The organism is Nocardia implantans (genome assembly GCF_035544775.1).
In the GTDB taxonomy this organism is placed as follows: Bacteria; Actinomycetota; Actinomycetes; order Mycobacteriales; family Mycobacteriaceae; genus Nocardia; species Nocardia implantans.
Window position 1 is genome coordinate 571,102 of record NZ_JAYKYQ010000001.1, and the last position, 230,686, is coordinate 801,787.

Annotated in this window: 195 protein-coding genes, 4 tRNA genes and 2 pseudogenes (2 of these 201 running past the window's edge); 94 read left to right on the top strand and 107 right to left on the bottom strand. The window is 68.6% G+C overall.

Going from position 1 to position 230,686, the window contains the following annotated elements:
- From U3653_RS02560 to U3653_RS02570, 3 genes are all read right to left on the bottom strand, one after another.
- Nucleotides 1-6,742, bottom strand: partial view of a DUF5005 domain-containing protein gene (locus U3653_RS02560; RefSeq protein WP_195079603.1) — the 5' end (the start) only. It extends 18,860 nt beyond the left edge of the window; only the first 6,742 of its 25,602 coding nucleotides appear in the window; it begins with the start codon at nt 6,740-6,742; its stop codon lies beyond the left edge, outside the window.
- Nucleotides 6,742-8,475 carry a WXG100 family type VII secretion target gene (locus U3653_RS02565; protein ID WP_195079604.1) on the bottom strand — a complete coding sequence of 578 codons (1,734 nt, stop codon included), beginning with the start codon at nt 8,473-8,475 and terminating at the stop codon, nt 6,742-6,744. Before U3653_RS02565 ends, U3653_RS02560 begins: the two co-directional genes overlap by 1 nt.
- 262 nt (nt 8,476-8,737) lie before the next feature.
- Nucleotides 8,738-9,061 carry a hypothetical protein gene (locus tag U3653_RS02570; protein ID WP_195079605.1) on the bottom strand — a complete coding sequence of 108 codons (324 nt, stop codon included), beginning with the start codon at nt 9,059-9,061 and terminating at the stop codon, nt 8,738-8,740.
- Nucleotides 9,062-9,714: 653 nt separating this feature from the next.
- Here U3653_RS02570 and U3653_RS02575 point away from each other — a divergent pair.
- Genes U3653_RS02575 through U3653_RS02590 form a run of 4 tightly spaced genes read left to right on the top strand, consistent with a single transcriptional unit; the run spans nt 9,715 to nt 13,966 of the window.
- The gene (locus U3653_RS02575) at nt 9,715-10,764 is read left to right on the top strand and encodes a helix-turn-helix transcriptional regulator (protein ID WP_195079606.1); all 1,050 of its coding nucleotides are present in this window, start codon (nt 9,715-9,717) and stop codon (nt 10,762-10,764) included.
- Nucleotides 10,761-12,197 carry a pyridoxal phosphate-dependent aminotransferase gene (locus tag U3653_RS02580; protein ID WP_195079607.1) on the top strand — a complete coding sequence of 479 codons (1,437 nt, stop codon included), beginning with the start codon at nt 10,761-10,763 and terminating at the stop codon, nt 12,195-12,197. Before U3653_RS02575 ends, U3653_RS02580 begins: the two co-directional genes overlap by 4 nt.
- On the top strand, nt 12,194-13,177 hold the full coding sequence (locus U3653_RS02585; protein ID WP_195079608.1) for a Rossmann-fold NAD(P)-binding domain-containing protein: 984 nt from the start codon (nt 12,194-12,196) through the stop codon (nt 13,175-13,177). Before U3653_RS02580 ends, U3653_RS02585 begins: the two co-directional genes overlap by 4 nt.
- 21 nt (nt 13,178-13,198) lie before the next feature.
- Complete coding sequence (locus U3653_RS02590) at nt 13,199-13,966, top strand: SDR family NAD(P)-dependent oxidoreductase (protein ID WP_195079609.1); 768 nt, start codon at nt 13,199-13,201, stop codon at nt 13,964-13,966.
- 1 nt (nt 13,967) lies between these two features.
- On the opposite strand, the gene U3653_RS02595 is transcribed toward U3653_RS02590, so the two are convergent.
- On the bottom strand, nt 13,968-14,606 hold the full coding sequence (locus tag U3653_RS02595; RefSeq protein WP_195079610.1) for a class I SAM-dependent methyltransferase: 639 nt from the start codon (nt 14,604-14,606) through the stop codon (nt 13,968-13,970).
- A gap of 109 nt (nt 14,607-14,715) precedes the next feature.
- Here U3653_RS02595 and U3653_RS02600 point away from each other — a divergent pair, with 109 nt between their 5' ends.
- Complete coding sequence (locus U3653_RS02600) at nt 14,716-16,131, top strand: hypothetical protein (protein ID WP_195079611.1); 1,416 nt, start codon at nt 14,716-14,718, stop codon at nt 16,129-16,131.
- A gap of 798 nt (nt 16,132-16,929) precedes the next feature.
- Here the strand turns inward: U3653_RS02600 and U3653_RS02605 are convergent.
- Complete coding sequence (locus U3653_RS02605; RefSeq protein WP_195079612.1) at nt 16,930-17,946, bottom strand: stage II sporulation protein M; 1,017 nt, start codon at nt 17,944-17,946, stop codon at nt 16,930-16,932.
- A 43-nt stretch (nt 17,947-17,989) separates the two neighbouring features.
- Between U3653_RS02605 and U3653_RS02610 the strand changes: the two genes are divergently transcribed.
- Complete coding sequence (locus U3653_RS02610) at nt 17,990-18,790, top strand: RDD family protein (RefSeq protein ID WP_195079613.1); 801 nt, start codon at nt 17,990-17,992, stop codon at nt 18,788-18,790.
- Here the strand turns inward: U3653_RS02610 and add are convergent.
- The 6 genes from add to U3653_RS02640 form a co-directional block, all read right to left on the bottom strand.
- Complete coding sequence (gene add / locus U3653_RS02615) at nt 18,769-19,788, bottom strand: adenosine deaminase (RefSeq protein ID WP_195079614.1); 1,020 nt, start codon at nt 19,786-19,788, stop codon at nt 18,769-18,771. The genes U3653_RS02610 and add overlap by 22 nt on opposite strands.
- A gap of 69 nt (nt 19,789-19,857) precedes the next feature.
- Nucleotides 19,858-21,153, bottom strand: coding sequence for a DUF58 domain-containing protein (locus U3653_RS02620; RefSeq protein ID WP_195079615.1), 1,296 nt, complete (start codon nt 21,151-21,153; stop codon nt 19,858-19,860).
- A gap of 3 nt (nt 21,154-21,156) precedes the next feature.
- A complete protein-coding gene (locus U3653_RS02625; RefSeq protein WP_195079616.1) occupies nt 21,157-22,134 on the bottom strand; it encodes an AAA family ATPase in 978 nt (325 codons plus the stop codon).
- A gap of 67 nt (nt 22,135-22,201) precedes the next feature.
- On the bottom strand, nt 22,202-23,287 hold the full coding sequence (locus tag U3653_RS02630) for a DUF4129 domain-containing protein (RefSeq protein ID WP_195079617.1): 1,086 nt from the start codon (nt 23,285-23,287) through the stop codon (nt 22,202-22,204).
- The gene (locus tag U3653_RS02635) at nt 23,284-24,081 is read right to left on the bottom strand and encodes a hypothetical protein (protein ID WP_323124351.1); all 798 of its coding nucleotides are present in this window, start codon (nt 24,079-24,081) and stop codon (nt 23,284-23,286) included. The genes U3653_RS02630 and U3653_RS02635 overlap by 4 nt, the downstream gene beginning before the upstream one ends.
- Nucleotides 24,082-24,172: 91 nt before the next feature.
- Nucleotides 24,173-24,712, bottom strand: coding sequence for a TetR/AcrR family transcriptional regulator (locus U3653_RS02640; protein WP_195079618.1), 540 nt, complete (start codon nt 24,710-24,712; stop codon nt 24,173-24,175).
- 85 nt (nt 24,713-24,797) lie between these two features.
- Here U3653_RS02640 and U3653_RS02645 point away from each other — a divergent pair, with 85 nt between their 5' ends.
- A complete protein-coding gene (locus tag U3653_RS02645) occupies nt 24,798-26,336 on the top strand; it encodes an MFS transporter (RefSeq protein ID WP_195079619.1) in 1,539 nt (512 codons plus the stop codon).
- A gap of 6 nt (nt 26,337-26,342) precedes the next feature.
- Here the strand turns inward: U3653_RS02645 and U3653_RS02650 are convergent, their stop codons facing one another.
- Nucleotides 26,343-27,287: a LysR family transcriptional regulator gene (locus U3653_RS02650; protein ID WP_195079620.1), complete on the bottom strand. Its 945-nt coding sequence runs from the start codon at nt 27,285-27,287 to the stop codon at nt 26,343-26,345.
- Between the two features lie 128 nt (nt 27,288-27,415).
- On the opposite strand from U3653_RS02650, the gene U3653_RS02655 reads away from it, so the two are divergent.
- Nucleotides 27,416-28,789 (top strand): MFS transporter, encoded by a 1,374-nt coding sequence (locus tag U3653_RS02655; protein WP_323124352.1) that lies wholly within the window; start codon nt 27,416-27,418, stop codon nt 28,787-28,789.
- On the opposite strand, the gene U3653_RS02660 is transcribed toward U3653_RS02655, so the two are convergent.
- On the bottom strand, nt 28,740-30,290 hold the full coding sequence (locus U3653_RS02660) for an adenylate/guanylate cyclase domain-containing protein (RefSeq protein ID WP_195079621.1): 1,551 nt from the start codon (nt 30,288-30,290) through the stop codon (nt 28,740-28,742). The genes U3653_RS02655 and U3653_RS02660 overlap by 50 nt on opposite strands.
- Before the next feature lie 415 nt (nt 30,291-30,705).
- A complete protein-coding gene (locus tag U3653_RS02665) occupies nt 30,706-32,388 on the bottom strand; it encodes a DUF4407 domain-containing protein (protein WP_195079622.1) in 1,683 nt (560 codons plus the stop codon).
- A gap of 223 nt (nt 32,389-32,611) precedes the next feature.
- Between U3653_RS02665 and U3653_RS02670 the strand changes: the two genes are divergently transcribed.
- From U3653_RS02670 to U3653_RS02685, 4 genes are all read left to right on the top strand, one after another.
- Nucleotides 32,612-33,187, top strand: coding sequence for a chorismate mutase (locus tag U3653_RS02670; RefSeq protein ID WP_195079623.1), 576 nt, complete (start codon nt 32,612-32,614; stop codon nt 33,185-33,187).
- Nucleotides 33,188-33,925: 738 nt separating this feature from the next.
- Complete coding sequence (gltB, locus tag U3653_RS02675; protein WP_195079624.1) at nt 33,926-38,578, top strand: glutamate synthase large subunit; 4,653 nt, start codon at nt 33,926-33,928, stop codon at nt 38,576-38,578.
- Nucleotides 38,571-40,040 (top strand): glutamate synthase subunit beta, encoded by a 1,470-nt coding sequence (locus U3653_RS02680; protein ID WP_195079625.1) that lies wholly within the window; start codon nt 38,571-38,573, stop codon nt 40,038-40,040. The genes gltB and U3653_RS02680 overlap by 8 nt, the downstream gene beginning before the upstream one ends.
- Before the next feature lie 341 nt (nt 40,041-40,381).
- Nucleotides 40,382-41,281, top strand: a complete 900-nt coding sequence (locus U3653_RS02685) for a cutinase family protein (protein ID WP_195079879.1) — start codon at nt 40,382-40,384, stop codon at nt 41,279-41,281.
- Nucleotides 41,282-41,346: 65 nt separating this feature from the next.
- Here the strand turns inward: U3653_RS02685 and U3653_RS02690 are convergent, their stop codons facing one another.
- From U3653_RS02690 to U3653_RS02700, 3 genes are all read right to left on the bottom strand, one after another.
- Nucleotides 41,347-41,709 carry a hypothetical protein gene (locus U3653_RS02690; RefSeq protein ID WP_195079626.1) on the bottom strand — a complete coding sequence of 121 codons (363 nt, stop codon included), beginning with the start codon at nt 41,707-41,709 and terminating at the stop codon, nt 41,347-41,349.
- A gap of 301 nt (nt 41,710-42,010) precedes the next feature.
- Nucleotides 42,011-42,370, bottom strand: a complete 360-nt coding sequence (locus tag U3653_RS02695) for a hypothetical protein (protein WP_195079627.1) — start codon at nt 42,368-42,370, stop codon at nt 42,011-42,013.
- Between the two features lie 113 nt (nt 42,371-42,483).
- The gene (locus tag U3653_RS02700; RefSeq protein ID WP_195079628.1) at nt 42,484-43,098 is read right to left on the bottom strand and encodes a histidine phosphatase family protein; all 615 of its coding nucleotides are present in this window, start codon (nt 43,096-43,098) and stop codon (nt 42,484-42,486) included.
- An 89-nt stretch (nt 43,099-43,187) separates the two neighbouring features.
- On the opposite strand from U3653_RS02700, the gene U3653_RS02705 reads away from it, so the two are divergent.
- Both U3653_RS02705 and U3653_RS02710 read left to right on the top strand, forming a co-directional pair.
- Nucleotides 43,188-43,625, top strand: a complete 438-nt coding sequence (locus tag U3653_RS02705; protein WP_323124353.1) for a Uma2 family endonuclease — start codon at nt 43,188-43,190, stop codon at nt 43,623-43,625.
- Complete coding sequence (locus tag U3653_RS02710) at nt 43,613-43,765, top strand: hypothetical protein (RefSeq protein ID WP_323124354.1); 153 nt, start codon at nt 43,613-43,615, stop codon at nt 43,763-43,765. Before U3653_RS02705 ends, U3653_RS02710 begins: the two co-directional genes overlap by 13 nt.
- A 184-nt stretch (nt 43,766-43,949) precedes the next feature.
- Here U3653_RS02710 and U3653_RS02715 read toward each other — a convergent pair whose 3' ends face one another.
- Both U3653_RS02715 and lysX read right to left on the bottom strand, forming a co-directional pair.
- The gene (locus U3653_RS02715) at nt 43,950-44,162 is read right to left on the bottom strand and encodes a hypothetical protein (RefSeq protein WP_039794184.1); all 213 of its coding nucleotides are present in this window, start codon (nt 44,160-44,162) and stop codon (nt 43,950-43,952) included.
- A gap of 100 nt (nt 44,163-44,262) precedes the next feature.
- The gene (gene lysX / locus U3653_RS02720) at nt 44,263-47,586 is read right to left on the bottom strand and encodes a bifunctional lysylphosphatidylglycerol synthetase/lysine--tRNA ligase LysX (protein ID WP_195079629.1); all 3,324 of its coding nucleotides are present in this window, start codon (nt 47,584-47,586) and stop codon (nt 44,263-44,265) included.
- Nucleotides 47,587-47,889: 303 nt separating this feature from the next.
- On the opposite strand from lysX, the gene U3653_RS02725 reads away from it, so the two are divergent.
- On the top strand, nt 47,890-48,108 hold the full coding sequence (locus tag U3653_RS02725; RefSeq protein WP_039794186.1) for an RNA-binding S4 domain-containing protein: 219 nt from the start codon (nt 47,890-47,892) through the stop codon (nt 48,106-48,108).
- 35 nt (nt 48,109-48,143) lie between these two features.
- Here U3653_RS02725 and rraA read toward each other — a convergent pair whose 3' ends face one another.
- The 9 genes from rraA to U3653_RS02770 all read right to left on the bottom strand — a co-directional run bounded on the left by rraA (nt 48,144) and on the right by U3653_RS02770 (nt 53,794).
- Nucleotides 48,144-48,632 (bottom strand): ribonuclease E activity regulator RraA, encoded by a 489-nt coding sequence (gene rraA / locus U3653_RS02730; protein ID WP_195079630.1) that lies wholly within the window; start codon nt 48,630-48,632, stop codon nt 48,144-48,146.
- Nucleotides 48,633-49,010: 378 nt separating this feature from the next.
- Nucleotides 49,011-49,376 carry a DUF5313 family protein gene (locus U3653_RS02735; RefSeq protein ID WP_195043842.1) on the bottom strand — a complete coding sequence of 122 codons (366 nt, stop codon included), beginning with the start codon at nt 49,374-49,376 and terminating at the stop codon, nt 49,011-49,013.
- 50 nt (nt 49,377-49,426) lie between these two features.
- Complete coding sequence (locus U3653_RS02740) at nt 49,427-49,801, bottom strand: DUF5313 family protein (RefSeq protein ID WP_195079631.1); 375 nt, start codon at nt 49,799-49,801, stop codon at nt 49,427-49,429.
- A 78-nt stretch (nt 49,802-49,879) separates the two neighbouring features.
- Nucleotides 49,880-50,326 carry an SRPBCC family protein gene (locus U3653_RS02745; protein ID WP_195079632.1) on the bottom strand — a complete coding sequence of 149 codons (447 nt, stop codon included), beginning with the start codon at nt 50,324-50,326 and terminating at the stop codon, nt 49,880-49,882.
- Between the two features lie 80 nt (nt 50,327-50,406).
- Nucleotides 50,407-51,315, bottom strand: coding sequence for a CopD family protein (locus U3653_RS02750; RefSeq protein ID WP_195079880.1), 909 nt, complete (start codon nt 51,313-51,315; stop codon nt 50,407-50,409).
- Nucleotides 51,316-51,365: 50 nt separating this feature from the next.
- The gene (locus tag U3653_RS02755; protein ID WP_195079633.1) at nt 51,366-51,905 is read right to left on the bottom strand and encodes a copper resistance CopC family protein; all 540 of its coding nucleotides are present in this window, start codon (nt 51,903-51,905) and stop codon (nt 51,366-51,368) included.
- On the bottom strand, nt 51,902-52,558 hold the full coding sequence (locus U3653_RS02760; protein ID WP_195079634.1) for a YcnI family copper-binding membrane protein: 657 nt from the start codon (nt 52,556-52,558) through the stop codon (nt 51,902-51,904). The genes U3653_RS02755 and U3653_RS02760 overlap by 4 nt, the downstream gene beginning before the upstream one ends.
- 40 nt (nt 52,559-52,598) lie before the next feature.
- Nucleotides 52,599-53,135, bottom strand: a complete 537-nt coding sequence (locus U3653_RS02765) for a hypothetical protein (RefSeq protein WP_195079635.1) — start codon at nt 53,133-53,135, stop codon at nt 52,599-52,601.
- A 14-nt stretch (nt 53,136-53,149) separates the two neighbouring features.
- Nucleotides 53,150-53,794 carry a DUF6474 family protein gene (locus tag U3653_RS02770; RefSeq protein WP_195079636.1) on the bottom strand — a complete coding sequence of 215 codons (645 nt, stop codon included), beginning with the start codon at nt 53,792-53,794 and terminating at the stop codon, nt 53,150-53,152.
- 813 nt (nt 53,795-54,607) lie between these two features.
- Here U3653_RS02770 and U3653_RS02775 point away from each other — a divergent pair.
- The 3 genes from U3653_RS02775 (at nt 54,608) to U3653_RS02785 (ending at nt 59,252) form a co-directional block, all read left to right on the top strand.
- Nucleotides 54,608-56,272, top strand: coding sequence for a TM0106 family RecB-like putative nuclease (locus U3653_RS02775; RefSeq protein WP_435406540.1), 1,665 nt, complete (start codon nt 54,608-54,610; stop codon nt 56,270-56,272).
- 26 nt (nt 56,273-56,298) lie between these two features.
- Nucleotides 56,299-58,257: a molecular chaperone HtpG gene (htpG, locus tag U3653_RS02780; RefSeq protein WP_195079637.1), complete on the top strand. Its 1,959-nt coding sequence runs from the start codon at nt 56,299-56,301 to the stop codon at nt 58,255-58,257.
- 176 nt (nt 58,258-58,433) lie between these two features.
- On the top strand, nt 58,434-59,252 hold the full coding sequence (locus U3653_RS02785; RefSeq protein ID WP_195079638.1) for a class I SAM-dependent methyltransferase: 819 nt from the start codon (nt 58,434-58,436) through the stop codon (nt 59,250-59,252).
- A gap of 58 nt (nt 59,253-59,310) precedes the next feature.
- Here U3653_RS02785 and U3653_RS02790 read toward each other — a convergent pair whose 3' ends face one another.
- Nucleotides 59,311-60,078: an SDR family NAD(P)-dependent oxidoreductase gene (locus U3653_RS02790; protein WP_195079639.1), complete on the bottom strand. Its 768-nt coding sequence runs from the start codon at nt 60,076-60,078 to the stop codon at nt 59,311-59,313.
- 186 nt (nt 60,079-60,264) lie between these two features.
- Here U3653_RS02790 and U3653_RS02795 point away from each other — a divergent pair.
- Nucleotides 60,265-60,480 (top strand): annotated as a pseudogene (locus tag U3653_RS02795) (TetR/AcrR family transcriptional regulator); the annotation flags it as partial.
- Nucleotides 60,481-60,802: 322 nt separating this feature from the next.
- Here U3653_RS02795 and U3653_RS02800 read toward each other — a convergent pair.
- From U3653_RS02800 to U3653_RS02815, 4 genes are all read right to left on the bottom strand, one after another.
- The gene (locus tag U3653_RS02800) at nt 60,803-61,579 is read right to left on the bottom strand and encodes a TMEM165/GDT1 family protein (RefSeq protein ID WP_195079882.1); all 777 of its coding nucleotides are present in this window, start codon (nt 61,577-61,579) and stop codon (nt 60,803-60,805) included.
- Between the two features lie 295 nt (nt 61,580-61,874).
- Nucleotides 61,875-62,402 (bottom strand): peptidase, encoded by a 528-nt coding sequence (locus U3653_RS02805; RefSeq protein ID WP_195079640.1) that lies wholly within the window; start codon nt 62,400-62,402, stop codon nt 61,875-61,877.
- A gap of 306 nt (nt 62,403-62,708) precedes the next feature.
- Nucleotides 62,709-63,332, bottom strand: a complete 624-nt coding sequence (locus U3653_RS02810) for a superoxide dismutase (RefSeq protein ID WP_039794275.1) — start codon at nt 63,330-63,332, stop codon at nt 62,709-62,711.
- Nucleotides 63,333-64,006: 674 nt separating this feature from the next.
- A complete protein-coding gene (locus U3653_RS02815; protein ID WP_195079641.1) occupies nt 64,007-64,618 on the bottom strand; it encodes a hypothetical protein in 612 nt (203 codons plus the stop codon).
- Between the two features lie 518 nt (nt 64,619-65,136).
- On the opposite strand from U3653_RS02815, the gene U3653_RS02820 reads away from it, so the two are divergent.
- From U3653_RS02820 to U3653_RS02835, 4 genes are all read left to right on the top strand, one after another.
- Nucleotides 65,137-65,508: a rhodanese-like domain-containing protein gene (locus U3653_RS02820; protein WP_195079642.1), complete on the top strand. Its 372-nt coding sequence runs from the start codon at nt 65,137-65,139 to the stop codon at nt 65,506-65,508.
- Between the two features lie 20 nt (nt 65,509-65,528).
- Nucleotides 65,529-66,563: a DUF4328 domain-containing protein gene (locus U3653_RS02825; RefSeq protein WP_323124355.1), complete on the top strand. Its 1,035-nt coding sequence runs from the start codon at nt 65,529-65,531 to the stop codon at nt 66,561-66,563.
- On the top strand, nt 66,560-67,327 hold the full coding sequence (locus tag U3653_RS02830) for a glycerophosphodiester phosphodiesterase (protein ID WP_067800268.1): 768 nt from the start codon (nt 66,560-66,562) through the stop codon (nt 67,325-67,327). Before U3653_RS02825 ends, U3653_RS02830 begins: the two co-directional genes overlap by 4 nt.
- A gap of 438 nt (nt 67,328-67,765) precedes the next feature.
- Nucleotides 67,766-68,686, top strand: a complete 921-nt coding sequence (locus U3653_RS02835; RefSeq protein ID WP_195079643.1) for a DUF5926 family protein — start codon at nt 67,766-67,768, stop codon at nt 68,684-68,686.
- Nucleotides 68,687-68,892: 206 nt separating this feature from the next.
- Here U3653_RS02835 and U3653_RS02840 read toward each other — a convergent pair whose 3' ends face one another.
- From U3653_RS02840 to U3653_RS02860, 5 genes are all read right to left on the bottom strand, one after another.
- Nucleotides 68,893-69,441 carry a ferritin gene (locus U3653_RS02840; protein WP_043717673.1) on the bottom strand — a complete coding sequence of 183 codons (549 nt, stop codon included), beginning with the start codon at nt 69,439-69,441 and terminating at the stop codon, nt 68,893-68,895.
- 71 nt (nt 69,442-69,512) lie between these two features.
- Entirely contained in the window at nt 69,513-70,064 is a 552-nt protein-coding gene (locus U3653_RS02845) for a ferritin (RefSeq protein ID WP_195079644.1), read from the bottom strand.
- A gap of 10 nt (nt 70,065-70,074) precedes the next feature.
- Complete coding sequence (locus U3653_RS02850) at nt 70,075-71,433, bottom strand: LCP family protein (protein ID WP_195079645.1); 1,359 nt, start codon at nt 71,431-71,433, stop codon at nt 70,075-70,077.
- A 127-nt stretch (nt 71,434-71,560) separates the two neighbouring features.
- Nucleotides 71,561-72,355 (bottom strand): CPBP family intramembrane glutamic endopeptidase, encoded by a 795-nt coding sequence (locus U3653_RS02855; RefSeq protein ID WP_195079646.1) that lies wholly within the window; start codon nt 72,353-72,355, stop codon nt 71,561-71,563.
- A 113-nt stretch (nt 72,356-72,468) separates the two neighbouring features.
- Nucleotides 72,469-73,236 carry a DUF2470 domain-containing protein gene (locus U3653_RS02860; protein ID WP_195079647.1) on the bottom strand — a complete coding sequence of 256 codons (768 nt, stop codon included), beginning with the start codon at nt 73,234-73,236 and terminating at the stop codon, nt 72,469-72,471.
- 148 nt (nt 73,237-73,384) lie between these two features.
- Between U3653_RS02860 and U3653_RS02865 the strand changes: the two genes are divergently transcribed.
- The 3 genes from U3653_RS02865 (at nt 73,385) to U3653_RS02875 (ending at nt 75,473) form a co-directional block, all read left to right on the top strand.
- A complete protein-coding gene (locus U3653_RS02865; protein WP_195079648.1) occupies nt 73,385-73,798 on the top strand; it encodes a hypothetical protein in 414 nt (137 codons plus the stop codon).
- A gap of 95 nt (nt 73,799-73,893) precedes the next feature.
- Entirely contained in the window at nt 73,894-74,808 is a 915-nt protein-coding gene (gene pheA, locus U3653_RS02870) for a prephenate dehydratase (protein ID WP_195079649.1), read from the top strand.
- Nucleotides 74,805-75,473: a histidine phosphatase family protein gene (locus U3653_RS02875; protein WP_067800246.1), complete on the top strand. Its 669-nt coding sequence runs from the start codon at nt 74,805-74,807 to the stop codon at nt 75,471-75,473. The genes pheA and U3653_RS02875 overlap by 4 nt, the downstream gene beginning before the upstream one ends.
- Nucleotides 75,474-75,487: 14 nt before the next feature.
- Here U3653_RS02875 and U3653_RS02880 read toward each other — a convergent pair whose 3' ends face one another.
- The 6 genes from U3653_RS02880 to U3653_RS02905 all read right to left on the bottom strand — a co-directional run bounded on the left by U3653_RS02880 (nt 75,488) and on the right by U3653_RS02905 (nt 81,286).
- Nucleotides 75,488-76,315 carry an ESX secretion-associated protein EspG gene (locus tag U3653_RS02880; protein WP_195079650.1) on the bottom strand — a complete coding sequence of 276 codons (828 nt, stop codon included), beginning with the start codon at nt 76,313-76,315 and terminating at the stop codon, nt 75,488-75,490.
- Nucleotides 76,312-77,484, bottom strand: coding sequence for a PPE domain-containing protein (locus U3653_RS02885; protein WP_195079651.1), 1,173 nt, complete (start codon nt 77,482-77,484; stop codon nt 76,312-76,314). Before U3653_RS02885 ends, U3653_RS02880 begins: the two co-directional genes overlap by 4 nt.
- Nucleotides 77,485-77,533: 49 nt before the next feature.
- Entirely contained in the window at nt 77,534-77,845 is a 312-nt protein-coding gene (locus U3653_RS02890; RefSeq protein WP_067800238.1) for a PE domain-containing protein, read from the bottom strand.
- A 164-nt stretch (nt 77,846-78,009) separates the two neighbouring features.
- Entirely contained in the window at nt 78,010-78,360 is a 351-nt protein-coding gene (locus U3653_RS02895) for a metallopeptidase family protein (protein ID WP_195079652.1), read from the bottom strand.
- 10 nt (nt 78,361-78,370) lie between these two features.
- Nucleotides 78,371-79,408, bottom strand: a complete 1,038-nt coding sequence (locus U3653_RS02900; RefSeq protein WP_397069722.1) for a septum formation family protein — start codon at nt 79,406-79,408, stop codon at nt 78,371-78,373.
- A gap of 177 nt (nt 79,409-79,585) precedes the next feature.
- The gene (locus tag U3653_RS02905) at nt 79,586-81,286 is read right to left on the bottom strand and encodes an aldehyde dehydrogenase family protein (protein WP_195079654.1); all 1,701 of its coding nucleotides are present in this window, start codon (nt 81,284-81,286) and stop codon (nt 79,586-79,588) included.
- A gap of 93 nt (nt 81,287-81,379) precedes the next feature.
- Here U3653_RS02905 and serS point away from each other — a divergent pair, with 93 nt between their 5' ends.
- From serS to U3653_RS02935, 6 genes and pseudogenes are all read left to right on the top strand, one after another.
- Complete coding sequence (serS, locus tag U3653_RS02910) at nt 81,380-82,642, top strand: serine--tRNA ligase (protein WP_195079655.1); 1,263 nt, start codon at nt 81,380-81,382, stop codon at nt 82,640-82,642.
- A gap of 175 nt (nt 82,643-82,817) precedes the next feature.
- Nucleotides 82,818-84,605, top strand: a complete 1,788-nt coding sequence (locus U3653_RS02915; RefSeq protein WP_323124356.1) for a putative bifunctional diguanylate cyclase/phosphodiesterase — start codon at nt 82,818-82,820, stop codon at nt 84,603-84,605.
- Between the two features lie 145 nt (nt 84,606-84,750).
- Nucleotides 84,751-86,174 (top strand): annotated as a pseudogene (locus U3653_RS02920) (MFS transporter).
- 83 nt (nt 86,175-86,257) lie between these two features.
- Nucleotides 86,258-87,199 carry a DMT family transporter gene (locus tag U3653_RS02925; protein ID WP_195079657.1) on the top strand — a complete coding sequence of 314 codons (942 nt, stop codon included), beginning with the start codon at nt 86,258-86,260 and terminating at the stop codon, nt 87,197-87,199.
- 54 nt (nt 87,200-87,253) lie between these two features.
- On the top strand, nt 87,254-88,279 hold the full coding sequence (locus U3653_RS02930; RefSeq protein WP_195079658.1) for a peroxiredoxin family protein: 1,026 nt from the start codon (nt 87,254-87,256) through the stop codon (nt 88,277-88,279).
- A 164-nt stretch (nt 88,280-88,443) separates the two neighbouring features.
- Nucleotides 88,444-88,785 (top strand): BP74-related protein, encoded by a 342-nt coding sequence (locus U3653_RS02935; protein WP_039794242.1) that lies wholly within the window; start codon nt 88,444-88,446, stop codon nt 88,783-88,785.
- A 54-nt stretch (nt 88,786-88,839) separates the two neighbouring features.
- On the opposite strand, the gene U3653_RS02940 is transcribed toward U3653_RS02935, so the two are convergent.
- Nucleotides 88,840-90,378: a Rieske 2Fe-2S domain-containing protein gene (locus U3653_RS02940; RefSeq protein ID WP_195079659.1), complete on the bottom strand. Its 1,539-nt coding sequence runs from the start codon at nt 90,376-90,378 to the stop codon at nt 88,840-88,842.
- Nucleotides 90,379-90,420: 42 nt separating this feature from the next.
- Nucleotides 90,421-91,338 carry a hypothetical protein gene (locus U3653_RS02945; RefSeq protein ID WP_195079660.1) on the bottom strand — a complete coding sequence of 306 codons (918 nt, stop codon included), beginning with the start codon at nt 91,336-91,338 and terminating at the stop codon, nt 90,421-90,423.
- A gap of 120 nt (nt 91,339-91,458) precedes the next feature.
- Between U3653_RS02945 and U3653_RS02950 the strand changes: the two genes are divergently transcribed.
- Together U3653_RS02950 and U3653_RS02955 are read left to right on the top strand one after the other, a co-directional pair.
- A complete protein-coding gene (locus tag U3653_RS02950; RefSeq protein ID WP_067800463.1) occupies nt 91,459-92,205 on the top strand; it encodes a lysophospholipid acyltransferase family protein in 747 nt (248 codons plus the stop codon).
- A gap of 11 nt (nt 92,206-92,216) precedes the next feature.
- Nucleotides 92,217-92,960: a lysophospholipid acyltransferase family protein gene (locus U3653_RS02955; protein ID WP_195079661.1), complete on the top strand. Its 744-nt coding sequence runs from the start codon at nt 92,217-92,219 to the stop codon at nt 92,958-92,960.
- Between the two features lie 80 nt (nt 92,961-93,040).
- On the opposite strand, the gene U3653_RS02960 is transcribed toward U3653_RS02955, so the two are convergent.
- From U3653_RS02960 to U3653_RS02970, 3 genes are all read right to left on the bottom strand, one after another.
- Nucleotides 93,041-93,448 carry a hypothetical protein gene (locus tag U3653_RS02960; protein WP_195079914.1) on the bottom strand — a complete coding sequence of 136 codons (408 nt, stop codon included), beginning with the start codon at nt 93,446-93,448 and terminating at the stop codon, nt 93,041-93,043.
- 103 nt (nt 93,449-93,551) lie between these two features.
- Complete coding sequence (locus U3653_RS02965; protein WP_195079662.1) at nt 93,552-94,379, bottom strand: alpha/beta fold hydrolase; 828 nt, start codon at nt 94,377-94,379, stop codon at nt 93,552-93,554.
- A gap of 262 nt (nt 94,380-94,641) precedes the next feature.
- On the bottom strand, nt 94,642-95,883 hold the full coding sequence (locus U3653_RS02970) for a helix-turn-helix domain-containing protein (RefSeq protein WP_324722329.1): 1,242 nt from the start codon (nt 95,881-95,883) through the stop codon (nt 94,642-94,644).
- Between the two features lie 155 nt (nt 95,884-96,038).
- On the opposite strand from U3653_RS02970, the gene U3653_RS02975 reads away from it, so the two are divergent.
- Nucleotides 96,039-96,467 (top strand): hypothetical protein, encoded by a 429-nt coding sequence (locus U3653_RS02975; RefSeq protein ID WP_195079663.1) that lies wholly within the window; start codon nt 96,039-96,041, stop codon nt 96,465-96,467.
- Between the two features lie 262 nt (nt 96,468-96,729).
- Here the strand turns inward: U3653_RS02975 and U3653_RS02980 are convergent, their stop codons facing one another.
- On the bottom strand, nt 96,730-97,557 hold the full coding sequence (locus U3653_RS02980) for an AraC family transcriptional regulator (RefSeq protein ID WP_323124357.1): 828 nt from the start codon (nt 97,555-97,557) through the stop codon (nt 96,730-96,732).
- Nucleotides 97,558-97,642: 85 nt separating this feature from the next.
- Between U3653_RS02980 and U3653_RS02985 the strand changes: the two genes are divergently transcribed.
- Both U3653_RS02985 and U3653_RS02990 read left to right on the top strand, forming a co-directional pair.
- Nucleotides 97,643-98,506, top strand: a complete 864-nt coding sequence (locus tag U3653_RS02985; protein ID WP_195079665.1) for an NAD(P)H-binding protein — start codon at nt 97,643-97,645, stop codon at nt 98,504-98,506.
- 105 nt (nt 98,507-98,611) lie between these two features.
- Nucleotides 98,612-98,956, top strand: coding sequence for a hypothetical protein (locus U3653_RS02990; RefSeq protein ID WP_195079666.1), 345 nt, complete (start codon nt 98,612-98,614; stop codon nt 98,954-98,956).
- A gap of 213 nt (nt 98,957-99,169) precedes the next feature.
- Here the strand turns inward: U3653_RS02990 and U3653_RS02995 are convergent, their stop codons facing one another.
- The 6 genes from U3653_RS02995 to U3653_RS03020 all read right to left on the bottom strand — a co-directional run bounded on the left by U3653_RS02995 (nt 99,170) and on the right by U3653_RS03020 (nt 105,212).
- Nucleotides 99,170-100,285 (bottom strand): threonine aldolase family protein, encoded by a 1,116-nt coding sequence (locus U3653_RS02995; protein WP_323124358.1) that lies wholly within the window; start codon nt 100,283-100,285, stop codon nt 99,170-99,172.
- Entirely contained in the window at nt 100,282-100,677 is a 396-nt protein-coding gene (locus U3653_RS03000) for an ectoine synthase (protein WP_195079667.1), read from the bottom strand. Before U3653_RS03000 ends, U3653_RS02995 begins: the two co-directional genes overlap by 4 nt.
- Nucleotides 100,678-100,894: 217 nt before the next feature.
- Complete coding sequence (locus tag U3653_RS03005; RefSeq protein WP_195079668.1) at nt 100,895-103,141, bottom strand: heavy metal translocating P-type ATPase; 2,247 nt, start codon at nt 103,139-103,141, stop codon at nt 100,895-100,897.
- Between the two features lie 37 nt (nt 103,142-103,178).
- Complete coding sequence (locus U3653_RS03010; protein ID WP_323124359.1) at nt 103,179-104,111, bottom strand: DUF8832 domain-containing protein; 933 nt, start codon at nt 104,109-104,111, stop codon at nt 103,179-103,181.
- 16 nt (nt 104,112-104,127) lie between these two features.
- Nucleotides 104,128-104,334, bottom strand: a complete 207-nt coding sequence (locus tag U3653_RS03015; RefSeq protein WP_195079669.1) for a heavy-metal-associated domain-containing protein — start codon at nt 104,332-104,334, stop codon at nt 104,128-104,130.
- Nucleotides 104,335-104,465: 131 nt separating this feature from the next.
- Nucleotides 104,466-105,212: a carboxymuconolactone decarboxylase family protein gene (locus U3653_RS03020; RefSeq protein ID WP_195079670.1), complete on the bottom strand. Its 747-nt coding sequence runs from the start codon at nt 105,210-105,212 to the stop codon at nt 104,466-104,468.
- Nucleotides 105,213-105,331: 119 nt separating this feature from the next.
- On the opposite strand from U3653_RS03020, the gene U3653_RS03025 reads away from it, so the two are divergent.
- Nucleotides 105,332-105,886 (top strand): TetR/AcrR family transcriptional regulator, encoded by a 555-nt coding sequence (locus U3653_RS03025; protein WP_195079671.1) that lies wholly within the window; start codon nt 105,332-105,334, stop codon nt 105,884-105,886.
- A gap of 168 nt (nt 105,887-106,054) precedes the next feature.
- Here U3653_RS03025 and U3653_RS03030 read toward each other — a convergent pair whose 3' ends face one another.
- Nucleotides 106,055-106,771 (bottom strand): sterol desaturase family protein, encoded by a 717-nt coding sequence (locus U3653_RS03030; RefSeq protein ID WP_195079672.1) that lies wholly within the window; start codon nt 106,769-106,771, stop codon nt 106,055-106,057.
- An 8-nt stretch (nt 106,772-106,779) separates the two neighbouring features.
- Nucleotides 106,780-107,517 (bottom strand): FadR/GntR family transcriptional regulator, encoded by a 738-nt coding sequence (locus tag U3653_RS03035; RefSeq protein ID WP_195079673.1) that lies wholly within the window; start codon nt 107,515-107,517, stop codon nt 106,780-106,782.
- A 401-nt stretch (nt 107,518-107,918) separates the two neighbouring features.
- Between U3653_RS03035 and U3653_RS03040 the strand changes: the two genes are divergently transcribed.
- On the top strand, nt 107,919-108,434 hold the full coding sequence (locus tag U3653_RS03040; protein ID WP_323124360.1) for a GNAT family N-acetyltransferase: 516 nt from the start codon (nt 107,919-107,921) through the stop codon (nt 108,432-108,434).
- Between the two features lie 150 nt (nt 108,435-108,584).
- Here the strand turns inward: U3653_RS03040 and U3653_RS03045 are convergent, their stop codons facing one another.
- From U3653_RS03045 to U3653_RS03080, 8 genes are all read right to left on the bottom strand, one after another.
- Nucleotides 108,585-109,625: a phosphotransferase gene (locus tag U3653_RS03045; RefSeq protein WP_195079675.1), complete on the bottom strand. Its 1,041-nt coding sequence runs from the start codon at nt 109,623-109,625 to the stop codon at nt 108,585-108,587.
- A gap of 136 nt (nt 109,626-109,761) precedes the next feature.
- The gene (locus tag U3653_RS03050; RefSeq protein ID WP_195079676.1) at nt 109,762-110,424 is read right to left on the bottom strand and encodes a hypothetical protein; all 663 of its coding nucleotides are present in this window, start codon (nt 110,422-110,424) and stop codon (nt 109,762-109,764) included.
- Nucleotides 110,421-112,091 (bottom strand): ABC transporter family substrate-binding protein, encoded by a 1,671-nt coding sequence (locus U3653_RS03055; protein ID WP_195079677.1) that lies wholly within the window; start codon nt 112,089-112,091, stop codon nt 110,421-110,423. Before U3653_RS03055 ends, U3653_RS03050 begins: the two co-directional genes overlap by 4 nt.
- 38 nt (nt 112,092-112,129) lie before the next feature.
- Nucleotides 112,130-113,830: an ABC transporter family substrate-binding protein gene (locus U3653_RS03060; RefSeq protein ID WP_195079678.1), complete on the bottom strand. Its 1,701-nt coding sequence runs from the start codon at nt 113,828-113,830 to the stop codon at nt 112,130-112,132.
- Nucleotides 113,827-115,512, bottom strand: coding sequence for an ABC transporter family substrate-binding protein (locus tag U3653_RS03065; protein WP_195079679.1), 1,686 nt, complete (start codon nt 115,510-115,512; stop codon nt 113,827-113,829). Before U3653_RS03065 ends, U3653_RS03060 begins: the two co-directional genes overlap by 4 nt.
- A 13-nt stretch (nt 115,513-115,525) precedes the next feature.
- Nucleotides 115,526-117,403 carry an ABC transporter ATP-binding protein gene (locus U3653_RS03070; RefSeq protein WP_195079680.1) on the bottom strand — a complete coding sequence of 626 codons (1,878 nt, stop codon included), beginning with the start codon at nt 117,401-117,403 and terminating at the stop codon, nt 115,526-115,528.
- Entirely contained in the window at nt 117,400-118,320 is a 921-nt protein-coding gene (locus U3653_RS03075; RefSeq protein ID WP_195079681.1) for an ABC transporter permease, read from the bottom strand. Before U3653_RS03075 ends, U3653_RS03070 begins: the two co-directional genes overlap by 4 nt.
- On the bottom strand, nt 118,317-119,294 hold the full coding sequence (locus tag U3653_RS03080; protein ID WP_195079682.1) for an ABC transporter permease: 978 nt from the start codon (nt 119,292-119,294) through the stop codon (nt 118,317-118,319). The genes U3653_RS03075 and U3653_RS03080 overlap by 4 nt, the downstream gene beginning before the upstream one ends.
- Before the next feature lie 193 nt (nt 119,295-119,487).
- Between U3653_RS03080 and U3653_RS03085 the strand changes: the two genes are divergently transcribed.
- Nucleotides 119,488-120,288 carry an HAD family hydrolase gene (locus U3653_RS03085; protein ID WP_397069720.1) on the top strand — a complete coding sequence of 267 codons (801 nt, stop codon included), beginning with the start codon at nt 119,488-119,490 and terminating at the stop codon, nt 120,286-120,288.
- 60 nt (nt 120,289-120,348) lie between these two features.
- On the opposite strand, the gene U3653_RS03090 is transcribed toward U3653_RS03085, so the two are convergent.
- The gene (locus U3653_RS03090; RefSeq protein WP_195079684.1) at nt 120,349-122,463 is read right to left on the bottom strand and encodes an N-acetylmuramoyl-L-alanine amidase; all 2,115 of its coding nucleotides are present in this window, start codon (nt 122,461-122,463) and stop codon (nt 120,349-120,351) included.
- Nucleotides 122,464-122,830: 367 nt separating this feature from the next.
- Here U3653_RS03090 and U3653_RS03095 point away from each other — a divergent pair, with 367 nt between their 5' ends.
- Entirely contained in the window at nt 122,831-124,198 is a 1,368-nt protein-coding gene (locus tag U3653_RS03095) for a SpoIID/LytB domain-containing protein (protein WP_323124361.1), read from the top strand.
- 84 nt (nt 124,199-124,282) lie between these two features.
- Entirely contained in the window at nt 124,283-125,041 is a 759-nt protein-coding gene (locus tag U3653_RS03100; protein WP_195079686.1) for a MerR family transcriptional regulator, read from the top strand.
- Nucleotides 125,042-125,186: 145 nt separating this feature from the next.
- Here U3653_RS03100 and U3653_RS03105 read toward each other — a convergent pair whose 3' ends face one another.
- Nucleotides 125,187-125,819 (bottom strand): TetR/AcrR family transcriptional regulator, encoded by a 633-nt coding sequence (locus U3653_RS03105; protein ID WP_195079687.1) that lies wholly within the window; start codon nt 125,817-125,819, stop codon nt 125,187-125,189.
- A 108-nt stretch (nt 125,820-125,927) separates the two neighbouring features.
- On the opposite strand from U3653_RS03105, the gene U3653_RS03110 reads away from it, so the two are divergent.
- The 16 genes from U3653_RS03110 (at nt 125,928) to U3653_RS03185 (ending at nt 152,641) form a co-directional block, all read left to right on the top strand.
- Nucleotides 125,928-126,650, top strand: coding sequence for an SDR family NAD(P)-dependent oxidoreductase (locus U3653_RS03110; RefSeq protein ID WP_195079688.1), 723 nt, complete (start codon nt 125,928-125,930; stop codon nt 126,648-126,650).
- A gap of 229 nt (nt 126,651-126,879) precedes the next feature.
- Complete coding sequence (gene glf / locus U3653_RS03115) at nt 126,880-128,106, top strand: UDP-galactopyranose mutase (RefSeq protein ID WP_195079689.1); 1,227 nt, start codon at nt 126,880-126,882, stop codon at nt 128,104-128,106.
- 7 nt (nt 128,107-128,113) lie between these two features.
- Nucleotides 128,114-130,048 carry a glycosyltransferase gene (locus tag U3653_RS03120; protein WP_195079690.1) on the top strand — a complete coding sequence of 645 codons (1,935 nt, stop codon included), beginning with the start codon at nt 128,114-128,116 and terminating at the stop codon, nt 130,046-130,048.
- Nucleotides 130,049-130,122: 74 nt separating this feature from the next.
- Nucleotides 130,123-130,683: a phosphatase PAP2 family protein gene (locus U3653_RS03125; protein WP_195079886.1), complete on the top strand. Its 561-nt coding sequence runs from the start codon at nt 130,123-130,125 to the stop codon at nt 130,681-130,683.
- Nucleotide 130,684: 1 nt separating this feature from the next.
- On the top strand, nt 130,685-131,611 hold the full coding sequence (locus U3653_RS03130; protein ID WP_195079691.1) for a decaprenyl-phosphate phosphoribosyltransferase: 927 nt from the start codon (nt 130,685-130,687) through the stop codon (nt 131,609-131,611).
- Between the two features lie 4 nt (nt 131,612-131,615).
- Nucleotides 131,616-133,496: an arabinofuranosyltransferase AftB family protein gene (locus U3653_RS03135; RefSeq protein WP_323124362.1), complete on the top strand. Its 1,881-nt coding sequence runs from the start codon at nt 131,616-131,618 to the stop codon at nt 133,494-133,496.
- A 229-nt stretch (nt 133,497-133,725) separates the two neighbouring features.
- Nucleotides 133,726-134,793 (top strand): alpha/beta hydrolase, encoded by a 1,068-nt coding sequence (locus tag U3653_RS03140; RefSeq protein WP_244891850.1) that lies wholly within the window; start codon nt 133,726-133,728, stop codon nt 134,791-134,793.
- Between the two features lie 306 nt (nt 134,794-135,099).
- Complete coding sequence (locus U3653_RS03145; protein ID WP_195079692.1) at nt 135,100-136,161, top strand: alpha/beta hydrolase; 1,062 nt, start codon at nt 135,100-135,102, stop codon at nt 136,159-136,161.
- An 886-nt stretch (nt 136,162-137,047) separates the two neighbouring features.
- Nucleotides 137,048-138,088: an alpha/beta hydrolase gene (locus U3653_RS03150; protein WP_323124363.1), complete on the top strand. Its 1,041-nt coding sequence runs from the start codon at nt 137,048-137,050 to the stop codon at nt 138,086-138,088.
- A 221-nt stretch (nt 138,089-138,309) separates the two neighbouring features.
- Nucleotides 138,310-140,109: an alpha/beta hydrolase-fold protein gene (locus U3653_RS03155; protein ID WP_195079693.1), complete on the top strand. Its 1,800-nt coding sequence runs from the start codon at nt 138,310-138,312 to the stop codon at nt 140,107-140,109.
- Between the two features lie 832 nt (nt 140,110-140,941).
- On the top strand, nt 140,942-141,436 hold the full coding sequence (locus tag U3653_RS03160; RefSeq protein WP_323124451.1) for a DUF732 domain-containing protein: 495 nt from the start codon (nt 140,942-140,944) through the stop codon (nt 141,434-141,436).
- Entirely contained in the window at nt 141,427-142,419 is a 993-nt protein-coding gene (locus U3653_RS03165) for a cutinase family protein (protein ID WP_397069718.1), read from the top strand. The genes U3653_RS03160 and U3653_RS03165 overlap by 10 nt, the downstream gene beginning before the upstream one ends.
- A gap of 170 nt (nt 142,420-142,589) precedes the next feature.
- Nucleotides 142,590-143,633, top strand: coding sequence for an LLM class F420-dependent oxidoreductase (locus tag U3653_RS03170; RefSeq protein WP_084486091.1), 1,044 nt, complete (start codon nt 142,590-142,592; stop codon nt 143,631-143,633).
- Nucleotides 143,634-143,823: 190 nt separating this feature from the next.
- Entirely contained in the window at nt 143,824-145,737 is a 1,914-nt protein-coding gene (fadD32, locus tag U3653_RS03175) for a long-chain-fatty-acid--AMP ligase FadD32 (RefSeq protein ID WP_195079695.1), read from the top strand.
- Between the two features lie 110 nt (nt 145,738-145,847).
- Nucleotides 145,848-151,100, top strand: a complete 5,253-nt coding sequence (pks13, locus tag U3653_RS03180) for a polyketide synthase Pks13 (RefSeq protein WP_195079696.1) — start codon at nt 145,848-145,850, stop codon at nt 151,098-151,100.
- On the top strand, nt 151,097-152,641 hold the full coding sequence (locus U3653_RS03185; RefSeq protein WP_195079697.1) for an acyl-CoA carboxylase subunit beta: 1,545 nt from the start codon (nt 151,097-151,099) through the stop codon (nt 152,639-152,641). Before pks13 ends, U3653_RS03185 begins: the two co-directional genes overlap by 4 nt.
- A 67-nt stretch (nt 152,642-152,708) precedes the next feature.
- On the opposite strand, the gene U3653_RS03190 is transcribed toward U3653_RS03185, so the two are convergent.
- Entirely contained in the window at nt 152,709-153,206 is a 498-nt protein-coding gene (locus U3653_RS03190; protein WP_195079698.1) for a peptidylprolyl isomerase, read from the bottom strand.
- 186 nt (nt 153,207-153,392) lie between these two features.
- Here U3653_RS03190 and U3653_RS03195 point away from each other — a divergent pair, with 186 nt between their 5' ends.
- From U3653_RS03195 to U3653_RS03205, 3 genes are all read left to right on the top strand, one after another.
- Nucleotides 153,393-156,758: an arabinosyltransferase domain-containing protein gene (locus tag U3653_RS03195; RefSeq protein ID WP_195079699.1), complete on the top strand. Its 3,366-nt coding sequence runs from the start codon at nt 153,393-153,395 to the stop codon at nt 156,756-156,758.
- A 133-nt stretch (nt 156,759-156,891) separates the two neighbouring features.
- Complete coding sequence (locus tag U3653_RS03200; protein WP_195079700.1) at nt 156,892-157,107, top strand: type II toxin-antitoxin system CcdA family antitoxin; 216 nt, start codon at nt 156,892-156,894, stop codon at nt 157,105-157,107.
- Entirely contained in the window at nt 157,104-157,520 is a 417-nt protein-coding gene (locus U3653_RS03205; RefSeq protein ID WP_323124453.1) for a type II toxin-antitoxin system VapC family toxin, read from the top strand. The genes U3653_RS03200 and U3653_RS03205 overlap by 4 nt, the downstream gene beginning before the upstream one ends.
- 136 nt (nt 157,521-157,656) lie before the next feature.
- On the opposite strand, the gene U3653_RS03210 is transcribed toward U3653_RS03205, so the two are convergent.
- Both U3653_RS03210 and U3653_RS03215 read right to left on the bottom strand, forming a co-directional pair.
- Entirely contained in the window at nt 157,657-157,815 is a 159-nt protein-coding gene (locus tag U3653_RS03210; protein WP_168434190.1) for a hypothetical protein, read from the bottom strand.
- Nucleotides 157,816-157,900: 85 nt separating this feature from the next.
- On the bottom strand, nt 157,901-158,302 hold the full coding sequence (locus tag U3653_RS03215; RefSeq protein WP_195079701.1) for a winged helix-turn-helix transcriptional regulator: 402 nt from the start codon (nt 158,300-158,302) through the stop codon (nt 157,901-157,903).
- Nucleotides 158,303-158,401: 99 nt separating this feature from the next.
- Between U3653_RS03215 and U3653_RS03220 the strand changes: the two genes are divergently transcribed.
- Complete coding sequence (locus U3653_RS03220; RefSeq protein WP_195079702.1) at nt 158,402-159,334, top strand: NADP-dependent oxidoreductase; 933 nt, start codon at nt 158,402-158,404, stop codon at nt 159,332-159,334.
- Between the two features lie 73 nt (nt 159,335-159,407).
- On the opposite strand, the gene U3653_RS03225 is transcribed toward U3653_RS03220, so the two are convergent.
- The 5 genes from U3653_RS03225 to dprE1 all read right to left on the bottom strand — a co-directional run bounded on the left by U3653_RS03225 (nt 159,408) and on the right by dprE1 (nt 169,172).
- Entirely contained in the window at nt 159,408-162,755 is a 3,348-nt protein-coding gene (locus U3653_RS03225; RefSeq protein ID WP_195079703.1) for an arabinosyltransferase domain-containing protein, read from the bottom strand.
- Between the two features lie 11 nt (nt 162,756-162,766).
- Nucleotides 162,767-164,665, bottom strand: a complete 1,899-nt coding sequence (locus U3653_RS03230) for a glycosyl transferase (protein ID WP_323124454.1) — start codon at nt 164,663-164,665, stop codon at nt 162,767-162,769.
- Nucleotides 164,666-164,767: 102 nt separating this feature from the next.
- Nucleotides 164,768-166,720 carry a galactan 5-O-arabinofuranosyltransferase gene (locus U3653_RS03235; RefSeq protein ID WP_195079892.1) on the bottom strand — a complete coding sequence of 651 codons (1,953 nt, stop codon included), beginning with the start codon at nt 166,718-166,720 and terminating at the stop codon, nt 164,768-164,770.
- 206 nt (nt 166,721-166,926) lie between these two features.
- Nucleotides 166,927-167,688 carry a decaprenylphospho-beta-D-erythro-pentofuranosid-2-ulose 2-reductase gene (dprE2, locus tag U3653_RS03240; RefSeq protein ID WP_195079704.1) on the bottom strand — a complete coding sequence of 254 codons (762 nt, stop codon included), beginning with the start codon at nt 167,686-167,688 and terminating at the stop codon, nt 166,927-166,929.
- A complete protein-coding gene (gene dprE1, locus U3653_RS03245) occupies nt 167,685-169,172 on the bottom strand; it encodes a decaprenylphosphoryl-beta-D-ribose oxidase (RefSeq protein ID WP_323124455.1) in 1,488 nt (495 codons plus the stop codon). Before dprE1 ends, dprE2 begins: the two co-directional genes overlap by 4 nt.
- Nucleotides 169,173-169,290: 118 nt before the next feature.
- On the opposite strand from dprE1, the gene U3653_RS03250 reads away from it, so the two are divergent.
- Entirely contained in the window at nt 169,291-169,746 is a 456-nt protein-coding gene (locus U3653_RS03250) for a GtrA family protein (RefSeq protein WP_244891846.1), read from the top strand.
- 11 nt (nt 169,747-169,757) lie between these two features.
- Here the strand turns inward: U3653_RS03250 and U3653_RS03255 are convergent, their stop codons facing one another.
- Nucleotides 169,758-170,585 carry an alpha/beta fold hydrolase gene (locus tag U3653_RS03255; RefSeq protein ID WP_195079705.1) on the bottom strand — a complete coding sequence of 276 codons (828 nt, stop codon included), beginning with the start codon at nt 170,583-170,585 and terminating at the stop codon, nt 169,758-169,760.
- 182 nt (nt 170,586-170,767) lie between these two features.
- Between U3653_RS03255 and U3653_RS03260 the strand changes: the two genes are divergently transcribed.
- The 5 genes from U3653_RS03260 to U3653_RS03280 all read left to right on the top strand — a co-directional run bounded on the left by U3653_RS03260 (nt 170,768) and on the right by U3653_RS03280 (nt 175,155).
- Nucleotides 170,768-171,700, top strand: a complete 933-nt coding sequence (locus tag U3653_RS03260) for an AraC family transcriptional regulator (RefSeq protein WP_195079706.1) — start codon at nt 170,768-170,770, stop codon at nt 171,698-171,700.
- 252 nt (nt 171,701-171,952) lie between these two features.
- On the top strand, nt 171,953-172,780 hold the full coding sequence (locus tag U3653_RS03265) for a DUF8017 domain-containing protein (RefSeq protein WP_195079707.1): 828 nt from the start codon (nt 171,953-171,955) through the stop codon (nt 172,778-172,780).
- A gap of 12 nt (nt 172,781-172,792) precedes the next feature.
- Nucleotides 172,793-174,040, top strand: coding sequence for a type VII secretion target (locus U3653_RS03270; RefSeq protein WP_195079708.1), 1,248 nt, complete (start codon nt 172,793-172,795; stop codon nt 174,038-174,040).
- 17 nt (nt 174,041-174,057) lie between these two features.
- The gene (locus U3653_RS03275; protein WP_323124456.1) at nt 174,058-174,507 is read left to right on the top strand and encodes a hypothetical protein; all 450 of its coding nucleotides are present in this window, start codon (nt 174,058-174,060) and stop codon (nt 174,505-174,507) included.
- A 21-nt stretch (nt 174,508-174,528) separates the two neighbouring features.
- Nucleotides 174,529-175,155: a DUF3558 domain-containing protein gene (locus U3653_RS03280; RefSeq protein WP_195079710.1), complete on the top strand. Its 627-nt coding sequence runs from the start codon at nt 174,529-174,531 to the stop codon at nt 175,153-175,155.
- 175 nt (nt 175,156-175,330) lie between these two features.
- Here U3653_RS03280 and U3653_RS03285 read toward each other — a convergent pair whose 3' ends face one another.
- The gene (locus tag U3653_RS03285; protein WP_195079711.1) at nt 175,331-175,534 is read right to left on the bottom strand and encodes a hypothetical protein; all 204 of its coding nucleotides are present in this window, start codon (nt 175,532-175,534) and stop codon (nt 175,331-175,333) included.
- Between the two features lie 248 nt (nt 175,535-175,782).
- A complete protein-coding gene (locus U3653_RS03290) occupies nt 175,783-176,193 on the bottom strand; it encodes a nuclear transport factor 2 family protein (protein WP_195079712.1) in 411 nt (136 codons plus the stop codon).
- An 87-nt stretch (nt 176,194-176,280) separates the two neighbouring features.
- On the opposite strand from U3653_RS03290, the gene U3653_RS03295 reads away from it, so the two are divergent.
- Entirely contained in the window at nt 176,281-176,721 is a 441-nt protein-coding gene (locus U3653_RS03295; RefSeq protein WP_195079713.1) for a MarR family winged helix-turn-helix transcriptional regulator, read from the top strand.
- A 21-nt stretch (nt 176,722-176,742) separates the two neighbouring features.
- Here the strand turns inward: U3653_RS03295 and U3653_RS03300 are convergent, their stop codons facing one another.
- From U3653_RS03300 to U3653_RS03310, 3 genes are all read right to left on the bottom strand, one after another.
- Entirely contained in the window at nt 176,743-177,375 is a 633-nt protein-coding gene (locus U3653_RS03300; protein ID WP_195079714.1) for a pyridoxamine 5'-phosphate oxidase family protein, read from the bottom strand.
- 232 nt (nt 177,376-177,607) lie between these two features.
- Nucleotides 177,608-179,794: a molybdopterin-dependent oxidoreductase gene (locus tag U3653_RS03305; protein WP_195079715.1), complete on the bottom strand. Its 2,187-nt coding sequence runs from the start codon at nt 179,792-179,794 to the stop codon at nt 177,608-177,610.
- A 189-nt stretch (nt 179,795-179,983) separates the two neighbouring features.
- Nucleotides 179,984-180,502, bottom strand: coding sequence for a hypothetical protein (locus tag U3653_RS03310; RefSeq protein WP_323124457.1), 519 nt, complete (start codon nt 180,500-180,502; stop codon nt 179,984-179,986).
- A gap of 419 nt (nt 180,503-180,921) precedes the next feature.
- Here U3653_RS03310 and U3653_RS03315 point away from each other — a divergent pair, with 419 nt between their 5' ends.
- A complete protein-coding gene (locus U3653_RS03315) occupies nt 180,922-181,485 on the top strand; it encodes a DUF4282 domain-containing protein (protein WP_195079716.1) in 564 nt (187 codons plus the stop codon).
- A gap of 202 nt (nt 181,486-181,687) precedes the next feature.
- Nucleotides 181,688-182,563 (top strand): helix-turn-helix domain-containing protein, encoded by an 876-nt coding sequence (locus tag U3653_RS03320; RefSeq protein WP_195079717.1) that lies wholly within the window; start codon nt 181,688-181,690, stop codon nt 182,561-182,563.
- A gap of 22 nt (nt 182,564-182,585) precedes the next feature.
- Here U3653_RS03320 and U3653_RS03325 read toward each other — a convergent pair whose 3' ends face one another.
- Nucleotides 182,586-183,014, bottom strand: coding sequence for a MarR family winged helix-turn-helix transcriptional regulator (locus U3653_RS03325; RefSeq protein WP_195079718.1), 429 nt, complete (start codon nt 183,012-183,014; stop codon nt 182,586-182,588).
- Nucleotides 183,015-183,099: 85 nt separating this feature from the next.
- On the opposite strand from U3653_RS03325, the gene U3653_RS03330 reads away from it, so the two are divergent.
- Nucleotides 183,100-184,566, top strand: a complete 1,467-nt coding sequence (locus U3653_RS03330) for an MFS transporter (protein ID WP_195079719.1) — start codon at nt 183,100-183,102, stop codon at nt 184,564-184,566.
- A gap of 146 nt (nt 184,567-184,712) precedes the next feature.
- On the opposite strand, the gene U3653_RS03335 is transcribed toward U3653_RS03330, so the two are convergent.
- Both U3653_RS03335 and rfbA read right to left on the bottom strand, forming a co-directional pair.
- Nucleotides 184,713-185,261 (bottom strand): dTDP-4-dehydrorhamnose 3,5-epimerase family protein, encoded by a 549-nt coding sequence (locus U3653_RS03335; RefSeq protein ID WP_195079895.1) that lies wholly within the window; start codon nt 185,259-185,261, stop codon nt 184,713-184,715.
- A 2-nt stretch (nt 185,262-185,263) separates the two neighbouring features.
- Complete coding sequence (rfbA, locus tag U3653_RS03340) at nt 185,264-186,136, bottom strand: glucose-1-phosphate thymidylyltransferase RfbA (RefSeq protein WP_195079720.1); 873 nt, start codon at nt 186,134-186,136, stop codon at nt 185,264-185,266.
- Between the two features lie 225 nt (nt 186,137-186,361).
- On the opposite strand from rfbA, the gene U3653_RS03345 reads away from it, so the two are divergent.
- Entirely contained in the window at nt 186,362-187,351 is a 990-nt protein-coding gene (locus tag U3653_RS03345; protein WP_195079721.1) for an alpha/beta hydrolase, read from the top strand.
- A 288-nt stretch (nt 187,352-187,639) separates the two neighbouring features.
- Here the strand turns inward: U3653_RS03345 and U3653_RS03350 are convergent, their stop codons facing one another.
- Nucleotides 187,640-188,347: a DUF8020 domain-containing protein gene (locus tag U3653_RS03350; RefSeq protein WP_195079722.1), complete on the bottom strand. Its 708-nt coding sequence runs from the start codon at nt 188,345-188,347 to the stop codon at nt 187,640-187,642.
- A 306-nt stretch (nt 188,348-188,653) separates the two neighbouring features.
- Between U3653_RS03350 and rfbB the strand changes: the two genes are divergently transcribed.
- A complete protein-coding gene (gene rfbB / locus U3653_RS03355; RefSeq protein ID WP_195079723.1) occupies nt 188,654-189,670 on the top strand; it encodes a dTDP-glucose 4,6-dehydratase in 1,017 nt (338 codons plus the stop codon).
- A gap of 18 nt (nt 189,671-189,688) precedes the next feature.
- Here the strand turns inward: rfbB and U3653_RS03360 are convergent, their stop codons facing one another.
- The gene (locus U3653_RS03360) at nt 189,689-191,281 is read right to left on the bottom strand and encodes a DUF2142 domain-containing protein (RefSeq protein WP_195079724.1); all 1,593 of its coding nucleotides are present in this window, start codon (nt 191,279-191,281) and stop codon (nt 189,689-189,691) included.
- The gene (locus U3653_RS03365) at nt 191,278-192,246 is read right to left on the bottom strand and encodes a glycosyltransferase (protein WP_195079725.1); all 969 of its coding nucleotides are present in this window, start codon (nt 192,244-192,246) and stop codon (nt 191,278-191,280) included. The genes U3653_RS03360 and U3653_RS03365 overlap by 4 nt, the downstream gene beginning before the upstream one ends.
- A gap of 144 nt (nt 192,247-192,390) precedes the next feature.
- On the opposite strand from U3653_RS03365, the gene U3653_RS03370 reads away from it, so the two are divergent.
- Both U3653_RS03370 and U3653_RS03375 read left to right on the top strand, forming a co-directional pair.
- On the top strand, nt 192,391-192,927 hold the full coding sequence (locus U3653_RS03370) for a GtrA family protein (protein WP_195079726.1): 537 nt from the start codon (nt 192,391-192,393) through the stop codon (nt 192,925-192,927).
- A 134-nt stretch (nt 192,928-193,061) separates the two neighbouring features.
- Entirely contained in the window at nt 193,062-194,978 is a 1,917-nt protein-coding gene (locus tag U3653_RS03375; protein ID WP_195079727.1) for a glycosyltransferase, read from the top strand.
- A gap of 60 nt (nt 194,979-195,038) precedes the next feature.
- Here U3653_RS03375 and U3653_RS03380 read toward each other — a convergent pair whose 3' ends face one another.
- From U3653_RS03380 to U3653_RS03410, 7 genes are all read right to left on the bottom strand, one after another.
- Nucleotides 195,039-195,890: an SDR family oxidoreductase gene (locus U3653_RS03380; protein WP_195079728.1), complete on the bottom strand. Its 852-nt coding sequence runs from the start codon at nt 195,888-195,890 to the stop codon at nt 195,039-195,041.
- Between the two features lie 143 nt (nt 195,891-196,033).
- A complete protein-coding gene (locus tag U3653_RS03385; protein ID WP_323124458.1) occupies nt 196,034-196,747 on the bottom strand; it encodes a hypothetical protein in 714 nt (237 codons plus the stop codon).
- Nucleotides 196,748-196,803: 56 nt separating this feature from the next.
- On the bottom strand, nt 196,804-197,850 hold the full coding sequence (gene rsgA / locus U3653_RS03390) for a ribosome small subunit-dependent GTPase A (protein WP_195079729.1): 1,047 nt from the start codon (nt 197,848-197,850) through the stop codon (nt 196,804-196,806).
- Between the two features lie 243 nt (nt 197,851-198,093).
- On the bottom strand, nt 198,094-199,101 hold the full coding sequence (gene glfT1 / locus U3653_RS03395; protein ID WP_323124459.1) for a galactofuranosyltransferase GlfT1: 1,008 nt from the start codon (nt 199,099-199,101) through the stop codon (nt 198,094-198,096).
- A 295-nt stretch (nt 199,102-199,396) separates the two neighbouring features.
- Nucleotides 199,397-200,236, bottom strand: a complete 840-nt coding sequence (gene wzt / locus U3653_RS03400; RefSeq protein WP_195079730.1) for a galactan export ABC transporter ATP-binding subunit Wzt/RfbE — start codon at nt 200,234-200,236, stop codon at nt 199,397-199,399.
- A 10-nt stretch (nt 200,237-200,246) separates the two neighbouring features.
- Nucleotides 200,247-201,128: a galactan export ABC transporter permease subunit Wzm/RfbD gene (gene wzm, locus U3653_RS03405; protein ID WP_195079731.1), complete on the bottom strand. Its 882-nt coding sequence runs from the start codon at nt 201,126-201,128 to the stop codon at nt 200,247-200,249.
- A gap of 225 nt (nt 201,129-201,353) precedes the next feature.
- Nucleotides 201,354-201,956 carry a bacterial proteasome activator family protein gene (locus U3653_RS03410; protein ID WP_195079732.1) on the bottom strand — a complete coding sequence of 201 codons (603 nt, stop codon included), beginning with the start codon at nt 201,954-201,956 and terminating at the stop codon, nt 201,354-201,356.
- A 252-nt stretch (nt 201,957-202,208) separates the two neighbouring features.
- Here U3653_RS03410 and U3653_RS03415 point away from each other — a divergent pair, with 252 nt between their 5' ends.
- Complete coding sequence (locus tag U3653_RS03415; RefSeq protein ID WP_195079733.1) at nt 202,209-203,411, top strand: cysteine desulfurase-like protein; 1,203 nt, start codon at nt 202,209-202,211, stop codon at nt 203,409-203,411.
- A gap of 7 nt (nt 203,412-203,418) precedes the next feature.
- Here U3653_RS03415 and U3653_RS03420 read toward each other — a convergent pair whose 3' ends face one another.
- Complete coding sequence (locus tag U3653_RS03420) at nt 203,419-204,408, bottom strand: NAD(P)H-quinone oxidoreductase (RefSeq protein WP_195079734.1); 990 nt, start codon at nt 204,406-204,408, stop codon at nt 203,419-203,421.
- Nucleotides 204,409-204,525: 117 nt separating this feature from the next.
- Here U3653_RS03420 and U3653_RS03425 point away from each other — a divergent pair, with 117 nt between their 5' ends.
- The 3 genes from U3653_RS03425 to U3653_RS03435 all read left to right on the top strand — a co-directional run bounded on the left by U3653_RS03425 (nt 204,526) and on the right by U3653_RS03435 (nt 206,355).
- On the top strand, nt 204,526-205,704 hold the full coding sequence (locus U3653_RS03425; RefSeq protein WP_323124460.1) for an alpha-hydroxy-acid oxidizing protein: 1,179 nt from the start codon (nt 204,526-204,528) through the stop codon (nt 205,702-205,704).
- 41 nt (nt 205,705-205,745) lie between these two features.
- The gene (locus U3653_RS03430; RefSeq protein WP_067799974.1) at nt 205,746-206,246 is read left to right on the top strand and encodes a MarR family winged helix-turn-helix transcriptional regulator; all 501 of its coding nucleotides are present in this window, start codon (nt 205,746-205,748) and stop codon (nt 206,244-206,246) included.
- A gap of 24 nt (nt 206,247-206,270) precedes the next feature.
- A tRNA-Ser gene (locus tag U3653_RS03435) sits at nt 206,271-206,355 on the top strand.
- Between the two features lie 447 nt (nt 206,356-206,802).
- Here U3653_RS03435 and U3653_RS03440 read toward each other — a convergent pair.
- On the bottom strand, nt 206,803-207,876 hold the full coding sequence (locus tag U3653_RS03440; protein WP_195079736.1) for a nitric oxide synthase oxygenase: 1,074 nt from the start codon (nt 207,874-207,876) through the stop codon (nt 206,803-206,805).
- Nucleotides 207,877-208,389: 513 nt separating this feature from the next.
- On the opposite strand from U3653_RS03440, the gene nicT reads away from it, so the two are divergent.
- Together nicT and U3653_RS03450 are read left to right on the top strand one after the other, a co-directional pair.
- A complete protein-coding gene (nicT, locus tag U3653_RS03445) occupies nt 208,390-209,421 on the top strand; it encodes a Nickel transporter NicT (protein ID WP_195079737.1) in 1,032 nt (343 codons plus the stop codon).
- A gap of 60 nt (nt 209,422-209,481) precedes the next feature.
- Nucleotides 209,482-210,555, top strand: coding sequence for an alpha/beta hydrolase (locus U3653_RS03450; protein WP_195079738.1), 1,074 nt, complete (start codon nt 209,482-209,484; stop codon nt 210,553-210,555).
- Here the strand turns inward: U3653_RS03450 and hisC are convergent.
- Complete coding sequence (gene hisC / locus U3653_RS03455; protein WP_195079739.1) at nt 210,552-211,625, bottom strand: histidinol-phosphate transaminase; 1,074 nt, start codon at nt 211,623-211,625, stop codon at nt 210,552-210,554. The two genes, U3653_RS03450 and hisC, sit on opposite strands and share 4 nt — an antisense overlap.
- A 117-nt stretch (nt 211,626-211,742) precedes the next feature.
- Between hisC and U3653_RS03460 the strand changes: the two genes are divergently transcribed.
- The 4 genes from U3653_RS03460 to tnpB all read left to right on the top strand — a co-directional run bounded on the left by U3653_RS03460 (nt 211,743) and on the right by tnpB (nt 214,305).
- Nucleotides 211,743-212,447 carry a dienelactone hydrolase family protein gene (locus U3653_RS03460; RefSeq protein ID WP_195079740.1) on the top strand — a complete coding sequence of 235 codons (705 nt, stop codon included), beginning with the start codon at nt 211,743-211,745 and terminating at the stop codon, nt 212,445-212,447.
- A gap of 88 nt (nt 212,448-212,535) precedes the next feature.
- Nucleotides 212,536-212,625 (top strand) — tRNA-Ser (locus U3653_RS03465).
- A gap of 34 nt (nt 212,626-212,659) precedes the next feature.
- A tRNA-Arg gene (locus tag U3653_RS03470) sits at nt 212,660-212,732 on the top strand.
- A 181-nt stretch (nt 212,733-212,913) separates the two neighbouring features.
- Nucleotides 212,914-214,305, top strand: a complete 1,392-nt coding sequence (gene tnpB / locus U3653_RS03475) for an IS607 family element RNA-guided endonuclease TnpB (RefSeq protein WP_195079741.1) — start codon at nt 212,914-212,916, stop codon at nt 214,303-214,305.
- 99 nt (nt 214,306-214,404) lie between these two features.
- On the opposite strand, the gene U3653_RS03480 is transcribed toward tnpB, so the two are convergent.
- The 5 genes from U3653_RS03480 to U3653_RS03500 form a co-directional block, all read right to left on the bottom strand.
- Complete coding sequence (locus U3653_RS03480) at nt 214,405-215,121, bottom strand: maleylpyruvate isomerase family mycothiol-dependent enzyme (RefSeq protein ID WP_195079742.1); 717 nt, start codon at nt 215,119-215,121, stop codon at nt 214,405-214,407.
- A gap of 160 nt (nt 215,122-215,281) precedes the next feature.
- Nucleotides 215,282-215,674, bottom strand: coding sequence for a RidA family protein (locus U3653_RS03485; RefSeq protein ID WP_195079743.1), 393 nt, complete (start codon nt 215,672-215,674; stop codon nt 215,282-215,284).
- Nucleotides 215,675-215,852: 178 nt separating this feature from the next.
- On the bottom strand, nt 215,853-216,542 hold the full coding sequence (locus U3653_RS03490) for a DUF998 domain-containing protein (RefSeq protein ID WP_323124461.1): 690 nt from the start codon (nt 216,540-216,542) through the stop codon (nt 215,853-215,855).
- Between the two features lie 218 nt (nt 216,543-216,760).
- Complete coding sequence (locus U3653_RS03495) at nt 216,761-217,189, bottom strand: very short patch repair endonuclease (RefSeq protein WP_195079745.1); 429 nt, start codon at nt 217,187-217,189, stop codon at nt 216,761-216,763.
- A complete protein-coding gene (locus U3653_RS03500; RefSeq protein WP_195079898.1) occupies nt 217,186-218,319 on the bottom strand; it encodes a DNA cytosine methyltransferase in 1,134 nt (377 codons plus the stop codon). Before U3653_RS03500 ends, U3653_RS03495 begins: the two co-directional genes overlap by 4 nt.
- Nucleotides 218,320-218,653: 334 nt before the next feature.
- Here U3653_RS03500 and U3653_RS03505 point away from each other — a divergent pair, with 334 nt between their 5' ends.
- The gene (locus U3653_RS03505; protein WP_195079746.1) at nt 218,654-219,904 is read left to right on the top strand and encodes a KasA/KasB family beta-ketoacyl-ACP synthase; all 1,251 of its coding nucleotides are present in this window, start codon (nt 218,654-218,656) and stop codon (nt 219,902-219,904) included.
- Between the two features lie 108 nt (nt 219,905-220,012).
- Complete coding sequence (fadD32, locus tag U3653_RS03510; protein ID WP_195079747.1) at nt 220,013-221,941, top strand: long-chain-fatty-acid--AMP ligase FadD32; 1,929 nt, start codon at nt 220,013-220,015, stop codon at nt 221,939-221,941.
- Here fadD32 (U3653_RS03510) and U3653_RS03515 read toward each other — a convergent pair.
- Nucleotides 221,938-222,216, bottom strand: a complete 279-nt coding sequence (locus tag U3653_RS03515; protein ID WP_195079748.1) for a putative quinol monooxygenase — start codon at nt 222,214-222,216, stop codon at nt 221,938-221,940. The genes fadD32 (U3653_RS03510) and U3653_RS03515 overlap by 4 nt on opposite strands.
- Nucleotides 222,217-222,437: 221 nt before the next feature.
- On the opposite strand from U3653_RS03515, the gene U3653_RS03520 reads away from it, so the two are divergent.
- From U3653_RS03520 to U3653_RS03530, 3 genes are read left to right on the top strand one after another with little or no spacing between them, the layout of a single operon-like run.
- On the top strand, nt 222,438-224,249 hold the full coding sequence (locus tag U3653_RS03520) for an ABC transporter ATP-binding protein (protein ID WP_195079749.1): 1,812 nt from the start codon (nt 222,438-222,440) through the stop codon (nt 224,247-224,249).
- A 2-nt stretch (nt 224,250-224,251) separates the two neighbouring features.
- Complete coding sequence (locus U3653_RS03525) at nt 224,252-226,471, top strand: ABC transporter ATP-binding protein (RefSeq protein ID WP_323124462.1); 2,220 nt, start codon at nt 224,252-224,254, stop codon at nt 226,469-226,471.
- 50 nt (nt 226,472-226,521) lie between these two features.
- A complete protein-coding gene (locus U3653_RS03530) occupies nt 226,522-227,136 on the top strand; it encodes a putative glycolipid-binding domain-containing protein (protein WP_280516576.1) in 615 nt (204 codons plus the stop codon).
- Between the two features lie 43 nt (nt 227,137-227,179).
- On the opposite strand, the gene U3653_RS03535 is transcribed toward U3653_RS03530, so the two are convergent.
- A complete protein-coding gene (locus U3653_RS03535; protein WP_435406538.1) occupies nt 227,180-228,130 on the bottom strand; it encodes a prephenate dehydrogenase in 951 nt (316 codons plus the stop codon).
- A 58-nt stretch (nt 228,131-228,188) separates the two neighbouring features.
- Between U3653_RS03535 and U3653_RS03540 the strand changes: the two genes are divergently transcribed.
- From U3653_RS03540 to U3653_RS03550, 3 genes are all read left to right on the top strand, one after another.
- Nucleotides 228,189-228,728 carry a tRNA adenosine deaminase-associated protein gene (locus U3653_RS03540; protein WP_195079751.1) on the top strand — a complete coding sequence of 180 codons (540 nt, stop codon included), beginning with the start codon at nt 228,189-228,191 and terminating at the stop codon, nt 228,726-228,728.
- A 1-nt stretch (nt 228,729) separates the two neighbouring features.
- Nucleotides 228,730-229,206 (top strand): nucleoside deaminase, encoded by a 477-nt coding sequence (locus U3653_RS03545; RefSeq protein WP_491565896.1) that lies wholly within the window; start codon nt 228,730-228,732, stop codon nt 229,204-229,206.
- 59 nt (nt 229,207-229,265) lie between these two features.
- A tRNA-Ser gene (locus tag U3653_RS03550) sits at nt 229,266-229,353 on the top strand.
- A gap of 152 nt (nt 229,354-229,505) precedes the next feature.
- On the opposite strand, the gene U3653_RS03555 is transcribed toward U3653_RS03550, so the two are convergent.
- On the bottom strand, nt 229,506-229,916 hold the full coding sequence (locus U3653_RS03555; RefSeq protein WP_195079752.1) for a VOC family protein: 411 nt from the start codon (nt 229,914-229,916) through the stop codon (nt 229,506-229,508).
- Nucleotides 229,917-229,963: 47 nt separating this feature from the next.
- On the bottom strand, nt 229,964-230,686 hold the 3' portion of the coding sequence (locus U3653_RS03560; RefSeq protein ID WP_323124463.1) for a helix-turn-helix domain-containing protein. Its footprint extends 42 nt past the window's final position; 723 of the gene's 765 nt are visible here — the last part of the coding sequence; the start codon falls outside the window, past its right edge; the stop codon is at nt 229,964-229,966.

Sequence of the window (230,686 nt, forward strand, 5' to 3'; positions counted from 1 at the left end):
GCCTCGACGCCTCGGGAAGATCCGCCAAGAGATCATCGATCGCTACGGGACCCGGTACATCGTCTCCGATCTCATCTCCCTGGTCCGCGAAGGGCAGCGATTCGGCGGATTGCGCGACCGACTCGGCGTCGCCGACCGGGCTATCAGGTTGCGTCCACCCGGGTTGAGCAGGTGGATCGGACGCATGCTCGTCCTCGGCCGCGCCCGGCGTCGGCGGTACGGCATGGCCGTAGGGACGGGCCAGCGGGTCGTTCTCGTCGTGGTGGAAGACGCGGGGGTCGGGGCCGGCTACGCGCCCGAACCGTCGGTTCCGGGCGGGCAGGCCGAACGGATCGACGTCCTGGAAGGAGACTGTCGGGCCTGGGGTCTGTTCGCTGCCACCAGACCGCTTGGGCTGGTCGGGAGCGTCGGCGCGGGAGGTGTTCTCGTCGTTGTTCGCGTCCTGCTCGGCCGCGGCCCGATCGGCGGCCACGGGAAGTGCCGTCCGCAGCCTTTCCATGGCCGCCGCCATGAGCTGCTGAGCCTTGGTCAGTGGGATGCCCAGACGTTCACTCACCTGAGCGAGCGACAATTCCGCGTCATCGAGAAACTGTAGTCGCAGTATTTCCTGTGCGAGATCTCCTTCGGGAAGTTCGGAGAGAGAATCCCATGCCTCCGTCAGTCTCTCGGTAGTGAAGGATAATTCAGCCGGTTCGGAGTCGGTGTCCTGTGCCGGTTCCTGCGCGGGGATCGCGACATCGTATTGATCGCTCTTCGAATCCGCTCGGGTCGGTGCGTCCAGTCGTGTCGGTCGCCCCGCCAGCGCTCGTGCGCTGGTGACTTCGGCCGTTGCTATCCCCAATACTTCCGCTACCTCGGAATCAGCAGGGTATCGCGCGGTTTCGCGGTACTGTTCGTCCCGGTATCTGTCTATCTTGCCGAGCAGGTTGCGGGTATCTCTGTCGGTGATGCCGGGATAGCGGTAGTCATAGAGCGTGTCCAGCATCGCGTGGCGCGCATGGGATGCGGCGAACGAAGCAAAATTCCCGGTGAGTGGAACGAAGTTCGTAACAGCTTGCAGAATGGCGATGTTGGCGATTTGAATGAGATCTTCGCGTTGCTGGTCCGGAATGCGCCAGTAACGTGTCGCTATCGGCGCGACCCAGGCGTAGCGTTCGATGATCCGATTTCGGACCGACTCCTCTTCTGCCGAGCCGACCGGGGTGGCTATCAGCTCCCAAAAAAGGGCCTCGTCGGTTTCGTCGATTGGCTCGACGCCCGGTCGAGCGTAATAGAGCCGCAGGGCCGAGACCAGCGTATCGTTCGGCATCTCCAACGTGTCCCTGAGCTCTCGAAGGAACCGCAGACCCGGTCTGCTCCTGCTCTCCGCGTAGACCAGACCTCGCTTACTCCTGCCGACCCGCTCCGCGAACTGCTCCTGGGTCATTCGCTGATGCAGTCGCAGCGCCTTCATCCACTCGTGCACCGTTCGGTAGTCGGCCGGATCGGGAAAGGTTTCGCCCGCGGGATTCATGCGGTAGCTGTATCCCCACGCTTCGGCCAAATCGTTCCACGGGCCCGCACGATGCAGCACACGGTCATAGGCGGCGAGCATTTCGAGTTCTTCGGAGCGTGCCGTCTCGCCGGCCTCGTGTGAGCGTATCGTTTCCGCCGTGTATCCGAGGATGCGCGCCGCGTCCGCAGGCTGAAGATTATTCAGGCTTCGGAAGATCTTCAGATACTCGCCGAATGACCTGGCGACCCCCGGATTCGGAAAGACCGGTGCTTCTCTGGGCAGGTACGAGAAGGTCTCGGTGATCTCGTCCACGGTAACGCCGTAGGTATATCGCAGCTTCTCCAGCATGGCGGTGATCATTTTCTTCGCGGGTGAGCGTGTGCCCCGCTCCCAGACTTCGACAGTGCTCTTGGACTTTCCGAGCAGCTGAGCCATCTGTGCTTGCGTCAAACCGTTCGACTCGCGAAGGAACCGAATATATTCGCCGATCCGCGCATAACCTTCCGGAAATATCTTCTTCCCCCAGCGCGACAGCAGACCCGGATAGTGCGCGGCCACGTCCGTGTAGATGGTGTGTCCCTCGGGAAGTATTCGGCGCAGCAACGCCCGGACGTGTGCTGTTTCCAGGTCCGTTTCGCCCAGCTCTGCCGCCTGCCACGTGCCCGGCGTCGCGCCGACGAGCTCATCGAGTTCTCCCGGCGACAAACCCGAATATCGGCGAACCGCGGACAGCCATGCCGTGGTGTCGGCACCTTCCGGCCGGGGGATCGGTACTGCCTGTGCCGACGCATCGTTGCTCGCCGGACGTTCGGCAGAGTCGGTAGTGCTCCGTACCTCGGGTGCGGGCACGTTCTCGCTCGCCTCGGCCGAGTGCACCGAGTTCTGCGGTTCGAACGCCTGCCGACGTTGCTCGAGTTCGGTGATGATCGCGTCGACGAATTCACCGAGTGGCAGCATCCGGTCGTTGCGCCCGGTCAGGTCCAGCTGACTCAGTCCACTGCGGAAATCCTGGTCCCAGAAAGGGTAGATATCGAGCTCGACCACAGAGTCGCCGGAACGGTACACAGTAGGCTCGGCCATGACGTTGCGAAGCGACGCGTGCAGCCGCCCGCGGTTGATTCGCGCCCGATGGCGCAATCCGCGGTCGATACCATCTTGTGCGACGTCCGCCGGGATACCGAGATGGTTGAGCGGAGCGAGGGCTCTGGCGATCTTGGGGATATCGCGATACCGCACCGCGATGGCCAGCTGGCCGGGAACGTTCAAGCGCAGGTGGCGGACCGGTTCTATGGCATCGGCCAGCCATTGCGGCAGCTCGTGAGCTTCCCGCACTTCGAAGCTGGAATCCCCGACCGTGACGCGTAGCAGGCGTTCACCGGGATCACCACTTTCCTCCAGCGCTACCCGGACAGAACCGTCGTCGCTGTTCTCCAGTGTGATCATCACATGCTCAGCGAGTTCCAGTCCCGCGTCATCGATCTTGTCGGCAGGCCAGTCGAACAGCTGGTCACTCAACTGATCCCAGGCTTGTGAGCCCGCGCGCATCCGCGCCGCCTCGGCCCTCGGGTCAGGCCCTTGCGCACGCACCACGAACTCGATCGCGGTGGGCTGGTCTCGGGTAGGCGTCGTGTCGACGGCTGACGCGGGAGTCTCCGCAATGCCCGCGGTCTCGGCATTGTCGGGTGATGGTGACGCCGGGTCGTCACCGCGCGGCCCATGCAGCTCGAACCAGGTCGATTTGCCGTTCTCGTGCACCGTGGCCCCGTGGGCGTCCGACAGCATGGCGACGAACTCGCCGCCGCGCCCGCGCTCGGCGTCCCAGTCCGGCATGCCGGTCCGCTCCGGGACGACTTCGCTGTCGTCGGTGACCGTGAATCGGGTTTTGCGGGTGTCGTCGGTATCGGTCGCCGTGGCTATGACCGCGACCTTGCCTTGGGTCCACCGCAGCGAATTCGCCACCACCTCGGAGAGCAGCAGTTCCGCGGTGTCGATCTGGTCTTCGCTGAGCCAGGGCAGCTTCTGTGGCAGCGACCGCACCCATCGCCGGGTTCCGGCGGCACCGCGGACCCGCTCACCTTCCTCGCCGATCGCGCCGATCGCTTCGCTGTCCTCGCGGACGACGAACTCCTCGCGCACCAGGGGTGCTGATGGCTGGGGCCGCTTGCGTGGCTTCGGCCGCGGGACCGGTTTCGGTGTCGGCGTCGGCACCGGGGGCTCCGGCGTCGGCTGTGGGGGCGGAGGCGGGGGCGGTTGTTGTTTGCGGGGGCGCTTGCGCTGTTCCGGTTCCTCTGGATCGGCACCCATTCGGGTGACCAGGCGCTTGGGCTCCGTCTTCTTCGGTGGTGGGGCGGGTAGCAGGGGTGGGACGCCGCCTATGGCCGGAAGGCGGCTGGGGTCCTCGCTGTATTCGAGGGAGTGTGGATTCAGTTGAGGGGCCGCGGGTTTTTGGGGAGCGCCGGGGGCATCGGGGCTCGGTTCGGTCGCGTACCGGCTCGGCATCGTGAGTGAGTCGGGCGTCTTTCCCAGTCCGGCGTCCAAGCCGGTTTCCGGTGCGGCGAGATGGCGATCCGACAGGGGATTGGTGATGTCCGGAGCGCGCGAAGAGGTGGGGCCAGAGGTGTTCTCCGGGTCGTCGGGGTTCTGGAAGGCGCGGCCCAAGTCGACGGAATCGTTGGGCAGGGGTGTCAGGGCGGGTGTGCGCGGTATGACAGGGATGGCGTCGGCGGGTGGTTCGTCCTCCAACGGGTAGGAGACGCCGGGGATGGTTATGTAATCTCCGGACGGCTTCTTCTGGACGTTGTGGTCCCGGGGGTCTTGTTGGACGCTGTAGTCCCTGGGGTCTTTCTGGACGTTGTGTTCGCGGGGGTCGTCCACGACGGTTCCCGGTGGTGTGGGGAACTCCTCCGGATCGGCGGCGGGTTCGTCGTCGGCGTCCGGCTGCGCGGTCGCGGCGGTGGGGGTCGTCGGGGTCGCGGACGAAGTCGGTGTGCTCGCGTGGGCGGCGGGGCTGTGGGCGTCGGGTGCGGCGCCGGCCAGCGGTGCCGTGTGTGGGCCGGTGCTCCGCGAGCCGCTCGGCGGTGTGTGGCCAAGCGGTGGCCTCGGTTCGCCGGTGGGCGAGGCGCCGCTCGTAGTCGTCGGTGCGGCCGATTGCGGCGGGTTCGATGGGGCGACGGGGTTTCGCGGCCCCGGCGTCGCGTGTCCTGTCGCTGCGGGGTCGGTCCGTGGGCTCGGAGAACCCGCGTGTGCGACGGGGTTTGGCGGCTCCGGTGTGGCGGAGAAGGGCCCCGACGGTGCGGGGTCGGCCGTCGGGCTCGGCGCACCAGCCTGTGGGACGGCATCGTGCCCGTCGGTCCCGCTAGTTATGGGTGGCGCATCGGCAACCGATTGCGCGTGCCCGGCGACGTCGTCCGTTCCAGCGGGCGACGGTGTGGTGTCCGCCCCTTGAAGCGGCGCTTCCACCGATGACGCGGTGGCATCCGCACTCGACGGCGGGGTGTTCTGCGCCAGTTCCGCTTCCAGTCTGGCAATCTCCGCGTCGAAATCGATGTGGTGCAGCGGTTGTCCGTCTTGGGTGGTCGCCCCCTCCTCGAGCGTTCCACCGACCGGTCGGGGTCCCGCCGTGTCCTGGGCGGGATTGCCTGCCATCTGCTCCGGCGCGAGCAAGTACATCTCTCCGGCAGGTCCGTGTTCGATCATGAACGGACTCGTGTACGAACTGCTGCCGTCGTCGAAAAGGACTTCGGGGCCGAGCGCGGGAGTGTCCGGTTGGGTGAGGGTCCCATCGGCGATCAGATCGACCCGCTGGTCCGGACGTACCTGAGGATCGCTGATCTGGAACTGACGGCTCGGCATGGGCGTGACCGGACCGCCTTCGGGGTGGGCTGCCACGGCGACCGGAGTGCGCGCGATCGCGGTATCGCGCCACGCGGGCGGTGCGCCGCCGTGCCCGGACGACGACGGCGAAGAGGGCGACGACCCGCCAGAGGGGTGGTCGGGCGCGCTCCCGAATGTCGTTCCGCCGGTGCCGTCCGACAGGGGTCCGGGATCCTCGCCCGCCATGATCCGGGCGATGGCGTCATCGACCATATTGCGGACGATTTCGTCGCCCGCGGCCATCATCTCCGGCGACAGATCGTCGGGCGGGTCCATCGACCCGTCTCCGGACTCGGCGCGCCGCGCCGGCGGCGCGTCCACCTCGCTGGTGGTGGACGTTGGCTCGGGCGCCGCCGTACGAAGCTGCGGCGGCCGGCCATCCCCTGGCGCGGAAATCCTGGCCGGCGGCGCGGCGTCGGGCGGCAGGCTCGAATCGAGGGCGGGCACCGGTTCGCTCAGGTTCGTGTTCGCACCGGCCCGTCCGGCTCGCACGGACGCCCCGACCGACCCGACCAGGCCCGAACCGAACCCGGTCCACACCATGGTCGCCAAGTCCTTGCCGCGCAGTTCACCCCCCGTGAGACCCCAGGCGGTGAGCCCGCCCGCCAGGCCGCCGGCCATACCGCCGACGCCGCCTGCCGCCACGGTGCCGAGCACACGCCCGCCCGCTTTGATCGCGAAGGGCGCGACGCGACGACCGACCTCGACACCGACCAGACCGCCCGCGGCGCCTGCCGCCGCTCCGATCCCGACCTTCTGCCAATCGATCTTCTCTCGGTGGCCTTGGGCCATCTGGACACGTTGCGCCACATAGGGAACGCCGCCGCCGATCGCGGTTCCGAAGAACACGCCCTTGGTGGCCAGCATCAAACGCGGATGTTCGGCGACGAACCGCGCTGCCTTCCCCAGTATCGCCACCACCAGGTCGCGGCGGGCGAGTTCCATCCCCACCCTGGCCTCGGCGCGATCGGAGATCGCCTTGACGATGCTGCCGGGCGGCGGCATCGCCATATCGATGATCACCTGGGCCAGCAGCGCCGCGGCGATGCCGACGATGACGTACTGCTCGTACTCGATGGCCGTGGCGTTGTCGTACAACTGCCGGGCCATGGCGTTGTTGAACTCGATCTGCGCCTGGATCTGGTCGAGGACTTTGCGGTACTGCTTCTGCATCTCCGCGCCGGCCTCGCCCTCGACCGCCTTGTCCAACCGCTCCAACGCCGCCTGCAGCCGATGCCGCACCGGTGCCAGCGCGTTCGCCGCGTCCGACCACGCGTCGCCGTCGCGGCGCATCCCCTCCGGATCTCCCTCCGGAAAGTGCCCCAGCACCATGTCGGTCAGCCAGCCGGGGAAAGAGTCCGGAATCTGCACCATCAGGCGCTCGATTGTCCGCGGGCGTGCTCGATCGCCAATCGGTGCAGCACTTTCGCGGGCCCGCAGGCGCTCTCGCCGCGCAGTTCGACTTCGGTGAAGGCTTCGACCACGGCCGCGCGGGGATCGAAGCGGTCACCGGGGAAGCAGGCGCGGACCAGTTGGGCGCGCCACTCCCGATAACCGCGCACGATCGCAGCCAAAGTTTCGCCGCGGTCCCACGGGCCGCTGATGCGCCGGTACTCCATCAGCAACGATCGTTGCGCCGACTGCCGCACGTGGGCACCGGCCGCCACTTCCAGTATCCGGCCGAGGTCGCGCACGATCGTGGCATACATCGGCTGCTCCGCGGGCCCGGCCACACGTTCGCCCGACCGAACCGCGGCCTCGACCTTTTCCGCGAGCAGTGCCGGATTCCCCACCGCGACCCGGTCGAGCAGGATCCACCCACCGGTGACCGCATCAGCTGTGTCGTCGGACGCGCGACCCGGCGCCACGCGCGAGACCGTGCCTTCCCGCAGGTCGGTGATCTCGATACCGCCCAGCTTTATGAACGGATATTTGCCGAGGATTCCGTCGACGGCCGCGGCGATCTCATCGACCGTACGTCTCGACACGCCGGAGTCTTCGAATCCGGCGATCCGGAGGCCATGGCGTGCGGCCAGCGCGCGTGCGGCGGCCACGGCGTCGGGATCGGTCCGCACGTGGGAGCGTTTCGCCTCCGCCGGCGCGGGTTTCGGCTTGCCCGCCTTGTGGCTCTTGCCCGGCCCGACCGGTTTCCCCGCGTCGGGCCGAGGCTCCTTGCGGCGCGGCGGAAAGACTTGACCCGGTGCTCGACCGCCGTCGTTTCGCGACCAGGGCGTGCCGGGCGCGTTTCGCATCCACGGCGATTCGGTGGGTGGCCTCGTCCATCGGGTCTCCGGCGACCGCTGGACGGCCGCCGGTCCGGACGCGCCGGGTTTGGGTGCCGCCGCGGGCGACGATTCGGTGGCGGTAGGCGTGGCGGTGGCCGGTGACGACGGGGTACGCCCGGTCGGCGCGGCGTCCCGGGCGGTCGGCGTGGCACGGTCCTGGACAGCAGGAGTCGAGCCGGGGTCGGCGGACGGCTGTCCGGACGAGCCGGTATCGCCGGCCGGGCCGTAGTCACCCGGGTTCATCGAGCCGGGCCCGTACGGGTCGCCGGTCGGTTGATAGCCGGGTTCCGCGGTTCCCCGCGCGGCGGTGGGGTCACTCGCCGCAGCGCTGGGGTCGGCGGCCTGAGCGGTGGGCCTGGAGGGGACCGTCGGTTCGTCTGCGGAAGTTGGCGCGGTGGCGGCGGGAGCGGGATTCGGTCTGCCGGCTTCGGGTGTGGAGGGGGCTGGCGACGGCGCCGGATCTCGCGGCTGGTCGTACGGCGCGTTGCCGACCGGGGTGGAGTGGAACGGATCCTGTTTGCGGAGCTGGGAGCCGATGTTCCGGTCCTGGTCCAGCATGACCTCGCCGGTGTCGGCGACGCTGCTGCTCATCCCGTGCAGATTGTGGACCAGGTTCTCGAAGCCGGTGATGCCCTTGTCGGCGGCGGGCTCGTAGCTGTCGCCGAAGGCCCGGCCCGGCTCGTCGTCGCCCCAGCAGTTGCCCTCGGCGGCGAGTCTTTCCTTCAGGCGGGCGAGTTCCTCCTGCGCGGTGTCGGCGATGGCGGCGAGTTCCGGGGTCAGCGCTCGCAGCAGGTCGGTGTCCACCCGCAACGCTTGACCCATGTCCCGGCAAACCCTTCACCTGCGTCGACCACACCGAGAGAAGACATTGTCCCCTCGGAGCGCACCTACCCGGTGTTCTCTGTTCTCAGAATTGGGAACGGTCTTCGGCTGCACCGTGACGCACCGGGTGCCGCGCACCGCACGGCTGCGGGCCCGGCGACCGACGCATGCCGATCGTTGGCCGCCCGTATGCCGGTCGCCTTGGACCGGCGATCGGGATCGTGTGGTGTCGCTGCGCCAACCGGCGACGCCCGTGTCGCGATCAGGCGACCAATGGCGGGCGAGCGCCGCAGGATGCCTCGTTGTCGCGTGCGGTGATGCGGGCATACAGTCGCAGCAGCACCTCACGCAAGGTGACGCCCAGGTCGGTGGCCCGAATGGCGGCGAGTTCGAGTGCGAGGTCGTTGGTGAGCGTGCCGGGATCGCTGAGCATTTCGTCGAGCACCATCCCGCTGACAGCCTGTTCGCGGGTCAGGGGGACCGTGGGCAGCCAGCTGAGTTCCCAGGCCGCGCCGAAGGAAAGCAGCCGTGCGGTTTCCGGGGTGACGTCGCTGGTGATGATCGAATCGGTGATGTCGAGTGCCATGATCCGCTCTCATTCACTCTCGTGCGGGTTGACGCGGAACGGCCGCCGGCGCGGAGGGCGGTGGCCGTGCTCGGCCACGGCCGGTACGCGGTGGCTTCGTCCGTGCCTTGATTACTCGGTGCCCGAATGTTTCGGGAGACCGGCGCGAGCGCGGTGGGCGGGGTGGTCACGCCTGGCGTATCCGAATCGGCTCGCGCGGTGACGAGGTATCCGTATCCGGCACCTCCTAGAGTTGTCGAGCCACCCGGCTCGGCAGGTGGGAAAAACCCTGCGGCGAGCTGGAATTGCGGTGGCTTCGAGAACAAGGCTAGGGAGTGACACCTCATGCTGTCAACGAAGCTTTAGCGCTTCGTGATGATATTTGATGAGCATTCGCGCTTCGCAAAATTCTTTCGGCTCAATGCTTGTCGACGATGGGCTTTGATAACGGCCCTGGACCGCCAGAGGAACCGGTCGAAGCGTGTTGGAAAGCGAATGTGGCAACCTTCGATCGCGCGGCGTCCGGCGAATTGATCCTCCGGCCGCATTGCTTGTTGGCAACGAAATTCGCCGGACGCGATTCATCCGACACCGCTTGCCATTTGATGACTAAAATGTCGCATCGTGATACGCCGTGAGCATGCGTACGCAAGGTGCAGGATGGGAGGCGCGGGATGGTTGACTCGGGCTCGGACGAGCAGGTCGGCAACCTGGTCCGCAGGCTACGACTGGAGCGCGGCTACACCCAGGCGTCGCTCGCCACCAGAGCGGGCTGCTCCCGCAGCCTCATTCAGCAGATCGAGAACGGTAGCCGGATTCCGCCACTCGCGCTGCGCGAACGCCTGAGTCTCGCGCTCGGTTCGGAGCTGCCGACCGACGGCAGCGCCGATCCGGCGACCGATCCGACCAGCAGCGCCTACTACGACCTGCGGATGCGGTTCAACGTCCTGCTCGGCAAGGACCCCGAATTGGTCTCCCGCGCACTGAGCATCGCGCAGAGCCTGATCGACGCCTCCGGAGCGCGGGCGGAGATCGAGCCGCTGCGCCTGATCGCCGACCGGCAGTTGGAACGCGCCGAGGAGATCCTCGCGCAGATTCCCTCGCGCAGCGCCACGGTGTGGGAATGGAACACCGTCACCGACTGGCTGACCATTCTGGAACAGGCCACCACGTCGGTGCGGGCGATCCACACCGCGGATCTGGGCACGATCGGCGGCGACGTCGGCGACGACTATCACGCGGCGATCCTGCGCCTGGCCGACAAGGCCCATCCACCGAAGATCGATGTGCGGCGGATGTATGTGCTGGACGACATCTCGGATGTCTGGCCCTATGACGACAAACTCTGGAAGCAGGCCCGATCGGGCGTGGAAAGCGTGCTGGTCAAGCGCGAGTACGCCCGTAACGCGCAGAGCATGCTCGTGGTCGACGATCGCTACGTCGCGGTGGGCGAGTACGACTACTCCCGCCAGGCCAGGGTGGCGACGCGCTTCTCCGCGCTGAAGCACGATGTCGCGTTCGCGGTCCGGCGTTTCGAGAAACTCTACGACCTCAGGCGCGCCGGTACGGCGATCGTGGTGGACCAGATCGTCGCGCAACCGCCGCTGGCGGAATTCGAACGACTCGCCGAGGGCAACTGCCGCAGCCTGTTCCGCGCCGCGCTCGAGGAGAGATGGAACACCATGCCCGCACCGGGAGACCCTTCAGAAGGCGAGGTTCCGTGACTCAGAGCCAGGTGCTCACCGATCCGCTCGCCGACCTGGCGACGCTGACCAATCGCTCGGAGGCCAGGAAACGTCAAGTGCGCGGCCAGGTTTCCCGGGACGCCTGGTTCGCCGGGACCGGTGGCCGCCGGTACTCGGGCGTCATCGACGCCTACCACGGCGAAACCGGCCTGGCCCCCGACGCGCACGCGATCGCGGCGCTGGACCGGGCCTGGCGCGAAAGCCTGCACATCGCACCCTCGGCGGAGTATCTCGACGGCAGGCTCTACGACAAGCGGCAGCCGCTGATCCTGCGCGAACTCGCGGCCCGCAAGCTGTTCGAGCGCCTGTCGCATCCGGTGGAGGGAGTGCCGGGCGTCCGGGTGCGCCCGGATGAGGTGATCGTCTGCCCGTACTCGAGCACGATGCTGCTCGAGGAGGCGGTGGCCACCCTGGCCAGGCCGGGCGGGGTGATCGTGTGCCCGGAGGGCTTCTACAAGAGCTCCAGCATCCACGTGGAGAAATTCGGCTTGCGCATCGTCTCCTGCCCGGTGGCTCCGGACGACGGGTTCAAGATCGATCCCGCCCGGCTGGCCCGCTGCCTCGCGGACTTGCGCGCGACGGGCGAGCTGTGCGGCGTGCTGCTCACGCTGCCGGGCAACCCCGTTGTCGCGGACTACACGGCGGCCGAGCTGGCCGAACTCGGACAGGTGCTGCTCGACTGCGGTGTTCCGGTCATCTGCGACATGGCCTTCGACCGGCTGGTGGCCTCGCACATCCCGATCGCGGCACTGCATGTGGAGACCAAGCACGGCATCCGGCGGCTGTACGACGTGGTGCTGACCCTCACGGGAAACTCCAAGGCCTACAACGCCTTCGGTCCGTGCAAGATGGGGGCGGCGTGCACCGGCGACAGCGCGTGGCTGGCCCGGATCCGGGAAAGGCTCACCATCTCGTTCCAGCGCGAGACCACCCATCTGGCGCGCGCGATCCTCGAACACACCGCCGACGATTACTTCGACCGCAATCACGCGCTGATGCGCGCGCAGATCGAGCGGGCGTGCGGCCACATCGCCGCGATCAACAGCAGGTTGGGGACCGACGTGCTGCGGCCGCTGGGCAACCCCGAGGGGATGTTCGTCTCGGTGGTGTTCGACCGCGCGCTGCTCGACCAGGCCGGTGTGCGCACGAGCGCGCAAGTGGAGGACATGCTGCTCGCCGTGGCCGGCGTGGACAGCGTCGCGCTGGACCGGACGGGTTCGCTGCGTCCGGGCGTGCGGTTGAACGTCCTCGCTCCGCGCAAAGCGCCCAGGCACGAGTCGCCCGATCTTATCGATGAACTCTTCGACCGGCTGGAGCAATTGATCCATGACATCCTCGGTGGGCTCACCTATCGCGACGCGCTCGCCGATCGCGGCCTGACCGCGCTGGCGGGGCCGGGTGCCGCGCGGTGATCGTCGGAGTGCCGCGCGAGACCGCGCCACGGGAGACGCGCGTTGCGCTCACCCCGGAGGGGGTGCGCACGCTGTCGGCGGCAGGCCTGCGCGTCCTCGTGCAGGAAGGCGCGGGGCGAGGCGCGGGTTTCCCGGACGAGGAGTACAGCGCGTCGGGTGCGGTCGTCGTCGAGGATCGCGCGGCGGTGTTCGAACGCGCCGGCATCGTCGTCTGGGTGAAACCGCCTGCCTTCGAACTCCACTCGATGCGGCTGCGGCCGGGGACCACGCTGCTCGGCTTCCAGGACCCGCTCCACCGTCGCGACGAGATCGACCGGTTGCGCCGTCGCGGCGTCGAGTCGGTGGCGTTCGACGCGGTGCCACGCGACGACTCGACCACCGAGTTCGACGCGCTGTCCACGATGAGCCGGATCGCGGGCGCGGTGGGTTACGCCGAAGGCAGGCGACTGCTCGCTCCGGCGCGGCGCACCCGCCCGGTCCGTGCCCTGGTGCTGGGGTGCGGGGCCGCCGGACTCGCCGCCATCGGGGCCGCGCGCACGTTCGGCGACGAGCGGCCGACGGCGGTCGGCAACCGCCCCGCACAGCGGACCGCCGCGGTCGAGGCGGGTGCGGGGGAGTTCCTGCCGAATCGGGACGACAACGCGGCGCTGCTGGACGCGCTCACCACGACGCCGCCCGACCTGGTCGTCTGCACGGCCGTGCACCGCGGCTCTCCGGCGCCTCGCCTGCTCGGGCGGGCGGCGCTGGACCTGCTCGGCTCAGGGACAGTGATCGTCGACCTGGTGGCCAAGGCGGGCGGCAACTGCGTCGCGACCGTGCCGGACCGGACGGTCACCCTGCCCAACGGCGTGGTCGTCACGCATCGCTCCAACTATCCAGCGGTCCGTCCGGCCGCGGCCAGCCGCGCGTACGGCGCGGCGGCGGCCGCCATGGTGCTGCGAATAGCCGAGCAGCGACGGAAGTCCCTTGACGCGGGATGAGAACGTGTTCTAATTCTTGGCATGCGCAGATATGACGGCCGCCGCGTGGTGGTGACGGGAGCGGGATCCGGCATCGGTCAGGGCATCGCCCTGCGGCTGCTGGACGAAGGGGCGCAGCTGGTCGCCGCCGACATCGACGCGGCGGGCCTCGCGGCCACCGCGGCGAAGGCGGGCGACGGCGCGGAACGGCTGCGGACGGTCGAGGTCGACACCGCCGACCCGGAGTCGGTGCGCACCGCGACCGCAACGGCGCTGGAATTCCTCGGCGGACTGGACGTGCTGGTCAACGCGGCGGGCATCCTGCGACCCGCACGCACCCACGAGATGCCGCTGGAGGTGTGGGACCGGGTGATCCGGGTGAATCTCACCGGCACCTTCCTGATGACCCAGGCCGCGCTGCCCGCGCTGCTGGACACCGGACGCGGCGTGGTGGTCAACATCTCCTCCACCGCGGCCTTCAGCGCGGCGCCCTACCTCGCCTCCTACGCGGCGTCCAAGGGCGGTGTGAACGCCTTCACGCACGCCATCGCGCTGGAGTACGCCAAGCAGGGTCTGCGCGCGGTGAACATCGTTCCGGCCGGTATCACCAGCGGCATCACGACGAAGTCCATCCTGGACCAGCCGGAGGGTTTCGACCCGCAGCTCTTCTCCCGGATGACCGGATGGCTCAACGGCGGCGCGCTCGGTTCTCCGGAGGACATCGCCGGAGTCGTCGCCATGGTCGCCTCCGACGACGGCAAATATATGACCGGCACCGAGATCAGGGTGGACGGCGGCGCGCTGATGTAGGTCAGCGGGGCGTCGCCACCAGCAGATGGTGCGGAATCGGCGCGCTGCCCAGCCGCCGGTGCTCGACCGCGCAGCCCGCCTGTTCCAGTGCCGCGATCACCTTCGGCACCGGGCGCAGGGTGAACCCGTACGACGTGAACGGAAGCTTCGCCATCGCGTCCGGATCACCGATGCCGATCACCAGACGCCCGCCCGGCCGGACCACCCTGGCGAGTTCGGCGCAGGCCGCCGCCAGGTCCGGCACGAAGTAGACGGTGTTGACGGTGATCGCGGCATCGAGACTGTCGTCAGGCAGCGGCAGCGCGGTGAGCGAGCCTTCCACCAGCCGCAGGCGACCGGCGGCGATGTCGCTTCCGTGCTTCGAGCGGGCGCGAGCCAGCATGTCGGCGGAGATCTCGACACCGTGCACGACGCCACTCGCGCCGACTCGCTCGAGCAGCAGGGACAGGCCCGCTCCACCGCCGAACCCCACGTCGGCCGCGGCACCGCCCGGCGCGATGTCGGCGGCCTGCACCGCCCCGGCGATGGCGACCTTGTTGCCGCGGTTGAGCACGAAGGCGACGCCCTTGCCGAGCACGCCGTGCGGATTCCCGAGCTGACCGGCGAGGGTGGACAACAGACGGGCCCGGACCGAGTTCATGCGCATCATCGTAACGACCGCTGCCGGGCGGGTGGCGCGGCGAAGATCCGAATACTGTTGCCTCCGGTATCCGTTCGGGTACGGCTTCGCCCAGGGAAAGAGGATCGCGATGCGCCGGCCGATGACCCTCCTCGCCGCCTGCGTGCTGGCATTGCTGCCCACCCAGCCCGCTTCGGCGGCCGGACCGTGGGGTCCGCTCGCGCCGCCGAATCCTTTCCTCGGGCCGACCGGCGGCGCCACCATGCACGGCGACGCGGGGTCCTCGGACGCGACGCCGCTGGCCGGGCCGGACGCCCGCGCCGCCGCGGTCGGCGCGTACCCGCTGGCTTCGGCGTGTCCCACCCTGCTGGAGGGATCGGACCGGCTCGTGGTCGCTCTGTGCACCGCGATCGCGGGACAGACCCCGACGGTGCATCTGCTCGATCCGGCGGCGCCAGGCCCGCTGGCGCCCTCGCTCGCCGCGCTGCCGTTGGCCAAGGGCAGTCTGCTCGGGGGTGTGTACGCCTACCTGGATCAGGACGACCGTTTGGTGGTCGTGGACGGCACCGACCGGTTGCTCCTGGTGCGGCACGAACGGGACGCGGCGGGAACGTGGCGGCTGATCGGCGAAGCGTCCGCCGACCTCGGGCCGGTGATCCCACCGGGGGACAACGTGACGGGACTCGTCCCGGACTGGTCGGGCAACGTGTGGTTCGCGACCGGCCGCGGCGTCGTCGGATTCGTCACCCCGGCCGGGCGGGTCACCGCGTTGACGCTGCCGGCGGGGGAGCAGGTGGCCAACAGCATCTCGGCGGCGCCGCGCGGGCTGGTCGCCGTGGCGACGACGCATGCGCTGTACGAACTGCGGGTCGGCGCGTCCGGCGCTCCGGAGATCGCGTGGCGCGCGGCCTACGACCGGGGATCGGCGCGCAAGCCCGGACAACTCAGCTGGGGCACCGGATCGACTCCCACCTACTTCGGTCCCGAGACCGGCGCCGACTATCTGACCATCGTCGACAACGCCGACGGACAGGTGCACGTCTTGGTGTTCCGTTCCGGCTCCGGCGAATTGGTGTGCACGGCTGCGGCGCTCGGCGCGGGCGGGCCGGGAAGCGAGAATTCGCCGGTCGGGATCGGCCGCTCGATCTTCGTGGCGAGCACCTACGGCTACCCGTATCCGGCGCTGCCCGAGGGAGCGGGACCGGCGTCGCCGCCGGATGCTCCGTTCACCGGCGGGATGACGCGGGTCGATGTCGCCGGCGACGGATGTCATGTGGTGTGGGAGAACGGGATCCGCAGTGCGGCCGTTCCGCGGTTGTCCACCGCCGACAGCCGGCTCTACACGGTCGCTCGCGTCGGTCCCGACCGCACCACGCCTGTGGACGGGTACGAGCTCACCGTCGTCGATCCCGAGACCGGTGCGGTCATCGCCTCGCACCCGCTCCCCGGCACCATCGTCGACGATCCGCTGCAGACCGCACCGTTGATCACTCGGGACCGCCATCTGCTGCAAGGCACGGTCACCGGGATACTTCGCGTCGGCTGAGCCCCCTTACCACGGTGAAGGTGATTCAGGTCACTTCCAGGGAGTGATTCGAGCCCCGGGGTGCTGTTGCGCCGCGAAGGCATGGACGCTCCGCGACTGTGACGCGCGTCTCTTCAACTCGGGTGCCACGGTGTCGATTTCGCGTCGCTCGACGCCTGGTAACGGCAGGTGAGGCGAAGATCACATCCCCCGTTATGGTTGCGGCTCCGGTGCTGCATCGAGCGTTCGGACCGGGTGAACCAGATCCTTTTCACTCATTGGTTAATGCGGAGCCTGTCGGGGAACTGCCCGGTCTTTCCGGTGCGCCGCTATGTCTATACCCGGTTTATTACCGCGTAAACAAACTTGTGGTCTCTTTCTATTGACGGGTGCTCAGCAATCGATCTTTCGTGCAAATGAACGTGCAGGTGGGGAGGGGTGTCGGGCACCATGGAGAGGTCTATCCAACTGCTCGGCTAACGCCCGCGGCGAGCGCCGATTCATTGCCGGGAAGCAATCCCGGCGACTTTTCGCTCCGTTTCGCCGGAGCGCTGTCCGCTGGCCGAAACCGCGGTCGCGCGGGTCGCATGCGGTTAGCTGGCACCGGGCTGAAAGGTGCTGCCGCCAGGGTTTGCTGAAGCGCTGCTTAATACGCTTGACCTCGGCAGGGAGGGTTGCGTAGGGGTAACGATTGTGTAGAGTTGACGGTAACGCTGGCCGCAGCTAGAGCAGCGACTCGCTGCGGCCAGCGGAACTCAAATGGGGGACTTCCGAACCGATCTGGCGCCGCTTAGCTGCCGATTGTCCCAGTCACTTCACTCAGCGTGTGCTGAATGTTGGCTGCGTCACAGCCACCGGCTGACTGCTCGATGCCCCGGCTCCTGGATTCGCCCGCTGTGTGGCCGCGCGGCGTCCCACTCCGAACACATACACCAGGAACAACGCCTCGGCGGTGAACCCGATCGCGATGCGAAGCGGCGCGGGCAACGGGCTCGGCGTCACGAATCCTTCGATGCAGCCGCACACCAGCAGCACTCCGACCAGGCCGAGCGCGACGGTCGCGGTCGCCCGTCCCTGCCTGGCCACCGCCTCCACCCGGCTGAGCCGTCCCGGATCGATCAGCGTCCAACCGAGTTTCAGGCCGACGCCGCCCGCGACGAACACCGCGGTCAGCTCCAGAGTGCCGTGCGGAAGGATGAAGCCGAAGAACGAATCCAGCCGCCCCGCCTCGGCCATCAGCCCGGCGCTGACGCCCAGATTGAGCGCGTTCATGAACAGCAGATAGACCGCGGGCAGGATCAAGACGCCGGTGAACAAGGCGATCGCCGTCACCCACGCGTTGTTGGTCCACACCTGCGCGGCGAAGGCCCCCTGCGGATGCTCCGAGTAGTACGTCTCGAACGCGCCGCCAGGTGCGGTGAGACTGCCTGTGTCATCGGGGATGCCGAGCGCATCCCGGGCGGAATCGAACCGATCCACCCAGACGGCCAACCCGGCCGACACCGACAGGAACGCCGCGGCCACGCAGGCCCACCAGGGCCACGACCGGTAGAGCGCCGCGGGGAAGCGATGGCTGAAGAACCGCCCGATCTCCTGCCAGGTGTCGGCTCGCGTCCCGAGCACCCGGCCGCGCGCACGCGCCAGCAGAGCGCTCAGCCCGGCGATCAGCTCCGGGTCGGGGCTGTGCGACTGCAACCGCGCCAGCTGCTGGGAGGTGCGGCGGTAGAGCACGACGAGTTCGTCCGCCTCCGCGCCGGTCAGCTTGCTCCGTTTGGACAGATAGTCGAGCCGGTCCCACGCCCTGCGGTGCGCCAGGCTGTATGCGTCCACGTCCATTCGGTTGCCTCCCACTCCCGCCGGTCGCAAGAATGCTATCGACATGGCTGAGTTCACCACCGGCGAAGCAGTGGCCTTGGAACTGCCGATCGCCCGGATCCCCACCAGGGCCACCGCGTTCCTGATCGACGTGCTGGCCCAGTGCGCGCTCGGGTTCGTGCTGTTGTTCGCGATCGTCACGCTGCTGCTGCCCGCGGGCGTCGACTCGGCGTGGCTGGACGTGGTCGTCCTGGTGACCATCGTGACGGTGCTGGTCGGCTACCCGGTGGCCTGCGAGACCGCTTGGCGCGGGCGGACGCTGGGAAAGCTGATGCTCGGGCTGCGGGTGGTGCGCCAAGACGGCGGGCCGATCGACTTCCGGCACGCGCTCACCCGCGGCCTCGCCGGCGCGATCGTCGATTTCTGGATGCTCGGCGGGTTCGGCGCCATCGCGGTGCTCACCTCGATGTGCTCGCCGCAGGCGCGGCGGATCGGTGACGTGCTCGCGGGCACCGTGGTCGTGCACGCGCAACACCCGCTGCCGCCGCCCGCGCTGGCGATCGCGCCGCCGTGGCTGACCGGCTGGAGCGCGCAGCTCGACCTGTCCGGGCTACCGGAAGACCTCGCGCTCGCGGCGCGGCAGTACCTGACGCGCTTGCGCACGCTGACGCCTGCGGCGCAACACCAACTGGGCACGGCGCTCGTGACCGAGGTGTGCGACCGGTTGCGCGTCGCGCCACCGGCCGGGTATCCGCCGTCGCAGGTGCTCGGCGCGGTCATCGCCGAACGGCAGCGCCGAGTGCTGCCGCGGCCGCTGTTCCCGGTGTTCCCGCCGCCCGCCGGTCAGCCGTTCGCCGCCAGGTAGTCGTCGATCTCGCGCAGATAGGCGTCCTGCCGGGCCGGGGTGATCCAGGAGGCGCGGAACGAGTTGCGGGCCAACTCGGTCAGCTGATCCACCCCAAGACCGCCCTCATCGGCGAGCGCGAGGTAGTTGTCGGCCACGTACGCGCCGAAGTACGCGGGGTCGTCGCTGTTGACCGTCACCGTCAGCCCGCGGTTCAGCAGGCCGACGATCTCTTCGGCTTTCATCCGCGCCGTGACGAAGGAGTTCGACACCGGGCAGCAGGTCAGGGCGATCCCTTTGGACGCGGCCAGTTCGACCAGACGGTCGTCCTCCACGATGTTGGTGCCGTGGTCGATGCGGTCGACGGCGATGTCCTCCAGCGCCTGGCGGATGTGCTCGATCGAATCCGGCTGGTCGATGTCGCAGTGTGCCGTCAGCAGGAAGCCTTCCGCGCGGGCGCGCTCGAAGACGGCGGCGAACTTGCTCGGCGGGTTGCCCCGCTCGTCGGAATCGAGCCCGACGCCGAGAATCCAGCTCTTGTACGGCAGCGCTTCCAGCAGCGTCGCCATGGCGTATTCCGCGGAGTGGTCGCGCAGGAAACACAGGATCAGTTCGGCGGACATCCCCAGTTCCCGCCGCGCCCGAGCGATCGCCGACCGGTATCCGCTGATCACCGTGGGGAACGGGATGCCGCGTCCGGTGTGGGCCTGCGGATCGAAGAAGAGTTCGACATGACGCACGCCTTGGCCGTGCGCCCGGCGCAGATAGTCGAAAGCGAGGTCGTGGAAGTCCTCCGGGCGCTGCAAAACGCGCATCGCGGGGTAGTAGACCTGGAGGAACGACGTCAGGTCGTGGAACCGATAGGTCTGCTTGACCTCCTCCACGCTCTTCTCCGGCAGTTCGATGCCGTTGCGCCGGGCGAGGCGGAACTTCAGCTCCGGCTCCAGCGTCCCTTCCAGATGCAGGTGCAGTTCCGCTTTGGGCAATCCGCGGACGAAGGCGGCGAGATCTGAGGCCATGGGGTCATGATCCTCCTCGGCGGGCGCGCGAGGACGCTCTTCGACGAGTCCGCGGCCCGACGGGAAGACTCAGAGGGCTCCGGATTGCTTCAGTTCCAGGTATTCGTCCGCCAGAGCCTCCGGCAGGCGTTCCGGGGACGCCGCGACGACCGCGATCCCGCTGCGGCGCAGCGATTCCTGAACCAGTGCGCGTTCGGCGAGCACGGATTCGGCGGCGGCCGCGGCGTAGAGGTCGTTCAGGTCTTCGCGCCGGGCGGCCGCCGCGGCGACATCCGGATCGGTCACCGAGACGATGAGCACCCGGTGCCGCTGCGCCAGGACCGGCAACACGGGCAACAGGTTCTCCTCCACCGCGGCGCCGTCGAGGCTGGTGAACCAGACCACCAGGCTGCGCCTGCGGGCGCGCTGAACGGCCGCTCGCACCAGTCCGGCGCTGTCGGTGTCGACGAGAGCGGGAGCGATTCCGGCCATGGCGTGCAGCAGCTTCGCCTGCAGACCTCTTCCGCCTGCACCGCGCACCTCGGCGCGCGCTCGGCGGTCGTAGGCGAGCAGATCGACCGAATCGCCCGCGGCGACCGCCAGACCGCCGAGCAGCAGGGCCGCCTCGATGCTCGCGTCCAAGCGCGTTCCGTCCCCGACCCGTCCCGCGCTGACCCGGCCGGTGTCCAGCAGCATCAGCACGTGCCGGTTGCGCTCCGGACGCCAGGTGCGGACCAGGACGTCGGTGGCGCGGGCGGTGGCGCGCCAGTCGATGGCGCGCACGTCGTCGCCGGCGACGTACTCGCGGAAGGAGTCGAATTCGGTGCCCTGACCGCGCAGGTTGGCCAGATTGCGGCCGTCGAGATGCTGCAATCGCTTGACTTTCGACCGCAGCAGCCGCTCAGCGCGGAACGCGGGCAGCGCCCGCACCCGGGCTGGCACGTCCCGTCTCGTCTGCCTGCCCGCCAGTCCGAGCGGGCCGAGCAGTCGCACCGTGACCTGGCCGGCCACCCGGTCGCCGCGGTAGGCGGGCGTGAGCGTGGTGCGGAGACGGACTTTGGTGCCAGGGGGGAGATCCAGGCCGTGCGTGCGGTTCTCGGCGCGTGCGCTGCCGGGCCAGTCGTCCCAGACCGTGCCGCGCAGTCGGCGCGCTCCGGTGTTGACCGCGACGAGTTCCACTTCGACGGAGCGCCCGAGCCGCACCGTGGTCAGTGCCTCGCGGGAAAGCGTCAGGTCCCGCGCGCGCCCCACCGCGGCGAGATCGATGAGCAGCCCGGCGGCCAGGACGCAGGTCACCACGACCACGCCGAGCACGGACGGCAGGACCAGGGTGACGAACAGGGCCGCAACGCCTGCCGCGGCGGCCAGCCGACCGGTGACGACCATCGGCTACACCGGGACCGGAACCGAAAGCAGCAGCGACGACAGCACGCCCTCGGTGGTCACGCCGTCCAGTTCGGCTTCTGGACGCAGGTGCAGGCGGTGCCGCAGCACGGCGACGGCGACGGCCTTCACATCGTCCGGTGTGACGAAGCCGCGTCCGTTGAGCCAGGCGAACGCGCGGGCGGCCGCCATCAGCGCGGTCGCGCCACGGGTCGACGCGCCGTGCCGCACAGCGGGCGAGGTGCGGGTGGCCCGGCACACGTCGACGGTGTAGGCGAGCACCTCGGGGCTGATCGTGGTCTGCGCGATCGCGGCGCGCGCGGCGGCGATGTGCGCCGGGCCCGCGACCGGGCGCAGCCCGGCGGCGGTGAGGTCGCGCGGATCGAAGCCCGCGGCATGGCGTTGCAGGATGCGGAACTCGTCGTCGCGGCCGGGGAGGTGGATGTCCACCTTGAACAGGAACCGGTCCAGCTGCGCCTCCGGCAGCGGATAGGTGCCCTCCTGCTCGATCGGGTTCTGAGTAGCGACGACGACGAACGGATCGGGCAGCGGCTGCGGCTTCCCGTCCACCGAGACCTGGCGCTCCTCCATCGACTCCAGCAGGGCCGACTGGGTCTTCGGCGGCGTGCGGTTGATCTCGTCGGCGAGCAGCAGGTTGGTGAACACCGGACCCTGCCGGAAGGTGAACTCGGCGGAGTGCGGATCGTAGATCTGCGACCCGGTGACGTCGCCCGGCATCAGGTCCGGGGTGAACTGCACCCGCGCGTGCTCCAGGTCGAGCGCCGTGGCCAGCGCCCGCACCAGCAGTGTCTTGGCCACCCCCGGCACGCCTTCGAGCAGTACGTGGCCGCGGCACAGCAGGGCGAGTACCAGGTACATGACCGCGTTGTCGTTGCCGACCACCGCTTTGCCGATCTCGGCGCGCAGGGCGTGGAACGCGGCGCCCGCTTGCTCGGCCGTCGGGGTGGTTTCGGTGCTGGTCATTGCGTCTCCTGTGGTTCGCGGGCGTTCCCGCAGGCCATGAGCCGGACAAGCGGTGCGCGACGGCGTCTCATCCGACCTCCGATTCGATCCGTTCGAGCTGAGCGGCGACCATCCGGAGGGTCTCCGGATCGGGCACCGGGCCGAACAGCGCGGCGCCGATCCGGGCGGGGTCGGCGCCGATGCGCGCCGCGATCACGGCGACGATCCGGTCCGGCGGGGTGTCGGCCGTGATGCCGAGCGGGGTGCGAACGCGGCGCAGCGTGGCCGCCCGCAGCTTCCCCGCGACGTGATCGTGGTCCTTCGCGCGGCGGTACAGCGCCGCCTGGCCCGCGAGCAGTTCGTTCGCGGCCACCTCGACCGGCCGCGGCTCGCGCACCAGAGCACCCCGTCTGCGGGCACGCCACCACACCACCACCGCGGCGGCGATGAGGAACTGCACGCCGCCGTAGAAGATCGGCGCGGGCAGCCGATCCCAGATCGCGTCCTCGCCCGTCCCGAAGCCGGGGCGGTCCGGCGGCGGGACATCGGGCAGATCCGGGGGCGGTTGCGGTGGCGGGGCGGTCGGCGCGACCGGCGCGCCGCAGGACTGCAGAGCGCCGTAGACCAGCAGCAACACCGCGGCCGTCACGGCGAGCACCGCCCAGAACCGGGGGTCGCGCAGCACCTTCGGCAGCGGCGGCAGTGTGCGCCCGGTGCGCGGAGCCCGCTCAACCGCCTCGATCTCCACCGGTTCCGGTGCGGGCGGGGGAGCGGATGCGGAGAACCGGTCGGCGTACTCCAGCCTGCGGTACTCGTCCTCGGTCGCGCGGCGTCCGCCGTAGACCACCTCGTCGAAACTTTGTGCGGCCGGCTGGATCTCGGTGGCGGTCTCGAGCGGCAGCGCGGTCGTCACGTCGTCGGCGGTCTCCCGCGCGGTGCGCGACCGCCGGACCTCGAGCACACCGCCTTGCTCCAGGCCGCGCAGCACGGCGCGGAAACGTTCCCGCAGGGCACGGTCGAAATCCCGCTGCCGAGCGGCGGATTCGGCGGCGGCGCGATGTTCGGCGGCGGCGCCGAGTCGTGGGGTGCCCGGCGCCGGGTCGTTCGTGGTGTGCGGACCTTTCGACAACACGACCTCGGCCGGTCGCTGCCCCGGCGGGGCGGGATCGCTCATCGCGCCTGCCTCCGGGGAATGCGGATGTCCAATCCCTCTCTGCGACAGCGCCGATCGACGTAGCACACCACGCGCGACGAAGCCTCGACCACTTCGCCGAATGCCGTCAGCAGCAGAACCGCCGACGTGACCAGCACGAGCACCGGCCAGCGGTGGGTGCCGGAGAAATCCGAGACGAACAGCGGAATGGCCAGCAGCGGGACCGCGAGCAGCGTGAACAGCGCCCGCTGGACGATCCAGAGCCCGGTGGTCGGCCACTCCGCGCCCTCCGCGAGCAGTTTCGCGCGTGCGACGCCGTCGCGATGCGAAGTGCGCTCGACGAACAACACCGGCACCGTCACCCAGCGGCGGGCGCGCAGCCAGCCCAGCCAGATCCCGGCGAGCGGCAGCGTGACGATCGGCAGGCCGCTCACCGCGAGCACGCCGACCCCGACCACGGTGAACAACAGTTGGAACACCAGCAGCGGGCCGAGCGTCGCGCCGAATCGGCGGAGCGCCGTCCCCTGGCCGATCGGCGCGCCGCCGACGGTCGCGAGCCCGAGGGCCACGGTCGTGGCGCGTAACGCGAACCGCAGCAGCCACGCGCAGGCCGCGGTGGCCAGGATCGCCGACCACGCGGTGCCGGTGTCGGAGCCGCCGGTGAGCGCGGAGCCGCCCGCGGTCACCGCGACGACCACGGCCTCGGCGAGTAGGAATCCCGGCACGCTCACCCAGGCCAGGGCGCGGATGTTCGCCTGGATCAGCGCGAACGGCACATCGAGCAGTTCACGGAAACTCAGCGGTCGGATCGGCACCGTCGTTCCAGGAGACCCCGGTACCGGATCTGTTCCCGCCCCGACGGCGCCGGCCGGTTCGGCGGCTGGCAGCACGGGCCGAGTCTAACCGTCAGCGTCGCAGTAAGCGGTCCACCACGTGCCGGTAGCGAACCGGATCGATCGGCGGGAGGCCGAGCAGCGCGCGCAGGTAGACGCCGTCGCCGACCAGCCGGATGAGGTCGGCCCGCACCGGGTCGTCGACCTCCTCGTCCAGACCGTCCGACCAGGAAGTCATCATGTCGGCCAGCGCCCGCTGCACCTCGCCCGGCTCCGGGGTGGCGTCGATGGTGCGCATGGTCGCGAGCATCGACCGGTAGAGCTCGAGTTCTACCGCTTCCGCCTCGTCGGCCGGGTTCGGCGTCTGCAGGTACCACTCGGCAACCGAGCCGCCTTTGGCGACCGCGCTGTCCAGCTGCTGGCCCGCACGGTCGGCCAGTCTGCGGACCAAGCCCGCTAGCAGGGCGTCTTTGCTCTTGAAGTGATAGAGCAAGCCGCCTTTGGAGACGCCCGCGGTGGCCGCGACGTTCTCCAACGTCACGTGCGCCATGCCTTTTTCCAGGAGCAAGGTCTCGAGCGCGTCCAGGATGCGGTCGCGGGTGTCAGCCGTCACCAGGATGACTATACCGTCCAGACGGTTAGGTGGGTACTATACCGTCTGGACGGTAAGAAACCAGACGACGGAAGTCGAGAAAGTCATGACCCCCCAGACCACCCCGGCCACGGAACTATCGACCAACGCCCCGCCCCGCGCGGGGGCACGCGAGTGGGTGGGGTTGTCCGTGCTGGCCCTGGCCCTCCTGTTGCTGGCCGTCGACGCGACGGTGCTCGATCTGGCCGTGCCCGCGATCAGCGCCGATCTCGCGCCCACCACGCCGCAACTGCTGTGGATCATCGACGTCTACTCGTTCGTGCTCGCCGGACTGCTCGTGGTCATGGGCAATCTGGGCGACCGGATCGGGCGGCGCAAGCTGCTGTTGCTCGGCGCGGCCGGATTCGGCGCGGCCTCTGTGCTGGCGGCGTGGGCCCTCACTCCGGAGATGCTCATCGCGGCACGCGTGCTGCAGGGTGTCGCCGGCGCGACGTTGATGCCCGCCACGCTGGCGTTGATCCGGTCGATGTTCCTCCATCCGCGGCAGCGAACCGTCGCGATCGCGGTGTGGAGCGCGATGGCGGGCGGTGGCGCCGCGGCGGGACCGCTGTTGGGCGGCTGGCTGCTCGAGCACTACTGGTGGGGTTCGGTCTTCCTGGTGAACCTGCCGGTCATGCTGGTGCTGATCGGACTGGGTCCGGTGCTGATCCCGGAGTCGCGTGATCCGCGACCCGGTCGCTTCGACCTGCTCAGCGCCGTGCTGTCGATGCTCGCGCTGGTGCCGGTGGTGTACGCGGTGAAGGAATGCGCCGCGCACGGTCCGAGCGTGCGGGTCGCGGTGGTCGGCGTGCTCGGCCTGCTGGCAGGCGCGTGGTTCGTGCGCAGGCAGCGACGGCTGGCGCAACCGATGCTGGATCTGGCGCTGTTCGCGCTGCCGAAGTTCCGTACGGCGGTGCTGACCAATCTGCTCGCGGTGTTCGCGCTGGCCGGTGTGCTGTTCTTCGGCTCGCAGTATCTCCAGCTGGTGCTGGGGCGCTCCCCGCTGCAGGCCGGTTTGCTGCTGCTGCCCGGTCTGACGGCCGGGATGATCGCCTCGCTCGCCGCGGCCTGGTTGGTGCGGCGACTGCGGCCGGGCACGGTGCTCGGCGGCGCGCTGATCACGGCGGCGGCGGGCGCGGCGCTGTTCGGCTTGCTCCGCCCCGACGCGGCCACCAGTACGACGCCGTTCGTGCTCGGTTTCCTGCTCATCGGGGCGGGAGTCGGTGTCGCGCTGACCGTGTCGTCGGATCTGGTGGTCGGCTCCGCGCCGCCGGAACGCGCGGGTGCGGCCGCCGCGGTCTCCGAGACCGCGTACGAGACGGGCGTCGCGCTGGGCGTCGCGATACTCGGCAGCGTGGTCATGGCGATCTTCCGCAACGGCATCGACCCGACCCACGTGCCCGGAGACCGGATGGCGGCCGCGTCCGAATCGCTGGGCGCCGCCACCGCTTTCGCCCGTGAACTGCCGGAGGCCGCCGGGCGCTCGTTCCTCGCCTCGGTGCACGAGTCCTTCGTCTCCGGCATTCACTTCGCGGCCGTCGGCACCACCTCGATTCTGTTGATCGCGGCGGTGGTGGCGTTCCGGTTGCGCCGAGTGCGTGGATGATTTCTGTCAGGTGGGCGGCACGCGCTGCGCCCATGTCGGTACCCAAACGTCTGCGGCGGGTGCGTGCGCTCGCCTCGCGTCGAGGTAGTCGCGAAGTTCGACGAGGGCGGGATGGGGATTGTCACCGCGCCAGATCATCGACATCGGGTAGACCGGCGTCGGCTGACGCACCGGAATTCGCCGCAGGTCGTAGCGGTCCGGCCACAGATACCGCGACCCTTCGCCGATCAGGGTCGCCAGGTCCGACGCCTCCGCGATCTCGTCCAGCAGAGCCTCTTTCGCGAAGACCGGGCCGAGAATGTCGATGGTGAACCCGAAGGTGGTCGCGAATTCGGCGTAGTAGTCGGCCACCTCGCCACGGACAGGCAGGCCCGGCATCCAGATCCGGTGCCCGGCAAGCTGCCAGGGCGTGACGGCGCGGGCGGTGGCGAGCGGGTGGCGGGGGCCGACCAGCAACTGGTGCGGCTCGTCGATCACTCGGGCAGTGCTGATCGCGTCGGGGAGACGCTGCCGCGGGGGGACGGCGTGGAAGGTGGCATCGATTGTTCCGGCTTCCACGGCGGCGATCGCCGCGTCGAGGTCGGCGTCGAGGGTGACGACGTCCAAATCGATGCCGGGATGCGTGCGGTGGAAATCCTGGAGCAGCACTCCGGTCACGATTCGCCGGGCGACGATGTCGACACGGAGCACGCGCCGGCCAGGGCGCACCGAGGCGTCGGCGCGCTCGGCGACCCGGAGCAATTCACGGGCGTGCGGCAGGAAGGCTTGACCGTCGATGGTGAGTTGAGCGCCGCGTGCGGTGCGGGCGAACAAGCGCACGCCGAGGTCTTTCTCCAGCGACGCGATGCGCTTGGAGACCGCCTGCTGAGTGATCGCGAGTTCCGCGGCGGCTTCTTGGAATTGGCCGGCGTCCGCGGCGGCGACGAAGGTTCGCACGGCGTTGAGATCCACGCGGAAACCCTAGCCACACAACGAATCGTTGTGGCTCGCCGCCCGATCGGTTGTTTGATTCGGCGTCATCGGTCTTGCTTTGATCACGGCGATCAACAGCGAGTTGTCCGAAGCGGGAGGTGCGCAGCTTGGCGACCGGACGATCCCTGGGGCGGCCGTTCGGTTGGCTGTGGACGGCCTACGCGGTCAGCGCCTACGGCTCCGGGCTCGGATTCGGCGCCTTGCCGCTGATCGCCGTCCTGGTGTTGCACGCGGGACCCGCGCAGGTGTCCGCGCTGTCGGCGGTGGGGCCTGCGGTGGGCGCGCTGATCGCGTTGCCGCTCGGGCCGTGGGTGGAGTTCCGCCGCAAGCGGCCGGTGCTGATCGCGATGGACCTGATCCGGTTCGCGGTCATGATGACGATCCCGCTCGCCTACGCCTTCGGCCGGCTCGGTTTCGTCCAATTGCTGGCGGTCTCCGCGGTGGTCGCGGCGGCCAAGATCGCCTTCAACGCGGCGAGCGGCGCGTATCTCAAAGCCATCGTGCGGCCGCAGGACCTACTCGTGGCCAACGCGCGGTTCGAATCGACCACGTGGAGCTCCATAGCCGTCGGGCCGCCGCTGGGCGGGGCGGCGATCGGCCTGTTCGGACCGGTCACCACCGTGGTTGCCGATGCGCTGAGCTACCTGTGCTCCGCGCTGGCGGTCACGGCGATTCGCGGCCGGGAGGACACCCCGCGGCGAACCGGCGAGCGCAGGATGCGGGCCGCTGAGTTGCTCGACGGCTGGCGGCACATTCTGGGTCATCCTGGCCTGCGGGCGCTCTACTTCAACCAATTGCTGGTCGGCGGGTTGATCATGGCCACCGAGCCGTTGCTGGCCGTACTGCTGCTCGGTGAGCTCGGCTTCCCACCCTGGCAGTACTGCCTGGCGTTCGCCGCCCCTTGCGTCGGCGGGCTGATCGGCGCACGCCTCGCCGGTCGTGTCGTACGGCGGTACGGCCGGCACCCGGTCCTGCGTACCGTCGGCACGCTGCGCGCGATCTGGCTGATCGGCCTCGCGTTCGTCCAGCCAGGTGTCGCGGGCCTGGCGACGGTGATCGCTGTCGAGCTCGCGATCATCGTCAGCATGAGCCTGTACAACCCGGTACTGGCCACCTATCGGCTCGAGCACACACCGGAGGACCGCGTCGCCCGCGCCTTGTCGGCCTGGTCGATCAGCAGCAGCGCCGCCATCGCCGCGCTCAGCGCGCTCGGCGGACTGCTCGCCGACGCCACCAGCCCACGCACGGCGATCACAGTCGCGGGACTGCTGATTCTCGCCAGCCCGTTGCTGCTACCCCGCCGCGAGGATTCCGCTCCCGACCAGGCGACAGCCGATGCCCGGCCACCGGCAGCGAGCATTTCCGCGCCGCACGACCGGTCGCTGAGACCGTCGAAATGCTCGCCGGAACATCTGCACGGTGAAGACGTCGTCAGGCCGGGCGGGCGAGCCGGGTCGGCGCCAGGCGGCCGCGAAGGGTGACGGAGTCGCCGAGCTGCCAATGCCGCGCCTCCGGCTCGGCAGCCGCCGCGACGGTCGTGCTGGAGGCGAGCAGCAAGCCCTCTTGCTTGGCGAGTTCGCACAGGCGGGCCGCTTCGTTGACCGCGTCGCCGATGACGGTGAACTCGTAGCGCTGATGCGCGCCGACATTGCCCGCGACCACCCGGCCCGCGGCCACGCCGATGGCGGCGACGAAATCGGCCGCGTCGCTGTCGAGCCTGGCCCGGATCGCGCGGGCGGTGGCCAGCGCCGCGCCCGGTGCGTCGGCCAGCGGCGCGGGCGTGCCGAAGACGGCGAGGGCCGCGTCGCCCTCGAATTTGTTCACCAGCCCGCCGTGGCGCTCCACCTCGTCGACGACGATGCCGAAGAACCGATTGAGGATGGCGACCATCTCCGGCGCGGGGATGCTCGCGGCCATCGTCGTCGAGCCGACGATGTCGATGAACAGGGCGGCGGCATCGGTCTCCACACCGCCGAGCGTCGGGTCGCCCGCCAGTGCGGCCGCGGCGACCTCGCGCCCGACATGCCTGCCGAACAGGTCCCTGATCTGCTCGCGCTCGCGCAGCCCTTCCACCATATGGTTGAAACCGCTCTGCAGCTCACCGAGTTCGGTGCCGTCGTAGACGGCCAGCGCCACATCGAAATCGCCGTCCTCCACCTGACGCATCGCCCGGCGCACGCCGCGGATGGGAGCGACGGTCGCGGCCAGGGTCTGCGTCATCAGCAGCAGACCGAAGACCAGCGTCGCACCGCCGAGCGACAGCACGCAGACCGCCAGCCGCGCCTTGGTGACGTCCTGCATCGTGAGCGCCAGCACCGCGAGCACCATCATCCCGGCCACCGGCAGGCCGGAGCCGACCATCCAGACGATGAGCGAGCGCCCGAAGACGCCGATGTCGCGGCGCCGGCCGGAATCCGCCGCTTCCAGCACCCTGGCGGTGACCGGCCGCAGCGCGAACTCGATGATCAGATAGCTGTTGGCGCACACCACGATGGCGCTGAACGCGATGCCGAAGGCCACTTTCGGGATCAACCGCGGTTCGGCGAGGCCGTACAGCGTGGTCAGCAGCACGAGTCCGCCGCACCACAGCAGCGCTTGATCGCGCACCAGCTTGCGGGGCACCGCCGCGGCCGCGGCTTGCTCGTCCTCGGTCGGCACGTGCTCGGGGTCGGTGGCCCAGCGCAGAACGCGCAACCCGCGGCTGGTGCCCCACCACAGCCCGAGCAACAGCGCGCAGGCCGCGTACAGCGGCGCGGCGAGCGCGTCGAGCAGCAAGAGATCCTGGGTGAACACCGATGGACCCGGCAGGACGAAGCCGACCAGGACGATCGACACGACCATGCCGGTGAGATTGCCCAGCAGCGTGGGCACCGTGAGCAACAACTGAACGCGGATACGGCGCACCCCCGACGACTCCTCGGCGGACCCGAGCAATCGCGACCCCCACGGCGCCGCGGCGAGCGTCACCTCCCTGTGCTGCATGGGTGCAGCGTATGCCGAGCAGCGCCGCGGCGTGGCGGACGCGACCCGGCGACCCGGTCCGCGAATCGTTTCTGCCGTACGCGCCGAAGGCAGGTTCCAGGCGAGGACTCGTCGAGGCCGCAGAAAGGGCCGATCGGTACATGCGCGGACGTCTTGTGGCGTAGTCGAAATCCGAATCGGGTCCCGAAGGGCGCGGCGCGGTCGTTACTCGCGCTGTGCCGTCGCGCAAGGCCCGATCCGGCGGGGAGGCCCCGGCTGCGCCGATCCGCGGGCAGTGTGCCTGTACAGGGCCGATCCGCAGTGGCGGAGCATCCCTCCGCAGGTCTTCCGGCGCGACAGACCGGCGGTGCCGTCAGTGTCCGGCGGCAGGTCGCACCTCCGCAGGCCCGTCCGGCGCGGCAGACCTGCGGTGCCGTCAGTGGCCCGGTGGCAGCTCGCGGCGATTGGGCTCGGGAAGTTCGGGACGGTGGTGGCCCGGCAGTTCGTCCCTGCGGGCGCCGGTGGGCAGGCCGTAGCCGGCGGCGCCGGTGGGTGGAAGCGAGGAATAGCGCGGCGCGGGGTAGGCGGCGTCGACAACGGTCGAAGCGATGTGCTGGGCGTGCGCGATCTCGGGCGCGCCGGGCTGCAGCTGGTAGCCGACGGCCTGCGGGTGCGAGGTCTGGCCGTCGACGGTGACCTTGCGGGTGCGCCGCAGCGTGAAGGTGATCTCCTCGACCTCCTCGAACGCCTGCCGCGCGGTGCGCAACGGATGCGTCGCCGTGTCGATCGCGTTGGCGACGAACGACGGAACCAGCGGCCGGATGAAACGCGCCGCGGTGTCGGTGAACGGGATCGCGCCGATCAGCGGCAGCTCGAGACCGCCGCTCGGCGCCGGCGCCACGGCGGGCGCCTGCGGGTGCGCGCCGGTGGGAGCGGGTAGGTTCGGCGTCGCCTCGTCGGGCATGGCGCTGTCCTTTCGGTCGTCCGCCGCGGCGGCGGGAAGTTCGGGGCGGCGCGGCGGCTCGGTGATGCCGATCTCGATGCCGCCGATGGCCGCGATGATGCGGGTGCGCTGCCGTTCCCGGTCGATGGCCGTGTCCGCCTCGACGGCGAGGCGGGCGGCGGTGAGCTGCTGCTCGGCGCGCATGGCCTCCGCCTCGGCGCGCACTTCGGCCTGCTTGACCGCGATCGCCGTGTCGGCTTCCCGCTCGGCGCGGTCGAGCACGGTGCGCGCCGCGTTGTGCCGGTCGAACGAGGTCTCGCCACGCCACCAGCGCAGTGCCAGCGGCAGCAGGGCGAGCGCGACGAACGCCACGATGGTGAGGACGCGCAGCGGCAGCGCGTGGTGCACGGTGTAGTCGTTCATCGCCTGCCAGCGCGCGCCGAGCCCGCGGTCGGCGTCGTCGAAGGCGGCGGTCCGTGCGGCCGTCAGGGCGGCCTGGCCCGCGTCGATCCTGCGGTCCGCCGCGTCGACCCGGTCCCGCGCGGTGGCGAGCTGCTTACGCGCGTCGTCGAGCATGGCGTCGGCGGTCCGTGCCTCCGGTCCGCGGCCCGGCACGCCGGTGATCCTGGTCCGAGGGCACTCGGGGGTCGGGTTGAACTCACAGCGCGCGATCACCAAGGCGTGATCGATATCGTTCTGCGCCATGGCGATCGCCTGTTCGAGCGCGGCGCGGTCGGCCCGCGCCCGGTCCAGTTCCGCCTGCGCCGCGACGACCCGCGGCGCCGAATCGAGCGAGCGCTGCGCCTGCTGCTCGAGCACCCGGTCGACGGACCCGCTGAACAAGACGATCGCGGCCAGTTCCGCGAGCAATCCACCGGCCAGCACGGCGACCGCGCCGCGGGCGATCGATCCGAGCCGATCCGGTCCGCCACTCGGCCGCGCCGTCGCCAGCGCACGGGCGAGCGCGCCGATCAGCGCGGCGAGCACGATGCCGCAGACCACGGCGGCCCACCAGGGCCACGCGGAGGCGGCGGCGAGGGCGGCGACGACACCGGAGATCGTGGCGAACAGCAGCACGACAGCACCGGTGACGGCGTATCCGGCGCGCTCGTGGCGATCCTCGACGGCGCTGGTCCGGCCGCCGCCGAGCCAGGTGAACAAGCCGGTGACGGTCATCGGAATGCACATCCTTCACGTCCCAGGCGCATCACGGGCGCGACGAAACTGTCACGGATTCGTTGTGACAGCGTGACAGGCTCGCCCGCTGCGCAGCGAGCAGGAACGGCTCGATGTGGCCAGGCTCACAGCTCATTCCGCGTAGGGCGCGGCGCGGCCGGTTCGTTCGCCTACGCTGGCGCGGTGATTCGTATCGGGGTGGGCGATTGCGGGAGGTCACGACGTGCGCGGACTCGGGTTGACGCTGCTGGCGGCGGCGCTGCTGATGTGGCCGGTTAGCGCGGGCGCCGGCCCGGCCGAGCCATCGCTCGACCGGCTGGTCGCGCTGGTGGCCGAGCGCTTGGACACCGCCGACGCGGTGGCGGCGGCGAAGTGGGTCGCCGCGGGCGAGCGCGGCATCGAGCCCGCCATCGACGATCCGGTCCGGGAGGCGGAGGTCTACAACACCATGGCCAGGCTCGGCCACGATCGTGAGCTGCCGGAAGGCTGGGTGCGGCAGGTCTTCTTCGGGCAGATCGAGGCCAACAAGACGGTGCAGCGCGGGCTGATGGCGCGGTGGCGCTTCGACCCGGCGGCGGCGCCGAGCGTGCCGGTGGGGCTCGATTCGGTGCGCCCGGTCATCGACCGGGTGAATGTCGAGATCCTCGATCAGCTCGCCAGGCACCGGGCCGAGCTGACCGCGCCGGACTGCGCGGAACAGTTGGCGCGCAGCGTCTTCGGCGTGTTCGCCACCGACCGTTCCGACGCGCTGCACCGAGCGGCGCTGGTGCGCGCCGCCGTGTCGCTGTGCCCGGCGTAGGCCGCGCGGAAGCCCCGCTGGGCGCCCCATTTCCGAAGATGTGTCCAACGCCACTGCCCGATATTTGCTGGATATGTGCTGAAGCCCACAGTGGACAAAAGAGGCCGGACGGTCGGATCATATTCACTGCTTGTCACGCAGCTGTCGGAAATCTCTCACCGGTGCGATCGCCGAGTTAGCCGCCGCCACTTGGTTTGCCGGGCGTCCCACGGGGGAAATCCATTTCGACGCAGGTGAGGGCGGTTTCGCGACCTTGTGAGGAAGGTCTCGGGTCGGTGTCGCGCGCCGGTTTTCCCAGCTGGCACCGGGTGCCAAGGGGATCGATCGCATGGCACTCGCTGCTTTACACTGGACGACGCGCACACGTGGAGGACCCGATGCAGAAGCCCAGCTAAACCTGGTTATTAGCACAACCTAAGTTGGTTGGGCCCTGGACCTGACTTATCGTTTGCTCTTACGCCGAACACAGAACGTTCGGCTACCTCGCCCGCTCGGGCAGCCCTAGCCAGGTGCTCAGCGTAGCGGGCGAGCACCCGCTCGGAGGTAAGGATCTTGTTAGGGATCCGTTACCGAAGGGCACCCACTACGTCACAGAAGCGGGTGGACAACTGCACACCTGATCGCACGCCGAAGACCATCAGCGCGGCTGGCTTCGGAACGTATGGGCGCAGTCTTGTACGGAGGCGTTCGACGAAAGGCCGTTTTTCTTCGAAGGCCGACTTTCTTGAAGGCAGAGGCATGACGCAACTTCCTGGCCACCGGTCACCTGGACCCATCGGGCTCTACGACCCGGCGAACGAGCACGACGCCTGCGGCGTCGCATTCGTCGTCGACATGCACGGCCGCCGCAGCCGCGACATCGTCGACAAGGCTATTACGGCTCTGTTGAACCTGGAGCACCGTGGCGCCGCCGGCGCCGAGCCCAACAGCGGCGACGGTGCGGGCATCCTGATCCAGGTCCCGGACCGCTTCTTCCGCGCCATCGTGGACTTCGAGTTGCCGCCGGAGGGCTCCTACGCCACCGGCATCGCCTTCCTGCCGCAGGCCCGCCGCGAAGCCGCGCGCGCCGCCTACGGCGTGGAGAAGATCGTCAAGGAAGAGGGCCTCGAGGTCCTCGGCTGGCGCGAGGTGCCGATCGACGAGTCGTCGCTGGGCGCGCTGGCGCGCGACGCCATGCCGAGCTTCCGGCAGATCTTCATCGCATCGCCGAAGGGCGCCTCCGATCCGCTGTCGGACATGGATCTGGAGCGTCGCGCCTACGTGGTGCGCAAGCGCGTCGAGCGCGAACTGGGGTCGGCCGGAGCCGGTGAGGGTGCGGTCGGCAGGGAGTCGGTCTACTTCCCGAGCCTGTCGGGGCAGACCTTCGTCTACAAGGGCATGTTCACCACGCCGCAGTTGCGCGCGTTCTACCTGGATCTGCAGGACTCCCGGGTGGAGAGCGCCCTCGGCATCGTGCACTCCCGGTTCTCCACCAACACCTTCCCGTCCTGGCCGCTGGCGCACCCGTTCCGCCGGGTGGCGCACAACGGTGAGATCAACACCGTCACCGGCAACGAGAACTGGATGCGCGCCCGCGAGGCGCTGCTGCGCAGCGACGTCTTCGGCGTCGACTCGGCGGGCAAGAACCGGCTGGAGAAGATCTTCCCCGTCTGTACCCCGGGGGCCAGCGACACCGCCCGGTTCGACGAGGTGCTGGAACTGCTGCACCTCGGCGGCCGCAGCTTGCCCCACGCCGTGCTGATGATGATTCCCGAGGCATGGGAACGCAACGAGACCATGGACCCGCAGCGGCGGGCCTTCTACGAGTACCACTCGATGCTGATGGAGCCGTGGGACGGCCCCGCGTCGGTGTGCTTCACCGACGGCACCGTCGTCGGCGCCGTGCTCGACCGCAACGGCCTGCGGCCGAGCCGCATCTGGGTGACCGAGGACGGCCTGGTCGTGATGGCCTCCGAGGTCGGCGTGCTGGACATCGACCCGTCCAAGGTGGTCAAGAAGGCGCGCCTGCAGCCGGGCCGCATGTTCCTGGTCGACACCGCCCAGGGCCGCATCGTCGGCGACGAAGAGGTCAAGTCCCAGCTCGCCGCCGAGCACCCGTACCAGGAGTGGCTGGACGCGGGCGTCTCCCGCCTCGCCGACCTGCCCGACCGCCCGCACGTGCACATGTCGCACGACCGCGTGCTGATCCGTCAGCAGATCTTCGGATACACCACCGAGGAGCTCAACCTGCTGATCTCGCCGATGGCCAAGACCGGCGGCGAAGCGCTCGGCTCGATGGGCACCGACACCCCGATCGCGGTGCTCTCGGCCCGTCCGCGCCTGCTGTTCGACTACTTCTCCCAGCTGTTCGCGCAGGTCACGAACCCGCCGCTGGACGCGATCCGGGAAGAGGTGGTCACCAGCCTCAAGCGCAACATCGGCCCGGAGGCCGACCTGCTGCACCCGGGGCCGGAGTCCTGCAACATGATCGCGCTGGAGCAGCCGATCCTGGACAACGACGAGCTGGCCAAGCTCGTGCACATCAACGACGACGGATCGCACCCCGAGCTGCGCTCGGTGGTCGTGCGCGGCCTGTACCCGGTGAAGAAGGGCGGCAAGGGCCTGCGCAAGGCGCTGGAGGCGATCAACACCCAGGTGTCGGCCGCCATCGACGGCGGGGCGCGGATCATCGTGCTCTCCGACCGCGAGTCCAACGAGAAGCTGGCGCCGATCCCGTCGCTGCTGCTGACCTCCTCGGTGCACCACCACTTGGTGCGCGAGCGCACCCGCACCATGGTCGGCCTCGTCGTCGAAGCCGGTGACGCCCGCGAGGTGCACCACATGGCCACCCTGGTCGGCTTCGGCGCCGCCGCGATCAACCCCTACATGGCCTTCGAGACCATCGAGGACATGCTCGAGCGCGGCGCGCTGGAGATGCCGGGCAGCACCGGCGACCTGGCCGCCGACTACCGCAAGGCGGTCGCGAACTACAACAAGGCCGCGGGCAAGGGCGTGCTGAAGGTGATGTCCAAGATGGGCATCTCCACGCTGGCCTCCTACAACGGCGCCCAGCTGTTCCAGGTGATCGGCCTGTCGCAGGAGCTGGTGGACGAGTACTTCACCGGCCTGCGCTCGCACCTGGACGGCATCGGCCTCGACGAGATCGCCGAGGACGTCGCCCAGCGGCACCGCATCGCGTTCCTGGAGAACCGCAACGAGCGCGCGCACCGCGAGCTCGAGGTCGGCGGTGAGTACCAGTGGCGGCGCGAGGGCGAATACCACCTGTTCAACCCGGACACGGTATTCAAGCTGCAGCACGCGACCCGGTCCGGCCAGTACTCGATCTTCAAGGAGTACACCAAGCTGGTCGACGACCAGTCCGAGCGGCTGGCGTCGCTGCGCGGCCTGTTCAAGTTCAAGCACAAGGCGCGCAACCCGATTCCGATCGAGGAGGTCGAGCCGGCCTCGGAGATCGTGAAGCGGTTCTCCACCGGCGCGATGAGCTACGGCTCCATCTCGGCGGAGGCGCACGAGACCCTGGCGATCGCGATGAACCGCCTCGGCGGCCGGTCGAACTCGGGTGAGGGCGGCGAGTCGCCCGCGCGCTTCGAGCCGGAGGAGAACGGCGACTGGCGGCGCAGCGCGATCAAGCAGGTGGCCTCCGGCCGCTTCGGCGTGACCGCGCACTACCTGACCAACTGCACCGACATCCAGATCAAGATGGCGCAGGGCGCCAAGCCCGGTGAGGGCGGCCAGCTTCCGGCGCACAAGGTGTACCCGTGGGTCGCCGAGGTGCGGCACTCGACGCCGGGCGTCGGCCTGATCTCGCCGCCGCCGCACCACGACATCTACTCGATCGAGGATCTGGCGCAGCTGATCCACGACCTGAAGAACGCCAACCCGCAGGCGCGCATCCACGTGAAGCTGGTCGCCGAGCCGGGCGTCGGCACCGTCGCGGCGGGCGTCTCCAAGGCGCACGCCGACGTCGTGCTGATCTCCGGCCACGACGGCGGCACCGGCGCTTCGCCGTTGACCTCGCTGAAGCACGCGGGCGGCCCCTGGGAGCTCGGCTTGGCCGAGACCCAGCAGACGCTGCTGCTCAACGGGTTGCGCGACCGCATCGTGGTGCAGGTCGACGGTCAGATGAAGACGGGCCGCGACGTGATGATCGCCGCGCTGCTCGGCGCCGAGGAGTACGGCTTCGCCACCGCTCCGCTGGTGGTCTCCGGCTGCATCATGATGCGCGTCTGCCACCTGGACACCTGCCCGGTCGGCGTCGCGACGCAGAACCCCGTGCTGCGCGAGCGGTTCACCGGCAAGCCGGAGTTCGTCGAGAACTTCTTCCTGTTCATCGCCGAGGAGGTCAGGGAGCTGCTGGCGCAGCTGGGCTTCCGCACGCTGGACGAGGCCATCGGCCGGGTCGACCTGCTCGACACCTCGCGGGCCAAGCAGCACTGGAAGGCCAGCAAGCTGGACCTCTCGCCGATCCTGGACGACGTCGAGACGGCGTTCATGTACCAGGACCGCCGCTGCACCAAGGCGCAGGACCACGGCCTGGACAAGGCGCTGGACCAGCAGCTGATCGCGCAGAGCCGGGACGCGCTCGAGCGCGGCCAGGCGGTGAAGTTCGAGACCAAGATCACGAACGTGAACCGCACCGTCGGCACCATGCTCGGCCACGAGGTGACCAAGCTCTACGGCGGCGCTGGCCTGCCCGACGACACCATCGACATCACCTTCACCGGTTCGGCGGGCAACAGCTTCGGCGCCTTCGTGCCCGCTGGCATCACGCTGCGCGTGCAGGGTGACGCGAACGACTATGTCGGCAAGGGTCTTTCCGGCGGCCGCCTGGTGGTGCGCCCGTCGCTGAACGCGCCCGGCGAGTTCGCCGCCGAGCAGAACATCATCGCGGGCAACGTGATCCTGTTCGGCGCGACCAGCGGTCAGGTGTTCCTCAGCGGTGTGGTCGGCGAGCGGTTCGCCGTGCGCAACTCCGGCGCCACCGCGGTGGTCGAGGGCGTCGGCGACCACGCTTGCGAGTACATGACCGGCGGCCGGGTGGTCATCCTGGGTGAGACCGGACGCAACTTCGGCGCCGGTATGTCCGGCGGCGTGGCGTTCGTCTTCGACCCGGAGGGCACCTTCGCGTCGAGGCTCAATCCCGAGCAGGCCGACGCCGTCGAGCAGTTGGCCGGCGACGACTTCACCTGGCTGCACGACATCATCACCCAGCACCGCGACCAGACCGGTTCCCCGGTCGCCGAGCGCATTCTGAGCGACTGGTCGCAGCAGGTGAACCACTTCGTGAAGCTCATGCCGCGCGAATACAAGAAAGTTTTGCTCGCCATCTCCGAAGCTGAGAAGAGCGGCAAGGACGTGGACGAGGCGATTATGGAGGCCGCACGTGGCTGACCCCCAGGGTTTTCTGAAGCACACCACACGGGAACTGCCCAAGCGGCGCCCGGTGCCGCTGCGCCTGATGGACTGGAAAGAGGTCTACGAGGAGAACTTCTCCCACGAGACCTTGCGGACCCAGGCCAGCCGGTGCATGGACTGCGGTATCCCGTTCTGCCACAACGGCTGCCCGCTGGGGAACCTGATCCCCGAGTGGAACGACCTGGTCTACAAGGACCGCTGGCGGGAAGGCATCGACCGGCTGCACGCGACCAACAACTTCCCGGAGTTCACCGGGCGGTTGTGCCCCGCGCCGTGCGAGGCGTCCTGCGTGCTCGGCATCAACCAGGATCCGGTCACGATCAAGCAGGTCGAGGTCGAGATCATCGAGAACGCCTTCGACGAGGGCTGGGTGACCCCGGTCTACCCGACCCGCCTCACCGGCAAGAAGGTCGCCGTCGTCGGTTCCGGTCCGGCCGGTTTGGCCGCGGCGCAGCAGCTGACCCGCGCAGGCCACACCGTGACCGTGTTCGAGCGGGCCGACCGCATCGGCGGTCTGCTGCGCTACGGCATCCCGGAATTCAAGATGGAGAAGCGCTTCATCGATCGCCGTCTGGCGCAGATGGAGGCCGAGGGCACCATCTTCAAGACCGGCGTGAACGTCGGCGTCGACATCACCGCCGAGCAGCTGCGCGAGCAGTTCGACGCGATCGTGCTGGCCGGTGGCGCCACGCTGGCGCGTGACCTGCCGATCCCCGGCCGCGACCTGGACGGCATCCACCAGGCCATGGAGTTCCTGCCCTGGGCCAACCGGGTGCAGCTCGGCGACGACGTCACCGACGAAGAGGGGCTGCCGCCCATCCACGCGAAGGGCAAGAAGGTCGTCATCATCGGCGGTGGCGACACCGGCGCCGACTGCCTCGGCACCTCGCACCGCCAGGGCGCGGCCAGCGTGCACCAGTTCGAGATCATGCCGCGTCCACCGGAGGAGCGCGCCGCGTCCACCCCGTGGCCGACCTACCCGCTGATGTACCGGGTGTCATCGGCGCACGAGGAGGGCGGCGAGCGGGTGTTCTCGGTGAACACCGAGCGCTTCGTCGGCGCGGACGGCAAGGTGACCGGCCTGCAGGCGCACGAGGTCAAGATGGTCAACGGCCGCTTCGAGAAGGTCGAGGGCACCGACTTCACCCTCGAGGCCGACCTGGTGCTGCTGGCCATGGGCTTCGTCGGTCCCGAGAAGCCGGGCCTGCTCACCGATCTCGGCGTCGGCTACGACCAGCGCGGCAACGTGCAGCGCGACAAGAACTGGGCGACCAACGTGCCCGGCGTCTTCGTCGCCGGTGACATGGGCCGCGGCCAGTCGCTCATCGTCTGGGCCATCGCCGAGGGCCGCGCCGCGGCCGCGGGCGTGGACCGGTACCTGGAAGGCGAGACCGCCCTTCCGGCGCCGATCACCCCCACCATGGTGGCTCAGCGCTAGGTCCCCTCTCTTACCGGAGCGGAAACGAAGGCGCCTGTGGACAACTCGTCCACCGGCGCCTTTTTCGTGCCCGAATCGGACCATTCATCCCTCGATTTCCCGGCTTCGAGTCGCCCCGGCGACGGAAATCCGACACACTACGGGGTTCGAATGGCATTGCGGCGGGCGTGGCCTTATTGTGATCTCCGGCGTGCTGCTGATCTTGGGATGCGGTTGTGAGTGCACGTCATCCGGTCGGGTGACTTGTGTTCACCCGGCGTGCACTGGAACGACATCCAGTGAGTTCAGCATTGACGCGGCAACTCGGCGGGAAGTTCGACGAGGGCGAGGTTTGGAGCGGTATGCAGTGGAAGAAGGTCGTCGCGGCTCTGGGCGCGTCCGCGACCGTGATGTCCGGCTTGGTTTTCGGTAGCGGTTCGGCGATCGCCGCGCCCGGTTGCCCGAGCCTGTACGTGGTGGCGATCCCGGGCACCTGGGAGACCGGGCACGAGAAGAACCCGCAGCCGGGCATGCTGGCCGGCGTCACCCGTGGCCTACCGTCCTCAGCGGAGGTCGACTACGTGACCTACGCCGCGACCGCTTTCCCTTGGGAGGGCGAGATCTACGGCAACTCCAAGAAGGAAGCGGTCGACAACGCGCGCGGCCTGATCGCGAACATGGCCCAGCGGTGCGGCGCGACCAAGATCGCGCTGGTCGGCTACAGCCAGGGCGCGGACGCCGCCGGTGATCTCGCCGCCGAGATCGGCACCGGTCTCGGTGTGGTGCCGCCCGATCGCGTCGCCGGTGTCGGCCTGATCTCCGATCCGCGCCGTTCGCCCACCGACATCCAGGTCGGCCCGGTCGCGCCGGGCGCGGGCGCCGGTGGTCCCCGCGTCGGCGGCTTCGGCTGGGTCAGCGATCGCACCCGCACCATCTGCGCGCTCGACGACCTCTACTGCGCCACCGCGACCGAGGACTTCGTCACGCGGTTCGCCGGATTCCTCGCCCAGGCCTCGGACGCCAACCCGGCCAATATGTGGCGCTACCAGATCGAGGCGGGCAACATCCTCGGCGACCTGATGAACTCGGGCGGCGTCCCCGTCCTGCAGGCGCAGCTGACCGACTCGGCCAACGAGCAGCGGGTCAAGGACCTGGAGCGTTTCTACAAGTCCCAGGCGCACACCCTGTACGGCAGCTACCCCGTCGGTGGCGGCCAGACGGCGATCTCCTGGATGCACAACTGGATCGCTGGCATGGCCTGAGCGAGCAACGAAACCGAGGGCCCACCTCCGAATTCGGAGGTGGGCCCTTTTCGATGTGGTGGGGACTAGCTGGATCCGGTCGGCGGAAGCACATGGAAGAAGTGCCGCTGCCGCGGGCCATCCGGCCACGGGCCGCCGTCCGGCCCGCGGTCCGGGCCGTCGTGCCGTTCGAAGTGTTCGAAATGACGAGGGCCGTCCGGCCCGCGGTCCGGGCCGTCGTGCCGTTCGAAGTGTTCGAAATGACGCGGGCCGCCGTCGATGTCGGCGCCCTGCTGCGGTGCGTCGACCAGCTGGATCTGACCCTGATCGGCGGGAGTTTCGGCGGACGCGGTCGCGGCGAGTGCTGCGAGCGGGACGGTGACGAGCGCGCCTGCGGCGGCTATTCCGGCCAGCCGCCGCAGCGGCGTAACGGTTTTGGAGAGCGACACGGAATTCCTTTCTCTCGAACCGTGAGCCGCTGTTCGGCAGCGGCTCACCGGTCTTATCGAAGATTCCGTCACTGGGACATCGGTGCGATGGACCTGGCAATCGGCTGTGAATTCTCGCCGCCTAGTGATAATGCCGCGCAAGGGATCCCAGACCTGCCATTCTCATTGGGGGCCGCGCTTCGACGGCGATCTCCTGGATGCCCAGCGGGATCGCAGGAATGGCCTGGACAGGCGCCGAAACCCGCAGGGCCCGCCTCCGAACGAGGAGACGGGCCCTGCGGTTGCGATGTGACCGGCCGGGTCAGCTCGACCCGGTCGGCGGCAGGAACTGCTGCGGCGCCGGGCCATCCTGCCTCGGGCCGTCGTTCGGTCCACGGCCGGGTCCGTTGTCCGGGCCACGACCCGGGCCGTTGTCGGGACCGTGCCCTGGGCCGTTGTCCGGTCCACGACCCTGATCGTCGTGCCGTCCGTCCCGGTCGAAATCGCGGTCGTGGTCGGCGACCTGCTGCGGTGCGTCCACGACCTGCACCACGCCCGGCGCTGCCGGGGTTTCGGCGGACGCGGTCGTCGCCAGAGCGGCCAGGGGGACGGCGATCAGCGCACCGGCGACGGCCACACGGGCCAGACGCCGCAGTGGCGTGGCAGTTTCGAGAAGCGACACGGAATTCCTTTCGTTGGGACCGTGGGCCGCCGATCGGAGCGGCTCACGTGTCCTATCTCAGATTCCGTGACTGGGACACCGGTTCGATACGCCTGGTAATCGGCTGTGAGTGCTCAGCGCGCGGCGATATTGCGCGGCAGCAGATCCCAGACGTGCCCGTTCTCGTTGACGGTCGCGGCCGTGCGACGGCCGGTGCGGGAGAACAGGACGCGGGTGATCGAGCAGTAGTCGATAGGGAAGGTCAGCGGCCGTTCCAGCCCGAGGACCTCTTGCAGCAGCACGTTGATCACACCGCCGTGCGCGAACACGACCACCGTGTCGGCCGGATCGGTGGCCGCGACGATGCCGGTGACCGCGGCGTGCACCCTGGCCTTGAACGCCGCACCGTCCACCTGCGCCGGAAGATGCCCGGCCTTGATCCGGTCATAGGCGTCGCGGAACTCGACCTTGGCGTCTTCGATGGGGATGTAGGCCGGGAGATCGCGATCGTATTCGGCGAGGTCGTCGACGACCTCGACGCCGAGCCCCAGTTTCGCCGCGGTCGGCGCGGCCGTCTCCCGAGCCCGGCGCTGCGGGCTGCTCACCACCCGGGAAATCCGGTGATGACCGAGCGCGGCAGGCACCCGCTCGGCCTGCTCCAGTCCCACCGGGGCCAACTCCGGATCGGCGGGCCCACCCGTGCTGAGCATCCGGACCGGCTGGGCATGGCGAACGAGAATCAACTGCACCCGCCCCACTCTGCCGGATGCCCGTGGCCCATTCGATCCGGCCCCGTCAACCCTTCGTCCGACCCATCAGGGGGTGACATACTCGAACCATGACCGTCGAGCCGTTTCCGCAGTGGCTGCGCCCGCCGCCGGGCGGGTTCGCCGCCGAGGATCTCGATCGCCTGCCAGACCTTCCCCCGCACACCGAGCTGATCGACGGGAGTCTCGTCTTCGCGAGTCCGCAGGCGCAGTTCCATATGTTGGTCATTACATTGCTCGACTCCGCTCTGCGCCGCCTCGCCCCTCCGCAACTGCGCGTGCGACGGGAAATGACTGTGACTCTCGGGCGGGATCAGCGGCCGGAACCGGACATTGTCGTGATCCACGCCGAAAGCGTCGGCGGCCCCGAACTGACTACCTACCGCGCCGATGATGTCGTGTTGGCAGCCGAGGTGGTGTCCGCCGAATCGCGTACTCGTGATCGGGAGCGCAACCGCAGCTTTATGCTCGCGCAGGCATCGCTCACTTCTGGCGAGTGGAGAACGTAGATGGCCGCCCGGTCGTCTACGTCTACGTACTCGATCCAGCCACGAAGACGTACGCGCTTACCGGAATTCACCACGATCGCCTGAAGCTCACCGTGCCGTTCGATCTGGATATCGATCTCACCGAGATCGATCGGCTTTAGAAACGATCGGTTCGGCTTCGGGCGAGCGCGCTAGGGCATTCATTCGGTCGAACCACGGGCGCCCGCACGGACGGGTCGCGCTGCTGCGGAGACGGCGTACGAGCGTGCTTCAGACCACAGCAAGGGTGGTGCGAATCGACGCCCCGGTTCGTATGGGCCGAGCCAGGGCCGTCGAAGTCTGCCGTCAGTTGTTCTTCCTGCGCTTGGTCAGCAGGTAGATGCCGCCGATGATGAGCGCGACCACCAGCAGGCAGCAGAGCGCGCCGATGATCAGGCCGCCGCCGCCCCTGCTCTTCTTCTTTTTGGCGGCCAGCTCGAGCGCGGAGTTCCACGTGTCGGGGCTGGCCCACACGGAATGGTCCAGCAGACTCGCGTTTGTCAGCAGGTCAAGGTACATATCGGAACCCCTTTGGTGTAGCGGCCTCCTCCCGGGGCCGAAACTCCTAGAGTAGCGGTCCGATTCGATCGATGAGAACCCTTCCGGGCCGAAGGCTCGATCAGCGTGGTTTCACCAAGGGGAACGGCAGTGTCTCGCGAATGCTGCGTCCGGTGATCAGCATGACGACGCGGTCGACGCCCATGCCGAGCCCGCCGGTCGGCGGCATCGCGTGCTCGAGCGCCTGCAGGAAGTCCTCGTCCAGCTCCATCGCCTCCGGATCACCGTTGGCCGCGAGCAGCGACTGCTCGGTGAGCCTGCGGCGCTGCTCGACGGGGTCGGTGAGTTCGCTGTAGGCGGTGCCGAGTTCGACGCCCCAGGCGACCAGGTCCCAGCGCTCGGTCACGCCGGGAATGCTGCGGTGCTGCCTGGTCAAGGGGGACACCGAGGTAGGGAAGTCGATGTAGAAAGTCGGTTCCTCGGTGCGGGATTCGACCAGGTGCTCGTACATTTCCAGCACCACCTGACCGGCGTCCCAGCCGTGCTGACAGGGCACCTCGGCCTTTTCGCACAGCGCGCGCAACTCCTCGACATCGGTCTCGGGGGTGATCTCCGCGCCGACCGCGTCCGACACCGCGCCGTGCACCGTCCGCACCCGCCAGTCGCCGGAGATGTCCACCTCTTCGAAGGTGCCGTCGCCCTTGGGCCGCAGGGCCACCATGGCGCCGTTGGCCGCGATCGCGGCGTTCTGGATCAGCCTCCGGCAGGTGTGCATCATGCGCTCGTAGTCGCTGTGCGCCTCGTAGGCCTCGAGAATGGTGAACTCCGGATTGTGGCTGAAGTCGACGCCCTCGTTGCGGAAGGTGCGCCCGATCTCGAACACCTTCTCCATGCCGCCGACACACAGCCGCTTCAGATACAGCTCGGGAGCGATGCGCAGGTACAGGTCGAGATCGTAGGCGTTGATGTGGGTGAGGAACGGAGTGGCGTTGGCGCCGCCGTGCACCTGTTGCAGGATCGGCGTCTCCACTTCCAGGTAGCCGAGGGAGTTCAGCGAATCACGCAGCGAGCGCACCACCGCGCTGCGCTTGGCCAGCACTTCGCGGATCTCGGTGTTGATCGCCATGTCCACGTAGCGCTGCCGCACCCTGGCCTCGGGGTCGGCCAGCCCTTTCCACTTGTCCGGCAAGGGGTGCAGGCATTTGCCCAGCATCCGCCAGTCCGCCGCGAGCAGCGACAGCTCACCGCGCCTGCTGGCCCCGATCTGACCGCTCACCTCGATCAGGTCGCCCAGGTCGAAGAACTCGCCGAACTCGGCGCTGCGTGCGGCCCCGACCCGGTCGCGATCGATGACCAGCTGGATGTCGTCGGTCCAGTCCCGGACCACCGCGAAGATCACGCCGCCGTAGTCGCGGATGCGCAGCAGCCTGCCGCAAACGCGGACCGTGGTGCCGCGCGGGGAACGTCGCGCGTCGGCGACGGTATGTGTCGGCGGGTAGGCGACCGGGTAAGGATCGATGCCGGATTCCGCCAGCCGAGCCAGTTTGTCCATGCGAACGCGGACCTGTTCCGGCCTGCGCGGCAACTGTTCGGCGTCCTCGATTTCGGGCAGGTCCGGCGGGCTGCCGTCGGCGTGCAGACCCGTCACGGTCGCGGGCACAGCGACATGCTCACCGGTGTGTATCGCGGTGTCCGGCTCCTTGCCGAACCGCGGCAGGAAGCCTTCGGCCAGCGCGCTGGCCACCGCGACGCGCGGGAGCTGTCTGCGCTCTTCGAACAGGAAGAACCGGGGCACCCAGTGCGGCTGGTACTTCACGTTCGAGCGATACAGCGCCTCCAGCTGCCACCAGCGGGAGAAGAACAGCAGCACGCCGCGCCACAAGCGCAGCACGGGACCGGCCCCGATCCGGCCGCCCTCCTCGAACACCGAGCGGAACACCGCGAAGTTCAGCGACACCTTGGTGATGCCGTACAGCTCCGAGTTCAGCGCGAGCTGCGAGATCATCAGCTCCATCACGCCGTTGGGACCCCCTGGATCGCGGCGCATCAGCTCCAGCGAGACGCCGGTGCGGCCCCACGGCACCAGCGACAGCATGCCGAGCACCCGGTCCTGCGGATTGACCGCCTCCACCAGCAGGCAGTCGCCGTCCAGCGGGTCGCCCAGTCTGCCCAGCGCCATGGAGAACCCGCGTTCGGTCTCGGTGTCGCGCCAGGCGTCGGCGCGGGCGATGATCCGGGGGAACTCCTCGGCGGGGATATCGCGATGCCTGCGGATGCGGACCACGACACCGTGTTTGCGCAGCCGGTTCGCGGCCTGGCGGACCGGCTTCATCTCGGGTCCCGCCAGCGAGAAGTTCCTGGTGTCCAGAATCGCCTCGTCGCCGAGACGCAGCGCGGAAAGGCCCGCGCGCCGGTACGCCGTCGCACCGAGTTCGCTGGCGCCCATCACCGCGGGCGCCCAGCCGAATTGATCGGCCTGACGCAGCCAGGCATCGATGGCCTGCGGCCACGCCTCGCGGATGCCGATCGGGTCGCCACTGGCCAAGGAGACGCCCAGTTCCACCCGATAGGTCACCGCCGCCTTGCCGCTGGGGGCGAACACCACCGCCTTGTCCCGGCGGGTGGCGAAGTAGCCGAGCGAATCCTCCACGTCCGAGCGCTCCAGCAGCCCGCGCAGCGCCGACTCGTCGGTGCCGGTCATCGCGTTCGCCGCGCGTTGGGAGCGCAGCAGGATGATCACCGCCGCCAGCAGCGCGACAGCGCCGAACAGGCCGAGCAGGAAGTTGACGAACGGTCGCGGATGTCCGTCGAAGCGCTCGTTCTCCGCCAGCACCGCCGCGGTCACCCGGTAGACCGCCCATCCCGGCCGCTGCAGGCCCGGCGGAAGACTGCCTGGGAACAGCTCCACCAGCCCCCAGCCCAGTAGCGCGCCGATCGCCAGTCCACCGACCAGCACGCCGAGCGCCTTCCACCCGGCGCCGCGGCGCACCTTGGTGTAGAACTCCGGCCATGCCGCGATGAGCACGCCGATCACGGCCGAGTGCAGCACCATCGCCACCAGCGCGTGAATGCTGCCGCGCTCGGCGAAGGCGATGGCGTTGACCACCGTGTAGAGCGTCAGATAACCGATCAGCAACCACCAGGCGATCCGTTTGCGGCTGGCGATCGCACCGGCTGTCAGCCCGACCACCAGCGCCCACATCAAGTTCGTGTCCGGCGCGTCGAAGTAATAGGCATCGATATAGCGGCGCGGCACCTGGGTCAGGAAACGCAGCGCGGGGGAGAGGCTCCAGAGGAAGCACAGCACCGCGAATACACCGAGCGTCAATCCCGCGATATGCGGCACTTCCGAAAGGCGTCCGTGACCACGGTGTGGAACCGGCGGAGTCGGTTTATCCGCGGGTGGCGCGGTGTCGAGGTGTTGCTGGGCTTGCGTGGAGGTCACGGAACCAGTGTGTACGTGAGTGTGTCGGATTTGCCAAGCCTGCGGCGCGCGTGTTTGTTCGGTGTTCGCGCGGTCCGGAGTCCGGCGCGGTACGTTTCCCGCCGGGACGGCTCGACGACGAAGTTTCGTGATTCCGCGCCGACCTGGGCGGAGCGGCCGGCCAAATCGGCGTGAATTCGGTGCATACGGTGGAGACGGTCCGATTTCTGCGCGGAGCGCGAGTGCGGCATAAGTTGCCCGGAGATCGCTGGGAAGCTGGGGCGGTGTTCGGCGAGTTCGGATGGGGGAGTAAGTATTCAACCCATGTCGGAACCAGTCGAAGTACCGATCGATGACGACGTTATTCGGCTCGGCCAGTTTCTGAAGCTGGCCAACCTGATCGATTCCGGTTCGGAGGCGAAGACGGTGATCGCCGCCGGATTGGTGCGGGTGAACGACGAGGTGGAACTGCGGCGCGGCAGGCAACTGCACATCGGTGACGTGGTCGCGCTCGCCGGTCACAAGGCGATCGTGTCCGCCTGAGCGGCCGGACAGACCCGGCCGCGCCGCCGACCGGCTCAGTCCTCGGCGCGCACCACGATGCCGTCGTGATCGCTGTAGAGCATGTCGCCGGGGACGAAGGTCACCCCGCCGAACTCCACCGCGACGTCGCGCTCGCCGCTACCGGTCTGCGTGCTCTTGCGCGGGTTGGTGCCCAGCGCCTTGATGCCGATGTCCAGGGTGCGCAGGATGGCGGAGTCGCGCACGGCCCCGTTGACGATCACGCCCGCCCAGCCGTTCTCGACACCGCGCCCGGCGATGATGTCGCCGACCAGCGCCGTGTGTACGCTCGCGCCGCCGTCGACAACCAGCACCTTGCCCTCGCCCGGCTCGCCGAGCGTCTGCTTGACCAGCAGATTGTCCTGGAAGCAACGGATCGTGGTGATGCGTCCGGAGAACGCGGCACGCCCGCCGAACTGGATGAACTGCGTGTCGCAGCTGCGGATCTCCGGGCCGATCTCGTCGGCCAGGTCGGCGGTGGCGATTACATTCTGCGATTCGGGCATGGGGTTATTCTCCAGCGCCCGCGCAGTCGAGCGTTCGCGGGGCTGTGTTTGTTTTTCCAGCGCCTGCGGCGCCGCGAACGGCGGATGCTCGGTCTCGCTTCGCTCGGAACCGGTGGTGGGGGTGCGCTGGGCGCGTAGGTGTCCCAGGTCCGGACTCGGTGTGCGCGGATGAGGGTGGTGCTGTCAGGGCGGTCAGCGGAGATCGCCCGGCGCTGACCTGGCGGTCGTTCGGATGGGAGCCGTGCGGTGATCGGGATGCTGTGATCGGCCGGGAATGGCTTCGATGCTGCGACGGCGAACGGGTCTGCGAGGGATTCGGACCGTGAGAGATCTTCGCGCGTGGCTCTCGACGCGCGTACTTCTCATCGATCGGCGGCGTTATCTGTGGCCGTAGCGCAGTTCGTACAGGTCGCGGTCGTGTTCGGTGCACTTGCCGTGGTCGACCAGTTCGGGGTCGAGTCCGTGCTGGAACAGGCGGAAGCGGCGCCAGACGTAGCTCAGCGCGACCGTGAAGACGACCAGCGGGACGATCATCATCACGATCAAGCCGATCTTCAGGGGCATCGGCCCGGGGAACAGCAGCACCAGGGCGAGGAACGGGAGGATCGGCCCGATGAAACGGACGAGATAGCGCTCCATGGCCCCGTGTCCGACGAGGTCGTGAATGACCCACTCGTGCAGCTCCTCGGGGAGCTCGCGGCCCAGGTCGTAGGCGACCCGTTGCCTGAAGGTGGGGGTTTTCATACCTCTAGGCTATGCCTGTGATATAAGCCACCGCCAGGTCTCGATACGGCTCAACCGCGTCCGTGTCTGCGCTCGTAGTCCAAGCGTTCGCGCTCGCCACGCCGGCGGGCGTCGGCGTCCGCGAGCGCGGGGTCGAGACCGTGCTTGATCAGCCGATGACGCCGGTAGACGTACAGCAGCGCCACCGTGAAGTAGATCAGCGGGATGTACAGCAGCGCCATCATCGCCAGACCCATCCACAACGGACCCGGCAGCAACAGGAACAGCATCAGCGGCGGAAGCACCGGCACCAGGAATCGCAGCAGGTAACGCCGCGTGGCGCCCGGCCCGACCAGATCCTCCCGCACCCAATCGGACATCGATGCGGGCAGGGTGCGGCCGAAGATATAACCGATCCGCTGGCCGAACGAGGGTGTAGCGCTCACGCCTCCAGCATCCCGATCCGGCCGTCAGCCGCGCAACCGGAGCACTGTTCGAACACCCAGCGCCGTAGGCGCTGGAAATCAGACACCGAAGGCGGCTATCTGGGAGACCAGATTGTTCGTCGTGTGCTGCACGGCGATCTTGACGAAGGGCTCGATGGTCTTGCCGAGCGCTCGCCCGGCCAGACCACCGGGCACCCGGTAGTCCACGATCGCGTCGACGGTGCACAAGCCGTCGCCCTTCGGGTGGAACAAGAACGTGGACTCGACGTCGAAACCTTTGATGGACTCGACGCCGATGGCGAAGTCCTTCTCCCAGCGCACCACGCGGATCCGCGACTTCAGCGAGGCGGGCCCCAGCTTCATGTGCCCGTCGAAGGTGGCGCCGACGCCCTCGGTCTGCTCGCCGACCGGAGTGAAGGACTGGATACCGTGCAGGAACCGCGACAGGTTCCGGTAGTCGTTCACGTAGGCGAACGCGGACTCCGCCGAGGCGGCGCAATCCGCGACGATCTTCACTTCGGTCATGCGCAGACCATAACGGTGCGGCCGGACGTGGTCCGTCCTCAGCCTCGCGCATGGCCGGAGCCGCACCACGGCGGCGCGGCTCAGGCCGTCACCGCGAGGGCCGCGGCGAGGCCGAAGGCCAGCGCCATCACGACCACCTCGGCTACCGCGCGGCGCAGCGAGTCCTTCGCGTCCATCCGGTGGTCGGCCGCCTTCGGCACCCAACTGCGCCGCCACCACCAGCCGAGCGCCAGCAACCCGAGCAGCACCACGGTCTTGGCGAGCAGGATCCGGCCGTAGCCGGTGCTGACGAACGGAGCGAGCCCTCCGACCCGGATCAGCCCGTTGAGCAGCCCCGTCGCCGCCACGACCGCCACCAGCGGCAGCGCCACCGCCGAGTACCTCGGCAGCACGACCGCCCACTCGCCGCGGGTCCGCACGACCAGCGCCAGCGCGATCAGCAACCCGAACCAGGCGCCCGCCGCCAACGCGTGCACCGCGGCGAGCACCGACCCGAACGCCTGCTGCGACATGTGCCCGGTGATCGGCCGCAACGCCAGCGCGACCGCCGCGAACACCAGCACCAGGTCGGCGGAGGCGGACTCGGGCCGCCGGAAGGCCAGCGCCGACCCACCGGCCACCGTCGCGACGCCGGCCAGGATCGCGAGCCCGACCTGTCCGCCGCTGACGTCGACCAGATAGGTGCCGAACTCGCCTGCGCCGAGTTCACCTACCGGAACGCCAACCACATCGGCCGCCTCGAAGATCAACACGGCGAATTCCGCGACCGCCCAGATCCCGGCGAGCACCGCAAGCAGCCGCCAGGGTGTCCGCAAGCGCGGCGCGACCCTCGGCAGCGCGGCCAATCCCAGCGAAGTGGCCCCCACGCCGTCGGCCACCACTCGGACCACGGCCTCGCCGGGCAGCGGGCCCGGCAGGATCAGGACCCAGGCGAGTGCGACGCCGAGCAGCCCGGCCGGGAAGGTCAGCAGCACCGCGGGCCATGGCATCCGGCCGGGCGCGCGCCGCGCGCCGTCCCGGCCGCCGGTCTTCACGTTGCTCACCGCTTCTGGCCGCGGCTCCTGCCGCCGAACAACGCGAACGCGAGCCCGCCACCGAACAGCACGACCGCGCCGACGACGAACACCCACAGCGGAATCCCGTCCGAGCCGTCCGAACTGTCGTTCGCCTTCGCGTTCGGTTTGGGTCCCGGCGTGCCGTTGCCCGGCTTGCCGAGCGTGAAGTGCCGCTTGCCGCTGACCGGGTGCCCGTCGGCGGAGGTCACCCGATAGGCGATGGTGTATTCGCCCACCGGGCCGAGCTCGCCCAGGGCGACGCTGACCGTCTTGCCCTCGACCACCGGATCACCCTTCGACCACAGATTGCCGTCCGGCCCGACGACGGTGAGTGACGGGAAGCTGGGCTGTAGTTCCTCGTTGAACGTGACGCTGGCGCGGTCGGGACCCGCGTCCACGGTCGCGTTGTCCTCCGGGACGCTGCCGGTGGCCGCGGAGTGCGCGGCGGCGACACCGGTCGCGGCGATGCCGAATGCGAGCAGGAACAGGCCGGCCACGAGGGCGGCCAGGAGCCGGCGGATCATGCGCGCCGCCCGCGGATCACGTTGCCGAGGCCGAGGGCGACACCGAGCAGGCCGAGCGCGAGACCGATTCCGCCGAGCCAGCGGGCGGTCTCGTCTTCGTGCTCATCCTCCTCGTCCGCGGCCTCGCTGCTCACTTTGTGCCCGTCCCCGTCGTCCTTCGCGGCGGCCAGGGTGATCGACGGGGCCGGATGTTCGGGTTCGTCGCCGCCCTTCTGGACCGGCTGATCCCAGCTGACCACCTTGCCGTCGGAGTAGGTCTGCTCGGCGGGGAAGCTGACCGAATCCAGCGCGGGCAGCGGGCCGACGGAGACCGCGAAACGCTGGAACTGGCCGGGCGGGATGCCAGGCGCGCCGGGATCGGCGGTCCAGGTGATCGCGGTGATCTCCTTCTTGTCGTTGCGTTCGACCTTGGCCGACCAGCCGGGAACAGGTTCGGTCCGAGCGGATTTCAGGTTGGGCACGGTGACGGTGAGCGCGGTGGTGCTCGCGGTGTCCGATTCGGTGGGCACCCGGAAGGTGGCGACGGCGTATCCGCCTTGTGCCGCGCCGGGCGCGTCCACTGTGACGTGCGCTTCGGCGGCGCCGCCTGCGAGCAGGACCAGTGCGGTTGTGGCGACCGTCGTCGTGACGGCGCGCGAAATCGAGGTGGGCATGCTGAGGTCTCCTGTGCGTACGGGAAGGGGTGTCGGCAGATCAGACCGGCACCGGCGGCGCACGAGGACCGCACGCACCCAGCGGCGCGCAGCGATAGGGGGGAAGGCCGGGAGCGGCCGCGAGCGACGCGCCCGCGATTCGCGCCCGCCGCGGCGGAGCCAATATCACGCGAAGCGCACCGGAGGCGGCGGTGAAAAGCCGTTCGGCCAGGACGATGAGAGCCGCGCAAGCGACCGTCGCGACAGTGTGCGCGAGCAGCATCCATCCCGTGGGCAGTGGGATACCCGTTGCCCCGCCGACGGTTCCGGAATGATCGTGGCCGACCAGCACCGACAGCGCCGCGTGGCTCAGCAGCAGGCCCGCGCCGAGCAGCCCGGCCACGACGGACGGGCGCGAGCACGCCCGCGCGGTCGCCGCGGCCGAGCCGACTCCGGCGGCGATCAGCAACAGCAGCGTCAGCTCGGTGGAGCCGGGGGCACCGCCGCCCGCCGCGCCGTGTGCGGCCACGGCCAGCACGCCGACGAGCACGCCGACCAGGCCGCCACGCAGGTGGCCGGTGATCGGGTGCGCGGACATCGGGACAGGGAAGCTCAGCGCACGCCGAGCCGGGCGAGGATGTCCGACTCGATCCCGGACAGCTCGTGGGAGATCGACGCGTGCACCGAACGGCGGCGATTGGCCGGCATCTGTTCGGAGGTGTGCACGGCGGCCGTCAGGCTGCCGAGGCGGTCCTTGGTGGCGGCGACGAACTTCTGGGCCTCGCCCTTGTCCTTGCCGTTCTGCGAGCCGATCTTCGCCAGCGCCGCTTCGGCATTCGTGATCCGGGCTTGCAGTTTGGCGCCGTGCCCGGTGAAGTCGCCGAGCTGGTCGATGCCGACGCCGAGCTGCTGGGCGCGGCGGGTGTCGAGCTGCCCGCGCAGGAAGGTCGCGCCCCGGTAGGCGAGCGGAGCGAGCACCGGGATGAGCACCCGGGCCACGCCGAGATATTTCTTCACCTGACCGGCGCTGAACGGATCGCGCTCGGCCTTGGCCGCCACCTTCAGCGCGGCCTTCTCCTCCGCCTGGAACGCCGCGATCTGCGCCTTGGCGACCTTGCGCTGGGTGCGGGCCTCGGCGCGGCGCGCCTTGCGGTCGTTCTTCGCGACGAGCTTGGCCTCCATCGCGGCCTTGTGCTTGAGGGCTTTCGCCTCGGCCCTGCGGCTCGGCCGCCGCTTGCGCTTCGTGAACAACCCCATCGAAGGCCCTCCGTCATGCTGGTTCACCATGGCAGTACGACGCCGGGGAAGCCCGTCCGCCCATGTCACACGCTTTGCCGACACCCTATCGGTTCCCGGCCGTCAGCTGCGAGGGTAGTGCGGCCAGCGCGCTGGCGGTTCCCAGCGCCGCCGAGCGATCGCTCCGCCGGACCCCCGTCTCCCCACGACGGCGTGCCGACCGGCGCCCATCGGTCACGCCGCACCGGCCGCATATCGTCCACAAACAGCAGCGATGCCGGAACCACGTAGCCGGAACCACGCAGCCGGGGCAGCGAGTTGGCTGGAAGCGAAATGGCTCTGTGGGGGGTGGGATCGACGCAACTGGCGCGTGGCCTACGGTGCTGCGGCCTTGCCGCGATACACCCCCACCCCAGCTCGGCTACGTCTTGCGAGCGAAGAAGACCGAGAACCACCCCAGTTCCAAGTAGGTGACTTCATCACGCGCGGCCCGACGCGATGGGCAATGGGCGATGGGCAATGGCCGAGCGGCGAATATCAAGGTTGCCGCCCTACGCGCTCAGCGCACCGCAACCCAGTCTTTCGAGCGAAGCGAGACCGAGCATCCGCCGTTCGCGGCCCGGCTCGCGTCCGAGCGGCCGCCGCGTCCGCGACGCAGTCGCCAGCGGCGGTCGCTCGGACGCGAGCCACAAAGGGGCCGCGAACACCCAGCGCCGCAGGCGCTGGAATTAAACACTGTCGGGGGAGGGGACCATACTGCTTAGCGTGGATTCGGACATCGGTGACCGGGATGGTCGCAAGCGCAACGGAACGGCCGTGGATCGGGCCACCGACGTGCCGACCGCCTTCATCGATGCCAGATCGCTGATCGGCTGCCGACATCGCCTGCATCTGGACGCCGCCCACCCGGACGCGCTGGCGGGAATCGTCGAGGACGCGGGCGTACGCCAGCGCAGGGACGCCGCGGCCGCGCACCGCGCCCGGGTGCGCGACGCGCTGGTCGGCGCCGACCCCGATGCCTGGGTGGTGATCGATGCCCGGCTGCGCGCCGCCGAGCGCGCCGAGGCGACGATGCGCGCGTGCCGAGCCGGCGCACGGCACATCTGGGGCGGGCTGCTCCCGCAGGAGCCGGACACCGGCAGGCGCGGCGGGTCGGAGATTCTGCTGCGCGACGCCGACCGCGGCGGCTACATCCCGATCATCGTGGTGAACCACAAGGTGACCGACCCGCGGCAACCCGAACCGGCCGATTTCCACCCCACCACCTCGGACCCGTATCACTGGGACCCGCAACCGGATCCGCGCCGCAAGCTACGCCAGCAGCCCCGCGACCAGCAGCGGCTCGCCCATCTGCACCGGATGCTGCAACGGCACGGCCTGGCCAGTCCCGCGCTGGTCGGCGGGGTCATCGGCTTCGATTTCGATCGCATCCTGGTGCACGATCTGGCGCCCCTGCTCGACGACTACGACCGCCGCTACGCCGACCGCATCGCGGTGGTGCGCGGCGAGCTGCCCACCGTCCCGTCGAAGGTGCCCGAGTGCAGGCAGTGCCCGTGGTGGACGCGCGGGATCGACGGCCCGAGCTGCGAGAGCTGGCTGATCGAGCATCGCGACGTCAGCCTGGTCGCGCCAGGCTCCCGCGCCGAGGTGCTGCGCAGGAACGGCGTCGAGACCATCGACGAGCTCGCCGCGTGGGCGGGTGATGAGCCGGAGGACTGGCAGCACGGCCCGTTCGACGAGGCCGTGGTCACCGCGCGGGCGTGGATCGCGGGCGCGCCGCTGGTGCGGCGGGTCGAGAAGGTGTGGGTCCGGCGGGCGGACGTGGAAGTCGACGTCGATCTGGAGAGCTTCCAGGAGCACGGCGCGTATCTGTGGGGGACGCTGCTGAACGGCGTGTATCGCCCGTTCGTCACCTGGGACCCGCTGCCCACCGAGGACGAGGGCCGCTCCTTCGGCGAGTTCTGGACCTGGCTGATGACGGTGCGCGCCGAGGCCGCCGCGGCGGGCAAGACGTTCGCCGCGTACTGCTATTCGCGCACGGCGGAAGACAAGTGGCTGTACGAGTCGGCGCGCCGGTTCGCGGGCCGCCCCGGCGTGCCGACCGTGGAGCAAGTGCGCGCGTTCGTCGACGGCCCGCAGTGGGTGGACATGTTCCAAGCCGTGTCCGACCAATTCATCTGCCCGAACGGCAAGGGTTTGAAGAAGATCGCGCCGGTCGCCGGGTTCTCCTGGCGTGATCCTGAGGCCAGCGGCGAGGCGTCGATGAGCTGGTACCGGCTCGCGGTCGGTTACGACGGCGCCGCGCCCGACGCCGGCCAGCGCACCCGGTTGCTGGAGTACAACGAGGACGACGTCCGCGCCACGCAAGTGCTGCGCGAGTGGATGACCACCCGCGCCGACGCGGAGGTCGCCGGTCTCGCCGATTTCCAGCAGCTCCCCGGCGCGCGGTCGCACGGGACGGTCCCGGGTTACGCGGCGGCGCCACCTTCGAGCCCGTAGTCCGCGCGCGGCGGTACCATCGCGACGTGACAGAGCACGTCGAACAACTCGAGTTCCAGGCAGAGACCCATCAGCTGCTCGAGCTGATGATCCATTCCGTCTACTCCAACAAGGACACCTTCCTGCGGGAGCTGATCTCGAATTCCTCCGACGCGCTGGACAAGCTGCGGCTGGAGTCCTTCCGGGACAAGGATCTGCACGTCGACACCTCCGACTTGCACATCGAGCTGGAGGTCGACAAGGACAACCGGATCCTGACCGTCCGGGACAACGGCATCGGCATGTCGCGCGCCGAGGTGGTCGACCTGATCGGCACCCTGGCCAAGTCCGGTACCGCCGAGCTGCGCAGGAAGCTGAACGAGGCCAAGTCCGAGGCCGCCGCCGAGGAGCTGATCGGCCAGTTCGGCATCGGTTTCTACTCCACCTTCATGGTGGCCGACAAGGTCACGCTGACCACCCGCCGCGCGGGCGAGACCACCGGCACCCGGTGGGAGTCCACCGCGGGCAGCTCCACCTACACCATCGAGGAGCTCGACGAGGCCCCGCAGGGCACGTCGGTCGCGCTGCACCTCAAGCCGGTGGACGAAGAGGATCACCTCTTCGACTACACGCTGGAGTGGAAGCTGCGCGAGATCGTCAAGAAGTACTCCGACTTCATCTCCTGGCCGATCCGCATGCAGGTGGAGCGCACCGTCACCGAGGGCGAAGGCGAGGACGCCAAGGAGAAGACGATCCTCGAGGACCAGACGCTCAACTCCATGAAGGCGCTGTGGACGCGCCCCAAGAGCGAGGTCTCCGACGAGGAGTACAAGGAGTTCTACAAGCACGTCAGCCACGGCTGGGACGATCCGCTGGAGATCATCCCGCTGAAGGCCGAGGGCACGTTCGAATACCAGGCGCTGCTGTTCATCCCCTCGCACGCGCCGTTCGACCTGTTCACCCGCGAGCACAAGCGCGGCGTCCAGCTGTACGTGAAGCGCGTGTTCATCATGGACAACTGCGAAGAGCTCATGCCGGAGTACCTGCGCTTCGTCAAGGGCGTGGTGGACGCGCAGGATCTGTCGCTCAACGTCTCCCGGGAGATCCTGCAGCAGGACCGGCAGATCCAGATGATCCGCAAGCGTCTGGTGAAGAAGGTGCTGTCCACGGTCAAGGATCTGCAGGGCGCCGAGGACCAGACCAGCTACCAGACGTTCTGGAAGGAATTCGGCCGCGTCCTGAAGGAGGGCCTGCTCTCCGACTTCGACAACCGCGACACCATCCTGCAGGTTTCCTCGTTCGCCTCGACGAACTCCGAGACCGAGCTCACCACGCTGGCGCAGTACGTGGAGCGGATGCCGGAGGGGCAGGACACCATCTACTACATGACCGGCGAGACCCGTCAGCAGGTCGAGAGCTCCCCGCATCTGGAGGCGTTCAAGGCCAAGGGCCGCGAGGTGCTGATCCTCACCGACCCGGTGGACGAGATGTGGGTCGGTTCCGTGCCGGAATTCGACGGCAAGGCGTTCCAGTCCATCGCCAAGGGCGAGGTCGATCTGGAGACCGAGGAGGAGAAGAAAGCCTCCGAGGCGCTGCGCGAGCAGCAGGACAAGGATTTCGCCGATGTCCTGAAATGGCTGGGCAAGACGCTGGAGCAGAACGTCAAGGAGGTGCGCCTGACCAACCGGCTCACCACCTCTCCGGCCTGCCTGGTCGGCGACGTGTTCGACTTCACGCCCATGCTGGAGCGGATGTACCGCGCTTCGGGTCAGGCGCTGCCGGAGAGCAAGCGGATTCTGGAGCTCAACCCGACCCACCCGCTGGTCACCGGTCTGCGCGACGCGTACGCGGCCAAGAAGGACGAGGCCGACGCCGGTACGGCGACCGAGCTGTCGGAGACCGCCGAGCTGCTGTACGGCACGGCGGTGCTCGCCGAGGGCGGTGAGTTGAAGGATCCGGCGCACTTCGCGCACATCCTCACCGATCGGCTCACCCGCACCCTGTGAGTCCGCGCGCGACCGGAGGGCAACGACGATGTCCTCCGGTCGCGTCCGGTGCGGTCGGCGGTGTTTCGGCCATTTCGCGGTTACGGTGACCGGCGGGATGGCATATTCGCAGGACTGGGGAGTTCGCCCCCGGGTGGCGCGGTTAGATGTGGATGCCTAGAAGGATCGTCACAAACATGTCCGCAAACCCGCTTGCCGTCGCCGAGCCGTGGGATCTGGTCGCCGACGGCTACGACGAGTTCGCTCCCGCGATCATGCAACCGTTCTCGGCGCGGGCGCTCGAGTTCGTCTCGCTCGCGCCGGACTCCCGGATCGTGGACGTGGCGGCGGGGCCGGGCACGCTCAGCCTGCTGGCGGCGAGTCAGGTGGCGCAGGTCGATGCCATCGATTTCGCGGAGTCGATGATCGCGCGCCTGGCGAAGAACGCCGCTGCCGCCGGGTTGACGAATATCCGGGCGCGCGTGGGTGACGGGCAGGATCTGCCGTACGAATCCGATCGGTTCGACGCCGGGTTCTCCATGTTCGGACTGATGTTCTTCCCTGACCGTGCCCGCGGGTTCGCCGAACTGTTCCGGGTGCTGCGGCCTGGCGGCACGGCGGTGGTGTCGAGCTGGGCGCCGATCGCGGATTCGCCGCTGATGCGGATGATGTTCGGCGCCTTGACCGCGGCCGACCCGGATATCCAGGAGCCGCAACCGAACTTCCTGAGCCTGGAGAACCCGGAGGTCTTCGAATCGGAGATGCGCGGGGCCGGCTTCGAAGCCGTGTCCATCCAGCGGCATTCGATCGCCCTCACCTTCGGCGGCCCGGAGGAGATGTGGGAGACCATGGTGCGCAGCAGCGCCCCTCTGGAACTCATGCGCCACAACGTGAGCGCGGAGGTCTGGGCTCGGCGCGCCGCCGTCATGAAAGCGTTTCTGGCCGAGAAGTACCGGCCGCACTGCCCGTTGTCCACCACGGCCTACCTCGGCATCGGCCACAAGCCGCGGGAATGACAACAGCGCGCGACCCTTCGGGAGAAGGGTCGCGCGCTGCCGGGACTGCGGATCGGGATTACCGCGGCGCCATGCGCAGCGCGCCGTCCATGCGGATGGTCTCGCCGTTCAGGTAGTCGTGCTCGATGATGTACTGCGTCAGCTGCGCGTACTCGTCGGGCCGACCAAGGCGGGACGGGAAGGGCACGCCCGCCTCCAGGCCCTTGCGGTACTCCTCGGTGACGCCGGCCAGCATCGGGGTGTCGATGATGCCGGGGGCGATGGTGTTGACCCGGATGCCGAACTGCGCCAGGTCACGCGCGGCCGGAACGGTCATGCCGTGCACGCCGCCCTTGGACGCCGAGTAGGCGATCTGGCCGATCTGGCCCTCGAACGCGGCGACCGAGGCGGTGTTGACGATTACGCCGCGCTGGCCGTATTCGTCCACGGCGTCGGTCTTGGCGATCGCGTCGGCGGCCAGCCGCATGACGTTGAAGGTGCCGAGCAGGTTCACCGTGATCACCGTGCGGAACAGCTCCAGGTCGTGCGGGCCGTTCTTGGACAGGATGCGGCCCGCCCAGCCGACACCGGCGCAGTTGACCACGATGCGCAGCGGAGCGCCGGACCCGACCACCTGCGCGACGGCCGCGCTGACCTCGTCGTTGCTGGTGACATCGGCGGGAATGAGGGTGACCCCGGCGGGCACGTTGTCGCCTGCGCGCTCGATCGACTGCGGTACATCGAGCCCGAAGACGGTGGCGCCGAGCTCGGCGAGACGCTTGGCGGTGGCGGCGCCGAGGCCCGATGCGCCTCCGGTGACAATGGCGGCGGAACCCGAAATCTCCACGATGGTCCTCTCGTTTGTGACAGCCAGTTGGCCCTTCGTCAATTGCACCCTAACCGGTACGCGGCGCGTGCCCCTGCACGGCTCCCGCGACTCGATCCCGGCGCGGGACTTTCCGGCAAGCAGGCCGAACCGACCGCGCAGAATGGAACCGCCCAGTCAGCTCGACCGAACAAGCGGAGTCACCGAATGACCGAATCGGCCATCAGCGCACGCCTGCCCCGAGGTAGGCACGGCCTGCCGCGGGAGCAGGTGATCGCCTCGCAGCGCGAACGAATCCTCGTCGCGACGGCGGAGGCCATGGCCGAGAACGGCTACATCGGAACGTCGGTCGCGGCGATCCTCAAGCGGGCTTGCGTGTCGCGGGAGACGTTCTACGAGCAGTTCCGCTCCAAAGAAGACTGCTTCGAGGCGGCCTATCAGCGGGCGGTGCAGTTGTTGCTCGACCGGATCGCCGAGGCCACCGAGGCGCAAGACGCGGCGGCCGATGCCGGCGCGATCGCGCGCATGGACCGGATTCTGCGCGCCTATCTCCAGTATCTGGTGGACGACCCGGCCAGCGCGCGGCTGTTCTTGGTCGAGGTCTTCGCCGTGGGTTCCGCGGCCATCGCGCGCCGGGCCCAGCTGCAAGAGCGGTTCGTCGAGTTGATCGCCGCCGTGCTCGACGCGCGGACCGAACCGCAGCGTTTCGCCTGTCAGGCTCTGGCCGCGGCGGTCGGTTCGATGGTCACCGCTCGGATCGCGGCCGGGGACTCGGGCGGTCTGCTGGCGCTGCGGGAACCACTGCTGGATCTGTTGCGCCGGGGTGGCGGACTGTATGGAGCCGCGCTGGCGTCGAGCGCCGAGCCATCCGCGTGAGCAGCAGCGCGGCGCCCGCCAGCGCGGGAGCGAGCGCCGCGAGCCCGGCGACGGCCATGCCGCCGAGGCCGGGTGCGGTCGCGCCGAGCAGGGTCGCCGTGCCGAAGTAGAGGAACAGCAGGCCGGAGCCGATGCCGATCGCGTGCTCGGGCAGGTGCTTGCCGACCAGGATGCCCACCGCGATGGCGAGCGCGTCGGCGGCGACCATGCCGATGGTCGAGCCGAGCCAGACGCCGGCCCAGTCGTAGTCCGTGGCCAGGGCCGCGGTCGCGAACATGGTGCGATCGCCCAGCTCGGCGAGCAGGAACGCGGACAGCACCACGAAGAACGGCGCACCGCCTGCCCTCGGCGCCTTCGGCTCCGGCTCATCATCGGCGGTGCCGAAGTGCTCGCGCAGGGTCCACAGGCCCACGGCCAGGAAGGTGACGGCGGCGATCAACGCGATCGCGGTGGTCGGCAGCGCCGCACCGAGGAAGTAGCCGATGCCGACGGAGATCAGATGCACCGCCGCGGAGGCGGCCGCGATGCCGCCGACCACTACCCACCAGCGATAGCGCAGCGCGAACGTCAGCGCCATCAGTTGCGACTTGTCACCGAGTTCGGCGAGGAAGACGACACCGATGGTCAGCAATGCGGTGGCGATCATGTGTTGCTGCTCCCAGGTCTCCGGCCTGCCGACCGGAGATACGGGGACGCTCCGGCCGACAACGAAATGGTTGTCCAGGCCGAAGGTCTCGCCCACCGGCCTGATGCCGGTTCACACAGCCGGACCCGGCCCGAGCGGGCTCGGCGGGTCAGTATGTCGACTGTGCGATTGGGGGCTACTCCCCTTCGCTGACCGCGACTCTACCCGCCCCGGTCCGCTCGTGCCAACCCGCTGTAATCGAAAGAGCAATGCGCACAATAAGTTTGGCGATCCACGTGGCGAGTTTCGGTTACCCTCACGCGGCCAGCAGCATAGCCAGAACCGCGGTGTCGGGGTCGCTGATCGGGTCCAGCCCGACCCGGCTGACCAGGGAGGTCACGGTCCCGTCCGACTCCGCCTCCACCCACGCGGCGCGGTGCTCGAGCCCCAGATGGGGCACGCCGGGCAGCAAGACGCACCCGGAGGCCGCGCCCGCGCACTCGGGCAGCGAGGGGCGGGTTTCGGACGGAGGATGCAGCATCAGCAGCGCGGGCGGCACATGTTCGGCGAACCGGCCGGGTTCCACGGCCTCCTCGCCCAGCACAGGGCCTTCGGCCAGCACCAAGCCGACCGTGCCGGGGGCGGGGTCGTCGGGCAGATCCTCCCGGACGCCGAACACCGTCGAGGTCGTCAGCAGCCCGGGTAGCGTGGCCACGCGCACCGCGAGAACCAGCACCTGGGCCCACTCCTTGGTGGTCTCCGGCCACCGGCCGGAGATCAAAAAGCCACGCAGTGATCCGCGCGAATGGAACGGCGTGATGCCGATCGGTTCGTTCGTGCGCATTCCTGCCTCCCGTTGTGGAACCGGGGGCGACCTTGCCCGTTTTATTCGATCTGGATTCCCGAATATGAACCAGGAGTCACCTGGCACACAAGTACCAAAGAGTGCCAATCGGAGGGGCGGTGCGGTGCGGCGGGCAATCGGGCCGCGCACCCGGCGGATCGGGCGCGACCTCATCGGGGCCGGATCGCGGCGGTCGGATGTCGTGTTCGGCAACATGCCCGCGACGCCTGGAAACAGAACGGGCCCGCGAGCCCGCCGCGCGTGGCGGACGGATTCGCGGACCCGGTCGCGGTGTGCCGAGCAGGCTCAGCCGAAGATGAGGCCCTTGGCCTGCGAAGTCGCCTTGGCGAAGCGCTCCTGCACGTCGGCCCAGTTGACGACGTTCCAGAACGCGGTGACGTAGTCGGCCTTCACGTTCTTGTACTGCAGGTAGAAGGCGTGCTCCCACATGTCGACCTGCAGCAGCGGGATGATGCCGAGCGGGACGTTGGCCTGCTGGTCGTAGAGCTGGAAGGTCAGCAGCTTCTGGCCGAGGGTGTCGAAGCCGAGCACCGCCCAGCCGGAGCCCTGCAGACCGTTCGCGGCGGCGGTGAACTGCGCGCGGAACTTGTCGAACGAGCCGAACTGGTCGTCGATCGCCGCGGCCAGCTCGCCGACCGGCTTGTCGCCGCCGTTGGGGGAGAGGTTCTTCCACCAGATGGAGTGGTTGACGTGCCCACCGAGGTGGAACGCGAGGTTCTTCTCGTGCAGGAAGATGGCGCTGTGATCGCCCGACTCGCGAGCGGCTTCCAGCTTCTCCAGTGCGGTGTTCGCGCCGGCGACGTAAGCGGCGTGGTGCTTGGAATGATGAAGCTCGTTGATCTGCCCGGAGATGTGGGGCTCCAGGGCGCTGTAGTCGTAATCCAGATCTGGCAGCGTGTACTCAGCCACGATGTCCCTTCCTATGTCGGGCTGGTTGTGCCCGTTGTTCCGGACACAGCCAACCATCATTCGTACACCCGGTCGATTCCAACTCGGGCCCACGTCCGCACATTCCGGTGATGCCGCTCACATCCGGCGGGTCGCGCACCGTCACATCACGCACATCGGCCCCACAGGAAACGCACGCGTAGCATCGAACCATGTCGGGGTACGACGAACTAGTGGGGCGTCTCGGCCACCCCGCACCCGTCATGGTCGTCCCCGAGCATGCCCGGCCCGGCCGGGCGGAACCGTTCGACGTGCCGGATACCCACTACCTGAACGCTCACCCGATCCGCCCGCCGTTTCCGGATTGGGCTTACAGCTCGAGGTCGTCGCGATGGGTTGTTTGTGGGGCCGGAGAAAGGCTCCTGGGAGCCGGCGCCGAGCAGGCCGATCTCGTCCGCTCGACGGCCGCGGCCTACGGCAAGCGGCTCGCCGCGGCGGGATGCGGGGAGATCACCACGGAGATCGCGCCGCTGCCGGACTGGCGGCTTCTACCATGCCGAGGGCTGTCACCGGCAGTACCTGGCCGAGAACCCCGGCGGAAACTGCCCCTGCATGCCACCGGAGTGAGCTGCCCGGCGGATGCCTGAGCACCGCACGTGCCGTCGCACAAATGCGGTTCGCTCCCGACGTGTCGATCAGAGCGGCGGAGCGATACCGGGACGACTGGCCCGCGGGTCGCCCGCATCGTGCGCCCGCCACCATCGCGCGCCCCCTGCGACGAAGTCGGCCAGCGGGATCTGCTCGCCCCGAGCGTCGTACACGGCGATGTCGTCGAACCACACCCGGACGTCGAGTTCGCGCGGGTCGATGCCCTCTTCCTGGGAGAACTCCAGAACGTGCGCGGATTCCCGGTCGGCGATACTGGTGTCGAAGCTGAGCAGCTCCCTCCACAACGCCCAGCTGCTGTCGTCGAGATCGATGAACTCCCAGCCGTGCAGCCGACCGCCGCCGAAACTTTGGATCGCCTCGTCCAGGCCCTCCAGCCGCAGCGGCAGGACCTGGGGCTCCAAGTCGTCCCAATGGTGCGTCCGCAGTGACGCGGCGACCCGGCTGACGCCGGAGAGCGTCACCTGCACCCGGTAGTCCTCCGCCGCGGTCCCGTCTTCGGGGAGAGTCAGCACTTCGAGGTCGAGTCGCAGTTCGCCCGCGGCCTCGTCGACCGCGAGGCCGAGGCACGTGGCCTCGGACAACGCGATGTTGAGTCCTGCGGTGTCCATTCCGTGGCGTAGCCCCCTGCTCACGTTCATACGCCCAGGCTACCGACCGTCTCCGCTGGATCGCGGGATTTCGGCGGCGTTCTGAATTCGATGGAACCGAATGCGCCCGCGTCCCGTCCAAGTAGATATCGGCACCCCTTCGGCCGCGGGTTCCGATGTCGGCGACGAATGACCGCTCCGGGATTGGTATGGAGGGGAGTCCCGGATCGGTCATTCGCATCGCTCGACCGTTAGGGGCTGAATCAGCACGTCCGTCCGGAAAAACCCGCCGAGCGCCGACCGGAAGTCCGAAATCACCCCGTACTGGTAGCTCATAAGTTGCTGTAGAGCCGGGCTGAACGGGCGAAACGCCGTCGACACCTGCGCCTTGTGGATCGAGCTGTGGATTATGTGGATAACTTCGCCCGAGTTATGCACAACCAGCATGGGGCGGGTAGGCGGTCGAGTTCCGGAGGGGAGAACATACCCGAAGTCGTGACTCGCTGTCGAGGCCGCTCCCCCGGGATGGAACTGCACGGCGGCCCGCCACGCATGGCAGGATCGAATCTGTGACGAGCCCCCACGTTCCGTCGGTCACGGTGGAGGACGTGCCTGCCGAATTCGACAGCAGCGCGCCCGCGTCGGCCGGCACGCCGCGACCGATTCTGCTCGACGTCCGGGAGGACGACGAGTGGCGGCTCGGGCACGCTCCGGGTGCGATCCACATCCCGATGGTCGATGTTCCGGCCCGGATCGATGAGCTGGAGTACGACGCGGATCTCTACGTCATCTGCAGGCAGGGTGGCCGGTCCCTGCAGGTGGTCGAATATCTCACGCACATCGGCTACGAGGCCATCCAGGTCCGCGGGGGCATGGTGGCGTGGCAGCACGCCGGCCGCCCGCTGGTCGCGGAGGGCGACCACGAGGCGAAGATCTACTGACGAAAGAACGAGGTGCGCGGGTGAGTACGGTGGTGCAACCTTGTGCGCGCTGCGGTGCGCGCTGGGCCGTGCAAGGGGCGCCGATGCACTGGTGCCCGCGCTGCCGCGGCGTCCTCCTCTCGCCGGGCCCGATCGACGCGCCCGCCGATCGTCGCAACTACCGCTGGGTGGCGCGCAAACCGGACCACCGCGCCCGGCGAGCGCAGTCATCCGTCCGGTCGGCCGCACCGAGCGAAACGCCCCGATACACGCAGATCCCACGCTGGGGTTTGATCGACCCGCCACCGCACACGGGCGCCGCGCCGCGCCGCCCGTTCGGCAAGCTGACCGACGCGGTGACCAGGCTGCTGGTCGCCACGGCGGCCGTCTTCGGACTCGCGGCCGTCGCCGAGCTGGCGCGCTACGCGGTGCTGTTGCGCAACCGGACGCGTTTGATCCACCCCGCCGTCCTCGTCGCCTCCGACGCGTTCGTGATCGGCGCCGGGGTGCTCGCGATCCTGCTCGCGCTGCTGGCCGCCGTAGCCACCGTCGGACGGCTGATCGAGATCAGGCGCTCGGCCTACGCCGCCACGGGCAGGCGCGACCCGCGCTCGCCGCGAGCGCTCGCGTTCGGTTGCCTGGTTCCGGTGGTCAACCTGCTGTGGCCGGGGGTCTTCCTGAGCGAGGTGGCCTCGTTGCAGGGCGATCCTCGGATGGGGCGGACGGTCCGGATCTGGTGGGCCGCGTGGGTCTTCGGCGGACTCGTCGCGGCGGCCGCGCTACTGTGGCGGACCGCGGATTCGTTGCAGGCCGAGGCGGACGGGGTGCTGTTCACCGCGTTCACCGACGCGGTCGCCGCCGCGGTCGCGGTGCTGACCCTCTGGGTGTTGCGCACGATCGAGGGGCGCGACCTGCTCGGTCGCGGCCGCACCGCGCGCCGCTGGCTGATCGCGGTGGACCCCGCCGTACCGGTGATCGAGCCGGTGCATCCCGGCGGACGGGGACCGGCCGACGCCGACGCGCACGAGAACAACGGTGCTCAGGACCGTGAGCAGGAGGAGGTTATGGCCAAGTGAGCCAGGGCAGTCGCGCGCCGTTCGTGGTCGCGCATCGAGGCGCATCGGCGGCGCGCCCCGAGCACACGCTCGCCGCCTACGAGCTCGCGCTGCAGGAGGGCGCCGACGGCGTCGAGTGCGATGTCCGGCTGACCAGGGACGGACATCTGGTGTGCGTGCACGACCGCACCGTCGACCGGACCTCGTCGGGCAGCGGCCTGGTCAGCGAGATGACGTTGGACGAACTGCGCGCGCTGGATTTCGGCGCCGACGGCGCCCCCGCCTCGGTGCTGACCCTCAGCGAGCTGATCGGCCTGGTGCTGGACTGGCGCAGCAGGCCGACCAAGCTGTTCATCGAGACCAAGCACCCGGTCCGCTACGGCGCGCTGGTGGAGAACAAGCTGCTCGCCGAACTCCAGCGCTTCGGCATCGCCACCCCGGCCTCGGCCGATCATTCCCGCGCCGTCGTGATGTCGTTCGCGGCCACCGCCGTGTGGCGCATCCGTCGCGCCGCCCCGCTGCTGCCCACCGTCCTGCTCGGCGAATCGTCGCGCTACCTCGGCGGATCGGCGGCCACCACCGTCGGGGCCACGGCCGTCGGCCCCTCGGTGAAGACCTTGCGCGAGCACCCCGACCTGGTCGACAAGGCCGCCGCCGCAGGGCGCGCCACCTACTGCTGGACCGTCGACGACCCGGACGACGTCCAACTGTGCGCCGACCTCGGCGTCAGCTGGGTCGCCACCAATCACCCCGGCCGCACCAAGTCGCTACTGCCCGCCGCCTGATTCGGACCCGCCGGGCCCCGCTGGTTCGGGCCATCTCGCCCATAGATCCACCTGAGGTCGTACCAGTCGTTTCGGCAGTGGATCGATCGAGACAGACACGCTCGTCTGTGTCCCGCTGATCCGAAGAGGCCACTAGGCGTCGGTCGCTTCTGCGCAGGCAGTGAGAAGGCCGGAGCGGGGTGCCCGCGGCCTCTTCGCCACGCCCACCACGGCGCACGTAAATCGCGCGCCCATTCCTGACGGAACCACACCACCTCAACCCCGGCTTTCGAGCGAAGCGAGACCGAGCATCCGCCGTTCGCGGCCCGGCTCGCGTCCGAGTGGCCGCCGCGTCCGCGACGCAGTCGCCAGCGGCGGTCGCTCGGACGCGAGCCACAAAGGGGCCGCGAACACGCCGCGACGAAGTCGCGGCCGAAAAGCACTGTAAGTTGAGCCCTCGTGGGTAAAAGCAAGCGCAACAGTCCTAAGCCCGGCGGGAACCGGGCGCAGCGTCTCGCCGAGCGGCGGGCGGCGCAGGAGCAGGCGGCGCGGATCGCCTCGCGTCCGTTCGAGGGCCTGGCCGCGGAGTGCGATCTGATCGCCCTGCGCGAATTCGTTCCGTCGGCCACCGCGACATTGACCCTGGCGCCCGAGGTGGCGGCGGAGCGACCGGTCGTGCTCGGAACAGTGCTACCCGGCGCGGTGGCCGCGCTGGTGCGCGCGGGTGACGAACCCAGCGGTTACGTCGGCGCGCAGGTGCAATTCCAGGGCGCCGATCCGGCCGCCGATCTGGCCGCGGCGATCCTGTGGACGCAGTCCGCCGAACCCGGTGATTCGCTGACCTCCGTGGAAAGCGTTGCGGGCGGCCCGCGGCTGGCCGATGTCATCGATCCCGGCGCGCGCCTGGATTTGACCGTGCACCAGGACTTCGACTGGTGGGTGCCAGCGGGAGTGGAGCCCGACGCGCAGGTCGCCGCCACCATCGAGCAGGCCAAGCAGGCGATCATGCCGTCCGCGCGGCTCGGGCTGGACGCCGACGCGATCGGCGCCGCCTGGTGGGTGGACGCGGGCGAGAAGGCGCACATCCGCTGGGTGCGGCCGGAGGACGAGGACGCGCTTATGCTGGCGCTGGCCCGCGTGCACGCTGCCGGGGGTCTGCACCTCGGCGAGGGTTCCCGATTCGCGGGGTCGTTCCGCACCCACGGCGTGCTGGTCCCGGTCTTCGACCTGGACCGCGAGCGGCACCCCGACGAATGGGTGAAGCCGGCGGCCGAATTCGGCGCTCGCCTGTCCGAGGCGCTGGCCGTCGACGCCCCGTTGACCTCCGACGAGCGGCGCTCGCGTGACGGTCTGCGGTCGCGTCAGGTCACCTTGCGCTGAGCCTCGGATATCAGAGAACTGCGGGAAAGCGATATAGCCGCAGTGTTTTCCGGTTGCCGCCGGTACTGCTCGGAAGTGGGGTAAGACTTGCCGAACCATTGCGAAATGCGATGAGACCGTCGTTTACGCCGACATCGCAAATCGCGAGCTGAACCGCGACAGGCCCGGTTCCCGATACGGGAGCCGGGCCCGTTCGGCGACCTCCGTCAGACGGAGCCGCCCGCCACCGAAGGCGCGCCGGAGGCGTCGCTCGGGCCGCTCATTTCCCGCGCGACGAATTCCTCCAGATCGAACAGGTTCGACCCGGCGCGATCGGCGATGGTGAGCAAGGTGGTCATGTTCGCCACCTCCTCGACCTGTTCCTTCAGGAACCACTGCATGAACTGTTCGCCGAGGTAGTCGCCCTCTTCCCGGGCGGTGCTCGCCAACTGGATGATCTGCTCGGTGACCGTCTTCTCCTGGGCGAGCGCGAGCGCGATCGGCTCCCTGGCATTCTCGAACCGCGATTTCGCGGCGTCGATGCCGGAAATCTCGATGCTGATATCCCGGTCGAGGAAGTACTGCACGATCATCATCGCGTGATTGCGCTCTTCGACGGCCTGCTTGTAGAACCGCTTGGCCAGCTGCGGGAGATCGGCATTGTCGAACCACACCGCAATCGCGATGTACTGATGCTCGGCATTGAATTCGTGCCGGATCTGATCGTGCAACAGGCTGTGAAATTTGCTGCGGGGTGATTCCGGATGGCTTGACATGGCATCGACATTAGCGGCGGCCAAGTCGCATGTCATCCAAGTGCAGCCTTAAAGAGGCTAGTGTTGCCTAATTAATTCTTCGCCGCGCCAGCCATTTTCGGCGCCGGGATATCCGCGCGCGGTCGCGACCGCATCTCCCTGGCGACGAACTCCTCGACGTCGAACAACTGCCCGTCGGCGCGGTCGAGCACGGCCAGCAGGGTGCTCATCCCCGCCACGTTCTTCACCTGTTCGGCGAGGAACCACTGGATGAATCGTTCGCCGAGATAGTCACCGGAGGCGCGAGCCGTACGAGCCAGTTCACTGATCCCGGCGCGGCGGGCCTGCTCGATCTCCAGCAGTGCGGCGACCGCGGCGCGCGGGCTTTCGAAGGTGGAGTGGATCTCGTCCAATCCGCCGATCTGCACCGGGAGATCCCGGTCCAGCAGGTACTGCACCATGCGCAGCGCGTTGCCGTGGTGCTCGCGTGACAAGTCGTAGGCGTGTCCGGCCAGTTGCGGCAATCTGCGCGTGTCGAAATACACGGCGGCGGCGAGATACTGCTGGGCGGTGGTGAATTCGCGACGAATCTGCGTGCGCAGCAAGTCGGGGAAGGACTCGTCGGCGTCGTCGATGTCCGGCATGGCGTCGACGCTACCGCGTCAGCAAGTCCTCCGGGATCGGACGGTCATCGGCCAGCGCGTCGAAGAACCGGCCCGCTTTGTCCTTGTCCCACAGCAGGACGTTGCCGCTGTCGGTGTCCTCGAATCCGCCGATCGGCACCGCCGTGGCGACGGTATCGCCGCGCAGGGCCCAGCCCAGGCCGCCGAGGTTCCAGATGTGGTCGCCGTTGTCGACCTTCAGCGACTTGGCGGTGTCGGTGGCCAGCGGCCAGAGCTTGAACGGGTTGGCCAGCGTGGCGCCGCTGGTCGCCTTCTTCAGCAGCGCGGCCATGAAGATCCGCTGGTTGTTCATCCGGTCCAGATCGGCCAGCGCCGTCGCGCGGCTGCGGACGAAGCCCAACGCCTGCGGTCCGTTCAGCCGCTGGCAGCCCGCGGGCAGGTCGATGCCGGCGAGCGGGTCGTCGATCGGCTTGGGCACGCACACGTCGATGCCGCCGAGCGTATCGACCACGCTGGCGAAGCCGCCGAAACCGATCTGCGCGTAATGGTCGATGCGCAGGCCGGTGGCGATCTCCACGGTCTGGACCAGCAGCGCGGGGCCGCCGATGGCGAACGCCGCGTTCAGCTTGTCCCTGCCCTGGCCGGGAATGCTGACATACGAGTCGCGCGGCAGGCTGACCAGCGTGGTCTTCCCCGATCGCGGCACGTGCACGAGCATGATCGTGTCGGTGCGCTCCGGGCCGACCTCACCGCCGGTGGCGAGTTCCTGCTCCTGCTCCGCGGTCAGCTCGCCGCGGCCGTCGGACCCGACCAGCAGCCAGTTCGTGCCGGGTGTGTCGCCGACTCGCTTGGCGTAGTTCGTCAGCGCGGGGATGCGGTTGAGCGAGTTGTCCAACTTGATGACGGCGCCCACGGCGGCGAGCACCAGGACCAGCAGGATCACCAGGAACCAGCGGAAGGGATGACGCTTGCGGCGGGGTCGAGGAGCCCGCGGGGCACGCCCTCCCCGAGGTGGGACCGGCGGGGAACTCGTACGGAACGGCCGGGGTTTCCGGGGCGGCGCGGGCGGACCTTCGTGATAGGGGACCGGGCGCTGGGTGGGCGCGTGCGATGGAACTTCGTGATGCGGCACCGGCCGCTGCGTGGGGGCGTGCCTGCGGGCCGGGGGAGGCGGCGGCATTCGGCGCGCCTGCTCGGGCGGGACCTGCGAATACGCCAGCGGCTGCGCGTGTGGGCCTGCGGTTCCGTCACGGCGCATCACCTGCGTGGGCTCGATCGGCGCCGGTGCACCGGGCCCAGGAGGTGGCATGCGACGGCGCGCAGGGCCGGGACTGCCGGGCGGCGGCATCCGGCGCGGACGCGCGTTGCGCTGGGGGTCGTCGCCGTTCATCACTGAAACTCTACTTATCGGGCCGACGTGACGTGCCGCATGTGGACACCGGCGCACGCGGAGGCGGCGCTGCTTCGTAATTCGCGCGCGGGACCGCGTTGTTAGCCCTCCCGAGGGCACGGTTGTGTCACGGGAGCCACGAAACATGGCCGCGCAGAACGGTGTAGCCGATGTAGGCGACCGCGTCGATGGTCGCATGGGCGAGGACCAGCGGCCACAGCCGGTTCGTGCGCTGCCAATAGCGGCCGAATATGACGCCCATCACAAAGTTCCCGAGCCCGCCGCCGAGTCCTTGATACAGGTGATAGCTGCCACGCAGCGCGGCCGAGGCCAGCAGAGCCGAGTTGGCCGACCACCCGAGCCTGCGCAGCCGGGTGAGCAGGAACGCGACCACGATGACCTCCTCGGCCACGGCGTTCGCGCAGGCGGAGAGCACGAGCGCGGGCAGCCGCCACCAGTAGTCGCCGAGCGAGGCCGGGACGATCGTCACGCTCAGGCCGAGCGCGTGTGCCGCGAGATACAGCCCGAGCCCCGGCAATCCGATGATCGCGGCCAGCGTCAAGCCGGGTAGCACGTCGGCGCGCCACCGCAGCCGGTTCGCCAGCCCGATCAGCCGCGGTCCGATGCCGCCGCGCCACAGCAGATACAGTCCCAGCGCCGCCCACCCGAGCAGCCGCAGCACGCTGAGCAGCTGGAACAGCAGATCGATGGTGGACTGTGTCGATCGCGACGGGTTCAGCGCGACGGTGCGCCCGCCGATTCCGCCCGGGCCGAGCGCGCTCTCCACCAGCGAGAGCGCGGCGCTGAGCCCGCTGAGCCCGAACGTGACCAGCAGCACCACGGCGATCTCTAGTTTGATCGCCAGCCGCTCCCGATCGGTCGGTTCGGCCTCGTCCCACTCGGCACTGGACTCCGCACGCATGAGTCGAATCTATTGCGCTGGTCCGAACAGGCGCGCGCCGTGTCGGCGTGCGAATCCCCCGCCGCGCGGGCATGTCGCTCGGCTCGCCAACCTGCCCCGGTCCGGCCTCGGCGTCAGATCCGGCGCAGTCCGTTGAGGAACGGGCAGCCCGCCAGCGTGCGTACGGCCCGGCTGAGCCCTTCGATGTCGTCGGCCGGTGCGCTGAACGGCAAGCGGAAGTCGTGGTCGCCGTCGTGTCCTTCCACCCGCAGGGTGAGTCCGTAGCGGTCGATAGCCAGCGGGTGCACGATGCCGCGCTGTAGCTGTGGCGGCAGGTGCCTGGCCAGCTGGGCGACGACGTCGGCGTGATCGGCCTGCATGTGCTGCAGCCACGCGGATTCCATGGCGCAGAACGGATCCGGCTGCGCCGAGCGCAACTCCTCGCTGGTCACCGATTCGGCGCCGGTCGAGTCGGCCACCACCGCGGAGTTGATCACCAACCGCAGCAGGCTGGCGCCGAAGCCGATATCGAGCAGTCCCGGATGCGGATGCTCCTTCGCCACCTCGGTGGCCAGCGCGCGCTGCGCCTGTGTGGGCACCGCGCGCACCCAACCGCGCAGCCAGACCAAGGCGCGGACGGGCTCGCGCAGCGGCAGCGGGGCGTGGTCGGTGAGTTCGAGCACCGCGGGCGCGCCGTGCTCTCCGGAGTTTCCGGCCAGGATCGCGGCGATCGAGGTCGTCGGCACCGCGATCACGGCGTCGCCGCACTGCCGGACGTGGTGCACGGACGCGGGCGTCGGATCGATGCCGGGCATGGCCAGCACCGCTTGCTCCGCGTGCGCGCAGGCGCTGCGCACTCGCTCGGCGGTGGACGGTGCGACGGTCGAGGACGGACGCGGCATACAAACCTCCGTGAAGCGGGCGGCGCTGCAATATGATTAGGTTACCCTAAGCTAAGTGACGGGCCATGCTTCCCGCAAGCGTTCCGATCCGGCTGATCGCAGCGAACCGTGTCGATTCCCGGTCGAATCGGGTTGTTACGGTGAGGGCGTGTCGGAAGGGACGGGATCGAGCGAACCGGTGCTGGTGACGTTGTCGGCGCCGCCGCGGCGCGGTTTGGCCGACGGGCTGGTCCGCAACATCGGCGCAAGTTCCGCTGCGCCGATGCTGGAGCTGGACGCCCCCGACGCCGAGATCGCCGGTTTCCTCGCGCACGTCGCCCACTCCGATACCGGCTTCGTCGCGCGCACCTCCTCGGGAGAGCGCGCGGTCGCCATCGTCGCCGCCACGGCCGCCGCCCTGTGCGGCGAGGACATCGGCACGGCCCTGCGCGAGCCCGACATCGCCTTTCTGACCTCCCTGAAGCCGCAGGCCGTCGAGGCGGTCCGATCGGTTCTGCTCGCCATCGAAACCGAGGCCGCTGACCGGGTGAACGCCGCGTTGCGGGTGCTCAACGCGGGTTGAACGCCGCTCGGGCGGTCGCGGAACAGTCGCCTCGGGGCGGCGGGGCCTTCCCAATCGGTGGGGGGCCGGGCGAGCGCGCAAGTAATCTCGTAACCGTGCCGCGAATCGCGTACTTCGGGCCGTCCGGAACGTTCACCGAGATGGCCCTCGCTCAACTGGAATCCTCGGGAACCTTCGACGGGCCCGTGGAGCGGATCGCCGCGCCCAGCCAAGGCGCCGCGCTCGACCTGATCCGCTCCGGTGACGTGGAGGGCGCGGTGGTGCCGATCGAGAGCTCCGTCGAAGGGTCGATCTCGGCGACGCTCGACTCGCTGGCAATCGGTCCGCGTCTGCAGATCGTCGCCGAGACCGAACTCGAGGTGAGTTTCACGATCCTCGGCAAACCGGGCACGGCGCTTCCGGACGTGCGCACCCTCGCCGCATACCCCGTGGCCGCCGCGCAGGTGCGGTTGTGGGTGGCGCGGCATCTGCCGCAGGCTCAGCCCTACACCTCGGCGTCCAACGCCGCCGCCGCCGAGGACGTGGTGGCAGGCCATGCGGACGCCGCCGTGTCGACCGCGCTGGCCGGAGAGCGGCTGGGGCTGATCGCGCTGGCCTCCGGCGTCGCCGATCACGAGCAGGCGATCACGCGGTTCGTGCTGTGCACCAGGCCGACGGCCGCGCCGCCCGCCACCGGAGCCGACCGCACATCGATCGTGCTCGAACTGCCGAACGTACCGGGCTCACTGATGCGCGCCTTCGCCGAGTTCGCCACTCGCGGAATCGATCTGACCAGGATCGAATCGCGGCCCACTCGAACCGGCATGGGCACCTACCGTTTCTATCTCGACTGCGTGGGGCACATCGATGACGCCGCGGTCGCCGAGGCGCTCAAAGCACTGCACCGCAACGCGCGGATCCGCTTCCTCGGGTCTTGGCCTGCGACTTCCGCGACCGGCACGCCACCACCGCCGGACGAAGCGGACGCGGAGTGGTTGATCCAGCTGAGAAAGGGGATGGCCGACCTATGACCGGGAGGTTGATTCTGGTCCGGCACGGGGAGACCGAGGGCAATGTCGCCAAGCTGCTGGACACCCGGATTCCGGGCTTGCCGCTGACCGAACGCGGTGCGGCGCAAGCGAAAGCGTTCGGTGAGGGCCTGCTCCGTCCGCCGAAGGTGCTGTTCTCCTCGGCGGCGCTGCGCGCGCGCCAGACCGCGAGCTACATCGAGGCGGCCACCGGTGTCGCCGCCATGGTGCTCGACGGACTGCACGAGGTACAGGCCGGGGACCTGGAGGGAGAACACAGCGAGGAGGCGCACCAAACCTTCCAGCGGATCTACCGTGCCTGGCACGAGGGCGATCTCACGCTGCGGGTGCCCGGCGGCGAATCCGCTCAGGACGTGCTGGATCGGTTCCTGCCCGCGGTCGAGGAACTCCGGAACACCTATCTGACCCCGGACGACGACACGCACGGTGACGTGATGGTGGTCAGTCACGGTGCGGCCATGCGGCTCGTCGGCCGCACCCTCGCGGACGTGCGGCCGCCGTTCACGACGAACAACCACTTGGACAACACCGAGACGATCGAGCTGGTGCCGATGCCCGACGGCGGGTGGGAGTGCATTCGCTGGGGACGGTTCACGCCGCCGTTCGGCTACGAAGTCGCGCCGACCTCGGACGATCCCATGGGCTAGCGATGCCGGCGCGCTCAGGACAGTTTCGGATTCCGGGGGAACTCTTCGCGTTCCGGTAGGGAATTGATCAGATCCTGCACGGCCGTGCGCAGTCGCGCGGGAGTCCCGCTGCTGAGCGACGTCCACTTCACGCCGTCGTCGGACCTGCTCGCGGTCGCGATGAATCGGCCCGCGCGTGTATTGAAGACGGCGATGTGGTTGTCGGCCGTGTCTCTGGTGCCGTCGCCGTAGATCACACCGACGATCTCGGCATACGAGTGAATCTCGACCAGGGCCGCGGCCAAAGTGTGCGCGTCCTGGGCCGGATTGCCCACCTTCGCCAGTCTTTCCGCGGTGGCCGCGGCATCACCGGTGTCGCCGAAGATCGTGGCCAGCTCTTCGGTGGGCGCGTTCATGCCGTACAGCTCGAGCGGTTCGGCGTAGCCGAGTGCCGCGAGAACCGTTGCCGGCAGGTCGTTTCCGGCCTCATCGATGACGTAGGAGTCCTGCCCCCGAAGGGCGACGACCGGGAGGTCGACGCCCTTCGCCAGACAGAAGCGACTCACCCAGCCATCGACGACCAGGCGCAGCGCGATGATCCAGTGGGGCCGGTGCAGGGCGCGCAGCCGGTTCTCCAGATCGCCATGCAGCACATCGTCGATCAGGAGGTCCCGCTGGGCGAGGGACTCGGCGGCCGCGTCCATCGCCGCTTTGTGGTCGGTCAGGTTGTCGTACCGCGCCCTCGCGTTCAGGACGACGGGAACCTCGATTTGCAGTTTCTCCACGAGGAACTGCATTTCGTCGAGCGACAGGACGACCGCATCGAGCGTCGACGGGCCGCGGCCCGCACCGAGTACGGTCACCTAACCGTCCCGCTGAGGTCACCGCCGATGACCCCATCGGTGGTGAGACGGCCGTCGTTGAAGTGCTCGGTCGACCGCAGGTAATCCCGGCCGTCGTGCTCGTTCTCGTCGTCCTCGTCGCTGCGCGCCTGATTACCCAGCAAGGGGTTGCCGTTGCCGGTGTTGGCCGGACGCACCGGCGCCGCCTCGACGCCTTTGACCACGGCAGTCTCCTGCACCGCAGCGGTGGCGCCACCGATCGTGCCGTTGGAGCCCCAGCCCTCCGGAAGTTTGAGCGAGCCGCTGCTGATGCCCGCCGCCGATCCGAGACCCGTGAACGACACGGCGCGCGTCGCGGCGCCGGCAGCCGTGGCCGCCGCACCGACACCCATGGCCATGGGAGCCATGCCGGAGAAGGCGGGCGCGGAGCTGGTGCTGGCCGCTGCGATCGCGCTGCCCGCGACATTTCCGACGGTGGAGACACCGGTGGTGGCGATCGAGCCGACGGCCTGCGCGGCCTGGGTGGCAGCGCTCGCCACGCCCGGGTTGCTCAGGAAGGCCTGCGTCGCGGCGACGGCGGCCTGGATCGGATCGGCCGGGACTTCGCTGGTCGTGTCCGCCGCCTGCTCGGGGCTGGCCGTCCCGGCGCCCTTGGCGATCGGCGGCGGCAGCAGGAACTCGGCGGGTGTGGCGAGCATGGCGCTGGTCGCGGCCTCGTAGGTCTCCATGACCAGCGCGGCGCGAATGTCCATGGCGTGCCTGGCGACTTCGGCGGCCTCGAAGGCGCCGCTCAACACGCCCGGCGGGTTCGCCGACGCGGCCAAGGCGGTGTTGACGGCCGCGATCTCGGGCGGACTCGGCATCGCCAGCGCGGCGACGGTGTAGGCGGTGGCGTTCGCCGCGGCCTTGGCGCCCATCGCGGCCGCCTGCACGCCCTGCTGCTCGGACCAGCCGAGGAAGCCGGTGAGCTTGCTCAGCGCGGCGATACCGTTGATGCCCTGCATGCCGACGCCGAGTTCGGCCATCACCCTGGCGACGGTCGTCGTCGCGTCGACCCAGGCGGCGGTGAGCCCGCCCCACGCGGTGGCGGCGGCCGAGATCGGAATCGCGTGCGCGCCCGCGTGAAGGGTGGCCGAATTGACCTCCGACGGGCGCGCGGCCCAGATCACCCCGGTGACTCCTGCAACCATGTTTGTCTTCTCCCCTGCTCGAGCGTTGCTGATTGAACTCGTTGCGGAACTACACCTGGATGGCGCTGATGCCTGCGGCGCGCACCACGTCGCCCGCGACGTGCTGGGCCAACTGCATGCGCAGCGTCGCCGCGGCGTGGTGGCATTCCAGAATCGCCTGCGCGATCGCCCGGTCGTGCGACATCGCCCCCTGATTGAAATGGCTCGCGCTGACGAAGGAGACTTCCTCCGCCCCGGAGGGCAGCACGTGCGTCGCAGGCGCGGTGACCGCCGCGGCGGCCGCCAGACGTTCGGCGACGAGGTCGAGTTCGGCCGCGGCGGCGAGAATGGCTTCGGGTGCGATCAGTACATGTCCAACCATGACTCGACTCCTTCTAGTGGCTGTGGGGCGGAACCACGAGAATTCCCCCTTCGAGTGATAGGACGCGACAGCAACGCGATCGGTTCCATCGAATCCCCAACTTTTCGATCTCCGTGCCGATTACACACCTACCGCTGGTGGTGCGCAATACAGCTCGGTCAAGACTATCCCCATCCCAGCTGATGCAGGCGGTCTTCGTCAATGCCGAAATAGTGTGCGATCTCGTGGATCACGGTGATCGCCACCTCTTCCACCACCTGCGCCTCGTCGGCGCAGTGCTCGAGAATCGCGTCGCGATAGATGGTCACGGTGTCGGGAAGCGCTCCGCCGTACTGACTGTCGCGTTCGGTGAGGGCGATGCCGTGATACAGGCCGAGTAGATGCGAATCCTCCGGATTGCGCGGCTCGATCAGCACGACCACGTTGTCGATGGCGCGGGTCAGCTCGGGCGGGATGAGATCCAGTGCGTCGCCGACCAATTCCTCGAACCGGTCGGCGGACATCGTCACGGGCATCGGCGTTCGGCTACCTCGGCTGGGGCTGCGGCGGCAGCGGCGCCGCGCCGGGCAGCGGTGCGGGCGTGGAACGTCCGTTGTTCGGCGGCGGTACCGGAGCCTGGCCGTTGATCAGGATCTCGCCCTTGGCCGAACCGGTGATCGGCGCGAAGCCCTCCCGGTCGGCGCCCTTGCCGATCATGCAGTCCAGCTTGCGGCTGCCTGCCATCCAACTGCGGGCATCGATGTAGTCGAAGAACAACGTGAGCGTCTTGTTCCGGATGACGTCCGGCCCGCCGAGGTAGTCGGTCGAGGTGCGGGTGCACTCCTGCTCGACGAACTTGTCCTGGTCGTCCTTCGCGGGCGGGCCGCCGTTGAAGTGGGCGCTCAGATCCACCGTGGAGACGATCTCCACCGCGTGCGGCTGGGCGCAGTCGACGGGATCGGTGGGCAGGTTCTGGTTGATGCCGAGGCACACGCCCGGCTCGTACACCTTGGACTGGTCGTGCTCGGTGGCGCTGCCGACCGACGGCGGAGTGCCAGCGCTGGCCGCGATCTGCAGGCCGCAGCGCAGCGTGCGGTCACCGTGCTGCCAGCCTTCCGGGCTCGGGTACATCAGCCCGACGATGTACTTGCCACGCGGATCGAACCGGCCCGACATGTACTTCTGCACCGCGGGCACGCAGTGCTCTTCCTTCAGCTCGGTCAGGCGCAACGAGTCCGGGAACCGCGAGCCGGGACCGAACTCCTTGCCCGGGTATCTGCTCATGTCGATGTCGGCCGCGACCTCGAACATGTGCTTGGTCGAGCAGTTCACCTTGACCAGGTCCGAGCGGTCCGGCTTGGTCCAGCTCAGGCAGTCGCCCTTGGACGCGGTGCCGAACTCCTTGTCCAGCACGGGCTGTGCCGGTGCGCCTGGATTGTGCGCCTCCAGGCCCTTCTCGTTGTCGAAGCCGGTGACGAACAGCGTCACCAGGGCCGCGACCACGGCGCCGACGGCTACCGCGAGCAGGCCCCAGCGCAAGGTGGGCGCCGACAGATGCAGATCGCGCAGCTCGCCCTTGCCCATGGCGGCCTTGGCCGAGTCGAACGAGCGCCGTAGGGAGTCGGCGCGCGACGACGCGCCGCGCTTGGGCGCCTGCGGGGACCGGGACACACGTTCGGAGGACATCGCGGTCCATCATGGCAGCGTCGGTGCCGCGGTGCCACGACCTGGCCCGATCGGCGCGGCACGGGGGCGGGTGGATCAGCCGCGCAGCGCGGAGAGGAAGACGCCGGGCAACCGGGCCGGGTTGGCGTCGGCGTAGAACTCGGTGAGCCTGCGCCCGGTGGTCGCGGCGGTGGCGTTGCCGACGAACCAGGGCGGCTTGGGGGAGAGGGCGAACTCCCCGCCGAGCAACGAGCGCGGGGCGGGCCGGAACGGACCGCGCACCACGGTGCGCTCCACGTCGTCGAGCAACAGGGCGTTGTGCACCACGCCGATACCGCTCTGCACGTCGTCGAGGGTATGTCCGGGGAAGGCGCCCCAGGCGGCCCGCGGCGCGAGAAAGGCCAGACCGGTCCAGGTGTTCACCGCGATAGCGCCGTAGCGCAGCCGCTCGATCGCGCGGTCGAACGCCACACCGAGCCTGCGCATGGTCGCCGGATGGGCGATGACGTTCGCGCCCAGGGTGCCGGTCAGCTCGGCGTTGGCGAAGTCCACCGCGCGCTGCAGGAACTCGCCGCCCGCGTAGGGCAGCTCCACGACGCCGAGCACCGGCGAGAAGTATTCCGTGCGCAGCAGCGGCGAGCCGGTCGGCGGCAGTCCGTCGACCAGCACCCGCCCCGCACCGAGACGCTCGGCCTGCGGATACGAGGCCAGCGCGTCGGCGACCCGCGCGTCGCTGCCCGGGTAATAGGCGGTTCGCTGTGGCGCCCGCTCCATGGCCAGGCGGAGTTCGGCGAGGAACTCGTCCTTGCGGTCCCACTCGGAGCCGATGACCACCGCCTGCGCGGCCACACAGTTGTAGCCGCCGTTGTGCAGCCGTTGGGTGGCCACGTGCTCGGCCTGATAGCGCAGATCGGCGTCGGACCAATCGCCTGGCACCACGATGGTCGGCGAGACGCCGCCCAGCTCACTGGTGATCGGCTTGTCCAGCAGGGGCCGGTTGTCCTTCTTGCGCTGCGCGCCCTCCGCGCCGGGGCCCCACACGATGGCGTCGTGGGTCTGCGCGCTGCCGGTCATGTGCACGTGCGCGACATCCGGATGACGCACCAGGTAACCGCCCTCCCGCGCACCGCCGGTGAGGATCCGCAGCGCGCCGAGTTCCAGCAGCGGTTCGAACACCATCTCGAAGACGGTGAACAGCGGGTCGGTGATCGGGTTGAGCTTCAGCGCGACCACCCGGTTGTGCGCGAACAGCTCGTAGAGCGCGTCCAGCGGCGGAATCGAGGTGATGTTGCCCGCGCCGAGCACCGCGCCGATCCCGCCGGTGGCGGTGGGGTCGAGCTGGGCCAGCCCGGCTCGCCTGCGTGCGCTGTCGGCGTCCACGCCGGGGCGCAGCCACACCTCACCGCGGAAGCCGTTCAGCAACAGCCGGTCGTAGACGCCGAACGGGAACGCGGGCACGGCCAACCGCCCGCCCGGCGCCTCCCGCAGCGTGATGCCCGCCAGCGGGCTGCGGCCGGTCTCCAGCGCGGCGAGGGTCGCCGACAGCGCGGCCGTGGCTTGCAACAAGGTGAGCGGGCCGGACATCCACTCCTCGCCGATCAATGGAGAGTGCTCGTCGAGGTCCTTGACGACGCACGCGGCGCGCACCCAGTCCTCGGCGAAGCGGCCGATTCTGGCATGGATCTCGTCGAGCAAGGCGCGGCGGCGGCGCAGCGGCGTCGCGGCCCACGTCTTCTCGCCCGCGGCGAGATCGGCCAGCGCGTTGTCGACGGCCGTCTCACCGAATGGAGTGCCCACAAGCCCCACTATGCGCGCGATCGCGCCCGGATGGTCCGCATCCTGGGATATCGGCGTGAAAGCGCAACACACCGACCACTAGGCTGGTGGCCCATGATCGACCTCCGATTCCTGCGGGACAACCCGGACGCGGTCCGCGCCTCGCAGCGCGCCCGCGGCGAAGACCCCGCCCTCGTCGACGCGCTGCTCGAGGCGGACGCGGCGCGGCGTGCCGCGGTGGCCACCGCGGACAACCTGCGCGCCGAGCACAAGGCGATGGGCAAGCTGATCGGTAAGGCGAGCAAGGAGGAACGGTCCGCGCTGCTGGCGCAGGCGTCGGAGATGTCGGTCAAGGTCAAGGAGGCCGAGGCCGCGCAACACGCCGCCGACATGGATCTCGACGCCGCGCACCGCGCCATCTCGAACGTGGTGCAGGAAGGCGCACCGGCGGGTGGCGAGGACGATTTCGTCGTGCTGCAGACCGTCGGCGCCCCGAGGGAGTTCGATTTCGAGCCGAAGGACCACTTGGAACTCGGCGAGTCGCTCGGCCTGATCGACATGGAGCGCGGCGCGAAGGTCTCCGGCGCCCGGTTCTACTTCCTGACCGGCTACGGCGCGCTGCTGCAGCTGGGCATGCTGCAGCTGGCCGCGCAGAAGGCGGTGGCCAACGGCTTCACCATGATGATTCCGCCGGTGCTGGTGCGCCCGGAGGTCATGGCGGGCACCGGGTTCCTCGGGCAGCATTCGGCCGAGGTCTACCACCTCGCCGACGACGATCTGTACCTGGTCGGCACCTCGGAGGTGCCGTTGGCGGGCTACCACTCGGACGAGATCCTCGACCTGAGCGACGGCCCCAAGCGTTACGCGGGCTGGTCGTCGTGCTTCCGCCGCGAGGCGGGCAGCTACGGCAAGGACACTCGCGGCATCATCCGCGTGCACCAGTTCGACAAAGTGGAGATGTTCGTCTTCACCACGCCCGATCAGGCCGACGCCGAACATCAACGCCTGCTCGCCTGGGAACAGGAGATGCTCGCGGCGATCGAGGTGCCCTACCGGGTGATCGACGTCGCGGCCGGTGATCTCGGCAGCTCCGCCGCGCGCAAATTCGACTGCGAGGCGTGGGTGCCGACCCAGCGGACCTACCGGGAACTCACCTCGACCTCCAACTGCACCACCTACCAGGCGCGGCGGCTTGCCGTCCGTTATCGCGACGAGAACGGACGGCCGCAGATCGCCGCGACGTTGAACGGCACGCTCGCGACCACCCGCTGGCTGGTGGCCATTCTGGAGAACCATCAGCAAGCCGACGGGTCGGTCCGGATTCCGGCCGCCCTGGTCCCGTTCGTCGGCACCGACGTGCTGCGACCGACGAACTGACCACGCGGGCATAACGTTCAGGTGAATAGCTACTGGTTCGCCATGCCGGATTCCCGGGATGTGGCAACCAGCGGGATTCCTTATGTCTAGGCTATTCGTCGTGCGAGGAATCGGGTCTCGCGGCGATACCCGAACCCGGGTGCGGGCCGCGTCTGCGCTGGCGACGGCTATGGTCATGGCTCGGACCACCGGGGCGTTCTACGTCATGGGCGGGGTGCTCGGTCTGCTGATCACCGCCATCGCCCCTGGTGAGGAGGGTAATCGTCCGCTGGTGGGCGGGGCGGCAGCGGTGGCGCTGGCGCTCGGTCTCACGCTGCTCGCATGGGGGCCGCGGCTGCCGCATTCGATCCACCACGTCTACGTCGCGATCGCGACGGTGCTGGTGACGATCGCGGTGCACTCCTTCCCGAACACCGTCGGAGCGATCAGCCTCGCGGCGTTCTACGTGTTCATCGCGTGCGACGCCGCGCTGTTCTTCGCCTGGTCGCAGGCCGCCGCCCATATCGCGTTCGCCTTGGCGCTGTGCCTGTGGGTGTTGCCCGCGCGGCCGGTGACGCCCGGATTGCCGTGGTGGTCGGGCCTGATTCCGGCCGGTGTGACCTTCGGCGTCGGCGTCGTCGTCGGAATCCTGACCAGGATGGCGTCCGAAGCCGACATCGATGTGCTCACCGGACTGCTCAACCGGCGCGGCTTCGACCGGGCGTTGAACACCGCGATCCAGCAGGCCACCAGGTCCGGGCACGGGCTCGCGCTGGTGCTGGTCGACCTGGATCGATTCCAGAAGATCAACGATCATCTCGGGCACCGCGCCGGTGACGCCGTCCTGCAGCGGGTGGCCGACACCTGGTCGAAACTGCTGGCCCCCGAGCAGCGCCTGGCGCGCTACGGCGGTGACGCGTTCGCCTTGCTGCTGCCGAACACCACCGAGCAGGCCGCGATCCTGCTCACCGAACAGCTCCGCGCCGCGGTGACCACCGGCTGCTCGGCCGGCGTCACCTCATGGCAGCCGGGCGAATCCGGGTCGCTGCTGGTCAGCCGCGCCGACGTCGGCCTGTACCGGGCCAAGCAGGCCGGACGCAACCGGACGGTGCTGGAGTCCTCCCGGCAGCTGCCGCTGGCGGTGGAACTGCGCGAAGCGATCGACCGCGGCGCGCTCGACGTGCACTACCAGCCGATCGTCAGCCTCACCGAAGGCGGCGGCAAGGCGGTCGGTGTCGAGGCGCTGCTGCGCTGGTCGTCGAGCGCGCAACCGGATGTCACCACCGAGGGCTTGATCCGCGTCGCCGAGGAGTACGACCTCATCGCCGATCTGGACGAGCTGGTGCTGCGCCGGGCCTGCGCGGACGCGGCGCGGTTGCAGGAAACTTTCGCCCAGCTGGATTTGACGCTGAACGTGAACGTCAGCGGGCTGGAGCTGGCCGAGGCCGGTTACGCCGACCGGGTGGCGGGGATCCTCGCCACGACGGGTTGGCCCGCCGATCAGCTGGTGCTCGAGGTGACCGAAAGCGAACTGGCCGCCGAATCCCAGACCGCGATCGAAAACCTGCACACTCTGCGGGAGCGGGGCGTGCGCATCGCCATCGACGACTTCGGCACCGGCTACTCCTCGCTCAGCCGACTGGCCACCCTGCCGAGCGACATCCTCAAGGTCGATCAGTCCTTCGTCGCCGCGATCCGCTCCGACTCGCCCGCGCCGCCGCTGCTCGGCGTGATCGCCGCCCTGTCCAACGCGCTCGACCTGCAGGTCATCGCCGAGGGAGTGGAGACCGAATACCAAGCCGCGGTGCTCACCGAACTGGGCTTCGCGCTCGCGCAGGGCTATCACTACAGCGATTCGCATCCGGTGTCGGAGCTGATCAGCGACCTCAACGAGAACAAAGGCCGGATCGGCTCCGGCGTCACGGACGGGGAGCTGGGCGACGGGGACTCCGTTCCCGCGAACGGCTGGGTGCCGCTGCCCTGATTCACTCCTTCGCGACCGAGCGGAAATCCCTTGACGCCGTGCGGCGTGGATGGACATGCTGATCGACATGCGTTTGCTCATCTACGCCTGTTGATCCGCTGGATCGCCGCGCGCCCGGCGCGCGAACAGCGCGGGTGCGCTCAGCCTGCGCTCGCTGACGGTTCGGGCGGTGCTCTTCAAGAGCATCGGTGAACTGATCCCGCTCTACGCGCTGTACGCCCTGCTGTTCGCCGACCACGGCATGAGCACGGGGCAGATCTCCTCGCTGTTGGCCATCTGGTCGGCGACGTCGTTCCTTGCTCGAGGTGCCCTCCGGTGCGTGGGCCGACACGGTGTCGCGCCGTGGGCTGCTCGTGCTCAGTGGCGTCTTGCTGACGGCGGGCTTCGCGCTGTGGACGGTGGCGCCCTCGTTCGCGGGTTTCGCCGCCGGATTCGTGCTGTGGGGGACCTCGGGCGCGCTGGCCTCCGGCACGTTCGAGGCGCTGCTGTACGACGACCTCGCCGCCCGCGCGGCGTCGTCGGCCTATTCGCGCATCCTCGGTTACACCCGTGCCGGTGCGGAGACGGCTGTCGTCATCGCGATCCTCGCGGCGACGCCCCTGTACCTGTACGGCGGCTATGTCTTGGTCGGCTGGTTCAGCGTCGCCATCGCGGCCGTACACACATTGGTCGCGCTGTCGCTGCCCACGGCGCCGAAAGCGGTGTGCGCGGCGGACGTTGATGCTCTCGAAGAGGAAGACTTCTCCGGCCGACCTTCAGCGCCGGTCGATGATGTCCACGCCCGCACTGTCGGGGATTGTTCGGTGGATCGCACGATCTTGTCGGAGGTGGGTTCGGCGTCTCGGCCACGGGGCGAACGTTTCGAGCAGCCGAGTGTCCCCAACGGCTTCGCGTCGGAGCCCGCAGCCGTCGATCCGAAGCGCTCCGCGCCGCGGCCGGGACCGTTCGCGCGATACCGCACCATGCTGAAAGCCGGGGTCGGCGAAGCGGTCCGCGTGCGGGCGGTGCGCTACGGCGTGCTGCTGGAGGCGCTGCTGTTCGGGGTGACGGCGTTCGACGAATACTTCGCCCTGCTGGCGGAGGAATCCGGCGTCTCGACCGCCGCTGTGCCCCTGCTGGTCGGTCTCACCGTGTTCGGTTCGCTGACCGGTTCGGTGCTGGCGGGACGCACCGAAGGGATGTCGGGCCGGACGATGTCGATCGCGGTGGCCGCCGCGGGCATGCTGTTCCTCGGCGGGGCGCTGATCGCCGGCCTCGCGACCGGCCGTCCGGACGCGGTCTACCTGCTCGCCGGCCTCGGTTTCGGTTCGATCGGCGTTTCCTACGGCATCGTCTACAACGCGGGGATAGTCGCGGCCGCCCGCCTCCAGGACGCCATCGACGGTCCCGCCCGAGCCACCGTACACCTCGGTGTCCGGCCTCCTGGGCGAGGTGATCGCCCTCGCGGTCTTCGCTTTCGCCGGCCTCACCACCCAGCACACCTCCATCTCCACCCTCCTGGCCCTCCTAGGCGCCTCCCTCCTCGCCATCGCCGCCCTCACCCCGCGCTGGCTCCCCCGCGCTGATTGACCGCGAGTGGCACACCGTGGAGAGACGCTCTCGGGAAATGCCGCGGTCATGTGCCACTCGCGGCGGTTGGGTAGCGTGCGGGAGTGCGGTTCGGGCTGGTTTGCGGGTTCGGGATCGGTGCCGGGGTGGCGGTGCAGGGGCGGATCAACGGCGCGTTGGGGGCGAGGTTGGCCGATGGGGTGGCGGCGGCGACGATCAGTTTCGGGGTGGGGCTGGTTGTGCTGGTGGTGGCGTTCGCGGTCAGCGGGCGGTTGCGGGTTGGCGCGCGGCGGGTGCGGCGGGCGGTATCGGAGGGCGTGCTGCGGCCTTGGCAATTGCTCGGCGGTCTGTGCGGGGCGTTCTTCGTGGCCTGCCAGGGGCTCACCGTCGCGGCCATCGGTGTCACCGCGTTCACCGTTGCGACCGTCGCGGGACAGCTGCTCAGCAGCCTGGCTGTCGACCGGCTCGGTCTCGGTCCGAGCGGCCGCACGCCGGTCACCACGGTACGTCTGGCCGGCGCGGCGCTCGGCGTGGTGGCGGTGCTGATCGCCGGATTCGGGCACACCCACGCCGGCGGCGGTCTCTCGGTGCCCGAGGCGCTGCGCGGCACGCCGACCGTGCTGCTGATCGCGCTGCCCGCGCTGGCTGGCATCGGCCTGGCCTGGCAGCAGGCGGTGAACGGCAAGGTGGGCGCCGTCGGTGGAGCGCTGTCGGCGGCGCTGGTGAATTTCGGCGTCGGGCTGGCCGCCTTGCTCGTCATCGAGGCCTTGGTAATCGTGTCCTCCGGCGGACCGGCCGATTTCCCGGCCGAGCCGTGGCTGTATCTCGGCGGACTCATCGGCGTCGCCTTCATCGCCCTCGCCGCCCTGGCGGTCCGCTGGATCGGCGTTCTGCTGCTCGGGCTCACCTCGGTGGCGGGACAGTTGTTGGCCTCGCTGATCCTGGACATGGTCACCCCGACCAGCGCGGGACTGTCGGTCACCGCGATCGTCGGCTGCGCGCTGACTCTGGTCGCGGTCGCGGTCGCCGCTCGACCGCAGTCCTGAGGACACTCGCCGCGCATTCATATGCGAAGCGCATAAGTGTGGAATGGTGCGCTCATGCTGATCGAATACGGGGTGTGGATTTCGCGGCTGGGTCTGGCTGTCGTGTTCGGGCTGTCGGCGTGGGGCAAGCTGGCGGATCGGAGCGCGACGCGGCAGGCGGTGGGGGATTTCGGGGTGCCGCTGCGCTGGGTGCCCGCGGTGGCATGGGGGTTGTCCAGCACCGAGGCGATCATCGCGGTGAGCGTGCTGATTCCCCGGGTTTCCGGCGTGGCCGCCCTGGCGGTGCTGCTGTTGCTCACCGTGTTCACGGCGGTGATCGCGCGGTTGCTGCGGCGTGGCGAGCACCCTTCCTGTTCCTGCTTCGGCGCCGCGAGCGCCACGCCGATCGGGCCGACGATCTTGGTGCGCAACGGTGTTTTCGCGGCGCTCGCCGTGCTGGTCGGTATCGGCGCGCAGACGCACCCGCGCGTGCCGATGGACCTGCCCGCCGACAACGCGATCGGCTGCGCTGTGGTCGCGGCGGTGGTCGCGGTGCTGGTGTGGTTGGCGGGCCAGTTGCGTGTTCTGCGCCGCCGAGTGGACGAGCAGGCGCTGTCCACGCTGGGCGCGGAGGGGTTGCCGGTTGGTGCGGTGGCGCCGGAATTCGAGCTGTTCGCTCCCGACGGGGCGAAGACCACGCTCGAGGATCTGCTGACCGGTGCGAGATCGGTCCTGCTGGTCTTCGTGCACCCAGGGTGTGAGCTGTGCGCGGCGTTGGCCCGTGAACTGCCCCGCTGGCGTGCGCGGACGGGCGACGCGCTCGCGATCGTCGCGGTCGGCAACGGCGATGCCGCCGAGCAAGCCGCGTGGGGCGTCGAGCACGGGTTGGGCGATATCCCCTCGCTCGTGCAGCAGGGCAACGAAGCCGCGTTGCGCTATCGGGTGCGCGGCACACCGTCCGCCGTCCTGATCGATCCCGATGGACGTGTGGCCGCGCCGGTGGCCAGAGGCGGCATCGCGATCCGCGAGTTGATCCGCACGGTGCGGACCGGCCCGCGCAGGCCGGAGCAGGACAGAGTCCCGGCGGGAGCGTCCAGCTGATTTCGGGGCGTACCTCTTTTCTGCCCGCCTTGACCGACTGCGGTTCGGTTATGCACTGGTTGGCAAATTTCTAGCAAACAGACGGTGCCGCACCGATAGGATCGAGTCGCACCGGTGCGGAATTCGCCATCCAACAACATGACCCACCGACAAGAGGGGAAGACATGGCGCTCTTCGCATTCACCGACTACTCCGGCAAAGAGTTCATCATCCAGCTGACCAATGAGCAGCGGATCGCCGAAGCACGTCGGATCCTGTCGGGTGACGAGCAGATGTCCGTCCACGTCATGGGCCGGATCCGGAAGATGCCCGCGCCCTACAACCCGGGCTGGGACTTCCATCTGGACCCCGACACGATCACCTTCTTCACCATGGCGATCGAGGTCTGCGACGCCAGCATCATGTATGTCAACGACCACTTGGACGAGGCGTGCGGCGCGTTTCTGCCGGGCTGCTTCTGGTGTCCGTGGTCGTCGAAGCTGACCCGCGAGGTGGCCGACCGGTAATCGGTTGGCAAATGCTTCCGGCCGGCGCGGGAAGCGTCGGCCGGAAGTCGCGGCTCAGTCCAGCTTGCGCGAGCGCAGTTCGTGGCCCTTGGACGTCTTGCACCGTCCCGACTCCAGGTCCCACTGCCAGCCGTGCAGGTTGCAGGTGAGCGTGTTGCCTTCCACCACGCCGAACTTCGACAGGTCCGCCTTCAGGTGCGGACAGCGCCGCTGCACCTCCCAGCCGCTGAGTTCGGTGGAGGCGGAGTCGTCGTGCGCCTCGGAGAACCAGCCGTCGGCGTAGGCGATCCGCTCGTCGGTGAGGCACTTGAAGAACGTGTAGAGGAACTCGTTGTAGCCGCCGATGCGCCAGGCCTGGAAGCGGGTGGACAGGAAGATGGTGTTCACCCAGTCGGGCTCGCGATCGCGCAGCACCGTGCGCACCAGCTCCGGCGCGATGCGGAAGCCGTAACGGTAGCGGCCCTCGCCCTCGACCGGCTCGCGCACCGTGCGCTTGGGGAAGTCCAGCACGATGGTTTCCTCCCCGATCACCAAACCGACCGGGTAGCCGATGCCGTCGCAGATCACGTCGCTCTGGGCCATGATCGGCTCGAACAGTTTGCGCAGCGGCTCGAGCAGCGAGCCGTCGCCGCGCTCCCAGGTCGCCTTCTCCGCCTCCAGCACCGGAGCGAGGCGCTGGGCCATCCGTTCGATGTACTCGGCTTTGTTGTCGTAGATCTCGGCGGGGTCGCTCGGGTGGGTCAGGGTCAGCTCGGCGCCGCGCACGTCGGCGACCGAGCCGGGGATCATCAGGACCCCGCCCGCGTTGCCGTGGATCTCCATCTGCTCGAGGAACACCTTCTGGTCGGGGAAGATGTTGCCCTCGTCACCGCGATCGTCGTTGAGGTAGCGCAACTCGTCGTCCAGGAACACCGGCGGACCCGCGGACGGCACCACCCACGTCGCGCCGACCTGCTCGATGTAGCTGCGCGCCCGGTCCATGCCGCGCTGACGCTTCTGCTTGCCGAAGTTCGACTTGGTGCGGGCCGGGATGTCGTAGACCATCGGATACCAGATCGCGCCCGAGTACTGCAGCAGGTGGATGTCGACGTGGCCGAAGGCGTCGTGCAGCACGTCCATGTCGACCGGGCGGGCGTCGTTCATGTTGAAGCAGGTGGTCTCGCCGTCGGAGACCACGAGCCCGGAGTCGCCGATCGGGCCGTCGGCGGGCGCGCGCAGCGCGATGATCATGATGTCCAGATCCCCGCCGGGGCCGGTCACCGTGTGCTTGACCGAGTCCTCGGTCTCGAAGAATTTGTGGAAGCCCAGTTGTTCGAGTTCCCGGCGCAGGTCGGGAACGGGATAGTCCGGCAGCAGGACGGTCGCGTCCTTGTTGACGTGCTCGGCCAGCGTCTTCGCGTCGAAGTGGTCGCGGTGCAGGTGCGAGACGTAGAGGAAGTCGCATGCGCCCAGCGCGTCCCAGTCCAGCTGGGTGTTGTCGGGGAACGGGAACCAGGAACCGAAGTACGCGGGGTTCACCCAGGGATCGCAAAGGATCGACCCGGCCGCGGTGCGGATGTGGAATCCGGCGTGTCCGACGCTGGTGATCTGCACTAGCTGCTCCTCCTGCTGTTTACCAGCCAACCAGGGTAGTGGTTACGGCGTGACATCGCCGATGCAGTAGCCGTCCGTCCCGGAGCGCAGGGTGAAGGTGCGCGTCTGCGTCACACCGGAGGAGTTGGTCACCGGCACGAGCACCGCGATGTACTCGGTGTTCACCTGCTCCGACCGGATCTGCTGGTCGGCGAACTCGGTGGCCCCGGTGAGCGCGCCCTGGTTGTTCGCCAGCGGCGCGGGGCTCGGACGCCCGGTGCCTTTGGGGTCCCAGGTCGCCGGGGACGCCTTACAGATCAGAGGGTAGTCGCCTTCTTTGTCGGCGGGGTCGAGCGGAGTGCCGACGAAGCGCGACAGGTACCGGCGCACGGTGTGCCTGGCGTCCGCGTCGTTGTAGGCGATCTCCGCACCGGCCGTCGCGACGCGCGGGCAGGCGTATCCGGTCGCGATCTCGGCGCGCTGGACGGCGACGGTGGTGGTGGGACTCTTCCAGACGACCGCGTCCTCGGTCACCGTGCCGGGCTGGGCGAGCGCGGCGAGGACGGCCTGCTGGTCTTCGTACATCTCGGCCACGTTCCTCGGCGCGATGGTCCAGCACTTGTCCTGCATCTCGGCGATGGTGTGCGAGCGCAGGTCCGCCGCCCAGCGCCGCATCGCCGGTGCGGCGGCGGGCAGACCAGCGACCGCGCCCACCGGCGGAGCGTCGGCGGGAACCGGCGCGAGCGCGGAGGTGCTCGGCGGGGGCGTGGCCGGGACGGCGGCCGGTGGCGTCGTGCGAACGGCCGCCTGTGGCGCGCTCTCCTCCGGGATGCCGACCACGGAGTCGCAACCGGTCAGCGCGATCGCCGCGATCAGGGCCGAGCCGCCGATCAGCGCGGCGCGGGTCGCTCGCCCGGCCCGGTTCCGCTCGCGTGCTGCACTGCGGTCGTACTCGCGCGGTGCCGATCGGGCGCGTTCCACTTCGACGATCCTCTTCTCTCCGGGCGTGCGGTCGGGCTGCTCATGCGTCCTCGCTCCGGCGCGGCGCGCGGCGGCGGCGAACTGCCGATGGGGACGAGCAGCGACTACGCTAGCGGACTTGTGGAACCCGTCTACCGGACGATCATCGGCCTGGCCCGTACCGTCTTCTTCATCGAAGGTCTGAAGTTCACCGTCAAGGGCGATGAACACATTCCCGCCCGAGGTGGCGCCGTGCTGGCGGTGAACCACACCGGCTACATGGACTTCACCTACGCGGGCCTGCCGGTGCGCACGCCGAAGCGCTACATCCGGTTCATGGCCAAGAAGGACGTCTTCGACAACAAGATCTCCGGCCCGATCATGCGCGCGCTCAAGCACATCCCGGTGGACCGTTCGGCGGGCGCGGATTCCTACAAGGCCGCCGTGGAGTACCTGCGCCGGGGCGAATTGGTCGGCGTGTACCCCGAGGCGACGATCAGCCGCAGTTTCGAGATCAAGGAATTCAAGTCCGGCGCGGCGCGCATGGCCATCGAGGCGGAGGTGCCGATCATCCCGATCGTCATCTGGGGCGCGCAGCGGGTCTGGACCAAGGGCTTCCCGAAGCGGCTCGGCCGCACCAACACGCCCATCTCGATCGCGGTCGGCGAGCCGATCCAGCCCTTCGAGCCCGCCGCCGAACTGACCGCGAAGCTGCGCTCGACCATGCAGGAAATGCTGCTCGACCTGCAAAAGGACTACGTGCACGAGCCCGGTGCGTACTGGGTGCCCGCCCGTCTGGGCGGCAGCGCTCCTACCCTGGAAGAGGCGGACGCGATGGATGCCGCCGAAGCCGAGGCCAAGGCCGCGCGCAAGAACGCGGCGCAGTAGCTGGAGGTGTGATGGCGCGAGAACCGGTTTACGACATTCTCGCCGGCTTGGTCCGCGCCATCTTCTTCGTGCAGGGCCTGCGCGTCGATATCGAAGGCCAAGAGCACATTCCGCGCTCAGGCGGGGCGGTGCTGGCCGTGAATCACACGGCCTATCTGGATTTCATGGAAGTCGGGCTGGTCGGGCGCAAGTCCGGCCGCAATGTCCGGTACATGATGAAGGCCGAACTCGAGCACGGCATCGTCGGCTTTCTCATGAAGCACTGCAAGGCGATCGGCGTCGATCGCACGGCCGGTGCGGAGTCCTACGCCCGCGCGGTGACCGCCTTGCGCGCGGGCGAGGTGGTCGTGGTCTATCCCGAGGCGACGATCAGCCGCAGTTTCGAGCTCAAGGAATTCAAGTCCGGCGCGGCGCGCATGGCGGTCGAAGCCGACGTCCCGATCGTTCCCATGATCATCTGGGGCGCGCACCGGGTCTGGACCAAGGACATCCCCAGGCAGTTGGGTCGGCACAACTTCCCGATCAATATCCGCATCGGCGCGCCGATCCCACCCGACGATCCGCCTGAGAAACTCACCGCCACCCTGCGCACCCGAATGAGCGAACTCCTGGAACGCGCCCAACGCGACTACCCGATGGTGAAAGGCGCCCGCTGGGTCCCCGCGCGGCTCGGTGGAACCGCGCCGACCCTCGCGCAGGCGGCTGTGCTGGAACGTGAGGAGATGGAGCGGCGGCGGGGCGCGAAAGCGCGGTGATGCCGGCGTATCCGCCGCGCAGCCGTGTCACGAGGTCCGGTTGAGGACCCCGTGACAGCGGCGGTGCGGTCGGCATCCGGTCAGGCGGCGTCGATGGCCGCGGTGATCTTGCGGGCCATTTCGGCCAGGACGGGGCTCGGCGCGCCCTTGCGGGTTCCGGCGGCCGCGTCGACGGCGACGAGGACGGTGCTGCGGAAGTTGTCGGCCTCGGCCGGATCCCGCTGCTGGAGCAGGCGCATGGCCGCGGTGAGGGCGGGCAGCACGTGGTCGGCGAGTTCGGCGACGTTCTTGCCGTTCAGGGTGATGTCCTTGGACTTGGCGGCGAGTACGTGCCCGACCAGGCCGGTCGCCGACGACAGAGCGATGGCGCCGTTGGTGGCGGACTTGTGGGGCGAGCCGGTGGCGTCGGCGGCGGCCATCAGCGAGACAGCGCCGTAGGCGGCGGTCCGGACGGTGGCCTTGTCCTGGTCGGTGAGGGTGATGGACATGGTGGTGTCTCCTTCGATTGTGTTGGGAACGCGGTCGAATGGTCGGCTGCGTGGGCGGAGTGCTGAGGGCAGATCGTGGTTGTGGACTGACGCGGCGCGTCGGTCAGCGGCTCGGCGAACCCTGCTCGTCGTCGGCCGCCGCGATCTCGCGGACGGCCTGGGTGATGGCGCGGAAGTCCTTGCGCAGGATCGCACCGTGGTTACTGGCGACTTTCGCGCCGACGCGAATATTCGGATTACGGGTGCACACCGCGTCGAGGCTGGTGCGGATTCGCTCTTGCTCATCGCCCCGGCTTCCGAACGACGTCCCCGAAGCGACCACATACCGCACCGGCACGCTGATGTCGTCCAGCACGGGACCCAGCTCGCGCTCGCGGGAGAGCCTGCCGAGTTCGATATTGCTTTCGGCCATCTGTGCGGCGTTCATCCGCGGGGTCAGACCCGTGGGGCGCAGCAGCGGCATGAACAAGTTCAGCCGCTTGAAGAGCTTGCGGATCCGCTGCTCCATGGCCTCGTCGAGCCAGTCGTACGGGAACGCGCCGTCGACCAGCACCGCGCCCATGGCGCGCTCCGGATTCCGGCCGGCCCAGTGCGCCGCGACGACTGCCCCGTAGGACCAGCCCACCAGCAGCGCACGGTCCACTTCCCTGGCGGCCAGGACGGCATCGATGTCCCGGACCGCGGCCTCGAAGGAATAGTCCCAGGAACGCCCCGATTTGCCGCGAGCCCGCTCATCGAAGGTGATGTGCCGGTATTCGGGGCCGAGATCGGCGATGACCCGCCGCCAGTATCTCTGAGTGGCGAACTGGCCATTGCAGTAGACCACCGGGATACCGGAACCACCGCTGTCGGTGACGGCCAGCGCCGTATCGTCGACCGGCACCATTCCCGTCCACTTCGCCTCGGTGGAGGAGTTGCTGTTCTTCGTCATGGCAACCACTCTCGGCGCCCGGCCTGACGCCGCCCTGACAGCAAGCTGACACCGGCGCTGACACGGAATTTCGCCTGGTCACGTCTGGAAACAGCACGGTCTGCGGACAGAGCGGCGCGGCTTTGGGGTTTCGGTCTACGAAGGCGTTGTGCTCAACCCAGATACGGCTGTGTGCGTCCTTGACTGTGGTGCCGCAAGCGGAGACGGCCGTCGGGGCATGCGGATCTCGGTAGTAGTCGCGTCGCTTGCTCATGTGTGCAGTTCAGGCCAGCATGGCTTCGATTTGGGCAATGCGTCGGTCGAGGCGGGCCGAGTGTGCGGTTTCGGCTGCGATCTTCGCCTCTCGGATGGTGGCGCGTGCGGCGTCCAGGTCGCGGACCTCGAGGTAGGACTCCGCGAGCCAGGTGCGATAGAGGGCTACCTCACGGACTCGGTCGGCGGCGAGTTGCGCGATCGCACCGGACAGCAGCGCGCTTGCCCTTCGCGGCTCGTCCAGTTCGACGAAGCACCGGCCCGCCATCACGTCGATTTCCGTACGGTCCAGCCAATACACCCATTCTGGCTCGGGAAGGTCGGGGGAACGGCGCTCGTAGGCCTCATCCACCGCATCGAGCGCGCGCTTCGCTTCGTCGCGGTCGCGTGAGCGCGCACATGCCCAAGCCAAGCGGTCGGTGAGCAGGGAACGCACCACCGGAGGCGCGCTGGTCGCTCCCTTGAGCGCCGTGCGTGCCAGCAGCGCTGCCTCGTAAGGGTTGCCGACATTGGCCATCTGATAGCTCAGGCTCGACAGGAGTTGCGCTGTCAAGACACGGTCTCCGGCATCGTCGGCCGCCGCCACGCCGCTCAGATACAGGCGCTGCGCGTCTTCATACCTGCCCGCGTCGCTCGCCACCCACCCGGCGAGCTGGGCCAGCTCACCGGCCACGCCCAGCAGTCGCTTGCCCACGCGTTCGGTGTAGCTGCACTCCGTGATGACTTTCCGCACGCTGCCGAATTCGTGCAGTGTCAGCGGCAACAATTCACCCCCGCCGATGCTGTCGTCCAGGTGTCGCAGCGCGACCACACGCTGTTCCATCTCGGCGGCCAGCGACTCGCCGACTCGGCGGCCGGCGGAGGCGTGCGTCTTGGGGGCGGAATCCGCAACCAGCCATTCGTGCGCGACACGGATCGGGTCCGGCGACGGTGCCATGAGCGCGCTTATCGGGATGTTCAGAGCACGGGAGTAGCTCATGATGTGCTCTTGCTTCACGGCCCGCTGCCCGTTTTCGATCATTCCGAGCAACGACTTGCTGTAGTTCGTCTTCGCCGCGAGCGCGGCCAGGCTGACCCCTCTGCTCAGCCGGGCGTCCCTGAGCAGAAGTCCAGGATTCTCCATCGAGCCCGCACCCCCGATTCTGTGGATTCTTGTGGACGGCAAAACAATTCCCCGCTTGCCCCATTGATCCGAGACTACTACGCAGCGCCTGGTAGCGGGCGGTGCGAAGCGCCGGGCCCTGGGGTCCATTTCCGGCCTCGGAATGCTGGGCGATTTCGCGCGACCGGCCGAACCGGATGCGCAAAGAACGTTTCGACTGAGAGTGGGGGTTACGGATGAATACGTATGGCGACACTCCACGATCGCGGTGCCTGTTCTACCGGCGGGAGTGTGGGCTCCCCGCTGTGGTCGACCCGCCGGAGCTCGGGCGGATCGTGCTGCGGGCCGGGTCGGTGTGGGCGATGACGATGCCTACTCGCCTCGGGCAGGCGGTCAAGGCGCATATGCAGAGCCGGGGCGTCCCTCCCGGCCCGATCGTGGGGCATCCGCGTTCGGGGCGCTGGACCTTTCTCATTCAGCCCGATCTGCCTGATGACGTGCGATTGTTCGCGGAGTTGTTCCGGCTGGACGTGGCGGTCGCGCGGTCCGGCGCGAGGCCGGTATCCAGTCCAGCGAATGCCGGCAAGGCGCTCGAAATGCACTGCGACTGCGACTACTCAGCGTGCGCGACGCTCGTCGCGGCGGTGATAGTCAGCCGCGAGGACTACCGCTACTTCCGTCGCATTGAAATCACAGGCGATCTCGAGATGCCCACATTGGGATCAGGTGCGTGATGTGCGGCGATTCCTGCACCAATCCCTCGGACGACGTCCACGTGAGTGTGTTCCTGGACGGACTGCGCATGGATTTCGCCGCATGCGTCACGGCGGCGATGACGTTCGCGCGCGAATGGCGGCATGCTCATTACCCCGACGCGATAGAAGTCCTCCCGGATGGCGCGGAGGGTCTACCCCGCCTCCCTTGCGAACGTCTGTACTGCGAGCATGTATCGCGGCCGAGGACCAGGTCTGACCCGGGGCATTCGAGTTGAGAAAGTCAGCGGAGACGGGTGAGTGGGCGGCAAGGGGAAGGGGCGGGGACCCGGCCTCGGAGGTATGAAGTGGGCGGTACACCCATCAGACTGCGGAAATCGGCTGTCATGTGCGACTGGTCGTAATAGCCCGTGTCCGTCGCGATATCGGCTAGCGGTATGTCGTCGGTGCGGGACAGGACCCGCCGAACGCGGTTGATGCGTGCGAAGTGTTTCGGGGAGACGCCGATGCCACTGGCGAACAGATTGCGGAGCTGGCGTTCGCTGACGGACAGGCGCGTGGCCAACTCGGAGACAGAAAGCGGGTGGTCGGCGGCGATGGCGGCTACGGCCGTGGTGAGCAGTTCGCGGCGGGCGCTCTGGGCCGGATCGTCGGGTATACGGCGGGGCAGTTCGTTCTCCAGGTATGACACGACCTCGCCGTGATCGAGTTCGCTCAGCTCGGCGGCCAAGGGCGCGACCGGGCCGGGCAGGTGGTCCAGGCGCAGCACGCGATCGGTGAGGTCGGCCGCCGGAACACCGAGCAGCGTGGGGACCGCACCCGGGGCCAGCCGCAGGCGGACGCAGCCCGCGGGTTTGCTCGCGCGCGAGTAGCTCGCCTTGGTCTGCGGCCCGACGACTAGCGCCACCCGGTGGTCACCGGCCTCTTCGCGCTCGGTGCGCAGCACGATCGTGGTGGCCGTCTGCGGCACGTGCGCGAACGGCTCGGACAGGTCGAGCACGGTCGGGATGTGGCCGAGTTCGGCCAGCCACGGCCGCAGCGACTCCGGCGCGGGTTCGGATCTCTCGACCAACTCGGCGGTCACGACAGGCGGGCGCAGCAGAGTGGTCACCGCATCAACTGTAGGCAGCCGCGCGCTCGGCATGTGTGCCGGAATTTCCTAGAGACCTGCGCGAACGCCCGGCACGGTGGTGCTCATGATCGTGATCACCGGTGCGACCGGCACCATCGGCAGTGAAATCATCCGGCAGCTGAGCGAGCGCGGGACCGCGATCCGTGCCGTCACCCGCGACCCGGACCGGGCCGACGTCCCCGCGGGCGTCGAAGTGGCGCGCGGCGACTACACCGACGTCGCGTCCATGGCGAAGGCGATGGCCGGTGCGGAGGCCGCGTTCATCGTCGGGGTGCTCGGCCCGGAGTACGCGGAACTCGATCGTGCTCTGATCGCCACGGCGCGGGACGCGGGAGTCGGCCGAATCGTCAAGCTCTCCGCCATCGGCACCGGGGACACCGGTCTCGGCCGCGTCGGGACCTGGCATATGCCCGGTGAGCAGGCCGCACGCGAGAGCGGCGTCGACTGGACCATCCTGCGTCCCAGTTCATTCGCCTCCAACACCCTGAGCTGGGCCGCCGCGATCCGGGCCGGACAGCCGGTGCCGAACACGACCGGCGACGCCGCCCAGGGGGTCGTCGATCCCCGTGACGTCGCCGCAGTGGCCGTCGAGGCGTTGGTTTCCGCCGATCACGCCGGCCGGATCTACACGCTCACCGGGCCGGAATTGCTCACCACGCACGATCTGGCCGCGACTCTGGCAACGGTCACCGGCCGCCCGGTGGACGTGATCGATATTCCCGAAACCGAAGCACGCGCACATATGCTGGCGTCCGGAATGTCCGTCGAATTCGCCGACGGTGCGCTGGCTGGGCAGAAATATGTCCGTGCCGGACGCAATGCGATCGTCACCCCGGATGTGGTGGAAATTCTCGGCCGTGCACGTACTTTCGCCGAATGGGCGGCCGATCACGCGAGTGCCTTCGCGGCCGACGCGAACACACCGTAGGCTGCGTGTGATCAGCAGCACATCGAATTGCCGAACGATGTCCGCTCGGCAAAGGTGACATGACCGGCTGCACGGCCGGTGTGCTTACACGAAAAGGAAATTCGGATGCGTCAACGGGTCATGACGGTCTTGGTAGCGCTCGTGGCGGGCGGATCCGCCGCCGCGTTCGGTGGGGCGAGTGCCTCCGCGGTCGCGGTCAATCCGTTCCCCGGCGGCACGGAGGTCTACTTCGACAACGGTGAATCCGCGGCGATCGCGAACCTGAATCTCGGACCGGCGCTGAGCCAGGTGGCCGTGGCGTGGTCGCCAGGAGCGAAAGCGCTTCTCGGCGAGGGGATCACCGAACACGCCCGGTGGGCCAGCGAAACCCCCACCGGCGGGGTGTCGATCGAGGTGTACGGGGCATTGATTCAGCCGTCGCTGGTCACGGTCACCACGCTGCGCGGCTGAGCCGAATTCCATTTCGGAATCCGGTGTGCCAGGGGTATGCTCGCCCATGGCGTTATGCGCATGCATTGCCGGAATCCGCTGTGCTCGCGCGTAGCGCGCGGGCGGCGGCGAGCAAGCACGCGCGCTACGCCTGGCGACCGGATGCCGCGCGATCCGCGCCTTCGGTGATCGCCCACATGGAGACCTCCTGGCGGATGCCCGGACGGGACGACACTACGTGTGCCGTCCCGTCCGGTGTTTTGTGCTGAGTGCGTGCGAGTTCCGGGATCGACCAGCCATTTCCGCACCGATCGCCGCCGCGAAGGCGTCCACGTCGGCCTCGGTGGTGTCGAACGAGCACATCCAGCGGACTTCGCCGGTGCGCTCGTCCCAGGTGTGGAAGCGGAACCGCTTCTGCAGCCGCTCGGTGACCTCCCGGGGCAACACGGCGAAGACGGCATTGGCCTGGACCGGCCGTACGATCTCGACGCCGGGCGCCCGGGCGGCGGCCGTGGCCAGCCGGGCCGCCATCGCGTTGGCGTGCCGGGCGTTGCGCAGCCACAGGTCGCCCTCCAGCAGCGCGACGAATTGCGCCGACACGTATCGCATCTTGGAGGCCAGTTGCAGCGCGGCTTTGCGCAGGTACGGCACGCCGCGCACGGCGTCCGGCTCGAGCACCACGATCGCCTCGCCGAACATGAGGCCGTTCTTGGTGCCGCCGAACGACAGCACGTCCACCCCGGCGTCGGTGGTGAACGCGCGCGGCGGCAGGTCGAGCGCGGCGGCCGCGTTGGCCAGCCGGGCGCCGTCCACGTGCAGCAGCATGCCGCGCTCGTGCGCCAGCGCGGCGATCGTCGCGATCTCTCCTGGCGTGTAGAGGGTGCCGAGTTCGGTACTCTGCGTGATGGATATGACCTTGGGCTGGGCGTGGTGCTCGTCGCCGAAGCCCCACGTGTAGCGGTCGAGCGACTCCGGCGTGAGTTTGCCGTCGGCGGTTGGCACCGGGATCAGCTTCAGACCGGCCACCTTCTCGGGCGCGCCGCACTCGTCGCGGTTGATGTGCGCGGACTCGGGGCAGATCACGGCGCTCCACCGGTCGCACATGGCCTGCAATCCGACCACGTTCGCGCCGCTGCCGTTGAAGACCGGATAGATCTCGGCGCGCTCGCCGAAATGGCTTTTGATCAGCTCGCGCAGCCGCGCGGTGTGGACGTCCGCGCCGTAGGCCGGCTGGTGGCCCACGTTGGCGGCGGCCAGCGCGGCCATGATGTCCGGGTGCACGGGGGCGTTGTTGTCGCTGGCGAATCCGCGCGGATTCTCGTGGTCGGGCTCGGGGGAGCTGTCGCTCACCGGTCCTCCTCGCTCAGCAGTGGGAAAGCGCCGTTCTCGTCATGGACCTCGCGGCCGGTGAGAGGCGGGTCGAACACGCAGACCGCGCGGAACCGGGTGTGGGCGCGCAGGATGTGCCGCTGGTGTGCGTCCACCAGGTACAGCACACCGGGTTCGAGCGGATGCGTCTGCCCGGTCTCGCCGTCGATCACTTCGCCATGCCCCTCGATCACGTAGACGGCTTCGACGTGGTTGGCGTACCACATCTCGAGCTCGGCGCCCGCCTCGACCACCGTGTCGTTCACAGAGAAGCCGACCTTCTCCTCGGCGAGCACCAAGCGACGGCTGTTCCATGCGGGACCCCGCACTTCCCGCTCGGTGCCGACGATCTCTTTCAGTGAACGGACGATCATGGGTTTCCTTTGTTCGTGCTCCACCGGGTGGGTCGGACGGTGGCCGGATCGCGGTCCTCGCTGACTCCGGCGACCTGAGTGCTTCCTGCGAACACCAAAGATCATGGCCGCTCGCGCGGCATGCCCGACAGTGGCGGAATTGCCCCGTATCGCAAAAATCAAGTCATGCTGACGCGCGGACGGGACGACACCGGTTGTGCCGTCCCGTCCGGTGGGTCTAGTTCGCCGTCGAGCGGAAACCGCGCAACCGCAAGCTGTTGCTCACCACGAAGACCGAGGAGAACGCCATCGCGGCGCCCGCGAGCATCGGGTTGAGCAAGCCCGCCATGGCCAGCGGAATCGCGGCCACGTTGTAGGCGAACGCCCAGAACAGGTTGCCCTTGATGGTCGCGAGGGTGCGGCGCGACAGCCGGATCGCGTCCGCCGCCGCCCGCAGATCACCGCGGACCAGGGTCAGATCGCCCGCCTCGATGGCGACATCGGTGCCGGTGCCCATGGCCAGGCCCAGGTCGGCCTGCGCCAGCGCCGCGGCGTCGTTCACGCCGTCGCCCACCATCGCGACCACTTTGCCTTCGGCCTGCAACCGCTTGACGGTGGCGACCTTGTCCTGCGGCAGCACCTCCGCGATCACCGCATCGATGCCGACCTGTGCGGCGATCGCGTCGGCGGCGGCGCGGTTGTCGCCGGTCAGCATGATCGGGGTGAGCCCGAGGGCGCGCAGCTGGGAAACCGCCTCGGCAGAGGTGGGTTTCACCGCGTCGGCCACGACGAGCACGCCGCGCGCCTTGCCGTCCCAGCCCACCGCGACGGCGGTCTTCCCTTCGGCTTCTGCGGCGCGCATCGCGCGAGTGAGATCGTCGTCGAGGTGCTGCGACCAGTCGGCGAGCAGCCGGGCGCGGCCGACGACCACCGCGTGGCCGTCCACCACGCCTTGCACGCCGAGGCCCTCGACATTCGCGAAATCCTCGACCGGCTTCAGCTCGCCCCCCCGCTCGCGGGCGCCCTTGGCGATGGCATGGGCGATGGGGTGTTCGGAGGAATCCTCCAGCGCCCCGGCCAGTTCCAGGATCCGCTCGGCCTGCTCGCCCTCGGCCGCGACGACATCGAGCAGCGTCATCTTGCCCGCGGTGACGGTGCCGGTCTTGTCCAGCACGATCGTGTCCACCCGCCGGGTCGACTCCAGCACCTCGGGGCCCTTGATCAGGATGCCGAGCTGCGCGCCGCGTCCGGTGCCGACCATCAGCGCGGTCGGCGTGGCCAGCCCGAGCGCGCACGGGCAGGCGATGATGAGCACGGCCACCGCGGCGGTGAACGCCGCGGCCACCGAACCGCCGGTGCCGAGCCAGAAGCCGAGCGTCGCGACCGACAGCGCGATGACGATCGGCACGAAGATCCCGGCGATCCGGTCGGCCAGCCGCTGCGCCTGCGCCTTGCCGGTCTGCGCGTCCTCGACGAGCTCGGCCATCTGCGCCAGCTGGGTGTCCGAACCGATTCGCGTGGCACGCACCACGATCCGGCCGCCCACGTTGACGGTCGCGCCGACCACGGCGTCGTCCCGGCCCACCTCGACCGGCACCGACTCGCCGGTGAGCATCGAGGCGTCCACGGCGGAGGAACCTTCCGTCACGATGCCGTCGGTGGCGATCTTCTCGCCGGGCCGCACCACGAACCGGTCGCCGACCCGTAGCTGCTCCACCGGAATGCGCTGCTCGGTTCCGCCGCGCAGGACGGAGACCTCCTTGGCCCCGAGTTCGAGCAGGGCACGCAGCGCCGCGCCCGCCCGTCGTTTGGCGCGGGCCTCGAAGAAGCGTCCGGCCAGGATGAACGTGGTGACGCCGGCGGCGGCCTCCAGGTAGATGCTGCCGGTGCCGTCCATCCGCGCGATGGTGAATTCGAATGGATGCGTCATGCCCGGCGTGCCCGCGGTGCCCCAGAACAGGGCGTACAGCGACCAGCCGAATGCGGCCAGCGTCCCCATGGAGATCAAGGTGTCCATGGTCGACGCGCCGTGGCGCAGGTTGGTCCACGCCGCGCGGTGGAACGGCAGCGCGCCCCACACCACGACCGGCGCGGCCAAGGTCAGCGACAGCCACTGCCAGTTGGTGAACTGCAAGGCCGGGATCATCGCCATGGCGATCACCGGCGCCGACAGCACCAGCGAAACCAGCAGGCGAGTGCGCAGGGCGGCGGCGGGATCTTCTTCCGCGGCGCTCTCCTGCGGCTTCGGGGCAGCGGGCAGGGCCGCGGTGTAACCCGCTTGTTCGACGGTGGCGATCAGGTCGTCCGGCGAGATGTCCCCGGTGACCTCGACGCGGGCCTTCTCGGTGGCGTAGTTCACCGTCGCGGTGACGCCGTCGAGTTTGTTGAGCTTCTTCTCGATCCGGGCGGCGCAAGACGCGCAGGTCATTCCACCGATCACGAGTTCGACCTGCCCGGAGGGCGGCGGTTGTGTCGCGGTGGTCATCGTGGGTGCTCCGTTCTGTGCGCGGACGGTTGTCGGGTCAGTGCGCGTGGCCGTCCGGCTGCTGACCAGTGTGTTCGTTGTGGTGCGGGGCGTCTACAGCGGGGGTGCCCGGCGCGACGGTCACGGTGAATTCGGCGGTGCGCACCACGCCCTCGTGCTGGAAATCGAGGAACAAGCGGTAGTCGCCCGCGCTCGGGGCCGTGACGGCGAAGGTGATGCCCGGTCCGGCCGCGGTCACGCCGTCGCCGGGGTGGCCTTCCGGATGGACGTGCAGGTAGCCCAGGTCGGCGGCGCGCAGGGCCACGAGATGGCCGTAAGCGCCCAGGTAGGGCTGCAAGTCGGTCACCGGTTTGCCCGCGCGGCTCACCGAGAGCGTCACCTTCGACGCCCGGCCGGGGACTACGGTTCCGTCCAGGGTGACGGTGTAGTCGCCGACGGTGGTGGCGGCCGCCGCGGGCAGCGGCTGGGGGTCGTAGAGACCCGCCACCAGCAGATCCGCGCCGAGTGTCAGGTTCTCGCCGCCCTCGGGGGTGAAGTCGGCGAAGACCCGGTAGTCACCGGCGCGGCCGAGGTCGAGCGGGACGCTCCAAGTGCCGTCGGCATCGAGCACCGGGTGGACGTGCTGGAAGGCGGCCATATCGCGGCGCACGACGATCAAGTGCAGATCCTTGTCGTGATTGCGCACATAGCGGGTGACGGGTTTTCCGTCCCGGTCCAGGATGCGGAAGCGCAGCGGCACGTTCGCGGCGGCGGTGGTCCGGGTGGTGTCCAGCCGCAGGGTGTAGCCGCGGTCGGTGGCCATCATTCCTCCAGGTAGTGCGTCGGCGCCTTGGGCGGTGTCGTGCGCTTTCGCGTCGTGAGCGGCGGGTTCGGCGGGCTCCGGCCCGATCACCGCACCGGCCGCGAGGGCGATCCCGAAAATCGCGGCGAGGCCGAGGGCGAAGCCGCCGAATTTGGTGGATGCGTTCATCGGTGTGTTCCGCCCGTCAGCCTGCGACCGCGTAGCCGGCGCGGGCCACGGCGGCGGCGAGTTCCGCGCGCTCGATCGGGCTCGCGCTCTCGACGCTCACCAGCCCGTCGGCGAGATCGACGGCGACGGAACCGACGCCGTCGATGCGACCGATCTCGGTGCGGACCTTGGCGGCGCAACCGCCGCAGGTCATGCCGGTGACGGTCACGGTGGTGGTGCTCATGGTCGGTGTCCTCCTGCGAGTGCGTCTGTTTCTGCAATCTACCATACCCCCCTAGGGTATAGACGTGTCAAGCTCGGCGCAGACGAAAGCCCGGCCCGCGACGAGTCGCGGACCGGGCTGCGCGGGTGGGATCAGCGGTAGGTCACCAGCGCGACGGCGGGCGCCGACACCACCTGCACGTCGGCGGTGTCGGATACCTTGACGTGCAGGAAGCCGCCTTCGATCGCGATGTGGACGTCATCGACGGTGCGGGTGGAGCGTCCCTCCCTGTCTGTCAGGGAATAGCCATCGGCCAACACGACCTTGCTCGCGAGCCGCCATTTCGCTTCCATCGCCGTGCCTTTCGCCGGTGCCGCGGGCGGGAAGTCGAGTTCCGGCTCGGCGACATGGTTGAAGTAGTTGGACAAGACGTTCAATGCGACGTGGCCGACGATCTCGCTGAGCTCGGCGTCGCTGACGCCCCTGGCGCGCGCCGAGGCGAGCGCGGCGTCGTCGATCCGGCCGCGGGAGTGGAGCACGTCACGGGCGACGCGCAGGATCGCGTCGGCGTGCGGATCGTCGGCGCGTGCCGCGCGGGTGTCGGCGATCGCCTGTCCGCTGAAGCCCATCCGGTCGGCGCGCATGGTGTGCGCGGCGGTGCAGTAGTCGCAGCCGTTCTCGCTGGCGACCAGCAAGGCGAGTTGCTCGCGCGCCCGGGCCGAGAGCTTTCCCTTGGTCAGCGCGTCGCGCAGGCTCAGGTATCCGCGCAAGGTGGCGGGGCTGTTCGCCATGGCTGCGTAGAGATTCGGGACCCGGCCCAGCTGGCGCTGTACCTCGGCGAGCAGGTCGGACTGCTCGGCGTCGGCGGAGTCGGTGGACACAAGGGGCAGGCGGGACATCGAAGCCTCCAGCTCGAACAAGATGGTACCGATCGGTTCCGAATCAAGACGGTACTGATCGGTTCCGTCTTGGTCAAGCTGGATGGTACTGACCGGTTCCGTTCTGCTACCGTGGCGGCATGCCAACCCAGGCCAAGCAGCGCTTGCTCACCACGGCGGAAGAGTTGTTCTACGCCGAGGGGATTCGCGCCGTCGGTCTCGATCGCCTGCTGCAAGAGTCCGGCGTGGGCCGGGCTTCCTTCTATCGCCACTTCGCGAGCAAGGACGACCTCGTCGTGGCGGTGCTGGAGGATCGAGACCACCGGTGGCTGGACTGGCTGCGCGAATCGGTCGAGCAGACCGGCGACCCGGCCGCGCGTCCGCTCGCGGTCTTCGACGCGCTGGCACGGCGGTTCGCGCGCAAGGATTTTCGCGGCTGCGCGTTCATCAACACCATGGTCGAGGTGGCCGATCGCGAGAGCGCCGCCCATCAGGTCGCCGATCGGCACAAGCGCCGCGTGATCGACTACCTGAACGAATTGCTCACCGAGGCGGGGCGATCCGACGCGGGCGAGTTGGCCGCCGAACTCGCGCTGCTGGTGGACGGGGCGATCGTCACCGCCGTCCGTGAGGGGACTCCGGACGCGGCGTCTCGTGCCAGGGCCATCGCGGAGCGCCTGCTCGCGGCGGGGTGAGAGCCGGCGTGGCATGCCGACTCCGAGCTTTGGCCGCGTTGACCGCCTGGTGGAGTCGTCGGGGGACAGCCTTGGGCGGAGCGATCGGAATCACCCGGTAGGGCGGTGCGGAGGGGATACGCGCACCGGTGCCGCCCCGCTGACCTCGCGGGGCGGCGCCTGCTCGGATCAGGCCGAATGCAGGTTGCGGGCGGTGGGTGAGGTCTCGGTCGTGGCCGGGTCGGGGTAGGTGCCGAAGAGACGGTCGGCGGTGCCGGAACTGGTGACCGTGAACCAGTAGTGCTCGTTCTTGTAGTGATGATGGCGGTGGTTGCGCCAAATCGCCCGGTAGAGCGAGCCTTTCGGCTTGTAGTCGGTGTGGATCAGGTAGTGCGTCCACTCGTAGCCGAGGCCGAGCAGGGTGATGGCGATCAGGAAGGTCAGGCCGAGGCCGAGGCGGGGGAAGGCGAACAGCGCCAGCGCGATCAGCACCACCACCAGCACCGCGAGTGTCTTCGCCGGGATGAAGATCAGCGGGATGTCCCGCGGATCGACGTGGTGCTCGCGGTGCTTGCGGGCGAGTTCGCTGTCGAGCGCGATCGGGCCGAGCCGCCGTGGCCGCCAATGCAGCACGGTGACGTGCACGATCCACTCGAAGACCGGGAACACCGCCAGCATCACGGCGGGGACCAGCAGGTCGGTGAGTTGCCAGTCGCCGACGACCACACGGGCGATCAGCGCGCCCGCCAGCGTGGCGCCGATCATCCACGGCGAGGGGTGCCGGACGAATTCTTCGAATGCCCGGCCCAGGGTGAGTCCGCGCCGCAGCGTCCGCTCGTCCCTGCGCACCCGCTCCCGAGCGTTCGCGTCGGTCGAAGCGTTTTCGGAGGCTTCGGGTTTCGTCATGATCGTTCCTAGCTGTGCGTGACCGGCGGTCCGCCGAGGACCTCGATCAGGGCGGTGGTCGCCGGCTCGAGCAGCGCCCGAGCGGTGGTGGCGGCCTTCTGTGGCCGGCCCGCGGCGATGGCGGTGGCCAGTTCGCGGTATGCCTCGATGTTGCCCACCTCGGCGGACATGATCGGGGCCAGCGCCGCGAGCGCCGGTTCATAGGCGGCGCGCAACATGTTGAACATCAGCCGGAACACGATCGAGTCGGCCGCGTCCACGACGTGATCCCAGAACTCCATCGCATGCCGCTGCTGCGCGATCGGGTCCTGCTCGGCGGCCAGCGCGTCGAGGGAGGACTCCAGCAGCGGGCGGACCTCGGCCGCGCCGATCGCGCCTACCCGCCGGGCGGCCAGCTCCGCCACTTTGGGCCCGTTGTGCAGGCGGGCCTCGAGGATGCTGCGCGCTACGGCGGGGTCCAGTTCTCCGGCCTGCACCAATAGCCTGGGCAGGACCTCGAGCCCCGCCCCGCGCCGATAGTCCAGCACAGTCGTCGCATCGCCTTGGCGCACCGACACCAGCCCCGCGGCGGCCAGCCGCTGCAAGGCCTCCCGTACCGCGGGCCGGGACACCCCGAGCGCCTCCGCCAACTGCCGCTCACTGGGCAAGGTCGCCCCTGGCGCCAGCTCGCCGCTGAGCACGTCCGCGGCGATCTGCTCGAACACGTCCGCCGACACCGATCGCTTGACCACAGGTTGCAACGCCATGCGTCCACTGTGCGCCGATTTGGTCAGGAGGTCAAGTGGTCAGACCAATTTGCCGTGCTGTAACCCATTGGCGCTCATTGACCGGTCGCTGGTTCGTTCCTGTGCCCGAGTCGAGCTGATCCCGGCCGGGACCCCAGGGCGCTCGGGTAATTCGGTAGTCACCTGCCGCCGGGCGGGTTAGCATCGCTCGTTCGTATTCGAGGTGGAGACCCATACCGAGGAGGTGGAGCGGGATGACCGCGCCGAAAACCACCGTCACGCACGACATCCGGACCGTCCAATCGTCTCGGGTACCGGTCTGATCCCTTCCGTCCGGCGTTCGTGCCGAGCCCATGGGCTCCCGTGACGGTGGTGCTGTGTCCGCGACCGGGCCCGACCATCGAGAACACGGAGAATCCGAGTTGAGTTCCACCAATTGGCGTGTGCGCGCCGAAACCGATGCCGATATCGCCGCGATCCACGCGATCAACGTCGCGGCCTTCGAGCGTGCCGAGGAGGCCGAACTGGTCGACGCGTTGCGCGACGACCCCGCATGGATCGATGGCCTGTCGATCGTCAGCACGCTGCCGGACGACACGCCGGTCGGCTTCGCGCTGCTGACTCGCTGCCACGTCGACACCACGCCGGCATTGTGTCTCGGCCCGTGCGCGGTGCTGCCCGAGTACCAGAAGACGGGCGCGGGTTCCGCCGCGATCCGGGCCGGCTTGGCGGCCGCGGCGCGGATGGGCGAGCGTTTCGTCATCGTGCTCGGTCATCCGACGTACTACCCGCGCTTCGGCTTCGGCCGGGCTTCCGAGCACGGCATCGGCCTGAGCATCGACGTGCCGGATGAGGCGTTGATGGCGTTGACACTCGACCCAGCCCACCCGCTACCGGGTGGCACGGTCCGCTACGCCGCGCCATTCGGCATCGACTAGCGAGCAGTACCGACGGTGGGGTGGCTCGAGCTTGCCCCGCCGTCGGGCACCGGTGCGTACCGGCACCAGCATCGCGCCGGGAATGGCTCATGGCGGATCGACCGCCGTGGTGTGAATACCGTTGCAGCGCAGCACGGTAGTTTCACCGGGTCAGCGGAGCAGATCCAGGGCAGCCCAGTCGTCGGCGGCCGCCGCGCAACGTTCCAAGATGGGCAGTCGAGCGGGCCAGCTTCCTCGACTCTGCTCCAGTCCTATGACGCGCAGAGTGAGCGGTGTGCAGAAGTTCCACAGCAGCCCGGCCCGCAATTCGGTGGTCCACTGCTCGGTGTCTTCCCGTGCCGCGCCGAGTTCTGCGAGACGGTCGTGGTAGGCGCGGAGCAGATCGCCCTCGATCGCACGGCGGATTTCGGTGGTCAAACTGGTGGCGAGGAATCGGGCCACGTCCAGCATCCCCGACGCGTGCTGCAAGAATTGGAAGTCGATGAACCTGCAGCGATGCGGCCCGAAGTGAATATTCTGGCTGTGGAAATCGCCGTGCGCGATCGTGCGTTGTGGTGGCGCGAGCATGGCGGCCACATCTTCGAATCCATCGATGACGAGAGCAGGCAACGGCCCGAGCGCCGTCGGCCAGTCGCCGCCGTAGCCGCGCAGCCGGCGTCGGCAGATCGCACCGACTGGTGAGTTCGCGGGCGGCAGCAGCCAGTCCCAATCCGCGGGCAGGGCGCGATTCCAGCCCCACGCGTGCATGGTCGCGAGCGCGGTTATCGCGCGGAAGGCCAGATCGGGCGGGCACCCGTCGATCTGCCGGACGAAGCCGTCGTCGCCCAGGTCTTCCATGAGTAGCCACGGAGCAGGAGCCGGCCCCTGGGCCAGTACCGCGGGGACATCGATCGGCGTGGGATGCGCCTCGTGATACCGGTAGAAGCCGAGTTCGACTTCGGCCAGGTGACGGCTTTCGGTGAACCGGTCCGACGCTTCCTTGAAGATGAGCGATTCGGGGCCGGAGCCGCTGGGCCGGTCGTAACGGATCGATAGGCGTAGCACTTCGCCCACCAGGCCGGACTGCGCGAGTCGGTGGACCGCCACGTCATCGACATGTTCTGTGGAGGACAAGCGGTGCGTGGCGCGCAGTGTCGACTCGAGTCCGCGGGGGTCCATGACGGCGGGGATATGTGCGACTTCGCCGGTCAAGTGATCTCCTGGGGTCGAGTGGGAGACAAGAGACGGGATGAGGCCACTTCCGGTCTCAGGCTGCACGCGCCGAGTCGCCGCTGTCAAACGTTCGACCTGCGCGAGGGAGGCTTCATGGGTGTCCCACCCCGTGGTCTCAACTCGGGTCGGAGCCCTGCACGGCGGAGAGCCAGATCGCGCACGCGGCGGCGATGGTGGTGGCGGCCAGGAAGACGGGGAAGCCGCCGCCGTCGAGGTAGACCCACAGGAGAGCGGCGATGGGGGCGGCGACGGTGGATTGGGCGTCGAGCAGGAGGCGGCGGCGCAGGCGAGTGGCCTGCGCGATGTGGGCGGAAGCGTCGGGGTCGGGGCGGCTCGGGTTGTCGACGAGACGGCCGGGCGGTTCGACGTCGTGCATGCGGCCGGACGGGTAGAGGCGTCGTCCCGCGACGTGCATCGCGCGGTCGGTGAGTTCCGCTTCGCTTTCGGTGAGGGTGACCAGCGCCGGGTCGAAGTACACCGGAAGCCACCGCGGCCGGCCCGTGCCACCGACTTGCAACCACGACCGGCCGACCAGGCGATGGTGTTGGCGGACACGGGTGACCCGTACGGTCCGCGCAGCGCCAGGACGATGGAACCGGAGCATCCCGAAGGCGACGGCGAGCCGGTATCCGGTGTACCCGCACACGGCGAGCGCGACGGCCGCGATCGCCGCCACCTGATCCAGAGTGCCGAACGGCGCCCAGGCGGCACAGACCGCGAGGGCGCCGAACGTCACCGTGATCGGATAGGCCAGCGGGTGGCCCGATCCGGAACTCACTTCAGGAAACCCACCTTGGTGTAGTCCCGCGAAGCGAGGCCGAACGCGCCGTAGTTCGCCAGGTCGGTCCGGGCGGCATAGGTGCCCGCCGCCTGGTTCAGCGGGATGGAGTAGCCCTCTTCGAAGATCATCCGATCGCATTGGTTGGCCAGCTGAATGGCCTTCTCCGGATCCAGTTCGGCGAGCGTCTGGTCGATCAGCGCGTTGAGTTGCGGCGTGCCGATGCGTGCCTTGTTGCTCTGCCAGTTGCTCGGATCGTAGTAGTAGATCTGCCGCAACCCGCTCAGCGGCAGAACGCTGCCGCCCCAGCTGAACTGGGCCAGGTCGAAATTGCCGGGGTCGATGACGTTGGTGAACAGGCCGGTGCCCGGCACCGTCTGGATGATCAGCTTCACCCCGATCCGCGCGAGATTCTGCTGCACGATCTGCGCGGTCTGCACCCACTGATCCTGCTGGTACATCACGTCGCGGAGTTCGAGCTTGCGGCCGTCCTTCTCGCGGACGTCGCCGTTGAGCTTCCAGCCGAGCGCGTCCAGCATCCGGGCCGCCTCGTCCGGGTCGTAGGCGATGGGGGCCGCGTTGTCCTGGTAGCCCTTCTGCCCCGCCACGAAGACGTGATTGTTCAGTGGCTTGGGATCGTCGACGACGCCGTGCTGCGAGGCGGTGACCACGCCCTGCCGGTCGATCGCCTTGGAGATGGCGATTCGCAGCTGCGGATCGGCGAGCAGGGAACCGGGGGCGCCGTTGAAGGTGATGTGCGACCAGGTCGCTTCCGGCGTGCGCCGGATGACCACGTTCGCGGCATTGCGCGCCGCGCTGACGTTCTCGATGCCGGACATGTAGGCGATGTCGAGTTCGTTGTTCTGGATCGCGGGCAGCCAGGCCGAGTGGTCCAGCACGCTGAAGGTGATCGAATCCAGCTTTGGCGTATCGCCCCACCACCGGGGATTGCGCCCAAGCACGATGCGGTTCTGGCTGCGATCGATGGAGGTGATCACGAAGGGGCCCGCGCTGAGCGGCAGCTCGTTCTTGGCCGCATTGGTGAAGCTGTCCGGAGTCGCCGTGACCGACTTCGGATACAGCGGGTTGAACAGTCCTTGCCATTCGCCGAACGGCTGATCGAATGTCACGACGGCCTGCCGGTCGTCGCTGCCGCGCTCGACCTTGCCTACCCGGTCGTATCCGCTGGTGGACGAGACGAGGAACGCGTTGTCCTTGCCGCTCAGAGCATGGGCTTGGGAGCGGAGATCTTCCCAGGTGATCGGCGAACCGTCGGACCACACGGCCTTCGGGTTGATGGTGTATCTCACCTGCTGCGGACTGGTTCCGATCAGCTCGATATCGGTGAAGAAGTCGTGGGCGACGCTCAACTGCCCCGCCGCGTCGTTGACGAAGGTGGTCGGCATCGTCGGTTCGACGAGGTAGAAGACGGTCTCCGTTCCGCCGTCCACGTGCAGATAGTTGAAGTTCTCCGGGAAGTTGGTGAGGGCCAGCCGCAAGTTGCCGCCGTCGCGCAGTTCGCTCGGGTCCCTCGGATTGATGTCGTTGGTGGTGCCGACCGTGCTGGTGCCTCCGGTGACGTTGTCGCCGCCGCCGCAGCCCGTGAGCGTCAGCCCGACGACGGCCAGCGACAACGCCAGCCGGGCACACGCAGAGGTGATCCGCATGGTGATCCTTTCCGCTCGTCGCGTCCTTCGGTCCGGCCTCACTTCTCGAAGCCGACCCGGAGGTAGTCCGGGAAAGCCAGCCCGAAGGCGCCGTAGTTGGCCAGCCCCGCACGGACGGCCACGTTGCCGGCCGACTGCGCGACCGGCACCGAGTGGCCGAGCTCGAAGATCATTCGGTCGGCCTTGTTCGCCAGCTCGATCGCCCGCTCGGGATCGAGTTCGGAGATGGTCTGCTCGATCAGGTCGTTCAGCTCGGGCGATCCGATCCGGCCCTTGTTGCTGAGCGTGTTCGCCGGGTCGTAGGCGTAGATCTGCGGCAGCGCGCCGAGCGGGAAGATGCTCCTTTCCCAGCTGAACTGCGCGATGTCGAAGTTACCCGGGTCGATGACATCGGTGAACAGGCCGTTGCCCGGATAGGTCTGGATCAGCAGTTTCACCCCGATCCGCGCGAGGTTCTGCTGCATGATCTGAGCCATCTGCACCCAGGTGTCCTGTTGGAACATCACATCGCGGATGACCAGCTGGCGTCCGTCCTTCTCCCGGACATCGCCGTTGAGCTTCCAGCCGAGTTCGTCCAGCATGCGGGCCGCCTCGTCCGGGTCGTAGGCGATCACCGCGGAGTTGTCCTGGTAGCCCTTCTGCCCGTTGAGGTAGATGTGGTTGTTCAGTGGAGTGGGATTGTCCACGATCCCGTTCTGCAGCGCGGTGACGATGCCCTGCCGGTCGATGCCCTTCGCGATCGCGACGCGCACCTTGGGATCCGCGAGAATCGACCCCGGTGCGCCGTTGAAGGTGATCTGCGAGTTGAACGGGCGCGAGGCGCGACGGACGATGATGCCCGGTGAGTTGGCGGCGGACTTGACCTCCTCGATGCCCGAGACATCGATGGCGTCGAGTTCGTTGTTCTGCAAAGCGTTCAGCCGGGCCGACCAGTCGAGCACGCTGTAGGTGACGGTGTCGAGCTTCGGCGTCTCGCCCCACCATTTCGGGTTGCGACTGAGCACGATTCGTTGTTGCACCCGGTCGATCGAGGTGATCACGAACGGCCCCGCCGACTTGGCGAGCCCGTTGCGATCGCGCTCGTTGAACGCCTGTGGCGTCTCGGTCGACTCCCTGGGGTACAGCTGACTGAACAGGCCGCGCCACTCCCCGTAGTGCTGCGCGAAGGTGACGATCGCTTGGCGGTCGTCGACGCCGCGTTCGACCTTGGCCACCCGGCTGTAGCCCTGGGTCGCCGAAACCCGGTATTCGGTATTGCGGCCACTCAGCGCTTCCGCCTGGGACCGCAGATCCTCCCAGGTGATCGGGCTGCCGTCGGACCAGACGGCCTTGGGGTTGATGGTGTAGACCACCCGCTGCGGGGTGGTCTCGGTCAAGGCGATGTCGGTGAAGAAGTTGTGGTCGATCGACACCTCACCGGCGGCGTCGGCCGTGATCGGTCCCGGCAAGGTCCAGTCGACCACTTCGGCGAGGTCGCCGTTGGAGTCGACGTGGTGGGAATTGAACGTCGGGGGGAAATTGGTGATCGCCAGGCGCAGGTTCCCGCCGTCGCGCAATTCGCTCGGGTCGCGGGGGTTGATGTCGTTGGTCGAGCCGATCGCGTTGGAGCCGGATTTCACTTCGCTGCCGCCGGAGCCGCAGCCGACCAGCAGCGCGAGCGCCGTGCCGACGGTGAGAGCCCGGACGATCACCGTGCGTGCCTGCCCGCGGCGGTTCCGGGTTGGCTGTGCTGGTCTCATTTCACGAATCCGATCTTGGTGTAGTCGTAGGACGCCAGGCCGGGCGAGCCGATGTTGGCGAGGTCGGCGCGGGCGCCGAAACTGCCGTCGGACTGGGTCAGCGGCAGTGAATGTCCTTCCTCGAACACCTTCCGGTCGACCTCGTTGGCCAGTTCGATCATCTTCTTCGGATCGAGTTCGGTCAGCGTGCGCTCGATCAAGGCGTTGAGCTCGGGCGAACCGACGCGGCCGTAGTTGCCCTGCAGATCGTTCGGGTCGTAGTAGTAGATCTGCCGGATATCGCTCAGATAGAACGCGTCTCCGGTGAAGACGAACTGCGCGGCGTCGAAATCACCGGGAATGATGACGTTGGTGAAATACCCCGCGCCGGGTTTGGTGTCGATGATCAGCCGCACGCCGATCCGGGCCAGGTTCTGCTGGATGATCTGCGCGACCTGGATCCACAGCGGATCGTTGTACATCACGTCGCGGATCTCCAGCTTGCGTCCGTCCTTCTCGCGGACATCGCCGTTCAATTTCCAGCCGAGCGCGTCGAGTTCCCGTGCCGCCTGGTCGGGGTCGTAGGCCACCGGCGCCGAATTGTCCTGGTAGCCGTCCTGGCCCTGGAGGAAGATGTGGTTGTTCAACGGCTTCGGGTTCTCCACCAGACCGTTCTGCGTCGCGGTGGCGATGCCCTGCCGGTCGATGGCCTTCGCGATCGCCACCCGCAGGCGCGCGTCCGCGAGAATCGACCCCGGCGCGCCGTTGAAGGTGATGTGCCGCCAGCGGTTGCCCGGCGCACGGCGAATCACCAGGCCGCCGGTCTCGCGAACCGTCTTGACCTCGTCGATCGAAGACAGACGGACGAGGTCGAGTTCATTGTTCTGCAGGGCGCTCGCCCATGCCGCCTGATCCAGCACGCTGAAGGTGATGGTGTCCAGTTTCGGCGTCTCGCCCCACCATTTCAGGTTGCGGCTGAGCACGATCCGGCCCTGGGTGCGGTCGGTGGACTGGATCACGAAGGGGCCGGCGCTGGGGCCGAGCCGGTCCACGAGTCCTTTGTTGAACGACTCCGGGTCGGCGGTGACGGATTTCGGGAAAAGCGCGGAATCACCGGCGAGCTGGCCGCGCCATTCGCCGAAGGGATGGTTGAAGGTGAGCACGGCCTGCCGGTCGTCCACACCGCGTTCCACCTTCTCGACGAACTCGAACCCGTTGGTGATCGCGATGAGGAAGCGCTTGTCGCGACCGCTGAGCGCGTGTGCCTGTGAGGCGATGTCCTCCCAGGTGATGGGGCTGCCGTCGGACCAGACCGCCTCGGGATTGATGGTGTAGGTGACCTGTTGCGGGTTGGCGCCGGTCAGCGCCACGTCGGTGAAGAAGTCCCGATTGACGGTGAGGTTGCCCGCCGCGTCGACGTCGAACGCGCGGGGCATGAGCGGGCGCTCGATGTCGCCGATCTCGCCGTCGTTCCCGTCGGTGGACAGGGTGTTCCAGTTCGCCGGGAAGCTGGTGACCGCCAGGCGCAGGTTGCCGCCCTCGCGCACCTCGTCACGATGCTTGGGATTGATGTCGCTGGTGGTGCCGAGCGCGTCGGACAGTCCGGCGGCCGAATCGTCGGCGCTGCTCGCGCAACCCGCGGTGATCAGCGCCAGCGCCACCACCCCCGCGGCCCACCGCGTTCGGTCGAAACGGATCCGCATCGCGCCCTCCTGCCTATCGGCTGACTGCCGGCACCGGGACCGCGTCGATCAGCGCCCTGGTGTACTCGTGTCGCGGATCGGCGAATATCTGCTCCGCCGAGCCGTATTCCACGATCTTGCCGCGATACATGACCGCGATGTCGTGGGCCAGGTTCCGCACCACGGACAGGTCGTGCGAGACGAACAGATACGACAGCCCGCGCTCGGTTTGCAGGTCGCGCAACAGGTTCAGCACGCCGGCCTGGATCGAGACGTCCAGCGAGGAGACCGGCTCGTCCAGCACCAGCAGTTCCGGGTCGAGCGCGAGCGCGCGGGCGATGCTGATGCGCTGTTTCTGGCCGCCGGAGAAGTCGGCGGGGTAGCGGTCGGCGTGCTCCGGGCGCAGACCGACCTGTTCGAGCAGTTCCGGTACCCGGCGCGCGATCTCCGCCCGCGGCCGCCCGTCGATGCGCAACGGCTCGGCGAGGGCGTCGAAGATCGGCAGACGGGGGTCGAGGGAGGCGGTGGGGTCCTGGAAGACGATCTGCATCTTCCGGCGGATCTCCCGCTTGCGGGCCTTGCTCAGGGTCGCGACGTCGCTGCCCATGATCTCGATCGCGCCCGACTGCGGCGGCACCAGATCGAGGATCTGGGTGAGAGTGGTCGATTTGCCGGAGCCGGACTCACCGACGAGCGCCAAGGTGCGCCCGCGCCGGACCTCGAAACTGATGCCGTCGACCGCCCTGATCTCTCCTTTGCGGCGGCGCAGCACCACACCCGAGGTGATCGGGAAGACCTTCACCAGGTCCGAAACCCGCAGCACGACATCCGAGTCCACCTGCGCCTCGGCCTCCGGCTCGGCGATCTCGCGCCGATACGCCTCGAACAGCTCGTCGGTGCCGACCTCGGCGGTGCGGATGCATGCGGCGGTATGCCCCGGCCCGACCGTCTCCAAAGGCGGTTCCGCCGCCCGGCATTCGTCGATCGACACCGGGCAGCGCGGTGCGAACGAGCAGCCGGGCGGCAGCGCGTGCATGGCGGGCGGCGCGCCGACGATCGGGATCAACGGTCGTCGCGGCGGACCGTCCATGCGCGGGATCGAGCCGAGCAGACCGACGGTGTACGGCATCCGCGGCGCGTCGAACAGCTCGGCGGCGGGGGCGGTTTCGACGATCCGGCCCGCGTACATGACGGCGACGCGGTCGGCCAGCGTGGCGGCGATGCCCATGTCGTGGGTGATCATGATGACGCCCGCGCCGGTGATGTCGCGCGCCTTGCGCAGCAGGTTGAGGATCTGCTTCTGCACCGTCACGTCCAGCGCGGTGGTCGGTTCGTCGCAGATGATCAGCGCCGGGTCGTTCGCGATCGCCATCGCGATGACCACGCGCTGGCGCTGGCCGCCGGAGAACTCGTGCGGAAACGCTTTGGCCCGCACTTCCGGATCGGGGATGCCGACCAGGTCGAGCAGCTCCACCGCGCGTTTCGCGGCTGAGCCTCTGCTCACCTTGCCGTGCGCCAGCAGGGCTTCGGCGATCTGATCGCCCACCCGGTAGACCGGCGTCAGCGCCGAGAGCGGGTCCTGGAACACCATGCTGATCGAACTGCCGCGCAGCTTGGACAGGTCGCGATCGCCCAGCCCGAGCAGTTCGCGTCCGCGGAAACGGATGGAACCGGTGATCCGCGCCTGCTCCGGCAGCAACCCCATCACGGCCAGCGAGGACACCGACTTGCCCGACCCGGATTCACCGACGATGGCGAGCACTTCACCATCGGACACCGTGTAGGTGACGCCGCGCACCGCGTCGATCCGGCCCTCCTCGCTGGGGAAGGACACCCGCAGATCGGTGATCTCCAGCAGGGGCGCGGTCGAGGTGGTCTCGATCGTCTTCTCGGTTGTTCCCGCGCTCGTCATGCCTTCGCCTTCTTCTTCGACCGAGCCCGCTTCGCGCCGGGATCGAACGCGTCGCGCAGTCCGTCGCCCACGAGGTTGGCGCACAGCACGGTGATGATCAGCAGACCACCTGCGAACAGGAACAGCCAGGGATAAGTCAACGCTGATTTCGTCCCCGCCGCGATCAGCGAGCCGAGTGACACGTCCGGCGGCTGCACACCGAAACCGAGGAAGCTCAGACCCGTTTCGGCCATGATCGCCGAGCCGACGGTGAGCGTGGTGTCGATGATCAGGATCGAGGCGATGTTCGGGATGACGTGGCTGAGGATCACCGTGCGGGTCGGCGCGCCCATGTACCTGGCGGCTCGGACGAATTCGCGATCACGCAGGCTCAGTGTCAGCCCGCGCACGATCCGCGCCGAGATCATCCAGCCGAAGCAGGACAGCAGGACGATCAGCAGCAGAATGGAGCCGCTGCCCTTGGTGCGCGGCGCGAACAGCGCGATGACGATGAAGCTCGGAACCACCAGCAGCAGATCGACCAGCCACATGATCGCCCGGTCGGTCCAGCCGCCGAGCAGTCCGGCCAGTGAGCCGGCGGTGGCGGCGATCGTGGTGGACAGCAGCGCGACGCACAGGCCGATGACCAGCGACTTCTGCAATCCGCGCAGGGTCTGCGCCAAGACGTCCTGCCCGATCTGGGTGGTGCCGAAGGGATGGTCCGGGCTCGGCGGTTTCAGCAGGGCGGTGTAGTCCAGCTGCTGGTAGTCGTAGGGCAGGAAGGGCGGCAGCGCGAAGCTCACGACGAACAGCGCGATGAGGATCAGGCCACCAGCGACGGCGGGCTTGTTGCGCAGGAAGCGCCGCAGCACCAGCCTGCGCCGCCCGGTCGCGGCGACCTCGGGCGCGCCCTGGACGATGATCTCGGTTTCCGTCATCCCACACGCACCCTTGGATCGAGAATCGCGTACACGATGTCGGACAGCAGACCCGACACCAGCACAACCAGGCCTGCGAACGCGGTGACCGTCACCACGACGTACAGGTCCTGGGCGTTGATCGAGTCGACCAGCCACTCACCGACACCGTGCCAGCCGAAGATCTTCTCGGTGAACGTCGCGCCGGTGATCAGGGCGCCGAGACTGTAGGCGAACAGTGTGGCCATCGGGATCAGCGCCGTGCGCAGGCCGTGCTTGTACAGCGCCTTGCTGCGGGTGAGACCCTTCGCGCGGGCGGTGCGGATGAAATCGCTCTGCAGCACGTCGAGCATCGCGTTGCGCTGATAGCGGCTGTAGCTCGCCATCGCGCCGAGCGCCAGCGCGGTGGTGGGCAGGATCAGGTGCTGGACGCGGTCGAGCAGTTGCGGCCCGAACCCTTCGATGGTGTTGGCCGACGTCTCGCCGGTGTAGAGGAAGATCTGCGATCCGGTCAGCGAGTTGATCTCCAGCGCACCGTATTTCAGCAGCGTCGCGAGCAGGAAGACCGGCGTGCTCAAGATCAGCAGTGACACCACCGTGGTGAAATAGTCGCTGAACTTGTATTGCCGGATCGCGCCCGCCGCGCCGATCAGAACCCCGAGCACCGTGCCGACCAGCGAACCGACGATCAGCAGCCGCAGGCTCACCGCGACCCGTCGCGGCAGTTCCTCGCTGACCGGCTGACCGGCCAGCGTGGTGCCGAAATCGCCGTGCGGAATGCCTTTGAGCCAGGTGACGTACCGCTCCGGGATCGGGTCGTTGAGGTGCAGCTCCTCGGCCTTGGCGTCGATCACTGCCTGTGGCGGGCGCGGATTGCGTTGTTCGAGACTGTCCAGCGGCCGGAACGTCAGGGACGCCAAACTGAACGTCAGGAACGAAGCCAGCAGCAACAGCACGACATAGTTGAGCGCGCGTCGTAGCAGGAAGCCGGTCATCAGTCCTCTGGTCTTTCGGCTGGGCGGGCCAGCGTCGGTATTAGCCCCCGATCATAAGGACGCGGTTCGCGGCGCGCGTGCCACACGACATCCGGGCATGTCCGGAGCCCGTCCGGCCACGGTGGCCGGGCGCGAGCCGGAGGTTGTCCGGCAGGATGGACGGGTGACGCCCCTGCACCTCCCCAAACCGAAGATGGTCGCCACCGACGTGGACGGCACCCTCATCGACCGTGACGAGCGGGTGACCGCGCGGACGAAGGCGGCGGTGGGCGCGCTGATCGCCGACGGCGTGCCGTTCGTGCTGGCCACGGGACGCCCGCCGCGCTGGATCGATCCGGTGGTGCAGGGGCTCGGGTACGCGCCGCTGTGCGTATGCGGCAACGGCGCGGTGATCTACGACAGCGCCGCCGACCGGGTGCTGACCAGCATGGCATTGGACGTGCCGACGCTGGCCTGGCTCGCCGACATCGCCGAGCGGGCGCTGCCCGGCTGCGGTCTGGCCGCCGAACGCGTCGGCGAGAGCGCGCACGACGCCGTGACGCCGCAGTTCGTCAGCTCGCCGCAGTACGAGCACGCCTGGCTCAACCCGGACGACACCTCCGTCGCCAGGGAGGAGGTCATCGACGCGCCCGCCATCAAGATGCTGATCCGGCTGCCCGGCGCGCGCAGTTCGGACATGCGCGCGGTGCTCGCGCCGCTGATCGGCGAACGCGCCGACATCACCTACTCGACCGAGCACGGACTCATCGAACTGTCCGCCCCCGGCATCACCAAGGCCGCGGGGCTGGCCGTGGTCGCGCAGCGGCTCGGCGTGGACGCGTCCACCATCGTCGCGTTCGGCGACATGCCCAACGACGTCCCCATGCTCACCATGGCCGGCCACGGTGTCGCGATGCGCAACGCCCACCCCGAGGCCATCGCCGCCGCCGACGAGGTCGCCGAATCGAACTCCGACGACGGAGTCGCGCGCATCCTGGAACGCTGGTGGGTGTGAGAGAAATGGGTGACGGAGCGATTCGAAGCCCGCGCGTCGGGCACGGGCTCCGAGCGGAGATCAACGATCGGGCCCGCCGGGGATCGGCGCGCCGCCCGTAGCCGTGGCGGCGGCGGGCGCCGGGGGACGGTGCGGGATCGGGGCACTCACCTGCGCTGCGACCGGGTTCCGGCTCATTTCCGCTCGATAGGTGTCGTTGTAGGTCTTCCACACCGTCGTGACGAGGCCGGTGATCTGGTCGAGGATCAATGAACCGTGCTCGAAGTCGGCGCGCAGGCCGTCGGGGACCGGATAGGCGTTGCGCAGGGGGAGTCCGAGCACACCCGTGTCGGCGCCGAGTTGCAGGAAGCGGTCCAGGATGCTGCCGAGCACCTCGACGACCTGCCCGTCTGCGGCGGTGTAGACATAGCCGTTGGCGAACTTCGCGTACTGCTGGTCACCCGCGGCGGGCAGCACATCCGAACGTACGGCGCCGAGCGGGCCGTTCGGTCCGCCGGACTGCGACCAGTGCCTGGCGATGATGTTCTCCTGCACCATGTTCAGCAGCTTGGTGGTCAGCGCGGCGAGGGCCGCCACGTCGGATTCCGCTGGTGGGGGCACCTGGCTGTCGGGCGCGCCAGAAGCGTCCGGCGCACCGGCGGCGATGTCGCGGATCCGATCCATCAGCGCGTACGCCGCGTCGCCGGGACAGGTGGTGTTGCCGACATCGCGGTGTGCGAAGACCACCGGCAACTGCACCGCCTCGCCCTCGGCGTACGAGGTGAAGGAAGTGCCCTCGGAGTACATGGTGGTGGAGCCCTTGGGATCGAGTCCGGCGATCTTGGTGCGCCAGCCGACGAAAGCGCCGATCGCCTGGAGCGCCTCCTGGCTCGGTGGCTCCGACTCGTAGTTGCCCATCAGCGCGACGCCCGAGGTGTTCTCGTTGAACCCGCCCGCGTGCGCGCCCTGCACCGGGCGGTCGAGGCCGCCGAAGCGTCCTTCGAAGACCTGCCCGTACTTGTCGACCAGCGCGTTGTAACCGATGTCGCACCAGCCCAATGTCTTCGCGTGATAGGTGTAGATCGCGCGGACGATGCCCGCCGACTCGGACTTGCTGTAGTCGTTGCGCCCCGCGGTGTGGTGCACCGTGACGCCGCCGAGACGGTCGTCGTAGGTCGGCTCGGCGCACCGGATCGATTCGTCGGCGCCCCACTGGGCGCGGGTGATCACGCTCGGTCCGCCGCCGGGCAGCGCGGCGGCCACGCTGTGCAGATCGCCGTCGGCGGCGGCCCGGCCCGGATCGATCAGCACGGCGGTCAGGTCCGCGGCCTGCTGAGCCGGGTCGGCTGGTTGTGACCGGTCGTCGGCGCTGGGTCCGGGCTGCGCCACCGGCTGGATGGTCCGCGCTGCCTGCTTGCGGGTGACCAGCACCTGCACCGCGTTCGTGTTGCCGACGTAGATCGGCTCGGTGCCGTCGGTGGGGCCGGGGCCGGAGTGATCGGTGCGGTGGGTGTCCACCGGTTCGGTGTCGTACCAGGGGCCCCAGGTGCCGTCGGGCTGCCGAGCGCGGATGGTGGCTTTGGTGTCGGCCAGCTCTCGCGCGGTGAGTGCGACCATGCTGAACGGCGTGTCGCTGGAAAGTTCCTTGACCTGTGCCCCCACCTGGCTCATCAGTTCGGGGTTCACCGCACCGGGAGACAGCGCGGGGGTGTCGGGCGTGGTGCCGGGCTGGAGCCGGGCGGGATCGGCGATGAAGCGCACACTGTTCGCCGGCGGTCCGGAAATCGGCTGACCAGCGGAATTCGTGCTTCGGTCCGATCGGCTCGGCATTAATTCGGATTCGGAGGTTTGGCTGGAATTGGAACTGGGTAGTCGCATTCCTTCCGGAGGTTGCGCGCCCGGTGGCAGCGGCCCTTCCGGAATCGGAATGCCCGCCGCGATCGGCAGCATGCGCAGGTCGGAAAGATGCAGATCAGGCAGGTTCAGCCCGGTGAGTTCGCGCAGCGGCAACACGATATCGGGGGCGTGGGTCAGGGAGACCTCGGCGAGCCCGGCCGAGACGGTGGCCGGTTCGCTGTCGGTGGCGGTGCGGTAGTCGTTCGAATCGCTGAGCGCGAGCGTGCCGAGCGGGGCAGCTACCGCGAGGGTGGTGACAACCGGTAGCACGTAGGAGCGTTTCGGTTTGCGGTACCGCACGTGCGTCTCCAATCAGGTCGTACCAGTGATCGTGTGATTAAAGGGTCACTTCCTGATGTATCAATGGTCACAATAACCACATTTGTCACATGGCTAAACCTCTGGTTGAGGATTATGTGATTGCCTGAATGTAGCTGTTCGATTGCTGGCGCGTCTGCAAAACGTGCGGAAAAAGTAGGAGAGCTACGGTCTCGTAAACCGCGGGAGTGAACCGATGCATCGTAATAGGCCCATGCGGGGGAACCGAAAATTGCTGGTAAGGGCGATATTCCCCGGGCGGGGCCCCGCCGGGAGGCCATGCGGGAACGCGCTGGGCGGCTCCGCCCTGTTGCTCGGCGGAGTCGGGCTGGTCGCTGGAGTCCTCGTCGTGCTCTCGGCCTGGCCGAACCACGTGCCCTATCGCCAGCTCGCGGGGCCGGGACACGGCCGTGGCTTGAGTCAGGTCGGCGCGTTCGAGAACGCGCGAGCGGGATGGGCAGCCGAACGCATCCTCGCGCACTACTACCCGGGCGCGACGCTCGGCGCCGTCGCGCCCGCCGCCGTCCGGGTCCGCCTCGCGGCGCGGGACGACTCTTCGCTCGACGTCTTCGCCGCCACCGGCCTGCGGGTGGCGGGCCGACAGCTCCCGCCCGGCCAGGCCGCGCACCTGACGCCGCTGCCCGGTGGCGGCGCGAACGTGACGGTGACCGTCGGTTGCGACGGCGACGTGCTGTGGCAGGCGTCGACCGACGACCCCTGGGTCCATCCGATCGACCCACGGCCGAACCGCCCGGTGGCCGAACACCTCACGCTGTGCGGCGGTCCCTCCTACCGCGGCGTGCTCGGCGTCGCCCTCGACGACGGCGCGGCCCGCACGATCAACCAGGTGGATGTCGAGGATTACCTGCTCGGGGTGGTCCCGGCCGAGGTGCAGGCCAACTGGGCGGACAAGGGCGCGGCCGAGGCGCTGCGTGCCCAGGCGATCGCGGCGCGCTCGTATGTCCTCGCCGAGCAGCGTTATCCGTACGCGCAGACGTGCGACACCACGGCTTGCCAAAGCTATCCCGGCACCGAGCGGGAGGACCCGCGGACGGCGGCGGCCGTAGCCGCCACGGCGGGCACGGTGTTGTTGCGCGACGGCCGGATCCTGCGCACGGAGTACTCCGCCGCACCCGACGGAGGGGCACCGGCGGATATCCGGACCATGGACGTCGGGCCCGCCCCCGGGCAACTGCTCGCCATCGCGCCGGGCGCGGAGCCGCCCGCGCGGTCGGCGGCCACCGAGTCGGCGATCGATGCCGAGTACCGCCGCATCGGTGGCGCGAACAGTTCGCTCGGCACGCCGATCGGACCGCAGATGATCCTGCCGCAGCACGCGGGCACCTACCGGATGTACACCAACGGCGTGATCATCGCGACGCCCACGCTGGGCGCGCAGGTGGTGGACTACTCGCGCGTGTTGCAGGTGGTGCCGGAAGTGGCTGCAGCGCAGCAGGTTCCGTCCGGCGCGGCGGCTCGGCCCGATGCCGTGCCGCCCGGCGGTGGGGCTCAGCCCGGTGCGCATGGAGATGCGGCTGTGTCCGGTGGTCCCGTTACGCCCGACGGTGCCGCCGTGGCTGCTGGCGGTGCCGATGCCCTTGGAGCTGCGGCTACGCCTGACGGCACCGCTGCACCCGGCGGTATCGCCCCACCGGAAAACGTGGCAAACGGGGGTGACGCCACGGCTGGCGGTGCGATCCGGCCCGCTGGTCCGTAATCGATCGCATAAAGGGGTTGACCTTGACGTAGCGTCAACTTGCAAGCTGGTTACACCGACGAGAGCACAAAGGAAAACAGGGTCGTGGGCGGGAAGGAATGGTCCATCCAGGATCTGGCGAAGGCGGCCGGTACCACCAGTCGCACGCTGCGCCACTACGGGCAGCTCGGGCTGTTGCCGCCCAGCCGGATCGGAGCCAACGGCTACCGGTACTACGACCAGGACTCCCTCGTGCGGTTGCAACGCATCCTGCTGCTGCGGGAACTCGGCCTCGGCCTTCCGGTCATCGCCGAAGTCCTCGCCGGCGAGCGGGAAACCGCCGCCGCGCTGCGTACGCACCTGGAACTGCTACGGCAGGAACAGGATCGGATCCGGCGGCAGATCGAGTCGGTGCGAACCACGCTGCAGAAGACGGAAAGAGGTGAACAACTCGTGGCAGCAGAAGTTTTCGACGGCTTCGACCACACCAAGTACAAGGACGAGGTGATCGAACGCTGGGGCAAGGAGGCCTACGAGCGCGGCGACCGCTGGTGGGGCTCGATGTCGGAGAAGGACAAGAAGAACTTCCAGCAAACCCATCTCGACATCGCCGCCGACTACGGCCGGGCGCACGCCGACGGGCTCGCGCCCGACGCCGACGAGGTGCAGGCCATCGTCCAGCGCCACTACGAGTGGATCGGCGTCGGCTGGCAGGGTCGTCCGGTGGTGAAAGAGGCTTTCGTCAACCTCGGCGAGATGTACGTGGCCGACCCACGTTTCGCGCAGAACTACGACGTGCACGGCGCGGGCACCGCCGAGTTCGTGCGCGACGCGATGAAGGTCTACGCCGAGCGACGGCTGTAGCACACAACCCTCCGACGGCCGGTACGAAAGACACGTACCGGCCGTCGGTTCGTCCGCTGGGCAGCAGCCTCGAGCTCAGCGGCGCAGCCGGACCGCATCTCTGAGTGTTCGGTGAAGGCGACATTCGCCTACGCGTGCGGCACGGTCAACCAGCGTCGTCGCGTCCGAGCGCGTGCATCAATTGGTCCTCCGTGATCGGAGGCACCGGAAGCGGATGGGCGGCCTCCGCGCGCAGGCCGTCGAGGATCAGGCCGAGATGGCGACGCCATGCTTCGGGGGCGATGTGACTGGTCGCCTCGACGATTCTGGTGTGTGACCAGGTGATGAAGGCGATGTCCTCGAGTACCCAGTCGGCGCGCAGGACTCCGGCTTCCTGCGCGCGGGTGATGATCCGGCGCATCAGGCCGTGGCCGTGCTCCTGGGCCCGCGCGATGGCGCGGCTCGGTGCGGCGCGCACGGCCAGTTCGCTGAGCAGGCGGTCTGCGGCTTGCAGCGCGCAGACCTGCTCCACCAGGTAGACGAACGATTCCCAGGGGTCATCGATGGCGAGCGCGTCCTCGGCGATGCGGCTGCCCGCTTCGATCCGGTCCTCGACCGCGGCCGCGATGAGGTCGTCGCGGGTGGGGAAGCGGTTGTAGAGCGTGCCGATGGCGACCCCGGCGCGCGCGGCGATCTCCTTCAGCGGCGCGTCGAGGCCGCGTTCTTCGAAGACGGCGCGGGCGGCGGTCACGAGCGCGTCCCGGTTGCGCTGGGCATCGCTGCGTAACGGCTTGTCCACGGGCCGATCCTACAAATGAGGCATGCGTGCATATGTTGAGCATGGGTTCAACTTAATGCTACTGTCGGGCCGAATAACTTGAACCATGTCTCAACTTAAGGAGTGGCAATGTCCAAGATCATCGCGATCTTCGGCTACGGCCCGGGTCTCGGCGTGGGCACGGGACGCCGATTCGGGCGCGAAGGATTCCGGGTGGCCGTCATCGGGCGTGACCCGGAGAAAGCGCGGCGGCACGCCGACGAGCTGACCGCCGAGGGGATCGAGGCCGCGGCCTTCCCCGCGGACGTCACCGACGCCGCGCAGGTCACCGGGGTGATCGAGAAGATCGAGGCGACCTTCGGGACGATCGATGTGGCCATGCACGGCGCGGCGGGCAACATGAGCGACCGGCTGCCTTCCACCCTGGCGGTGGACCTCCCCTCCCTCGACGCGCCGATCGCGCTGAAGTTGCACTCGCCGATCCTGGTGACGCGGGCGCTGGCGCCGAAGATGGTGCAGCGCGGCGACGGCGCGCTGCTGTTCTCCTCGGGCTCCTCCGAGCACTTCGTGGCGCCCTACCTGGCCAACTTCGGCATAGCGCTCGCCGCCCAGCGCGGATACCTGCGCCAGCTCGCGGTCGAATTCCGGGGGACCGGCGTCTACGTCGGGTTGCTCAACATCGGCGCGCTGATCGACGGCAGCAAGGCCGCGCAGATCATCGATGAGAATCCGGAGGTGATCCCGGCCGGCCTGGAGATCGTCCGGATGAGCGGCGGCGAACTCGGCGATCACTACTGGCGGCTGTACACCGAGCGGGACAAGGTGGAACTCGACGTCGGTTTCCCGGCCTGAAGCTCGGAAGACCCCTTGATCGCGCACCGGCCGGGGCCACCCGCAGCCGTGCGCGATCATTCGGCGGCGGCAGTAAACCACCGGTCGGTTGCCAGGGAACCGCATTCCGGCAAACATCCGGCGAAATTGCCAGGTCAGGAAGGTGAAACCGGGTGCGCCCAGCGGTGCGGCTCAGCACAGTCGCGACTCCACCGGGACACGGCGGGGACTTCCGATACTCTGGGCTCCCGTGACCGTCGCATCGTCCCCGGGTACCTCCGTCCATTCCGCCTCACAGTTCGATCTGATCGTCGTCGGCTCCGGATTCTTCGGGCTGACGGTTGCCGAACGCGCCGCCACCGTGCTGGGTAAACGGGTTCTGGTGATCGAACGGCGCCACCACATCGGTGGCAACGCCTACTCCGAGCCGGATCCGGAAACCGGGATCGAGATCCACAAGTACGGCGCGCACCTTTTCCACACGTCGAACAAGCGGGTGTGGGACTACGTCACCCAGTTCACCGAGTTCACCGGTTACCAGCACCGTGTCTTCGCGATGCACAAGGGGCAGGCTTACCAGTTCCCGATGGGGCTGGGCCTGGTCTCCCAGTTCTTCGGCCGCTACTTCTCGCCGGAAGAGGCGCGGGCGCTGATCGCGGAGCAGGCCTCGGAGATCGAGACCAAGGACGCGCAGAATCTCGAGGAGAAGGCCATCTCGCTGATCGGCCGTCCGCTCTACGAGGCGTTCGTGCGCGACTACACGGCCAAGCAGTGGCAGACCGACCCGAAGGAGCTGCCTGCGGGCAACATCACCCGCCTGCCGGTGCGCTACACCTTCGACAACCGCTACTTCAACGACACCTACGAGGGCCTGCCCCGCGAGGGCTACACGAAGTGGCTGGAGAACATGGCCGCCTCCGACCTGATCGAGGTGCGCCTGAACACCGACTGGTTCGAGGTGCGCGAGCAGGTGCGCGCCGAGAACCCGGACGCCCCGGTCGTCTACACCGGCCCGCTGGACCGTTACTTCGACTATCGCGAAGGCGAACTGGGCTGGCGCACCATCGATTTCGAGACCGAGGTGCTGCCGGTCGGCGACTTCCAGGGCACCTCGGTGATGAACTACAACGACGCGGACGTGCCCTACACCCGCATCATCGAGCCGCGCCACTTCCACCCCGAGCGCGACTACCCCACCGACAAGACGGTCATCATGCGGGAGTACTCCCGGTTCGCCCAGACCGGCGACGAGCCGTACTACCCGATCAACACACCGGAAGACCGGGCGAAACTGCTGGCCTACCGTGAGCTGGCCAAGCAGGAGACCGCCGCGGCGAAGGTCGTCTTCGGCGGACGTCTCGGCACCTATCAGTACCTGGATATGCACATGGCGATCGGCAGTGCGCTGAGCATGTTCGACAACGTGCTGCGCCCGCATCTGGCGGACGGCGCGCCGCTGGTCGACCAGGAGGCGTAGGAGCGCGATGACCTCCCAATCCATTCTGGAAGACATGACCACCGAGACCCGCGCGAAGTCGCTGCTGCAGCGCATCATCCTGCCCCGGCCGGGTGAGCCGCTGGACGTGCGCACGCTCTACGTCGAGGAATCGGCGACCAACGCCAGGCGCGCGCACGCCACCACCCGTACCTCGCTGTCGATCGGCGCGGAGTCCGAGGTCTCCTTCTGCACCTACTTCAACGCGCTGCCCGCGAGCTACTGGCGGCGCTGGAGCATCCTGTCGTCGGTGGTGTTGCGGCTGGAACTGGCCGGGCACGGCCGGGTGGACGTGTACCGCTCCAAGGCCGACGGCTCGCGAATCCACGTGCAGGGCAAGGAATTCGCGGTCGCGTCCGGCGCCGACTCGGTGGTCGTCGAATTCGAGACCGATCTCGGCCCGTTCGAGGACGGCGGCTGGATCTGGTTCGACATCACCACCGACACGGCGGTCACGCTGCTGTCCGGCGGCTGGTACGCGCCGGTCGACGCGCCCGGCGATGGCAGCATCGCGGTCGGCATGCCCACCTTCAACCGGCCCACCGACGCGGTGAAGACCCTCGCCGCCCTCGGCTCTGACCCGCTGGTGCTGGAGAAGATCCAGGCCGTCATCATCCCCGACCAGGGCACGAAGAAGGTCGTCGACGAACCCGGCTTCGCCGAATCGGCGGCCGCGCTCGGGGATCGCCTGTCCATCCACGACCAGCCCAACCTCGGCGGGTCCGGCGGCTACAGCCGGGTGATGTACGAGGCGCTGAAGACCACCGACGCCGAATACATCGTCTACATGGACGACGACATCGAGATCGAGCCCGACTCGATCCTGCGCGCGCTGGCCTTCGCCCGCTTCGCGAAGTCGCCGGTGCTGGTCGGCGGCCAGATGCTCAATCTGCAGGAGCGCTCGCACCTGCACGTCATGGGCGAGGTGGTCGATCGCGGCATCTTCATGTGGACCGCGGCGCCGAACGTCGAGTACGACCACGACTTCTCGAAGTACCCGCTCAAGGACCGGGACAACTCCAAGCTGCTGCACCGGCGCATCGACGTCGACTTCAACGGTTGGTGGACCTGCGTCATCCCGCGGCGTGTCGCCGAGGAGCTCGGCCAGCCCCTTCCGCTGTTCCTGAAGTGGGACGACGCGGAGTACGGCTTGCGCGCCCGCGCGGCCGGGTACCCGACCGTCACCCTGCCCGGCGCGGCGGTGTGGCACATGGCCTGGAGCGACAAGGACGACGCCATCGACTGGCAGGCGTACTTCCACCTGCGCAATCGCCTGGTCGTCGCCTCGCTGCACCTGCCGGGCAACGGGCGCGGCATGGTCGTCAACACGATCAAGGCGACGCTGAAGCATCTGCTGTGCCTGGAGTACTCGACGGTCGCGATCCAGAACCTCGCCATCCGCGACTTCCTCGCAGGCCCGGAGCGGCTGTTCCAGCTGCTGCCCAGCGCGCTGGGCGCGGTGCACGAGCTGCGCAAGCAGTACCCGGACGCGGTGATCCTGCCCTCGTCCACCGAACTGCCGCTGGCCAGCCACATCGACGTCGGTACGGTCGGCGAGCCGGCCAATCCGATCGCCAAGGTGGTCCGGCTGGCCAAGGGCGTGGTGCACAACTTCCGCCCCGCGCGCACCGAGCACCACGAGACCCCGCAGCTGAACGTGCCGACGCTGGACGCGCGCTGGTTCCTGCTCTCGCAGGTCGACGGCGTCACCGTCACCACGGCCGACGGCCGCGGCGTCGTCTACCGCAAGCGCGACCCGCGCCAGGCGCTCGGCCTGTTCAAGGAGGCCATGCGCCTGCGCAAGGAGCTGGCCGCCCGCTTCCCGGAGATGCAGCAGCGCTACCGCGCCGCCCACCCGCAGCTGACCAGCACCGCGGCCTGGGAGAAGGTCTTCGGCATCGACACGAAGGATGGGCAGCAGTGAGTCTCGGAGCGAGTGCCGCCGACGACGCGGCGGTGCAGCCGCCGCCACCCAGCGCCAACGGCCACGGCGGTCCGGTGTCCGCGCACCCGCCCGCGGCCGGGCAGACGCCGCCGGAGGTCGCGATCATCAACGCCGTGCAGGCCACCCTGGGCAGCAAACCCGCGGTGGTGTCCGCGGCGCGGGGCCTGTCGCACTTCGGCGAGCACGCGCTCGGCTGGGTCGGCATCGCCGCCGCGGGCTGGCTGGTGGACAAGCCGCGGCGCAGGCAGTGGGCCGGGGTCGCCGTCGGCGCCGTCGGCGCGCACGCGGCCTCGATCGTCATCAAGCGCGTCGTCCGCCGCCCGCGGCCGAACGACCCGTCGGTGCAGGTCAACGTGGGGACGCCCAGCAAACTCAGTTTCCCGTCCTCGCACGCGACCTCGACGACGGCAGCGGCCGTGTTGCTCGGCAGATTGACCGGGCTACCCTTGCCTGCGGTGCTCGTCCCCCCGATGCTGCTTTCGCGGGTGGTCCTCGGGGTGCACTACCCCACCGACGTGCTCGCCGGTTCCGCGCTCGGCGCCGCGTCCGCCGCCGCCCTGCTCGCCGCCGAAAAGAGACTCGACAGTGACCGCACAAGAAAGAGCCTTCGTTGACATGAGTGAAGAGCCGACCGGCGCCGACCTGGCCGAGGCGGTAGTCAAGGGCCCGCCCAAGACGCTGGCCGGCGGTCTGTTCAAGGCAGTCCGTCCGCGGCAGTGGGTCAAGAACGTCTTGGTGCTAGCCGCGCCGCTGGCCGCGGGCACGGCCACCGACGTCGATGTGCTCTCGCACGTCGGCATCGCCTTCGTGATGTTCTGCATGGCCGCCTCGGGCATCTACCTGGTGAACGACGCGCTCGACGTGGAGGCCGACCGGGCGCACCCGACCAAGCGTTTCCGGCCGATCGCAGCAGGCGTCGTCCCGGTGAACCTGGCCTACCTGCTGTCGGCGACGCTGCTGGCCGGGTCGATCGCGGGATCGTTCCTCGCGTCGTGGCAGCTCGCCGTGGTGATGGCGGTCTACATCGGCATCCAGCTGGCCTACTGCTTCGGGCTCAAACACCAGGCCGTGCTCGACATCTGCATCGTGTCCTCCGGCTTCCTGCTGCGCGCCGTGGCCGGCGGCGCGGCGGCCGACATCGAGCTGTCGCAGTGGTTCCTGCTCATCATGGCCTTCGGCTCGCTGTTCATGGCGGCGGGCAAGCGCTACGCGGAGCTGCAGATCGCGCTCGGCACCGGCGCCAAGATCCGCAAGTCGCTGGAGTACTACACGCCCACCTACCTGCGCTTCATCTGGACGCTGGCCGCGACGGCGGTGGTGGTGTTCTACGGGCTGTGGGCGTTCCAGCAGGACGGCATCAAGGACACCAACTGGTTCGCGATCTCGATGATCCCGTTTACCATCGCCATCCTGCGTTACGCGGTGGACGTCGATGGGGGCGAGGCCGGGGAGCCGGAAGAGATCGCGCTGGGGGACCGCGTCCTGCAGCTGCTCGCAATCGCCTGGATCGGAGCGGTAGGTGTCGCTGTCTATCTCACCTGACGAGATGCTGGTAGCGGAGCGGTCCCCGCGTCTGTCCAAAGCCACGTTCGTCGGTGGGATCACGCTCACCGTTGTTCTTTTCGCGGTCGGGGGCTGGCAGCGGCGGTGGATCGCCGACGACGGTCTCATCGTGTTGCGCACGGTGCGCAACCTGCTCGCGGGCAACGGCCCCGTCTTCAACCGAGGCGAGCGCGTCGAAACCAACACCAGCACCGCGTGGACCTATCTGGTCTGGTTCTTCAGCTGGCTGACCCAAGCGCGGCTCGAGTACGTGGTGCTCGGCGTCGCGCTCACGGTGTCGCTGGCCGCGGTCGTGTTCGCCATGCTCGGCTCGGCCCGGTTGTGGGGCGGGACCAGCACCGGGTTGTTGCTGCCCGCGGGCGTGCTGGTCTACATCGCGCTGCCCCCGGCCCGCGACTACGCCACCTCCGGCCTGGAGAGCGGCCTGGTGATCTGCTGGATCGGCCTGCTGTGGTGGCAGCTGATGCGCTGGAGTCAGGCCGCATCGGTGCGCCTGCCCGGCCTGCTCGGACTGGTCTTCCTCGCCGGGCTGGCCCCGCTGATCCGTCCCGAGATGACCCTGGTCGGCGCGCTCGCGCTGCTGATGATCTTCTGCGCCCCCATGCCCGAGAGCAGGCTGCGGCCGCTCGTGCTGCGCGCGGTGATCGTCGCGGTGGCCGGACTGGTGCCGCTGGGCTACCAGATCTGGCGGATGGGCTACTACGGCCTGCCCTACCCGAACACCGCCGTCGCGAAGGACGCGGGCGGCGCCAAGTGGGGCCAGGGCTTCACCTACCTGTGGGATCTCGTCGGCCCCTACTTCCTGTGGGCGCCGCTGCTGGTGCTGCTGATCGCCGGCGTACTCGCCGCGCGCACGGGGGTGGCCACGACGGCCCGTGACGGAGAGGCGCGCGGCTGGTCGATCGGCCGGATTCAGGAGTGGCTGCGCTCACCCGGCGCGGTGGTCGCTTTGGTCTTGTTCAGCGGATTCATCCTGACTGTCTACGCGCTTCGGGTCGGCGGCGACTTCATGCACGGCCGGATGCTGCTGCCCCAGCTGTTCCTGTTCCTGCTCCCGGTCGCGGTCCTGCCGATCCGGGCTCCCGAGGGCGGTGTGCGCGCGGCCACCGCCGCCGATTGGTCCTTGGCGGCGCTCGCCGTGGCATTCGCCGGCGTCGCGGGCTGGGCGTTGTTCGCGGCCAACACCACCGCGATCAAGACCGGCACCAAGATCACCTCCACCGGCATCGTCGACGAGCGCGTGTACTACGTGCTCAACACCGGGCACGACCACCCGATCCTGGCCGAGGACTACTTGGATTACCCGCGCATCCGCGCGATGGTCGACGACATCACCAACACCCCGAACGGCGGGCTGCTGCTCAATTCGCCGTCGTTCATGTTCTGGTACGTCGCGCCGCCGCCCCAGCCGATTCCGGCCGGTGGCGCCGGGCACACGGTCTACTTCCTGAATCTCGGGATGACCAGCATGAACGTTCCGCTGGACGTGCCCGTGATCGATCCGATGGGACTGGCCTACCCGCTGGCAGCGCACACCGACCGGCTCACCGACGGTCGGATCGGGCACGACAAGAGCCTGTACCCGGACTGGGTCGTCGTCGACACCGGCATGGTGGACAAGAAGCCGTGGATGCCCTGGTACCTGGACGAGAAGTGGGTCACCCAGGCGCGGACGGCGATGTCGTGCCCCGACACCCAGGCGCTGCTGATCTCCTACCGCGATCCGCTCACCTTCGAGCGTTTCCGGCACAACCTGCGCAACGCGCTGCGATTCGCGAAGTACCGCATCGACCGGGTGCCGAAGTACGAGATCCAGCGGTGCGGACTGGAAGATCCTTTCCCGCAGCTGGTCGCGCAGCGCTGATCCCGTGAATCACACTGGGCCCACCTGGCACGGTGGGCCCAGTGGTCTCATTTTCCGAGGTAGATAAAGTGGCGTACGCCGCTTTATCTCTTTTTGGTAACGCCACCGTGTCGATACCGATATACGCTACGACCGTATGCCCGGCCTGGCGTCCACCGGTCGTGGGCATGGGCGGGTTACCGTGTGGACGGCTTGCCGCTGTCGCTGTGCAAACGAAAGGTTGAAACTGATGCGAGGCGTGATCGGGCGTCGTCTTAATTCTCGAAGAGCAGGTTCTTGGCTCAAGCGGTCCATGCTGGTATCGCTGGCCGTTCTGCTACCGCTCGGGGTGTCGGTGGCAGGCCCTGCCGCCCCGGCGTCCGCCGCGTTCAATCCGGATGGTTTCGACTTCTGGGTCGATTCCGAAATGGGGCCGATCAAGTCCCGCATCTTCCGCGCCGCCGACGGCAACACCGGCCGGGTGGTGTACGCGCTGGACGGCATGCGGGCGCGCACCGACCTGAGCGGCTGGGAGATCGACACCGAGGTCGCGCGCGAGCTGACCAAGTGGAACATCAACGTCGTCATGCCGGTCGGCGGGCAGTCCAGCTTCTACGCGGACTGGAACGGCCCGAGCGACTTCTTCGGCCTCGGCAGCGCGGGCTCGTCCTCCACCGGTTCGGCGAACTCCGGCTCCGGCCTGCTGACCGGTTCCGCGGGCGGGCCGGGCAAGACCAGCACCTACAAGTGGGAAACCTTCCTCACCAACAACCTTCGCTGGGCGCTGCGCGACCGCCTCGGGTTCAACCCGAACGGCAACGGCGTCTTCGGCCTTTCCATGGGCGGCAGCGCCGCGCTCACCTTGGCGGCCTACCACCCCGACCAGTTCCGTTACGCCGGTTCGTACTCCGGGTACCTGAACATCTCCGCGCCGGGCATGCGTGAGGCGTTGCGCGTGGCGATGCTCGACGCGGGCGGCTACAACATCGACGCGATGGCGCCGCCGTGGGGCCCGCAGTGGCTGCGGATGGATCCGTTCGTGTTCGCGCCGCGCCTGAAGGCGAACAACACCCGCCTGTGGGTCTCCGCCGGTAGCGGCCTGCCGAGCGGGGCGGACGGCATCAGCTTCAACACGCTCAACGCGATGGGCTTGGAGGCGCTGGCCCTGGCCAACACCCGCGCGTTCCAGGTCAGGATGCTCACCCTGGGCGCGAACAATGTCACCTACGACTTCCCCGCCGTGGGTGTGCACAACTGGAACTACTGGGCCGACGAGGTCTACCGCATGATCCCGGATCTGTCCGCGAACATCGGGTAGTAGTCCCGCCACAGCGAGAAAGGCCGCTTCGCGCCATCGGCGCGGAGCGGCCTTTCGCCGTTCAACCGGTCGTCCGCGGGGTACTTAGGCAACGAATATGAAGAGAAAACGGCTTCGGTAGTTGTGGTCTGGATCACCATCCAGCAACATGAAGGCATTCGTCTCCAATTGATACCCGAACAGCATGCGCCAAGGTCGATTCGTCCGTTTCTGCGGTGGGCGTCGCGCCTCGGTGCTCGATGTGGGCCCGGTGGAGATCGCTAGAAGTTTGCCAATGCCAGGCCGCCCGAGGGAAAGGTCGATGTGATGCGTAGTGCGCGCGGGAAGCGCGGGTCCCTGAGGTCCCGAACAGCGGGTTCGTGGTTGCGGCGGTCCGCCCTCGGCATCGCCGCGGCGATGCTGCTGCCGCTCGGGGCGACCATCGCGGGCACCGGCGCCACGGCATCCGCGGCGTTCGATCCCGCGGCCTTCGATTTCTGGGTCGATTCCGGCATGGGTCCGATCAAGTCCCGGATCCTGCGTGCCGCCGACGGCAACACCAACCGCGTCGTCTACGTGCTGGACGGCATGCGCGCGCCGGAGACGCTGAACGGCTGGGAGATCGAGACCAACATCCCGCAGGTGCTGGCGAGTCAGAACATCAACGTGGTCATGCCGGTCGGCGGCATGTCCAGCTTCTACGCCGACTGGATCGCGCCGAGCGAGTTCTTCGGCATCCCGGCGGGCTCCGGCTCCAGCACCGGCTCCGGCGGGCTGGACGGGTTCGCGGGCGGGCCCGGCAAGAGCTACCGGTACCAGTGGGAGACCTTCCTGACCAACAACCTGCGCTGGGCGCTGCGCGACCGGCTCGGCTTCAACCCCAACCGCAACGGCGCCTTCGGCCTGTCGATGGGCGGCAGCGCGGCGCTCACCCTGGCGGCCTACCACCCGGACCAGTTCAGCTTCGCGGGCTCGTTCTCCGGCTACCTGAACAACTCCGCGCCGGGCATGCGCGAGGCGATCCGCGCCGCCATGCTGGACGCGGGCGGCTACAACGTCGACGCGATGGCCCCGCCGTGGAGCCCGCAGTGGCTGCGGATGGACCCCTTCGTCTTCGCGCCCAACCTGATCCGCAACGGCACCCGCCTGTGGATCGCCGCGGCCAGCGGCCTGCCCGCGGCCAGCGACCCGCCGAGCTTCAACACCCTCACCGGCATGGGGCTGGAGGCCCTCGCGCTGGCCAACACCCGCGCGTTCCAGGTCCGGATGGCGACCCTGGGCGGCGGCAACGCCGTCTACTCGTTCCCGCCGTTCGGCATCCACGCCTGGAACAACTGGGCCGACGAGGCGATGCGAATGATCCCGGATATGTCGGCCAACATCGGCTGAGTTGTTTGGCGGCGCCTGCGGCGCCGCGTGTTCGCGGCCCCCTTTTGGCTCGCGTCAGAGCGGACGAGACTCGCGCCTGCGGCGCATGCGCTTCGTCCGCTCTGACGCGAGCCGGGCCGCGAACGGTGCTCGTAAGACTCGCACTCGAGGGGGTTCAGGGGGTGGGGATCTTGCGCTTTGTGGTTGCGCCCGGGGCTGGCGGGGGCATTTTGTTTGCCTTTTGTGAGGTTGTGTTGCTGGGCGGTAGTGGTTTTGCCTGCCGTCGAGGTTGGAGGAATGTAGGGGGCTCAGCTGCCGAGCGTGGGGGAGTGAGGGGTGGGCAGTTAGGGAGCCGTGGGGTGAGCTTCGGGGTTCTGGGCAGCCGCAGTCATGTTTGCTATGTGATAGCTGTTGCTTGGTTATGGCTGTTCGGAATTGTTTGCCCGCTAGCGTCTCGATGGCTATCACGGCAGATATCGCTCCCGATCACGGTGTGGTCACTGGCCGATCGGGCTCTCCTTCTGCCGGTAGCCCGTGTTGGCTGCCCGTCGGGGCGGGTGACAGGTGTCTGGATTGCGTAGATCTCGGATCGGTGACAGTTCCCGCCAGGAGCGCGAATATTCTTGCGATCCAACACGACATCACCGGGAGAACGCGATAAGGTCACCGCATCATTACCTTGCGCGAACGGACGGATTTCGGCCAGTGGAAAGACCCGGATCTTGCTAAAGCGAGAGGCGTCGAATATCGTCCAGCGAGCGCAAGTGTGACCAGATCGTTGTAGCGCCGTCATGGGGATCGGATTGTCGGGACCATGTCCGTGACGCGCGTCTCGTTGGCAACACGGGTGCCGCTTCGCCCCTCGGGCGGCGAGTGGCACCACAACAGCAGAAAGAGAGCAGGATTCATGCGTTTCGGCAGGGCCGCCGCGCCGAAGAGAACACCGTCGGGACGGCGAGGCGCACCTCGCGGTTGGCGTAATCGAATTCTGGCTGTCGGTGCCGCCGCGCTGGCGCTACCGATCGCCGCAGGTCTGGCAACCCCGACCGTCGCCGCGGCGGCGCCGTCGGCGTACGCGCCGGTGTTGCGGTCGCCCGCGGGCGGCTACGAGGACCTGATGGTCCCCTCCAGCATGGGCCCGATCAAGGTCCAGGTGCAGTGGGCATCGCGCGGCGGCAACGCGGCGCTGTACCTGCTCGACGGCCTGCGCGCCCGCGACGACCGCAACGCCTGGTCGTTCGAGACCAACGCGATGCAGCAGTTCGCCAACGACAACATCACCCTGGTGATGCCGGTCGGCGGTCAGTCCAGCTTCTACACCGACTGGTACGCGCCGTCGAACACCAACGGTCAGAAGACCACCTACAAGTGGGAGACCTTCCTCACCAAGGAACTGCCCGCCTTCCTCGAGGGCTACGGCGTCTCCCGCACCAACAACGCGGTCGTCGGCCTGTCCATGGGCGGCAGCGCGGCGCTGGCGCTCGCGGCCTACCACCGCGACCAGTTCAAGTTCGCCGCCTCCTACTCGGGCTACCTGAACATCTCCGCGCCGGGTATGCGCGAGGCGATCCGCATCGCGATGCTGGACGCGGGCCGCTTCAACGTCGACGCGATGGCCGCGCCGTGGAGCCCGCAGTGGCTGCGGATGGACCCGTTCGTCTTCGCGCCGCAGCTGCGCGGCCTGCCGATGTACATCTCGGCCGCAAGCGGCCTGCCGGGCCAGTTCGACCAGCCGAACTCGGCGGTCGGCGTGTTCAACACCGGCAACGCGATGGCGCTGGAAGCCCTCTCGCTGGTGAACACCCGCGCGTTCCAGGCCCGCCTGAACTCGCTGGGTATCCCCGCGCGGTTCGATTTCCCTGCCGCGGGCACGCACTCCTGGAAGTACTGGGAGGGCCAGCTGTTCGCCTCGCGCAACATGATCCTGGACGCCACCGGCTCCTGGTGATCTGATCCGCCTCTCGCATTCAGGCCGCACCGATTCGGTGCGGCCTGAATTGCGTTCGGGGGCAGTCTCGATCGCATCGCAGCGAACATAGTTTGCTGTACAGCGCGTGTCTCCCGTAAACGTCGCTATAACGGGAGTACAAAGCTCTTGTGGCAGGGATTACGCGCGGTAGCTGTGGCATACGCGGGCGTCTCGTCGCTCGTTCGGCACGCGAGCGGCTCATGCTGCTCGCCGCCGCGATGGTGGTCCCGCTAGCCGCGAGCGTGCCCGTCGACGCTCCCGCCGTCGCGGAGCCCACCGCTGCCGTGGCCGCGCCCGCCCTGGAGCGGGTCCAGTGGCTCAGCGACCGCCGCGTCGCGCTGTGGGTGACCTCGCCCGCGATGGGGGTGCCGATCCAGGTCCAGTTGTTGCTGGCGAGGGACTGGAACGCCCGTCCCGAGGCCAGGTTCCCCGTCCTGTTCCTGCTCGACGGTCTGCGTGCGACCGACGACGAGAACGGCTGGACGAAAGAGGCGGGGGCGGTCGATTTCTTCGCCGACAAGAACGTCACCGTGGTGCTGCCGGTGGGCGGACAGTCCAGTTTCTACGCCGATTGGCTCCAGCCGGACAACGGCCGCACCTACAAGTGGGAGACCTTCCTGACGAAAGAGCTTCCGCCGCTGCTGGAAAGCCATTGGCGCGCGACGCCGGTGCGCGGCGTGGAAGGTCTCTCCATGGGTGGCACGGCCGCGATGTTCCTCGCCGCCCGCAATCCGGGCTTCGTCCGGCACGCCGCGTCCTACTCCGGGTTCCTGACCACGACGACGCTGGGCATGCCGCAGGCCATCGAGTTCGCCATGCGCGACGCGGGCGGTTTCGACTCCGCCGCCATGTGGGGCCCGCAGACCGGGCCGGAATGGGAGGCGCACGACCCGTACGTGCTGGCCGACAAGTTGCGGGGCATCAGCATCTACGTCTCCAGCGGCAGCGGCGCGATCGGTCCCTACGACCGCGCTCTCGGCATTCCGGGCGTGAGCACCAACGTCGCGGGCATGGGCTTGGAGATCCTCTCCCGGCTCACCTCGCAGAACTTCGTGACCAAACTGTCCAAGCTGGCCATTCCGGCGCAGGTGAACTATCGCCCGTCCGGCACCCATTCCTGGCCGTATTGGGATTTCGAGATGCGCCAGTCCTGGAGTCAGGCCGCCTCCGCGCTCGGCGTCGACCCGGGCAAGCCCGCGTGTCAGCCGGGTGGCGCGATCGGTCCGGTGGCCGCCGCGGCGGGCTGGCTGGGTGAATGCGTCACCGAGGAGTACGCGGTGGCAGGAGGCACCGCCCAGGACTTCAAGGGCGGCCGGGTGTTCTTCACGCCGGACAGGGGCGCCTACCCGGTCGGCGGCGTCTTCGGGCCGGGATACCAGGCGGCGGGCGGGCCCGCCGGACCGCTCGGCCTGCCGACGGGCGAGGAACGCGCGCTGGAGGACGGCCGCGGCCGGTTCCAGCCCTTCCAGCACGGCTCGCTGTACTGGACACCGCAGACCGGCGCTCAAATGGTCCGCGGCGCGATCCTGGACGAGTGGGGCAAGCAGGGATTCGAGCGCGGCCCCGCCGGCTACCCGACAGCGCCGGAGGCGAAGACGCCGAGTCGCGACGGCGCCGTGCAAGCTTTCGAGAACGGTCCGTTCTACTACAGCCAGGCCACCGGCGTGCATCGCGTCCAAGGGCTGATCCTCGGCAAGTACGCCCAGCTGGGCTTCGAGAACAGCCCCCTCGGCTTCCCGGTCGCCGAGGAGCAGACGGTGAAGGACGCGGGCCGCTTCAGCCGTTTCGAAGGCGGCGCCATCTACTGGAGCCCGGTCTCCGGCGCATGGGCGGTCCGCAACGGCCCGATCCTGGACGCCTGGCGCGACGCCGGCTACGAGAACGGCAAACTCGGCTTCCCCACCGGCGACGAGTTCCCCATCTCCGACGGCGTGCAACAGAACTTCCAGGGCGGTTTCATCACACTGCGCGATGGCAAAACAGAAGTCCACGCCCTTTGAGCACGACCGATGCGCCGACTGCGAATGGTGAGGTGCCGCCGGTACCAAGACCTCGGCCCAACTCCCGGAGCCGAGCAGGCGGGACGGAATCTCGGCTCGGTCGATGCTGTAGTCGGGCCTCGGCGGTGTGGTCCTCAGCGCGCCACGATTCCCTCATGGTCTGCGCCCGCGCATCGAGACCGTGCGCCGCTGCGGACACCCGCACGTCGGCCGAGCCCCCGATTTCGGTGGTGGCGAGACTTGGCCTGCCGCCGATTGCGGCCCACTCGCGGCCGATCAATCGCTGCGCCGCGGCCTCACGCGCACGAGGCCCGAGCCAGAAGAACACCGACGCGACCAGCTCCCCTCAACCCCATCTCCCGGGCGAAGTGGGAACGAGCATCGACCACGAACAAACGGTGTCAGGCGCCGGAAATCCAACACTGCCCGGCGCGCATCGAGGTGGTGCGACGACGCCGATACCGACACGTCGGGCCCAGCCCTCGACTTCGAGCGAAGCGAGAACGCGCGCCGTTCGCGATGCGGGCGGCATCGCGCGCCCGAGGTCCGAGCCGGAACGTTGACGCGCCCAGCGCACCGCAACCACGTCTTTCGAGCGAAGCGAGACCGAGCATGCGCCGTTCGCGGCCCGGCTCGCGTCCGAGTGGCCGCCGCGTCCGCGACGAAGTCGCCAGCGGCGGTCGCTCGGGCGCGAGCCACAAGGGGGCCGCGAACACCGCCGCGCGAAGGCGAGGCAAATTCAACACCGCTAGCCTGGTGGGCGACCCGACCCCGCTCAGTGACAGATCGAGGACAAGAATTCATGCATCGGACCACGGGAAAGGTAGTCGGCGTGGTTGTGGCGATCGCCGCGACCGGCCTGCTCGCCGCGTGCGGCGACAATGATTCGACCGCCACGAGCACGCCATCGCCTACCCGCACCACGACGACGGCGGCGACCAGCTCGCCGGTCGCTTCGACACCCGCCGAGACCGGGCAGCCCGCTCCCGCGCCGGAGCAGCCGACGACGTCGGTGCCGCCCGAGCGTCCGCAGCCGGTGCCGACCGAGGCCGTCCCGCCCGCTGACACCTCGAAGCTCACCGACAAGGACAAGAAGTTCCTCGACGAGCTGGCCAAGCAGGGTGTCACCCCGTCGAGCCCGGACATCGCGCTGAGCATCGGCGCGTACGTCTGCCAGGGCACCGCCGCGGGCGCGTCCGACCAGGATCTGATGACCTTCGTCAACGCCATGGCAGGTTCCGATCCCTCCTTCGACCCGGCGAAGATGCCGGTGGAGAAGGCCGGGCAGATCTACATCTCCACCGCTCGCGCCACGTACTGCCAGTGAGTTCGCGCGTCCGTTCGACCTCCCGCCGGTCCAAGCCGGCGGGATGTCTGCTCGTGATCGGCGCCGTCCTGCTGATCGTCCTGGTGGTCCTGCTGCTGTGGTATCTGCTGGCGGGGCGTCTGCGCCCGCCCGGCCCGGGGCCGAAACCGCCGGAACGGCCGACCTCGCAGCCCGCGAGTTGCCCGGACGTGCAGATGATCTCGGTGCCCGGAACCTGGGAGTCCAACAGCGCCGACGATCCGCACAACCCGACCGCCAACCCGGTGTCGCTGATGCTCAACGTCTCCGGCCCGATCGCCCAGCGGTTCCCGAGCGAGCGGGTGGACGTCTACACCGTTCCGTACGTCGCGCAGTTCTCCAATCCGATCGCGATCCCGCCGGACGGCCAGCAGTCCTACAACAACAGCCGCTCCGAGGGCACCCAGCGGATGGTCGAAGCCATGGCCGCGCGTCATCAGGAGTGCCCGCTGACCACCTATGTGCTCGCGGGGTTCTCCCAGGGCGCGGTGATCGCGGGTGACGTGGCCGCGCAGATCGGCGCGGGCGCCGGTCCGGTGCCCGCCGATCTGGTGCTCGGCGTGACATTGATCGCCGACGGACGCCGCACGGGCGAGGACGGCCCCGGCCAGGCGATCCAGATCGGCACCCCGCCGGCGGGCGTCGGTGCCGAAGTCGCGCTGAAGGGGTTGAACGTGCCCGGCATCACGATGACCGGCCCCCGTCAAGGGGGCTTCGGCGCACTGGCCGACCGCACCTACACCATGTGCGCGCCCGGCGATCTGATCTGCGACGCGCCCCGCGAGGCATTGAGTCCGTTCAACATCCTGGGCAGTGTGAACACGCTGGTCCGGGCCGCGGGCAACCCGGTGCACACCCTCTACAACAGTTACGTCGTCGACGGTGACGGCACCACCGCGACGCAGTGGACGCTGAACTGGGCGGCGGGCCTCATCGAGGCAGCGCCGCATCCGGCCCATTCGTGAAAATTCACAGCCCGTGAGATACCCCGCACCCGATTGGCGTGACAAGCGCAACTCGAGTTGGGTAGCACGCTGTAAAGTGCGCTGGTGATCGCGACGCCGGGCACCACCGCAGCGCAGTCCGGAAGCGGGCGTCGCGCCCGTATTTTCCTTACAGCCAGGAGCATGAGTTCATGACAGAAGCCGCCGCACCGGCCACCACGGCGAGCCGTGACGCGGATGCTGCGTTGTCCGCGCTGGGCACTCCGTTGCGTCCGTTCCGCTTCGCGGCGGCCGGCGAAGGAAACAAGCAGGAGGGCGGTGCGCGTAAGTTCGTGCAGACCGCTCAGCAGGCCGAGGAATACGGCTTCGACACCTTCGTGGTGCCCGACCACCTCGGTGAGCAGATCGGGCCGATCGCCGCGCTCGGCGCGCTGACCCAGGCCACCGAGAAGATCCGGCTCGGCACGTCGGTGCTGGCGAATGGTTTCCGCCACCCGGTCGTGCTGGCCAAGGACCTGGCGACGATCGATGTGCTGTCCAAGGGCAGGCTCGAGGTCGGCGTCGGCGCCGGCTGGATCAAGGAGGAGTTCGAGAACGCGGGCATCCCCTACGAGTCGCCCGGTGTCCGGCTGGAGAAGCTGGACGAGTCGCTGACCATTCTGGACGTGCTGCTGCGCGGCCAGGAGTGCACCTTCGAGGGCAAGCACTACCAGGTCCGCGGCGTCAAGGGGACCCCACGGCCGCGCCAGGGTCCGCGCCCGCCGATCTGCACCGGCGGCGGCGGTCCGAAGATGCTGCGGCTGGCCGCCAAGCACGCCGACATCATCTCCGTCGTTCCCGTGACCACCAAGAACGGCAAGGGCCTTCTCTCCGGCATCACCATCGAGAAGGCCGTGGAAAAGGTGAATCTGATCAAGGAGGCCGCCGGTGACCGGTTCGCCGACATCGAGCTGAACTGGGCCATCACCGCCATCGTGATCACCGACGATCGCGAGAAGACCGCGGAGATGGCGCTGTCGGCGTTGGACCGGGGACTGCACCCGAACCTGGAGGTCGACGTTCAGCTGTCCGTCGAGGACATCCTGAACTCGCCCTACGTGGCGATCGGCACATTCGAGGAGATCGCCGAGCAGATCCGCCGTGTGCGGCAGCTCACCTCGATGTCCTATGTCGGTGTATTCCCCACCCAGATGGACGCGTTCGCCCCCGTTATTCCCCTGCTGCGGGACGAGTGAGCCGGTCTTCTCTGTAACATGACTCTGGTTTGAGTACATCTAGCCGATAAGCGGTCACCGCGCAGACCGCACAAAATCTGCAGGCTGGCTCTGCACTTGGAGCACCCGCGGGCGAAAGCGAGTCGGGGCCTCACAGGTAAAAGCGGCGTTCTCGCCGTCTTGCTGCGTGTGCCTCGGAGGAGAAGAAGGAATGGAAGAGACTTTCGACGACTACCTGGACGAAACCGGGAACATCCGTATTCCCGAGGATCACACCCTGGTTGATCACGTCGAGAAGCACACCCGGAACGACGCGAACACCCTGGCGTATCGCTACATCGACTACTCGCGCGAGCGCGACGGCGAGGCGCAGGAGTTGACGTGGCGTGAGTTCGGCATTCGGCTGCGCGCGGTGGCCGCTCGACTGCAGCAGGTGACCAACCCGGGCGACCGGGTCGCGATCCTCGCACCGCAGGGCTTGGACTACGTGATCTCCTTCTTCGCCGCGATCTACGCGGGCACCATCTCGGTGCCGCTGTTCGACCCGGACGAGCCAGGCCACACCGATCGCCTGCACGCGGTGCTCGGCGACTGTGAGCCCTCGGCCATCCTGACCGCGAGCTCCTCCGCGGCCGGGGTCCGGCAGTTCTTCCGCTCGCTGCCCGCCGCCCAGCGTCCGCGCATCATCGCGGTGGACGCGATTCCCGACAGCGTCGGCGAGAGTTGGGTGCGCCCGGACATCGCGATCGACGACATCGCCTACCTGCAGTACACCTCGGGTTCCACCCGGGTGCCCGCGGGCGTGGAGATCACCCACCGCGCGGTGGGCACGAACCTGCTGCAGATGGTCGACGCGATCAACCTGGACTGGAACTCGCGCGGCGTCACCTGGCTGCCGCTGTTCCACGACATGGGCCTGCTGACGGTGATCCTGCCCGCGGTGGGCGGCAAGTACATCACCATCATGTCGCCGAGCGCGTTCGTGCGCCGCCCCTACCGGTGGATCAAGGAGCTGGCCGCGGTTTCCGACGGCGCCGGAACCTTCGCCGCCGCACCGAACTTCGCGTTCGAGCACGCCGCGGCGCGCGGACTGCCGAAGAACGGCGAGTCGCTGGACCTGTCGAACGTCATCGGCCTGATCAACGGCAGCGAGCCGGTGACGACCTCGTCGATGAAGAAGTTCAACGAGGCGTTCGCTCCGTACGGCCTGCCCAAGACCGCCATCAAGCCGTGCTACGGCATGGCCGAGGCCACGCTGTTCGTCTCCGCCACCAAGGCCGAGGACGAGGCCAAGGTCACCTACGTCGACCGCAAGGAACTCAACGCGGGGCGCATGGTGAAGGTCGACCCGAGCCACGAGGACGCGATCGCGCAGGTGTCCTGCGGTTACGTCGCGCTCTCGCAGTGGGCGACGATCATCGATCCGGAGTCGGTGGAGTCCGGCGGCGGCCGTGAGGTGCCGGACGGGCACGTCGGCGAGATCTGGCTGCACGGCAACAACATGGGCATCGGCTACTGGGGTCGTCCCGACGAGACCGCGGCGACGTTCCACAACAAGGTCACCGAGCGCCTGCCGGAGGGCAGCCACGCCGAGGGCACCGAGCCGGACGCGAACTGGATGCGCACCGGCGACTACGGCGTGTACTTCGAGGGCGAGCTCTACATCACCGGACGCGTGAAGGATCTGGTGATCGTGGACGGACGCAACCACTACCCGCAGGACCTGGAGTTCTCCGCGCAGGAAGCCAGCAGCGCGCTGCGTCCCGGCTTCGTGGCGGCGTTCTCGGTGCCCGCCAACCAGCTCCCGGCCGAGGTGTTCGAGCAGGGCAGCCACTCCGGTCTGCAGTTCGACGCCGACGACGCGTCCGAGCAGCTGGTCATCGTGGGTGAGCGCGGTCCCGGTGCGGGCAAGGCCGATCCGCTGCCGATCGCCGACGCGGTGCGCGCGGCGATCTCCCAGCGCCACGGCGTGACCGTTCGTGACGTGCTGTTGGTGCCCGCGGGGTCGATCCCGCGCACATCCAGCGGCAAGATCGCCCGTCGCGCCTGCCGGGCGGCCTATCTGGAGGGAACGCTGCGGGGTGGTTACACCCAGCAGGCTTTCCCCGATGCACCGGAAGAGTAATTGCCAGGGGCGGCCTCGGACCGACCATCGACGCTCGGCGCCGAGCTTCCCACGCGCCGAGCGTCAATTCACGGTACGCCCGGTACGCAGACAGGTAGCTTGAGGAATTGATGGCTGACAACGAGGGCACGCCCACCCAGACGACCGACACCCCGGCCGTGGAGCAAGTCGCCGACGCGTCGGCCACGGCCGAGGCAACGAACGGCGGCGCGCAGACCGACATGTCGGTCGCCGAGCTGCGTGAATGGCTGCGGCGCTGGGTCGCCGAAGCGACCGGGCAACCGATCGAGCAGATCACCGTGGACCGGCCGATGGAGGAGTTCGGGCTCGCCTCGCGGGACGCCATCGCCCTCGGCGGGGACATCGAGGAACTGACCGGCGTGCTGCTGAACGCGACGATCGTGTACCAGCATCCGACCATCGCCGCGCTGGCCGAGCGGATCATCAACGGCGAGCCGGAGGCGCCGGAGGAAACCGAGGACGACTCGTTCTACACCGCGGGTTACCGCCCCGGCGAGGCGCACGACATCGCGATCGTCGGTTTGTCGACGCGGTTGCCCGGCGCGGGCGACACCCCCGAGTCGACGTGGGACTTCCTTATCGGCCGCGGTGACGGCATCCGGGAGCTGCCCGAAGGGCGCTGGTCGGAGTTCATGGCCGAGCCGCAGCTGGCCGAGGCGATCGAGAAGGCCAACACCAAGGGCGGCTACCTCGATCAGGAAGTCGTCAAGGGCTTCGACGCCGAGTTCTTCGCCATGTCGCCGGTCGAGGTCGAGCGGGTCGATCCGCAGCAACGCCTGATGATGGAGCTGACCTGGGAGGCCTTGGAGCACGCGCGGATTCCGGCCAGTGAGCTCAAGGGCGAGCCGGTCGGCGTGTTCATCGGCTCTTCCGGCAACGACTTCATGCTGCTCGCGGCGCTCGGGCTGGGCAGTGAGCGCGATCCGAACGTGCCGGTGTCGGCCGAGGCGTACGCGATCATGGGCAGCGTCAGCTCCATCATCCCGAACCGGGTCTCCTACTTCTTCGACTTCCGCGGTCCGTCGGTGTCCGTCGACACCGCGTGCTCCTCGACGCTGGTGGCGGTGCACGAGGCGGTGCAGGCGCTGCGCAACGGTGACGCCGACCTGGCGCTGGCCGGTGGCGTGAACATGTTGCTGGCTCCGATGGCCACGCTCGGTTTCGACGCCAACGGCGGTGTCGCCAAGGACGGGCATATCAAGGCGTTCTCCAACGACGCCGACGGCATGGTCCGCTCGGAGGGCGGCGGTCTGGTGGTGCTGAAGCGCCTGGCCGACGCCGAGCGCGACGGCGACACGATCTACGCCGTGATCAAGGGCACGGCGGTCAACAACGACGGCCGGTCCAACGGCCTGCTCGCCCCGAATCCCGACGCGCAGGCCGAGGTGCTGCGCCGCGCCTACCGGGATGCGGGCATCGCGCCGTCTTCGGTGGACTACATCGAGGCGCACGGCACCGGCACCCTCATCGGCGACCCGATCGAGGCCGACGCGCTCGGCCGCGTGGTGGGCCGTGGCCGCGAAGCCGACAAGCCAGCGCTGCTCGGTTCGGCCAAGACCAACTTCGGTCACCTGGAGTCCGGCGCCGGTGCGGCGAGCCTGGCGAAGGTGGTCATGTCGTTGCAGCACAACGTCATTCCGCCGAACATCGGCTTCGCGGGCCCGAACCCGTACATTCCGTGGGACCAGGCGCGGCTGAAGGTCGTCGAGGAGCCCACCGAGTTCCCGCGCTACAGCGGCAAGGCCACCATCGGCATCTCCGGCTTCGGTTTCGGCGGCACCAACGCGCACATCGTCGTCCAGGAGTACGTGGCGGCCGAGAGCCAGGCCCCGTTCTCCGAGCTGGAGTCCCAGCTGGACGAGGACACCGTGGAGGAGACCACCGACGCGGCGGCGGAATCCGAAGCCGGTGACGTCGTGGCCGAGGTGGCGGAAGCCGTCGCGGAGTGGACCGCCGAGCGCACCGACCCGTTGCCGCAGATCCTGCCCGTGTCGGGCTATCTGCCGTCGCGCCGCCGCCGCGCCGCCGCCGAACTGGCCGACTGGCTGGAGTCCGAGGCGGGCGCGCAGACGCCGCTCGCCGATGTGGCGCGGTCGCTGGCCAAGCGCAGCCACTGGCGTTCGCGCGGCGTGGTGCTGGCCAAGACGCACGAAGAGGCGATCGCCGGACTGCGCGCCATCGCGGCGGGCAAGCCGGGGCCCGGCGTCTTCACCGCCGACGCGCCCGCGGCCATGGGTCCGATGTGGGTGCTGGCCGGTTTCGGCGCGCAGCACCGCAAGATGGGCAAGCAGCTGTACCTGGAGAACTCGATCTTCGCCAAGGCCGTCGACGAGGTCGACGAGCTGGTGCAGGACGAGGCCGGGTACTCGGTGCGCGAGCTGTTCCTCGACGACAGCCAGGACTACAACGTCGGCACCTCGCAGGTCGGCATCTTCACCATCCAGGTCGGCCTGGCCGCGCTGCTGCGCGCGCACGGCGCGGAACCCGAAGCGGTGGTCGGCCATTCCATGGGCGAGGTCGCGGGCGCGTACATCGCCGGTGGGCTCTCGCTGGAGGACGCGGTGCGCGTGATCTGCGCCCGTTCCCGCCTCATGGGCGAGGGCGAGCAGATGATCAGCGACGACGACGTGCGCAACATGGCGCTGGTCGAGTACAGCGCCGAGGATGTGGCGAACCTGCTGCCGGAGTACCCGGACGTCGAGGTCGCGGTGTACGCGGCGCCGACCAACACGGTGATCGGCGGTCCGCAGGACCAGGTCGCGGCGATCGTCGCGCGGGTGGAGGCGGCGGGCAAGTTCGCCCGGGTGCTGCAGACCCGCGGCGCGGGCCACACCTCGCAGATGGATCCGCTGCTCGGCGAGCTGGCCGCGGAGCTGGCCGGTATCGAGCCGACCAAGCTGAAGACCGGCCTGTACTCGACGGTGCACAAGGAAGAGTTCTTCCGCGCCGGTCACGACCCGATCCACGACGAGGACTACTGGGTCAAGAACATGCGCCACAGCGTGTACTTCACCAACGCGGTGAAGCTCGCGGTGGACGCAGGGCACACCACATTCCTGGAGCTGGCGCCGAATTCCGTCGCGCTGATGCAGGTGCTCGGCACCACCTTCGCCGCGGGCGTGCACGACGCGCAGCTCATCCCCACGCTCAAGCGCAAGGAGGACGAGTCCGCGGGTGTGATCGCCGCGCTCGCCCAGCTCTACGTGCACGGGCACAAGGTGGATCTGTTCTCGCTGGTCGGTCCCGGCGAGTACGCCGACGTTCCGCGCACCACGTTCGTGCGCAAGGAGTACTGGCCGAAGGTCCAGCTGTCCTCGGGCGGCAACGGCCGGCTTCCGGGTGCGCACGTCGCGCTGCCGGACGGCAGGCACGTCTGGGAAGTGCAGGCGTCCGCGGTGACCGATCTCGCCGGACTCGTGCGTGCCGCGGCGGCACAGGTGCTCAGCGACGTGTCGCTGGGCGCGTCGATCCCGCACGCGCCGATCCCGGCCGCAGGCACGCTCACCACCACGCTCACCCCGCATCCCGGTGGCGCCTCGGTGCAGGTGCACGCCAAGGAGGGCGGCGCCTTCCGCTTGGTGTTCGACGCCGTGGTGACCTCCGGCGCCGCGCTGCCGGAACCCGTTGTGGCCGAGGCGGCGGTCGCCGCGCAGCCGCAGAGCGACGCCGACCTCGAGGTGGTCGAGACCTTCGGCGACCGGTGGGATCCGAACGGCACGCAGAGCGTCGAGGAACGGCTCGCCCTGATCGTCGCGGAGTCCATGGGTTACGCGGTCGAGGATCTTCCGATGGAGATCCCGCTGATGGAACTCGGCTTGGACTCGCTGATGGCGATGCGCATCAAGAACCGCGTCGAGTACGAGTTCGACATCCCGCAGCTGCAGGTGCAGGCCGTGCGGGACGCGAGCCTGCACGAGGTCGGCAAGGTGCTGCGGTACGCGATCGAGCACCGCGACGAGGTGCAGGCGATGGCCGATCAGCAGGCCGCCGACAAGGCCGCAGGCGGTACGGGCGAGCTGGCCGTCGACGCCGATTTCATCGCCACGGCCCGTGCTGCGCTGGCCACCGGCGCCGACCCGGTCGCGGCGGTGACAGGCGCTGCGCCCACGTCGTCGGAAACCACTGCTTCCGAGTCCGATTCGGTTCCCGCGAGCGCGGAGGACGCCGCCGGAGGCGACGCGACTCCCACCCCGCAACCGGTTGCCGAGGCCGCGGCGGTCTTCGGCGCAGGCGCCAAGCCGTCGTCCGCCGACGAGGACGATGTCCCGCCGCGCGACGCCGCCGAGCGCCTGACCTTCGCCACCTGGGCGGTGGTCACCGGCAAATCGGCCGGAGGCATCTTCAACACGCTGCCGATCCTCGACGAGGACACCGCGGAGAAGCTGGCCGCGCGCCTCACCGAGCGGGTCAAGGCCGAGGTCACCGTGGACGACGTGCTCGACTGCGAGACCATCGAGCAGTTGGCCGACATCGTCCGCAACTTGCAGGACAGCGGCGCGGACGTGGACGGTTTCGTTCGTCCGCTGCGAGCGCGCGCGGAGGGCTCGAATGCCGTGCCGGTGTTCGTGTTCCATCCGTCCGGCGGGAACACGCTCGTATACGAACCTCTGCTGAAGCGGCTGCCCGCCGATACGCCGATGTACGGCATGGAACGGGTCGAAGGCTCCATCGAGGAACGAGCCCGCCAGTACCTGCCCGAGCTGCGCAAGATCCAGTGCGATGGTCCGTTCGTGTTGTACGGCTGGTCGCTGGGTGCGGTGCTGGCCATGCAGACCGCGCAATTGCTCCGCGCCGAGGGTGCGGACGTGCGTGTGGTCGGACTGATCGACCTCGCCATTCCGACGCAGGGCGAGGACAACAGCCCCGAGGAGCGGGTGCGCCGGATCGAGCGCTACCAGGCCTTCGCCAAGAAGACCTACGGCGTCGACGGTGAACTGGACCGCGAACAGCTGGAGACGCTGGCCGCGGCCTCCGACGAAGAGCAGTTCAAGATGATCAGCGACCTGATCAAGATCAGCGGCACGAAGATCCCCGGGGGCGTGCTCGAACATCAGCGCACCTCGTGGATCGAGAGCCGTGAGCTCGCCAAAACCCAACCGTCCCAGTACGACGGCAATGTGGTGCTGTACCTCGCCGATCGCTATCACGACGGGATGATCGAGCTGGAGCCGCGCTTCGCCGACCGGCTGCCCAATGGCGGCTGGAACGAATACATCCCGAATCTGGAGGTCGTCCACATCGCAGGCGACCACCTGCAGATCATCGACGAACCGCGGATCGGCAAGATCGGAGCCGACCTGACCGCGAAGCTCGCCGCGATCGAGGCGAAAGGGGCCAAGTGAGCACGACTGCCGAAAAACTCGCCGACCTGCGCAAGCGCCTGGAACTAGCGCAGGAGCCCGCGGGTGAAGCGGGGGTGGCCAAGCGGGCGAAGAAGGGCATCCCCAGCGCCCGCGACCGGATCAACATGCTGCTCGATCCGGGAACCTTCGTGGAAATCGGAGCGCTGGTCCGCAAACCGGGCGATTCCGCCGCGCTCTACGGCGACGGCGTGGTCACCGGGCACGGCCTGGTCGAAGGCAGGCCCGTGGCGGTGTTCTCGCACGACCAGACCGTCTACGGCGGCTCGGTCGGCGAGATGTTCGGCCGCAAGGTCGCCGGGATCCTGGAGTACGCCGCCAAGGTGGGCTGCCCGGTGGTCGGCATCAACGACTCCGGCGGCGCGCGCGTGCAGGAGGCGGTGACCTCGCTGGCCTGGTACGCCGAGCTGGGGCGGCGGCAGGAGCCGCTGTCCGGCCTGGTCCCGCAGATCTCGATGATCCTCGGCAAATGCGCCGGTGGCGCCGTCTACGCCCCGATCAACACCGACGTGGTGGTGGCGACCGAAGAGGCGTACATGTTCGTCACAGGGCCGAAGGTGATCCGGGAGGTCACCGGCGAGGACGTGAGCCTCGAAGAGCTCGGCGGCGCGCGCAGCCAGGCGGAATACGGCAACATCCACCACGTGGCCAAGGACGAGGCGGCCGCGTTCGAGTGGGTGCGCGACTATCTGAGCTACCTGCCGACCAGCTGCCAGGAACTGGCGCCGATCGTGAATCCCGGCTTGGAGCCGGAGATCACCGACACCGACCTGGAACTGAACTCGATCGTCCCGGACTCCGACAACGCCGGGTACGACATGCACGAGATCCTGCTGCGCATCTTCGACGACGGCGCCTTCCACGAGGTCGGCGCTTCGGCGGGACGCAACGTCATCACCGGCTTCGCCCGCGTCGACGGCCGCAGCGTCGGCGTGGTGGCCAACCAGCCGATGGTGTACGCGGGCGCGCTGGACGCCCGCGCCTCGGACAAGGCCGCGCATTTCGTGCGCCTGTGCGACGCGTTCGAGATCCCGCTGGTCTTCGTCGTGGACACGCCGGGGTTCCTGCCCGGTGTGGAGCAGGAGAAGATCGGCGTCATCAAGCGCGGCGGACGGTTCCTGTTCTCCTACGTGGAGGCGTCGGTGCCGAAGGTCACCGTGGTGATCCGCAAGTCCTACGGCGGCGGTTACGCCGTGATGGGGTCCAAGCAGCTGGGCGCCGACGTGAATCTGGCCTGGCCGACGGCGCGGATCGCGGTCATGGGCGCCGAGAGCGCGGTCAGCCTGATCGGAGCCAAGCAGATCGACGCCGCGCCCGAGGACCAGCGCGCGGCGATTCGCCAGCAGATGATCGACTTCTACAACGCCACCGTCGCGACGCCGTGGGTGGCCGCCGAGCGCGGATACATCGACGCGGTCATCGAGCCCGCGGCGACCAGGCTGGAGATCCGTCGTGCGCTACACCTGTTGCGGGACAAAGCTCTTGCCCGCAACCCGCGCAAGCATCACTTGCTGCCGCTGTAGCGACCGGAACACGATCGGGCCGCATCCCCTGGGGTGCGGCCCGATTCGCGTCTCGCCTCTCGAATGATCAGCTGACGGTGGCGGACTCGATGACGACATCGTCGACCGGCACGTCCTGATGCATGCCCGCCGATGACGTGGCGACGCCCGCGATCTTGTCGACCACGTCGGTGCCCTCGGTCACCTCGCCGAAGACGGCGTAGCCCCAGCCCGACGGGGTGGGAGCGGAGTGGTTGAGGAAATCGTTGTCGGAGACGTTGATGAAGAACTGCGCGGTGGCCGAGTGCGGGTCGTTGGTGCGCGCCATCGCGACGGTGTACTTGTTGTTCTTCAGGCCGTTGTTCGCTTCGTTCTGGATCGGGGCGTTGGTGCCCTTCTGGCGCAGCCCGGGCTCGAACCCGCCGCCCTGGATCATGAAGCCGGGGATGACGCGGTGGAAGATGGTGCCGTTGTAGTGGCCGGCGTTCACGTAGTCCACGAAATTGCGCACCGTGTTCGGCGCTTTCTGATCGTCCAGTTCGAGCACGATCGATCCGTAGTTCGTCGAGAGATTCACCTTGGTCATACGCCCCACCTTTCCATTGTGGTCGGCGCGGGTCAGCGGTACGGGGTCGATTCGGCCCTCCGGCGTGAATTTTCTCGCTGGTCGGCACAACATTCTGGCAGTCGGCTCCGAACATACTGAGAACGCGCCATTCCTCCCGGCGGCGCGACGCCCGTGCGGACAGACGGGCGGCTAGCATTGCCAATCGTGCCCGACGCCGCAACCGCTGTTCTGACGAAACCTCCCGCCGCCCCCGCGGTGACCCCGAACGATTTCCGCACCGCCCGGCTCATCGCGCTGGTGGCCGGAGTGCTCGGGGCCTTGTTCGCGCTCGCGACGCCGTTCTTGCCGGTCACGCAGACCACCGCGGTGCTGAACTGGCCGCAGGGCGGGACGCTCGGCAACGTGCAGGCGCCGCTGATGTCGCAGGTCCCGATCGACCTGAAGGCGACGATCCCGTGCGAGACGATCGCCCAGCTACCCGAGCGCGGCGGCATGCTGCTGGCCACCGCGCCGCCGCAGGGTGACCGGGCCGCGCTGGAGGCGCTGTTCGTGCGGGTCTCGGACACCTCGGTGGACGTGGTCGACCGCAACGCGGTGGTGGTGTCGGCCGACCGCAGCCGTATGGGCGAGTGCACGTCGCTGAGCATCACCTCCGACAGCGAACGCACCTACAGCGGGTTCAACGGGCTCACCAGGCAGGTGGAGCGGCCGGTCGAGGGTGGGGCGCCCGGGGCGACCGAGCTGGTCACCGTGCCGGTGGAGGGGCAGCTCAGCGGCGATCTGCGGCCCCAGGTGGTCGGCGTGTTCTCCGACCTGAAGGGCGCGGCGCCCAACGGGTTGTCGTTCGCCATGACGGTGGACACCCGCTTCTCCTCCAGCCCGACCGCGATCAAGCTGGTCGCGATGATCGCGGCGGTGCTGTGCACGCTGATCGCGCTGGCGGCGCTGGCCCGGCTCGACAGCAGTGACGGGCGCGGGCACCGCCGGTTCCTGCCGGCGAACTGGCTGAAGCCGACCTGGGCGGACGGCGCGGTGGTCGGCACGCTGCTGCTGTGGCACTTCGCGGGCGCGAACACCTCCGACGACGGCTACATCCTCAGCATGGTGCGGGTGGCGCCGCACGCGGGCTACATGGCCAACTACTTCCGCTGGTACGGCGTGCCGGAGGCGCCGTTCGGCTGGTACTACTACGTGATCCAGATCTTCTCGGAGATCTCCACCGCCAGTCCCTGGGTCCGGTTGCCCGCGCTGGCCTGCGCGATCCTGTGCTGGCTTGTGATCAGCCGCGAGGTGGTGCCTCGGCTGGGCCGCGGGGTGCGCACCAGCAAGGTGGCGCTGTGGACCGGCGGACTGGTGTTCCTGGCGTTCTGGCTGCCGTTCGACAACGGCCTGCGCTCCGAGCCGATCGTCGCGCTCGGCGCGCTGCTGACCTGGGTGTCGATCGAGCGGGCCATCGCGACCGGACGGCTGCTGCCCGCCGCGGTGTCCGTGCTGGTGGCGGCGTTCACGCTGGCGGCGGCGCCGACCGGCCTGATGTGTGTGGCCGCGCTGCTGGCCGGTATCCGTCCGATGGTGCGCATCGTGGTGCGCAAGCACCGGCAGTTCGCCGCGCTCGGCGCCGGGCGGTGGGGCTCGACGCTGCCGCTGCTCGCGCCGATCGCCGCGGCGGGCGTGCTCGTGCTGACGGCCGTCTACACCGACCAGACCTTCGCCGGCATCCAGGAAGCCAACCGGGTGCGCCAGGTGACCGGGCCGAACCTGGCCTGGTACGAGGACTACCTGCGCTACTACTACCTGTTCGTGGAGACCGTCGACGGGTCGCTGTCGCGCCGCTTCGCCTTCCTGGTGATGCTGCTGTGCCTGTTCACCACCATGCTGGTGCTGCTGCGGCGCAGGCAGGTGCCCGGCATCGCGAGCGGGCCGACCTGGCGGCTGATGGGCGTGGTCTTCGGGACGATCTTCTTCATGATGTTCAACCCGACCAAGTGGACCCACCACTTCGGCGCGTACGCGGGCATCGCGGGTTCGCTGGCCGCGGTCACCGCGGTCGCGGTGTCGGCGAGCGCGTTGCGGGCGCGGAAGAACCGGGCCATATTCCTGGCCGGGTTGCTGTTCGTGCTCGCGGTGGCGTTCTCCGGCATCAACGGTTACTGGTATGTGTCCAGCTTCGGCGTGCCGTGGTTCGACAAGCGGGTCTCCCTGCACGGCTACCAGTCCAACACCCTGATGCTCGTGCTGTTCGGCTTGGCGCTCGCGCTGGTCGGGTGGTACGCGCTGCGGGAGGACTACACCAAGCCGCAGCCGTCGGCCAAGACGGCGCGCGGCAGGCGGATCCGCCGGTTCGCCGCGATCCCGCTGACCGTGGTCGCCGCGCTGATGGTCGCGCTCGAGGTGCTCTCGCTGGTCAAGGGCGCGGTCTCGCAGTACCCGGCGTATTCGCTGGCCCGCTCGAACATCGACGCGCTCGGCGGCAGCACCTGCGGCCTGGCCAACGACGTGCTGGTGGAGCCGGACCCGAACGCGGGCAAGCTGGAGCCGATCATCGACCCGGCGCATCCGCCGACCGATCCGTCCGACCCGCTCGCCGGCGTCGACCCGGTCGGATTCGATCCCAACGGCGTGCCGAACGATCTGTCCGCCGACAGCGTGGAGGTGAAGCCGGGCACCGGTAACACCTCGACCCAGTCGGTCGGGGCCGCCTTCGCCGAGGGGCAGAGCGCGGGCACCGGTGGCGGTCAGGGCGCGCGCGGCGTGAACGGCTCCACCGTCGCCCTTCCGTTCGGTCTCGACCCGGCGACCACGCCGATCCTCGGCAGCTACCAGAACGGCATGCAGCAGCCGGCGAACGTCACGTCGAGCTGGTACCAGCTGCCCGCGCGTTCGGCGGACAAGCCGCTGGTGGTGATCTCGGCCGCGGGCCGCATCCTGTCCTTCGACGACACCGGCGCGATGAAGTACGGCCAGTCGCTGACCGTCGACTACGGCAAGCGGCAGCCGGACGGCAGCGTGCAGAAGCTCGGCACCTACCTGCCACGCGATATCGGCCCGTTCCCGTCCTGGCGCAACCTGCGGGTGCCGCTGGACGAGATCGCGCCCGACGCCGACGCGGTGCGCATCGTCGCCAACGACCCGATCCTGATCGGGGACCAGTGGCTGGCGTTCACGCCGCCGCGGATGCCGAAGCTGCAGACGCTCAACAGCCTGCTGGGCTCCCAGCAGCCGATCCTGCTGGACTGGGCGGTGGGCCTGCAATTCCCGTGCCAGCGTCCGTTCGATCACCGCAACGGCGTGGCCGAGGTGCCCGGCTACCGCATCCTGCCCGACCGCCCGCTGGCCATCAGCTCGACCAACACCTGGCAGGCCGAGGAGTTCGGCGGCGTGCTCGGCTTCACGCAGATGCTGGCCAAGTCGACCACCGTGCCCACCTACCTGAAGAACGACTGGGCGCGCGACTGGGGCTCACTGGAGCGCTACGACCAGTACGACCGCAACGCCGTCCCGGCGAAGCTGGACACCGGCACCGCCACCCGCTCGGGCTTGTGGTCCCCGGGCAGCATGCGGGTGTTCTGACCATTCGTTCGGAACCAGTCCGGCTATCGGGCCGTCGCGCAGGAACGCTGTGCGACGGCCCTTTTCATCACGGATCACCAGCCGTCAGGTTTGTCGGCAGAACTATACACACATAAGTGTGTATAGTTAAGGCATGGCTCGGCTCAATGTCTACGTGCCCGACGAACTAGCTGAACGCGCGCGTGAACGTGGACTGAACGTGTCCGCACTTACTCAGGCCGCGATTCTCGCCGAACTGGAGAAGACTGCCACCTCGGCTTGGCTGGCCGAGTTCGCTGATCGACCGGCGGTCTCCCACGAGGCCACCCTCGCCGCTTTGGATTCGTCTCGGGACGAGTTCGGCAGGTGACCTCTTCCGAACAGATCGTGCTGGATGCCAGCGCGATGGTGGACATTCTCGTGCGCAACGATCGCACGGCCGCCGTGATCGAGCGAATCACGCCAACCGTCATGCACGTCCCGGCGCACTTCGACGCTGAAGTGCTGTCCGCGCTGGGACGGCTGAACCGGGCCGGCGATTTGACCGACACCGACGTCGAGACTGCGCTGAGCCGTCTCGCAGGCGCGCCATTGACTCGCCATCCATTGATGAATCTGACCAAAGGCGCTTGGGCTCGCCGCGCGGCCATCAGGCTGACTGATGCCCTGTATGTCGAACTCGCCGAACAGCTGGACTTGCCGCTGATCACCACGGACGGGCGTTTGGCTCGAGCAGCCTCACGCGCTGAGGACATCCGCGGTATGGCTGAGCGTCGCGAATAGCGGGTGACGTGCCGATACCCGCCGATGTGGCGTTCAGCGAGCCGGCGGCGGGCTAGGTGTCCAGACGCAGGGCCGCCGCGCAGGTTGATCCTGCGCGGCGGCCCTGCCGAGTATTCGCCGGTGCGATGCCGGGCGCTCAGACCTTCAGCCGAAGACCGAGCTCGCGCCGGAGCACCTCTTGCGAAGGGAGGCGGCCGAGCACGCGCAGCACCGCTGGTCGCAGCTCCCGTTGTTCCTCTTCGCTGAGCAGTCCGACAAGATCGCGCAGATCCATTTCATCGAATGCCGTTGTCATGGCAATCAGATTAAGGCCACCGGCCCGATTCGTCCTGCGATGCGTAGCCACAGGTGGGAGCACATTTTCAGACCGGACAACCGGTTTACTGGGAGCTGCTGTCATAGCGCGCCCGCGCGGCGATGACGTCGTCCATGCGGGTCTCGGCCCAGGCTTTCACCGCGCTCATGACCGGCTGGAGGCTGTGCCCCAGCGGGGTGAGCTCGTAGTCGACGCGGACCGGAACTTCCGCGGTGATCCGTCGCTCCACCAGCCCGTCGCGTTCCAGTCCGCGCAGCGTCTGGGTGAGCATCTTGGGGCTCACACCCGCGATGATCCGGTTCAGTTCGCCGTAGCGTAACGGCCCGTCGGCGAGCGCGGCCAGGACCAGGCTCACCCATTTGTCGCTGATCCGGTCCAGCAGTTGGCGGGTGGGGCACTCGGCGATATACGCGTCGTACCGCTGTTTGGCCAGTTCACGGCGTTGCGTCGCGGTCTTCGTCGCCATCGGGAGCACCTCGCTGCCTCTAACGCACTCTCAGGTAACTACTACCCATCAGATAGTAACCAGCTTTAGGTTGGTCGGCAGCAGAGAGGAAGGAACGTCATGCGTGCAGTGGTGGTCCGCCGGCCGGGACCGGAAGCCGTGGTGGAGATCGTGGAAGTGCCGACGCCGCAACCGGGTCCGGGCTCGGTTCGCATCGCGGTCGCGGCGGCGACGGTGAACCCCGTGGATCTGATGGTGCGGGCGGGCGTGGGCGGCACGCCTTTCGCCGCGCCACGCGACCAATGGGGCGTCGGCTGGGACGTCGCGGGCACGGTCGACGCGATCGGCGAGGGAGTGACGGAGTTCGCGGTGGGGCAGGCGGTGATCGGTATCAGCGACCGGCTCGACGTCTCCCTCGGCGCGCAGGCCGACTACGTGGTGCTGGAGGCCGGAAATGTCGCGCCCGCCCCGCTTTCCGTGTCGCCGGTGCAAGCGGCCACCATCCCGCTCAACGGTCTCACCGCGCTCCAAGCCCTCGACGCGCTGGATCTCGCGTCCACCGACACACTGCTGGTGACCGGCGCCGCGGGCGCGGTCGGCGGCTTCGCCGTCGAACTCGCGGCGGCGCGCGGGGTCCGGGTGATCGCGTCGGCGTCACCCGCCGACGAGGACGCGGTGCGCGCCATGGGCGCCACCGATTTCGTTCCGCGCCAAGCGTCCCTGCCGGATGCCGTGCGCGCCATCGTCCCCGGCGGCGTCGACGCCGCCCTGGACGCGGCCGCCCTCGGCCCCGCGACACTCGCCGCGGTACGCGGCGGCGGACGATTCGCATCCGTCAGCGTCCCCAACACCCCGATCCCCTTGCGCGGCACCACCGTGCACACGGTCCTGGTCCGCGCCGACCGCCCCCGACTCGACCACCTCGTATCCCAAGTCGACGCAGGCAACCTAACCCTCCGCGTCGCGGAAACCCACCCCCTCACCGCCGCCTCCGAAGCCCAGAAACGCCTCGCCCTCGGCGGCCTCCGCGGCCGCCTCGTCCTCACCCCCTGACACCCCGCCGCGAGTGGCACATGGCTGTGGCGAATCCACCCGAGAAGCGCTCTCCACCATGTGCCACTCGCGGTCAGCGGATGCGGATGGGGTCGTCGGTGGAGAGGCCGGTGCGGGTTTGGGTTGTGACGTGGATGGGGGCGGGGGCGGCGTTGGGGGCGTAGGGGGTGAAGCGTTCGAGGGAGCCCCAGTCGCGGGTCCAGTCGCGGTCGAGGTAGGTGGGGACGGTTTGGGACTTCAGCAGTAGGCCGGTCCAGCCGAGTGGGCCGCCGCCGATGTCGTCCTGCCAGGCGTTGGAGGCGTCGGAGCCGACCCGGTCGGGCAGGATGCGCCACTGCGGGATCTCACCGACGCCGTCCTTGTGGTCGAACGGCCGCTGGCACGGGAAGGCCAGACCGACATGCCAGTCCAGCAGTACCGGAGCCTGCGATCCGACCACGGAGTTCAGCGTGGCCAGCTTGGGCAGCCGGGGCGGGGTGACGGCCAGCCACTGCTTGGGGGTGATGTCGTTGTCGATCGCCACCAGCCGCACGGCGTTCACTTCGGCGGGCAGCCGGTCCAACGGCACCCGCAGGTTGCGCCAGGACGGCGCGGGGCCGATGTCGAGCGGATCGATCGAGCCGAGCGTGCGCACCTCGCCGTCCGCGCCGCGGACGCCGTACTCCAGGTGCAGTTCCTGCCCGTAGGTGAGCACACCGTCGGCGTCCACCGAGCGGATGCGGCCCGCCGCGGTGATCGCCAGCACCTGGTAGGCGGGGTCGGCGCGCATGCTGTCGGTCAGGTCGAGGCGATACCACTGGGTGGTCAGCTTCGCCTGCTGCTGCTCGCCCTCCTGGTAGCTGCCGAGCACCGGGGTCTTCGCCGGGTCGAGGCCGAACGGCAGCGCGACGGTGCTGCCGTTGAGGCCCGCCTGCTCGGTGGTGCCGCCTCCGGTGCCCGCGCCGGTGGTGTTGGTGGTCTTGTTCTCCGAGTCCTTCTCCACCGAGTTCGCGCCGCCGGTGACCGTTTCCTCGGCGTCGGCGGTGAGGTCGCGCGCCACCCCGTTCGGGGTGAATCCCTTGTTCTGCGCCGACAATCCGTCCGCGGGCGATCCGGTGAAGGGTCGCAGCAGCGAATCGGCGGTGTCGGTCTCGACGAGCACCTCGTTCGCCAGTGCGCACGAATCCCCGCCGACCGATTCCACGTTCGACTTGGTGATCGAGTAGGCCGGGTACTGTGTGGCCGCGGCCTTGGCGAGCGAGGCGACCTCGAAGATGACCAGCAGCGCGGCGGCCACGGTCAGCGGCGCCGAGGCCCATCGGTCGAATCGCCGTGGGCCGCCGCCGGTCTCGCGCCGGTACGGCTCGCGGTAGTGCTGCCAGATGGCGACCAGCAGCGCGAGGCCACTGAGGCCGAGGAACAACGTGGACAGCCCCTTGCCCGCGATCAACGGAGCCTTGTCCCACCACGGGACACCGTAGCTGGACACGTACCACCACCCGTTCGGACCGGTGAAGGTCACGGCGAGCAGGAACAGCACGGCCGCGGCGAACAGCGCGCGGTTGCGCGGCGAGCGAATCCCTGTGGTGCCCACCGCGACCGCGGCGAGGGCGGCCAGCGATCCGGCCAGTCCGGCGTAGACGCCGAAGTGGTGGGTCCACTTGGTGGGGGTGAACATCATCAGGAACAGCGACGCGAACACGATGCCGAGGATGCGCACCGAGGGGCCGCGCGAGGTGCCGGGTATCCGGCCCTTGCGCAGCACTTGCAGCACGCACACGAGCAGGCACAACAGCATCACCAGCACGCCGAACCGCCGCGCCAGCGAACCGTCCGGCGAGAGCATGAGCAGCGAGTCCCAGCGGGTGCGCTCGTCGAACCAGGCGACGTTCGGCCCCACGATCGTGCGCACCCGGGTCGCTTCCAGCACCGTCGCCAAGGTCTGGTCGGCGAAGATCACCACCAGCACCAGCGTGCCCGCGGCGAGGCCGGGGGCGATCAGCGCGGCGAACCGGAACACCGCGCCCGCCCGGGACGACTCCCGCGCCCGCGCGGGGGCGTTCACGGCGGCCGCGGCTGCGGCGGAACCGGCGGCGGCCGCGTCGGCGTCGGGCCCGGTGCGGACCGGGACGGCGCCGCGCGCCCGCTTGATGATGATCAGCAGTACCGGCCGTGAGCCTGCGATCAACGCCGCGATGCAGATCAGGCCGGTGGGGCCGGCCGCCAGTGAGAACGCGGCGATCAGCACGGCCGCCGCGGCGGGCAGCAGCCGTCCGGTCGCGATGGCGCGTTCGATCGAGCACCAGGTGAGCAGCGCGCCCGCCGCGATCAGCGGTTCCGGACGCAGGCCGTTGTCGTAGGGCAGCCAGAACGCGAGGAACACCAGCCCCGCCGTCCACAGCGCCACCTTGTTGCGCCGCACCCGCGCGCCGAGGCGCGGCAGCACCTCCCGGCTGATCACCAGCCAGCAGACCACGCCGGCCAGCAACGTGGGCAGTCGCATCCACAGGCTGGCGTCGGAGATCCGCGACATCCAGGCCAGCACCTCGTAGGACCAGCCGAAGGGGGCCTCGGGCACCGCGAACCAGCGGTAGTAGTTCGCCATGTAGCCCGCGTGCCCGGAGACGCGCGCCATGTTCAGGATGTAGCCGTCGTCGGAGGTGTTCGCCCCGATGACGTGCCACAGCGCGAGCGTGCCGAGCACGACGCCGTCCGCAGGGGTGACCCGCCACCAGTGCGCGGGCAGGAAACGGCGCGGCTTGCGTCCGTCGGCGGTGTCCAGCAGATGCAGTGCGACGAGTGCGATCAGCGTGAACACGGCGGCGGCGATCATGGCGGCCAGCTTCAGCGGCGTCGGCGTGGAGGAGAAACGCGAGTCGATGTCCGCGTGCACCTGCGCCCCGGCGAGCCGATCGGCCGTCAGATCGGTGAACACGCCAACCAGCTGCGGCCGGATGTCCCGTCCGACCGTGGACCGGAACGGTGTGCCGTCCTGCCGGGTCACGCCGGTGAGTTCGGCGGTGGTCGCGGCGGCGGTCGATTCGATGTCGATCGCGGTGCAGGAACCGACCTCGGCCAGCGGGGCCGACAGCAGCGGGATGTCGCGCAGCACCACCGAGAGGACGCCGTCGGCGACCGATACCACCAGGCCCTTGCTCGCCGCCTGGCCGGAGGCCACCGGGACGGTGGACAGCAGCGTGCCGCCCGATCCCAGCTCTCCCGACAGCGCGCAGGGCAGCGTCGCGTGCAGCCGCAGCGGCTCGTAGGACACCAGCGGCGCCGCCACGCTCGCGGCGCCGGACTCGGGCCAGTCCAGGCTCGCCCGGTCCTGCCGCACCGGCAGCAGCGGGGTCAGCAAGGCCAGCAGGAATCCGAGAAGCCCGGAGAGCAGGGCGATCAAGCGGATACGGGTGAACGCTCGAGTAGATCGATCCGGTCGCACGGGGGTTGATGCTAGCTACCGCCCGGTGTGACGCCGACTGCCCCCGACGAGCGCAGCGTATGAACGTCCCACAGCCAGACGTCCTCCACCCGCGTCGGCGTGAATCCGAGCAGCTGGGTCACGGTTTCCCGCAAAACATCCCCGTTCTTCGCCGCGGGCAGCACCAGGGCGTCGGCTTGCCAGAACCGCAGATCCTCCAGCGCCCGGGCGCGCACGCCCGCGTCGATCGGCGGTACCACCCCGGTGTCCTGGGCTTGGACCAGCAGCGCGGTGGTCGGGCGGGCCTCCGGGCCGTAGATCCCCTTCTTGGTCGCGCCGGTCGGGCCGACGAAATAGCCACCCGCCAAGGGGAAGGTGAAACCGGCGTCGGCCTGCCAGCGCAGCGCTCGCGCGTCGGGCGGACGCGGTGGGGGCACCATGACCACCGAGCCGTCGCCGACGTAGCGGCGGACGGCGCCGTCGGCGAAGAAATCCGGTGTGGGGGGTCGCTCGACCACCGGCAGGATGGTCGGAATCAGCGGCAGCAGCGCGCAGGTCACCGCGGTGAACCAGCCCAGCGGCTTCCAGTCCGCCGCCGATCGCGTCCAGGTGCCCACCGCGCGGTCGGTGCCCAGCGCGAGCACCACCGCGATGGCCGGGACAGCGGCCATGCTCAGCCTGCTCTCCAGCACCGTGTTCAACAGCGGGACATGTTCGGCCCAGCGCCACGGCAGCTGCACGCCGGTCGGCCGTCTACCGATGGTCGCGACGGCACCCAGCGAGAGCAGACCGAACACCGCGATCACCACGCCCGCGGCCCGCACCACGCGGTCGCGCCACAGCAGTCCCACCGTGAACACGACCAGAAGCAGCAGCGGCCAGCCGAAGTACGCGTTCTGCTCGGTCGGGTTGATCGCCACGTTCGCGCCGGGAGCGAACACGCCGCCCAGCGATTCGGACGGAAACTGCACCAGCGCCGCGAGATCGTTGCCCATCGGGCCGTGGTCGATCGAGCGATAGCTCTGCGGGCCGAAGAACTGCCACCACAGCGGAATCTCGGCCAGCGCCAGCGTGACCACCGCGGCCAGCACGAGGGTGGGAGCGATCGTGCGCGTCACGCGCAGCCCGGTGCGCGGAGTATGCAGGTAGTAGACGATCGCGAACAGGCCGAACGCGAGGGCGAAGATCAACAGCGGTTCCTCGCCGAGAGCGATCTGCGTCGCGACCAGAAGACCGAGCACGACGGCGTCCCGAACCCGTCCGCGCGGCCGTGCCGGTTCCGCCGTGGCCGCCCGCCGCGCCATCCGGATCAGCCTGCCCGCGATGATCGGAAGCAACAACAGCACCACGAAGTTCGGATGCGCGTTGGCGTGCGAGATCATCGCGGGCGCGAAACCGCAGAACAGCCCGCCGATCACCGCCGCGGTCCTGGACCGGACCAGTTCGCGGGCGAACAAGCGATACCAGGCGAACGCCGTCCCGGCCAGGCCGAGGGTGAGCACGAGCACGAACGTGACGGTCGGCCCGAAGAGCAAGGTGACCGGCGTCAGCGGCACGCCGACGCCGAACATGGCCGTGTTGGCCATCATGTTCACACCGGCCGGGAAATTCTGCAGATCGGTGCCGAGCGGGTTGTGCGCAGTGGCCACCGAGTGCGCGGTGACCGCGAAGAACCACTCCCACATCGTCTGGTCCTGACCGCTCTTGATCAGGTACCCGCTGGCGGTATTACGCCATTGGCCCGAGAGCACGGTCGCGGCCAGCGCCAGGTAACCGGCGCCGACAGCGAAGTCCGCGACCCGCGTCGCGGTCGGCCGCCGGGTACGCGCCGGACGGGTGAGCACTCCGGCCGCTGTCGCCCGCTTCGCCGCGACCGCGACCGTCGCCGATTCCGCCGGTAGGCCGGTCTCGGCGTCCTGTGCCTGTGTCACCCGGGCATCACTCCTCGACAGCGCCCTCCGTAGCAACCACGCTGTGCGTGGACCGACAAACGAAAGGGGTAACCACTGCGCGCGAGTTCAACCGCGGCGATTTCAGCGGTGGACGGTGACCAGCGTGAACGGTCCGATATCCGTGCTGGTGAAGCGCGGGTCGGCGAACAGCTCCTTGGGGAAGCTCACCGAGTAACGCGCCACGTTCGGGTCGTTCGGGTAGACGTCCTTGGCCAGCCGCAACGTGTAGGAGTCGCCGCTGCGCCGGAACAGGAACGCGTCGGGCGCTCGCCACGGGCTCGCGGCCAGCGCGTCGAGCAATTCCTGCGGCGTCTTCAGCTGGCTCCAGCGCTCGATGGTCGCCGCCCGGCCCGCGAAGTCCGCGAGCGGGTTGGCGTAATGCGAGGTGAGCGCCTGGAAGCCCAAGTAGGGATAGAAAGAAAGGAAGCTGGTGTCGGCGGTGAGTACCACGGTGTCCGCGCGCGGGCGTCCGGTCTGCGCGGTGAGCGCCCGATCCACCTCGGCATACCGCGACACGGCCGAGGGGTCGCGCTGGTCGGCGCGCTTCCCGTCGCCGTCGGTGTCCGTGTACGCGGTGGTGATCTCCGGCGTCAGCACGTGCGGAATGTCCTGCGCGAACGCCAGCGCGCCGATCGTCGCTACCGCGATCGCCACCAGCCGGAACCGCGCGGGCTCGTTCAACGCCTGGTAGATCGCCCGCGCGCCCTCCACGAACCCGAACGCGCCCGCGACCGACAGCAGCACCAGCAGCACCGGCTCCAGGCGGAACGACAGCAACGTGGTGCCCGCGGCGGTCGCGGCCATCGACAGCAGCGTCCACAGGTAGATCGCCGCCACCCCGATGCCGAGCGCCTGCGCCCTGCGCGACGACGCGCCGCGCAGCACCAGCCAGATCGTGCCGAGCAGGCACAGCGCCCCGAGCAGGGAGAACTGGAACATCGGCAGGGGCAGTTCCGCGCCCGCTTCCGGCAGGTAGTGCTGGGCGGTCCCGGAACTCGCCGTCGCGCCGCGCAGCGCCTTCGCCAAGTACGGCGCCCACACCAGCAGCGCGACCAGTCCCGCGAGCACCGCGATCACCACGAGCCGCACCAACGGCGGCAGGGCCGCGCGCCAGACGGGAAGGGTCGAGTCCGTCGCGGGGCGGGCACGGCGCGGACGGTCGGCGGCGCGCTGTGCCCGCACCGCGAGGAAGGCCGCCACCAGCCCCATCAGCGCCACCGCGAAGGCAGCCACGAGGAAGTAGAGGGTGTAGAAGGTGGCCGCCCAGCCGAGGAACAGCCCGGTGCCGACGACCGCGCCCCAACCGCCGGCCGTGCGCTCGGCGTCCTCCGACGAGCGCACCGCCGGCCGGTGCAGCGCCCCCCACGCGAGCACCAGCGCGGGCGGCAGCAGCAGCACGATGACAGCGCTGTAGGCCTCGGGTGCGGCGTAGGCCAGGGTGACCGCCGTGCTCGCCGCCGCGACGCCCACCGCCCAGTCCGCGCGGATCAGCTTCGACCACAACACCAGCGCGACCACGGCGGCCACGGCGAGGAAGGTGATCGCGTACGGCTTGAACACTTCCCAGCCGTCCATCCCGAGCAGATTCGCCACCCGCCCGCCGATCCAGAACCAGCCCGCGGGGTAGAACGACGGCAGATCCGCGTACGTCATGTCGCGCAGCGCGGCGGAATCGGTGAGCCGGGTGAGGAACTCGGTGCGGAACTCCTGATCCACCGAGACGCCGAACAGATACAGCTTCGTCGCCGCAAGCGGCATGCCGAGCGTGAATGTGACGAACGTCGAAAGTCCGGCCCAGGAAAGCACTTTCGCGATCGAAGGCCACTTGCGCAGCCGCAGCAGCGCGATCGCGACCGCGAGCACGACCGCCGCGCCGACCTGTCCGACCGTGGTCAGCGCCCGAGTCACGTTCGACGAGTTGAAGGCGGGCCACTGCACCAGCGAGAAAGCGACCAGCCCGACGACGGCCACCACGGCGGCGACCACCGCCGCGAGCGCGGCCTCGCCGACGCCGGAGGCGATCTGCCGCGCCACGAGCGACCCGCGCCCCGGCGCCGGAGCCGGATCGACCGGACGCGGCGGCGCTTCGTCCGCGGCGGTCACCGTGCTCAACGGACCGCTCCGCGCTCGTCGCACTGGATTACTCGCATGGCGCCTCCCGGTTCACAGGGTCACTCCGTCAGACGATAGGTGCCCGCGCGATCACCGATCACGCGGGCACTTCGTCCGAAGGTCGCCGATCAGATCGGCAGTCTGCGGAAGATCGAGCGCGGGATGTGCCGCAGCACCATCATCACGTAGCGGAAGGTTCCCGGCGCCCAGACCAGTTCCTTCCCCCGCTGCGACGCCGCGACCGCCAGCGCCGCCACGTCTTCCTTGTCGACGGTGAGCGGAGCCTCCTTGACGTGCGCGGAGAACTTGGTGCGCACCATGCCGGGCCGGATCACCAGCACGCGCGGGCCGTGCGGCCGCAGCGCTTCGCCGAGGCCGAGGTAGAAGCCGTCCAGCCCGGCCTTGGTCGATCCGTACACGAAGTTCGAGCGGCGCACCCGCTCACCGGCGACGGAGGACATGGCGATGATCCGCCCGAAGCCCTGCGCCTTCATCTTCTCGCCGACCAGCACGCCGACGGAGACCGCGGCGGTGTAGTTGATCTGCGCGACCCGCACGGCCTTGGCCTGGTTCTGCCACAGCTCTTCGGGATCGCCGTCGAGGGCGAAGGCGACGATCGCGACGTCCACATCGCCTGCGTCCCACGCCGCGTCGATCACCTTGGCGTGGCTTTCGGTGTCGAGCGCGTCGAAGTCGATGACGTCGACCTGGCTCGCGCCGGCGGCCTTCATCTGGGAGACCGCGCCCTCCCGCAGCGGATCACCGGGCAGCGCCGCGAGGGTGATGCGCGCGGGCCCCTTCTTCAGGTACTCCGCGCAGATTGCCAAGCCGATCTCCGAGGTGCCACCCAGCAGCAGAATCGACTGCGGGTTGCCAACGGCATTGATCACTGCAGCTCCAGCCTTCTCGCCATATCGGACATGAAAACGCCTGTGGGATCGACGCTACGGCGGACCTTGATCCACTCGTCGATCCGGGGATACATCTTGTGGAAGGTCTCGGCGGTGGTCCGCGAGTCCTTCGCGGTGTACAGCCGCCCGCCGAATTCCAGCACCCGCCGGTCCAGCTCGCCGACCAGCTCGTTGAGACCGGGCTTGATCGGGAAGTCGACGCAGATGTTCCAGCCCGGCATCGGGAAGCTCAGCGGCGCCTGGTTGCCGGGGCCGAACAGCTTGAACACGTTCAGCGCCGAGTAGTGCCCGGACGCCTGGATGTCGATGATGATCCGCTTGAACTCCTCGACCGCCTCGGTCGGCACCACGAACTGGTACTGGAGGAAGCCGTTGGAGCCGTAGCCGCGGTTCCACTCCGCGATCATGTCCAGCGGGTGATAGAACTGCGTCAGGTTCTGCACCTTGCCGGTGTAGTTGCCGCCCATCCGGTAGTAGGCCTCGCCGATGGACATCAGCGTCAGCTTGTTCATCGTCCAGTTCGGGAAGATGTCCGGGACGGTCATCAGCTGCGGCGCGTCGAACTTCAGCGGCTTGCTGCGCAGCCGCTTGGGCAGCTCGTCGACCTTCGCCAGCCTGCCCCGGGTGATGGTGGCCCTGCCCAGCTTGGGCAGCGGGCTGATCACGTCGAACCAGGCGCTCGAGTAGGTGTAGTTCGCCTCGCTGCCGTCGCTGTGCGCGGCGATGGTCTCGTCGAGGGTCGTGGTCTTCACGCCGTCGTTGAGGAAGTAGGCCGTCTCCGTCGGCACCATCTCGATGGTCGCGCGCAGAATGATGCCGGTGAGCCCGTTGCCGCCGACGGTCGCCCAGAACAGCTTGGCGTTGCGCTTCGGCGTGATGTGCTGCACCTGCCCGTCGGCGGTGAGCAGATCGATCGAGCGCACGTGGTTGCCGAAGCTGCCCTCGCTGTGATGGTTCTTGCCGTGGATGTCGGAGGCGATCGCGCCGCCGATGGTGACCTGGCGGGTGCCGGGCAGCACCGGGACCCAGAGGCCGAACGGCAGCGCGGCCTTCATGAGCTGATCCAGGCTGACGCCGCCGTCCACGTCCACGATGCGGGTGTCGCGATCGATCCGGTGGATGTTGTGCAGCGCGGTCATGTCGACGACCAAGCCGCCCGCGTTCTGCGCGTGATCGCCGTAGGAGCGGCCGAGGCCGCGGGCGATCACGCCGCGCCGCAGGTGGGCGGGCTTGCTGTCGTTGTCCTCGGCGACCATGGCGACTGCCTTGGCGATCAGTTCGGGATCGCTGGTCGAGAGCACTTCGGAGGAGGTGGGTGCGGTGCGACCCCACCCGGTCAACGTACGGGTGCGCGTCGGAAGCGTGAACGCGGTGCCCGCGGCCGGGCCGTCGTTCGCGACGCCGGCGCCTTCGTCGTTCCCGGTTGTCTTGGTGGCGGTCGGAGCTTTCGTGGACATCGGCATAGAGGCTACAGGTATGACGCCAGATGGGAGCGGGGTCGCTCTACCCATGGGTAGTGACGTACGTGTCGGTTCAGCACCGGATCCCGGTGATGCCGCGTTCGACGCTACGCTCGTCGGCGTGCAAGCCGAACCACACCTGCCGCTTCCGGCCGAGTTGCCCCTGGTCGACGAGCCGGGCGGCACCGAGGTCGACCTCAAGACGCAGATCATCCGGTTCACCCTCACCGGCGGGTTCTCGGCCGTCGTCGACTACGGGCTCTACAGCCTGCTGCTCAACCTGGTCGGCCTGCCGGTCGGGGTCGCCAAGTCGATCGGCTTCGTGGCGGGCACCACAACGGCCTACCTGATCAATCGCCGCTGGACCTTCCAGGCCCCGCCGAGCCGCGCCCGCTTCCTCGCGGTGGTGGCGCTGTACGCGGTGACCTTCGCGGTGCAGGTCGGCATCAACAACCTGCTGTACTTCGCCCTGGCCGACGAGTGGTGGCGTCAGCCGCTGGCCTTCATCGTCGCCCAGGGCACCGCGACCGTCATCAACTTCATCGTCCAGCGCTTGGTGATCTTCAAGCTCCGCTGAGCGGTGCCGGGCTAATCACTTGTCGCGGCGTGCTCGGCCAGGAAGTTCCCGACCAGACGATTGACCTCGTCGGGGACCTCGGCGGCCGCGAGGTGTGCGGCCCCGTCGATGACCACGAGTTCAGAGCCCGGAACGGCTTCCGCCATGGCCCGGAGCTCGGGCACGGGGAAGGTGCGGTCCTCGCGACCCCCGACGATCAGCGTGGGACAGGTGATCGAGGCGAAGAGGTCTCGTTGGTCCGGCCGATCGATCACCACGGATCGCACGGCGTGCACGATCGACTCCGGATCATTGCCCCGGGCGATGTCGACGACCTGCCGGACGACCTGCGGGCGGGTGCTTTCGGTGGTCGGTCCGAGAAAAGCCCGCACCACCGATTTGGTGAGTGGCGGGCGAATCCCGCCCAGCATCCGGATCACCATCAGCAGCGTCCGGTACTGCAATTGCTGGGCGAGCGGAGCCGAGGATGCCGTGCCATTCATCAGCACGGCGGATTCGACGCGATCGGGGAATTCGGCCGCGAGGGTGCCGCCGATCATGGCGCCCCACGAGTTCCCGAGGAAATGCGTTCGCCGCAGCCCGAGGTGATCGAGGATGTCGACCACGCAGCCCGCGCACTCCTGGAAAGTGAAGCGCCGCTCGAGGCGGCTCGACCTGCCGTGACCGGGCGGGTCCACCGCGATGGTCAGGTAGTTCCCCGCGAAGTGGTCGACCTGGGCGTCCCAGAGCGCGGCGTCCAGCAGGAGGCTCGGCCACATCACGATCGGATCGCCGCTTCCGGCAGTGACGACATGCAGCAGCCCGAGCCGGGTCTGTACGTGGGTATGCGTCCGCTTCATCACTGTGCTTCCTCGCGAGTGGGCCCGCGCCGCACGAGCCTCGACCATGGCTGAGCAACACACCGGCGCGACGGGCTGTGATCGGTACGATCGGGATCACGTTAGGACGCGGACCGATGCGCGCTCGACCTGATACGCGCACGGGTCTGACGGAAACGCGCACGCCGATCGGGAGGTTGCCGGTGTCGATCGCCGAGCCGTACCTGGTGGAACGGGTCGATACCGCCGCCGTCGCGGCCCGCGAATCGGCCGACTTCTGGGCCGAGCATGTTTGTCGTAACCAGGGCACGTTGGAATGCCGTTTCGACAGCCGGTCACCGTTCGCCGGAGCCACGGCCGTACAGCGATACGCGGGCTATCAGCTGATCGACTTCTGGTCGGACCGCGTCGTCTACGCCAGGACGCGCGCCGACATCCGGCACGACGGCGACGACAGCCTGCGGGTGATGATCCCGGTATCCGGCGCGTTGCGCATCCGGCAGGACGACACCACCGCCGAAGTGCTGCCGGGGCACGGCGCGGTGGTCACCAAGACGCGTCCCGTGGATTTCGGCCAACCCGCCGCTGCGCGCGGATGGGTGATGAACGTCCCCGCGGGCGCCCTGCCGCTCCAACTCGGCGAGGGACCCGCGCTGATCGACCTGCGGGAGGGACTCGGCTCGGTCCTCGTCGGCATGATCACCGAACTCGGCAAGCAGCGTGATGCCGTCGACGGACCCGAATTCGCCTCCGCGTGCGACACGATCGTCGATCTGCTCCGTCTCCGCATGCGCCGCCACGCCGCGCCGCCGACGGTGCTGGCGACGGTGGACGCCGCCGTCCGCGCCCACGTCCTCCGGCACGCCGACGATCCCGACCTGACCCCCACCGAGATCGCCCGCACCCTCGGCTGGTCCCTGCGCCAAGTCCAGTTGGCCTTGCACCACACCGGTACCACGCCAAGCGAACTGATCCGCGGCGCCCGCCTCGACCGCGCCCACCGCCGCCTCCGCGAATCCCCCTCCCGAACCATCGCCGAAATCGCCTACGCCAGCGGCTTCCGCTCCCTCAGCACCTTCGGCTCCGCCTTCAAAGCGCGATTCGGCGTGACCCCGCAAGACGTCCGACCACGCTGACGTCCGAACATCGAGATCTTTCGAACTGGCAACCGACTGGTTCATCGCAACGATCTCGTCAGCCGAGGCGGGTGGAGCGCGACGCCTCGATTGACAGTCGTTTTCAGCCGCCCTAGCATCCCAGCCCGGGAGTACCAGGAGGGGAGTAATCACTGTGCCGCACGCGATGAGTACACGATCGTCTATTACAAGACTGTGCAGGGCAACAGCTCTGGCGTTCTCCGACCGCCGGTCGTGGCTGGGTCCGCATTCGTGGACCGGCTGAATCGCGCTGTCCGGCTGCTCTATCGACACGGCATCCTGACCCAGTTGGGCAAGATCGCACTCCTGCTCTGCACGGCGGTCGCGGTGCTCACCCTCTCGACGTGGATCGGTAATCCGTACCAGGACGCGGTTGAGCCGCCTGAGGCGGCGGCCTCGTCGTGGCACCCGCCTCCGCGCCCTACCGGACCGCCGGAACCTTCGCTTCCCTCAGGATTCCCGTCGATGGAGTTCCCGCCGCCGTTGGTGAAGGTGGGCAATGGACAGCTTCAGCCGGTCCCCACTCGATACGGTCTCACTTACACCGTTCCGTCGGACGGCTGGTCTCCGTCGAACGATGCGATCATGGCGTGGAACGACGAAATCGATCACACGACTATCGCCTCCTACGAAGCGGTCAGTCGCTATGGGATCGGCTACTGCCGCCAGACCGAGGGATCGGTCCTGGCGAGTGTCGGTGTCGACGGCCGCAACGGAATCGACATCGACACCGCGGCACGCGATGAAGTCGATAAGGCGAGTCGAATCTTCGGGGACAGGAAGACGAATCACATGCCCGCCGTGCAGCTGCGTGGTCCGATCACCTTCGAGATATCGGGCCGACCTGCATCGCGCTACACCGCTGTGGTCACCGATATTCCGAAAAAATCCTCGTGTGATCCGGTAACGGCGGAATTCGATATCGTTGCGACTGCGGCATATGCCTCGGCTGAAGTGGCAATATTCATGATCCAGCACTATACGAACTCGGCGGAGTCGCTGTCTCGCGACGAGGTCGAAAAGATAATACAGTCGATCGGCAAGACAAATACAAAGTGAGGATGTAGGGCTTTGGGTGAGAATTTGCTGGCGGTACCGGGTGAGATCGCGGGTTTCGGCAGACTTGTCTCCGAGATCGGCGCCGATGCTGCGAAGGCTGCTGAATTCGCCGGCAAACAATGCATGCCCGCCGATTGGCTGCAAGGGCCGATCATCGATCAGTTGGTGGCGCCGGTCAAGGACGCGGCCGCGGCAACGCAGCAGCGCATGGCCTCCATTGCTACCACTACATCATCCACCGGTACCGAGCTCAACAAAGCGGCATGGATGTATCACGACCGGGACCAAAAGAACTATACGGCGTTGAATCAGAACACCTTCAACGGCCCGGTAGCACCGGGTGCCCCCGTCGGTGCCGACATCGAGGTTCAAGGAACCACGGCGGCATACGTTGCTTCGGCTGACTATTCGAAGGCGAAATCCTTCGAACTACAGGAACCGCAGTCGAACAAGGAAGATACTGTCGCCCTTATCGGCGAGGTGGCTCCGATCCTCGGTGAGGTGAACGAGTCGATCAAAAGCATCACCCGCACGGCTGGAAATGAAATCGACCCCCTCGGCAAGTGCTTGGAGCCGATTCCCGGTAACTGGAGCGAGGTTCGGCGGATCGGCGAGGCATACAAGGCAGCCGGAAATGGAATGGAGGCCTGCGGAGATAATCTGGAAGCGGGCCTGAAGAAAGTCGATCCGCACTGGAATGGCAAGGCCGCGCTGTCCTTCAATGATTGGGCGAACCGGCAGATTTCCGCGATGAAATGGGAAGGCCCGGTGGGCCGGATCATCAGTGATGTGCTCGGAGTGGTCGCCGACGAGATCCGGCAAGCCGTCAAAACTATCCTGACGAAGCTGTGGGACATCCTCAACGACCAGATCAAGTTCACAAGTATCGAAGGAATCTTCAAGACTATCGCCAGAAAAATACCGGTCGTAGGGCAGGTCTATGAGATCGTTAATTTGGGTATCAAGATATTCGATATCGTGAAGAAAGCGATAGATCTGGTAGTCGAGATTCAGAAGCTGGTCGATCAGGTCAAGAAGCTACTCGAGTACATAAAAGATCCGATCGGTAAATTGAAGGAAGGCGCCGAACAGAAATTGAAGGAGACTATCGCGCCGTTCACCGAGAAGCTGGAGAAGGCCTCCAAGGCCACCGCCGTGGCCACCGATATATCGAAGATAGCTCAGGTCAACTCCACCTTGGACCGCCCCAAGGAATCCTATGAGGTCGGATCGGGCGGGCAGCCTTGGGAGGACGCATGACATCGCGGTGGGGAAGCATGCGCGAGCCGAACCTGGACCCAGCTGTCGAAGCTCTGGTCCGCAGCGTCATGGGTGCAGTGGAGGAACTGCGGACCGCGCGTATCCAATTGGAAAACCTCGACGTACAGGCACTGCTGCATGAAGTCACCGAGGTGACCGAGGAATTCATGTCGAACCTCGCGGCCGCTCCCGGGGCATCCGACGCGTTACTGGCATACGCCGAACGCGTTCGTGCGGGCGAGTGCCGATGGTCTGACATAGAACAACTCGCGAGGCCGGTACCGCCGGAGGTCACGGAGCTCAAGAACTCTCCCCAGTTCGAGTGGAAGTGGGACCCTGAACCACCGCCGCCACCGACTACCCCGCCGCCGCTGCGACGCACCTCTGCGCGTGACAACGTGGTCGGCCCCAGTGACTGGCCCGACGACTTCGACGACTACCCCTCCGGGAAGTCATGGTTGGTTTGATACCGAAAGGGGATGCGCCGAATGAAGCGAGTTCTGACCACGGGTTTCGCGCTCATTGCCATGGTCACATCGCTTGCCGCCTGTTCCGCCGACAATTCGGATGACACCACGACGAGCCGGCTGCCATCGACTTCGGTCCACCCGACCCCGTCGATGGCCGCCTCTGTACCCCCGGCGCCAGCGCAACCGGACTCGAAGAAGCTGGTGCGGTTCGATCCTTGTTTCGAAGTGAGCGACGATCTCGTCGCCGAGGCCGGGTTCGATCCGGCTACGCGCCAGCGTTCATCTGGAGAGATCGTCACCGATCTCCTGACGGCTGTTGGATGCTCCTTCCGTCGCATCGCCGTCATCGACGGCCAGAAGACCATCACGGGAAATGTCACAGTGCATTCCACGAACTCACCCTTGGATCAGATCAAGAGCACAGATAAGTACGCCGTTTTCAATACCGACGCTGTCAACGGACGAGCGGCTGCTCTGTACACAGTGGCCGCGCTTCCCGGTAGCTGCTATGCGGCAATCAGCAGCGCCGACGGAACTCTAGAAGTCTCGCTGACCGCGATCCCGGGCGCTGCTCCGGTTCCGGCCGCGTGTGATCAAATTCGCGAAGTCGCAACAATTTTCGCAACAGCGCTCGGCGGCAAGTAGGACGTACGCCGATGGGCAACTCAGCTTTCACGAACGGCAGAGCGATCCGGCGGCGGGTGGGCGTCATGCGGCTGACTGAACTGGCCGCGTCGTCGTTTGTGGCAGAGGAGGACGGCGACTCGATCGGCCGCCGCACCGCGGGATTCGGGTCAGGGCAGTGATCTCGACAGGCTCGTCAGAACGAGCAGTCGGTGGGACGGCCCGCCCAGCCACCCTTCAAGAATTCGATGACGGCGCAGAACAGGTCCTCCGACCAGGAACCAACGGGAGCCGCGGCCGGCGTCGCGGCGACGGGCGTGGAGACAGGTTCCGCTGCGGCCGAACCCACCGGAGCGACGAGTCCCGCGATCACGGCGGTAACGGCGACGAGCTTCTTCATCACGTGTCCTCTTCTGTGGCTGTGGATGGCGGCTCGTATCGCCGCATACCTGACCGATCGGTAGCACCACGCACCCCGTTACGAACCTCATTGCCCCCCACCACCTTCCACCCTGCCGCATCGCCGGACGAATCAATGCGAGTGGCACACGGCTGCGGCGTCTTTCGAGAAGAGGTCTCCATGGTGTGCCACTCGTGGGCAGGCGCGAGCCTGGGCCGCCGCCCAACCGCTGATCACGTGGAGGGGGATCACTCCTTGCGCGTCCAAGCGAGCGTGATCCGAATTTTACGCAGGCGCCAGCCCGCGGGTGTGCGGACGGTGGTGGCGGTCAGGCGCAGGCCGCTTGTCAGGTGCGGTGGTTGCCCGTCGCGGTAGTAGTAGACCAGCGAGTTCGCCGAGGAGGCGGCTCGGTCGCCGTCGAGCGTCACCAGGAGATCAGTGGTCGTGTGCTGGGTGTGTTCGCCCTCGACCTCGGCCTGTCGCATGTACTCGACGACCTTGTCGATGCCGCGGACTCGGATACGCGGCGAGTCGACCTCCACATCGTCGGTGTAGATGGCGGCGGCGTCCGCATAGCGTCCCTCGTCGAGCAGGCGTGCGAAGCGGGTGAACAGGTCGGCGATCTCGATACGGTCGGCGATCGCGGTATCCGTGGACATGACGGTCCTTTCGTTGGCTCTGCCAATGTTGGCCCGGCCAACTATATGCCAAATGGTTGGCTGTGCCAACGATGTATGGTTGCTGTCGTGGAGAACGCACCCGCACGCCTGACCGCGAAGCCGAGTTGGCTGCTCACCCAGTTGGCCGTACACGCCCACCGGTTGGCGTCCGACAGCTTCGCCGAGGCCGGCGCGCGTGGGTATCACTTCCGCATCCTCGCCGCGCTGGAGGAGTTCGGGGCGGCCAGCCAGGCCGACCTCGGTCGCCGGTGCAACATGGACCGAAGCGATGTGGTGGCGGCGATCAACGAACTCGCCGGGCCGGGTTTCGTCGAGCGGACGCCGGATCCGGACGACCGAAGGCGCAATATCGTGACCCTCACCGAGGCGGGCGAGCGGCAACTGCGGCGCATCGACCGAGCGCTCGACAAGGCGCAGGACGACCTACTCGGACCGCTCTCGGCCGAGGACAGGGCAGACCTGACCCGGCTGCTCGCTCGCTTGCTCGCGCACCATCAGCGGGGATGAGCGCCCGTCCGCGGCAGGGTTTCAGGAACCGCTGATCGCCGTGTCGGCCAGCTCGCTCTTCTCCGCCTTGGCTCCGAAGTAGTCGCCGCCCTTGGCGCGGACATTGTCGGTGCCCCATTCGCGTTGTTCGCGCGCGGCGGGGATCAGGTGTGGAATGTGCTTGCGGCAGTGGATGTACGCCTCTTCCACCTCGACCACCACCCAGTGTTCGGCGACGCGGCCCTTGTGATTGACGGGCAGGTCGGGCACGGTGGCGCGAAGCGCGTGGTCGGGCACCATGCGGGCCGAGCCGTTGATGTGCAGTCCGATGAGGTCGCGTACGAAATCGACGAGCAGGATCCCGACGTGCGGGTTTTCCAGGATATTGCCGAGGCTGGCCATGACGCCGTTGCCACGATATTCCGGATAGGCGATGGTGCGGTCGTCTATCACATGAAGAAAACCGGCTGGTCCGGCTCGGAAACTGGCGTCGCATTCGCCGCGTTTGTCCGCCGTGGCGATGAACGCCATATCCATCCGGCCGAGGAAGTCGATCATCGCCGGATTGAGTCGATCGAGCACTTGGTCGTCGTAGAAGCGCTCCGCTCGATCCTGTGTTCCGTACCGTTCCTGCAGCTCACGCTCGCCATCGCTGCCGTTGTGTCCACCGGGCATCGCCGCCCCCTCTGGTCGCCGAAATGCGGATTCCACCAGGCTCGACGTTGAACCGCGGTCGTATCGAGATCGCGTTCAGTTTAGATGAGAACCGCCCGGCAAAACGTCGAAATCCCCGTCGAGGATGCCTCGGATTCGGCTGTGGCGCAAGTATTTCTCGCGGTTAGCTAAAAGCCGACCGGCCGGAATAATATCCGGCCGGTCGGGATTTGCGGGATCTGTTCGTCCGGGCTCAGGCCGGAGTCAGCGTCACCGGAACACCGTTGAACACGGCGTTGCCGGAGGGGACATCGACCACCGAATCGTCGGTGAGCACATTGGCATTGACGCCCGCGTGCGTGCGCGCCACGGTCTGCGCGCTGTCGCCGTGACCCCACCCGTGCGGCAGGCTCACCACGCCGGGCATGATGGCCTCGGTCGGCTCCAGCGGAACCGTCAGCGTTCCCGCGGCCGATTTCACCACCGCGTGATCGCCGAGCCCGAGCCGCGCCACATCGGCCGGATTGATGTGCAGCGTGCACCGATTCGACCCGCTCACCAGCGTCGCGATGTTGTGCATCCAGCTGTTGTTCGAGCGCAGCTGCCGCCGGCCGATCAGCACGATCTCCGGCGCCGCGTCGGACAGCCGCGCTCGCATCCGCGCCACGTCGTCCAGCAGCGGCTGCGGGGCGAGGTCGACCCGTCCGCTCGCTGTGCGCAGCACGCCAGGCAGCCGCGGCTGCAACGGGCCGAGATCTATGCCGTGCGGGTTGTCCAGAAGCACTTGCAAATTGAGCGTGCCGCCGTTCCATTCGCCGTACGGCCCGAGGCGCAGCATCAGATCGATCCGCTGCTCGGTGCTGTTCTCGCCGATCAGATCGCCGCGCCGCTCGGGGATCCCGGCCTTGTGCAGCATGCCCGCGATGACGAGCTCGTCCACGGCGGTGAGCGGGTCGATCCCGTCGGAGCCGTCGTGCGGCCTGCCGGTCAGCGCGGCGGCGAGACGAGCTAGGACGGCGGGCTCGGAGGGCCGGTCACCCAGCGGCACCAGTGGACGCGAGTAGCGCGTGTAGTTGCGCACGGCGAATTGCAGCAGCGCGAAATCGTAGTGCGGGGACTGGGTGGGACGCGGCGGAGGCAGGATCACGTCGGCGTGCTTGGTGGTCTCGTTCACGTACCTGTCCACGCTGACCATGAAGTCGAGCTGGGCGAACGCTTCGTCCAGCCGTGCGCCGCTCGGCGCGGACAGCACCGGATTGCCCGCGACCGTCACCAGGGCGCGGATCTGCCCTTCGCCCGGCGTGGTGATCTCGTCGGCGAGCGTCGCGACGGGCAGCTCGCCCATCGCCTCGGGCAGCCCGCGCACCCGGCTGGCCCAGCGTCCGGGGCGGAACGGCCTGGTGCGGGAGATCCCGCCGGCCGCGGCGGTGGCGAACATCGCGCCGCCGGGGGAGTCGAGGTTGCCGGTCAGCGCGTTGATCGCGTCGACGAGCCACTGCGTGATCGTGCCGAATTCGGCGGTGCAGGTGCCGATCCGGGCGTACACCGCGGCGGTCGGCGCCGCCGCGAGTTCGCGGGCGAGCCGCACGATCGTCGACGCGGGTACGCCGGTGCGCGTGGCAACGGTATCCGGATCGAACGCGGCGGCGGCCGTGCGCAATTCGTCCAGGCCGGTGACCTCGACGCGCAGATCGGTCAACTGCTCGGCGAAGAGCGTGTGCACGATGCCGAACATCAGATACGCATCGCTGCCCGGCCGGATGAACAAGTGCTCGTCGGCGAGTTTCGCCGTGCGGGTCACTCGCGGATCCACCACGACGAAGCGGCCGCCCCGGCCGCGCAGCGCCTTCAGCCTGCCAGGGAAATCCGGTGCGGTGCACAGCGAGCCGTTGGATTCCAGCGGATTGGCCCCCAGCATCAGCAGGTAATCGGTGCGGTCGAGGTCGGGCACCGGCACGGTGAGCGGATCGCCGAACATCAGCCCACTGGCCACCTGCTTGGGCATCTGGTCGGCGGTGCTCGCGGAGTAGATGTTCTTGGTGCCCAGCGCGCGCAGCAGCGCGGGCACGTACAGCGTGCCGGCCACGGTGTGCGCATTGGGGTTGCCCAGGTAGGCCGCGGCCGACTGGGCGCCGTGCTCGGCGACGACGGCGGGGAAACGCTCGGCGATGTAATCGAAGGCTTCGTCCCAGGTCGCGGCGCGCCAGGCACCGGTAGCGCGATCACGGATCAGCGGCTCGGTCACCCGGTCCTGGTCCTCGTCGAGATGGCCGAAGCTGGCTCCCTTGGGGCAGATGAAGCCCTTGCTGAAGGGATCGCTGCGGTCGCCGCGCACCGAGGTCACGTGGTCGTCCGGGTCGAGGGTGATTTCCAGGCCGCAGACCGCCTCACAGAGCGGGCAGGTCCGCAGCAGATTGCGCGATTGCGTGATCGGGGCCATACCCCATCTTGGCGTCCGGCGGCGAAACTGAAAAGAGAACGCTTGATATCGGCAACGCCGAACGACCGGTACCCGGCGGCGCTCCGGGGTGGGGATCCGGAGCGCCGGGACGGATACCGGTCGCAAACAGGCCGGGTAGCGCGGCCCCGGCCCGCGATCAGCAGGTGAACTCGATCAGGGGCGCGTTGCTCAGCAGGCGATGGTCAGCTTGGCGCGGCGCGAGCTGGTGGCGGCGCGCACGGCGGCGGCGATCGCGACGACCGGAGGCATCCAGCGGGCCTCGGCGGGAGCGACGCCCCAGCAGGCCGAACCGGCCGACAGGTGGGTGGGGGGCAGCGGGATGCCCGCGCCGTCGGTGTACACGGTGGCGCCGGCCTCGCGCAGCGCCTCGAGCGCCATCGCGGCCTTGCGTACACCGGTGACCAGGTGGATCTCGCGCCGCTCCGTGCCAGGGAACTCGATCACCGCGCCGGACAGGTTGTTCGCCCGCAGGAAGCGGCGGACCTCGCCGGCCAGTTCGCCGGTGACCTCGATGCCGGACACGTTGTCGTCGGTGATCAGGTTCAGACCGTTGGCCGTTTCGGCGACCGTCCACCCGCGCTGGTTGTAGTCCTGCGCAGCGGCGGTCAGCTCGGCCGCCGTGACGGAAGTCGGAAACGTGGTGCGCACTGTCTTCTCCATTCCCCGGTAGATCTCTGGGTCCTGCATTCATGGGTCGTATCGGCGGGGGACGCCGTCGGCGTTACGGGTTCTCCGAAAGAATTTCCGGAGTGTCGCCTACGTCTCATTTCCGAGAGGTTCGTCCGTGTTCCTCCGGGCATCCCGAGGTGGCTCGCCAGGCTTGCCACGCAGCTACTTTCGGTCGTGGAGCTGGCCGCTCGCTGCGCCGGAGCTGTGAGGTCGCTGTGGACGGGGCGCGCTGGGTGTTGCGGGTGCGAAAACATACCGGCGGTGTGCGTTTCCGGCTGGATGCGTCCCGCCCTGGGCAGGAAGGATTCTGGGCATGAACATCGGACCTGGTGCGGGCAGCCGGCGTATCCGCCGAGAACGGATGCTCGCCGCAGCGGGATTCGGCACGAGCATGTGGCCTGGTGCAGGCTCGTGTGACGCAGGCAGGAGAGCCCGGCATGAGTGACGAACCCAACGAAACCGAAGCCCCCGAGGACGTCGGCGAGTACCAGGCCGAGTCGCGCTGGCTCACCTGGAAAGAATCGATGGCCGCGCGCGTCTCCGGCCCCGCTCCCGAGGAAGAGCAACCCGCCGAGCCGTTCGGCAGCCCGCGCGCGTTCGCGCAGTGGAGCGCCGCGGCCGCGCGCGCCCTGATCGACGTGCAGTTCCACCGCCCGGCCACCCGCACCCTCCTGCCGCTGGCCTACATCCTGGGGCTGGTGTTCGCCTTCGCGGTGCCCATCACGCTGACGGTCTCGGCATGGCGGGTGTCGGCGCTGCTGGGCGTGCTCGCCGCGGTGCTGGGCGTACCGCTCGGCCTGACCATCGCCGCCGCCGTCCGCCTGATGCTCGAGTTCCTGGTGAATGCCTCCCGTCTGGCGACGCGGGTGGAGCACATCAGCGAACTGGCCGACGACTTGTTCCAGGCGCTGTCGGACGTCGCCGAGCCGGTCAACCAGCTGTCCGAAGACGTACGGGCCGTTCAGTTCTGGCGCTTCCGCAAGCGGAACCAGCGCAGGTAGAGCGAAAATCGCGGCGGGCGGAAGTGGTTTGACTCGCAGGAGTCATCGGCCTGGCTGAGACACGCGCCGTGACCGCTGCGAGTTTCACTGTGAACAATGCTGTTCGGATACCCGGCATCCACCTCGGGTGTCCGAGGGCGTGCCGCGCCGCCGACCGAGCAGGGTTCACGGCGCGGCGGTATACGGCGAGCAGGGGGGAAGCATGGCTTTACCGCAGGGAACGACCGGATCGACCATGCCGCGACGGCAACTCGGCAGGCACTTGCGTGATCTGCGCAACCGGGCCGGGATGACCACGCGGGTGGCCGCGCAGCAGCTGGAGTGGTCGGAGGCGAAGATCTGGCGGATCGAGACCGGTCAGACCTCGCTGCGCGGTCTCGATGTCGAGGCGATGTGCAAGGTCTACGGCGCGCCGCCCGACCTGCTCGAACCGCTGCGTGCGCTGGCACGCGACACCAAGGCCAAGGGCTGGTGGACGGCCTACGGCGACGTCATCCCCGAGGGCTTCGACGTCTACATCGGGCTGGAAGAAGCGGCCACCCGGGTGTCCACCTATGAGAACGAACTCGTCCCCGGCCTCCTGCAAACCGAAGGTTACACCCGCGCGGTGTGCGCGGCGGCGCATCCGGAGCTGTCCGCCGACGAGATCGATCGCAGGGTGCGCTTACGTCAGGCCAGGCAGGCGCTGGTCACCCGTGCCGACGCTCCGCTGCGGCTGGACGCGCTGATCGACGAGGCGGTGCTGGGGCGGCGCATCGGCGACCCGGCGGTGACCGCCGGGCAACTCGACCACCTGCTCCACATGGCGCAGTTGCCGAACGTTCGGCTCCGGGTGGTGCCCGCGGATTGCGGCTATCACGACGGCATGGCGTCGGGCCGGTTCGTGCTGCTGGAGTTCGCCGAGACGGGTTCCGACGCGCGGCCGGAACCGCCGGTGGTCTACCTGGAGATGTTCACCGGGCCGGTCTACCTGGACAAAGGGCAGGAGATCGCCCGTTTCCGAGCTGCTTTCGCGAGCGTCGAGGCGGCGGCGGTCGACGCGCGCGAACGCATCGAGGACGCGCGGAAGGCGCTCTGACCGGCCACCGCATCCACGCTGGTCAGCACTTCGGCGGCCCCGGCACAGCCCAGGTGTCGCTCAGGACCGCACGGTGCGTGGGCAGGGCCTGCTCGTAGACCTCGCGGCCCTTCTCGGTGAGGCAGACGAACACGGCGCGGCGGTCTTGCTCGCACATGGTGCGCCGGACCAGACCGTCGCGCTCCAGGCGCGCCACGGCCCGCGACAGCGCGCTCTGGCTGAGATAGATGTCGTTGGCGAGGTCGCTCATCCGGTAGTCGCCGCAGTTGGCGTCGACCAGCCGGTCCAGCGTCTCGAATTCGCTGAGCCCGATGTGGTGACCGTTCTGCAGCGCCTTCTCGAGCGCACAACTCACCGCGGCGTGCCGGTCGAGCAGCTCGCGCCACTCTCCAACCAGCCCGGCCTGCGCGGGAGCGCGCTGGGCTGTGCTCACGGTGGTCGGCTTCGACATGGCCCCATCTTAGTGGGCCCAGCATGTCCATGCAACTGCATTAAATGTGTTGGCATTTAATGCACGCGCATGTAATGTTCCCCGCATGACTTCACCAGCAACGCTCACGGCCGCTCAGGCGAGCGATCCGGCCAGATGGTCAGCCCGGCTCTGGGGCATGCTGATCACGCTGTGCATCGTGTTGTTCCTCGACGGCCTCGACGTCTCGATGATCGGTGTCGCGCTGCCGTCCATCGGCGCGGAACTCGATCTGTCAACCTCGACGCTGCAATGGCTGGTCAGCGGGTACGTCCTCGGCTACGGCGGTCTGTTGCTGCTCGGCGGTCGCACCGCCGATCTGCTCGGGCGGCGCAAGGTCTTCCTGATCGCGCTCGCGGTCTTCGCGGTCGCCTCGCTGGCCGGCGGTCTGGTCAGCTCCGGCCCGCTGCTGATCCTCACCCGCTTCGTCAAGGGCCTCGCCGCCGCGTTCACCGCGCCGACCGGCCTGTCCATCATCACCACGAACTTCGCCGAGGGCCCCGCCCGCAACAAGGCGCTGTCCATCTACACGGTGTTCGGCGCGGGCGGTTACTCCATGGGCCTGCTGTTCGGCGGCCTGATGACCGGTGTGGGCTGGCGCTGGACGTTCTTGCTTCCGGTGCCGATCGCACTCGCCGCGCTGGCCGCGGCCTTCGTGCTGGTGCCGAAGGACAAGCCCGCCGAGGAAGGCGGACACGACCTGCTCGGCGCGCTGCTGTCGACCGCGGCCATGTTGCTGCTGGTCTACACCGTGGTCGCCGCGCCGGAAGCCGGCTGGGCGTCGGTGCGCACCATCGGTTCGTTCGTCGCGGTCGCCGCGCTGTTCGCCGGGTTCGTCGCGGTGGAGAAGCGGGTGCGCTACCCGCTGGTTCGCCTCGGGATCCTGCGCAAGTCCTCGCTGGTCCGGGCCAGTCTCGCGATCGTCGCGGTGGCGGGTTCCTACTTCAGCTGGCAGTTCATCGTGACGCTGTACCTGCAGGACACGCTCGGCTGGTCGCCGCTGAAGCTGGCCATGGCGCTGCTGCCGGTCGGACTGCTGGTCGTGCTGTCGGCCTTCTTCTCCGACAAGCTCGTCGATCGCTTCGGCACGGGGCCGGTGATCGGCGTGACCATGACCGTGATGGCCGTCGGTTACCTGCTCTTCCTGCGGCTGGACACCGCGCCCTCCTACCTGACGATGCTGCTGCCCGCGGTGCTGCTGATCGGTATCGGATGGGTCGGCTTCCCGGCCATCAACATCCAGGCCACCAACGGCATCGATGACGAGGAACAGGGTCTCGCCGCCGGAGTGCTGCAAACGTCCATGCAGGTCGGCGCGGCCATCGTGCTCGCGGTGACCACGGCGATCATCGCCTCCGGCGCGCATGCCGACATCTCGGCCACCGGGATGCTCGACACCTACCGTCCCGGTCTGGAGTTCGCCGCGGGCGTGTCCATCGTCGGCGCGCTCGTCGCCATGCTGGCCTTCGCACCGCGCTTCCGCGGCCAGGAGCGGGCGGCGGACGAGGAGAAGGAACTGCAACTCGTCGGCTGACCGAGTGGTCGACACCGAGCGCCGTCACCCAGCATCGGGTGGCGGCGCTCGACGTATGCGGCTGATTCCGTGGGACCGGAGGATTCCGGCGGATGCGCCGGGCTGCTCTGTTCAGAGCGGCATCACGTTCGGCTCGCTCGTTCGGCTCACGAAAACGGCGGGGCCACAGAATCTTTCGCGGAGCGGATGAAGGTGAGCTCCCGGCCGTCGCGACCGACCCTCGGCCACTCGATGCCGAGCGTGGGATCGAACGCGTCGATGTCGTGGTCGAACTCCGGCTGGTACTCCAGGGAGCACAAGTAGGTGACCGTCGAGCCGTCCTCCAGCGAGAGGATCGCGTGGCCGAGCCCTTCGGACAGGAACACCGAGCGCCGGTCGACGTCGTCGAGCAGCACGCTGTCCCAGCGGCCGTAGGCCGGCGAGCCGGGACGCAGGTCGACGACCACGTCGAGGAACGCGCCGCGCACACACGTCACGTACTTCGCCTGTCCGGGCGGGTCCTCGGTGTAGTGGATGCCGCGCAGCACCCCCGCCGCCGACACCGAGCAGTTGACCTGCCGCAGATCGAACGGCCGCCCGGTCGCCTTCTCGAACTCCGAGGCCTTGAATCCCTCGAGAAACATGCCGCGATCGTCACCGTGCTGGCGCGGCGTGATCACCCACGCGCCCGGCACCGCGAGTTCCCGGAACTCCATGCTCACCAGTCCCGTCCGCGCTCGAGCAGGTCGAGCAGATAGCGTCCGTAACCGGAGCGGACCAGCGGTTCGGCCAGCGCGCACAGCTGCTCGTCGTCGATGAAGCCCATCCGCCAGGCCACCTCCTCGGGTACGCCGATCTTGAGGCCCTGCCGCTCCTCGATGGTGCGCACGTAATTGGCGGCGTCGAGCAGGGAATCGAAGGTACCGGTGTCCAGCCAGGCGGTACCCCGGGCGAGCACGTCCACGCTCAGGCGATCCTGTTCCAGGTAGGCGCGATTGATATCGGTGATCTCGTACTCGCCGCGCGCGGACGGCCGCAGCGACCTGGCGATCTCCACCACGTCGTTGTCGTAGAAGTACAACCCGGGAATGGCGTAGTTCGACCGCGGCGTTTTGGGCTTCTCCTCGATGGACACCGCACGCCCCTCGGTGAACTCGACCACGCCGTAGGCGGTCGGGTCCGACACCCAGTAGGCGAACACCGCGCCGCCGTCGATGCCGTGGAAGCGATTGAGGCTGGTGCCGAGGCCGGGACCGTGAAAGATGTTGTCGCCGAGTACGAGTGCCGCGCAATCGCCCCCGATGTGATCGGCGCCGAGGACGAAGGCCCTGGCCAGGCCGTCCGGCTCGGGCTGGACCACGTAGCTGAGCGACAGCCCGAACTGCGTGCCGTCGCCGAGCAGACGCTGGAACGCCGCCGCGTCGTCGGGCGTGGTGATCACCAGGATGTCCCTGATCCCCGCGAGCATCAGCGTGGAAAGGGGGTAGTAGACCATGGGTTTGTCGTAGACCGGGACCAGCTGCTTGCTCACCCCGCGCGTGATCGGGTGCAACCGGGAGCCGGTGCCGCCCGCCAGAATGATTCCGCGCATGCCATGGAGTCTGCCAGTTTCGCGGCTCCGGGATTCGGTGAGGTTCCGAGTAGTCCTCGATTCGGTTACGGGCGTTTCGCCGCGGCCGGGTTGGAGCGATTCTGTTGCGTAGGTCACGATGCGCATGGTGTTCTGAAAAAACACTGTGTGAGATGTCAGCGCCGACAGCTCGCCTGGGCTCGGTCCGGTCGTGATTCGGCGCGCCAGTTGTGAGGTAGGTGCGCGATGACGGCCAGAGACGGCGAGCCCGGCGTGGTGATGAATCCCAGGGGCCCCAGTGCGCAATCGCGCTTACTGCTGGCCACCTGTATGGGCGTGGTCCGGCCGGTGCTGCGCACCCTCCCGGTCACCAAGGCGACCATTCCCCTCGGCGCGGCCACCGTCGACGGGCTGGCGAGGTTGCGTCCCCGGCCGCACGGCATCGACCGGGAGCAGGTCACGCTGCACCGCATGCGCTTGGAGATCATCCGTCCGGCGGGGGCGTCGCGCGCGCTGCGCCACGGTGCGGTGCTCTACATGCACGGCGGCGGCTTCGCGATCTGCAACACCCGCAGCCACCGCCCGGTCGCGGCGAGCCTGGCCCGCCGCACCGGCTTGCCCGTGATCAACGTCGAGTACCGCCAGTTGCCCCGCACGCGGATCAGCGACTCGGTGGGAGACTGCCTGGCGGCCTACCGCTGGCTGCTGCGCCATGGCGCGGACCCGGCGCGCATCGTCTTCGCGGGTGATTCGGCGGGCGGGTACCTCACCTTCGCGACCGCGCTGCTGGCCCTGGAGTCGGGGCTGCCCGCGCCGGCCGGGCTGGTGGGCTTGAGCCCGTTGCTGGACCTGGACTACGGGGCGAAGCGCGATTACGTCAACGTCGCGCGTGATCCCTACATCCCGCTGTCGGCGCTGGAAGCCGTGGTGCGCATCGGCGCGGAGGTCGACGGGGCGCTCGATCCGATTCTGTCGCCGGTCAACGCGGTGCTGTCCGCGCTTCCTCCGGTGCTGCTGATCGCCGCGGAGGACGAGGTGCTGCGCTTCGACTCGGAATTGATGGCGCAGCGGCTCACCGCGGCGGGCGTGCCGAACGCGCTGGAACTGTGGCGCGGCCAGGTACACGCCTTCATGAGCATCGCGCCGAATCTGCCGGAGAGCAGGGCGGCGCTGGCGCGGGTCGCCCGGTTCGTGCGGGCCCGCATCGCGGACGACCAGCAGGCGCGGACGGCTTGACCGTCCGGCCTTTCCAGGCGAGCCTCGCCCCGCACTCGGCCGGGACGGGGCTCGCGTCCTGTGCGGGTTTTCAGCTATTCCGCGCCGGCCCGCGCTGGACGCAATTGATTCCACCTGAGAGTTATTCGCTCTTGATAGTGCAGGTCAGCACCCGGCGAAGTTTCTAAGTTCCATATTGTTCAGTATTTGTTCACTTCGCGGCCGTCGACGGAATAATGGAGGCCCCGCTCGGCGCGAACGCGCGAGCGGGGCCTCCGATGGATTCAGTTGTGTGCGTTCGGCCGCGGATTACTTCGGGGCGTTGAACGGCTGGTTGATGGTGGTGAAGTACTGGATCGCGGCGCCGATGGCGACCGGGGCGGTGATCAGCAGCTGGCCCGCCAGGGTGCCCAGGGCGCCGACGGCGATGATGCCGCCGAGGCAGCCGATGGCCGCGGCCGGGATGAACGCGCCGAACAGGCCGACGATGGCCGCGGAGGCGACGGTCGCGCCCGCGATGCCGCCGAGCACGCAACCGACGGCGCCGCCGCCGATGCCGCCGACCAGGGTGCCGATGGTGGCGCCGGTGGAGATGGTGTCCTTCATGCGGTTGAAGGCGGCCTGCTCACGGTCGTACTCGCTCTTCCAGGGCGCCTTGTCCTCGAAAGGCAGGGCGACCGGCTTGTAGGTCGCGTGCGCCATGTCGAACTGCGGGGTCAGGGTGGCGGTGCGGTCCGCGATCTCGGCAGCGATCGGGAACTCGAAGTCGTCCACCCGGAAGGTCAGCGGCATGCCGGTGAGCACGTCACCGTTGGCGGCCTTGACCTTGAACGTGCCGTCCTCGACGACCATGGAACCGGCATCGGTCGTGATGATGGACTGGGTGTCGGTCGCGTGCGCGGTGAAGTTCACCGCGCCGTCGGCCTCGGAGGCCGGAGCCGCGTTGACGGTGCCGGCGGTGACGCCGAGAGCGGCGATCAGCAGCGCCGACGTCGCGGCGAATTTCCTCATCAGCATTTTGTTTGGAACCTCTATTGAAGCGTTCGGAGGGGACTAGACGAGCAAAATCTAGAGCAGCTAACGCGTGGTGAACCCTTTGTGACTGTTTATTCAAATTTTGTTCACCGTCGTGACCCACGGCGTGGTGGGGTCGCGGAAATAGGGGTGCTGACCGGCCTTTTCGATAGCGAACAAATCCGGGAGTTCCAAACGCTGGGAAGTCAATGAGACGAACGTCACAGATCGGAACCATGGAGATCGGTTAGACGACACCGCGTTTCGAGTCCGTCGCCCGGGCGGCGTGGCCCCACGTACAGTCATGGGGTGCGATTGCTCGTCACCGGTGGCGCCGGTTTCATCGGCGCGAACTTCGTCCAGCAGACCGTGTCCGACCACCCGGATACGTCCGTCACCGTCCTCGACGCCCTGACCTATGCCGGGAACCGGGCCTCCCTCGACCCGGTGGCCGACCGCATCGAGTTCGTGCACGGCGACATCGCCGACCTCGGCCTGGTGGACGACCTGGTCGGCCGCGCCGACGCGGTGGTGCACTTCGCCGCGGAGTCGCACAACGACAACTCCCTCGCCGAGCCGTGGCCGTTCGTGCAGACCAATATCGTCGGCACCTACTCCCTGCTCCAGGCCGTGCGCAGGCACGACGTGCGCTACCACCATGTCTCCACCGACGAGGTGTACGGCGACCTCGCCCCGGACGACCCGGCCTTCACCGAGACCACCCCGTACAACCCGTCCAGCCCGTACTCGGCCACCAAGGCATCGAGCGATCTGCTGGTGCGCGCGTGGACCCGCTCGTTCGGCGTGCGCGCCACCATCTCCAACTGCAGTAACAATTACGGCCCCTACCAGCACGTGGAGAAATTCATCCCGCGCCAGATCACCAATCTGATCGATGGGGTGCGCCCCCGGCTCTACGGGGCCGGACATCAGGTGCGCGACTGGATCCACGTCCACGACCACAATCGCGCCGTATGGGAGATCCTGCACCGGGGCCGGATCGGGCAGACCTACCTGATCGGCGCCGACGGTCAACTCGACAACAAGTCGGTGGTGCGGATGATCCTCGCGGAGTTCGGCCGCGACCCCGAGGACTTCGACCACGTGACCGACCGGCCCGGCCACGACCAGCGCTACGCGATCGACGCGACGCTGCTGCGTTCCGAACTCGATTGGCGCCCCCGTTACGCGGACTTCCGCGCCGGACTCGCGGCGACGATCCAGTGGTACCGGGACAACGAATCCTGGTGGCGTCCGCACAAAGCCGCTACCGAGCGGGCCTACGCCGACGCGGGCGAGCGGACGCTGAGCGCGACGGGAGACTGAAGCCGCGCGACGCGCCGCTCAGCCCCAGACGATGGTGTAGTACTTCGCCGCCGCCGCGACCAGCGCCACGGTCGTCGCCACCAGCACCGTGACGGCCGGGCCCACCGACGGTGTCTTTCCGGTGGCGTCGGTCAGCCGCAACGGCAGCCAGCGCAGCAGCACCGCCAGCGTGACGATCGCCAGCGGAACGAAGTAGCGGCCCTGGACGCCGTCGATGATGTAGTAGCCGACCGGCGTGAAGGACATGTAGAGCGTCACGTAGATCATCGCGACGCTCGCGGCCATGGTGAGCGCGACGATCAGGGTGCGGCGGAAAGCCGGTGCGGTCATCCGCTCCGCGACGCCGATGCTCACCGCGAACGCCAGCAGGCAGGCCAGCATGGACAGGGCGGGCACGTCGACGTAGGCGAAGCCGAGTTCGCCGAAGAACTGGCTGAACCAGCGCTGGTCGCGCAGGGCGATGCTCTCGCCGAACACGTGCGCGAACTCCGGCGGATCCCGCAGGATGCCGCTGAGCTGGTCGCCCGGCCGCACCGAATGCCACTGGTGCGGGGGCCGCATCAGGCCCATGCCGTCGCCGGTCGGCGCGGCGATCTTCATCCACACCGCGAACGCCAGCGCTCCGGCCGCCGCGAAGACCCACGGAATCCAGCGCCGCCATCCGCTGAACCCGAACCGATCGGCGGGCACCAGGGCGACCAGCAGCGCGAGCAGCACGTAGGTGGGCTTGCTCACCGGCAGCAGGATCGTCGCGCCCAGCAGCGCGCCGATCTCGGCCCGGTTCAGGCGCTCGCCGAGGAACACGGCCTTCACCAGCAGCGCCGAGACCAGGATGGCCAGTGCGTTGGTCATGGTGTCCGCGGTGACCGTCCCCGCCTGGAACACCGCGATCGGCAGCACGGCGACGGTGAACGCCAGCCACTGCACCCGGTGCGCGCGCAAGGCGTACAGGCCGAATCCGACCACGGCGAGGTAGGCCGCCAGCCCGGCGAACCGGGTGAGCAGCAGCAGGCCGCCCACGTTCAGTCCGAAGAGCTCGCCGAGGCGGATGCCGATGGCGGCCGGGATGTAGGGCACCGGCGAGTACGCCGCGGTGTTGGTGAACCACACCGGTTCGGTGGCGTCCGAGACCGCGGCGCCGGTCAATTGGTCGTAGCGCGCCGGGTCGGCCACCATGGGGTCCGGCTCTTCGGGGTTGGTGGTGTAGTCCCGCAGGGCGTAGCCCATCAGCTCGGTGATGCTGGCCGGGACGTCTCCGCCGTAGGCGATGCCGCGATCGTCGTGGATCCGCTGCGGCAGGAATCCGCCGTGGGCGACCTGGTAGGCGCGACCGAACTGGGTGATCTCGTCATGTCCCCAGAACGGCGGGGCCAGAACGGTGAACAGCGCGCCGAAGATGGTCGCGAGCAGCGTGAAGGCGATCGTCGCCGCGCCCAAGCGCGTCACCACGCGCGCCGCCCGGCCTTTCGCGGACCGGTCCGAGCCGTTGGCCGCCTCTTCGGCGTCCAACGCGGGAAGCGGTGCGGTGTCGGTCGCGGGTAGCGGTGCGGTGTCCGATGGCTCGACCGGATTCTCTTCCGGCGTGGCGGTTCGATCCGCCGAGGTCGTCACCGTTCGGCTCCGCCGTTGCCGTGCGGGTCCTCCGCACCCACCGCGTGGTAGCGCAGGTAGACCAGGCGCGCGGCCTCGTGCCTGGAGCGCCGGATGCCGTCGAGGATCAGGCCCGCGGTCCAGGCGAGGCTGCCCAGCAGCAGCAAGGTGAAGCCGAGGAACAGCGTCGGGAACCGCGGCACCGTGTGGCTGTTGTAGAACTCCACGATGATCGGGATGGTCAGGATGATCGAGACCAGCCAGCTCAGCGTGCCGAACAGGCCGTAGAACGCGACCGGCCGCTCGTGGCGGGCCAGTCCGATGATCAAGGCGAGGATCTTGAAGCCGTCGTGATAGGTGCGCAGCTTGCTCTCGCTGCCAGCGGGACGGTCGCGGAAGCCGACCGGCACCGCGGTCTGCGGCACCCGTAGGTGCAGGGAATGCACCGTGAGCTCGGTCTCGATCTCGAATTCGCGGGACACCGCGGGGAAGCTCTTCACGAAGCGGCGGGAGAACACCCGGAAGCCGGAGAGCATGTCCTCGACGTTCTCGCCGAACACCTTCCCGACCACGCCGTTGAGCACCTTGTTGCCGGTCTCGTGCCCAGCGCGGTAGGCCGAGGCGCCCTCGTCCTGCTTGCGCACGCCGAGCACATGGTCGTAGGGGCCGTCGAGCAGCGTCTTGATCATCATCGGCGCGGCGGACGCCTCGTAGGTGTCGTCGCCGTCGATCATCAAGTACACGTCGGCCTCGATGTCGGCGAAGGCGCGGCGCACCACATTGCCCTTGCCCTTGGTGTTCTCGTACCGCACGATCGCTCCGGCCTCCCGGGCGCGCTCGGCGGTCTTGTCCGTGCTCAGATTGTCGTAGACGTAGACGACGATTCCCGGCACGGCGGCCTGCAGATCGGCCACGACCTTGGCGACCGAGGCCTCTTCGTTGTGACACGGAACCACGGCGGCAATACGGAGCTCGGTGGAGTCCACCCGGGTCAATCCTCGCGATCGGTGAATGTGGGAACACGGGGAGGGTACAGGGAACTCACAGCTTGCGCGTGGCCGACCTCACCGTCCGCGGGAGCGGAATTTCCCCGCGCGGGGGCTCGGGTGTTCCTGCGGTACCGTCGGGCCGTGCCATCCAGTGAGTCCACCGCGCCAGCGGGCGAGCCAGTGACGCAGGAGACCGGAGCGGTCGTCGGCAAGGTGCTGAGCGCGCTGCGCCGAGGCGGGGCTTTCCTGGTGGTCGGCGCCGTCGGCTTCCTGGTCGACGCGGGCACGTACAACCTCCTGGTCTTCTGGGGTGGCGAGGGCGTGCTCTATCACTACCCACTGCCTGCCAAGATCATCGCGATCGCGGTGGCGACGGTGGTGACCTATTTCGGCAACAAATGGTGGACCTTCGCGCACAAACAGACCGACAACCCCGGGCGCGAGTACCTGTTGTACGCCGTGTTCAACGTGATCGCGATCGGCCTGCAACTCGGTTGTCTCGGCTTCTCCCGCTACGTGCTCGACCTGTCGAGCCCGCTGTCGGACAACATCTCCGGTACGTTGATCGGGCAGATCGTGGCCGTGATTTTCCGGTACTGGGCCTACGACAAGTTCGTCTTCACCGGAGCGCGCGCGGGCGATGGCGGCGCCACCGACAACGAATCGGCGAACGTTTAGCAATGCTTCGTGCACACGTCGGCGTGGCTGTACGGCGGGCAACCGCACAGGGCGGTTGATATCCTCACCCCCGCCGTGAAGGCATCGAGGGGCGTGTCTGTCCCGTCCGGCACAATGAGAATTTCGAGGATTTCATGGATCAGTCGGCTATCGAGGCCGTTACCGAAACAAACGATCGCTCGACGGCCGCTGAGGCGCCTGCCGCGCTGCGCGCCGACCATCGGGCGCCGGACCGGCTCGTGCTCCAGCGCGGTATCTTCACCGGTCCTTCGGCGAAGGTGAGCGACGAGTTGTACGCCGTCGTGAAGGGTGGCGCGCACCGCGACCGCCAGACCCTGCGCTTGGACAAGGGCGCGAGCGCGCACACAAACACCTACTTCGGCCGGTTCGCCGCCAGCTACTGGCAGCGTTGGACCACGGTCACCGAGGTGCGGGTCACCATGGTGCTCGACGTCGCCGCCAAGGCGAACATCCGCCTGGTGGCCTCCGACATCGCGGGTCACCGCAGGATCATCGACACCCAGCGGGTCGCCGCGAGCGGTTCGGTCACCCTGACCGCCCCGCTCGACCAATACGTCGACGGCGGCGCGCTGTGGCTGGAGTTCGACGCCGTCGGCGGCGCGCTCGGCATCGCGGAGCTGGCCTGGAGCGCCGTCGCGCCGGAACGCGTCCGCCCGGTCGCCATCGCGATCTGCACCTTCAACCGGGCCGCCGACTGCGCCGAGACGGTCGCGGCGCTGTCCTCCGATCCGACCGTGCTGGCCGCCATCGATGCGGTGTACGTCGTCGATCAGGGCACCGATCTGGTGGAGAACCGGCCGCGCTACCAGGAGGTCGCGCCGGTCTTCGGCGAGAAGCTGCGCTACCTGCGTCAGCCGAACCTCGGCGGCGCGGGCGGCTTCACCCGTGGGCTCTACGAGGTGTCGGCGGTCAACGAGCACGCCGACGTCATCCTGATGGACGACGACATCCTGTGCGAACCGGAGACGGTGCTGCGCCTGAACGCGTTCGCCAACCTGACGGTCGAGCCAACTCTGGTCGGCGCGCAGATGTTGTTCCTGCTCAACCCCGATTACCTCAACGTAGGCGCCGAGGAGGTGCACCTGAACCGGCTGCGGCACGGCCAGAAGGTGCCCAAGGCGCTGCGCAACACCAGCATGCTGAAGAAGAACCAGGAGCGCCGCGTCGACGCCGGCTACAACGCCTGGTGGACCTGCCTCATCCCGGCCGAGGTGGTCGCGAAGATCGGCCTGCCGATCCCGATCTTCTTCCAGTGGGACGACGTGGAATACGGCATCCGGGCGCGCGAGCACGGTTTCGTCACCGTTACGCTGCCCAACGCCGCGGTCTGGCACGCGGACTTCTACTGGAAGGACTACGACGACTGGGCGCGCTACTTCAGCACCCGCAACTCGCTGATCGTCGGCTCGCTGCACACCGAGCTGGACGGTAAGGACATCGCGGGCAGGCTGTTCCGTGAGATGGCCGAGCAGTTGGTCGCGATGCAATACGGCCTGGTGCACACCACGCTGCAAGGCATCGAAGACTTCTTGAAAGGCCCGAAGGTGCTGCACGACGGCGGGATCGAAGCGCTGGCCGCCGCGCGCAGCAGCCGGGCGGACTACCCGGAGACGATCAAGCATCCGGCCGCGACCCCGCCGGTCCGCTCGGCGGACATCCAGCTGCGCCGTGCCGGTGGCGAACCCAGTCGCGCGAAATTGGTCTTGATCAAGCGCGCGATCAATCAGTGGCTCGGCCGCACCCAGCACGGCATCATCGGCGTCACCAGGGAAGACGCCTACTGGTGGCATGTCTCGCTGTTCGACCACGTGGTGGTCACCGACGCCTCGCAATCCGGCGTCCGTGTGCGTCAGCGCGACAAGGCCCGCGCGCTGCGATTGCTGCGTCGCATGGTGCGTGTGCTGCGGCGCTTGCGCCGGGAGCTGCCCGCCCTGCAGGCGCAGTACCGCGCCGCCATGCCCGAGCTGACCAGCCGCGAGAACTGGGAGCGGTTGTACGGGATCGAGAAGTCCGGCGCTCCGCGCGCCTGATCCGAGTGCCCCCGAAACCGCGTTGACCGGTTCCGGGGGCATGCCCGTATCTTGCGCGCGTCAGAGAAAGAGGTCGGTGGTCAATTCGCCGTCGCCGGGGGTGACGCGGTACTTGTCCAGGTCGGTGATGCCGTGCGCGGCCAGGACCTCGTCGTCGATGAAGAAGTTGCCGCTGGTCTCCTTGCCGGGCGAGGTCAGCACCAGGTAGGCGGCGTCGGCGTAGATGTCGGGGGTGCGGGAGGTGGAGATCATCTCATCGCCGCCGAGCAGGTTCTTCACCGCCGCGGTGGCGATCGTGGTGCGCGGCCACAGCGAGTTGACGCCGATGCCGTCGCCCTTGAGTTCCTCGGCCAGCCCCAGCGTGGTCAGCGACATGCCGTACTTGGCGATGGTGTAGCCCAGCGCCATGCCCGCCCACTTGGGGTCCAGGTTGAGCGGCGGGGACAGCGTCAGGATGTGCGGGTTGCGCCCGGCCTTCGCCGATTCGCGCAGATGCGGGATGCTCAGTTTGGACAGCAGGAAGCTCCCCCTGCAGTTGATGTCCTGCATCAGGTCGTACTTCTTCATCGGCAGCGCGTCGGTGGGGGACAGGTCGATCGCGGAGGCGTTGTTCACCACGATGTCGATGCCGCCGAACCGCTCGACCGTCCGGCGCACCGCCTCGGCCACCGACTCGTCGACGCGGACGTCGCCCACGAACGGCAGTACCTGCCCGCCGGCCGCCTCGAGTTCCGCGGCGGCGGTGTGGATGGTGCCGGGCAGCTTGGGATGCGGCTGATAGGTCTTCGCGATCAAGGTGATGTTCGCGCCGTCGGCCGCGGCCCGCTTGGCGATCTCCAGCCCGATGCCGCGACTGCCGCCGGACATGATCATCGTCCGACCGGCTAGCGGCTTGGATCCCGGTTCCGTCATCTGACCTGCTCCTTCGTTTCCGCCGCAGGCAGCAGCCCGCGGCTGTACGCGCTTGCAGACTAAGCGTAAACCCGCTCGCTATGCAACCAGTTGCATAGCGACTGCGAAGAGAGGGCACCGGCGCGCCGGTGCCCTCTCTCGGTTCAGGCCGTCGCGGCGATCAGCACGATGTTCAGCAGGAACATCAGGCCGACCAGGGCCCACACGATGTACAGGAACAGCATGCCCGGCGCCTTCTGCGGAACCGGCCCGATCGCGCCGTTGAGGAAGATCACCACCGGCGCCTTGTAGTAGAACCGGGTGGCCTGCCCCTCGGCGATCGGCACGGTCACGTTGGCCGGACCCATGTCGAACAACCAGGGGGTGGTGACCCGGACGTGGTACTGGCCGGGGCCGACCGGAATGTGGTTCGCGCCCCAGCGGGTGTTGGGCACCCGCTGCCCGTTGACCAAGATCTTCGGCTTGGTCAGCGCGAGCATGAACGTCCAGAGCGAATACGAGGCATCGATGGTGATGCCAGGCGGATCGGCGGGCGCGCCGTAGCCCTGCGGACCGTACGGTTGCGGCTGACCGTACGGTTGCGGCTGGCCATACGGCGGCTGCCCGTAGGGCTGCGGCTGCCCGTACTGCGGTGCCGGCTGGCCGAATTGGGGCGCAGGCTGCCCGTACGGCGGCTGGCCCGGCTGCGGTTGGGCGAGGTGCGGTTGACTCGGATGCTGCCCCGCGGGCGGCGCGTACTGCGCGGGCGCCTGCGGCGGCGGGTACTGGCCGACTGGCGGCTGCTGACCGAATGTCGGCTGTCCGGGCCATTGGCCGGGCTGCTGACCGGGTGGCGGGTACCCGCCGGGCTGACTCATCTATCCCTCCCAGATAGCGAACGATGCGAGGGGCACCCTACCGTGCCCCCGCTCGATCAGCGTCGCGAGTTCCGTTCCCGGAACATCTTGCGGTGGTGCTTGGTGATGTCCCGCCAGGCTCGCTCGCGTTCGGCTCGCAGCCGCTTGTCGGTGCGCGCCAGCATCCACTCGTTCTCCCGCGCCAGCTTGTCGTAGCTGTCGAGCCTGCGCTGGGTGAGTTCGCCGTTGTCGATCGCCTCCCGCACGGCGCACCCCGGTTCGCCGTGGTGAGCGCAGTCGCCGAAACGGCACTGCGCGGCAAGGGTTTCGATGTCGCTGAAGGTCTTCTCGATGCCTTCGCCCGCGTCCCACAGTCCGATGCCGCGCAGCCCGGGGGTGTCGATCAGGGTGCCGCCGCCGGGCAGCGGGCGCAGCTCCCGGTGCACCGTGGTGTGCCTGCCTTTCTTGTCGGTGTCGCGGACCGCGTTGGTGGCGAAGACCTCCGCGCCGAGCAGCGCGTTGGCGAGGGTGGACTTCCCAGCGCCGGAGGGTCCGAGCAGCGCGACGGTGCCGTCGAGCAGCGCCGTGAGCACGTCGAGCCCGAGGCCGGTGCTCGCGCTCACCTCGAGCACGGCTGCGCCAGGTGCCGCGGCGCGGACCTGGGCGAGCGGAAGGTCTTCGGCCGCGTCGGCCTTGGTGAGCAGCACGATCGGCTGGGCGTTGCTCTCCCAGACGAGCGCGAGCATGCGTTCGATGCGGCCGAGATCCACGTCGCCGTCGGCGGCGGTGCAGATCAGCACGGTGTCGACATTGGCGGCGAGCACTTGGCCATGCGATCGGCCGGATGCGGAGGACCGCGTGATCGCTGACCGGCGCGGCAGCAACCGGCGCACCGCGGAGCCGGCATCGATGGTCACCCAGTCGCCGGTGCACAGCCCGCCGACCTCGGAATCGGGGCGCGGGCAACGGGCGCGGGCGAGCCCGTTCGGCGTGGCGACGTCGCATTCACTGCGATCCATCCGGATCACACGCGCGGGCACACAGTCTTCCTCGATCATCGAGGCGTAGTGCGAGGCAACGGCTTCGGTCCAGCCGTAAGGGACGAGAAGGTCGTGGTCGACCATGATGGAAGGAATCCTTCGTCGGGCGCCGAACCCGACGGAGGGTTCAGCGAGCGGAGAATGAGGGGGAGTTTCGTGTGGCGGCATGACGGACGTCAGCGCGCCTGAGCACGGCAACCCGAACGTTCCTCGTCACGGTCCACACCTCCTTACCTCTCTCGCAGTCCCCATCACCTTCGCATCCGCCCCCCGCCGCTCGCAACCGAATTTCGGGCCTCGCGCATCGAGCCGATGCGCTACCCGGCCTCAGTCCGGTTTGCCGAACTGCTCGTGCCGGCCGAGGGAGCGCAGGTGGAACCATTCGCGCAGGCCCGCCGGGTCGCGGCGGGTGACGAGGAAGAACCAGGAAAAGCGAATCCACTCCTGCGGCAGCAGCTTTCGCATACCGGGCTGAGACATCAGGTAGCCGCGATTGCGGTAGGTGAAATAGCGCTTCACCGGATCGTCGGGGTATTGCGTGTGCATCCGCCCGCCGAGAATCGGCTTGAACTCGGCGGCGCCGTTGGGATGCAGATACGCCGTCTGCAGGCAGGTGCCGAACGGCAGCCCCGAGCGCACCAGCCTGCGATGCACCTCCACCTCGTCACCGCGCACGAACAGGCGCAGGTCGGGCACGCCGATCACGTCCACCGCCTGCGCGGAGATCAGCGCGCCATTGAACAGCGAGGCGATGCCGGGGAGGAAATCGTCGTCGCCGAGTTCCGAGCGCAGCCTGCGCCAGACCACGCCGCGGCGCAGCGGGAAGGCGAGACGGTCGGGCTCGTCGATATCGCAGACCACCGGTGAGACCTCGACCAAACCGTGCCGGCTCGCGCAGTCCAGCAGCGTGGACAACACGTCGGGGCCTTCGGGTCTGCCGTCGTCGTCGGCCAGCCACACCCAGTCCGCGCCGATGCTCAACGCGTGCAGCATGCCGAGCGCGAACCCGCCCGCGCCGCCGAGATTGTGCGCCGAGCCCAGGTAGGTGGACTCCACCGGTTGGTCGCGCACCAGATCGGCGACCTCGGATTCGTTGCCGTTGTCCACCACGATCAGGTGATCCACCGGCCGGGTCTGCGAGGTGACGACCTTCAGCGACTCGGCGAGCAGTTCGCGGCGCTTGTGCGTGACCACGACGGCCACGATGCGCTGCTGTGCGTTCGGCTCCGCCGCTACGGACTTCGCGGCGAGTTCGACGACATCCTCCGGCACGGAGCCGATCCGGGCCTGCGCCCCTTCGTCGATCGGGGTGTCCTGCCCGGTCGGCTCACTCATGCTGCGGCCTTTCCGGCATGAGCGGGGCGCTGCGTGGTTACGCTGCGTTGCCGCCTCCGGGCCTGACCGCTCATGCTGTGTCGGTTTGTCGCATGAGCGGGGCGCTGCGTGGTTACGCTTCGCTGCCGCCTCCGGGCCTGACCGCTCATGCTGTGTCGGTTTGTCGCATGAGCGGGGCGCTGCGTGGTTACGCTGCGTTGCCGCCTCCGGGCCTGACCGCTCATGCTGTGTCGGTTTGTCGCATGAGCGGGGCCCTGCGTGGTTACGCTTCGCTGCCGCCTCCGGGCCTGACCGCTCATGCCTGGTTCCGCTCCAATTCTCGGTCGTCCGACTTCTCGGCCCGTTCGGCTTCCATCTCGCGCAGCACGGTCGCGACGTGATTCCCCGCCTCCGGCCCCTCATAGGCTCGCACCACTTCTTCGATGCCGCCACGCAACCGGATCTGGCCGTGGTCGATCCACAGCGCCGTATCGCACAGTTGCGCAAGGAATTCGTTGGAATGGCTGGCGAAGACCAGGATGCCCGAACGCGCCACCAGCGACTGCAACCGCTTGCGGGCCTTCTTCATGAATTCCGCGTCGACCGCACCGATGCCCTCGTCGAGCAGCAGGATCTCCGGATCGATCGAAGTGACCACGCCCATCGCGAGACGCACCCGCATACCGGTGGAATAGGTGCGCAGCGGCATGGACAGGTATTCGCCGAGCTCGGTGAAATCCGCGATCTCATCGATCTTCGACAGCATCTGCTTGCGAGTCTGCCCGAGGAACAGCCCCCGGATGATGATGTTCTCGTACCCGGAGATCTCCGGATCCATGCCGACGCCGAGGTCGAACACCGGCGCCACCCGTCCGCGGATGCGCGCGCTGCCGCGCGAGGGCTCGTAGATCCCCGAAAGCAGGCGCAGCAGCGTCGATTTGCCCGCGCCGTTGTGCCCGACCAAGCCGACCCGGTCGCCCTCTTTCAGCGACAGGTTGATGTCCCGCAGGGCCTCGACCACGACGACGTCGGATTTGTTGCGTCCGATCGCGCCGCCCGCCTTGCCGAGGAACGCCTTTTTCAACGACCGCGATTTGGCGTCGAAGATCGGGAATTCGACCCAGGCCTCCTGGGTCTCGATACTCACACGACTCATCGGGGCGCTCCTATACCCAGTACGGTACGCGCGAACGGAACTGCTTCATGGCGAGGATCGCCACGATCCAGCCCAGCAGGGTGATCACGCCGACCACCACCCAGTGCCGCGGTTCCTGCGGTTCGCCGAGCAGGGGCGCCCGGACGATTTCGAGATAGTGGAACGTCGGCACGAGTTCGGCCAGCTTCGCGCGGTCGCCGTTGCCCATCTGCGATTGCAGCGTCTTGGTCGTCCACATGACCGGGGTCAGCACGAACAGCATGAGTGTTGTGCTGCCGAGAATCGGCGCGATGTCGCGGTAACGCGTGCTGAAGATGCCGAACACGATCGACACCCACATCGAATTCAGGAAGATCAGCGCGATCGCCGGAATCGCCATGAGGCTGGCCACCCCGAGATGGCGCCACACCCCGAACGCGGCGAGCATCACCAGGTAGATGACCATGTTGTGGGCGAAGAACAGCAGTTGCCGCCACACCAACCGGTAGACGTGCACGCTCAGCGCCGAGGGAAGCTGCTTGATCAGGCCCTCGTTGGCGATGAAGACCTCCGAACCCTCCAGGATGCTCGCGCTGATCACATTCCAGATGATCAGCCCGACCGTCACGTACGGCAGGTACTCGCGCAGCGGCTGGCCGAGCAGCGCCGCGTACAGCACACCCATCGCGACGGCCTGCAAGCCGGTGGCGATGGTGATCCAGAACGGCCCCAGCACCGAGCGGCGGTAGCGCTGCTTGATGTCCTGCCAGCCGAGCGACAGCCACAACTCCCGCTGGGCGAAGCCGCCTGCGAAGTCCTGGAACGCGCGCCGGAACGTCTGCGAGTCGGGCACGATCTTCGCCTCGGTGGCACCGGCGTGCAGGGTCTGCGTCTCCGGTGCGGCCGCGCTCACCGCGGCCTCCGGTGCGTCGTCGCCGGACGGACCCGTGTGCTCGCCCGATGGGGTCGGCGAGCTGTCATCTGAACGCGCTTGGTCATCGGAACCAACTGAGCTCTCTTCAGGACGCACCGCACCCGGTTCGGAGACCGAGTCGGAGCGAGCGGCAGCGGCGGGCACGGTGCACGAGACTACCCCGGCGGCTTCCCGCCCACGTGTGGCACACGCGCGTCGCCGGTCTCACAGGTACTGGCCGGAACCGCCGGTGACGTGACCGGCTTGGCCGCCGCGCGGGTCGGCGGCATTGAGTCCGGGCGGCAGCGCGCCCTGACGCATCTGCTCGAGCTGCGCGCGGGCGGCCATCTGCTGGGCGAACAGCGCGGTCTGGATGCCGTGGAACAGGCCCTCCAGCCAGCCGACCAGCTGGGCCTGCGCGATCCGCAGCTCGGCGTCGGACGGTACGGCGTCGTCGGTGAACGGCAGGGTGAGCCGCTCGAGCTCGTCGCGCAGTTCGGGGGCCAGGCCCTGCTCCAGCTCACGCACCGAGGACGTGTGGATCTCCTTGAGGCGATTGCGGCTGGCCTCGTCCAGCGGAGCGGCGCGCACTTCCTCGAGCAGCTGCTTGATCATGGTGCCGATCCGCATGACCTTCGCGGGCTGCTCGACCATGTCGGCGAGCGACTCGCCGGCGTCGTCCCGGTCGTCCTTCTTGTCCTTGTTATCGTCGGTCACCACCTGCGCGGTGAAGGGCGCCTCCGATCCGGCAGCGGCGGGGATGGCCAACGGCCTGCCGTCGGGTCCGACAACGACGATGTGGTCCGGTGCCTCGTCCGAGTGCGTCATGGTCCCTATCATGTCGTGTTCGCTCGGAACGCGCTAAGCCGGTGCTCCGCGGGCGGGCGCACCGGGCAGGGTGCGGCGCGTGTCGCCGGTACGCACCGCCGTGCGAGCCGGCGTTCTATTCTGTTCGGGTCGTGTGGTTCGGATTTGTCGAAAGTCGGTCGCCATGCTGAGTCCCAGGTCGCTGTGCTCTCGCCACGATGTGGAGGGGAACGCGGTTACACAGGCTCGCCCGCTGCCCTTAGAGTGGCCAGCATGACTTACGACGTCGCGCGGGTTCGGGGCCTGATACCGTCCCTGGGCGACGGCTGGATCCATCTCGACCCGCAAGCGGGGATGCTGGTCCCGGACGCGGTATCCCGAGCGGTTTCCACGGGTTTTCGAACCTCTTCTTTCTCCCATATCGGCCGAACCGCCGCGGCCGTGCGCAGCGCGGCGATTCTGGACGCGGCTCGCGAAGCCGTGGCGGACCTGGTCGGCGGCGACCCGGCGGGTGTCGTGCTCGGCCCCGACCGCGCGGTGCTGCTGGCCTGGCTCGCCGAATCCCTGAGTTCCCGTCTCGGCCTCGGCACCGGCATCGTGCTCTCCCGGCTGGACGACGAGGCCAACGTCGCGCCGTGGCTGCGCATCGCCAACCGCTACGGCGCGCACGTGCGCTGGGCGGAGGTGGAGATCGAGACCTGCGAGATGCCGTCCTGGCAGTTCGAAGAGCTGATCGGACCGACGGCGCGCCTGGTCGCGCTCACCGCGGCCTCGCCCATCGTCGGCTCGGCGCCCGCGGTGCGAGTGGCCGCGGACCGGGTGCACGAGGTGGGCGGCCTGCTGGTGGCGGACGCGTTCGGCGCCGCGCCCTACGCGCTGATCGACATCGAGGAACTGAACGCCGACGTCGTCGCGCTGAGCGCCCCGGCATGGGGCGGTCCGCAGATCGGCGCGCTGGTCTTCCGCGACCCCGCGTTCCTGGACCGGATCCCGTCCATGTCGCTCAACCCCTACGCCAAGGGCGCCGAGCGGCTCGAGGTCGGCGGGCACCAGTACGCGTTGCTCGCCGGCCTGACCACCTCGATCGACTTCCTGGCCGGGCTGGACGAGCGGGCGCACGGCACCCGGCGCGAGCGGCTGGAGATGTCGATCACCTCGTTGCAGGACTACCACGACCAGCTGTTCGAGCACTTGATGAGCGTGCTCGACTCGATCCCCAGTCTCACCGTGATCGGCCGTGCGTCCACCCGCATTCCCACGGTCAGCTTCACCCTCGCTGGCATGCAGGCGGAGAAGGTCGCGGCGAAGCTCGCCGACAACCGGATCGGCACGGTGAGCGGCGTGCACGGCGGCAGCAGGCTGCTGGACGCGCTCGGCGTCAACGACGAGGGCGGCGCGGTGACCATCGGCCTCGCGCCCTACACCACCAAGTTCGAGATCGATCAGCTCGGCAGGGCGCTGCTGGCGCTGGAGTGAGCGCCGCTCACAGGTCGGCCACTCGCAGCACCACCTTGCCGAACACCTCGCCGGAATCCAGCAGCCGGTGTGCTTCGGCGGCCTCTTCGATCGGCACTTCGGCCGCGATGACGGGCGCCACCGTGCCGTCGGCGATCAACGGCCACAGCTGCTTGCGCACCTCGGCCACGATCTCGGCTTTGCTGCCCGGGCCGGTCGCGGGCCGCGCGCGCACGTTGGTCGCGTGGACCGTGCCCCATTTGCGCAGCAGCACGCCCAGGTTCAGTTCGGCGGTCACCCCGCCCTGCATGCCGATCACCACGAGGTGGCCGTGCTCGGCCAGCGCGTCGACGTTGCGTCCCAGGTAGGCCGCGCCCATGTTGTCGAGGATGACGTCCGCGCCCGAGCGCTCGGCGCGCACGGCGGCGACGAAGTCGTCCTGCTTGTAGTTGATCAGCACGTCCGCCCCGAGCTCCGCGCAGCGCGCCAGCTTCTCTGCCGATCCAGCGGTCACCGCGACGCGCGCGCCGATGGTTTTGGCGACCTGGATGGCATGCGTGCCGATCCCGCTGCCGCCGCCGTGGATCAGCACCAGCTGACCGGCCCGCAGACCCGCCGTCATCACCAAGTTCGACCACACGGTGGCCGCCACCTCCGGCAGCCCGGCAGCGGCCCCGATATCGAGACCGTCCGGGACCGGAAGCACCTGGGTGGCGGGCACTACGACCCGCTCGGCATAGCCGCCGCCGGACAGCAGCGCGCATACGCGGTCGCCGACCGCCCAGTCGCGTACTCCGTCGCCGATTCCGGCGATCACGCCGGAGCATTCCAGGCCGAGCAGCGGGCTGGCGCCCGGCGGGGGCGGATAGAAACCCTGACGTTGCAACAGGTCGGCCCGGTTGACGCCCGCGGCGGCCACCTCGATGAGCACTTCCCCGTGTCCCGGTTTCGGTTCCGGCACCTCGGACAAGACCATGACCTCGGGACCGCCGGCACCGTTCAGATCAATCGCGCGCACCGTGCCATAGTGCTCCGCGCGGACCGACACCCGCGCGCTGGCCCCCCGAGCCGGCGTTTCCGGACCGATCCGGCAAGCGGCCTGCGGTGACCGGCGTCACGGACTACCGTTCGGTTGGTGAGTGGCGGCTTCATCGATTTCCAGAACGAGATCTACCTCGGCGGCCTGGGTGGCGTGACACCCGAATTGCCCATGACCGCAGCGGGTTTGGAGTCGCTGGCGCAGCAACGGCTGGATCCGGCCGCGTTCGCCTACGTGGCGGGCAGCGCCTCGGCGGAACGCACCGCCGCGGCAAATCGGTCCGCCTTCGACCGCTACCGCATCCTGCCCCGGATGCTGCGCGGCTCCACCGGCCCCGGCGCGCGGGACCTGTCCGTCGAGGTGCTCGGAACGAGATTGGCCGCACCCGTGCTCACCGCGCCGATCGGCGTCCTGGAACTCCTGCACGAAGACGGCGAGGTGATCGTCGCCGAGGTGACGAAGGAACTCGGCATCGGCACGGTGCTGTCCACCGCCGCTTCCTCGACCATCGAGGACGTCGGCGCGGCGGCGGGGCCGTGGTGGTACCAGCTGTACTGGCCCGCGGACGAGGAACTGGCCTGCTCTTTCGTCCGGCGCGCCGAGCGGGCCGGTGCTTCGGCGATCGTGGTCACCGTGGACACTCCGGTCCTGGGGTGGCGGCCGCGCGACCTGGAACAGGCGCACCTGCCGTTCCTGCACGGCAAGGGCATCGCCAACTATCTGTCCGATCCGGTGTTCCGTGCCAAGCTGCCCGCCGCGCCGGAGGAGAGCGAGGAGGCGATGCGCGCGGCCGTCCTCACCTGGGTGGGACTGTTCGGCAATCACGCGCTACGGCTCGCCGACCTCGCGCTGCTGCGAGAATGGACCGACCTTCCGATCGCGGTGAAGGGCATCCTGCACCCTGACGACGCCCGCCAGGCGGTGGACGCGGGCGCCGACGCGGTCGTGGTGAGCAATCACGGCGGCCGCCAGGTGGACGGCTCGATCGCGGCGCTGGACGCGCTGCCCGCGGTGGTGGCCACCATCGGCGACCGCGCCGACGTGCTGTTCGACTCCGGGCTGCGCACCGGGTCCGACGTGCTGGTCGCGCTGGCTCTGGGCGCGAAGGCGGTGTTGTACGGGCGGCCGTGGGCCTACGGACTCGGCCTGGCGGGCGCCGCGGGTGTAACGCACGCGCTGCGCACGTTGCTCGCCGATTTCGACTCCGCGCTCGGCCTCGCCGGGTGCACGAACCCGGCCGCGGTGAACCGCGCACTGCTGTCCACGGTGCGCTGACCTGCGAGAGTTGCCCATTTCCGCAGTTCGCCGCGCATAGAATGACCACCGTGCATCCCGAACCGAGCGGTCGCGTCGTGGCCGAGCCGCGCTGGCTCACCCCGGCCCAGCAGCGCGCATGGCGCGCCTACATGGACGGCCATCAGCGCCTGATGACGGCACTGAATCGTCAGCTGCAACGTGACAGCGACCTGACCGTCGCCGAATACCGGATCCTCGTCCTGCTCTCCGAAGCGCCCGACCGCTCGTTGCGGATGAGCGAGCTGGCCGACGGCGTGCTGTCCTCGCGCAGCAAGCTGACCCATCAGATCCGGCGGCTGGAGGCGCAGCAGATGGTCCGCCGCAACACCTGCCTCGAAGACGGCCGCGGCGTGCTGGCCGAACTCACCGACGAGGGCCTGCGCCGCCTGCAAGCCGCCGCGCCAGGACACGTCGAGGCCGTCCGCAGCCATTTCATCGATCTACTCGCCCCGGCCCAGCTCGAGGTGATCGCCGACGTCTTCGGCCGCGTCGACGAGGAAATCGGCAAGCAGGCAGGCTGAGCCGTCCGCTACGATCAGGTCTCTGGAGACGTGGCAGAGCGGCCGAATGCACTCGCCTTGAAAGCGAGCGTCGCGAGAGCGACCGGGGGTTCAAATCCCTCCGTCTCCGCTCCACTCGCTGGGTGAGCCATGCTCATGGAGCATGAGCCGGGGCTCGTTTCGCAATGTTTTGTGGGGGTGCAACCCCCGCACCCCGCCCGGCGGGCTTCGCCCCCGGACCCCCGCTATGGTCGGGCCGCTCGCCGTTGGGCTTCCCGCTGGTGGTTGGGCTTCCCGCTGGTGCTGGTGGTTGGGCTTCCCGCTGGTGGTCGGGCCACCTGCTGGTTGTTGTACTTCCGCTGGGGTCGGTTTGCCTGCTGGTGGTTGGGCTTGCCCGCTGATGGGGTGGCACTTGCCGATGGCTGGGCCTTTGGCCGGCAGTCGAGTCACTTCCGATGGCCCGGCCGCTGGTCTGCGGTGCGGTCACCTGCCGATGGCCGGGCCTTCTGTCGTCAGGACTTTCGCTGATGGGTGGGCCGAGTATGGTTCGGCACCGTTCGCTTCGAATCCGCGCTGGTTACAGGGCCGCGTCGGTGCGGAAGTCCCTGCGGACGAAGTTGGGCCGGATGTCGAGGTCGGGTGGGTCGTAGTAGCGGTGGAAGGTGGGGGTGAGGCCGGAGGAGATCGGCGGGTTGATCCAGGACCAGTCGGTGGGGCAGGCGCGGCCGGCGGCCTCCTCGCGCTTGACGTGATCGCAGAACTGTTTGGCGACGGTGTGGTGGTCGACGATGGACACGCCCGCCTTGCGGAAGCTGTGCAGCACCGCGCGGTTGAGTTCGACCAGAGCCTGATCGCGCCAGAGGTTGCGCTCCGCCCGGGTGTCCAGGCACATCATCTCCGCGATCAGCGGGAGCATGTTGTAGCGGTTGGCGTCGCTGAGATTGCGCGCGCCGATCTCCGCGCCCAGATACCAGCCGTTGAACGGCGCGAACGGATACGTCATGCCGCCGACCTCGAGATTCATGTTCGACACCGCGGGCAGCGCGTGCCAGCGCAGGCCCAGACCGGCGAACCACTCGAACTCCGGGTGTTCGAGGTGCACCTCGCGTGCGAGCTCGGGCGGAATGTCGAACCAGCGTATCGGCTCGTCCGGCGCACTGATCAGCAGTGGGAGGATGTCGAAAGGCGTTCCGGCGCCACGCCACCCGAGCTCCATGGCGAGTTCGGTGAGTTCGACGTTGGCGGCGTCGCCGGTGACCGTGCCGTCCCCGTTGCGATAGCCCGCGTAGCGGACGATCTGCGGGCTGACGATGCGGAACTCGCACCCGTCCGGCTGCCGCGGCGGCCCTACGGTGATCATCGACTGGATGGCGCCGTTGTTGGTCGCCATGTGCAGGTGCTGCCAGCAGACTTCGGCCAGATCGCGCGCCGAGCGGACCCGTCGGGCGTCGAGCAGTTTCAACGAGCGCCAATGCTTGCGCCCCACGCAGCGAGCGTGGTTGCGCCAGGCGAGTCTGGCTCCGATCAGGATTTCCTCCGCGGTCTGGAGATAGGAGCCGGTTTGTTCGAGTTGCTCCAGTGCGCAGCGGCGGCGCTGCGCGCTCAGGTGCGCCAATTCGGGCAGCCGGAAGAACTCGTCACACTCCCGCATCCGGCGTTGCAGATCGGCTGAAGAAGACTTTGTATCCGTTACGTTCTCGATCGAAACGGGTGACACTGGATTCACGGTGTTCTCCGGTCGGGCATGAGTGCTGCGGTGGAACAGACGAATCGAGCGGAATACGCGCGGGAAGCGCAGCGGGCGCCGCTTTCCTCGCGGGAAATCCCCCGGCTAGATGCCACGAAATAGCTTTCATTCGAGCCCAACTCAGAAGACGCCGGGGCCGTCGCGGCTGCGAACCGGGCGGCCGGTCTGTACGGAGCGGCGAAGCTCAGTGCCGTGACCTCGACGCCAGTGGCGTTGATACGTGATCATGCCCGTCCTAGTTCGATACCCGGAAAAGGCCCGGCGCTCAGCGTACGGCGGGTGTGCTGACGGTGTGCCACGATTTGCTGGATTTGCTGGATCGCCCGGAGAAGCGGACTCGTGCCGGTGCGGTCGAGTATCGTTGACAGGTCGTCGTTTCGGGGGTCGAGGGGTTCACTCGTGCGCAGTGTCATCGGAATGACCGTCACCGTCGTCGCCCTGCACGTCCTCGGCTGGGGGACGCTTCTGCTGTTCGTCGCGCCGAACCACTATGTGATCGACGGATCGGTCTTCGGCGTCGGCCTCGGGGTGACGGCGTACACGCTCGGCATGCGGCACGCATTCGACGCCGACCATATCGCCGCCATCGACAACACCACGCGAAAATTGGTGGCGGAGAGCGGCAAGCGGAAGGTCCAGACGGTGGGCTTGTGGTTCGCGCTCGGCCATTCCACCGTGGTGTTCGCGCTCGTGGCGTTGCTCGCGTTCGGGGTGCGGGCGCTGGCGTCCAGCTTGGAAGACGAGGATTCGGCCCTGCAACGCTGGACCGGCCTGTGGGGCACCAGCGTCTCGGGCACGTTCCTGATCCTGATCGGTCTGCTCAATCTGGCCTCGCTGGTGGGGATCTGGCGGGTATTCCGGCAGATGCGCCGCGGCGAATTCGACGAGGCGCAGCTGGAACGGCAGCTCGACAGCCGGGGCCTGCTCAACCGGGCGCTGCGGCCGGTGCTCGGCCTCGTCCGCAGGCCGAGGCACATGTATCCGGTGGGCGTGCTGTTCGGCCTCGGTTTCGACACCGTCACCGAGGTCAGTCTGCTCGTGATCGCGGGCGGCGCGGCGGCGACCGGCCTGCCCTGGTATTCGATCCTGGTGCTGCCCGTGCTGTTCTCGGCGGGCATGGCGCTGTTCGACTCGCTGGACGGATCGTTCATGAGCTTCGCCTACGACTGGGCCTTCGCGAAACCGGTGCGCAAGATCTACTACAACCTGGTGATCACCGGCCTGTCGGTGGCGGTGGCGCTGTTGATCGGCGGGCAGGAGATCGTCTCCATCTTCGCCGAGCGGTTGGAGGTCGAATCGGGCGTCGTCGCCTGGATCGGGAACCTCGACCTGGGCGATCTCGGGTACATCATCGTCGGGCTGTTCGTGCTCACCTGGGCGATCGCCGTCGCGGTGTGGCGTTTCGCCGGAGTGGAGCGGCGCTGGCAGGACGGTCTGGCCGCACGGTGAGTTCTCGGACACGGCGACGGCCTTCCGTCGGCCCTCGATGTCTCTGGCAGGATGGTTCGCATGCTCTGTCGCCGCGGGGTGCGGCGTTGGCTTTCCAGCGCCCTGATCAGTGCCGCACTCGTCTCCGGTGTGGTGTCGTTGGGTGCTCCACAGGTCACGGCGGCGCCCGGAAACACGCCACCGGTCAACACCGGATCCGCCGACGGTCCAGGCCCGGCCGAGCCGACCAGTAAACAGCCGTCGACCCCGCGGATCGAGCGCATCGAACCGATCAACGATCGCTGGCTGCGGGTCTACGTCGCCTCGCCCGCGATGAGCCGGGTGGTCGAGGTGCAGGTGCTGTTGCCGCGCGATCAGTCGCGCCCGCGCCCCACCGTCTACATGCTCGACGGCCGCAGCGCGAGCCCCGACAGCAACAACTGGACCGAACTCGGGCACGCCGACCGCTTCTACGCCGACAAGGACGTCAACGTCGTGCTCACCGTCGGCGGGCCGGCCAGTTTCTACACCGACTGGCAGCAGCCCGACCCGGTGCTGGGCACCAACAAGTGGGAAACGTTCCTGACCAAGGAGCTGCCCCCGCTGATCGACGCGAAGTTCGACGGCAACGGCGTCAACGCGGTCATGGGCGTCTCGATGGGCGCGGAGGCCGCGATGATGCTCGCCTTCCGGCAGCCGACGCTCTACCGAGCGATCGGGGCGCACAGCGGCTGCTTCTCCATGGGCACCGACATCGGCCAGGCGCAGGCGCGGGCCGTGGTCGCCACCTACATGGGCGAGCCGGACAACATGTTCGGCAAGCAGGATGACCCGGACTGGCTGGCGCACGACGTCACCCTGCACGCGGACGCGTTGCGGGGCAAGACGATCTACCTCTCGGTCGGCAGCGGTCTGCCCGGCGTGCACGACGTGCCTGGCACGCCGAACGTCGACCTGCCCAGCGCCATCACCTTCGGCGGCCCGCTGGAGGCCGCGACCAACGCCTGCACCCGGCGGCTCACCGACCGGCTGCGGTCGCTCGGCATCCCGGTCACCGCGCACTTCCGCGCCACCGGCACGCACTCCTGGCCGTACTGGGAGGACGAACTCGCCCTCTCCTGGCCGACCATCGCGCCCGCGATCGGCGTCCGCTAACCGAGGAACCGGGCGAGCACCTCCGGCTCGGCGGCGAAGCTCAGGAACAGGTCGTTCTCGTGCGGGTCGCCGATGGTGACGCGCACGCCATCGGTCCCGTACGGCCGCACCAGCACCCCGGCCGCCGCGCTGGCCTCGCCGAACTCGGCGCTGCGCGCGCCGAGCGGCAGCCAGACGAAGTTCGCCTCACTCGGCGGCACCGGGTACCCGGCCGCCACCAGCGCGTCGCGCACCCGCTCGCGTTCGACGACCAGCAGATCCGTGCGATCCAGCAATTCGTGGCGCGCCTCCAGCGACGCGACCGCCGCCGCCTGCGCGAGCCTGCTCACGCTGAACGGGATGTGCACCTTCAGCAGCGCGGTGATCACGGCCGGATCGCCCACCGCGTAGCCCACCCGCAGCCCGGCCAGGCCGTAGGCCTTGGAGAAGGTGCGCAGCACAACCACATTGGGTCTGGTCCGGCCGATCTCGACGCCGTTGGGGTGGTCGGCCAGGCGCACGTATTCGTAGTACGCCTCGTCCAGCACCACCAGCACGTGCGACGGCACCGCGTCCAGGAACCGGATCAGCTCGGTGCGGCCGACCGCGGTACCGGTCGGGTTGTTCGGGTTGCAGACGAAGATCAACTTGGTGTGCTCGGTGACGGCGGCCGCCAGCGCGTCCAGATCGTGCACCTGACCGGCCGTGAGCGGCACCTGCACCGCGGTGGCGTTGCCCACCTTCGTCACGATCGGGTACGCCTCGAACGAGCGCCAGGCGAACAGCACCTCGTCCGACGGTGACGAGCAGGTGATCTGCACCAGTTCCTGGCACAGCGCCACACTGCCGCAACCGACCGCGACATTCTCGAAGCCGACCCCCAGGAACTCGGCCAGCGCCGTCCGCAGCTCGGTGGACTGGTTGTCCGGATACCGGTTGGCCAGTTCGGCCGCTTCGGCGATGGCTTTGGCGGCGGCGGGCAGCGGACCGACGGTCGTCTCGTTGCTGGCCAGCTTGACCGCGCCTGGATTGCTGCGGCCGGGGGTGTACGCCGGGATCGATTCGAGGTCCGGCCGGATCTGCGCTGTCACACTCCAACCCTAATCCGCGCCGGAAAAAGCCCGATCGGCGTACCGGAAATTCTCTTGGATATAGGCCCTCACGTGCAATTTCTACCGAAGATCAGCAACTCGCCCTACGCTGGTTTCATGTCGGGCACCTACGACGATATGGCCCCGCTGCGGGCGAGCGACCAGGAAGACGAGCGGCCGACCAGCGGTGGGCAGGTGCCCATCACGGTGGTGGAGCCGGAAGGAAACGCCCGCGGCGGCATCGTGCTGCTGCACGAGTCGCGCGAGTTCACCGGCGCGTTGCGCGACCTGATGAACGCGCTGGCCGGCGAGGGGTGGACCGTGGTCGCGCCCAAGCTCTTCCATCGGGCGGACGAAGACCCCGGCGTCGGAGTCTTCGGCGACGAGCTGTTCGCGGACTTCGACGCCTGCTTCGACTGGCTCACCCGGCGCGGGGTGTTCCCCGACACCATCGGCGTGCTCGGCTTCGATTCCGCGGGCACCGCCGCGTTCCTGGTCGCGACCAACCGCCCCATCGGCGCCGCGGTGAGCGTCGCGGCGCACGGCATCACCGAGCCGCTCACCGCCCAGGCCGACGCCCTCGTGCGCGCCGCGCCCAACTTGCAAGCACCGTGGCTCGGCCTGTTCGGCGTGGACGATCCAGCCACCCCGCCGGCCCAGGTCGACGAGCTACGCGACGCGACCGCTCGCGCCGCGGTCGCCAGCCTCGTGGTCACCTACCCCGGCCTGCACCACCGAGCCGACACCTCGGAGGCGGACGACGGCGACGCGGTCGATTCGCAGACCAGAATCTTCGATTGGTTCGACAGTAACCTACGCTGACCAGCCGTTTTGTCATCTGGTCCGTAGCTGCTGTAACCTTTCTGCTCGGCGGTTCGAAAGGACCGGTGCCCTCGAAGAGAAGGCTCCAGGAGGCGTGCCAGAGCGGCCGAATGGGACTCACTGCTAATGAGTTGTCCCTTCACGGGGACCGGAGGTTCAAATCCTCTCGCCTCCGCCACGCCCGGGAAACCGGGTACAACTGAATAACACATGCGCCCGTAGCTCAACGGATAGAGCATCTGACTACGGATCAGAAGGTTGGGAGTTCGAGTCTCTCCGGGCGCACGCGAGTAGAAGGTCCCTCCGGAATCAGCGGAGGGACCTTCTCGCTTCTCTGACGCTGCGCCATCTGCAGCATGGTCACGCGATACTCCACCGCTTGGTGGTCTCGCTACATGTCGGACCCGGATGCGAAGGTAGTCCTTGGGCCGGGACTGTCGTCGAGTTCGTTTGATCGGGGGTGGGAATGAGTGTCAGCAGTGAAGCGCCGCTGACCTTCGTCGTGCAGGCATACCGCTTCGCTCTTGACCCCACTGTCGATCAGGTGGCGATGCTGCGGTCTCACTGCGGGGCGCAGCGCTTCGCGTTCAACTGGGCGCTCAGCCTGATCAGCGCGAATCTTCGGCAGCGGGCGGCGGAGCGTTCGTACGGTATTGATGAGTCCGACCTGACGCCCGCGCTGGGGTGGTCAGCTTATGAACTGCGTAAACGGTGGAACCAAGCCAAGGCCGAGATCGCTCCATGGTGGCGGGAGAACTCCAAGGAAGCGTATTCCAGCGGTATCGCCAATCTATCCATCGCCTTGACGAACTGGTCGACTTCCGCTGCCGGAGACCGACGTGGCCCGCGTGTCCACTTTCCTCGCTTCAAGAGCCGCAAGACCCATGCCTCGTGCCGGTTCACCACCGGAGTGATCGGCTTGGCTACTACGGACCGACGGCATGTGAAGCTACCCCGGATCGGTACGGTACGGACCTGCGAATCGACCAGGAAGTTGGCACGTCGGCTGGACGCGGGCACGGCGCGGATTCGCTCTGCCACGGTGTCCTTCCGGCACGGGCGATGGTTCGTGTCGTTCTCCGTCGAAGTGACCAAAAATGCGCGCAAGCCTGAGCGAATCGACGGCATAGTAGGCGTGGATCTCGGTGTGAAACACCTGGCTGTGCTTTCCGAGCCAGTGCGTGGACTGACGGACTCCGCAGGGATGCTGCCGAACCCGAAGCATCTCGGCCGAGTTCGAAAGAAGATGAGACGGTTGCAGCGTCAGGCTGCTCGTCGGCGTCTTTCGGGCAAGTCCCGGCCCAATACAGAACCTTCGAAGCGATTGCAGAGCACCAATCGCCGGATCGCGCGGCTGCATGCCAAGATCACGCAGGCACGATCTGAGAGCCTGCACCAGTTGACGGCAACTCTCGCTTCCCGCTTCGGGACGGTCGTCGTGGAAGACCTCAATGTCGCAGGCATGTTGCGCAATCGTCGCTTGTCACGCTCGATCGCCGATGCGGGGTGGGGTGAACTCAAGCGCCAGCTGATCTACAAGGTTCGGTGGAACGGCGGGACACTGGTGGTCGCCAATCGCTGGTATCCGTCATCGAAGACATGCTCCAACCCTCGTTGTGGTGCGGTGAAAGCCAAACTGCGCCTGAGCGAGCGCGAGTTTCGCTGTGAGCATTGCGGTCTTGTGCTCGACCGGGATTGCAATGCCGCGAGAAACCTGGCCGGATTGGCCGTCCGAACGGCGGAACGTCCTCCTCGAGTTGCGGGGCGACGAAAAACGAGCCCGCTGGAAATCCACGTAAGTCCGGCAATACCGTCGGCGAAGGATACTGCCACGGGAACGCCTCGCACAGTGAGGTGAACGTCGCCTGAGTAATCACGCGGCTGCCGTCGCTACGCCCTGAGCTGAGCGGCGGTAACGGTTCGAATCCCTTCGGGCACACACCCGATACCCGCAGGGCTACTTCCAGGCTGGGAGGGGCGGGAGGGGGCCGGTGAGGTCGGTGCCGGGGGTGCGGCCCAGGAGCCAGGCGGCTAGGGAGGGGGCTGGGCCGGAGATGGTTTGGGTGGGGGAAGGGCCGAGGGGGGCGGTGAAGTCGGTGTCGGTGGCTTGGATGGTGAAGGGGAGGGGCGATTCGGTGGTGAGGCGGGTGAGGTCGGCGGTGGCTTGGGGGAGGATGCGGGAGACGAATGGGGCGGGCCAGTTGGTGGGGGTGTAGCCCGCGTTGAGGTCTACGTGGTGAATTTCGACCTCTTGCAGGCGCATCCACAGGACTTCGGTCGCGGGGATGGGGCGGCCTTGGCGGGTGCGGACCTGTGCGCGCCAAGCGTCGTCGGTGAGTGAGCGGGCCAGGCCGAGGAAACGGGTCGCGGCGGCCTCGTTGTCGGCGAGTTGCTCGGCGAGTGGGCGGGGCGCGCCGGCCTCGATGTCGGCGTCGCGCAGGAAAGCGCTGGCGTATTGCGGGATTTCGACGCCGGTGTGGGCCCACAGCAGGAGATTCACCAAGCTGTCTGCGTTGCGGGCGAGGTGGGCCAAGACGTGGCCGCGAGTCCAGCCGGGCAGGAGGGAGGGTTCGGTGACGGCGTGCTCGTCGAGGCCGCGGATGGTGTCGAGCAGGCGTGCGGTCGCCTCGGCGACGGTGTCGATTTGCACGGGGGTCTGCGAGGCGGTGGTCACGGTTCGACCCTAGCGAGCCAAGGCCCGGTCCGCCGCGAACGACGAGCCGCGCCCGGCCTGATGTCCCTGCGGGCACGAAGCCGACGATCCGTCCGGTTCGGCGGCACTACCGGCTTCCCGGTTGAGCCGTACCCGAACGCACCCTCGGCAGCGGGAATTCTTACCCCCCGACGATCGCGTCGGCTTCGATCTCGACCAGCAGAGCCGGGGTGATCAGCGCCTTGATCTCGTACATCGCCGTGGCGGGACGGATGTCGCCGAAGACCTCCGCGTGCGCTTCGGCGACCTCGGGCCAGCGGGCGATGTCGGTGACGAAGATGCGGGTGCGCACCACGTCGGCCAGGCTCGCGCCGGCCTCTTCCAACGCGGAGGCGATGCGTCGCAGGGTTTCCCTGGTCTGCTCGCCGATATCGTCGCCGCCGATCGCCGTGCCGCCGGGAGCCGACGCTGTGGTGCCACTGACCGCGATGACATCGCCGAGCCGGACCGCCCGCGAGTAGCCGACGATGTCTTCGAACTCCGAACCCGAGGCGATGTTCACGCGATCACTCATGCGCGACAGCTTCGCACGGCACTCGGCGCGGTTCGTTCGGCGGACAGCGCAGTGCTGACGGCACCCGGTCCGGTAGCCGCGGCACGACCTGAGTGCGTGCTGTCAGCGAGCGGAACTTCGCGCCGTCGATCTTCGAGACGACCATCCGGCCGGAGCCCCGCGACGGCGCGGAGGCGCGTCAGCTGGGTTCCCGTCCCTCCACGATCACCGCCGCGGCCAGCGCGATCAACCACAGCGACATCGCCCCCACCTGGATGCGCTGGGCGATGCCGAGGGCATAGTTGCCTGGCAGATTGTCGGCGACCAGCATCCACACCGTCGCTACCGAGCCGATCACCAGCACGACCAGGCCGAACTCGCGCAGTACCCGCCAGCGCCGGTAGCGGAAGGCGGCGAGGCTGAAAGCGAAGGCGGCGACCGCGATGGACGTCACCGCGAGCGTGCTCGTCAGCGCGTGTGGCTGATGCAGTTGCGGGAAAAGTTCGCTCGGACCGCCGCACCCGCTCTCACCAGGGACGCAATCGTGCAGCGGCATTAGGACGTCGGCGACGGTCGCCGCGCCGAAGCACAACAGCGCGATCCAGCCGACGTCGGTCAGTCTGCGGCGTGGGAACAGCAGCAGCCCGGCGAGGGCCGCGGGCACGAGCGCCACGCCGACGATCAGATCGGCGGTCGCGAACACCTCCCGGTACGGCTTGCCCTCCGCGTCCAGTTCGCTGAGGAACGTATCGACCGGGTCGAGGTCGATGCTCAACACGAATTGCAGCACCCAGGACGAGTAGCAGAGCCCAGCGATCGCGATCGCCGCGGCGACCAGCACCGTCGCCGGCCGCAGGCGCCGAACGGAGATCTTCGGGCCACTCGTCACGCCTTCATTCTGCTGGTCGCCCGAGCGCGCCGGACAGCGGCGGGCCGCACACGTCATTACCATCCGGCACACAGGGTCTTGTCAGCTTCGCCCGCCACGCTGGTCGACAGCTGCAACTCGAGGAGGTCCCCATGCTCGGTTTCGCGACTGCCGCCGCCGGAATCGCCGTCATGACGGTGATGGTGGTGTCCGGTTATCTGGCCGCGCACGCTCCGCGTTCACTGGTGCGGGTGCGTCACCGCTGACAGCTCGGCCTGCACGCGGTCGGCCGCACGCACGGGATCCTCGTGCTCCCAGACGCGGACCACGCGCCACCCGGCGGCGATGAGCGCCGCGTCGGTGGCGCGGTCCCTGGCCACGTTGCCCGCCAGTTTGGCCGCCCACCATTCGGCGTTGTTCTTCGGATCGGTGGCGTGCTGCGGGCAGCGGTGCCAGAAGCACCCGTCCACGTAGACCGCCACGCGCCTGCGCGGGAACACCAGGTCGGCGCGCCTGCGCTGGCCCCGGATCGGTGCGCGGTCGACGAAATAGCGCAGTCCGCGCCGGTGCAGTTCCCGGCGCAGAGCCAGCTCAGGATCGGTTCCGGTGCGCCGCTGGCGCGACATCCGCGCGCTGGTGGCCGCGTCGGTCTCCGGCCTGCCGCTCATGCCGCCCATCCACCCATGCGATCGAGATGGCTTTCCACGTCGGCCAGGAAGCCGGGCGGGAAACGCAGACTGCCCATGGTGGTGCGGCGCAGGAATCCGGCCGTCGCGCGGGCGGACAGCAGCTGCGCGTCGGTGAGGAAGTGGGCCAGATCCTCATACGGCTCGTGCACCGGCCAGGTGGAGACCGGCACCCGGTAGGCGGCGCCGTTGTGGCCCCACGCGGCGACCGGCCACGGGGTCCCCGGCGCCAGGGGTTGATCGCCGGAGACCGGTTCGAGCGGCGCGGCCAGCCGCGACCCGACCCAGGCCGCCATCCGCACGCTCACCGCGTTGCCGACCAGTTTCCAGCGGTGGCCTTTCCTGATGCCTGGCATCTCGGTCGCGGGCGCCGTCCAGCCCGCGTCGAAACCTTGCAGACGTTCGGCGTCGGCGATGCCGGGCGTGACGATCTCCCCGGACGGCAGCCGCACCGCGGGCGGGCTGGCGATGCCGAGCGCGGAGCCGCCTTTCAGCGTCGGCACCGCGTTCACCGCCCAGCCCAGTCCACGCACTCCCTCGGTCCAGTAGAAGCCGCACGGATCGATCTCGGGGTCGCCGATCGCGCGTGGCCCGGCGTCCTCGCCGAACAGCACCCCGCGCGGGTCCTCGGTGCGGGAAGCCAGCATCAGCACCCGCTGCCTGCGCTGCGGCAGGCCGAACGCGCGGGCGTCCACCACGCGGTAGGCCCAGGTGTATCCGAGGTCGTCGAGCGCGCTCGTGATGTGCCGCATGGCCGCGCCGCGGCCGAGTTGCAGCATGAACGGCACGTTCTCGATCAACAGCCAGCGCGGGCCCCGCTTGCGGCGGACCAGCCGGAACACCTCGTCGACCAGACCCGAACGCGTGCCGGTGATGCCGGCGGTGCGCCCGGCCTGGGAGAGGTCCTGGCACGGGAATCCCGCCGCGACCAGCTCCGTTCCCGCCGGAATCGCGCGCAGCCGGGTGATGTCGGCGTGCAGCGGCACGTCGGGGAAACGGGCGGCGAGCACGCCTTGGGCCCCCGGCTCGATCTCGCACAACAGCTCGGTGTGCCAGCCGTGCCTGCCGAGGCCGAGCTCGAGCCCGCCGATCCCGGCGAACAGCCCGACCATCCGCGCGCCCGTCAACGCCTTTCCCTTTCTCGCGTCCACACCGGACGCCGCCCGCGCGCCCCGTGCCCGGGGAGCAGGTTACTCGAGTCGTCCGAGGCGATCCCCGAACAACGCGACCATCGCCCCCCGCACCTGGTACGGTCCGCGTGTCACGCCGTGCGATCGATGCGCTTTTCCAATAATGCACAAGGGTGGTCGCACCGGGACGTGATGACCGGCTGATCCGCCTGCGCTCCAGTGCCATCCGTGCGGGCCGCCCACGATCCTGGTGGCGCGCTCGCAGTGCTTTTGCTCGACGAAGTTCCAGAGCGACGCTAGGGAAAGTGAGCGAAACATGCAGATGCCTTCCACCAGAAACGGACAGTTCCCCTCGGTCGTGGTCACCAGCCTCGCGGCGACCACGGCGATCGCGGGTGACGTGGATTCCACGTGGAAAGGCTTGCTCAACGGCGACAGCGGTATCGACGTACTGGAGGACGATTTCATCGAGACGTTCGAGCTGCCGGTCCGCATCGGCGGGCATCTGAAGGTCCCGCCCGCCGTGTATCTGGACGCGGTGGAGGCCCATCGGCTCTCCTACGTGGAACAGCTGGCCGTCGTGCTCGGGCGTGAGGTCTGGCGCAACGCGGGCAGCCCCGAGGTGGACAAGTGCCGTCTCGGGGTGTCCATCGGCACCGGGCTCGGCGGCGCGGAGGCGATCGTGCACGCCAGGGACAAGCTGCACAACGGGGGTTATCGCAAGGTGTCGCCGTACACGGTGCAGGCCGTGATGCCGAACGGCGCGGCGGCCTGCGTCGCGCTGGAGCTCGGCGCGCGGGCCGGGGTGTCGACGCCGGTGTCGGCCTGTTCCTCGGGCGCGGAGGCGATCGCCAACGCGTGGCGGACGATCGTCATGGGCGACGCCGACATGATGGTCACCGGCGGCGTCGAGGGTTCCATCCAGGCCCTCGCGATCGCGGCGTTCACCATGATGCGGGCCATGAGCACCCGCAACGACGAGCCGAAGAGCGCGTCGCGTCCGTTCGACGCCGACCGCGACGGCTTCGTCTTCGGCGAGGCGGGCGCGCTGATGGTGCTGGAGACCGAGGAGCACGCCAAAGCGCGCGGCGCGACCATCCACGCCAGGCTGATGGGCGCGGGCGTCACCTCCGACGGCTTCCACTTGGTCGCGCCGGATCCCGGTGGCGCAGGCGCCGCGCGGGCGATGACCCGGGCGATGCGGACCGCCGGGCTGGCCAAGACCGATGTCACGCACGTCAACGCGCACGCGACCGCCACTCCGATCGGTGACACGGCGGAGGCGCGCGCGATCGGCGCTGCCGTGGGCACGCACGCGTCGGTCTACGCCCCGAAATCGGCTCTGGGTCATTCCATCGGCGCGGTCGGCGCGCTCGAATCGGTGCTCACGGTGCTCACCGTGCGAGACGAAATCGTGCCCGCGACACTGAATTTGGACAACCAGGATCCCGAGATCGATCTGGATGTGGTGCACGGCAGCCCGCGGCAAGGCCGTATCGATTACGCGTTGAACAATTCGTTCGGATTCGGCGGGCACAATGTCGCGCTCGCCTTCGGCCGGTACTGACCGCCAGGTGGCCGGGACACCTGCTAGCCTTCCCGACGCTTCGTTATCGACCTGTGTTCGGTGTCATTGCACGGCCGGAGTGTCTGTGCGCTGGAAAAGGATAAGGCGATGATCGACGAAACCTTCGACGACTATCTGGACGATCAGGGCAATATCGAAATTCCCGGGGACAAGACCCTGATCGACTTCGTCGACAAGCACAGCGTGGAGAACGGCGACGACCTCGCCTACCGCTTCATCGACTACTCCCGGGAGCGGGACGGCGAATACCACGAACTGACCTGGCGGCAGTTCGGCGTGCGTCTGCGTGCGGTGGCGGCCCGGCTGCAACAGGTCACACGGCCGGGTGACCGGGTGGCGATTCTCGCGCCCCAAGGACTCGACTACGTCGTTTCGCTGTTCGCGGCGGTGTACGCGGGCAACATCGCGGTTCCGCTGTTCGATCCGGAGGAGCACGGGCACACCGATCGGCTGCACGCGGTGCTCGGCGACTGCAAGCCCGCGGTGATCCTCACGGTGGGTTCGGCGGCGGGCGGGGTGCGGAAATTCTTCCGGCACCTGCCACCGCAGGAGCGTCCGCGCATCATCGCGGTGGAGGCGATCCCGGACGGTGTCGGCGCATCCTGGGTGCGCCCGGACATCAACATCGACAGCATCGCCTATCTGCAGTACACCTCGGGTTCCACCCGGACCCCCGCCGGCGTGGCGATCACCCACCGCGCGGTGGGCACGAATCTTCTGCAGATGATCGACGCGATCGGCGTCACCGAGAATTCGCGCGGGGTCACCTGGCTGCCGTTGTTCCACGACATGGGTCTGCTGGCCGTGATCCTGCCGACCGTCGGCGGCGGATTCATCACCATCATGTCGCCGAGCGCGTTCGTGCGCCGTCCCTATCGCTGGATCAAGGAACTGGCCGCCGCCTCGGACGGCGCGGGCACTTTCGCCGCCGCACCCAATTTCGCGTTCGAGCACGCGGCGGCGCGCGGCAAGCCGAAGCCGGGCGAGGAATTGGACCTGTCGAATGTGATCGGGCTGATCAACGGCAGCGAGCCGGTGTCGGTGTCGTCGATGAAGAAGTTCAACGAGGCGTTCGCGCCGTACGGCTTGCCGGAGACGGCGATCAAGCCGTGCTACGGGATGGCAGAGGCGACGGTGTTCGTCTCCGCCACCAGGGCCCAGGACAAGGCGAAAGTCGTTCATGTCGACCGGGCCGAGCTGAACGCGGGGCGCATGGTTCAGGTCGCCGCGGACGCCGACAACGCGATCGCGCAGGTTTCCTGCGGATACGTCGCGCGATCGCAGTGGGCGGTGATCGTGGACCCCGAACACGGCACCGAGCGGCGCGACGGCGAGGTCGGCGAGATCTGGTTGCACGGCGAGAACATGGGCATCGGATATTGGGGCCGTGCCGAGGAGACCGAGGCCACCTTCCGCGCCCACCTGACCGCTCGATTGCCCGAGGGCAGCCACGCGGAGGGCACGCCGCCGGATGCCCACTGGATGCGCACCGGTGACTTCGGCGCGTATCTCGACGGCGAGCTGTACATCACCGGACGGGTGAAGGACCTGGTCATCGTCGACGGCCGCAATCACTATCCGCAGGATTTGGAGTTCTCGGCCCAGGAATCGAGCACGGCGCTGCGTCCCGGCTTCGTCGCGGCGTTCTCGGTGCCGGCCAACGAACTGCCCGCACTGGTCTTCGAGCGGGGCAGCCGCTCCGGGCTGACGTTCGACGCCGAGGACACCTCCGAGCAGTTGGTGATCGTCGCGGAGCGCAATGCCCGCGCGGGCAAGCTGGAGCCGCAGCCGATCGCCGACGCGGTGCGCGCGGCGATCTCCCAGCGCCACGGCGTCACGGTTCGCGACGTGCTGTTGGTGCCCGCGGGGTCGATCCCGCGCACATCCAGCGGCAAGATCGCCCGTCGCGCCTGCCGTGCGGCCTATCTGGAGGGCACGCTGCGCGGCGGCCACCAGCAACAGGCTTTCCCGGACGCGCCGCAGGAGTGGGAGGAAGAGACCGCGGGCGTCGGTTAGAGCCTGGTCTCGGTCTCGTACTCGAATTCCCGCACGTCGGCGCCCACGATCTGGGTGTCGAGGTCGCCGGAGGTGCCCGTGCCGCGGAAGCGTTCCACCGCGGCACGGGTCGTCCAGCGCTCGTAGACGTTGACCCGATCGGGTTCGAGCAGGTCCGCGCCCAGGCTGAAGTCGAGGCAGTCTTCACAGGCGCGGGCGAGCGCCACGACTTCCCGGCAGCGGTCGAGGTAGCGGTCGCGATCGGTGACGCGCAGGTATCCGGCGACGATCAGCATGTCCGGAGTCTAGATCCGCGCGGCTTGACCTCGAGTCCGCTAGAGGTTGTGGACTGGGCTGATGGGTGCCGCATCCGTCGCAGCGACGAGCCGTGATGCCCGGCGGTCGCCGGAAAATCGGTTGGTCGGCGCGCGTTGCGGTGCGACCCTGAGATGTCGGACCCCGCTGCGAACATCACCGTGGGTCCCGTTCTCCGCCGCCAGCAACCAGAGGGGGAGTCTTGTCTGTCACAGTGGACGTGTCGTCGGCCGAATCGGAGGCCGATATATCGGAGCGGCCCGCCGCCACGGGCCGCTTGCATTCCCTGCGCCGATTCTGGCCGTACCTGCGTCCGCACGTCCGCATTCTGCTCGCCGCGAGCGGGCTGGCGCTGCTGTCCGGCCTGACGGCCGTCGTCATCCCGCTGATGATCGCGCGGATCATCGACGGTCCGATAGCCCGCCGCGATCTCGCGGGAGCGCTCGGGCCGGTGGCCGTGGTCCTGGCGCTGGGCCTGGTGGAGGCCGGTGGCGTGTGGGGACGCCGCTGGCTGATCGCCGCACCCGCGACGCGTATCGAGATCACACTGCGCGCCAAGATCTTTCGCAAGCTGCAGGCGTTGTCGATCGGCAGGCACGACGCGTGGGAGTCGGGCCAGTTGCTGTCCCGCGCGATCGACGACCTGGCCACCATGCGCCGGTTCGTCGCCTTCGCGGGGCCGTTCCTGCTGATCCACTGCGTGATCATCCCGATCGGCCTGCTCGTGCTGATCGGGCTGAGCCCGCAGATCGGCCTGATCTTCGCGGTGATCGCCATTCCGCTGGTGTTCATCTGCATTCGTTTCGAGCGCCGGTACGCGGTGGCGTCGCGGCGTTCGCAGGACCAGTCCGGAGACCTGGCCACCACGGCCGAGGAGTCCGCGCAGGGCGTGCGGGTGCTCAAGGCGTTCGGTCGGGGCGTGTTCTTCGGCCGCCGCTTCACCGCGCAGGCGCAGCAGCTGCGGCAGACCGAGCTGCTGAAAGCGCGCTTGGACGCGACGTTGTGGTCGAGCATGTTGAGCATCCCGCAACTGGCGATCGCGTTCGCGCTCGGCTACGGCGGTTACGCGGTGGCGCACGGCACGATGACGCTCGGCACGTTGATCGCGGCCATCACGCTCGCGACCTTCCTGCAGTGGCCGATCATCTGGACCGGCTTCCTGCTCGCGGAGCTGAACGACGCGCGCACCGCGGCCGACCGGTACTGGGAGATCATCGACACCCCCGTCGACATCACCGATCCGGCCGAGCCGGTGCTCCTGCCGGACCGCATCCGCGGCGAATTACGGTTGGAGCAGGTGAGTTTCGCGTTCCCCGACGCCGAGCACGAGGTGCTGCGCGAAGTGTCGTTGCGGGTGCGCCCCGGTGAGACGGTGGCGCTGGTCGGCGCGACGGGCAGCGGCAAGACCGCACTGCTCAACCTGATCCCGCGCTTGTACGACGTGACCGGCGGCGCGATCACCATCGACGGCATCGACATCGCGGCGATGCGGCTCGCCGACCTGCGGTCGCTGGTGTCGGTCGCGTTCGAGGACCCGGTGTTGTTCTCGGCGAGTGTGCGGGAGAACGTCGCGCTCGGCGACCCGTCCGCCACCGACGCAGATGTGCGCCGCGCACTCGAGGTCGCGCAGGCCGCCGAGTTCGTCGACGACCTGCCGTGGGGTTTGGACACCAGGATCGGCGAACAGGGTCTGAGCTTGTCCGGCGGCCAGCGGCAGCGACTCGCGCTGGCCCGCGCGGTGCTCACCGGCGCGGGCGAAGGCAGGCGCAGCCGGATCATGGTGCTCGACGACCCGCTGTCCGCGCTCGACGTGGAGACCGAGGAGCGGGTGCAGGAACGCCTGCGCACCGTGCTGGCCGACGCGACGACGCTGCTGGTCGCGCACCGTCCGTCCACGGCCGCGCTGGCCGACCGGGTGGCGGTGCTCGCCGACGGACGGATCGTCGCGGAGGGCACCCACGATCAACTGCTGCGCACCAGCAGGACCTACCGCGAACTGATGGGAGGTGAGTAGCTGTGAGCACCACGACCATTACCTCGAAAGACGAAGCGCAGGAGGGTGATTCGACCCTCCCGGAAGCCGCGGCCGACTGGCGCGGCATCGCGGGCGAGGACAAGGAGGTCACCGAGACCGGCAACTTGGTGCTGGCCGGACGTTCCCGGCGGCTGCTGCTCGACCTGGTCAAGCCCTACCGGAAACTCACCGGCCTCGCGCTGGTGCTCATCGTGCTGGACAACGTCGCGAAGGTGTCCGCGCCGCTGTTCGTCGCGCACGCGCTGGACGCCGGCATCGCGCGCGGGATCGCGGGCGACTGGGCGCCGCTGACCAGGACCGTGGCCGGATACGTCGGCTCGATCCTGCTCGGCCTGATCTGCACGTACACGTTCCTGCGGGTGACCGGCAGGCTCAGCCAGAGCGTGTTGTTCGACCTGCGCGTGCGCGCGTTCACGCACGTGCAGCGGCTCAGCGTCGCGTTCCACGAGAAGTACACCTCGGGCAAGGTGGTGGCGCGGCTCACCGGCGACATCGAGACGTTGCAGGAATTGCTGGAGAGCGCGCTCAACCAGGCGCTGAGCGCGATCCTGTCGGTGCTGACCATCGCGGCGCTGCTGATCTACCTGGACCAGGTGCTGGCCGCGATCGTGCTGGCCGGGTTCGTCCCGCTGGTGCTGGTCACCCGCTGGGCCCAGCGCAGGCAGCGGGCGGGCTACCGGCGCACGCGCGCCGCGATCGCCAAGGTGGTCGTGCAGTTCGTCGAGTCGATGGGCGGCATGCGGGCGGTGCAGGCGTTCCGCCGGGAGCAGCGCAACGAGTCGGTGCTCGCGGTCGAGGACTCCGAATACCGCCGCGCGACCATCGCGGCCATGCGCGGGATGGGCGACTACTCGGGCCTGACCAAACTGCTCGGCAACCTGACCACGGTGATCATCATCGTGGTCGGCGCCTGGCGGGTGATCGAGGGTGACCTCGCGGTCGGCGTGCTCGCGGCCTACCTGCTGTACCTCAACGAGTTCTACGGGCCGTTGGACGAACTGGCGCAGGTCTTCAACGCCTACCAGTCCGCTGCGGCCGCGCTGGAGAAGATCTCCGGCGTGCTCGAGGAGGAGCCGTCGGTGCCGGAGCCGGCGCGACCGGTCGCGCTGGAGAAGGCGACCGGCGCGGTGCGGATGGAGAAGGTGTGGTTCGGCTACTCGGCCGACAGCGGCGGCGCATCGGCGAAGTCGGATGGTGCCCAGCTGGACGACGGCGGCCGTCATGCCGGTGCGGTGAGTGATTCGGCGGTCCGACCGGATGGGACGTCGGAGGTGCGAAGCCCGGCCGAGGCCGACGCCGCGACCGGTGACGGGTCGGGCGGCCTGTCGGATGTGCGTAGCCCGGCTGACGCCCCGACCGACAAGCCGCTTGCCGCTTCGCATGCCTTGCCCGGTGCGTCCACGGGTGTGGCCGAGCGCTCCACGAGCAGCGCCGTCGCGGCGGAACCGGCCGCGCCTGCCGACGCCCTGCCGATACAGTCCGCGGACTCGCCAGTGCGGTCGGATCGCCGGACGCGACCGGTGCTGCCGGAGTTCACCCTGGACATCCCGGCCGGGCAGGTCATCGCGCTGGTCGGTGCGACCGGCGCGGGCAAGTCGACGCTGGCGAAGCTGCTGACCCGGTTCTACGACCCGTCCGGCGGCGTGGTGACCTTGGACGGCATCGACCTGCGCGAACTCTCCGACGCCGACCTGCGCCGCAACGTGGTGATGGTCACCCAGGAGTCCTACCTGTTCTCCGGTTCGGTGGCCGACAACATCCGGCTGGGCAGGCCGGAAGCCACCGACGCGGAGGTGTTCGCGGCGGCGCGCGCGGTGGGTCTGTACGACTTCGTGCAGGCGTTGCCCGAGGGTTTCGCCACCGACGTGCGCAAGCGCGGCGGCAGGCTCTCGGCCGGGCAGCGGCAGCTGGTCGCGTTCGCGCGAGTGTTCCTGGCCGACCCGGCCGTGATCGTGCTGGACGAGGCGACCTCGAGCTTGGACATCCCCAGCGAACGGCTGGTGCAGCGGGCGCTGGAGACCGTGTTGCACGGGCGCACGGCGGTGATCATCGCGCACCGGCTGTCCACGGTGGCGATCGCGGATCGGGTGCTGGTGCTCGAGTCCGGCCGGATCGTCGAGGACGGCGCGCCGGATGCCCTGATCGCAGGGACCGGCCGGTTCGCCGACCTGCACGCGGCGTGGCGGGAGTCGCTCGTGTGATGAGCGGTGGGTTCTACGGGCCGGAGGTGGATGTCGCTTACGGTAGATACGTGACGACCCCATCCTCCGACCCCGAGAGCCCCGCCGCGAGCACGCAGGAATCCCGGTGGCCGGCGATCCTCACCTGGCGCGCCCACGACGCGACCCGGATGGAGTCGGTGCGGGTGCAGCTCAACGGCAACCGCATCCGCGCCGCCGGGCGCATGATCGGCGGCGCGAGCGCGGACCATCCCGCGTTCAGCGCGTCATACGACCTGGTCACCGATGAGAACGGCGTGACGAAGCGGTTGTCGGTGCGCACCGCGACCGCCGCCGGGGAGCGGCACGCCTCCATCGCCCGCGACGAGGAGAACTACTGGCTCATCGACGCGGGCGGCAACCACGTGCGCTCTACCTTCGCCGGAGCGCTCGACGTGGACGTGGTGCTCAGCCCGTTCTTCAACACCCTGCCGATCCGCCGCTACGACCTGCAACACGCGGTCGAGGACGTGCAGGTCCCGGTGGTCTACGTGCGCCTTCCCGACCTGCTCGTCCAGGAGGCCACGCTGATCTACAGCAGCGCCGCCGACGGCATCAGCGTGCTGTCGCCGGTCTCCAGCGCGACGGTCACGGTGGACGCCGACGGCTTCCTGCTGGATTACCCGGGCCTGGCCGAACGGATCTGAAACCGCGTTCATCGGAGTCCGGCGACAGCGTCGTGGTGCGCGGTCAGTCCAGCCGGGTGATGACCCCGCCGCGCTCGCCCGCCGTCCGCAGGTCTTCCAGCCATTCGTGGTCGCCAGGACGGATGCCGGTGATCTCCCAGCGTCGCGCGGATTCGTAGCGTTGTCGCGCGTCGTGTCCGGCTTCGACCAGGTCCGCGAGGGACTGCTTGTCGCGCAGGCTGTCGCGCGCCGCGCTGAGCACGGTGAGTGTTTCGTCCAGAACTTCCAGTAGCGCCGCCGAATTCGGTTCGCAGATCGCGCGAACCAGATCGGGCGCCGTGCCCGCGACGCGGGTGCCGTCCCGGAACGACCCGGCCGCGAGCCCCAGCGCGAGATCGCCTCCGATGGCGCCCGCCGCGGCCAGTGCCTCGGCGAGCACATGCGGCAGGTGGGAGATGCGGGCCACCGCGCGATCGTGTTCCGCGGCCGCCACCGGCACCACCACCGAGCCGCAGTCCAGCGCCAGCCGCACCACGCGCGTCCACGGGTCGGCCCGCGTGCCCTGGTCGACGCCGACCGCCCACACCGCGTCGCGGAACAACGCGGGATCGGTGGCGGCCCAGCCGGATTCGGACGTACCGGCCATCGGGTGCCCGCCGACGTACCGCGCGGCGAGACCGTGCTCGCGTACGGCCGCCGCGACCGGTCCCTTCACGCTCACCACATCGGTGAGCGCGCACTCCGGCGCGTAGTCGGCGATCGCCGAAAGCATGTGATCTACCGCTGGCATCGGCACCGCGACGACGATCAGCGCGTCATTCTCCGCAGCGCGCCGCAGCGCGGCCGGTAGGTCTTCGGTGACGTCGAACCCGTCCGCACGGGCGGCCCGCGCGCCCACCGGCGAGCGGTTGTATCCCCAGGCGTCGTAGCCCGCGGCGACGGCCGCGCGTAATAGCGACCCGCCGATCAAACCGGTCCCGAGGACGCATACGGGTGCTTTCTTCGCCGAAGTCACCGGAACAGATTCGCATACGACTTCAACATTTCCGCTCGAGCAGACTACCGTTGCGGCCATGGCAGCACAGCGCTCGGGCACGAACAGGGCGGCGTCGGACGATTACGACGACGTGGAAGGGTTCGCAGTGGCGGTTGTCCGCGAAGAAGGCAAATGGCGGTGCAGTCCGCTGAGCCGGGACGCGCTCACCGATTTGTCCGCCGCGGAAAACGAACTGAAGGCTTTGCGCAGCTCCGGAGCGGTGTTCGGATTACTCGACATCGACGACGAGTTCTTCATCGTGCTCCGGCCCGCGCCGAGCGGGACCCGGATGCTCGTCTCGGACGCCACGGCCGCGATCGATTACGACATCGCCGCGGATGTCCTGGAGGCCCTGAACGTGGAAATCCCCGATATCGATCCGGACGAACTGGACGACGTGGAGCCGTGGGAGGAGGGCGACCTCGGCGTGCTCGCCGATCTCGGCCTGCCCGAACCTGTACTCAGCGTCATCCTCGCCGAGACCGATCTCTATCCGGACGAGCAACTGGGCATGATCGCCCAGCGCCTCGGCTTCGCCGGCGAATTCGCCGCGGTGCTGGACAAGCTGCCGCGCTGACGTGGGCGTTCTGCCGGACGACCCGTTCTCCTCGGATGCCGCCATGGTGCGCGCGGCCATCGATGCCGCCGCGGCGGCGGGGGAGCGGGACGTACCCGTCGGCGCGGTGGTATTCGACTCGGCCGGAAGAGAACTCGCCCGCGCCGCGAACGCGCGCGAAGCACTGGGCGATCCGACCGCGCACGCGGAAATCCTGGCGCTGCGCCGTGCCGCCGCCGTCCACGGTGACGGGTGGCGGCTCGAGGGCGCCACGCTCGCCGTGACGCTGGAGCCGTGCACCATGTGCGCGGGCGCGCTGGTGCTCGCGCGGGTGGGCCGCCTGGTCTTCGGCGCCTGGGAGCCGAAGACCGGCGCCGTCGGCTCCTTGTGGGATGTGGTTCGTGACCGTCGTCTCAACCACCGGCCCGAGGTGCGCGGCGGGGTGCTCGCCGACGAATGCGCGGCGTTGCTCGACGAGTTCTTCCGCACCCAGCGCTGACCCACCCCTGGTCAACAGGCGATTTAGCGATCCGGCGCCGGTCCGGTATGGTTGTCGGCGGTGGCGTGTCCGAGCGGCCTAAGGAGCACGCCTCGAAAGCGTGTGAGGGGTAACCCCCCTCCGAGGGTTCAAATCCCTCCGCCACCGCTCCAGCCCTTCACCTGTTAGCCCAGGTGAAGGGCTTTTCCTTTGCTCAGTCAGCGGCCTGGTCACCAGCAGAACACATCGCCGTCACGCCGAACAACGCACTGCTAGCCGGGCGCGGCGCGGGCGGTGGGAATCAACCGCCCGCGCCTTCATCATTCCGGCGTGCCGGGCATCGCGGACGCGTCGAACGAGAGCAGCTCCCAGCTGTGGCCGTCCGGGTCGTCCACAGCACGGTTGTAGAGCCAGCCCATGTCCTGAGGTGGGCGCGGCTCGGATCCGCCCGCCTTCACGGCGGCGTCGGCCAGCCGATCGACGTCCTCCTTCGACTCGGCGGGCAGCGCGAGGATCGACTCGATCGCACCGGAGGCGATGGGCCGCGAGGTGAATCCGGCGAACTGCTCGTGCGTCATGAGCTGCACGGTCACCACTTCGCCGAGGGCGACCTGTGCGGAAGTCTCGTCGGTGAACTGCGGGTTGAGCACACCACCCAGCGCCAGGTAGAACGATGTGCTCGCCTCCAGGTCGGTGACCGGCAGGTTGACATAGATCTGTGTGAAAGCCATTGGTAATCCTCGGTTCTTGTCGCCGGGCCGTCCGGCTGACTTCGAACCTATGGCCGCACCTCGGCCTCGGTCTTGTACAGCAGCGACAGGATCTCCTCAGCGGCGGGCCGCCGCAGCTGTGTCGCCGTCAAGCCGACGAACCGGGTCAGCGACCGCGCCAGATGCGGCTGGTCGTGATACCCGACCAGATGCACGACATCTGTCGCGGCCACGCCCTGCCGCAGCAGCATCGTGGCCTGCCGAGCCCGCTCGATCCGCCGGATCATGCCCTGAGTCAGACCCGTCGCGGCGGCGACCCGGCGCTGCACCGAGCGCGGAGTTACCAGCACCGGCCGCTCCCCCGCGACGACGTCGGTCACCAACGGGTCCCGCACCAGCAACCCTGCCCGGACCAGGCGCTCCACGAACGTCTCCGCGTTCTCGTAGGTGGGGATCTCCCACTCGCTCCCCTGCAGCACAAAGGAGCGCGGCGTCGTGTACGGGCTCGACACGCTGCCGTCCACAAGTCCGCTCACGGGCAGATTCCGGAGAAAGGCACCGTGCCGGAAGATCACGCCGAAGGTGCAGCCCAGCCCGCCACCCAACGGCACCACGGTGGGTCGGGTCTCGGGACCGCGTACCGAAACGGTGGTGACGCCATCCAACGCCCACACCAGCAGTTCCCAGTTCGAGTTCGCGACCGACACCATGCGCTCCGGTGCGAAGACACCATGCGCACCGATCGGCGCCACCCGGTAAACGCCCTCGACATAGGGCGAGTCCGACAATCG

Bases quoted from the DNA above. Each gene is read 5' to 3' on its own strand.
- U3653_RS02565 (WP_195079604.1), bottom strand. From the start codon at position 8,475: ATGGGTCAAGCGTTGCGGGTGGACACCGACCTGCTGCGAGCGCTGACC.
- U3653_RS02570 (WP_195079605.1), bottom strand. From the start codon at position 9,061: ATGGCACTCGACATCACCGATTCGATCATCACCAGCGACGTCACCCCG.
- U3653_RS02575 (WP_195079606.1), top strand. From the start codon at position 9,715: ATGGTTGACTCGGGCTCGGACGAGCAGGTCGGCAACCTGGTCCGCAGG.
- U3653_RS02590 (WP_195079609.1), top strand. From the start codon at position 13,199: ATGCGCAGATATGACGGCCGCCGCGTGGTGGTGACGGGAGCGGGATCC.
- U3653_RS02595 (WP_195079610.1), bottom strand. From the start codon at position 14,606: ATGAACTCGGTCCGGGCCCGTCTGTTGTCCACCCTCGCCGGTCAGCTC.
- U3653_RS02600 (WP_195079611.1), top strand. From the start codon at position 14,716: ATGCGCCGGCCGATGACCCTCCTCGCCGCCTGCGTGCTGGCATTGCTG.
- U3653_RS02605 (WP_195079612.1), bottom strand. From the start codon at position 17,946: ATGGACGTGGACGCATACAGCCTGGCGCACCGCAGGGCGTGGGACCGG.
- U3653_RS02610 (WP_195079613.1), top strand. From the start codon at position 17,990: ATGGCTGAGTTCACCACCGGCGAAGCAGTGGCCTTGGAACTGCCGATC.
- add (WP_195079614.1), bottom strand. From the start codon at position 19,788: ATGGCCTCAGATCTCGCCGCCTTCGTCCGCGGATTGCCCAAAGCGGAA.
- U3653_RS02620 (WP_195079615.1), bottom strand. From the start codon at position 21,153: ATGGTCGTCACCGGTCGGCTGGCCGCCGCGGCAGGCGTTGCGGCCCTG.
- U3653_RS02625 (WP_195079616.1), bottom strand. From the start codon at position 22,134: ATGACCAGCACCGAAACCACCCCGACGGCCGAGCAAGCGGGCGCCGCG.
- U3653_RS02630 (WP_195079617.1), bottom strand. From the start codon at position 23,287: ATGAGCGATCCCGCCCCGCCGGGGCAGCGACCGGCCGAGGTCGTGTTG.
- U3653_RS02645 (WP_195079619.1), top strand. From the start codon at position 24,798: ATGACCCCCCAGACCACCCCGGCCACGGAACTATCGACCAACGCCCCG.
- U3653_RS02660 (WP_195079621.1), bottom strand. From the start codon at position 30,290: ATGCAGCACAGGGAGGTGACGCTCGCCGCGGCGCCGTGGGGGTCGCGA.
- U3653_RS02665 (WP_195079622.1), bottom strand. From the start codon at position 32,388: ATGACCGTCACCGGCTTGTTCACCTGGCTCGGCGGCGGCCGGACCAGC.
- gltB (WP_195079624.1), top strand. From the start codon at position 33,926: ATGACGCAACTTCCTGGCCACCGGTCACCTGGACCCATCGGGCTCTAC.
- U3653_RS02685 (WP_195079879.1), top strand. From the start codon at position 40,382: ATGCAGTGGAAGAAGGTCGTCGCGGCTCTGGGCGCGTCCGCGACCGTG.
- U3653_RS02705 (WP_323124353.1), top strand. From the start codon at position 43,188: ATGACCGTCGAGCCGTTTCCGCAGTGGCTGCGCCCGCCGCCGGGCGGG.
- U3653_RS02715 (WP_039794184.1), bottom strand. From the start codon at position 44,162: ATGTACCTTGACCTGCTGACAAACGCGAGTCTGCTGGACCATTCCGTG.
- U3653_RS02725 (WP_039794186.1), top strand. From the start codon at position 47,890: ATGTCGGAACCAGTCGAAGTACCGATCGATGACGACGTTATTCGGCTC.
- rraA (WP_195079630.1), bottom strand. From the start codon at position 48,632: ATGCCCGAATCGCAGAATGTAATCGCCACCGCCGACCTGGCCGACGAG.
- U3653_RS02735 (WP_195043842.1), bottom strand. From the start codon at position 49,376: ATGAAAACCCCCACCTTCAGGCAACGGGTCGCCTACGACCTGGGCCGC.
- U3653_RS02745 (WP_195079632.1), bottom strand. From the start codon at position 50,326: ATGACCGAAGTGAAGATCGTCGCGGATTGCGCCGCCTCGGCGGAGTCC.
- U3653_RS02750 (WP_195079880.1), bottom strand. From the start codon at position 51,315: ATGCCATGGCCCGCGGTGCTGCTGACCTTCCCGGCCGGGCTGCTCGGC.
- U3653_RS02755 (WP_195079633.1), bottom strand. From the start codon at position 51,905: ATGATCCGCCGGCTCCTGGCCGCCCTCGTGGCCGGCCTGTTCCTGCTC.
- U3653_RS02760 (WP_195079634.1), bottom strand. From the start codon at position 52,558: ATGCCCACCTCGATTTCGCGCGCCGTCACGACGACGGTCGCCACAACC.
- U3653_RS02765 (WP_195079635.1), bottom strand. From the start codon at position 53,135: ATGTCCGCGCACCCGATCACCGGCCACCTGCGTGGCGGCCTGGTCGGC.
- U3653_RS02770 (WP_195079636.1), bottom strand. From the start codon at position 53,794: ATGGGGTTGTTCACGAAGCGCAAGCGGCGGCCGAGCCGCAGGGCCGAG.
- U3653_RS02785 (WP_195079638.1), top strand. From the start codon at position 58,434: ATGTCCGCAAACCCGCTTGCCGTCGCCGAGCCGTGGGATCTGGTCGCC.
- U3653_RS02800 (WP_195079882.1), bottom strand. From the start codon at position 61,579: ATGATCGCCACCGCATTGCTGACCATCGGTGTCGTCTTCCTCGCCGAA.
- U3653_RS02805 (WP_195079640.1), bottom strand. From the start codon at position 62,402: ATGCGCACGAACGAACCGATCGGCATCACGCCGTTCCATTCGCGCGGA.
- U3653_RS02815 (WP_195079641.1), bottom strand. From the start codon at position 64,618: ATGAACGTGAGCAGGGGGCTACGCCACGGAATGGACACCGCAGGACTC.
- U3653_RS02840 (WP_043717673.1), bottom strand. From the start codon at position 69,441: ATGTCAAGCCATCCGGAATCACCCCGCAGCAAATTTCACAGCCTGTTG.
- U3653_RS02845 (WP_195079644.1), bottom strand. From the start codon at position 70,064: ATGCCGGACATCGACGACGCCGACGAGTCCTTCCCCGACTTGCTGCGC.
- U3653_RS02850 (WP_195079645.1), bottom strand. From the start codon at position 71,433: ATGAACGGCGACGACCCCCAGCGCAACGCGCGTCCGCGCCGGATGCCG.
- U3653_RS02855 (WP_195079646.1), bottom strand. From the start codon at position 72,355: ATGCGTGCGGAGTCCAGTGCCGAGTGGGACGAGGCCGAACCGACCGAT.
- U3653_RS02860 (WP_195079647.1), bottom strand. From the start codon at position 73,236: ATGCCGCGTCCGTCCTCGACCGTCGCACCGTCCACCGCCGAGCGAGTG.
- U3653_RS02875 (WP_067800246.1), top strand. From the start codon at position 74,805: ATGACCGGGAGGTTGATTCTGGTCCGGCACGGGGAGACCGAGGGCAAT.
- U3653_RS02885 (WP_195079651.1), bottom strand. From the start codon at position 77,484: ATGGTTGCAGGAGTCACCGGGGTGATCTGGGCCGCGCGCCCGTCGGAG.
- U3653_RS02890 (WP_067800238.1), bottom strand. From the start codon at position 77,845: ATGGTTGGACATGTACTGATCGCACCCGAAGCCATTCTCGCCGCCGCG.
- U3653_RS02895 (WP_195079652.1), bottom strand. From the start codon at position 78,360: ATGCCCGTGACGATGTCCGCCGACCGGTTCGAGGAATTGGTCGGCGAC.
- U3653_RS02900 (WP_397069722.1), bottom strand. From the start codon at position 79,408: ATGGGCAAGGGCGAGCTGCGCGATCTGCATCTGTCGGCGCCCACCTTG.
- serS (WP_195079655.1), top strand. From the start codon at position 81,380: ATGATCGACCTCCGATTCCTGCGGGACAACCCGGACGCGGTCCGCGCC.
- U3653_RS02915 (WP_323124356.1), top strand. From the start codon at position 82,818: ATGGCTCGGACCACCGGGGCGTTCTACGTCATGGGCGGGGTGCTCGGT.
- U3653_RS02930 (WP_195079658.1), top strand. From the start codon at position 87,254: ATGCTGATCGAATACGGGGTGTGGATTTCGCGGCTGGGTCTGGCTGTC.
- U3653_RS02935 (WP_039794242.1), top strand. From the start codon at position 88,444: ATGGCGCTCTTCGCATTCACCGACTACTCCGGCAAAGAGTTCATCATC.
- U3653_RS02955 (WP_195079661.1), top strand. From the start codon at position 92,217: ATGGCGCGAGAACCGGTTTACGACATTCTCGCCGGCTTGGTCCGCGCC.
- U3653_RS02960 (WP_195079914.1), bottom strand. From the start codon at position 93,448: ATGTCCATCACCCTCACCGACCAGGACAAGGCCACCGTCCGGACCGCC.
- U3653_RS02965 (WP_195079662.1), bottom strand. From the start codon at position 94,379: ATGACGAAGAACAGCAACTCCTCCACCGAGGCGAAGTGGACGGGAATG.
- U3653_RS02970 (WP_324722329.1), bottom strand. From the start codon at position 95,883: ATGGACCCCAGGGCCCGGCGCTTCGCACCGCCCGCTACCAGGCGCTGC.
- U3653_RS02985 (WP_195079665.1), top strand. From the start codon at position 97,643: ATGATCGTGATCACCGGTGCGACCGGCACCATCGGCAGTGAAATCATC.
- U3653_RS02990 (WP_195079666.1), top strand. From the start codon at position 98,612: ATGCGTCAACGGGTCATGACGGTCTTGGTAGCGCTCGTGGCGGGCGGA.
- U3653_RS03000 (WP_195079667.1), bottom strand. From the start codon at position 100,677: ATGATCGTCCGTTCACTGAAAGAGATCGTCGGCACCGAGCGGGAAGTG.
- U3653_RS03005 (WP_195079668.1), bottom strand. From the start codon at position 103,141: ATGACCACCGCGACACAACCGCCGCCCTCCGGGCAGGTCGAACTCGTG.
- U3653_RS03010 (WP_323124359.1), bottom strand. From the start codon at position 104,111: ATGAACGCATCCACCAAATTCGGCGGCTTCGCCCTCGGCCTCGCCGCG.
- U3653_RS03015 (WP_195079669.1), bottom strand. From the start codon at position 104,334: ATGAGCACCACCACCGTGACCGTCACCGGCATGACCTGCGGCGGTTGC.
- U3653_RS03020 (WP_195079670.1), bottom strand. From the start codon at position 105,212: ATGTCCCGCCTGCCCCTTGTGTCCACCGACTCCGCCGACGCCGAGCAG.
- U3653_RS03025 (WP_195079671.1), top strand. From the start codon at position 105,332: ATGCCAACCCAGGCCAAGCAGCGCTTGCTCACCACGGCGGAAGAGTTG.
- U3653_RS03030 (WP_195079672.1), bottom strand. From the start codon at position 106,771: ATGACGAAACCCGAAGCCTCCGAAAACGCTTCGACCGACGCGAACGCT.
- U3653_RS03035 (WP_195079673.1), bottom strand. From the start codon at position 107,517: ATGGCGTTGCAACCTGTGGTCAAGCGATCGGTGTCGGCGGACGTGTTC.
- U3653_RS03055 (WP_195079677.1), bottom strand. From the start codon at position 112,091: ATGCGGATCACCTCTGCGTGTGCCCGGCTGGCGTTGTCGCTGGCCGTC.
- U3653_RS03060 (WP_195079678.1), bottom strand. From the start codon at position 113,830: ATGAGACCAGCACAGCCAACCCGGAACCGCCGCGGGCAGGCACGCACG.
- U3653_RS03065 (WP_195079679.1), bottom strand. From the start codon at position 115,512: ATGCGGATCCGTTTCGACCGAACGCGGTGGGCCGCGGGGGTGGTGGCG.
- U3653_RS03070 (WP_195079680.1), bottom strand. From the start codon at position 117,403: ATGACGAGCGCGGGAACAACCGAGAAGACGATCGAGACCACCTCGACC.
- U3653_RS03075 (WP_195079681.1), bottom strand. From the start codon at position 118,320: ATGACGGAAACCGAGATCATCGTCCAGGGCGCGCCCGAGGTCGCCGCG.
- U3653_RS03080 (WP_195079682.1), bottom strand. From the start codon at position 119,294: ATGACCGGCTTCCTGCTACGACGCGCGCTCAACTATGTCGTGCTGTTG.
- U3653_RS03085 (WP_397069720.1), top strand. From the start codon at position 119,488: ATGGTCGCCACCGACGTGGACGGCACCCTCATCGACCGTGACGAGCGG.
- U3653_RS03110 (WP_195079688.1), top strand. From the start codon at position 125,928: ATGTCCAAGATCATCGCGATCTTCGGCTACGGCCCGGGTCTCGGCGTG.
- U3653_RS03120 (WP_195079690.1), top strand. From the start codon at position 128,114: ATGACCTCCCAATCCATTCTGGAAGACATGACCACCGAGACCCGCGCG.
- U3653_RS03130 (WP_195079691.1), top strand. From the start codon at position 130,685: ATGAGTGAAGAGCCGACCGGCGCCGACCTGGCCGAGGCGGTAGTCAAG.
- U3653_RS03135 (WP_323124362.1), top strand. From the start codon at position 131,616: ATGCTGGTAGCGGAGCGGTCCCCGCGTCTGTCCAAAGCCACGTTCGTC.
- U3653_RS03140 (WP_244891850.1), top strand. From the start codon at position 133,726: ATGCGAGGCGTGATCGGGCGTCGTCTTAATTCTCGAAGAGCAGGTTCT.
- U3653_RS03145 (WP_195079692.1), top strand. From the start codon at position 135,100: ATGCGTAGTGCGCGCGGGAAGCGCGGGTCCCTGAGGTCCCGAACAGCG.
- U3653_RS03150 (WP_323124363.1), top strand. From the start codon at position 137,048: ATGCGTTTCGGCAGGGCCGCCGCGCCGAAGAGAACACCGTCGGGACGG.
- U3653_RS03155 (WP_195079693.1), top strand. From the start codon at position 138,310: ATGCTGCTCGCCGCCGCGATGGTGGTCCCGCTAGCCGCGAGCGTGCCC.
- U3653_RS03170 (WP_084486091.1), top strand. From the start codon at position 142,590: ATGACAGAAGCCGCCGCACCGGCCACCACGGCGAGCCGTGACGCGGAT.
- fadD32 (WP_195079695.1), top strand. From the start codon at position 143,824: ATGGAAGAGACTTTCGACGACTACCTGGACGAAACCGGGAACATCCGT.
- pks13 (WP_195079696.1), top strand. From the start codon at position 145,848: ATGGCTGACAACGAGGGCACGCCCACCCAGACGACCGACACCCCGGCC.
- U3653_RS03190 (WP_195079698.1), bottom strand. From the start codon at position 153,206: ATGACCAAGGTGAATCTCTCGACGAACTACGGATCGATCGTGCTCGAA.
- U3653_RS03200 (WP_195079700.1), top strand. From the start codon at position 156,892: ATGGCTCGGCTCAATGTCTACGTGCCCGACGAACTAGCTGAACGCGCG.
- U3653_RS03210 (WP_168434190.1), bottom strand. From the start codon at position 157,815: ATGACAACGGCATTCGATGAAATGGATCTGCGCGATCTTGTCGGACTG.
- U3653_RS03215 (WP_195079701.1), bottom strand. From the start codon at position 158,302: ATGGCGACGAAGACCGCGACGCAACGCCGTGAACTGGCCAAACAGCGG.
- U3653_RS03220 (WP_195079702.1), top strand. From the start codon at position 158,402: ATGCGTGCAGTGGTGGTCCGCCGGCCGGGACCGGAAGCCGTGGTGGAG.
- dprE1 (WP_323124455.1), bottom strand. From the start codon at position 169,172: ATGCCGATGTCCACGAAAGCTCCGACCGCCACCAAGACAACCGGGAAC.
- U3653_RS03255 (WP_195079705.1), bottom strand. From the start codon at position 170,585: ATGAAGCGGACGCATACCCACGTACAGACCCGGCTCGGGCTGCTGCAT.
- U3653_RS03275 (WP_323124456.1), top strand. From the start codon at position 174,058: ATGCGCGAGCCGAACCTGGACCCAGCTGTCGAAGCTCTGGTCCGCAGC.
- U3653_RS03280 (WP_195079710.1), top strand. From the start codon at position 174,529: ATGAAGCGAGTTCTGACCACGGGTTTCGCGCTCATTGCCATGGTCACA.
- U3653_RS03285 (WP_195079711.1), bottom strand. From the start codon at position 175,534: ATGAAGAAGCTCGTCGCCGTTACCGCCGTGATCGCGGGACTCGTCGCT.
- U3653_RS03290 (WP_195079712.1), bottom strand. From the start codon at position 176,193: ATGTCCACGGATACCGCGATCGCCGACCGTATCGAGATCGCCGACCTG.
- U3653_RS03300 (WP_195079714.1), bottom strand. From the start codon at position 177,375: ATGCCCGGTGGACACAACGGCAGCGATGGCGAGCGTGAGCTGCAGGAA.
- U3653_RS03305 (WP_195079715.1), bottom strand. From the start codon at position 179,794: ATGGCCCCGATCACGCAATCGCGCAATCTGCTGCGGACCTGCCCGCTC.
- U3653_RS03310 (WP_323124457.1), bottom strand. From the start codon at position 180,502: ATGCAGGACCCAGAGATCTACCGGGGAATGGAGAAGACAGTGCGCACC.
- U3653_RS03315 (WP_195079716.1), top strand. From the start codon at position 180,922: ATGAGTGACGAACCCAACGAAACCGAAGCCCCCGAGGACGTCGGCGAG.
- U3653_RS03320 (WP_195079717.1), top strand. From the start codon at position 181,688: ATGGCTTTACCGCAGGGAACGACCGGATCGACCATGCCGCGACGGCAA.
- U3653_RS03325 (WP_195079718.1), bottom strand. From the start codon at position 183,014: ATGTCGAAGCCGACCACCGTGAGCACAGCCCAGCGCGCTCCCGCGCAG.
- U3653_RS03330 (WP_195079719.1), top strand. From the start codon at position 183,100: ATGACTTCACCAGCAACGCTCACGGCCGCTCAGGCGAGCGATCCGGCC.
- U3653_RS03335 (WP_195079895.1), bottom strand. From the start codon at position 185,261: ATGGAGTTCCGGGAACTCGCGGTGCCGGGCGCGTGGGTGATCACGCCG.
- rfbA (WP_195079720.1), bottom strand. From the start codon at position 186,136: ATGCGCGGAATCATTCTGGCGGGCGGCACCGGCTCCCGGTTGCACCCG.
- U3653_RS03345 (WP_195079721.1), top strand. From the start codon at position 186,362: ATGACGGCCAGAGACGGCGAGCCCGGCGTGGTGATGAATCCCAGGGGC.
- U3653_RS03350 (WP_195079722.1), bottom strand. From the start codon at position 188,347: ATGCTGATGAGGAAATTCGCCGCGACGTCGGCGCTGCTGATCGCCGCT.
- U3653_RS03375 (WP_195079727.1), top strand. From the start codon at position 193,062: ATGGATCAGTCGGCTATCGAGGCCGTTACCGAAACAAACGATCGCTCG.
- U3653_RS03380 (WP_195079728.1), bottom strand. From the start codon at position 195,890: ATGACGGAACCGGGATCCAAGCCGCTAGCCGGTCGGACGATGATCATG.
- U3653_RS03385 (WP_323124458.1), bottom strand. From the start codon at position 196,747: ATGAGTCAGCCCGGCGGGTACCCGCCACCCGGTCAGCAGCCCGGCCAA.
- rsgA (WP_195079729.1), bottom strand. From the start codon at position 197,850: ATGGTCGACCACGACCTTCTCGTCCCTTACGGCTGGACCGAAGCCGTT.
- glfT1 (WP_323124459.1), bottom strand. From the start codon at position 199,101: ATGAGTGAGCCGACCGGGCAGGACACCCCGATCGACGAAGGGGCGCAG.
- wzt (WP_195079730.1), bottom strand. From the start codon at position 200,236: ATGAGTCGTGTGAGTATCGAGACCCAGGAGGCCTGGGTCGAATTCCCG.
- U3653_RS03410 (WP_195079732.1), bottom strand. From the start codon at position 201,956: ATGACGCACTCGGACGAGGCACCGGACCACATCGTCGTTGTCGGACCC.
- U3653_RS03415 (WP_195079733.1), top strand. From the start codon at position 202,209: ATGACTTACGACGTCGCGCGGGTTCGGGGCCTGATACCGTCCCTGGGC.
- U3653_RS03430 (WP_067799974.1), top strand. From the start codon at position 205,746: ATGACCACCGTGCATCCCGAACCGAGCGGTCGCGTCGTGGCCGAGCCG.
- U3653_RS03440 (WP_195079736.1), bottom strand. From the start codon at position 207,876: ATGCGGGAGTGTGACGAGTTCTTCCGGCTGCCCGAATTGGCGCACCTG.
- nicT (WP_195079737.1), top strand. From the start codon at position 208,390: ATGACCGTCACCGTCGTCGCCCTGCACGTCCTCGGCTGGGGGACGCTT.
- U3653_RS03450 (WP_195079738.1), top strand. From the start codon at position 209,482: ATGCTCTGTCGCCGCGGGGTGCGGCGTTGGCTTTCCAGCGCCCTGATC.
- U3653_RS03460 (WP_195079740.1), top strand. From the start codon at position 211,743: ATGTCGGGCACCTACGACGATATGGCCCCGCTGCGGGCGAGCGACCAG.
- tnpB (WP_195079741.1), top strand. From the start codon at position 212,914: ATGAGTGTCAGCAGTGAAGCGCCGCTGACCTTCGTCGTGCAGGCATAC.
- U3653_RS03485 (WP_195079743.1), bottom strand. From the start codon at position 215,674: ATGAGTGATCGCGTGAACATCGCCTCGGGTTCGGAGTTCGAAGACATC.
- U3653_RS03495 (WP_195079745.1), bottom strand. From the start codon at position 217,189: ATGAGCGGCAGGCCGGAGACCGACGCGGCCACCAGCGCGCGGATGTCG.
- U3653_RS03500 (WP_195079898.1), bottom strand. From the start codon at position 218,319: ATGGTCGGGCTGTTCGCCGGGATCGGCGGGCTCGAGCTCGGCCTCGGC.
- U3653_RS03505 (WP_195079746.1), top strand. From the start codon at position 218,654: ATGCAGATGCCTTCCACCAGAAACGGACAGTTCCCCTCGGTCGTGGTC.
- fadD32 (WP_195079747.1), top strand. From the start codon at position 220,013: ATGATCGACGAAACCTTCGACGACTATCTGGACGATCAGGGCAATATC.
- U3653_RS03515 (WP_195079748.1), bottom strand. From the start codon at position 222,216: ATGCTGATCGTCGCCGGATACCTGCGCGTCACCGATCGCGACCGCTAC.
- U3653_RS03540 (WP_195079751.1), top strand. From the start codon at position 228,189: ATGGCAGCACAGCGCTCGGGCACGAACAGGGCGGCGTCGGACGATTAC.
- U3653_RS03555 (WP_195079752.1), bottom strand. From the start codon at position 229,916: ATGGCTTTCACACAGATCTATGTCAACCTGCCGGTCACCGACCTGGAG.